This is a genomic window from Amycolatopsis sp. 2-15 (assembly GCF_030285625.1).
Taxonomy (GTDB): domain Bacteria; phylum Actinomycetota; class Actinomycetes; order Mycobacteriales; family Pseudonocardiaceae; genus Amycolatopsis; species Amycolatopsis carbonis.
In genome coordinates this window covers 7249554-7473972 of record NZ_CP127294.1, presented here as the reverse complement: position 1 = coordinate 7473972, position 224419 = coordinate 7249554, and the positions used below count along the sequence as shown (strand labels likewise).

General features: G+C 67.1%; 231 protein-coding genes, 1 tRNA gene and 14 pseudogenes (2 of these 246 only partly in view). 103 read left to right on the top strand and 143 right to left on the bottom strand.

The window, feature by feature from the left end; genetic code table 11:
* Both QRX50_RS37105 and QRX50_RS37100 read right to left on the bottom strand, forming a co-directional pair.
* Nucleotides 1-210 carry the 5' portion of a WhiB family transcriptional regulator gene (locus QRX50_RS37105; RefSeq protein ID WP_285967737.1) on the bottom strand. 117 nt of this gene lie to the left of the window's left edge, so the window shows 210 of its 327 coding nt (coding positions 1-210); it begins with the start codon at nucleotides 208-210; its stop codon lies beyond the left edge, outside the window.
* On the bottom strand, nucleotides 192-386 hold the full coding sequence (locus tag QRX50_RS37100) for a helix-turn-helix domain-containing protein (RefSeq protein WP_204089415.1): 195 nt from the start codon (nucleotides 384-386) through the stop codon (nucleotides 192-194). The genes QRX50_RS37105 and QRX50_RS37100 overlap by 19 nt, the downstream gene beginning before the upstream one ends.
* Before the next feature lie 155 nt (nucleotides 387-541).
* Between QRX50_RS37100 and QRX50_RS37095 the strand changes: the two genes are divergently transcribed.
* From QRX50_RS37095 to QRX50_RS37085, 3 genes are all read left to right on the top strand, one after another.
* Nucleotides 542-922 carry a helix-turn-helix domain-containing protein gene (locus QRX50_RS37095; RefSeq protein ID WP_184778382.1) on the top strand — a complete coding sequence of 127 codons (381 nt, stop codon included), beginning with the start codon at nucleotides 542-544 and terminating at the stop codon, nucleotides 920-922.
* 111 nt (nucleotides 923-1033) lie between these two features.
* Nucleotides 1034-2596: a helix-turn-helix domain-containing protein gene (locus tag QRX50_RS37090; RefSeq protein ID WP_285967736.1), complete on the top strand. Its 1563-nt coding sequence runs from the start codon at nucleotides 1034-1036 to the stop codon at nucleotides 2594-2596.
* Nucleotides 2593-2943, top strand: coding sequence for a cupin domain-containing protein (locus QRX50_RS37085; RefSeq protein ID WP_204089413.1), 351 nt, complete (start codon nucleotides 2593-2595; stop codon nucleotides 2941-2943). Before QRX50_RS37090 ends, QRX50_RS37085 begins: the two co-directional genes overlap by 4 nt.
* On the opposite strand, the gene QRX50_RS37080 is transcribed toward QRX50_RS37085, so the two are convergent.
* On the bottom strand, nucleotides 2932-4320 hold the full coding sequence (locus tag QRX50_RS37080; RefSeq protein WP_285974660.1) for a helix-turn-helix transcriptional regulator: 1389 nt from the start codon (nucleotides 4318-4320) through the stop codon (nucleotides 2932-2934). The genes QRX50_RS37085 and QRX50_RS37080 overlap by 12 nt on opposite strands.
* Nucleotides 4321-4457: 137 nt before the next feature.
* Here QRX50_RS37080 and QRX50_RS37075 point away from each other — a divergent pair, with 137 nt between their 5' ends.
* The 3 genes from QRX50_RS37075 to QRX50_RS37065 are packed head-to-tail and all read left to right on the top strand — an operon-like array spanning nucleotide 4458 to nucleotide 5640.
* A complete protein-coding gene (locus QRX50_RS37075) occupies nucleotides 4458-5009 on the top strand; it encodes a hypothetical protein (RefSeq protein ID WP_285967735.1) in 552 nt (183 codons plus the stop codon).
* Nucleotides 5006-5245, top strand: coding sequence for a hypothetical protein (locus tag QRX50_RS37070; RefSeq protein WP_285967734.1), 240 nt, complete (start codon nucleotides 5006-5008; stop codon nucleotides 5243-5245). Before QRX50_RS37075 ends, QRX50_RS37070 begins: the two co-directional genes overlap by 4 nt.
* A complete protein-coding gene (locus tag QRX50_RS37065) occupies nucleotides 5242-5640 on the top strand; it encodes a helix-turn-helix transcriptional regulator (protein ID WP_285967733.1) in 399 nt (132 codons plus the stop codon). Before QRX50_RS37070 ends, QRX50_RS37065 begins: the two co-directional genes overlap by 4 nt.
* Before the next feature lie 414 nt (nucleotides 5641-6054).
* On the opposite strand, the gene QRX50_RS37060 is transcribed toward QRX50_RS37065, so the two are convergent.
* The 19 genes and pseudogenes from QRX50_RS37060 to QRX50_RS36970 form a co-directional block, all read right to left on the bottom strand.
* Nucleotides 6055-7377 (bottom strand): DUF4147 domain-containing protein, encoded by a 1323-nt coding sequence (locus QRX50_RS37060; protein WP_285967732.1) that lies wholly within the window; start codon nucleotides 7375-7377, stop codon nucleotides 6055-6057.
* Between the two features lie 13 nt (nucleotides 7378-7390).
* Complete coding sequence (locus QRX50_RS37055) at nucleotides 7391-8596, bottom strand: MFS transporter (RefSeq protein ID WP_285967731.1); 1206 nt, start codon at nucleotides 8594-8596, stop codon at nucleotides 7391-7393.
* Entirely contained in the window at nucleotides 8593-9948 is a 1356-nt protein-coding gene (locus QRX50_RS37050; RefSeq protein WP_285967730.1) for an ATP-binding protein, read from the bottom strand. The genes QRX50_RS37055 and QRX50_RS37050 overlap by 4 nt, the downstream gene beginning before the upstream one ends.
* Before the next feature lie 135 nt (nucleotides 9949-10083).
* A complete protein-coding gene (locus QRX50_RS37045; protein WP_285967729.1) occupies nucleotides 10084-11328 on the bottom strand; it encodes a TfuA-like protein in 1245 nt (414 codons plus the stop codon).
* A gap of 52 nt (nucleotides 11329-11380) precedes the next feature.
* Complete coding sequence (locus QRX50_RS37040) at nucleotides 11381-12547, bottom strand: YcaO-like family protein (protein WP_285967728.1); 1167 nt, start codon at nucleotides 12545-12547, stop codon at nucleotides 11381-11383.
* A gap of 210 nt (nucleotides 12548-12757) precedes the next feature.
* On the bottom strand, nucleotides 12758-13465 hold the full coding sequence (locus QRX50_RS37035; RefSeq protein ID WP_285967727.1) for a hypothetical protein: 708 nt from the start codon (nucleotides 13463-13465) through the stop codon (nucleotides 12758-12760).
* Nucleotides 13462-14562 carry a Gfo/Idh/MocA family protein gene (locus QRX50_RS37030; RefSeq protein WP_285967726.1) on the bottom strand — a complete coding sequence of 367 codons (1101 nt, stop codon included), beginning with the start codon at nucleotides 14560-14562 and terminating at the stop codon, nucleotides 13462-13464. The genes QRX50_RS37035 and QRX50_RS37030 overlap by 4 nt, the downstream gene beginning before the upstream one ends.
* On the bottom strand, nucleotides 14555-15565 hold the full coding sequence (locus QRX50_RS37025) for an aldo/keto reductase (protein WP_285967725.1): 1011 nt from the start codon (nucleotides 15563-15565) through the stop codon (nucleotides 14555-14557). The genes QRX50_RS37030 and QRX50_RS37025 overlap by 8 nt, the downstream gene beginning before the upstream one ends.
* Nucleotides 15562-16332: an SDR family NAD(P)-dependent oxidoreductase gene (locus QRX50_RS37020; protein WP_285967724.1), complete on the bottom strand. Its 771-nt coding sequence runs from the start codon at nucleotides 16330-16332 to the stop codon at nucleotides 15562-15564. Before QRX50_RS37020 ends, QRX50_RS37025 begins: the two co-directional genes overlap by 4 nt.
* A gap of 49 nt (nucleotides 16333-16381) precedes the next feature.
* A complete protein-coding gene (locus QRX50_RS37015) occupies nucleotides 16382-17065 on the bottom strand; it encodes an RraA family protein (RefSeq protein WP_285967723.1) in 684 nt (227 codons plus the stop codon).
* A gap of 19 nt (nucleotides 17066-17084) precedes the next feature.
* On the bottom strand, nucleotides 17085-18533 hold the full coding sequence (locus tag QRX50_RS37010; protein WP_285967722.1) for an aldehyde dehydrogenase family protein: 1449 nt from the start codon (nucleotides 18531-18533) through the stop codon (nucleotides 17085-17087).
* Nucleotides 18534-18866: 333 nt separating this feature from the next.
* The gene (locus QRX50_RS37005; protein WP_285967721.1) at nucleotides 18867-20084 is read right to left on the bottom strand and encodes a citrate/2-methylcitrate synthase; all 1218 of its coding nucleotides are present in this window, start codon (nucleotides 20082-20084) and stop codon (nucleotides 18867-18869) included.
* A 77-nt stretch (nucleotides 20085-20161) separates the two neighbouring features.
* Nucleotides 20162-20350 (bottom strand): hypothetical protein, encoded by a 189-nt coding sequence (locus QRX50_RS37000; protein WP_285967720.1) that lies wholly within the window; start codon nucleotides 20348-20350, stop codon nucleotides 20162-20164.
* Between the two features lie 104 nt (nucleotides 20351-20454).
* Nucleotides 20455-21480, bottom strand: coding sequence for a ParB/RepB/Spo0J family partition protein (locus QRX50_RS36995; protein ID WP_285967719.1), 1026 nt, complete (start codon nucleotides 21478-21480; stop codon nucleotides 20455-20457).
* A 1167-nt stretch (nucleotides 21481-22647) separates the two neighbouring features.
* Nucleotides 22648-23202, bottom strand: coding sequence for a YceI family protein (locus QRX50_RS36990; protein WP_285967718.1), 555 nt, complete (start codon nucleotides 23200-23202; stop codon nucleotides 22648-22650).
* Between the two features lie 359 nt (nucleotides 23203-23561).
* Nucleotides 23562-23987: a recombinase zinc ribbon domain-containing protein gene (locus QRX50_RS36985; RefSeq protein WP_285974786.1), complete on the bottom strand. Its 426-nt coding sequence runs from the start codon at nucleotides 23985-23987 to the stop codon at nucleotides 23562-23564.
* Nucleotides 23988-23999: 12 nt separating this feature from the next.
* Nucleotides 24000-24254: pseudogene (locus QRX50_RS36980) on the bottom strand (recombinase family protein); the annotation flags it as partial.
* 139 nt (nucleotides 24255-24393) lie between these two features.
* On the bottom strand, nucleotides 24394-25599 hold the full coding sequence (locus tag QRX50_RS36975) for an IS110 family RNA-guided transposase (protein WP_285966890.1): 1206 nt from the start codon (nucleotides 25597-25599) through the stop codon (nucleotides 24394-24396).
* On the bottom strand, nucleotides 25596-26321 hold the full coding sequence (locus QRX50_RS36970; RefSeq protein WP_285967717.1) for a recombinase family protein: 726 nt from the start codon (nucleotides 26319-26321) through the stop codon (nucleotides 25596-25598). Before QRX50_RS36970 ends, QRX50_RS36975 begins: the two co-directional genes overlap by 4 nt.
* Nucleotides 26322-26745: 424 nt before the next feature.
* Here QRX50_RS36970 and QRX50_RS36965 point away from each other — a divergent pair, with 424 nt between their 5' ends.
* The 5 genes from QRX50_RS36965 to QRX50_RS50060 all read left to right on the top strand — a co-directional run bounded on the left by QRX50_RS36965 (nucleotide 26746) and on the right by QRX50_RS50060 (nucleotide 35373).
* A complete protein-coding gene (locus QRX50_RS36965) occupies nucleotides 26746-28272 on the top strand; it encodes a TIGR02677 family protein (RefSeq protein ID WP_285967716.1) in 1527 nt (508 codons plus the stop codon).
* 68 nt (nucleotides 28273-28340) lie between these two features.
* Nucleotides 28341-29534 (top strand): TIGR02678 family protein, encoded by a 1194-nt coding sequence (locus tag QRX50_RS36960; protein WP_285967715.1) that lies wholly within the window; start codon nucleotides 28341-28343, stop codon nucleotides 29532-29534.
* Nucleotides 29531-33724 (top strand): TIGR02680 family protein, encoded by a 4194-nt coding sequence (locus QRX50_RS36955; RefSeq protein ID WP_285967714.1) that lies wholly within the window; start codon nucleotides 29531-29533, stop codon nucleotides 33722-33724. The genes QRX50_RS36960 and QRX50_RS36955 overlap by 4 nt, the downstream gene beginning before the upstream one ends.
* Before the next feature lie 56 nt (nucleotides 33725-33780).
* On the top strand, nucleotides 33781-35037 hold the full coding sequence (locus QRX50_RS36950) for a TIGR02679 family protein (RefSeq protein ID WP_285967713.1): 1257 nt from the start codon (nucleotides 33781-33783) through the stop codon (nucleotides 35035-35037).
* Between the two features lie 192 nt (nucleotides 35038-35229).
* Nucleotides 35230-35373: an ankyrin repeat domain-containing protein gene (locus tag QRX50_RS50060; protein WP_353074038.1), complete on the top strand. Its 144-nt coding sequence runs from the start codon at nucleotides 35230-35232 to the stop codon at nucleotides 35371-35373.
* 164 nt (nucleotides 35374-35537) lie between these two features.
* Here the strand turns inward: QRX50_RS50060 and QRX50_RS36945 are convergent, their stop codons facing one another.
* The 11 genes and pseudogenes from QRX50_RS36945 to QRX50_RS36900 form a co-directional block, all read right to left on the bottom strand.
* A complete protein-coding gene (locus QRX50_RS36945; RefSeq protein WP_285967712.1) occupies nucleotides 35538-36437 on the bottom strand; it encodes an IS3 family transposase in 900 nt (299 codons plus the stop codon).
* On the bottom strand, nucleotides 36434-36724 hold the full coding sequence (locus tag QRX50_RS36940) for a transposase (RefSeq protein WP_285967711.1): 291 nt from the start codon (nucleotides 36722-36724) through the stop codon (nucleotides 36434-36436). The genes QRX50_RS36945 and QRX50_RS36940 overlap by 4 nt, the downstream gene beginning before the upstream one ends.
* A gap of 963 nt (nucleotides 36725-37687) precedes the next feature.
* Nucleotides 37688-38092: an RNA polymerase sigma factor gene (locus QRX50_RS50055; RefSeq protein WP_353074204.1), complete on the bottom strand. Its 405-nt coding sequence runs from the start codon at nucleotides 38090-38092 to the stop codon at nucleotides 37688-37690.
* A 55-nt stretch (nucleotides 38093-38147) separates the two neighbouring features.
* Nucleotides 38148-38702, bottom strand: a pseudogene (locus QRX50_RS50050) (RNA polymerase sigma factor); the annotation flags it as partial.
* A 103-nt stretch (nucleotides 38703-38805) separates the two neighbouring features.
* The gene (locus tag QRX50_RS36930; RefSeq protein WP_285974659.1) at nucleotides 38806-39120 is read right to left on the bottom strand and encodes a YciI family protein; all 315 of its coding nucleotides are present in this window, start codon (nucleotides 39118-39120) and stop codon (nucleotides 38806-38808) included.
* Between the two features lie 387 nt (nucleotides 39121-39507).
* Entirely contained in the window at nucleotides 39508-39744 is a 237-nt protein-coding gene (locus QRX50_RS36925; RefSeq protein WP_285967710.1) for a hypothetical protein, read from the bottom strand.
* A 321-nt stretch (nucleotides 39745-40065) separates the two neighbouring features.
* Nucleotides 40066-40704, bottom strand: a complete 639-nt coding sequence (locus QRX50_RS36920) for a DUF3558 domain-containing protein (protein ID WP_285967709.1) — start codon at nucleotides 40702-40704, stop codon at nucleotides 40066-40068.
* On the bottom strand, nucleotides 40671-41399 hold the full coding sequence (locus tag QRX50_RS36915; RefSeq protein ID WP_285967708.1) for a WXG100 family type VII secretion target: 729 nt from the start codon (nucleotides 41397-41399) through the stop codon (nucleotides 40671-40673). Before QRX50_RS36915 ends, QRX50_RS36920 begins: the two co-directional genes overlap by 34 nt.
* A 2-nt stretch (nucleotides 41400-41401) precedes the next feature.
* On the bottom strand, nucleotides 41402-41767 hold the full coding sequence (locus QRX50_RS36910; protein ID WP_285967707.1) for a hypothetical protein: 366 nt from the start codon (nucleotides 41765-41767) through the stop codon (nucleotides 41402-41404).
* Nucleotides 41764-42069, bottom strand: a complete 306-nt coding sequence (locus QRX50_RS36905) for a YbaB/EbfC family nucleoid-associated protein (protein WP_285967706.1) — start codon at nucleotides 42067-42069, stop codon at nucleotides 41764-41766. The genes QRX50_RS36910 and QRX50_RS36905 overlap by 4 nt, the downstream gene beginning before the upstream one ends.
* Nucleotides 42066-42500 carry a YbaB/EbfC family nucleoid-associated protein gene (locus QRX50_RS36900; RefSeq protein ID WP_285967705.1) on the bottom strand — a complete coding sequence of 145 codons (435 nt, stop codon included), beginning with the start codon at nucleotides 42498-42500 and terminating at the stop codon, nucleotides 42066-42068. Before QRX50_RS36900 ends, QRX50_RS36905 begins: the two co-directional genes overlap by 4 nt.
* A gap of 543 nt (nucleotides 42501-43043) precedes the next feature.
* Between QRX50_RS36900 and QRX50_RS36895 the strand changes: the two are divergent.
* A pseudogene (locus QRX50_RS36895) lies at nucleotides 43044-43558 on the top strand (IS256 family transposase); the annotation flags it as partial.
* A 66-nt stretch (nucleotides 43559-43624) separates the two neighbouring features.
* Here QRX50_RS36895 and QRX50_RS36890 read toward each other — a convergent pair.
* Together QRX50_RS36890 and QRX50_RS36885 are read right to left on the bottom strand one after the other, a co-directional pair.
* Nucleotides 43625-45085: a restriction endonuclease gene (locus QRX50_RS36890; protein ID WP_285967704.1), complete on the bottom strand. Its 1461-nt coding sequence runs from the start codon at nucleotides 45083-45085 to the stop codon at nucleotides 43625-43627.
* Between the two features lie 72 nt (nucleotides 45086-45157).
* The gene (locus tag QRX50_RS36885; protein WP_285967703.1) at nucleotides 45158-45307 is read right to left on the bottom strand and encodes a hypothetical protein; all 150 of its coding nucleotides are present in this window, start codon (nucleotides 45305-45307) and stop codon (nucleotides 45158-45160) included.
* A 456-nt stretch (nucleotides 45308-45763) separates the two neighbouring features.
* Here QRX50_RS36885 and QRX50_RS36880 point away from each other — a divergent pair, with 456 nt between their 5' ends.
* Both QRX50_RS36880 and QRX50_RS50525 read left to right on the top strand, forming a co-directional pair.
* Nucleotides 45764-46852 (top strand): IS630 family transposase, encoded by a 1089-nt coding sequence (locus QRX50_RS36880; RefSeq protein WP_285967702.1) that lies wholly within the window; start codon nucleotides 45764-45766, stop codon nucleotides 46850-46852.
* Between the two features lie 348 nt (nucleotides 46853-47200).
* Nucleotides 47201-47380: an Imm32 family immunity protein gene (locus QRX50_RS50525; RefSeq protein WP_434533377.1), complete on the top strand. Its 180-nt coding sequence runs from the start codon at nucleotides 47201-47203 to the stop codon at nucleotides 47378-47380.
* Between the two features lie 1140 nt (nucleotides 47381-48520).
* On the opposite strand, the gene QRX50_RS36875 is transcribed toward QRX50_RS50525, so the two are convergent.
* The 3 genes from QRX50_RS36875 to QRX50_RS36865 all read right to left on the bottom strand — a co-directional run bounded on the left by QRX50_RS36875 (nucleotide 48521) and on the right by QRX50_RS36865 (nucleotide 52572).
* Entirely contained in the window at nucleotides 48521-50623 is a 2103-nt protein-coding gene (locus QRX50_RS36875; protein ID WP_285967701.1) for a hypothetical protein, read from the bottom strand.
* Nucleotides 50624-50655: 32 nt separating this feature from the next.
* Nucleotides 50656-51432: a hypothetical protein gene (locus tag QRX50_RS36870; protein ID WP_285967700.1), complete on the bottom strand. Its 777-nt coding sequence runs from the start codon at nucleotides 51430-51432 to the stop codon at nucleotides 50656-50658.
* Between the two features lie 795 nt (nucleotides 51433-52227).
* Nucleotides 52228-52572: a hypothetical protein gene (locus QRX50_RS36865; RefSeq protein WP_285967699.1), complete on the bottom strand. Its 345-nt coding sequence runs from the start codon at nucleotides 52570-52572 to the stop codon at nucleotides 52228-52230.
* A 325-nt stretch (nucleotides 52573-52897) separates the two neighbouring features.
* On the opposite strand from QRX50_RS36865, the gene QRX50_RS36860 reads away from it, so the two are divergent.
* The 4 genes from QRX50_RS36860 to QRX50_RS36845 all read left to right on the top strand — a co-directional run bounded on the left by QRX50_RS36860 (nucleotide 52898) and on the right by QRX50_RS36845 (nucleotide 65905).
* Nucleotides 52898-59662, top strand: a complete 6765-nt coding sequence (locus QRX50_RS36860) for a LamG domain-containing protein (RefSeq protein ID WP_285967698.1) — start codon at nucleotides 52898-52900, stop codon at nucleotides 59660-59662.
* A 107-nt stretch (nucleotides 59663-59769) separates the two neighbouring features.
* Nucleotides 59770-65007, top strand: a complete 5238-nt coding sequence (locus QRX50_RS36855; protein ID WP_285967697.1) for an RHS repeat-associated core domain-containing protein — start codon at nucleotides 59770-59772, stop codon at nucleotides 65005-65007.
* Nucleotides 65008-65156: 149 nt separating this feature from the next.
* The gene (locus QRX50_RS36850; protein WP_285967696.1) at nucleotides 65157-65567 is read left to right on the top strand and encodes a deaminase domain-containing protein; all 411 of its coding nucleotides are present in this window, start codon (nucleotides 65157-65159) and stop codon (nucleotides 65565-65567) included.
* 8 nt (nucleotides 65568-65575) lie between these two features.
* A complete protein-coding gene (locus QRX50_RS36845) occupies nucleotides 65576-65905 on the top strand; it encodes an ankyrin repeat domain-containing protein (RefSeq protein ID WP_285967695.1) in 330 nt (109 codons plus the stop codon).
* 349 nt (nucleotides 65906-66254) lie between these two features.
* On the opposite strand, the pseudogene QRX50_RS36840 reads toward QRX50_RS36845, so the two are convergent.
* Nucleotides 66255-67036, bottom strand: a pseudogene (locus QRX50_RS36840) (transposase family protein).
* A gap of 739 nt (nucleotides 67037-67775) precedes the next feature.
* Between QRX50_RS36840 and QRX50_RS36835 the strand changes: the two are divergent.
* Nucleotides 67776-68069 carry a hypothetical protein gene (locus QRX50_RS36835; RefSeq protein WP_285967694.1) on the top strand — a complete coding sequence of 98 codons (294 nt, stop codon included), beginning with the start codon at nucleotides 67776-67778 and terminating at the stop codon, nucleotides 68067-68069.
* A 676-nt stretch (nucleotides 68070-68745) separates the two neighbouring features.
* On the opposite strand, the gene QRX50_RS36830 is transcribed toward QRX50_RS36835, so the two are convergent.
* From QRX50_RS36830 to QRX50_RS50045, 6 genes are all read right to left on the bottom strand, one after another.
* Nucleotides 68746-68967 (bottom strand): hypothetical protein, encoded by a 222-nt coding sequence (locus QRX50_RS36830; protein WP_285967693.1) that lies wholly within the window; start codon nucleotides 68965-68967, stop codon nucleotides 68746-68748.
* A 654-nt stretch (nucleotides 68968-69621) separates the two neighbouring features.
* The gene (locus QRX50_RS36825) at nucleotides 69622-70290 is read right to left on the bottom strand and encodes an amidase domain-containing protein (RefSeq protein ID WP_285967692.1); all 669 of its coding nucleotides are present in this window, start codon (nucleotides 70288-70290) and stop codon (nucleotides 69622-69624) included.
* A 153-nt stretch (nucleotides 70291-70443) separates the two neighbouring features.
* A complete protein-coding gene (locus tag QRX50_RS36820; protein ID WP_285967691.1) occupies nucleotides 70444-70830 on the bottom strand; it encodes a hypothetical protein in 387 nt (128 codons plus the stop codon).
* A 121-nt stretch (nucleotides 70831-70951) separates the two neighbouring features.
* Nucleotides 70952-71365 carry a hypothetical protein gene (locus tag QRX50_RS36815; RefSeq protein WP_285967690.1) on the bottom strand — a complete coding sequence of 138 codons (414 nt, stop codon included), beginning with the start codon at nucleotides 71363-71365 and terminating at the stop codon, nucleotides 70952-70954.
* A 1075-nt stretch (nucleotides 71366-72440) separates the two neighbouring features.
* The gene (locus QRX50_RS36810) at nucleotides 72441-73034 is read right to left on the bottom strand and encodes a hypothetical protein (protein WP_285967689.1); all 594 of its coding nucleotides are present in this window, start codon (nucleotides 73032-73034) and stop codon (nucleotides 72441-72443) included.
* Nucleotides 72994-73092: a hypothetical protein gene (locus tag QRX50_RS50045; protein WP_353074037.1), complete on the bottom strand. Its 99-nt coding sequence runs from the start codon at nucleotides 73090-73092 to the stop codon at nucleotides 72994-72996. Before QRX50_RS50045 ends, QRX50_RS36810 begins: the two co-directional genes overlap by 41 nt.
* A gap of 293 nt (nucleotides 73093-73385) precedes the next feature.
* Between QRX50_RS50045 and QRX50_RS36805 the strand changes: the two genes are divergently transcribed.
* The 4 genes from QRX50_RS36805 (at nucleotide 73386) to QRX50_RS36795 (ending at nucleotide 76634) form a co-directional block, all read left to right on the top strand.
* Nucleotides 73386-74555, top strand: coding sequence for an MFS transporter (locus tag QRX50_RS36805; protein ID WP_285967688.1), 1170 nt, complete (start codon nucleotides 73386-73388; stop codon nucleotides 74553-74555).
* A gap of 326 nt (nucleotides 74556-74881) precedes the next feature.
* Complete coding sequence (locus QRX50_RS50040; protein ID WP_353074036.1) at nucleotides 74882-75418, top strand: carboxyl transferase domain-containing protein; 537 nt, start codon at nucleotides 74882-74884, stop codon at nucleotides 75416-75418.
* Nucleotides 75361-75567 carry a carboxyl transferase domain-containing protein gene (locus tag QRX50_RS36800; RefSeq protein ID WP_285967687.1) on the top strand — a complete coding sequence of 69 codons (207 nt, stop codon included), beginning with the start codon at nucleotides 75361-75363 and terminating at the stop codon, nucleotides 75565-75567. Before QRX50_RS50040 ends, QRX50_RS36800 begins: the two co-directional genes overlap by 58 nt.
* A gap of 356 nt (nucleotides 75568-75923) precedes the next feature.
* Nucleotides 75924-76634 (top strand): response regulator transcription factor, encoded by a 711-nt coding sequence (locus tag QRX50_RS36795; protein WP_285967686.1) that lies wholly within the window; start codon nucleotides 75924-75926, stop codon nucleotides 76632-76634.
* 19 nt (nucleotides 76635-76653) lie between these two features.
* On the opposite strand, the gene QRX50_RS36790 is transcribed toward QRX50_RS36795, so the two are convergent.
* Nucleotides 76654-77565, bottom strand: a complete 912-nt coding sequence (locus tag QRX50_RS36790; protein ID WP_285967685.1) for a response regulator transcription factor — start codon at nucleotides 77563-77565, stop codon at nucleotides 76654-76656.
* 73 nt (nucleotides 77566-77638) lie between these two features.
* A complete protein-coding gene (locus QRX50_RS36785; RefSeq protein WP_285967684.1) occupies nucleotides 77639-78124 on the bottom strand; it encodes a MarR family winged helix-turn-helix transcriptional regulator in 486 nt (161 codons plus the stop codon).
* 90 nt (nucleotides 78125-78214) lie between these two features.
* Between QRX50_RS36785 and QRX50_RS36780 the strand changes: the two genes are divergently transcribed.
* Both QRX50_RS36780 and QRX50_RS36775 read left to right on the top strand, forming a co-directional pair.
* Entirely contained in the window at nucleotides 78215-79657 is a 1443-nt protein-coding gene (locus QRX50_RS36780) for a DHA2 family efflux MFS transporter permease subunit (RefSeq protein ID WP_285967683.1), read from the top strand.
* Between the two features lie 63 nt (nucleotides 79658-79720).
* Nucleotides 79721-80290 (top strand): NADPH-dependent FMN reductase, encoded by a 570-nt coding sequence (locus tag QRX50_RS36775; RefSeq protein WP_285967682.1) that lies wholly within the window; start codon nucleotides 79721-79723, stop codon nucleotides 80288-80290.
* Between the two features lie 394 nt (nucleotides 80291-80684).
* Here the strand turns inward: QRX50_RS36775 and QRX50_RS36770 are convergent, their stop codons facing one another.
* Nucleotides 80685-81725 carry an IS110 family RNA-guided transposase gene (locus QRX50_RS36770; protein ID WP_285967681.1) on the bottom strand — a complete coding sequence of 347 codons (1041 nt, stop codon included), beginning with the start codon at nucleotides 81723-81725 and terminating at the stop codon, nucleotides 80685-80687.
* A 221-nt stretch (nucleotides 81726-81946) separates the two neighbouring features.
* A pseudogene (locus QRX50_RS36765) lies at nucleotides 81947-82857 on the bottom strand (IS481 family transposase); the annotation flags it as partial.
* A 515-nt stretch (nucleotides 82858-83372) separates the two neighbouring features.
* Here QRX50_RS36765 and QRX50_RS36760 point away from each other — a divergent pair.
* A pseudogene (locus QRX50_RS36760) lies at nucleotides 83373-84367 on the top strand (acyl-CoA desaturase).
* 360 nt (nucleotides 84368-84727) lie between these two features.
* Here the strand turns inward: QRX50_RS36760 and QRX50_RS36755 are convergent.
* The 4 genes from QRX50_RS36755 to QRX50_RS36745 all read right to left on the bottom strand — a co-directional run bounded on the left by QRX50_RS36755 (nucleotide 84728) and on the right by QRX50_RS36745 (nucleotide 86571).
* Nucleotides 84728-84886 carry a DUF6307 family protein gene (locus QRX50_RS36755; RefSeq protein ID WP_204089352.1) on the bottom strand — a complete coding sequence of 53 codons (159 nt, stop codon included), beginning with the start codon at nucleotides 84884-84886 and terminating at the stop codon, nucleotides 84728-84730.
* Entirely contained in the window at nucleotides 84883-85089 is a 207-nt protein-coding gene (locus tag QRX50_RS50035) for an RGCVC family protein (protein ID WP_353074035.1), read from the bottom strand. The genes QRX50_RS36755 and QRX50_RS50035 overlap by 4 nt, the downstream gene beginning before the upstream one ends.
* 317 nt (nucleotides 85090-85406) lie before the next feature.
* Nucleotides 85407-85880, bottom strand: coding sequence for a DUF5994 family protein (locus QRX50_RS36750; protein WP_285967680.1), 474 nt, complete (start codon nucleotides 85878-85880; stop codon nucleotides 85407-85409).
* 319 nt (nucleotides 85881-86199) lie between these two features.
* Nucleotides 86200-86571, bottom strand: a complete 372-nt coding sequence (locus QRX50_RS36745; RefSeq protein WP_285967679.1) for a Rossmann-fold NAD(P)-binding domain-containing protein — start codon at nucleotides 86569-86571, stop codon at nucleotides 86200-86202.
* Between the two features lie 306 nt (nucleotides 86572-86877).
* On the opposite strand from QRX50_RS36745, the gene QRX50_RS36740 reads away from it, so the two are divergent.
* Nucleotides 86878-87144 (top strand): hypothetical protein, encoded by a 267-nt coding sequence (locus tag QRX50_RS36740; protein ID WP_285967678.1) that lies wholly within the window; start codon nucleotides 86878-86880, stop codon nucleotides 87142-87144.
* A 61-nt stretch (nucleotides 87145-87205) separates the two neighbouring features.
* Here the strand turns inward: QRX50_RS36740 and QRX50_RS36735 are convergent, their stop codons facing one another.
* Both QRX50_RS36735 and QRX50_RS36730 read right to left on the bottom strand, forming a co-directional pair.
* Nucleotides 87206-87646: an ATP-binding protein gene (locus QRX50_RS36735; RefSeq protein WP_285967677.1), complete on the bottom strand. Its 441-nt coding sequence runs from the start codon at nucleotides 87644-87646 to the stop codon at nucleotides 87206-87208.
* Nucleotides 87647-87744: 98 nt separating this feature from the next.
* Entirely contained in the window at nucleotides 87745-88101 is a 357-nt protein-coding gene (locus tag QRX50_RS36730; RefSeq protein ID WP_285967676.1) for an STAS domain-containing protein, read from the bottom strand.
* Nucleotides 88102-88337: 236 nt separating this feature from the next.
* On the opposite strand from QRX50_RS36730, the gene QRX50_RS36725 reads away from it, so the two are divergent.
* Entirely contained in the window at nucleotides 88338-88499 is a 162-nt protein-coding gene (locus QRX50_RS36725) for an ATP-binding protein (RefSeq protein WP_285967675.1), read from the top strand.
* On the opposite strand, the gene QRX50_RS36720 is transcribed toward QRX50_RS36725, so the two are convergent.
* Both QRX50_RS36720 and QRX50_RS36715 read right to left on the bottom strand, forming a co-directional pair.
* Nucleotides 88496-88669 carry a hemerythrin domain-containing protein gene (locus QRX50_RS36720; RefSeq protein ID WP_285967674.1) on the bottom strand — a complete coding sequence of 58 codons (174 nt, stop codon included), beginning with the start codon at nucleotides 88667-88669 and terminating at the stop codon, nucleotides 88496-88498. The genes QRX50_RS36725 and QRX50_RS36720 overlap by 4 nt on opposite strands.
* Before the next feature lie 160 nt (nucleotides 88670-88829).
* Nucleotides 88830-89300 carry a DUF4383 domain-containing protein gene (locus QRX50_RS36715; protein WP_285967673.1) on the bottom strand — a complete coding sequence of 157 codons (471 nt, stop codon included), beginning with the start codon at nucleotides 89298-89300 and terminating at the stop codon, nucleotides 88830-88832.
* Nucleotides 89301-90889: 1589 nt separating this feature from the next.
* Here QRX50_RS36715 and QRX50_RS36710 point away from each other — a divergent pair.
* The 4 genes from QRX50_RS36710 to QRX50_RS50030 all read left to right on the top strand — a co-directional run bounded on the left by QRX50_RS36710 (nucleotide 90890) and on the right by QRX50_RS50030 (nucleotide 92242).
* A complete protein-coding gene (locus QRX50_RS36710; RefSeq protein WP_285967672.1) occupies nucleotides 90890-91123 on the top strand; it encodes a hypothetical protein in 234 nt (77 codons plus the stop codon).
* Between the two features lie 63 nt (nucleotides 91124-91186).
* A complete protein-coding gene (locus QRX50_RS36705) occupies nucleotides 91187-91510 on the top strand; it encodes a transposase (protein ID WP_285967671.1) in 324 nt (107 codons plus the stop codon).
* A gap of 83 nt (nucleotides 91511-91593) precedes the next feature.
* Nucleotides 91594-92106 (top strand): IS3 family transposase, encoded by a 513-nt coding sequence (locus tag QRX50_RS36700; protein ID WP_285967670.1) that lies wholly within the window; start codon nucleotides 91594-91596, stop codon nucleotides 92104-92106.
* A complete protein-coding gene (locus QRX50_RS50030; RefSeq protein WP_353074187.1) occupies nucleotides 92000-92242 on the top strand; it encodes an integrase core domain-containing protein in 243 nt (80 codons plus the stop codon). The genes QRX50_RS36700 and QRX50_RS50030 overlap by 107 nt, the downstream gene beginning before the upstream one ends.
* Here the strand turns inward: QRX50_RS50030 and QRX50_RS36695 are convergent.
* Nucleotides 92140-92496, bottom strand: coding sequence for a hypothetical protein (locus QRX50_RS36695; RefSeq protein ID WP_285967669.1), 357 nt, complete (start codon nucleotides 92494-92496; stop codon nucleotides 92140-92142). The genes QRX50_RS50030 and QRX50_RS36695 overlap by 103 nt on opposite strands.
* Between QRX50_RS36695 and QRX50_RS36690 the strand changes: the two genes are divergently transcribed.
* Both QRX50_RS36690 and QRX50_RS36685 read left to right on the top strand, forming a co-directional pair.
* On the top strand, nucleotides 92480-92881 hold the full coding sequence (locus tag QRX50_RS36690; RefSeq protein ID WP_285967668.1) for a GNAT family N-acetyltransferase: 402 nt from the start codon (nucleotides 92480-92482) through the stop codon (nucleotides 92879-92881). The two genes, QRX50_RS36695 and QRX50_RS36690, sit on opposite strands and share 17 nt — an antisense overlap.
* Before the next feature lie 494 nt (nucleotides 92882-93375).
* Nucleotides 93376-93633, top strand: a complete 258-nt coding sequence (locus tag QRX50_RS36685) for a DUF732 domain-containing protein (RefSeq protein WP_285967667.1) — start codon at nucleotides 93376-93378, stop codon at nucleotides 93631-93633.
* A gap of 411 nt (nucleotides 93634-94044) precedes the next feature.
* Here the strand turns inward: QRX50_RS36685 and QRX50_RS36680 are convergent, their stop codons facing one another.
* Nucleotides 94045-94530 (bottom strand): hypothetical protein, encoded by a 486-nt coding sequence (locus QRX50_RS36680; RefSeq protein ID WP_285967666.1) that lies wholly within the window; start codon nucleotides 94528-94530, stop codon nucleotides 94045-94047.
* 26 nt (nucleotides 94531-94556) lie between these two features.
* Between QRX50_RS36680 and QRX50_RS36675 the strand changes: the two genes are divergently transcribed.
* Nucleotides 94557-94688: a hypothetical protein gene (locus QRX50_RS36675; RefSeq protein ID WP_285967665.1), complete on the top strand. Its 132-nt coding sequence runs from the start codon at nucleotides 94557-94559 to the stop codon at nucleotides 94686-94688.
* 580 nt (nucleotides 94689-95268) lie between these two features.
* On the opposite strand, the gene QRX50_RS36670 is transcribed toward QRX50_RS36675, so the two are convergent.
* A complete protein-coding gene (locus tag QRX50_RS36670; RefSeq protein WP_285967664.1) occupies nucleotides 95269-95979 on the bottom strand; it encodes a hypothetical protein in 711 nt (236 codons plus the stop codon).
* Nucleotides 95980-96044: 65 nt separating this feature from the next.
* On the opposite strand from QRX50_RS36670, the gene QRX50_RS36665 reads away from it, so the two are divergent.
* Nucleotides 96045-96206, top strand: coding sequence for a hypothetical protein (locus tag QRX50_RS36665; protein ID WP_285967663.1), 162 nt, complete (start codon nucleotides 96045-96047; stop codon nucleotides 96204-96206).
* A 107-nt stretch (nucleotides 96207-96313) separates the two neighbouring features.
* On the opposite strand, the gene QRX50_RS36660 is transcribed toward QRX50_RS36665, so the two are convergent.
* Nucleotides 96314-96592 (bottom strand): SDR family NAD(P)-dependent oxidoreductase, encoded by a 279-nt coding sequence (locus QRX50_RS36660; protein WP_285967662.1) that lies wholly within the window; start codon nucleotides 96590-96592, stop codon nucleotides 96314-96316.
* Between the two features lie 156 nt (nucleotides 96593-96748).
* Between QRX50_RS36660 and QRX50_RS36655 the strand changes: the two genes are divergently transcribed.
* The 3 genes from QRX50_RS36655 (at nucleotide 96749) to QRX50_RS36645 (ending at nucleotide 98788) form a co-directional block, all read left to right on the top strand.
* Complete coding sequence (locus tag QRX50_RS36655) at nucleotides 96749-97690, top strand: ABC transporter substrate-binding protein (protein ID WP_285967661.1); 942 nt, start codon at nucleotides 96749-96751, stop codon at nucleotides 97688-97690.
* 377 nt (nucleotides 97691-98067) lie between these two features.
* Entirely contained in the window at nucleotides 98068-98643 is a 576-nt protein-coding gene (locus tag QRX50_RS36650; protein WP_285967660.1) for a hypothetical protein, read from the top strand.
* Entirely contained in the window at nucleotides 98636-98788 is a 153-nt protein-coding gene (locus QRX50_RS36645; RefSeq protein ID WP_285967659.1) for a hypothetical protein, read from the top strand. Before QRX50_RS36650 ends, QRX50_RS36645 begins: the two co-directional genes overlap by 8 nt.
* Here QRX50_RS36645 and QRX50_RS36640 read toward each other — a convergent pair.
* From QRX50_RS36640 to QRX50_RS36630, 3 genes are all read right to left on the bottom strand, one after another.
* Complete coding sequence (locus QRX50_RS36640) at nucleotides 98769-98855, bottom strand: hypothetical protein (RefSeq protein WP_285974658.1); 87 nt, start codon at nucleotides 98853-98855, stop codon at nucleotides 98769-98771. The genes QRX50_RS36645 and QRX50_RS36640 overlap by 20 nt on opposite strands.
* An 824-nt stretch (nucleotides 98856-99679) precedes the next feature.
* Nucleotides 99680-99856, bottom strand: a complete 177-nt coding sequence (locus QRX50_RS36635) for a hypothetical protein (protein ID WP_285967658.1) — start codon at nucleotides 99854-99856, stop codon at nucleotides 99680-99682.
* Nucleotides 99853-100191, bottom strand: a complete 339-nt coding sequence (locus tag QRX50_RS36630; RefSeq protein ID WP_285974785.1) for a hypothetical protein — start codon at nucleotides 100189-100191, stop codon at nucleotides 99853-99855. Before QRX50_RS36630 ends, QRX50_RS36635 begins: the two co-directional genes overlap by 4 nt.
* Between QRX50_RS36630 and QRX50_RS36625 the strand changes: the two genes are divergently transcribed.
* From QRX50_RS36625 to QRX50_RS36610, 4 genes and pseudogenes are all read left to right on the top strand, one after another.
* Entirely contained in the window at nucleotides 100115-101020 is a 906-nt protein-coding gene (locus tag QRX50_RS36625) for an SGNH/GDSL hydrolase family protein (RefSeq protein ID WP_285967657.1), read from the top strand. The genes QRX50_RS36630 and QRX50_RS36625 overlap by 77 nt on opposite strands.
* Before the next feature lie 351 nt (nucleotides 101021-101371).
* A pseudogene (locus tag QRX50_RS36620) lies at nucleotides 101372-101833 on the top strand (AMP-binding enzyme); the annotation flags it as partial.
* A gap of 355 nt (nucleotides 101834-102188) precedes the next feature.
* The gene (locus tag QRX50_RS36615; protein ID WP_353074186.1) at nucleotides 102189-103004 is read left to right on the top strand and encodes an SDR family NAD(P)-dependent oxidoreductase; all 816 of its coding nucleotides are present in this window, start codon (nucleotides 102189-102191) and stop codon (nucleotides 103002-103004) included.
* Entirely contained in the window at nucleotides 102997-103608 is a 612-nt protein-coding gene (locus tag QRX50_RS36610; RefSeq protein ID WP_285967656.1) for a TetR/AcrR family transcriptional regulator, read from the top strand. Before QRX50_RS36615 ends, QRX50_RS36610 begins: the two co-directional genes overlap by 8 nt.
* A gap of 155 nt (nucleotides 103609-103763) precedes the next feature.
* On the opposite strand, the gene QRX50_RS36605 is transcribed toward QRX50_RS36610, so the two are convergent.
* From QRX50_RS36605 to QRX50_RS36580, 7 genes are all read right to left on the bottom strand, one after another.
* Nucleotides 103764-104504 carry a GAF and ANTAR domain-containing protein gene (locus tag QRX50_RS36605; protein ID WP_285967655.1) on the bottom strand — a complete coding sequence of 247 codons (741 nt, stop codon included), beginning with the start codon at nucleotides 104502-104504 and terminating at the stop codon, nucleotides 103764-103766.
* Between the two features lie 576 nt (nucleotides 104505-105080).
* Nucleotides 105081-105536 (bottom strand): alpha/beta fold hydrolase, encoded by a 456-nt coding sequence (locus QRX50_RS36600; protein ID WP_285967654.1) that lies wholly within the window; start codon nucleotides 105534-105536, stop codon nucleotides 105081-105083.
* A 210-nt stretch (nucleotides 105537-105746) separates the two neighbouring features.
* Nucleotides 105747-106061, bottom strand: a complete 315-nt coding sequence (locus tag QRX50_RS36595; RefSeq protein ID WP_285967653.1) for a hypothetical protein — start codon at nucleotides 106059-106061, stop codon at nucleotides 105747-105749.
* Nucleotides 106062-106394: 333 nt separating this feature from the next.
* Nucleotides 106395-106532, bottom strand: a complete 138-nt coding sequence (locus QRX50_RS36590) for a hypothetical protein (RefSeq protein ID WP_285967652.1) — start codon at nucleotides 106530-106532, stop codon at nucleotides 106395-106397.
* Nucleotides 106533-106800: 268 nt separating this feature from the next.
* Nucleotides 106801-107256, bottom strand: coding sequence for a DUF4240 domain-containing protein (locus QRX50_RS36585; RefSeq protein ID WP_285967651.1), 456 nt, complete (start codon nucleotides 107254-107256; stop codon nucleotides 106801-106803).
* Entirely contained in the window at nucleotides 107253-107540 is a 288-nt protein-coding gene (locus QRX50_RS50025) for a GIY-YIG nuclease family protein (protein ID WP_353074185.1), read from the bottom strand. The genes QRX50_RS36585 and QRX50_RS50025 overlap by 4 nt, the downstream gene beginning before the upstream one ends.
* The gene (locus QRX50_RS36580) at nucleotides 107537-107896 is read right to left on the bottom strand and encodes a polymorphic toxin-type HINT domain-containing protein (RefSeq protein ID WP_285967650.1); all 360 of its coding nucleotides are present in this window, start codon (nucleotides 107894-107896) and stop codon (nucleotides 107537-107539) included. The genes QRX50_RS50025 and QRX50_RS36580 overlap by 4 nt, the downstream gene beginning before the upstream one ends.
* Nucleotides 107897-108705: 809 nt before the next feature.
* Here QRX50_RS36580 and QRX50_RS36575 point away from each other — a divergent pair.
* On the top strand, nucleotides 108706-109221 hold the full coding sequence (locus QRX50_RS36575) for a hypothetical protein (protein WP_285967649.1): 516 nt from the start codon (nucleotides 108706-108708) through the stop codon (nucleotides 109219-109221).
* A gap of 13 nt (nucleotides 109222-109234) precedes the next feature.
* Here QRX50_RS36575 and QRX50_RS36570 read toward each other — a convergent pair whose 3' ends face one another.
* A complete protein-coding gene (locus QRX50_RS36570; protein WP_285967648.1) occupies nucleotides 109235-109789 on the bottom strand; it encodes a YceI family protein in 555 nt (184 codons plus the stop codon).
* Nucleotides 109790-110253: 464 nt separating this feature from the next.
* Here QRX50_RS36570 and QRX50_RS36565 point away from each other — a divergent pair, with 464 nt between their 5' ends.
* The 5 genes from QRX50_RS36565 (at nucleotide 110254) to QRX50_RS36545 (ending at nucleotide 112197) form a co-directional block, all read left to right on the top strand.
* Nucleotides 110254-110496, top strand: coding sequence for a hypothetical protein (locus QRX50_RS36565; protein ID WP_285967647.1), 243 nt, complete (start codon nucleotides 110254-110256; stop codon nucleotides 110494-110496).
* A 29-nt stretch (nucleotides 110497-110525) separates the two neighbouring features.
* Nucleotides 110526-110714: a hypothetical protein gene (locus QRX50_RS36560; RefSeq protein WP_285967646.1), complete on the top strand. Its 189-nt coding sequence runs from the start codon at nucleotides 110526-110528 to the stop codon at nucleotides 110712-110714.
* Nucleotides 110711-110992, top strand: a complete 282-nt coding sequence (locus QRX50_RS36555; protein WP_285967645.1) for a hypothetical protein — start codon at nucleotides 110711-110713, stop codon at nucleotides 110990-110992. The genes QRX50_RS36560 and QRX50_RS36555 overlap by 4 nt, the downstream gene beginning before the upstream one ends.
* On the top strand, nucleotides 110992-111597 hold the full coding sequence (locus QRX50_RS36550; protein WP_285967644.1) for a site-specific integrase: 606 nt from the start codon (nucleotides 110992-110994) through the stop codon (nucleotides 111595-111597). The genes QRX50_RS36555 and QRX50_RS36550 overlap by 1 nt, the downstream gene beginning before the upstream one ends.
* A 468-nt stretch (nucleotides 111598-112065) precedes the next feature.
* Nucleotides 112066-112197, top strand: coding sequence for a hypothetical protein (locus QRX50_RS36545; protein WP_285967643.1), 132 nt, complete (start codon nucleotides 112066-112068; stop codon nucleotides 112195-112197).
* A gap of 313 nt (nucleotides 112198-112510) precedes the next feature.
* On the opposite strand, the gene QRX50_RS36540 is transcribed toward QRX50_RS36545, so the two are convergent.
* The 3 genes and pseudogenes from QRX50_RS36540 to QRX50_RS50020 form a co-directional block, all read right to left on the bottom strand.
* On the bottom strand, nucleotides 112511-112954 hold the full coding sequence (locus QRX50_RS36540) for a cupin domain-containing protein (protein WP_285967642.1): 444 nt from the start codon (nucleotides 112952-112954) through the stop codon (nucleotides 112511-112513).
* Nucleotides 112955-113281: 327 nt separating this feature from the next.
* Complete coding sequence (locus QRX50_RS36535) at nucleotides 113282-113776, bottom strand: hypothetical protein (protein WP_285967641.1); 495 nt, start codon at nucleotides 113774-113776, stop codon at nucleotides 113282-113284.
* Nucleotides 113777-114261: 485 nt separating this feature from the next.
* Nucleotides 114262-114432 (bottom strand): annotated as a pseudogene (locus tag QRX50_RS50020) (zinc-ribbon domain-containing protein); the annotation flags it as partial.
* Between the two features lie 1187 nt (nucleotides 114433-115619).
* On the opposite strand from QRX50_RS50020, the gene QRX50_RS36525 reads away from it, so the two are divergent.
* Together QRX50_RS36525 and QRX50_RS36520 are read left to right on the top strand one after the other, a co-directional pair.
* Nucleotides 115620-116510 carry a hypothetical protein gene (locus QRX50_RS36525; protein ID WP_285967639.1) on the top strand — a complete coding sequence of 297 codons (891 nt, stop codon included), beginning with the start codon at nucleotides 115620-115622 and terminating at the stop codon, nucleotides 116508-116510.
* Nucleotides 116511-116572: 62 nt separating this feature from the next.
* A complete protein-coding gene (locus QRX50_RS36520) occupies nucleotides 116573-116938 on the top strand; it encodes a hypothetical protein (RefSeq protein ID WP_285967638.1) in 366 nt (121 codons plus the stop codon).
* A 190-nt stretch (nucleotides 116939-117128) separates the two neighbouring features.
* Here QRX50_RS36520 and QRX50_RS36515 read toward each other — a convergent pair whose 3' ends face one another.
* The gene (locus QRX50_RS36515; protein WP_285967637.1) at nucleotides 117129-117488 is read right to left on the bottom strand and encodes an HPF/RaiA family ribosome-associated protein; all 360 of its coding nucleotides are present in this window, start codon (nucleotides 117486-117488) and stop codon (nucleotides 117129-117131) included.
* A 536-nt stretch (nucleotides 117489-118024) separates the two neighbouring features.
* Complete coding sequence (locus QRX50_RS36510; protein ID WP_285967636.1) at nucleotides 118025-118390, bottom strand: hypothetical protein; 366 nt, start codon at nucleotides 118388-118390, stop codon at nucleotides 118025-118027.
* A gap of 594 nt (nucleotides 118391-118984) precedes the next feature.
* Here QRX50_RS36510 and QRX50_RS36505 point away from each other — a divergent pair.
* On the top strand, nucleotides 118985-119779 hold the full coding sequence (locus QRX50_RS36505) for an alpha/beta hydrolase family protein (RefSeq protein ID WP_285967635.1): 795 nt from the start codon (nucleotides 118985-118987) through the stop codon (nucleotides 119777-119779).
* A gap of 425 nt (nucleotides 119780-120204) precedes the next feature.
* Here the strand turns inward: QRX50_RS36505 and QRX50_RS36500 are convergent, their stop codons facing one another.
* A complete protein-coding gene (locus tag QRX50_RS36500; protein ID WP_285967634.1) occupies nucleotides 120205-120717 on the bottom strand; it encodes a P-loop nucleotide/nucleoside kinase family protein in 513 nt (170 codons plus the stop codon).
* A 323-nt stretch (nucleotides 120718-121040) separates the two neighbouring features.
* Here QRX50_RS36500 and QRX50_RS36495 point away from each other — a divergent pair, with 323 nt between their 5' ends.
* The gene (locus tag QRX50_RS36495; RefSeq protein ID WP_434533376.1) at nucleotides 121041-122165 is read left to right on the top strand and encodes an IS701 family transposase; all 1125 of its coding nucleotides are present in this window, start codon (nucleotides 121041-121043) and stop codon (nucleotides 122163-122165) included.
* A gap of 336 nt (nucleotides 122166-122501) precedes the next feature.
* Here the strand turns inward: QRX50_RS36495 and QRX50_RS36490 are convergent, their stop codons facing one another.
* The 8 genes and pseudogenes from QRX50_RS36490 to QRX50_RS36455 all read right to left on the bottom strand — a co-directional run bounded on the left by QRX50_RS36490 (nucleotide 122502) and on the right by QRX50_RS36455 (nucleotide 129575).
* Nucleotides 122502-122717, bottom strand: a complete 216-nt coding sequence (locus tag QRX50_RS36490; protein ID WP_285967632.1) for a hypothetical protein — start codon at nucleotides 122715-122717, stop codon at nucleotides 122502-122504.
* A 376-nt stretch (nucleotides 122718-123093) separates the two neighbouring features.
* Nucleotides 123094-124635, bottom strand: a complete 1542-nt coding sequence (locus QRX50_RS36485; protein ID WP_285967631.1) for an FAD-dependent oxidoreductase — start codon at nucleotides 124633-124635, stop codon at nucleotides 123094-123096.
* Complete coding sequence (locus QRX50_RS36480) at nucleotides 124632-125369, bottom strand: class I SAM-dependent methyltransferase (protein ID WP_285967630.1); 738 nt, start codon at nucleotides 125367-125369, stop codon at nucleotides 124632-124634. Before QRX50_RS36480 ends, QRX50_RS36485 begins: the two co-directional genes overlap by 4 nt.
* Nucleotides 125366-125686: a lycopene cyclase domain-containing protein gene (locus tag QRX50_RS36475; protein ID WP_285967629.1), complete on the bottom strand. Its 321-nt coding sequence runs from the start codon at nucleotides 125684-125686 to the stop codon at nucleotides 125366-125368. Before QRX50_RS36475 ends, QRX50_RS36480 begins: the two co-directional genes overlap by 4 nt.
* Nucleotides 125683-126024, bottom strand: a complete 342-nt coding sequence (locus QRX50_RS36470; RefSeq protein WP_285967628.1) for a lycopene cyclase domain-containing protein — start codon at nucleotides 126022-126024, stop codon at nucleotides 125683-125685. Before QRX50_RS36470 ends, QRX50_RS36475 begins: the two co-directional genes overlap by 4 nt.
* A 2-nt stretch (nucleotides 126025-126026) precedes the next feature.
* On the bottom strand, nucleotides 126027-126986 hold the full coding sequence (locus QRX50_RS36465; protein ID WP_285967627.1) for a phytoene/squalene synthase family protein: 960 nt from the start codon (nucleotides 126984-126986) through the stop codon (nucleotides 126027-126029).
* Nucleotides 126983-128481 (bottom strand): annotated as a pseudogene (gene crtI / locus QRX50_RS36460) (phytoene desaturase family protein). Before crtI ends, QRX50_RS36465 begins: the two are co-directional and overlap by 4 nt.
* A complete protein-coding gene (locus QRX50_RS36455; protein WP_285967626.1) occupies nucleotides 128478-129575 on the bottom strand; it encodes a polyprenyl synthetase family protein in 1098 nt (365 codons plus the stop codon). The pseudogene crtI and the gene QRX50_RS36455 overlap by 4 nt, the downstream one beginning before the upstream one ends.
* Nucleotides 129576-129732: 157 nt before the next feature.
* On the opposite strand from QRX50_RS36455, the gene QRX50_RS36450 reads away from it, so the two are divergent.
* The 5 genes from QRX50_RS36450 to QRX50_RS36430 all read left to right on the top strand — a co-directional run bounded on the left by QRX50_RS36450 (nucleotide 129733) and on the right by QRX50_RS36430 (nucleotide 135445).
* The gene (locus tag QRX50_RS36450) at nucleotides 129733-130782 is read left to right on the top strand and encodes a Rieske (2Fe-2S) protein (RefSeq protein ID WP_285967625.1); all 1050 of its coding nucleotides are present in this window, start codon (nucleotides 129733-129735) and stop codon (nucleotides 130780-130782) included.
* A gap of 599 nt (nucleotides 130783-131381) precedes the next feature.
* A complete protein-coding gene (locus QRX50_RS36445; RefSeq protein WP_285967624.1) occupies nucleotides 131382-131576 on the top strand; it encodes a TraR/DksA family transcriptional regulator in 195 nt (64 codons plus the stop codon).
* Nucleotides 131577-131708: 132 nt separating this feature from the next.
* Complete coding sequence (locus QRX50_RS36440) at nucleotides 131709-131876, top strand: hypothetical protein (protein ID WP_285967623.1); 168 nt, start codon at nucleotides 131709-131711, stop codon at nucleotides 131874-131876.
* 180 nt (nucleotides 131877-132056) lie between these two features.
* Complete coding sequence (locus QRX50_RS36435; protein WP_285967622.1) at nucleotides 132057-134558, top strand: alkaline phosphatase D family protein; 2502 nt, start codon at nucleotides 132057-132059, stop codon at nucleotides 134556-134558.
* Nucleotides 134559-134974: 416 nt separating this feature from the next.
* Nucleotides 134975-135445 carry a hypothetical protein gene (locus QRX50_RS36430; RefSeq protein ID WP_285967621.1) on the top strand — a complete coding sequence of 157 codons (471 nt, stop codon included), beginning with the start codon at nucleotides 134975-134977 and terminating at the stop codon, nucleotides 135443-135445.
* Between the two features lie 932 nt (nucleotides 135446-136377).
* Here QRX50_RS36430 and QRX50_RS36425 read toward each other — a convergent pair.
* Nucleotides 136378-136896, bottom strand: coding sequence for a hypothetical protein (locus QRX50_RS36425; protein ID WP_285967620.1), 519 nt, complete (start codon nucleotides 136894-136896; stop codon nucleotides 136378-136380).
* A 55-nt stretch (nucleotides 136897-136951) separates the two neighbouring features.
* On the opposite strand from QRX50_RS36425, the gene QRX50_RS36420 reads away from it, so the two are divergent.
* Nucleotides 136952-137149 (top strand): hypothetical protein, encoded by a 198-nt coding sequence (locus tag QRX50_RS36420; RefSeq protein WP_285967619.1) that lies wholly within the window; start codon nucleotides 136952-136954, stop codon nucleotides 137147-137149.
* On the opposite strand, the gene QRX50_RS36415 is transcribed toward QRX50_RS36420, so the two are convergent.
* Together QRX50_RS36415 and QRX50_RS36410 are read right to left on the bottom strand one after the other, a co-directional pair.
* Complete coding sequence (locus QRX50_RS36415; protein ID WP_285967618.1) at nucleotides 137128-137703, bottom strand: SDR family oxidoreductase; 576 nt, start codon at nucleotides 137701-137703, stop codon at nucleotides 137128-137130. The two genes, QRX50_RS36420 and QRX50_RS36415, sit on opposite strands and share 22 nt — an antisense overlap.
* A gap of 1 nt (nucleotide 137704) precedes the next feature.
* A complete protein-coding gene (locus tag QRX50_RS36410) occupies nucleotides 137705-137812 on the bottom strand; it encodes a hypothetical protein (protein ID WP_285974656.1) in 108 nt (35 codons plus the stop codon).
* Nucleotides 137813-137981: 169 nt separating this feature from the next.
* On the opposite strand from QRX50_RS36410, the gene QRX50_RS36405 reads away from it, so the two are divergent.
* A complete protein-coding gene (locus tag QRX50_RS36405; RefSeq protein WP_285967617.1) occupies nucleotides 137982-138455 on the top strand; it encodes an RrF2 family transcriptional regulator in 474 nt (157 codons plus the stop codon).
* Between the two features lie 133 nt (nucleotides 138456-138588).
* Nucleotides 138589-140139 carry an FAD-dependent oxidoreductase gene (locus QRX50_RS36400; protein ID WP_285967616.1) on the top strand — a complete coding sequence of 517 codons (1551 nt, stop codon included), beginning with the start codon at nucleotides 138589-138591 and terminating at the stop codon, nucleotides 140137-140139.
* Nucleotides 140140-140270: 131 nt separating this feature from the next.
* On the opposite strand, the gene QRX50_RS36395 is transcribed toward QRX50_RS36400, so the two are convergent.
* The 3 genes from QRX50_RS36395 to QRX50_RS36385 all read right to left on the bottom strand — a co-directional run bounded on the left by QRX50_RS36395 (nucleotide 140271) and on the right by QRX50_RS36385 (nucleotide 142744).
* Nucleotides 140271-140513 (bottom strand): hypothetical protein, encoded by a 243-nt coding sequence (locus tag QRX50_RS36395; RefSeq protein ID WP_285967615.1) that lies wholly within the window; start codon nucleotides 140511-140513, stop codon nucleotides 140271-140273.
* 179 nt (nucleotides 140514-140692) lie between these two features.
* Entirely contained in the window at nucleotides 140693-141403 is a 711-nt protein-coding gene (gene ligD, locus QRX50_RS50520) for a non-homologous end-joining DNA ligase LigD (RefSeq protein WP_434533179.1), read from the bottom strand.
* 612 nt (nucleotides 141404-142015) lie between these two features.
* Nucleotides 142016-142744 (bottom strand): hypothetical protein, encoded by a 729-nt coding sequence (locus QRX50_RS36385; protein WP_285967614.1) that lies wholly within the window; start codon nucleotides 142742-142744, stop codon nucleotides 142016-142018.
* Between the two features lie 840 nt (nucleotides 142745-143584).
* Between QRX50_RS36385 and QRX50_RS36380 the strand changes: the two are divergent.
* Nucleotides 143585-144103: pseudogene (locus tag QRX50_RS36380) on the top strand (transposase family protein); the annotation flags it as partial.
* Nucleotides 144104-144232: 129 nt separating this feature from the next.
* Here QRX50_RS36380 and QRX50_RS50015 read toward each other — a convergent pair.
* The 3 genes from QRX50_RS50015 to QRX50_RS36360 form a co-directional block, all read right to left on the bottom strand.
* Nucleotides 144233-144751: an FAD-binding oxidoreductase gene (locus tag QRX50_RS50015; RefSeq protein WP_353074184.1), complete on the bottom strand. Its 519-nt coding sequence runs from the start codon at nucleotides 144749-144751 to the stop codon at nucleotides 144233-144235.
* Nucleotides 144752-144962: 211 nt separating this feature from the next.
* On the bottom strand, nucleotides 144963-145274 hold the full coding sequence (locus QRX50_RS36365; RefSeq protein ID WP_285967612.1) for a hypothetical protein: 312 nt from the start codon (nucleotides 145272-145274) through the stop codon (nucleotides 144963-144965).
* A gap of 158 nt (nucleotides 145275-145432) precedes the next feature.
* A complete protein-coding gene (locus QRX50_RS36360; protein ID WP_285967611.1) occupies nucleotides 145433-145783 on the bottom strand; it encodes a M24 family metallopeptidase in 351 nt (116 codons plus the stop codon).
* 295 nt (nucleotides 145784-146078) lie between these two features.
* Between QRX50_RS36360 and QRX50_RS36355 the strand changes: the two genes are divergently transcribed.
* Entirely contained in the window at nucleotides 146079-146813 is a 735-nt protein-coding gene (locus tag QRX50_RS36355; protein ID WP_285967610.1) for an HD domain-containing protein, read from the top strand.
* 12 nt (nucleotides 146814-146825) lie between these two features.
* Here QRX50_RS36355 and QRX50_RS36350 read toward each other — a convergent pair whose 3' ends face one another.
* On the bottom strand, nucleotides 146826-147767 hold the full coding sequence (locus tag QRX50_RS36350; RefSeq protein ID WP_353074034.1) for a GlxA family transcriptional regulator: 942 nt from the start codon (nucleotides 147765-147767) through the stop codon (nucleotides 146826-146828).
* 435 nt (nucleotides 147768-148202) lie between these two features.
* Here QRX50_RS36350 and QRX50_RS36345 point away from each other — a divergent pair, with 435 nt between their 5' ends.
* The 3 genes from QRX50_RS36345 to QRX50_RS36335 all read left to right on the top strand — a co-directional run bounded on the left by QRX50_RS36345 (nucleotide 148203) and on the right by QRX50_RS36335 (nucleotide 150641).
* Nucleotides 148203-149399, top strand: a complete 1197-nt coding sequence (locus QRX50_RS36345) for a hypothetical protein (RefSeq protein WP_285967608.1) — start codon at nucleotides 148203-148205, stop codon at nucleotides 149397-149399.
* A gap of 388 nt (nucleotides 149400-149787) precedes the next feature.
* Entirely contained in the window at nucleotides 149788-150120 is a 333-nt protein-coding gene (locus QRX50_RS36340) for a hypothetical protein (RefSeq protein ID WP_285967607.1), read from the top strand.
* Between the two features lie 68 nt (nucleotides 150121-150188).
* Entirely contained in the window at nucleotides 150189-150641 is a 453-nt protein-coding gene (locus QRX50_RS36335; RefSeq protein ID WP_285967606.1) for a DUF488 domain-containing protein, read from the top strand.
* Here QRX50_RS36335 and QRX50_RS36330 read toward each other — a convergent pair.
* The 3 genes from QRX50_RS36330 to QRX50_RS36320 form a co-directional block, all read right to left on the bottom strand.
* The gene (locus QRX50_RS36330) at nucleotides 150627-151361 is read right to left on the bottom strand and encodes a DUF8757 domain-containing protein (RefSeq protein ID WP_285967605.1); all 735 of its coding nucleotides are present in this window, start codon (nucleotides 151359-151361) and stop codon (nucleotides 150627-150629) included. The two genes, QRX50_RS36335 and QRX50_RS36330, sit on opposite strands and share 15 nt — an antisense overlap.
* A 113-nt stretch (nucleotides 151362-151474) precedes the next feature.
* The gene (locus QRX50_RS36325) at nucleotides 151475-151597 is read right to left on the bottom strand and encodes a hypothetical protein (protein WP_285967604.1); all 123 of its coding nucleotides are present in this window, start codon (nucleotides 151595-151597) and stop codon (nucleotides 151475-151477) included.
* A 159-nt stretch (nucleotides 151598-151756) separates the two neighbouring features.
* Entirely contained in the window at nucleotides 151757-153094 is a 1338-nt protein-coding gene (locus QRX50_RS36320; RefSeq protein WP_285967603.1) for an acyl-CoA dehydrogenase family protein, read from the bottom strand.
* 138 nt (nucleotides 153095-153232) lie between these two features.
* Between QRX50_RS36320 and QRX50_RS36315 the strand changes: the two genes are divergently transcribed.
* On the top strand, nucleotides 153233-154438 hold the full coding sequence (locus QRX50_RS36315; RefSeq protein WP_285967602.1) for a DNA-binding protein: 1206 nt from the start codon (nucleotides 153233-153235) through the stop codon (nucleotides 154436-154438).
* An 869-nt stretch (nucleotides 154439-155307) separates the two neighbouring features.
* Here QRX50_RS36315 and QRX50_RS36310 read toward each other — a convergent pair.
* The 6 genes from QRX50_RS36310 to QRX50_RS36285 form a co-directional block, all read right to left on the bottom strand.
* Nucleotides 155308-155454: a hypothetical protein gene (locus QRX50_RS36310; RefSeq protein ID WP_285967601.1), complete on the bottom strand. Its 147-nt coding sequence runs from the start codon at nucleotides 155452-155454 to the stop codon at nucleotides 155308-155310.
* A gap of 252 nt (nucleotides 155455-155706) precedes the next feature.
* Entirely contained in the window at nucleotides 155707-156276 is a 570-nt protein-coding gene (locus QRX50_RS36305; protein ID WP_285967600.1) for a potassium channel family protein, read from the bottom strand.
* Nucleotides 156273-157019, bottom strand: a complete 747-nt coding sequence (locus QRX50_RS36300; protein ID WP_285967599.1) for a hypothetical protein — start codon at nucleotides 157017-157019, stop codon at nucleotides 156273-156275. The genes QRX50_RS36305 and QRX50_RS36300 overlap by 4 nt, the downstream gene beginning before the upstream one ends.
* Before the next feature lie 203 nt (nucleotides 157020-157222).
* Nucleotides 157223-158134: an SCO6745 family protein gene (locus QRX50_RS36295; RefSeq protein WP_285967598.1), complete on the bottom strand. Its 912-nt coding sequence runs from the start codon at nucleotides 158132-158134 to the stop codon at nucleotides 157223-157225.
* 318 nt (nucleotides 158135-158452) lie between these two features.
* Nucleotides 158453-159286 (bottom strand): DUF1214 domain-containing protein, encoded by an 834-nt coding sequence (locus tag QRX50_RS36290; RefSeq protein WP_285967597.1) that lies wholly within the window; start codon nucleotides 159284-159286, stop codon nucleotides 158453-158455.
* Nucleotides 159195-160025, bottom strand: coding sequence for a DUF1254 domain-containing protein (locus QRX50_RS36285; RefSeq protein WP_285967596.1), 831 nt, complete (start codon nucleotides 160023-160025; stop codon nucleotides 159195-159197). The genes QRX50_RS36290 and QRX50_RS36285 overlap by 92 nt, the downstream gene beginning before the upstream one ends.
* Nucleotides 160026-160300: 275 nt before the next feature.
* On the opposite strand from QRX50_RS36285, the gene QRX50_RS36280 reads away from it, so the two are divergent.
* From QRX50_RS36280 to QRX50_RS36265, 4 genes are all read left to right on the top strand, one after another.
* Nucleotides 160301-161866 (top strand): DUF1254 domain-containing protein, encoded by a 1566-nt coding sequence (locus tag QRX50_RS36280; protein ID WP_285967595.1) that lies wholly within the window; start codon nucleotides 160301-160303, stop codon nucleotides 161864-161866.
* Between the two features lie 38 nt (nucleotides 161867-161904).
* Nucleotides 161905-163287 carry a cation:proton antiporter gene (locus QRX50_RS36275; protein WP_285967594.1) on the top strand — a complete coding sequence of 461 codons (1383 nt, stop codon included), beginning with the start codon at nucleotides 161905-161907 and terminating at the stop codon, nucleotides 163285-163287.
* A 642-nt stretch (nucleotides 163288-163929) separates the two neighbouring features.
* Nucleotides 163930-164328: an SHOCT domain-containing protein gene (locus QRX50_RS36270; RefSeq protein WP_285967593.1), complete on the top strand. Its 399-nt coding sequence runs from the start codon at nucleotides 163930-163932 to the stop codon at nucleotides 164326-164328.
* Nucleotides 164329-164507: 179 nt separating this feature from the next.
* Nucleotides 164508-164633, top strand: a complete 126-nt coding sequence (locus tag QRX50_RS36265) for a hypothetical protein (protein ID WP_285967592.1) — start codon at nucleotides 164508-164510, stop codon at nucleotides 164631-164633.
* 196 nt (nucleotides 164634-164829) lie between these two features.
* Here QRX50_RS36265 and QRX50_RS36260 read toward each other — a convergent pair whose 3' ends face one another.
* The 3 genes from QRX50_RS36260 to QRX50_RS36250 all read right to left on the bottom strand — a co-directional run bounded on the left by QRX50_RS36260 (nucleotide 164830) and on the right by QRX50_RS36250 (nucleotide 167722).
* Nucleotides 164830-165078 carry a three-helix bundle dimerization domain-containing protein gene (locus tag QRX50_RS36260; RefSeq protein WP_285967591.1) on the bottom strand — a complete coding sequence of 83 codons (249 nt, stop codon included), beginning with the start codon at nucleotides 165076-165078 and terminating at the stop codon, nucleotides 164830-164832.
* 271 nt (nucleotides 165079-165349) lie between these two features.
* Nucleotides 165350-166198, bottom strand: coding sequence for a polyphosphate kinase 2 (gene ppk2, locus QRX50_RS36255; RefSeq protein ID WP_285967590.1), 849 nt, complete (start codon nucleotides 166196-166198; stop codon nucleotides 165350-165352).
* Nucleotides 166199-166417: 219 nt separating this feature from the next.
* Nucleotides 166418-167722, bottom strand: coding sequence for a diacylglycerol/lipid kinase family protein (locus tag QRX50_RS36250; RefSeq protein ID WP_285967589.1), 1305 nt, complete (start codon nucleotides 167720-167722; stop codon nucleotides 166418-166420).
* 154 nt (nucleotides 167723-167876) lie between these two features.
* Between QRX50_RS36250 and QRX50_RS36245 the strand changes: the two genes are divergently transcribed.
* Both QRX50_RS36245 and QRX50_RS36240 read left to right on the top strand, forming a co-directional pair.
* The gene (locus QRX50_RS36245) at nucleotides 167877-168389 is read left to right on the top strand and encodes a hypothetical protein (protein ID WP_285967588.1); all 513 of its coding nucleotides are present in this window, start codon (nucleotides 167877-167879) and stop codon (nucleotides 168387-168389) included.
* Between the two features lie 111 nt (nucleotides 168390-168500).
* Nucleotides 168501-169802: an AI-2E family transporter gene (locus tag QRX50_RS36240; protein ID WP_285967587.1), complete on the top strand. Its 1302-nt coding sequence runs from the start codon at nucleotides 168501-168503 to the stop codon at nucleotides 169800-169802.
* Between the two features lie 704 nt (nucleotides 169803-170506).
* Here the strand turns inward: QRX50_RS36240 and QRX50_RS36235 are convergent.
* Entirely contained in the window at nucleotides 170507-170818 is a 312-nt protein-coding gene (locus QRX50_RS36235; RefSeq protein ID WP_285967586.1) for a hypothetical protein, read from the bottom strand.
* Nucleotides 170819-171214: 396 nt separating this feature from the next.
* Between QRX50_RS36235 and QRX50_RS36230 the strand changes: the two genes are divergently transcribed.
* On the top strand, nucleotides 171215-171940 hold the full coding sequence (locus QRX50_RS36230; protein WP_285967585.1) for a hypothetical protein: 726 nt from the start codon (nucleotides 171215-171217) through the stop codon (nucleotides 171938-171940).
* Here the strand turns inward: QRX50_RS36230 and QRX50_RS36225 are convergent.
* On the bottom strand, nucleotides 171921-172922 hold the full coding sequence (locus QRX50_RS36225) for an IS481 family transposase (RefSeq protein ID WP_285967584.1): 1002 nt from the start codon (nucleotides 172920-172922) through the stop codon (nucleotides 171921-171923). The two genes, QRX50_RS36230 and QRX50_RS36225, sit on opposite strands and share 20 nt — an antisense overlap.
* A gap of 270 nt (nucleotides 172923-173192) precedes the next feature.
* Here QRX50_RS36225 and QRX50_RS36220 point away from each other — a divergent pair, with 270 nt between their 5' ends.
* Complete coding sequence (locus tag QRX50_RS36220; RefSeq protein ID WP_285967583.1) at nucleotides 173193-173741, top strand: cupin domain-containing protein; 549 nt, start codon at nucleotides 173193-173195, stop codon at nucleotides 173739-173741.
* A gap of 160 nt (nucleotides 173742-173901) precedes the next feature.
* Here the strand turns inward: QRX50_RS36220 and QRX50_RS36215 are convergent, their stop codons facing one another.
* The 4 genes from QRX50_RS36215 to QRX50_RS36200 all read right to left on the bottom strand — a co-directional run bounded on the left by QRX50_RS36215 (nucleotide 173902) and on the right by QRX50_RS36200 (nucleotide 176186).
* Nucleotides 173902-174087: a hypothetical protein gene (locus tag QRX50_RS36215; protein ID WP_285967582.1), complete on the bottom strand. Its 186-nt coding sequence runs from the start codon at nucleotides 174085-174087 to the stop codon at nucleotides 173902-173904.
* 575 nt (nucleotides 174088-174662) lie between these two features.
* The gene (locus QRX50_RS36210) at nucleotides 174663-175100 is read right to left on the bottom strand and encodes a nitroreductase family protein (protein ID WP_285967581.1); all 438 of its coding nucleotides are present in this window, start codon (nucleotides 175098-175100) and stop codon (nucleotides 174663-174665) included.
* Between the two features lie 166 nt (nucleotides 175101-175266).
* Nucleotides 175267-175833 carry a hypothetical protein gene (locus tag QRX50_RS36205; RefSeq protein ID WP_285967580.1) on the bottom strand — a complete coding sequence of 189 codons (567 nt, stop codon included), beginning with the start codon at nucleotides 175831-175833 and terminating at the stop codon, nucleotides 175267-175269.
* The gene (locus tag QRX50_RS36200; RefSeq protein ID WP_285967579.1) at nucleotides 175830-176186 is read right to left on the bottom strand and encodes a saccharopine dehydrogenase family protein; all 357 of its coding nucleotides are present in this window, start codon (nucleotides 176184-176186) and stop codon (nucleotides 175830-175832) included. The genes QRX50_RS36205 and QRX50_RS36200 overlap by 4 nt, the downstream gene beginning before the upstream one ends.
* A 392-nt stretch (nucleotides 176187-176578) precedes the next feature.
* On the opposite strand from QRX50_RS36200, the gene QRX50_RS36195 reads away from it, so the two are divergent.
* From QRX50_RS36195 to QRX50_RS36175, 5 genes and pseudogenes are all read left to right on the top strand, one after another.
* Nucleotides 176579-177067 carry a nitroreductase/quinone reductase family protein gene (locus tag QRX50_RS36195; protein ID WP_285967578.1) on the top strand — a complete coding sequence of 163 codons (489 nt, stop codon included), beginning with the start codon at nucleotides 176579-176581 and terminating at the stop codon, nucleotides 177065-177067.
* A 358-nt stretch (nucleotides 177068-177425) separates the two neighbouring features.
* The gene (locus QRX50_RS36190; RefSeq protein WP_285967577.1) at nucleotides 177426-177836 is read left to right on the top strand and encodes a cupin domain-containing protein; all 411 of its coding nucleotides are present in this window, start codon (nucleotides 177426-177428) and stop codon (nucleotides 177834-177836) included.
* Nucleotides 177837-178332: 496 nt separating this feature from the next.
* On the top strand, nucleotides 178333-179280 hold the full coding sequence (locus tag QRX50_RS36185) for an alpha/beta hydrolase (protein ID WP_285967576.1): 948 nt from the start codon (nucleotides 178333-178335) through the stop codon (nucleotides 179278-179280).
* Between the two features lie 47 nt (nucleotides 179281-179327).
* The gene (locus QRX50_RS36180; RefSeq protein ID WP_285967575.1) at nucleotides 179328-179762 is read left to right on the top strand and encodes a DsrE family protein; all 435 of its coding nucleotides are present in this window, start codon (nucleotides 179328-179330) and stop codon (nucleotides 179760-179762) included.
* A gap of 242 nt (nucleotides 179763-180004) precedes the next feature.
* A pseudogene (locus tag QRX50_RS36175) lies at nucleotides 180005-180199 on the top strand (MerR family transcriptional regulator); the annotation flags it as partial.
* Nucleotides 180200-180309: 110 nt separating this feature from the next.
* Here QRX50_RS36175 and QRX50_RS36170 read toward each other — a convergent pair.
* Nucleotides 180310-180618: a MerR family transcriptional regulator gene (locus QRX50_RS36170; protein WP_285967574.1), complete on the bottom strand. Its 309-nt coding sequence runs from the start codon at nucleotides 180616-180618 to the stop codon at nucleotides 180310-180312.
* 339 nt (nucleotides 180619-180957) lie between these two features.
* Here QRX50_RS36170 and QRX50_RS36165 point away from each other — a divergent pair.
* A protein-coding gene (locus tag QRX50_RS36165) for an IS5 family transposase (RefSeq protein ID WP_434533178.1) occupies nucleotides 180958-181799 on the top strand; the annotation gives its coding sequence in 2 pieces (ribosomal slippage) (nucleotides 180958-181294 and nucleotides 181294-181799; 843 coding nt in all).
* A gap of 230 nt (nucleotides 181800-182029) precedes the next feature.
* On the opposite strand, the gene QRX50_RS50010 is transcribed toward QRX50_RS36165, so the two are convergent.
* The 6 genes from QRX50_RS50010 to QRX50_RS36125 form a co-directional block, all read right to left on the bottom strand.
* Nucleotides 182030-182977: a cold-shock protein gene (locus tag QRX50_RS50010; protein ID WP_434533177.1), complete on the bottom strand. Its 948-nt coding sequence runs from the start codon at nucleotides 182975-182977 to the stop codon at nucleotides 182030-182032.
* 235 nt (nucleotides 182978-183212) lie between these two features.
* Nucleotides 183213-183668: a hypothetical protein gene (locus tag QRX50_RS36145; protein WP_285967572.1), complete on the bottom strand. Its 456-nt coding sequence runs from the start codon at nucleotides 183666-183668 to the stop codon at nucleotides 183213-183215.
* Nucleotides 183669-184001: 333 nt separating this feature from the next.
* A complete protein-coding gene (locus QRX50_RS36140) occupies nucleotides 184002-185513 on the bottom strand; it encodes a B12-binding domain-containing radical SAM protein (protein WP_285967571.1) in 1512 nt (503 codons plus the stop codon).
* A 290-nt stretch (nucleotides 185514-185803) separates the two neighbouring features.
* On the bottom strand, nucleotides 185804-186013 hold the full coding sequence (locus QRX50_RS36135) for a hypothetical protein (protein ID WP_285967570.1): 210 nt from the start codon (nucleotides 186011-186013) through the stop codon (nucleotides 185804-185806).
* A 228-nt stretch (nucleotides 186014-186241) separates the two neighbouring features.
* Nucleotides 186242-186724, bottom strand: a complete 483-nt coding sequence (locus QRX50_RS36130; protein WP_285967569.1) for a hypothetical protein — start codon at nucleotides 186722-186724, stop codon at nucleotides 186242-186244.
* Complete coding sequence (locus tag QRX50_RS36125; protein WP_285967568.1) at nucleotides 186717-187595, bottom strand: hypothetical protein; 879 nt, start codon at nucleotides 187593-187595, stop codon at nucleotides 186717-186719. The genes QRX50_RS36130 and QRX50_RS36125 overlap by 8 nt, the downstream gene beginning before the upstream one ends.
* 373 nt (nucleotides 187596-187968) lie before the next feature.
* Here QRX50_RS36125 and QRX50_RS36120 point away from each other — a divergent pair, with 373 nt between their 5' ends.
* The gene (locus QRX50_RS36120; RefSeq protein WP_285967567.1) at nucleotides 187969-188862 is read left to right on the top strand and encodes a class I SAM-dependent methyltransferase; all 894 of its coding nucleotides are present in this window, start codon (nucleotides 187969-187971) and stop codon (nucleotides 188860-188862) included.
* Nucleotides 188863-188905: 43 nt separating this feature from the next.
* Here the strand turns inward: QRX50_RS36120 and QRX50_RS36115 are convergent.
* A tRNA-Met gene (locus tag QRX50_RS36115) sits at nucleotides 188906-188979 on the bottom strand.
* 312 nt (nucleotides 188980-189291) lie between these two features.
* Here QRX50_RS36115 and QRX50_RS36110 point away from each other — a divergent pair.
* Nucleotides 189292-189837 (top strand): hypothetical protein, encoded by a 546-nt coding sequence (locus QRX50_RS36110; protein ID WP_285967566.1) that lies wholly within the window; start codon nucleotides 189292-189294, stop codon nucleotides 189835-189837.
* A 257-nt stretch (nucleotides 189838-190094) separates the two neighbouring features.
* On the opposite strand, the gene QRX50_RS36105 is transcribed toward QRX50_RS36110, so the two are convergent.
* The 3 genes from QRX50_RS36105 to QRX50_RS36095 all read right to left on the bottom strand — a co-directional run bounded on the left by QRX50_RS36105 (nucleotide 190095) and on the right by QRX50_RS36095 (nucleotide 192407).
* Nucleotides 190095-190589: a hypothetical protein gene (locus tag QRX50_RS36105; RefSeq protein WP_285967565.1), complete on the bottom strand. Its 495-nt coding sequence runs from the start codon at nucleotides 190587-190589 to the stop codon at nucleotides 190095-190097.
* The gene (locus QRX50_RS36100) at nucleotides 190586-191182 is read right to left on the bottom strand and encodes a DUF2231 domain-containing protein (RefSeq protein ID WP_285967564.1); all 597 of its coding nucleotides are present in this window, start codon (nucleotides 191180-191182) and stop codon (nucleotides 190586-190588) included. The genes QRX50_RS36105 and QRX50_RS36100 overlap by 4 nt, the downstream gene beginning before the upstream one ends.
* Nucleotides 191183-191921: 739 nt before the next feature.
* Nucleotides 191922-192407, bottom strand: a complete 486-nt coding sequence (locus tag QRX50_RS36095; RefSeq protein ID WP_285967563.1) for a DUF4383 domain-containing protein — start codon at nucleotides 192405-192407, stop codon at nucleotides 191922-191924.
* A gap of 808 nt (nucleotides 192408-193215) precedes the next feature.
* Between QRX50_RS36095 and QRX50_RS36090 the strand changes: the two genes are divergently transcribed.
* Nucleotides 193216-193674 carry an SRPBCC family protein gene (locus QRX50_RS36090; protein WP_285974654.1) on the top strand — a complete coding sequence of 153 codons (459 nt, stop codon included), beginning with the start codon at nucleotides 193216-193218 and terminating at the stop codon, nucleotides 193672-193674.
* A gap of 991 nt (nucleotides 193675-194665) precedes the next feature.
* Here QRX50_RS36090 and QRX50_RS36085 read toward each other — a convergent pair.
* Nucleotides 194666-194848: pseudogene (locus QRX50_RS36085) on the bottom strand (MerR family DNA-binding transcriptional regulator); the annotation flags it as partial.
* Between the two features lie 853 nt (nucleotides 194849-195701).
* On the opposite strand from QRX50_RS36085, the gene QRX50_RS36080 reads away from it, so the two are divergent.
* From QRX50_RS36080 to QRX50_RS36070, 3 genes are all read left to right on the top strand, one after another.
* A complete protein-coding gene (locus tag QRX50_RS36080) occupies nucleotides 195702-196133 on the top strand; it encodes an Hsp20/alpha crystallin family protein (protein WP_285967562.1) in 432 nt (143 codons plus the stop codon).
* Nucleotides 196134-196260: 127 nt separating this feature from the next.
* Nucleotides 196261-196653, top strand: a complete 393-nt coding sequence (locus tag QRX50_RS36075; RefSeq protein WP_285967561.1) for a hypothetical protein — start codon at nucleotides 196261-196263, stop codon at nucleotides 196651-196653.
* Nucleotides 196650-196982 (top strand): J domain-containing protein, encoded by a 333-nt coding sequence (locus tag QRX50_RS36070; RefSeq protein WP_285966309.1) that lies wholly within the window; start codon nucleotides 196650-196652, stop codon nucleotides 196980-196982. The genes QRX50_RS36075 and QRX50_RS36070 overlap by 4 nt, the downstream gene beginning before the upstream one ends.
* A 374-nt stretch (nucleotides 196983-197356) precedes the next feature.
* Here the strand turns inward: QRX50_RS36070 and QRX50_RS36065 are convergent, their stop codons facing one another.
* Together QRX50_RS36065 and QRX50_RS50515 are read right to left on the bottom strand one after the other, a co-directional pair.
* On the bottom strand, nucleotides 197357-197584 hold the full coding sequence (locus QRX50_RS36065; RefSeq protein WP_285967560.1) for an ANTAR domain-containing protein: 228 nt from the start codon (nucleotides 197582-197584) through the stop codon (nucleotides 197357-197359).
* A gap of 187 nt (nucleotides 197585-197771) precedes the next feature.
* Nucleotides 197772-198014 (bottom strand): response regulator, encoded by a 243-nt coding sequence (locus QRX50_RS50515; protein ID WP_434533375.1) that lies wholly within the window; start codon nucleotides 198012-198014, stop codon nucleotides 197772-197774.
* Nucleotides 198015-199006: 992 nt separating this feature from the next.
* Here QRX50_RS50515 and QRX50_RS36055 point away from each other — a divergent pair.
* The 6 genes from QRX50_RS36055 (at nucleotide 199007) to QRX50_RS36030 (ending at nucleotide 205795) form a co-directional block, all read left to right on the top strand.
* Nucleotides 199007-201832, top strand: coding sequence for a Pls/PosA family non-ribosomal peptide synthetase (locus QRX50_RS36055; protein ID WP_285967559.1), 2826 nt, complete (start codon nucleotides 199007-199009; stop codon nucleotides 201830-201832).
* Between the two features lie 23 nt (nucleotides 201833-201855).
* Nucleotides 201856-202095: a hypothetical protein gene (locus QRX50_RS36050; protein ID WP_285967558.1), complete on the top strand. Its 240-nt coding sequence runs from the start codon at nucleotides 201856-201858 to the stop codon at nucleotides 202093-202095.
* Between the two features lie 81 nt (nucleotides 202096-202176).
* Nucleotides 202177-203181 (top strand): TauD/TfdA family dioxygenase, encoded by a 1005-nt coding sequence (locus QRX50_RS36045; RefSeq protein WP_285967557.1) that lies wholly within the window; start codon nucleotides 202177-202179, stop codon nucleotides 203179-203181.
* A gap of 319 nt (nucleotides 203182-203500) precedes the next feature.
* The gene (locus QRX50_RS36040; protein WP_285967556.1) at nucleotides 203501-205096 is read left to right on the top strand and encodes an acyl-CoA ligase (AMP-forming), exosortase A system-associated; all 1596 of its coding nucleotides are present in this window, start codon (nucleotides 203501-203503) and stop codon (nucleotides 205094-205096) included.
* Entirely contained in the window at nucleotides 205093-205350 is a 258-nt protein-coding gene (locus QRX50_RS36035; protein WP_285967555.1) for a hypothetical protein, read from the top strand. The genes QRX50_RS36040 and QRX50_RS36035 overlap by 4 nt, the downstream gene beginning before the upstream one ends.
* 145 nt (nucleotides 205351-205495) lie before the next feature.
* The gene (locus QRX50_RS36030) at nucleotides 205496-205795 is read left to right on the top strand and encodes an acyl carrier protein (RefSeq protein WP_285967554.1); all 300 of its coding nucleotides are present in this window, start codon (nucleotides 205496-205498) and stop codon (nucleotides 205793-205795) included.
* Nucleotides 205796-205802: 7 nt separating this feature from the next.
* On the opposite strand, the gene QRX50_RS36025 is transcribed toward QRX50_RS36030, so the two are convergent.
* Both QRX50_RS36025 and QRX50_RS36020 read right to left on the bottom strand, forming a co-directional pair.
* A complete protein-coding gene (locus QRX50_RS36025; protein ID WP_285967553.1) occupies nucleotides 205803-206891 on the bottom strand; it encodes an IS630 family transposase in 1089 nt (362 codons plus the stop codon).
* A gap of 257 nt (nucleotides 206892-207148) precedes the next feature.
* The gene (locus QRX50_RS36020; protein ID WP_285967552.1) at nucleotides 207149-207490 is read right to left on the bottom strand and encodes a hypothetical protein; all 342 of its coding nucleotides are present in this window, start codon (nucleotides 207488-207490) and stop codon (nucleotides 207149-207151) included.
* On the opposite strand from QRX50_RS36020, the gene QRX50_RS50000 reads away from it, so the two are divergent.
* The 4 genes from QRX50_RS50000 to QRX50_RS36010 all read left to right on the top strand — a co-directional run bounded on the left by QRX50_RS50000 (nucleotide 207447) and on the right by QRX50_RS36010 (nucleotide 208644).
* Nucleotides 207447-207623 carry a Tn3 family transposase gene (locus tag QRX50_RS50000; protein WP_353074033.1) on the top strand — a complete coding sequence of 59 codons (177 nt, stop codon included), beginning with the start codon at nucleotides 207447-207449 and terminating at the stop codon, nucleotides 207621-207623. The two genes, QRX50_RS36020 and QRX50_RS50000, sit on opposite strands and share 44 nt — an antisense overlap.
* Nucleotides 207583-207840, top strand: coding sequence for a hypothetical protein (locus tag QRX50_RS36015; protein WP_285967551.1), 258 nt, complete (start codon nucleotides 207583-207585; stop codon nucleotides 207838-207840). Before QRX50_RS50000 ends, QRX50_RS36015 begins: the two co-directional genes overlap by 41 nt.
* Nucleotides 207803-207961, top strand: a complete 159-nt coding sequence (locus QRX50_RS49995) for a hypothetical protein (protein ID WP_353074032.1) — start codon at nucleotides 207803-207805, stop codon at nucleotides 207959-207961. Before QRX50_RS36015 ends, QRX50_RS49995 begins: the two co-directional genes overlap by 38 nt.
* Before the next feature lie 509 nt (nucleotides 207962-208470).
* Complete coding sequence (locus QRX50_RS36010; protein ID WP_285967550.1) at nucleotides 208471-208644, top strand: hypothetical protein; 174 nt, start codon at nucleotides 208471-208473, stop codon at nucleotides 208642-208644.
* Here QRX50_RS36010 and QRX50_RS36005 read toward each other — a convergent pair.
* From QRX50_RS36005 to QRX50_RS35995, 3 genes are all read right to left on the bottom strand, one after another.
* Nucleotides 208610-208978 (bottom strand): Imm32 family immunity protein, encoded by a 369-nt coding sequence (locus QRX50_RS36005; protein ID WP_285967549.1) that lies wholly within the window; start codon nucleotides 208976-208978, stop codon nucleotides 208610-208612. The genes QRX50_RS36010 and QRX50_RS36005 overlap by 35 nt on opposite strands.
* Nucleotides 208979-209125: 147 nt before the next feature.
* Entirely contained in the window at nucleotides 209126-209284 is a 159-nt protein-coding gene (locus QRX50_RS36000) for a hypothetical protein (RefSeq protein ID WP_285967548.1), read from the bottom strand.
* Between the two features lie 31 nt (nucleotides 209285-209315).
* The gene (locus tag QRX50_RS35995) at nucleotides 209316-210167 is read right to left on the bottom strand and encodes a class I SAM-dependent methyltransferase (protein WP_285967547.1); all 852 of its coding nucleotides are present in this window, start codon (nucleotides 210165-210167) and stop codon (nucleotides 209316-209318) included.
* 124 nt (nucleotides 210168-210291) lie between these two features.
* Here QRX50_RS35995 and QRX50_RS35990 point away from each other — a divergent pair, with 124 nt between their 5' ends.
* Both QRX50_RS35990 and QRX50_RS35985 read left to right on the top strand, forming a co-directional pair.
* A complete protein-coding gene (locus QRX50_RS35990) occupies nucleotides 210292-210870 on the top strand; it encodes a TetR/AcrR family transcriptional regulator (protein ID WP_285967546.1) in 579 nt (192 codons plus the stop codon).
* Between the two features lie 226 nt (nucleotides 210871-211096).
* A complete protein-coding gene (locus tag QRX50_RS35985) occupies nucleotides 211097-212359 on the top strand; it encodes a pentapeptide repeat-containing protein (protein WP_285967545.1) in 1263 nt (420 codons plus the stop codon).
* A 207-nt stretch (nucleotides 212360-212566) separates the two neighbouring features.
* Here the strand turns inward: QRX50_RS35985 and QRX50_RS35980 are convergent, their stop codons facing one another.
* Nucleotides 212567-212722 (bottom strand): hypothetical protein, encoded by a 156-nt coding sequence (locus QRX50_RS35980; protein WP_285967544.1) that lies wholly within the window; start codon nucleotides 212720-212722, stop codon nucleotides 212567-212569.
* Nucleotides 212723-212854: 132 nt separating this feature from the next.
* On the opposite strand from QRX50_RS35980, the gene QRX50_RS35975 reads away from it, so the two are divergent.
* Nucleotides 212855-213031, top strand: a complete 177-nt coding sequence (locus QRX50_RS35975) for a hypothetical protein (RefSeq protein WP_285967543.1) — start codon at nucleotides 212855-212857, stop codon at nucleotides 213029-213031.
* A gap of 111 nt (nucleotides 213032-213142) precedes the next feature.
* Nucleotides 213143-214060 (top strand): tyrosine-type recombinase/integrase, encoded by a 918-nt coding sequence (locus tag QRX50_RS35970; protein WP_285967542.1) that lies wholly within the window; start codon nucleotides 213143-213145, stop codon nucleotides 214058-214060.
* 672 nt (nucleotides 214061-214732) lie between these two features.
* On the opposite strand, the gene QRX50_RS35965 is transcribed toward QRX50_RS35970, so the two are convergent.
* Nucleotides 214733-215185 carry a hypothetical protein gene (locus tag QRX50_RS35965; protein WP_285967541.1) on the bottom strand — a complete coding sequence of 151 codons (453 nt, stop codon included), beginning with the start codon at nucleotides 215183-215185 and terminating at the stop codon, nucleotides 214733-214735.
* Nucleotides 215186-215360: 175 nt separating this feature from the next.
* Between QRX50_RS35965 and QRX50_RS35960 the strand changes: the two genes are divergently transcribed.
* Nucleotides 215361-215738: an MFS transporter gene (locus QRX50_RS35960; RefSeq protein ID WP_285967540.1), complete on the top strand. Its 378-nt coding sequence runs from the start codon at nucleotides 215361-215363 to the stop codon at nucleotides 215736-215738.
* Between the two features lie 72 nt (nucleotides 215739-215810).
* On the opposite strand, the pseudogene QRX50_RS35955 reads toward QRX50_RS35960, so the two are convergent.
* From QRX50_RS35955 to QRX50_RS35940, 4 genes and pseudogenes are all read right to left on the bottom strand, one after another.
* A pseudogene (locus QRX50_RS35955) lies at nucleotides 215811-217595 on the bottom strand (helix-hairpin-helix domain-containing protein); the annotation flags it as partial.
* Nucleotides 217596-217669: 74 nt separating this feature from the next.
* Complete coding sequence (ligD, locus tag QRX50_RS35950) at nucleotides 217670-218590, bottom strand: non-homologous end-joining DNA ligase (protein ID WP_285967539.1); 921 nt, start codon at nucleotides 218588-218590, stop codon at nucleotides 217670-217672.
* 5 nt (nucleotides 218591-218595) lie between these two features.
* A pseudogene (locus tag QRX50_RS35945) lies at nucleotides 218596-219484 on the bottom strand (ATP dependent DNA ligase).
* A gap of 461 nt (nucleotides 219485-219945) precedes the next feature.
* A complete protein-coding gene (locus QRX50_RS35940; protein ID WP_285967538.1) occupies nucleotides 219946-220197 on the bottom strand; it encodes a hypothetical protein in 252 nt (83 codons plus the stop codon).
* Between the two features lie 844 nt (nucleotides 220198-221041).
* On the opposite strand from QRX50_RS35940, the gene QRX50_RS35935 reads away from it, so the two are divergent.
* Nucleotides 221042-221380, top strand: coding sequence for a MerR family transcriptional regulator (locus QRX50_RS35935; RefSeq protein WP_285967537.1), 339 nt, complete (start codon nucleotides 221042-221044; stop codon nucleotides 221378-221380).
* A gap of 258 nt (nucleotides 221381-221638) precedes the next feature.
* Here QRX50_RS35935 and QRX50_RS35930 read toward each other — a convergent pair whose 3' ends face one another.
* The 4 genes from QRX50_RS35930 to QRX50_RS35915 form a co-directional block, all read right to left on the bottom strand.
* The gene (locus tag QRX50_RS35930) at nucleotides 221639-222073 is read right to left on the bottom strand and encodes an ATP-binding protein (RefSeq protein WP_285967536.1); all 435 of its coding nucleotides are present in this window, start codon (nucleotides 222071-222073) and stop codon (nucleotides 221639-221641) included.
* Nucleotides 222074-222575: 502 nt separating this feature from the next.
* Entirely contained in the window at nucleotides 222576-223034 is a 459-nt protein-coding gene (locus QRX50_RS35925; protein WP_285967535.1) for a DUF6292 family protein, read from the bottom strand.
* Nucleotides 223035-223263: 229 nt separating this feature from the next.
* Nucleotides 223264-223467, bottom strand: coding sequence for a cold-shock protein (locus tag QRX50_RS35920; protein ID WP_285967534.1), 204 nt, complete (start codon nucleotides 223465-223467; stop codon nucleotides 223264-223266).
* A 118-nt stretch (nucleotides 223468-223585) separates the two neighbouring features.
* On the bottom strand, nucleotides 223586-224419 hold the 3' portion of the coding sequence (locus tag QRX50_RS35915; protein ID WP_285967533.1) for an ATP-dependent DNA ligase. 15 nt of this gene lie beyond the right edge of the window; the window shows 834 of its 849 coding nt (coding positions 16-849); its start codon lies off the right edge, out of view — the gene reads right to left on this strand; its stop codon occupies nucleotides 223586-223588.

Sequence of the window (224419 nt, the reverse complement as noted above, 5' to 3'; positions counted from 1 at the left end):
AAGCTCCAGTTCAAGACACTCGTCCTGGACCGGGCAGCCACCGCACAAGCGCGTGGCGAACTCCCGATCGTCACGAGCGTCTGGCGGCCCGCCCGCCGCCGGGGTCATGCAGGCTCCATCGCTGGTCACGATGGTGGTCAGGACATCGGTGGGCACCCACCGCAAGCGATCCAGCCGCCACGCGATGCCGATCAGCTGGAGGTCGTCCATGCCGCACCTCCGTCCTGAAGCGCCTTGGCCAGCTCGGCGGAGGAGACCCGCAGGCCGGTCCGGCATCGGGTGGCGCGCAGGGCGCCGGTCCGGATCGCCCGGCTGACCGTGTTGCGGGAGACACCGAGAATCCACGCGGACTCGGGAATGGTGTGAAAGGTCGTTTTGGTGTTCATGAGAGAACCATTCTGTTGATTTCAAGACTATGTTGTTTATTTCAGCTGTTATGCGGACGTGTTTGTCCGCGCGCCGCGGCAACACGCACCCGCGGCGCTGATGAACGGTTGAAAAGCCGCTAATCTCGGCGCTGAGGCGGAGCGCGGAGGAATACGTGACGGAGGACTGGGCGGCGGTCGCGAAGGCGATCGACATGCGCGTGCGGGAACTGGGCTGGCGGCAACGCGAGCTGGCCGAGCGGTCGCACGTGTCGCAAGCGACCGTGCGCGAGCTTCAGCATCATGTCGTCGAGCGGCGCCGCAGTGCCCGGACGCTCGAAGCGCTGTCGACGACGCTGGGCTGGCACCCGCGGCATCTGCTGGCCGTGCTGCAGAACCGCACGCCGCCGCACCCGGACGAGCCGGCCGACGACGGCAACGAGCTCGCGTCCCGATTGGACGCGCTTGAACAGCGGCTGGCCGAGATCACAGACCGGCTCGAAGATGTTCAAACGAGCCTGGCAACCGTGGTCGAGCACATCCGGCCGAAGCGTTAGCGAGGTCTTTTCCATGCCTTCAATTCAAGGCTGGAACGGCCTCGCAACCCATGCACAAGCACCGCAGCATCACCGCACAACCACCGCAGATCACCGACATTCGGGAGCGCAATGAATCCGGCCGGGGGATGGACGGGACGCACGGCGACGGCATTGCAGTCGGCATTGCGGCTGAGTCAAGAGCGCTTCGCCGAACGCCTGGGAATCAGCGCGCGCACGGTGGGGTCGTGGCACAAGAAACCGGATCTTCGACCGCAGTCAGACATGCAACAGGTCTTGGACACGGCGTTGGCGCAGGCGTCGGACGCCGAGCGCGACCGGTTCGGCGCGTTGACCAGCGACGCACCAGCCAGCGCCTCGCCGGCCGGTGCGTCGAGCGAGGCTGATGAACGCCTGGACGCCGACCCTCACATCGGCGCCGCGTTGGAGTGGCTCGACCGTCACGCGCACTGGACGCCGGGCACCGCGCGGCGCGCCGTCGCCGATCGCCTCGCGCGCATCGACGTCCAGGAGCTACACGACCGCGGAACTCAGCGTGGTTGGGTCAGCCAACGTGACGTCGCCGCCGCGCTGACCACTTACTACGGCAGCCAGCTCGACGACCACGGCCTGTACACGGCGCAATGCGGTGATCTCACCATGAACACCAGCGTCCTGACCTGCGCAGACTGGCTCGACCTGAATTGCGAGCTGCGTCCGCCGTACGACCAGTTCCGGGTTCCGAGCGCGCAGCCGGAAGCCGACCTCGACCTGGCGGACCACGCCTTCGACCGCGCCGTTCAGCGACTCGCCGAGACCCTGTCCATGAACACCCGGCTCACGGACAGCCCGATCTACCGGCTCACGAGCACGGACATCCGTGAACACCAGCTTCGCGGCACGTTCGGAGTGTCCCAGTTCGTGCACTACGCGCTGACGGCCGACCTTCTCGAAGGTGAACTGGTCGACGCGGTGGCCGCGGGCTCGACGGCGATGCCGCTCAGGGACCGTTACCTGCCGGACCTCCGCTCGGTGCTCGACGTCGGCGAGCGGCTCTGCGCGGGCGGCGTCCTTGCGCTGACGGCGATCGCCCGGTCCGCCGACCCGTACCGCGGAGACGCCGACTACTTGCTACTGGTCCAAGAGCGGTCCGGCAACGTGCTGAACGCCGCGCGTCGGCTCGCGGTGATCCCGAAGGGCTTCCACCAGCCGCTGACCGACGTCCGCCGCGACGCGCAGGTGGGCATGACACTTCGCCGTGAGATGGAAGAAGAGCTGTTCGGCCGGCCCGACATCGACAACACCCTGGGCGAGATGCTCGCGGCCGACCCACTGCACCCAACCAAGCTCACCGAGCCGATGAGCTGGCTCATGGCGCAACCCGGCCGGCTGCGGATGGAGTGCACGGGGTTCGGCCTGAACCTCGTCAGCGGAAACTACGAGTTCGCCAGCCTGATCGTCATCGACGACGAAGAGTTTTGGGCACGCTACGGGGGAGTGGTCGAAGCAAACTGGGAATCCGCAACTCTTCGTCAGTATTCGACTACCGACGACGAGCTCGTCACCGAGTTGCTGGGTGATGTAGCGTGGAGCAACGAAGGATTGTTCGCGATGTCGCAAGGGCTCAGGCGCCTTGCGGAAATCGGCGGCGAGCGCGTGAAACTACCCGCGATCGAATGGGAGATCAGCCAGTGACTGACGGTTGGACCGCCGGCAACGCCAACGAAGATGCGGCGGACACACGCGGCTGGCTGGTCGGCCACTTCATCGATCCGTCGCAGGGTGTTCGAGCGTCGAAGGACGTGGAAGTCAAGTGGGCCAACCATCCTGCGGGCGATAAGCGTCCCGAGTGGACGTCCGATGACCAGCGAACCACGCTGGTGATGCTCGTCTCAGGTGAGTTTCGAGTGGAAGTCACCGGCGGTAGCAAAGTTATGAACCGTCCGGGCGATTACCTCATGTGGGGTCCTGGAATTGACCATTCCTGGGAAGCGTTGGCGGATTCGGTCGTCTTGACGGTCCGCTGGCCGTCAGCGACCTAATTCGGCTGCGGGAATCCTCACCCGCTCACCGCCGATCTCGGAGAGTCGACGCAGACCCTGGAGAAATGCGAACAATCCCTCATTACTCCAGGTTTCGTCACCGATCAGTTCGGTGATCAGGTCTCCGTCGAGCGTCGAGTACTGCCGCAGCCCGGCGGCCTCCCAGTTCGCTTCGACGTCACCGCCGAACCGCGGCCAGAACTCCTCATCTTCGATCACGACCAGGCTGGCGAACTCGTAGTTCCCGCTGACCAGGTTGAACCCGAACCCGGTGCACTCCATCCGCAACCGGCCGGGCTGGTCGGTCAACCACCGCATCGGCGCCGAGAGTCGGGCCGGGTGCATGGGATCGGCGGCCCGCTGGACGCCGGTTGTCCGGTCGACGTCGCCCCTGCCGAACAGCTCTTCTTCCAGCTCGCGACGTAGCGTGGCGCCGATCCGCGCGTCGGCGCGTTGATCGGCGAGCGGCCCGTGGAAGCTCTTCGGGATGACGGCCAGCCTGCGAGCCGCGTTCACCACGTGCCGCGAGCGCTCCTGCACCAGCAGGAGGTAGTCCGCTTCACCGCGGAACGGATCGGCGGGCCGTGCGATCGCCGTCAACGCGAGCACGCCACCAGCGCAAAGCCGTCCCGGAAGGTCGAGCACGGCCTGAAGATCCGGCAGGTACCGGTCCCGGAGCGGCGTCCGACCCGGTTGTACCGCGCGGCTATCGTGTAGCTCCCGTTCGAGAAGATCCATGCTCAGGGCGTACTCGACGAACGGCACCACCTGGACGTCGCCGCCGACCATTTCCGGTCGGATCTGCACGTCCGTGAGCCGATACAGCGGCACGTCCGCGATGCGCACGTCGTCGGCCGCGGCTTCGGCCAGCCGCCGAACCGCCCCGACTTCGTCGACCGGCTCACGTGCCGCATTCTCGTTGGCAGACAACACAATCCGGTCGTTCTCGGCCGTCAACGGGCAAGCAAGGTCCAGCCAGTCCGGCCGGGTCAGGACACTGGTCGCGACGTCAACCTGTCCGCAGCGCGCGGCATACAGCACATGCCCGGGAACCGAGTCGCGGTAATAGTTCGCCAAGGCGGCTGCAACGCGACTCCGACCGGCCGGCGCGTCGGAATGCGGCTTCACCGGCGCGGCGGTTGCCACGCGTCCGCGTGCAGTACCGGGAGACCACCCAGCGTGCCGATCCAGCCAGCCGAACGCAGGCTCAAGCGCCGAGCCAAGCTCCGCCGTCCCATCCAGCGTCCGCAGGCCGATCAGCTCGCGCAGCTCATCCGCGGTGCGGCCGAGAACCTTGGCCAGCTTCGGCCACTGGTACGGCAGGGGCGCGTAGTCGCCGGCTTCCCACCGGATGACTGTCGAGCGGTCGACGCCCATCACCTCGGCAAGGTTCTCCTGAGTCAGCCCGGCCACCTTACGCGCTGAAACAAGCTCCTCGCGTCGACGAATGCTGACCACTCGACCACCTCACCCCGGTTGACGTGATCACAGCGTAGCAGCCGTCATTGCAGGTAATGGCCCTGACTGCGACATCCCCGCCACGAAACATCAACGTTTCCGCTCTGGGCCATGCCCGCCTCTCCGGTTTGGATGATTTCAACAGATCCAAAGACCAGGGGGCGGATGTGACCAGCGGCGAACACGGCTCGCGCTTGTACGTGACCTGGCACCGCTGCGTGGCCGACAACCTGGACCACGCCGTCACTGACGACGCTGTGGCCGATGGCATCGCGCGCCACGAAGGCCGCTACCGCACGCTCTGCGGCCGCGATGTGCTGTTCCACTCCTGCCTGATGCCTCCCGGTCGGCCGTGCACTACCTGCAAGTCGCTGGTCTGGCTCCGCACGGCCACGCCGTCGCCGGAACCCGCGTCCCATCGCAAGCCGTCGTGCTGGCGTTGGGTCTTCGGCCGTCTCCAGACTCCGGCCGCCCTGCTGCCGCGCCCGCCTCAACGCGTGCGGTTCATTCCCGAGCAGGACAGCCGGACCACCACGTCGGCGGGAACGGGCAGTACCCCGAGCGCGCCCGCTCCCGCCGACCACCATCGCCGGCGGCCGACCCGATGACCGTCTACATCGCGCGTCCGCTGCCCGGCACGGTCGGCGAATCCCGCCGCGTCGTCCATGTCTTCCCGCTCTCAGCAGAGGGCCTGGCGCCTGAACGGCTGACTGCGTATTGCGGCGCGACGTTCGGCCGCGGCGAGCTTGAGTTGTTGGAACGCCCGGTCGGGATGCCGTGCGTGACCTGTCTCCGCCTCGCACCGACCCCGGGCGACGCCGATCGGCCGGCGATCGACCGATGACGCCGAGCCCGCCGATCGTGCCGGCGTTTCAACGCGAGCTGGATCCACTGCTGCTCCTGCCGGTCCGGCTGTTCGTACTGTGCCAGCTGGCGGACATGCGCTGGCGCAGGGCTGTAGTGGTCGGGACCGCTCTGGGTGTGGGCGGGCGGAGTCTCGCGCCGCACCTGGTGACCCTGCGCGCCGCCGGATACCTGGAGACCCGGTTCGAGAGAGATAGCCTGGTGCTCCGTTTGACACCGCTCGGACTCGATCGGCTGACCGAGCACGTGACGGCGCTCCGGTCTGTCGCGAGCACAGCCGCCGAACTCGTCACTGCGCGGCGCGCTCCGCCCGTCCGGTTTGCTGTGACGGGTCTGGCCCGATGCGCTAAACCGTCTGAAGGCGGCTGCTCGTGACGGTTGTGACGGGACTCCCGTCGAGCTGTCACAGCCGTCACGCAGGCGTTGTCGCAGGTCAACCCGCGTTTGTCGCTGTCACAGGCCGTGTGACGGCCGTGACGGCTGGCGGGAGGACCGCCGCCCGGTGACCGGGGAGGGAAGACCACAACTACGGCCCGGTGACGGGCGTTGAGTCTTGGCTGTTCCGGCGTCGCTCCCCTCGCGACCATCCGAGCGGAACGGCCGAGCCGGTCCGGCCGGCGCAGGTTGACTGCGCCGGCCGGATGCGTCGTCAACGCGACCACCGGGGCTACTGCGCCAGCCACACACAGGCACATAGGTTTAGTTCACCGCGCCGAATAAAAGAACTTGTGCCGCTGTTCGGCCAACACCAAGCACAGCACCCGACCCGCACAATCCGGTCCAGCAAAATCAGGGCAGGCCACTGATCCCCACATACACGTCACACGTGTTGCTGGCGCCAGAAGGACCCGTGAGCACCTGACCGAGCGCATCGTGCGCCCGGTATGAGTCGTTGGCACGAAGCAACGCCGGGATGTCGAGGCAGCGCGAAGCTGCTTTACTCGACGTTTCGTGACTCACCCAGGCCCCGGAGACACCGGGCAGGTAGTCGGCACCGTCCGTGGCGGCGGCGACGAACGTGAATGCATTCCCGCCCGAATACGCCTGCGCCAAGCGCAACGCCAGCTCCTGACAGCGGCCGCCACGTCCTGAACCACGCACAGTCACAGTCACCTCTCCGCATCCCAGCACCGCGACGGGTCGGCCAGGATTAGTTCCCGACGTGAGCAGCCGGTCCGCGAATGTCCGGGCGACCAGTTCGACATCTCCTTGCACAGCGGCACCGAGGCTCTCCACCGCGAGCCCATGAGCCCGGCCCTCCCCGATCATCGCCGACAACGCCAGCCCCGGTCCTCCCACTTCATGATTGCTGTGCTTCACGCCGAAGCCGCGTCGGCTCGATACCCTGTCAACCGCAGCGAGCACGCGGGCACGGACGCCGTCATCGCGCACTTCGTTAGCAACGACATACCTGACGAAGGGCAAGTCCAGTTCGGTCGCGAACGTCGGGCCTGACCCCACACCGGTGAGCCCGACCTGCACGTTGTCGGTAAGCACGAGGCCGACGCACTGCGCCGGAGCAAGAAGATCGAGCAAGCCTCCGGCAAGCAAAGGCGCGCAAGTCCGCCGGACGGCGTTGACGATGGTGACATCGAGTCCCGACCGGAGGAGCAGACGGCTCACCGCGGCCAGGTCGCCGGGCCACAGCGGGGCGATGGTCTCCGAGAGCATCGCGGTCGCACCGCCGGTCACCGCCACGGCTACGACGTCTCGGCTGGTCAAGGCCTGCGCTGAGACGAACTCCCGCAACGAGCGGGCAGCGCGCGTGCTGTTCTCCGCCGGCAAAGGATGGTCGCCCAGCGCGTAAGCATTGGCCTGCCCGGGGACGGGGTAACCGGTACCGCCAACGGCGAAGCTACTGTGGATTTTCCCTTTCAGGGCACGCTGCAGCCCGCTGAGCGCGCCTCTGGCGGCTTTGCCCAGCACGATGACGATGAGCCTTCCGCTCTCCGCATGATTCGCCAGCCCTATCTCGCGCGCTCCCCGTTCCATCACCTTGTCTGCCGCGACCGCACCGCAGCCCGCCTGGGCAATGCGCAACGCGACTGCGAGAGCCGGATCGGCGGCAGAATCGACGCGGGCCGGAATCAGTGTCGCTGCCAGGGATCCCAAAACCGATCTCCGATCACGCCGAAACAAATGCGTGTTCCCTTCGGGCTCGCAGAGAAACAGCGTACAGAACGCTGCTGGCGACAGCGACTGAGCCGCAGATGACGAACGTCGTCCGAGTACCCAAGCTCTCCGACAGCGAGGTCACGACCAACGCTCCGACCGGCGTCGTGCCGTTGAAGACGAAAGAGTAGAGACCGCTGACGAGACCCCGTCGTTCCTGGCCGACGCCAATCATGAGCACAGCAGTCGAGGAGGCGGTGAACATCAACCTCCCAACACCGCTGACGGCGATCAGCGCAACGACCGCCCACAATGGGTGGACCAGGCCGACGATCGCGAACGTCACCCCGAACACCAGCAACCCGACCAGCGCCGAGACGGTCGGCGCCGATTTCAGGAACGTCCGCATCAGGCCCCCCGCGAACGAACCAACGCCGAACGCCGCGTTGAACGCGGCCAGTGCCGCCGGGCTGTTGAGGTAATCCGAGCCGGCCAGGAGCGGTATCATCGTCGCGACGTTGAACGAGATCAGGCTGACCAGAGCGAAGATCAGCAGCAGGTCCCGAATTTCCGGCAAGCCCAGGACCAGACGCAGACCCTCGCGCAGCGAGCTCTTCTTCTTCGGCACCGGCAACTCGTGCAGGCCCCGGGGCAAAAGCACAACCGCAAGAACGAAGCTGATCGCGTCCAGTGCGAACGCGAGACCGGCGGTGCCCAGCGACAGGACGAGCCCGGCGATCGCAGGCCCGACGATCCTGCCGAGCGTCGATGCCGAATTGCTCGTTCCCGTGAACCGGGCACGGTGCTCGTCAGGCACGATCGCACCGAGAAATGCCTGTCTGCCGGAGAATTCCAGCAGCGAGAAGATCTGGCTGATCACGCCGGCGAGCAGAAACGGCACGAAAAGCAGTGAATTCGGCGAGAACGCCAGCGCAACGCAGAGCAAGGCCATGGCTGCCTGCACCAGGTTGCCCGCGACCACTACCGAACGCGCGTGCCGTCCGTCGACGAAGTTGCCGATCACTGGAGCCAGCACGGTCGACGGCAGGAAGCGGGCCGCGGTGAACAACCCGAGCTTGAGGGGATCGTGCGTGGCCGCCAGGATCACCCAGCTTTGCGCGGTCGCGGACACGAACGTTCCCGACTGCGACAGAAAGGTTCCCGCCAGGTAGGAGAAGGTAGCTTTGTTCCACAGACTACCCGGCTGCCCGCGAGTCATTCTCCGCCCTCCACACCCACGCCGAGGTCCCAATTTTTCGCTCGCCGCAGCGGCAAGGTCGCGTCCCCCCACGGAACGAATTGCGGTTGCGGAAATCGGAGGCGAATCAAGTGCTTCGCCGCCGCGGCGAAGAACAAGGGATCGCGCAGCAGCGATTTCGTGACCACGTCGACAACTGGGCGGCGCAGGTAGGTGGCCAGTGTCGCCAGGAGGAACCGCGGCAGGCCGGGCGGTTTGTTGTCAGGTCGTGACGAACCCCTGAGCCGACCCCTCAGTGCCACGACAAAGGCCGTCGGCTCTTCCAGCACCGACGCACCTACGAGTCCTGGCGGGGTGACGTGGCGTGGCAACGGCAGGCCATTCCATGCCGCGAGTGTCAGCTTGCCCACGTCGATGCCCAAGCTCCGCCAGATTTCCACCAGGATCTTGAAGTTGTTGCCGCTTCGGGGATTTCCCTCGATGAGCACGAGCTCACCACTCCGGGAGTCTGCTTTGAACTGGAACGCGCACCAGCCCATCATTCCCAGCTCCCGGGCCATTTCCCGGACAGCGGGCGCGATCGGAGGCGGTGACACCGAAATCACGCAGCAAGACCGCCCGCTGTCGGCGTACCGGACCTTGCGCAGCCACGTCTCGACGACCGGGACCCCCTTCTTGTCCAGCAGAAACGTGACCGACGGTTCGGTGGTTCCCGGGATGTACTCGTGGAGGGCCACCGCGGGCGAGTTCTTGCGGAGCTCCTGTACGGCTGAGCTCAATTGCCCAGCGTCCTCGGCGTAGCGCACCCCGCTCGATCCTGCCGAAGTCAGCCCCTTCACCACCACCGGGAAGCCCAGCTCTTCCCGAACCGCGACCAGCGCGGCGTCATCGTCTCCCACCGGGATCCTGCGCGGTACCGGCACGCCTCGCTGTTCCGCGAACTCGTTGAGCCGGACCTTGTCCTGCACAAGCGAGGTGGCAGCGAAATCCGGGCAGCAGAGGATGGCGCCGGCGTCGCCGAAGGCCGCCCGGTGCCCGGAGAGCCAGAAAATCATCTGGTCACTGGCGGGTATTATGTGCGTGATCCGCAGATCCGCGGTCAATTCCAGCACGTAACTCACGAATCCGGCCGTGGCACCGTCGGCGGGCACGCCCGAGGACACGTCCCATTCAGTGGGTTCCGGAACAGCGATCGGCCAGAACTCGTCGCACCACCGAGATTTCGCGCACGTCATCGGCACATTCCGCCAGTTCGTCGCCGCGATGAACTCAGCGTGCGGCCGCAGAATCGCAATGAAAGCGTACATGTTCGGCGTCGAGCCCACGATCAGAACCCTGGGCCGACCAGACGATCTGTTCTGATCCTTTTCCACCGGCAGCCTCCATTCCCGGGAATTCCACACGTTATTAGCCAGCCATGACGTGCGAGCTGTCAAGATTGATTGAATCAACATCGACCAGGATCGTGACTTACGTCACGACTGCTGCAGGCAGATGATTGGCCGAATTCAACCGTCTCCGAGGGCCAGACCGAACTCGAGATCGAACGGGATGAACCGGCGAGCGGCCTGGACCGCGTCCTCCTCGCCGAGAAACCCCCGTGCCAACGCCGCGCGCCGGACGGAGCCGGTCTGCCAGCGTTGCGCCAGCCAGCCGGCCGCCGTCGCGTGCGGAATTCGCACCGGCAAATACCCGGGATCGCGCTCCAGCAAGGTGCAGTTGAACTCGGAGACATCGTCGGAGAGCCCGCATGCCGCTTCCCAGACGTCGCGCACCGCGGAATGCCGGGCCAGCTGGTCCAGCACTGTGATCACACCGGGCCAGGATCGGTGAGTAGCCACCGCGAGCCGGCCGAGTTCGCACCCATCGGATAAACTGCCTGCGTTCTCCAGCCAGTATTCGGCCAATTCGGTGCTGACCGAATCAATACCGGTCCTTCGGCTGAACTCGGCGCCAAGTTCAGCAAGAACCGGGTCTACTTTCCACAGCCGGGCCAGCTCGTGCGAAACCAGCTCTTCGTAGCACTCAGGCATCCGCGGCCACACGAGCTGCAGCACAGTAGCGGCCTGGGCATCACGGGCAGCCGGGCCATAGGTGCGCAACCACCGGTGGAGGTGGGCGGTCCGAACGACCGAACCGTCTTGCCTCCGTCCGATTCCGGACACGACGCGCAAAGCATGTTCGGCGTCGGCGTACTTGACGTCCCCGTGGCTTCTGCCTAGATCGGAGACCAGTTCGCCCGCCTCGGCAGGCGGGAATCCGGCCTGCCGCAAGGCTGAGCGGACCGCGAACGGCGTCCGCTCGGTGAAATAGAGCTCTCGGACAGCCGCAACCGCGGCGTCGGCGACTTCCGGGGAGATCCGACGTTCGGACACGCGACGGCGGCAGGCCGCACGCAAACTGACGAGCGCGACCGTACGAGGCAGGTGGTCATCCTCAGCTCCGAGATGTGACACAGCGACCTCGTCGTCGCTGTCGAGCCGGCCCTCGGCGAACTGGTTGTAGACCTCGCCGATGCCGACCATCCCCGCATACCGCAACTCACAGGCACGAAGCGCCCCCATGCTGCTCGCGCCGACGACCGCGGTACCACGCTCGAGCGCATACAGGATCTCCTTGTGCCGGACAGCCGGTCGCTGGTAGTAGACACCATCGATGATCAGCACGGTCGTCTCCGGGCCCAACTCCAGCCGAAGCAGGTCGCCGTGCGCGATGGGGCCGTGAATGCGGGCGTGCGGCACGATGTTCCGCACTTGGTCCGCTGAGACGGTAGGTCCGATAAAGACGTGCACTGTGGACACCCGGTCACCCTCCGGCTGCTGTGTAGTTGCCGTGCCCGGCCAGTCTCAGTCCTGGTGCGACGACCTTGACCACGGAAACCGGAGCCCCGGATTCGGTCAGCCGAAGACACAACGGCTCATAGCCGGTGAACTTGTGAATCTTCTCCGCGACGCAGGTCATCGCTTGCCCGAGCCCGGCAACCGGCAGGTCCGCAGGAGGGCTCACGTATTCGATCTCGTCGCGCGCAGGCGTGGTCTCGCGCACGAAACCTAGGTGCAGCAGATCGTACACTTCGTCGGGAAGGTCGTCTCGAGTGCCTGCGATGACCGTCAGGCGTTGCTGCACCGCTTCGGTGATCGCCCGGCACGTCGCCACGGCGGTGGAAGGGTGACAGCCAAAGCCGCCGAACACCAGCGGCAGGCTGCCTCCGCCGACTGACGCGCCAACGCACGGCAGCCCCATCGGGCCGGTCAGGTCGAACACCCGCAGCCGTGCGCTCGCGGCGGCGATCCGCTCGCATAGTGCGTCGACGGCGGGATCCGCCACCTCCGCCGGGTCGAACAAGTGCCGGCCGAGCACGTCGCCCGCCGCCGCGATGCTGTCCCGCTCGGCCACCTCGCACAGCGCGTGCAGCATCGCCTCTTCGTCGGAGTTACCACTGGCCAAGCCGTTACTAGTGGACAAAAACAGCGGAGGGCACCAGCTGTCGCTGACCACCGTGCGGTCCAGATCCACCAGTTCTCGCGGCAGGGCCGCGGATCGTCCGGTGATCATTGAGCTGCAGACGAGCCAGTCGAGCGGGTATCGCCGATGCCACAGCCCACCTGGGTGCAGGTCGAGCGCTTCCACGGGATAGCTGAGCAAGCTGCCGAGCTCGGTGGCAGGCGTGCCGGCGATATCGGCGTCTGCCAGGTTTTCCGCGTAGTAAAGCTCGATCGCTTCCATCACGGCCGAGATCTTGGACAAAATGCCGGTCGTTCCTTTGCCTTGGGACACCGACAGGGCGCGGGCATGAGGCCGCACTGCCATGTGCACCGGCACGCCGATGTCGTCGAGCCCCGTGACATCCGCGACCCTGGTGACACCAGCGGCCTCGGCCACCGGCTCCAGCGCCGACCAGGTCTGTTCCGGATGTCTGCTCCGCCAGGTGCCGGACGTCCAGGCGATCCGGGGCGGGTCACTGGTATCCATTCCTCACTCCGTATCCACCGTCGGGAAGGTTCCGCGTACTGCTCAGTGGCGGGTGGGGCGTCGGCGCCCCACCCGCCTGGCCAGCGCTAACTCAGTTCTGCTGCTGCGCCACCACGATGATGGTCTCGTTGTCCTCGGTGAAGATGTGCTCCATTGTGCTCACCTCCTTCCAGCAGTAGTCGACCCCAGCGCAGGGGCTGTCAGTCCGGACTATGTCCAGACCTCCGCCATAGCGGCGAAGTCTTGTGCCACGGCCTCCGCTTCCGACTGCAAGCAGACGTAGGGAACCTCGGCGAACGCCTCTCGCGTTCTTGACAGGACGGCCCGATCGGCGCGTCCGAAGGGCCGATGCTCGGTCTTCAAGCTCCCCCGGCGAAGGGCGAAACCCTTGACGTGCACGGTGTGGGTGAACGAAGCCAGCCGCGCCCCGGCCTTTTCGATGCGGGGTTCCAGGAAGGCCAGCCCTTCGAGATCGACGACCGTTCTCACGCCGAATCGGTCGTGGAGTCGTTCAATCTCCCGCAACGATGCATATCCCTGGTGGGTGTCGACGAGAACATCGCCCGGTGGTCTGGTCCTGCCCGCCAGAGCTTCCAGCTGAGCCTTCATCAGCTGGTTGTCGGCCAGGCCGGGCTGCTCCGCGGCGAACACCCGGACGGGAACCGCACCATGACGGTCTGCCTGCTCCGCGATCTCCTCGGGCTCATGACCCGGATCCCCGAGCACCACGCTGAGTCCGACGTGCCCCACGTCGACCCCCCTGGCGTGGAAGTCGTCCAGCCCAGTCAACTCCCAGCGGTGGCTGCGGCCGGCCCGCAAGTCGACTGCTTGCCCCCCAAGGCCGATCACCAGCGACGCCAGGTCCGCGCTGCTGAGATTTTTCGCGCAGGCGGAGGACACTCCCAGCCGCGGGCTCATCCGCCCTGATCCTCGTCTGCGCCCCGCAGCGGATGCCGGCGCTCGGTCAGCGGCAGCCGCACAGTCCGCCCCTCCAAATGCGACCAATAGATCGCATGCAGCATCTGCGCCGCAGCCGCACCGTCTCGCCCGGAGCAAGCAGGATCTCGTCCCTGCAGGATGGCGTCCACGAAATCGGTCGCGGCGTAGGTGTGATAGCCCGCGTAGGCCCTTGGCGGCTCGGTGTCCAGCTGGTGCCAGTCATCGTGTCGCGCATAGATGACGGGCTTACGGGTGTACCAAACCGAACCGTCCGCATAGGGCGCTCGCCAGACTGCGATGCCTCTGGTGCAATGCACCTCCAGCCGGTATGGCTGCTCAGCACGGTCCTCGATGGCGCACGGCCACGATTCGACCGTGCCCACCAGACCGCGCTCGAAGGTGTAGGTGGCATGGATCCGGTCGCCGCCGACAGGGCCGACCTCTTCCGTTCCCTGACGCGCCTCCCGCAAAACGAACGGCTTCGTTCCGGTGCCGACGTAGCCGCTGCACGTCAGCGGCTCCCCGCCGATCCGCCTCATGGCGTCAGCGAGATGCCCGCCGAGTACGAAGAGATCCTGCCCGCCTGCCCGATGGTCCCACTTGCACAGACCGCGCAAATGCAAGGGCTCGCCGAGCTCTCCGCCCGCCAGCAAGTCCGTAAAACGCCGGAACCGTGGCTCGTGCACGGCGGGCAGCGCGGTAGCCAGCAGCCGTCCGGCTTTCTCGGCGGCCGCCAGCATCCGGTCGACCTGCATGAGGTCTTGCCCCAGCGGCTTTTCGCAATATACGTGCGCTCCGGCCTCCAACGCCGCGACGACCATCTCCTCGTGCCGGACGATCCACCTTGGACAGACAAGAACGATGTCTAGGTCTTCGCGATCCAGCATCTCCGAATATGACTTGTATTGCATCTGGGCCGCTGTGCGAGCGGCAGCGGCCGCCCGGGTGCGAGGGTCCGGATCGCTCACCGCGGCGACAAGAACCCGCGGCTCTGCGGCGAAACCCGCGTCGATCTGGTGCCCGTAGTCGCCGTGGCCGCCATGACCGATGATTCCGACGCGAAGGAAATCACTCACGTTCCCAGCTCCCCGGTTCGATGTCAGTCAGCGCCCTCAGCGCGGTTGTCACGTCGGGAGGCAACGGGCCCTGCGTGACCCACCCCACGTTCTCCTCGAGTTCCCGCACGGACCGCGGGCCTACGACGACGGTGTGCACCCGCGGATCGCCGAGCAGCCAGCGCAGGCCCATCTCCGGCATCGACAGCCCTGACTCCCGCGCGATCCGTTGTGCTTCCGCGATCCTGCGGACGAGCCCCGGTGGAACTGATCCGCGCCGTTCGGCACGCAAGCGCCGCGGCAAGTCCTCGTCGAGCGAGGTGAGCAGGCCTTGCCGGTACGGTGCGCCAACGGCTACGCCCATGCGCTGCTCGGTGAAAGCCTGGATCGCCGGTCCGCCGATGTCGCCCCAGACCATGTTGAAGTAATGGACGTACAACGCCAGATCGAACAGTCCCGTTCCAGCGAGGGCCACGGCCTCCCTTGCCTTCCGCACGGAAAGACCGACGTGGTCGACGAGACGCCGTTTCCTGGCTTCATCGAGAAAGCGCATGACCGGGGCCGTGTCCGACACCCCGTCTGGCCACCACTCGGTCCAGTCCGTTTCGTGCAGCAGCAGCGCCGGAAGCCGGTGCAGTCCGAGCACGCGCAGCGAATGCTCGAGCTGCGCGGTCATCAACGACGGTTCGGTGTAGCACCGATCGCCGGAGCGGGCGAGGATGCTCTTTTCGAACCGGCCGATCTTGTCGATAGTGACGACCCGTTCGAGCACCTCGCTGCTCAAGGCTTCGGCAAGAATGAATTCTGCTTCGCCCATCCCGTACATGGGCGCGGTGTCGAAGACGTTGACACCCGAGTCGTAGGCAGTCCGGACGACGTCAAGAGCCTCGCTGTGCGCTACACCGCGGTCGGAGGTGAGGTGGTAAGTACCCAATCCGATCGCGCTGACCATGCGTCCGGTCCGGCCGAACATTCGTGGGTCGAGCACGTCATCTTCCGCGCGTGCGGAACGCATCACGGTCATGCGGACGCCTCCTTGACGAGCGAGGTGGCCATGGGAGCAAGCGCGGAGCCGCCGTCGACCCGGATCACTTGCCCGGTGATGTAGGCGGCGGCCGGGCCGGCCAGGAAGCTCACGACACCGGCGATGTCGTCGGCGCTGCCCAGCCGGCCGAGCGGTATCTGTGCCGCGGCGCGGCGCATGCTGTCTTCGTCGCGTCGTCCGCCCCGGCGAACCCGGGGAGTGTCGATCTGGCTAGGCGCGACTACATTGCACGTAATACCCGCCGGTGCCAGCTCCATCGCGAGCTGAGCCGCCAGCCCGTGCAGTCCGGCCTTCGCCGCCGCGTAAGAGGCACTACGCCCTCGACCGCCGCGGAAAGCTGTGTTCGACGAGATGAAGATGAGCCGACCGTGTTCCCCCGCGGTCATGCCGGCAGCAGTCGCCCTGGCCAGATGGTAAGCGCCGTCGAGGATCACTGCGGTTTCGGCGCGCCAATGCGACGCTGACAGCTGCGTCACGTGTCTTGGCGGCAGCGACGGACCCGCATTGTGCACGACGATCGTCGGCGTTCCGAGCTGCTGCACGATTTCGCCGACCATCCGGTCCACCTGTTCGCCGTCCGCGACGTCCGCGATCGACGGGTACAGCGCGTCATCGAGCCGGGACCTGGCGAGTCGTTCCAACTGCGGCCGGTGATGCTCGAGGCCGTTCACTGCCACTCGCGCCCCCGCATCAGCCAGTGCGATCGCGATCGCAGTACCGCACCCGCCGCCACCGGCGCCAGTCACAAGTGCCACCTGACCGTTCAGCGGTGCCGCCGCCAGGTGCGGCGCAGCCTCACTGGAAGCTGTAGCCACGGCGCACCAGTTCTTCCTCCACCGCGAACGGCGGACAGCCGGTCCAGGAGGCCCGCAGTGCGCGTTCCGCGGTGATCCGCTCCACGACTTCGTCGGCCACCTCGGCGGCCAGAGCCCGCGGCACCACCACGGCTCCGTCATCGTCGCCGAACACGAGGTCGCCCGGCTCGACGTAGACACCCCCGCAGATGACCGGAACGTTGACAGCCCCGTGATCGCCGGAGGCCGGGTAGTGGTAGTTGCGGGGCGTCGTCCCCAGAGCGAAGGTCGGGAAGCCGAGCCGACGGATGCCCGCAGCGTCCCTGACGCATCCGTCGATGACTGCCGCGGCCATCGGTTTGTTCATCATGCGTTGTGCGGTGCCGTCGCCAAAACAAGCATAGTCACGGACTGCGCCGGCCGCGACGACCAGCACGTCTCCAGGCTCAGCGAGATCGATTGCCATTCGGCGCACAGTCAGGTCGGGGCCGAGCGAAGTGACCGCGGGACCGCAAAACCGCATACCTGGACTCAACGGCGCCAGGTCGACGTGCATCACTTGGTGTTTGCCGAGCACATCGGAGATCAGGGCGGAATAGAAGTCTTCATACCTCCGCACAGTGTCAACCGAGGGCCGGTCCACTTTTGAAACTATTTTACGCAGGGAACTACCGTATTCTTTCATCTTCGTCTCCCCGTGCCGTTCAGCGGTAGATATGCACACTCTTGCTGGCAAGAAACTCGCGAATTCCGGCAGCACCGTGTTCAGCGCCATGTCCGGACATCTTCCTGCCGCTTGCGGCCAGCGGCACGGAATCGATGCGGTGGTAGGAATTGACGTAGACGGTACCAACGTCCAGTTCGCGCCAGACCCGCTCCAAACGGGTTAGATCGCGAGCCCAGATTCCCGCGGCGAGGCCGAACCGCGAGTCGTTCGCAAGACTGATCGCATCCCGCTCGTCGCGGAACGGCGCACACACGGCAACCGGGCCGAACAGTTCGTCCTGCCATAGCGAGTCACGCTGATCGACTTCAGCGACCAGCGCGGGCCGGAAGTACGCACCCGACCGTCCCGGGACCGTCACCTGTCCACCGCCCGCACACACCTTCGCGCCGAACGCGACCGCCTTCTCAAGCGAGTCGCTGAGGGCATCGCAGTGCTCCTGGCTGCGAACCGCGCCCACGTCGACAGCCGTGAAAGGATCACCCACCCGGACGGCTTCGACTGCGAGAGCGAGCCGCTCCAGGAACTGCGGGTAGACCTCGTCTTGAATCAATATCCGGGAACCCGCCGTGCACACGGCTCCCTGATTCCGCACGAATCCAGTGACTACGCCCTGAAGCGCACGATCGAGATCCGCATCGGCGAACACGATGTTCGCGCTCTTCCCGCCGAGTTCGAGAACACAGCGTTTCGCCCCGGACGCTGCGCTGCGCATCAACTCTTGCCCGGCCAGTTCGCTCCCCGTGACGGACACTACGGCGATGCCGCTGTGCGACGCGAGCAGCTGCGCTGTTTCGGCACCACCGTGCAGAATCGCACAAGTGCCCACCGGAAGTCCAGCCCGTTCGAAAGCGTCGACCAGCATGCCTGCGGTCGCAGCAGCGAGCGGGGAAGGCTTGTAAATGACTGCGCACCCGGCGGCGAGAGCGGCAGAGATCTTCAGCGCAGCGACTTGAACCGGCATATTCCACGTGCCGATCACGGCCACGACACCTGCGGGCTCGGTGAGTTCCAAACCCCATACTTTGCGCGAATGGTCGGTTGTCACCGTTCCCGCAGTCGCTGGGACGAACCCCGCGGTGGTCTCGAGAATACGTGCCGCGGACCGTACTTCCGAATGGGCCTCGGCGAGCGTCTTGCCCGTCTCCAGGGTGACCTGGCCGGCGATCTCATCAGCCGCATCGGCGACAAATCGCGCCGCTCGACCGAGCATCCGCGATCGTTCGCTGCTCGTGCTCCACCGCCAGGCGGAGAACTGTTCGGCAGCGCAGCCGACCGCGAAGTCAACCTCGGATGCCGTCCCCATCGGACACTGATAGAGAGGGCATCCATCGGGCGCATCGGTCACCTCGACATGTCCCGTGCCCGGCATCCGGCTGTCGCCGATCACGTGCTCCAGACCAGGGGCGTCGAGCTTCGAAAAAGGCATGATTCATCCCAAATTTCCAAAAGATTCGCAGTAGAAATTCACTTTTATATCACGTTGCACTAACGAAGCAATAATTACTCAAGCATTCCCGGAAAGAAAGATCCGTCAGCAATATCGGTCGTATTGCCACATCAAACAAGCCCACGGTTGCCTATGGAAACAACCACAGAATGAAATCGACAACGCGGGTCATGCGCGCCATCCGATCGCCGACTCGCACAATATCCACTTTACCCTGAACCACAGGGTCTGCCGGGACTTCGATCAAAAGCTTGCCCAAATGGAGTAGTCCAAGACCACCAAGTGAAACAAAATGGGATCGAAAACTTCACATTATACTTCGTTCGCGTACCCGACCGCCGCAGGACCCGCGTAGATCCCCGCCGGGCGAAACCGCATGCGTGGCTCCTGATATTCCTCAATCGCGTGCGCGACGAAACCGACCATACGTGCGATCGCGAAAACGACCTCGCCCGCATCCTGCCTCATCGAATAGGTGTGCGAAATCGCCGCTAGCGCGAGGTCCACGTTCGGGAAAGTGTTCTGACGGCCGCCCAGCTTCGCGACGATCCGGTCGACAGTCTCAGTGACACGGCTGCCGGGAAGCATCCGCAGAAGAGCTTCTGCGCGGGGATCCCTTTTGCGGTAGACCCGGTGGCCGAACCCGGGGACCGGAAGCCGCCCAGCCCGGTATCGCTGTCGACCCGAGCGATTGCCCAACTCCTCGCCGAGGAATCGATATGCCGACGTGCTCGCACTACCGTGGTGAGGACCGTCCAACGCACTCAAGCCAGTCGAAACTGTCGCGTAGGGATGTGCCCCTGTGCTGGCGGCGATCCTCGCAGCCACGGTCGACGCGGCCAGGCCGTGGTCGGCTAGCAGCATCAGCGCGCTGCCGAGAACCGGGACCGCGCCCGGACGCCCGCACAATTTCAGGGCCAGCCGGTCCGCGATACCACCGCTGCCGGGCGGTCCAGGCAGCGCGTCGACCACCGCACCGATCATCTCGCGCGCCATCCGGATCACTGAAGCGGGCGTGAAGTCGTCACGCGCTGGATCAGCCGCGCCGAGCGCGATAACGCCAACTCGCAAACCGTCAGCGAGATGTGCTGACTCGGGTAGCCCAGCTGATGCGGTCCGCGCCCGTGCGATACCTCGCGAGGAGGCGACGAATCCTGGGTCCGCGACGCACTCACCGGTCCACAGAAGGGACGCGACAGACTCAGCGGACTCTGAGGCGATGAGATCGGTCGCCCGCCGACCCCGGAAGTAAAGTTCGTCGTCTTTGATGAGGGTGAGAGCGCTGGCGACCCGCTCGATCGAACCTGCTGGCCTGCTGCTCTCCCGCGACCGACGCGCCAGCCCGTCCACCTCCGCCCGGACGAACATGCTCGTGCGCTGTCCCGTCACCCGGACCCGGCGGAGCATACCCCGGCTGACATAGGCGTAAACCGTTTGCGTCTTGACTCCCAGCCTCTTCGCCGCCTCGGCCGTGGTCAAGTAGTCGCCGCCCGGTGCAGTCATCTCGAGCCGCGTCTTCCGGGACGGCATGTGCTGGGCGTCATCTTCGAAACTGTACCGTCAGCGAGCCGGCTCACGACAGTCGAAGCAGCCTGCCGAGTCGTGCGTCAGCGCAGGATGCGCCGACGCCTCGAACACAGCCCCGGCAGGCCCAGTCCGGACGAGGTTCCCATCCTTGCTGCGCAGCACTCGAGCTCGTGGCCCAGCACCAGCAACTCGACTTCCTTGGACGCTGGCGCGCGGCCGAGCAGCACCAGCAGGCGGATGGAAATCAGGCAAAGCAGACGCAACGCCATCGCCGGCGATCATGCCGCGTCCGTTGACGGTTCCTGTCATCGCAGGTCGGAGGCGTGGGCAGGCTTCCGGAACCCACACGGTGCGACATTGGCTCGAGAAGACCTCAAACCGCCAGAGTTTTCACCTGCTGCGCGATCTCCTCTGCCAATGCCTTCCACACGGTCGAGTAAGCCTGAGCGAGCCTCGCGATCACAATCGCACAATGCGGCGGCGCACCCGACACCAGGACAGACTTGTCCTCCCTTGTCAGCGCGTGCTGATCGAGCAGATGCAAAACACGTCGTCCGGAATCATTGAACCGTAGCGACGGATCCTTCCTCAAGTCCTGCAGTATAGCCAGCACTTGCTCCAGTCCCGCCAGCGAAGACTCCGGGCCCGACTTCGAAGAAATGCGTACCTGGTCCTTTTCCGAATCGACCGCCCGATGCCCCTCGGAGCCTCGAGTCGGTTCCAGTCCCTTCCGTATCCGTTCCCTGACATCCCTGGCCGTACCCGCGGCGATACCCGCCTCCCTCGCTACCTCGCGCAGCGATGCGTCCGGCTTGGCAGTGAACAACTCAGCCGCCCGCAGCCGCCCCACCGTCGGATCTACTGGCCGCGTCTTTCCGTCCCGGCCGACACGCTTGTTCAACTGCCCGGAACCATCAGTTGAGCACCGCCTGATCGCACCGACCGTATCGGCCGACAAACCGGACACCGCCGCGATCGCGCGATCCGACCACTCGGCATGAGCCTTGATTATTCGAGCCGCGGCAGCCCGCCGGTCAGCCAACGACAGAGGAAGGCCATGCATGACGTTCGCCCTGACGCCCATGATGAACGCCTGGTTCTCATCACCGTCAAAGAACGTGACGGCAATCTTTTCTTCCCCGCGCAGCATTGCCGCCCGCAATCGATGTCGTCCGTCCAAGACGCGCATAGTCTGTCGATGGATCAGGATCGGCGGAAGTTCTCCCTCGACATCTGCCAGCAACCGGACATGCACCGGATCTTCACCGTCTACGCGCAACGATCCAGAAAGTTGCAGCAACCCGATGTCCATCAGCGCGGAAGTTTTCACTGATCCGGTCAACTGCGACTCGTTGCCAATTGTCGACAGCTTGAAGTCTCGAACCGAAGCCGAATTCACACTAGCCCCTTTCCCGCCACGCACGACATTTATACTCGTTTGAATACAGCGACTCGCCACCAACCGACTTCAAGACCCGCACACCCCTAATCAGCGATTAACGCGAGGCTAAATCAACCCAGGAAACCCCCCGTCCTGCCACTCGGGAACCGCAACCGACCCCGAAAAACAGCTGGGATCACACCACTAACTAAAGAATGGCCGACTTCCCGCCAAACACCGCCGCTGCGTCCGCGACTGCGAAACACTACCTGAACACTACGAAACCATGATCATGACCATGTCCCGACGACTCCCGCAGCCCAGACCAGTGACATCAGTTCTCAGACGCCCTCTCCGAGCCCACCTCTTCGAGCGCGGAGTGCGCTGCGAGCGACGAATCCGGGGTCTTACCGTTGCGCGACCCCGGAACGGGGAAGCATCGGCAATCTCAGGTACCTCGTCGAGCACCTCCTCCCGCACCGCTCAACGGCTCTGCCGCGGTCAGCACCTTCGCTACCAGTCCGGCGGACCCGCATCATGTTCGCGGGCACCAGACCCCGCTGGGCCGCGATGTTGGCCGTCCCCTGCCCGCTCGGCACGACCCACGCCACCAGCCCGACAGCCCGGCCGTCGGGGTTCCGCATCGCGACGACGACCCCTTGGGCCACCGCCGGGCAGTCGCGCAGCATGGATTCGATCTCCCCGGCTCGATCCGGACCCCGTTCACCTTCCGCCGCGCAGCGGCAACCGTCTCACGAATTTACGTGATCTTCGACAGCGTCGGTACGGGCGTCACTCGGATAGCTCAACCGCAGGGAATTGCCCCTTTTGGGCCGCTTGATCGTGTTCATCCCGAAACTTGTCCTGAAATGTCACGACTCGCACTTCCGAGTGTTCGGTGCTTGCGCTATAATCTCCCAATAGTTGTTGTTTATCACGGTTTCGGAATACGGAGAAAATTCTTCCGTCAGCCTCAATAAAACTGCTACGGTCGCTCTCGTTTGCGTACTGGCGACGTGACAATGGCTTGCCCGCGCTGCCGCCGCACCCCCAAGGGCATCGCCACTCGCCAGATTGTGAGCGCCTGCCGGGCCAGCCTAACCATTGTCCACGACCACCGCGCTCAGCCGGCACCCAGTATGCTGCATTTCGGCGAGCGGCGGCCGGCCTGATGATTCTGCGTGGCTAGGGCGGGGTGAGTTTCGCGTCGAACTCGATTGCGACCTCGTTTGCCAGCTTCAGCGCCCCGAAAAACGCCGAATAGGGTTTGATGCCCCATTGTGTCTGGACTATGGTTGCGCCGCCTCGGATCCTGCGGTCGTCGCTGACCGTGGCCAGCACGGTGATCGGATGTGACTGGTCCATGATGGTCAGATTGCCGTCGACGGTGAGCGATTCGCCATCTTGGATGACTCGCGTCGAGTGGAACGTGATTGCGTGATATCGGTCGGTGTGCAGAATCTTCGTCTGAATGTTTTTCTCGATCTCGGCGCGGTCGGAGTCGGTGAGCGGTTTGATTCCGCCGCTTCCGGACCGCACCCGCAGCGAGCCGGCGACGACGTCGACCGAGACCGAGGACAACGCGGGGTCCGCCGTGTTCACCCACACGGCGGCAACCCACTCTGACGCCTCGATCGTGAGATCGTGCCCGACGCGCGAGCCGAGTCCAGTGCGCCGCGTCTTCACCAATAGCTCGGCCGACTGCGGACCGGACCGGTACTGGCCGTCCCGAAACAACATATACTCGACGTTACGCCGGGACGCTCAGCCGTCCATGTCGACGTCGCCGTCCGGGTCGCGGCGCGGGCGCTTCCTGGCCGGCGCTGGGTCCCTACGTCGTCCCGGACATGGTCGAGATCGACTGCGACAACGACACGATCGACCGGATCGCCACCCCGCCCTGCCGGGCGAGGTGGCGACTTGTCAGCGGGCGAACTTCTCGATAGCGGCCAGCGTTGTCGTCCCCATGGGGCGTGGGGTGGCTTCGGGGTCGACAAGAGGGAACCTGCAGGTCAGCCAGGGATCCGGAGCGTTGTGGTTAACGTGCAAGATCGTCTCGGACACTCAATTACCCCATAGAGCCGCGCGTCGAAGCCAGGTCAGAGTAACAGCAGCTGCCCTCCGGCGGTCTCGGCTATCGTGGCAAGCCCGCATTGTGGGCTGCATGCCTTGACTTCTCGAGTCGGGCCGCCACACATGATCGTTAGGTCGTTCGTTCTCAGGTAGTCGGCGATCGCGGCCGCATCGTCACCTGCAGTCTCGGCGAATCGCGCGCGAAGGTCGTTGAGTAGGTGGTCTTCGCGGACGTAAACGTTCTTGGCGAGCTCTGGTGGGCGGTTACGGGCGCTGGTGTGGCCGTGGCGGCAGCGGTAGCCGGGGCGGCCATTGACCCAGTGCGAGTCCAGCCGACGGCCGCACAGCTGACATTGCACGAGTCCGGCAAGCACGTACGTCCTGGTGCCGCCGTACTTCGTGGGTCGGCCTGCCCGCATGCCCTGGATCGCCAGGAACGTCGCCTCGTCCACGAGAGCCGGATGTGTGTTCTCCTCCGATTCTGCCCAGCCTCGCGCCGCCGCCGACCGGACTTGCGGACGGCGGCGGCGGACAGGAGACGTGGTGCTGGCGCCGTGCCGATTCCACACCTGGCGCCCGGTATATCGAGGGTTCCCGAGTATCCCCACAATGGTCCGGACGATCCACTCGTGCTTCGTCCGGTGTCGGTTCCGGTCCCGGTCGGCGCTCGACGGGCACGGGATGCTCCGGTCGTTCAACTCCCGGGCGATGCCGGCCACGCTGCGTCCGGTGGCTCGTTGCTGGAAGATCCACCGCACCCATGGTGCTGTGGCTGGATCGGGTTCCAGGCGGTGCAGGCGGCGGCCCCAGCTCGCGTGTGCCCGATTCGGGTGGGTGGGGGGGGTCCCTATGTGGTTGTCAAGCCGCGGTTGTGGTGGGAGCGGGTTCGGGGTGGCGGTAGTGGGTGCCGTTGCGCAGCATGGCGTAGAGGACGTCGCAGCGGCGGCGGGCCAGGCAGATGAGTGCTGCGTTGTGTTTCTTGCCCTCGGCGCGTTTGCGGTCGTAGTAGGTCCTGCTGGTCGGGTCTGCCAGGGCGGCGAACGCGGCGAGGAAAAAGGCGCGTTTGAGCTTGCGGTTGCCGGTTCGCGCGGGATGTTCGCCCTTGATCGAAGACCCAGAACTGCGGGTGACAGGGGCGATGCCCGCGTAGGCGGCCAAGTGCCCGGAGGACTTGAAGTTCGAGGCGTCACCGATCTCCAGCAGGATGCGGGCTGCGGTCCTGACCCCGATGCCGGGCATCGAGATCAGGACCCCGGCAAGAGGGTGCGCATCGAGTATCCCCTCGACCTGCTCGGCGACGGCTTTGCGTTGCTGAAGCACGGTTTTCAGGCTGTCCGCGAGCCGGGGCAGCACGGTGTCTGCGGCTGCGGTGCCTGGAACGGTGACGGTTTGCTCGTCGAGAGCGGTCATGATTGCGTCGACGAGTGCGTCGCCCATGCGGGGTGCGTGGACTTTGGCGATCGCGGCGAGTTTGCGGCGGCCCGCTTTGGCGATGCCGGCCGGTCCGCCGCAGCGGGAGAGGAGTTCCAGAACGGCCGGGTGGCTGATCCGTGGTCCGATGGCGCGTTCGAGGGCGGGGTGGATACCGGTGAGCAGACCACGGATCCGGTTGGCGATGCGGGTGGCCTCGCCGGCCAGGTCGTCATCGAACCCGACCAGCACATCCAGCTCGGCCAAGGCGTCGTCGCCGACGTCGACCGGCCGCAGCGTGTGCGGCAGCGAGCGGGCAGCATCGGCGATGACGAACGCGTCCCGGGCATCGGTCTTCGCCCGGCCCGGGTAGAGATCGGCAATGCGGCGCATCGCCAGTCCGGGCAGGTAGGCCACCTGATGCCCTGCCGCGCGTGCGACCGCGACCGGCAGCGCCCCGATCGTGGCCGGCTGGTCCACCACGACCAGCAGCGTTCCGTGCTGGGCGAGCTTGGCGAACAGCGCCCGCAGCTTCGGTTCGGTGTTGGGCAGCGGCCCGTCATGCAGCCGCTTCCCGTCCGGGTCCAGGCCGACCGCGTGGTGGCCACCTTTGCCGACATCCAGGCCGAGGAACACCCCGAAACTGCTGCTCATCCACCATGCCGTTCGTTCGCCGCGACGTGGTCACCGGTCTGGCATCGATGGCCGGCACCCACGTTACGACGAGACCTACCCTGCGGCGGCCGTGTCCCTATCAGCGGTCCCTCGATGCCACCAGGCCCGGTGACACCACCCCCCGGATCATGCCTACGACTGGGGGCGTCAGTCATGCCGAACCCGGCGACCACAACTCCCTGATCGAGAGCCACGAAAAAGGTAACGGGGGGGCCGGCGTCGGCCAGGCGGTATCCGTAGGGCGGGCGGCCGCCGAGGAACCTTCCCTGCACGCAGGTTTGGATGTGCATCGCAGTCAGCACCCGGTGCCGAGCCCGCAGCACTTCGCGACGCGACTGCGACCCGAGGAGCAGCAACAGCGCCCGGTGCACTGGGTCATCAAGGTGCACGGGGCCGTCCGCCTCGGGCAGCCACAGTTGCACGCCTCGCACCGTTAGCGCGGTCAGCACTGCGTCGAACTGATCTCCGTAGAACGCTCGCTCGTACTCCCCGATGACGACGGCATCGAACGGACGGTTCCGTTGCTCCGCCGCTGCCATCAGCTGGGCCGCGGCCGGCCGTTGACGCCATGGCAGCCGACGTGAACATCCTTCGTCGAAGTACTCCGCCACAATCACGCCGCGCCCTCGGATCGTCTCCTCGGCGGCCTCTCGCTGCCACCCCAACGACGTTTCCCGGTCCTGGAACTCGACCGTGGACATCCGTCCGTAGAACGCGAACCTCAGCCCGTGACCTTCGACGGCTCGCTGGCGACGTCGGGCGCCGGCCCGACGCGGCGACACCGCGTCTGTAGGAGTAGCTGGTCGGGCAGGGCTGATCATCGTGCACCTCGATGCTTGAGGTGGATTCGGGTCAAGGGCGGAACGCAGCTACCCGGTGCCGATGACGAATCGAGAGCAGGTCTGCACCCTAATGGCCGCATTTGCGACCCACCTGCACATGCAGTGGGGCAGCTCTCGTGACCAGGCGGGGAAACAAGCAGGGGGCCGAGTTCAACTGGGCGCCTTCCGCGCCAGGACGTGGCGCTTGCGCCGTTTCGGTGAATTTCGGCGATCGGCGGAGAAAGAGCGAGCCGTTTTGTTGCGTCGGTGATCTTCCGAGCGATCACCTCTGCAGGGAGGGGCCGTGCCGAACAGTGAGGACTTCGATGGCGGTGAGGCGACAGGGCGGGCAAACCTGTTCGTCTACCTGACGACCCGCCTGTCCGCCGAATACCGGGCGATCATGGACCTGTTCACCGGCCCGTTGCTGGCCGACCTTTCGGCAGCGGAGGTGGCTCAGCAGCTCGCAGATCGCGGTATCAACCTACCGGTCGACGAGGTCACTGAGCGCTGTGAACGGTTGCAGAGCTGGGGCAATCTGGTGCGCGGCGTCCGTGACGCCCGGGTGCCCACCGTTCGGGACTTCCTGCGTTCCCGGAGCCGCTACCAGGCCTCCAAACTGGGCGGCAGGGTCCACCGAGACGCCGAAGCGGTGCTGGCCGCTGGCGATGGGGCGCAGGAGGTCGCGCGGGAACTGCTCGGTGCCACCGTCCAGGTCCTGGACCGCATCATCGAACGCCTGCGCGATCCGCATCCGGACCCGGAGACCCTGGCCGGTGACGTGACGACTGTGTTCAATAACCAGCGGCTGTTCAACGAGAGCGTCCGGGACTTCTACGCCTACTTGAACGCAGTGCTGTCCCGGTACGACCTTGCCGGCGACGAGTACCGCCAGTTCAAGGAGCTCCTGCTCGAGTACATCGACCTCATCACAGCAGATGTCTCGCGGCACGCACCGGCGATCGCGATGCGGTGCGAGCGGATCTTGCCAAGACTCGATCGAACCCTGGCAGTCCTGGAGACGCTGCCTGTGCTGATCATGCCGGATGGGACACCCGCCGATCGCATGCCCGGTCGCACCCGCGTGGATTGGGAGCAACTCCATGCCTGGTACTGCGGGGGTGACGGGCGTTCCGGGCCGGAGACACTTCGGGCCGCAGCCGACCAGGCACTTCGTCAGCTGCTCACCAACGCCAAGCGCATGCTGGCCGCTGCGGGCATCGGCGTCAGCAGGCGTGCCGACTTGCTCAAGCTGGCCGCTTGGTTTGACCAGGCAGGCACCGAGGACGCACACCGGCTTTACGCCGCGTCCTTCGGCGTGTTCCCCGCCCGGCATCTGTTCGGCGGACCGGACGAGCCCAGCCCCAAGGACGGTGTGAACACGTCCTGGTGGGATGCGACACCGATCGAGGTACCGGTGAGCTTGCGCGACCGAGGTGACCGCCAGGCCCGCGGCGGGAGCGCGTCGGTGCCGGATCCGGGACTGGACGAGGAGCGGTTGCTCCGCCAGGCGGAGGCCGAGGCCCGTGCTCGTCGAATGGCCGCCGACGAGCTCGTCGCCACCGGAGCCCTGGACGGTGCGCGGGTGAGTCCGGCGGCGCGGGATCTGCTGCTCGCGATGGTGGGTTCGTTGCTGGCCAAGCACCAGGACCTGACCAGGCCGGTCGTTGAATCCGACACCGACCTCGACCTGGAGATCACCGCCGAGACCGAACCCGGTGCGGCCACCCGGGTGGAGGCCCCAGACGGCACCGTGGTCGTACACGAGCTGAAGCTGCACGCGGGCCGGCGCCTCGGTGCCTCGGCTGACGAGAGTGGGAGGACAGCGTGAGTGCGAGGCCGACGGGCACTCAGGAACACGAGGCGGACGACCGGCGGACCGCCGCCAGAGAGCTTCTGATGCACCCCGTACTCACCCTCGCGCGACAGCCGGACCAGCTCATCCAGGTTCGGCGACACGCTTCACAGCTGAAACGGATGTTCACGGCCACTCTCGGCTATCAGCTGGTCGTGGAACCGACATTCGCCCGTCTGCTCAAAACGCCGTTGAGCCCCGACACGGCTGTGCGGCCGGCTCGTACCCACACTGACAAGCCGTTCACGCCGCGGACCTACATGTACTTGGCCTTGGTCTGCGCGAGCCTTCTGGCATCGACCACGGCAGACCAAGTCCTGATGAACGCACTGGTGGAGCAAGTCCGGGCGGACGCGGTGACCGCCGGTGTCGCGGTGGCGGACTCGATGAGCGAGCGTCGTGACCTGGTCCGGGCCATCGGACTGCTCATCGAGTGGGGCGTGCTCAGCGAGACCGACGGGTCGGTCGCTGGCTGGGAGAACAGGCAGGACGAAGCGCTGCTGGACGTGCACCGGCCGCTCCTGCCGCACCTGCTCTCCCGATCTCTGAGCGGTGTGGAAGCACCCGAGGGCTTGCTCGACGGATCTTCGGGGGACGCGGCGGAGCCCGAGCAGCCACGCCGCAGTCTCCGGCGGAAGTTGGTCGAGAATCCGCTCGTGCGACGTGAAGACCTCACGGATTCCGAACGCGACGTACTGTCTCGCGAGCGACGGGACGTGACGCGGATGCTCGACGAGTCCTTCGGTCTCACAGTCGAGGCGCGGGCTGAAGGCGTGCTGGCTTACGATGCCGACGAGAAGCTCAGCGATGTGGCGTTCCCGGGCACCGGCACGGTCGCGCACGTGGCGCTGCTGTTGATCAACGCGTTGGCCGACGACCTGTCCGCCAACGCGGCCGACACCGTTGTAACCAAGGGGAGAACGGTGCCCGGCGCCCTCGCTCCCTGGGCAGCGGTCGACTCGAACATCGACTTGCTCATCGAGCAGTACGGCAAGGCGTTCGGTGACGGCTACCGTAGCGACCCCGCGTCGTTGAAAACAGCTGTGGTCGGTCTGCTCGAGTCCATGAGCCTGGCTGCCTCGTCGGACGGCGGCCTGGTTCTGCACCCCGCGACCGCACGGTACCGACCCGAGCCCCACCGCGCGCCCGTACGCACGCGAGCGATGCGCCGGCTCGAAGAGGAAGATCCGTACACCTTGTTTCCCGCTCAGCCGGACCATCGCGGAGAGAGCACATGACGGACGCGGTCGCGGAGACCTTAGAGCCGGCACCGCCAAAGCACCACCCCGACCGGTGGGGTTTGACCCGGGCGGGCATCGTCAACGTTTGGAACTACTACGACACCCTCTTCCGGTTCGCCGGCGGCCGCATGATCCTGCGTGGTACCAACGGTTCCGGCAAGAGCCGTGCCCTGGAAATGCTGCTGCCCTTCCTGCTCGACGCCGACCGCCGCAAAATGGACGCTACGGGCTCCGGAAAGGTCCGTCTCGAGGATCTGATGCGCCACGGTGCGCACGCTCAGGTGAATCGCCTGGGCTACCTCTGGCTCGAGCTGAGCCGAGAGGCCGAGGAACCGGCCGATCGGTACCTGACCATCGGGGCCTTGGTGCGGTTTTCGGCCAGCACCGGCGAAGCGAAGGCCTGGTACTTCACGACCCCGCTGCGAGTTGGGGGCGACCTGCGCCTGATGGACGACCGCCGTCAGCCGCTCTCACGGGAACACCTCGGGCAGCTGATCGGCGTGGACCGGATCACGGACCGGCCTGACGTCCATCGCGAGAAGATCGCCGCGCAGGTGTTCGGCTTGACCGGTAGCAGCGGCAAGGAGCGGTACGCCGGACTGCTCCAGTTGCTGCACACACTCCGCGCGCCGGACGTCGGCAACCGCATCGATGAGGGAAACCTGCCCAAGATCCTTTCCGACGCTTTGCCGCCTCTTTCGGAGGTGACCCTCCGGGAGGCGGGTGAACGGCTCGATTCGTTGTCCGATTCGCGTGAAGAACAACGACGGCTCCTCAAAGCGGTGGAGCAGCTCGACGACTTTCTCGACGTGTACCGCCGATACGTCGCGCGGGCGCTCTTCGATGCGGCAGAGCGCACCAAGACCGCCGCGGGCGAGGCTGCCGCGCTCGCGGCGCAGGAGCGCAAGGCGAACGCTGATCACACCGAACTGCGCTCGAAGCACGAGCGCGTCATCGGGGAACTCGAGGAGGCGAAGGAACGCGAGAACGAACTGGGCTCGATCATAGAAGGCCTCAAAGAGTTGCCGGCGTACCAAGCAGGGCTGGACATCGAAAATCTCAGGAAGCGTGTCGAAGCATTGGGACACGTCGCGACAGGCAATCTCGGGGCCGCCTCCGCCCGACGGGACGAAGAAGCACGTGCGGTAGGCCGTGCCGACGATCTCGCGGAAGAGATCCGCGTCATGGCGGAGCGAGCCGACGCGGGCCTGGCCTCAGTGCGACGCTACTTGACCGAGGCGAAAATGCCGGTCACTGCCCTGCCGGTGAAGGTAGTGGCGGACCTCGGTGCGGCCGAAGGCGAGTGGGAACATGTCCGGTGCTCACTGACCGACGCTGCCCAACCGGTCCGGAGACCTGTCCCACGGCCGATTGTGATGGATCCTTCCGCGCCCGACGTGGTCGCGAGCACCGTGCGTGATGTCGGCCAGGCCGCGGGAAGGCGTGCCGGGGAGGCCTTGAACCGGCGGGCCCAAGCTGCGGCGATCGAAGATCGCGCTCAGGAATTGCGGCAGACCGAGCAGCACGTGGAGGATCTCGGCCGTCGAGCCGAAGAGGACGCCGAACGGGCGGAAGCCCGGGCCGGCGAACGGGACGGCACCGCCCGGGACTTGGCCGCGGAGTGGCGCCGGTGGACTTCGGACGAGCGCACGCACGCCATCCTGGGCGACGTTGACTGGTCGCGGACCGCCGTCAGCGTGCTGCTCCTCGACGCCGACGCGCTGACCGGCACGGCGCCGGACGAAGAAGTCTCCGGTCTGGACCACCTGGCCACCGAAGCCGCCGCTCCGGCTCGCTCGATGATCGCAGACCGGCGTGCGGAGGTGCGGCAAGCCGGGCGGACGGATGCCGTGCTGCGGCGGCAACTGGAGGAGGAACAGCAGGACCTCCGCGCCGAGCGCGATCCCGAACCACCTGGGGTCCCGTGGACGCGAGACGCTCCGGCCGGCTCGCGACCGCTCTGGCGCCTGGTCGATTTCACGGGGGATGTAGGTGGAGCCGAACGCGCCGGCCTGGAAGCGGCTCTGCTGTCAGCCGGATTGCTGTCGGCTGCTGTTACCGAGGACGGCTCCCTGGTAGCCGGGGACGGACAGGTCCTGCTGACCGCGGATGCCCCAGTGGCCCGTCGTGCGCTGACCGAGGTGCTCAGCTGGGACTCGACGGGAAGCCTGCCGGAGGCGCCCGTCACCGCGGTGCTCGCCCGGATCGGATTCGGTCCCGGCCACGCCACATGGGTCGGTCCGGACGGCGGCTGGGGCAACGGGCCACTGCGGGGCAAGCACCACGTCGACACGGCTCGGTTCATCGGAGCGGCCGCCCGCTCGTCGGCGCGTTCCGAGCGACTCAACGCCATTGAAGGGGAACTGTCCAAGCTCGACGAACAGGACCTGGAACGCACCCGCGAGCTCGAGCGGTTGAAGAGCGCCGACGATGAATTGGACCAGTACGTCCGTTCCGCTCCCAAGTCCGTCGACCTCATCAAAGCCCGTGCTGAGGCGCGAGCTACGGCCGACGAGGCAACCAGGTCCGCGCGAGCGGCTGCCGAAATATCGGCGAAGGCAGAGCGCTTGCGTGAAGAATTGGCGTCTGCTCGCCGAGCGCACGGAGAACTGTGTGCTCGGCTGGGTCTTCCAGCGGACGTGGCGGGCCTGGTCACCGTCGTGGAGGCTGCGCACGAGGCTAAGCGGGCCGGGACCCTGCTGGCCGATCGCCTCGACGAGATGCACGGCCATCGCGAGAAGCACGAGAGGGCATCCGCTGAGATCACGACCGCTGCCGGCGGCCGACGGCTGGCCGAGTCGGCAGCTCGGAATTCGTGGAGCGAATGGCACGAAGAGAGCGGAAAGTTCACCACGTTGAGCGAAGCGCTCGGAGACGAGGCCGAGGAGGTGAGAGAACGGTTACGGGACGCCGAGCAGGAAAAAACCAGGGTTCATTCCTCGGTCACGAAGCTCGAAGCGTTGGAACGGAAGCTCTATGAGGCCGCCGCTGACGCGAAAGCAGATGTCGACGAGTCGCGCCGCAAGGCCAGGGAGGCCACGGGAGCGATGACGGCGGCCGTCGAGTCGCTGGGCCGGCAAGTCGCGCTACGGGGTGTGAGCGAAGCAGCCACAAGCGGAGCGGCCGGAAACCTGAGCGAACTGTGTCTCTTGGCCGCTACGACGACGACCACACAGGTCGAACGGGCCGCGGTGGCCGTTCAGCAGCACGTCGACACCTCGGGCCAGCACGTCGGTGAAGCCGGACTGGTGCGGGCGGTGCAGGTCACGGCAGGAGACCTGGCCAATACCTTCGACCTCAACTCGGACAACCAGGAGGGTCTCTGGCTGGTGGACCTGACTGATGCCACGGGGCGCCAGCCGGTCGCGCTCGCCGCAGCCCGGCTGCGTGAGCAAGCCGAACGTGCGGCTGGCGCGCTCACCGAACGGGAACACCGGGTCTTCACCGACTTCGTCATCGGTGGCGTCGGTGAAGAGCTGCGACGCCGCCTGACTCAGGCGGAGGGCCTGGTGAAGGCCATGGATGCCAGTCTACGAGACATCAGGACGAGTCACGGCATCGGCGTTCGGCTTCGGTGGGAACTGGTGGAACCGAGGGACAGCCCGATCGGGCGGATCCGCGAACTGGTCGCCGAAACAGCCGCGGTGCGGCGATCGGAAGACACCGAAGAACTCATCCGCTTGCTCAAGGAGCGGGTCGACGAGCGGTTCACAGAGGACGAGGCAACCGGCTACAGCGAGCATCTGCGCGCCGCCTTGGACTACCGGCAGTGGCACCGGGTTGAAGTGTCCATTCTCGGCCCGGCACCCGGGCAGGTGCGCAAGATCAGCCGACGCGCCAAGCTGTCCCAGGGCGAGACGCGGTTCGTCTCGTACCTCGCTCTCTTCGCGGCCGCTGATGCGTACTTGTCCGGGCTGCCCGACACTGCCCGAGCCCTGCGCCTCATTCTGCTGGACGACGCATTCGCCAAGGTGGACGACCGAACGATCGGGGAGCTGATGGGGCTGCTGGTCCGGATGGACGTGGACTTCTGCATGACCGGGCACGCCCTGTGGGGAGCCTATCCGCAAGTTCCCAGCGTTGATATCTACGAGATCCGTCGTGCCGAGGGGACTGCTGCCGCTGCCACCCACGTGCATTGGGACGGTCACACCCGTCACTACCTCCGCTCGGCGGGCGGCGCGTGACCGGCGGCATACCGTTGTCCTCGCGCGCTTACCTTGCTCGACCGAGCTTGGCTCCCTTGTGGCTGTCGCTGCGCAAGCGACTGGAGAACAACGAACTGACTGTGCGTGGCTCGGTGGTCATCGAGCTGGACTACGAGTCGGCCGAGGACCTGTCCGGACTGCTCGGGCGGGTGCTCGGGCCGGGACGCCGCAGTGTGTCACTGCCAGAGCTCGACGCGGCTTTGCGTTCGTCGGCGGTCGCCCAAGGCTTGGTGACCGTCGTAGCCGAACTGACGGGTGAACCGCTCCTCGACCGGAAGGCCACCAGCCGGGCCAGACGAGTGGAGAAGCTCGGCTTGTGGACCACCTGGGAGGCCGCGGTGGCCGAATCGGGACTGGGTGCTGCACCGTGGCTATCCCGATGGCAGGAAGGCGTCCGGCGCGCTGGTTTGCTCAGCCGTGCCGGCGATGGGGCCGGCGGTGTGATCCACCGGACTGTGGCGGTCTTGCAGATGCTTGCGACGACCATCCCGCTGGGCGACCGGAATGCGGACGCGGTGGCCGAAGCCTGGCCGGCAACGCCGTCGTTTGAATTGGCAGAGCTGGCGAGCCGGGCTTGCGCAGACGCACACGCCCTGGACGACGGGCAGTTGACCGCTGTCCTCGTACTCCGGGCGCTGGCGGCAGCGAGTGGCGAGGACATTCCCCGTACACCCGCAGCTCGGCGTGAACTGTGGGCAATGGCCGGCGTCACTCCCGACGCGGTCTCGGGCACGGTCCTGGCGTGGTCGGTACGCCCGCCGGGCGAACACCCGTGGGCGAACGCAATGCGAGCCCGCTCCGATCTTGGTGTCGTCACCCACGTGACGCTCCAGGAATGGCACGCTGCCGCAGACCGCATGTGGGCTGCGCCGGGAGCGCAGGTGTTCGTCTGTGAGAACCCGCAGGTGCTCCAGGCAGCTGCGCGCGCAGGCTCGACGAGTCCGCTGCTGTGCACTTCGGGGAATCCGGCGACTGTGGCCATCAAAGTGCTGGACCGGCTTGTCGCGGGAGGAGTCACCGTGCGCTATCACGGCGACTTCGACACCGCAGGCGTCCGTATCGCCGGGCGCCTGTTCGATCGTGGCGCTCTGCCGTGGCGTTACGCCGCCGAGGACTACCTGGCCGCAGTGGGAAACGCCCAGCTGCCGCTCATTGGCGCAGTGCCCGAAACCCCGTGGTGTCCAGACCTTGCGGAGGCGATGCAGCGCCACCAAGTGGCGGTGCACGAGGAAGCCCAGCTGGATACCTTGCTCGCTGACTTGGCTCACCGCAGTTCGCCACGCCAAGGATGAGTACGAGGAGTCAGCGGCCTACCGGCGGATTCACCGCAGCAGCTGTTGTACGACCCGATTTGGAAATCCCCAACGAGGATACAGGCTTCAAATGAATGGCGAAAAAGAGGTGTGCATCGCGTGTATATCTGCAATATCCCAATTTAAGAAACAGTTTCCTAATGTAAATGTTAATGCTTCGGAGGGCAATTAGTGTATGAAATAAGCCCGGCTCACATTGCGGTTGAAAATGGTGACATTGAGACTTTGAAGACTCTCTTGGATGAGGGTGTAGGCGTTCACGAGGAGCACTACGGGCTAACCTTGCTTCATCATGCCGTTGATGCTCGAGATTGACGGTCATGTGCAGGCTGGTGAGCCGCTTCGCGCCGACACCACCGCATACTTGCTGTCGCGAGGCGCGGATCCCCTGTGTCGCGCTGGCAATCAATCGGGTCTAACAGCAGATCAGATGGCCTACGAACGTGGGCTGAGCTTCCCCCGAACCGTGGAGGGCTCCTCTATGCGGCTCGGTTGGCCGCAGTGGTCTCGTAGTCGATTGGGGATTGCATGTCGCAGGAACTGTGGCGACGTCGTCGATTATAGAATTCGACGACCCATTCAACAATAGTCTGTTGTGCTTCTTTCCGGGTTGTGAAATGATGACGGGAGAGCACTTCGTGTTCCAAGGTTGAGAAGAACGACTCGGCCGCGGCGTTGTCGAAACATGACCCGGTCCTGCCCATCGACTGTCGAATACCGAGCTTGCTGCAGAGCACAGTGAAATCGTGCGCGGTGTAGGTCGAACCGCGGTCGGAGTGGAAGATCACACCGGCGACCCGTTCTCTTCCGCCGCGGGCGGCGACGGCCATTTTGATGGTCTCACCTGCGAGTTCAGCGTCCGGGTGGACGCTGGTGGCGTAGCCGAGCAGCCGGCGGGAGAACAGATCGATCGCCGTCGACAGGTAGAGCTTGCCCTCGTCGGTCGGGATTTCGGTCATATCGCCGACCCACTTCGTGTTCGGTGCCGGCGCGGTGAAGTCCCGTTTCACCAGATCCGGGAACGGCACCGCCCGCTTGTCCGGCCGAGTCAGATTCTTCCGCCGCTTCTTCGTTCGGGCGACCAAGCCTTGGCGGGCCATCGAGCTCGCCACCGTCTTCTCACTCACCACCCACCCCGCAGCGCGTACATCAGCGTGAATACGCGGTGAGCCATGCAAGCCATGGGCGGCCTCGAACGCCTCCGCGACGGCCGCGTCGACCTCCGTCCGCCGCCGTTCGGCCAGCGTCGGCGCCTGCTGGTGTCGACGAGAGTTCCATTTGTAGAACCACGATTCCGACACGGTCAGAGCCCGGCAAGCGACAGCGTGCGGCACGTCGTAGGTGGTCCTCTGGTCGGCGATGAACGCGGCCAGGCTCACCGCGTCGCCTCCTTCACCCACAGGACCACGGATCGCTTGAGGACATCACGCTCCATCCGCAGCTCAGCGTTCTCCGCCCGAAGCCGGGCCAGTTCAGCCCGCTCGTCCCCGCTCATGCCTTCACTCTCGCCACGGTTGACCTTGTCCTGCTTGACCCAGTTCGCCAGAGTTCCGGCATGAATCCCCAGGTCAGCAGCTACTTGGGCGATCGGTTTGTTCGTCTCGCGGACGATCCGGACAGCTCCTTCACGGAACTCCCGGTCGAACTTCCGCCTCTTCTCGGGCATGACACATGATCCTCATAGTCCATGCCTCCACGATCCTGGGGGAAGCTCAGGCACTGGTTGGCTGTCGAACTTTTCGACGCTTGGAAAGTCTCTCATCGCATTTGATGTGGTGGACGAGACGTTGCAGTCGGCACTTGAGATGAGGTGTTGTATTGAGCGTTTCGTCGGTCGGTTCGTTGATTGACTCAAGGTCCGGTCGAAGAGTCTGGGGCGGGTCGTGACTGCTGTGGTCACTGAATGCCGCCCCGATCGGCCGGCAGGGGCCAATTGAAGGGCCTGATCAGGCCAGCGCAAGCGTTGTGGTTAACGTGCAAGATCGTCCTCGGACACACAGCTTGGTCTCTGACCAGCGAATTCTCTTTCGGCTGCGAGTTCTTACGTGTGAACATGCTGGTCAGAGGCGTTGGGGGTACAAGTCCCTTAGGGATACGCTCGCTAGCCACACGCGCCTGGTGAGCGACCCGACAGAGTCGTTCGAGGCCACTGCAGCCAGTGGCGAATCCAGCTTCGGGCACGTGCATGTGAAACCTGGGCGTCGCAGGCATATCGACCGACGCCGCGGTCGACTCCGCGGAACTCATTGCAGTTGTCTTCAAGGACGTTACGGCGGGCCCTGGACCACGGGACCATCTCCGCTTGGGCGTGGAGCCCATCGATTCAGGAGTTCCGCGACCTGACGGCGGTGAGTGGCAGCCGCCTGAAAGCTCACCGACGACCCTCGCGAAAGGCTTGGGTCATGGAATACCCGGAAGGTGAGCAGGCCACGTTAGCAGATCGCAGCCGCCGCTCGGCCCGCGGTTTCACCGACTGGCGACCACGGGATTGATCAGGGCAAGCAGACCGGCGACGTGCATGGTCGGCCGGCTCCTCACAGTGGGAACGTGTCAACTCCCCAGTTCCCGAGGCTGGCACCACCACGTGTGTCCAGGTGTGCCGAACACTGAGCCCGCGCCGCTCACTGGATCAGTCGAGATGGAGCGCGACTTCTTCGCGCCGTCTGAGCAGGAAGGCGCGTTCCACCTCGTTGTCGGTCATCGTCAGGGCCTCCTCGTATGACAGGGCTGCTTCGGGCCACCGGCCGAGGCGGCGCAGGAAGTCGGCGCGGGCCGCGCTCAGGTAGGCGTGGGTGCCCAGCGCGGGTTCGTCCAGCAGGGGCGCGAGCGCGGCGAGGCCGGCCTCCGGACCGTCTCGGAATCCGATGGCGATGGCCCAGTTGAGGTCGACGACCGCGGACGGCCACAAGCGGCGCAGCACCTCGTACAACCCGACTATCTCCACCCAGTCGGTGGCCTCCCAGGTCGCCGCCTCCGCGTGCACCGCGGCGATCGCGGCCTGGACCGAGTACCTCGTCGGCCCCGCACACGACATCGGTGTTGCCGGGCAGCAGCTGGTGCAGGGTGCGGGCGAGGTGGAGGGCACCGTCGACGAGGTCCCTCCGCACGAGCTGGTTGCCGACCGGCGTGACGTGGCCGGTGGTGAAGACGAGGTGCACGACGTCGAGAACGGAGTCCACACATCGGGGAAGGTCACCGGGGTCGGGCATCCGATAGAGGATCCGAGCACCGCTGATCTTCCTCTTCGCCCGCGTGATCCGCGCCGCCATCGCTGCGTCCTGCACCAAGAAGGCCCGAGCCACTTCGGCCGTGGACAGCCCGCACACCAGTCGCAGGGTCAGTGCCACCTGGGCATCGCGAGACAGCGTCGGGTGACAACAGGTGAAAATGAGCCGCAACCGGTCGTCGCCGACGGCTTGCGGGTCCGCCCTGTCCTCCGGCCCGGTCACGATGTCGTCCGTGACAAGCAACGGCAACGCCGAGGGCAGGACCGGCTCCCGCCGCAGCAGGTCCTTCGCCCGGTTGCGCGCGACACTGGTCAACCACGCGCCCGGCCGGGCGGGCACTCCGCTCACCGTCCACTTCCGCAGAGCCTGGGTGTATGCGTCCTGGACGCACTCCTCGGCAAGGTCGAGATCGCGCACGACACGCACCGTCGCGGCGAGCACTCTGGCCCACTCGCGACCGTGCGCCTGCGCGACCGCCTCCGTGACGTCGACGTTCCCGGTCAAGGCGCGCCGATCCGGTCTAGCCCGGCTCGTTGATCGGCCGGATCTCGACCCCGCTGTGCGCGACCCTGAGGTCGGGCAGCCGCTCGGCGAGTTTGACCGCAGCGTCCAGGTCGGGTGCTTCCACCACGTAGTAGCCGCCGAGCGCTTCCTTGGACTCGCGGAACGGTCCGTCGGTCGGCGTCGGTCGGCCACTCACGCTGCCGCGCAGGCTCGTCGCGGTCGCCGTCGGCAGAAGCTCGTGGCCGGAGATGACCGCGGCACCGGCTGCGGCGTTGAACGCGGCATGCCCGGCTTCGACCTCCGCCCTCTCCTGCGCGGAGCCGCTTCCCAGATCTGCTCGTCCCCATAGATGAGGAGCAGGTACTTCGCCATCTCACGGATCCCATCGGTTCGGGGCCTCCGTTCGGCCCGTCTGTTTCTACGACGAACGAACCAGCCACGAATCGATGTTCCGCCGCTCTCCCGGTCGACTTTAACCGTGCGAGACCACGGCTCAGGTTCACGGCGCGCCCGGCGATCGCATCGCCAGTGTGCTCGTGTAACCGCACGCCCCTCGGCATCACCGCCGCGTCCCCCCACCCGAGGACCTTCCACACCGCGTACCCGCAACCCTCGTGCGACGTCAGGTGCGAGCACGCTGCGCACAGCAGCGCGCACATGGTGGTTGCGCCATCCAGGTCGGCGTTCCCGCTGTCGGGCCCAACGGACTGCCAAGTCCCTACCTGCGTGACCCACGCTCGCTCGACATCGTCAGTACAGCCGTGAACTGATCGCGGTAGAACACCCGCTCGTACTCACCGACGACAACCGCGTCGAACTTGCGATCTGGGCGTCGAGCTTCAGCCAGCAACCCCGCCGCACCGGGTCGCTCGCACCACGGCAGCCGACGTAAACAGCCCTCGTCGAAGCACTCCGTCACGATCACGCCATGCCCTCGGATCGTCTCCTCGGACACTTCACTCTGCCAGCGCGGCGACGTGTCGTGATCTTAGAGCGCGGTCGTCGACATCCGGCCATAGAAGGCGAAGCGCAGCCCGCGTGCGACGTCGCTTCGCGTTCGGCGTCTGGATTCCCACGGCGAGGAGCGGCCGCACCGATATTCGCAACCGAGTGGGCAACGGCAGTCATGCCGCTCCTCGCCGTCGATCGTCATCGGGAAAGGCTGAAACGCGACAGTCCGGCGTCTCGTGACGCAACAGGTCTGCACTCGAACGGCCGCGCCCATGGCGGAGAGCGCAATCTTCTCAACGAGGCCGATGTCTCGGTGCCGGGCGGCTCAGCTTTGCCGGAGATTGCCGATCACGAATTCGGCCATTTTCGCGAGTCCGCCGCAGCGGTCGTTGTCCCAGTAGCTGCCGGGCAGGTCTTTGCCTTGGATGTCGAAGGTGAGCATCTGGTCATGGGTGACTTGGACGGAGACGGAGCACTCGTAGGTGTGCCGGAAGACGTGGTAGACGACCGCGGGGAGGCCGGCGATCGACGTCTCGGTCCACGGGTCGAGTTCGCCGTCCTTCTTCAGGGGGGAGACTGACAGTTCGGCTAGGGTGCTCGGGTTCTGGACCGGCTTGAGGGCCTCGAAGAGTGCTCCGCCGTGGTTGGTCCACGAGCAGCCAAACGCGGGCAGCGTGGCTCGCCTGTTCGCGCGGATGTCGTTGGGTGGGTCAGCCACGACGGCTGCGGCTTGGTCTTTGGTGAGCAGGCTGCACGGATCCGAGTCGAACTTGGCCAGGTCGACGGGCCGGTCGACCTGGGTGAACGGCAGTGGCGCACCGGTCTGCGCCGGAGCCGGAGGCTGCGAGAGCAGGCGGTGCGGCTTGACCGGACCACACCCGCTGAGCAGGCCCGCGGCGAGGACCACGAGCCCGGCCAGTGCCCATGCCCTCATGCCGGTGCCGCCGACGGCTCGACGCGCCACTGCTTCTCGTCATCTATTCCGGAGCTGCCGGGCAGTTCGGGAATATCCGGGAAATCGGTGTTGCCTTGCACCAGCGCGATGGCTTTCTGCTTGAACCCGCCCAACGTGTCTCGGGCTTGTGCGAACAAGCCGACGATCGACTCGACGAGGGTTGCGAACGCGTCCACCACTGCGTCGATCAGGTCCTTCGACGTGAAGATGTCCGCGATGGGAATCACCGAGGTCACGGCTGCAATAATCGTCTTGTAACCAAGCTTCCCCAGCTCGACAGCGCATGCACCGATGAACTCGATGGCCTTGCTGTAGGTCTCGATCACACAGCCGGCGATGTCGGTGAGGACACCGGACATGCCGGCGACGACGTTCTGCTGACCTTCGAGAGCTTTTCCGACCCTGCTCGCGTAGGTGGCGAACTGGTCAGCGGCGCGCCCACTCCAGGTACCGCTCACCGACTGCACAGCTTCGTCGATGTTGTCGCCGGCATCAGCGAGGGTGTGGTTCTTCGCGAACTCCATGGCCAAGTTTTGGACTTGAACGGCGTTGCCCAGCAGGTTGTTGCGGACGTCTTCCAGCAGTTGCAGGATGTCGCCACGATCGAAGAGCTCGGCGATCTTGCGGATCTTCCCGTCAGCTTCTTCCGGATACGGTTTCGGTTGTGCTGGCGGGCCCGGAGGGACGGCTGCCGATGTAGCCATGATCAGTTCACCCCCTCTTCTTTCGCGCGCAGTTGCTTGAAGTCCTCTTCGTCCTGGGTTTCGTAGTAGTCAGCCGCTTTGTCCAGCGCTTGCGCGAACCGTTCCAGCTGCACGGCGCCCTTGCCGGTCTTGTCTCGGATCCCTGCGATGGCATCGTTGAAGGCTGTGACCACGTCCGACTGGACACCCAGCAGCCCGACATCGTCGTCGCGCAGAACCATCGGCGACAGGTCGTCGATGCCGAACTTCACGACCGTCTCCCGCGCGGCGTAGACGTCGTCTGTCGCTGCCCGCAAGGCCTCGGGATAGACCTCGAAACGCGAGCCTGCCGCCGCGTTGCCCAGCGGGTAGAAGTTACCGTTGCTCATCTGATCTCCCGTGCCGCGTGCTCGACCATGGTTTTGCGCCGCGTGGACGCCGCCGATTCGGCGTTGTTGATCGCACGCAGGACGTGCCTGGACAGGCTTGTTCCGGTGTGCCCGGCAATCGCGTCACGGTTGAGGTCCACCGAGACCAGTCCGCCCGAGCCGTCCACCGTCACGGTGCCGAGACCTGCGCCGATGTCGAGCACCAGCGGGAGACTCTCCCCGGCCTTCGCGGCCTGCTCGACCGCGGCCACGCGCGCGTCGATTTCCTTCGCGAGGTTGTAGAGCTGGTCTTCGCTGATCACCAGCGTCCACCTTCCGGCTCCGGCTTGTCGGTCAGGAAGTCGAGCTCCTCGAAGCTCTGGTCGTCGTCCGGTTCGGGCGGGTAGTGGGCAGGTTCCGGCGCGGTCGCGTGCCGCTGCGGTGCAGGGCCCGTGGCCGCCGGAGGCGGCGGTTGTTTGCCGAACAGCGCGTTCAGCTGCGGCAACGACGACGCCAGCGCATGGTTGCGCGCGTTCCGGATGGCGTCGACGATGCCGACCCCCAGCTTCTGCGCGTGCGCGCCACGGAGCGCCCGGTCATCGATCCGCAGGTCGACCAGCTTTCCCTGGCCCGTCACTATCGCGTTGACCAGCTGATCGGCCGACCTCGCGGCGTGCCTCGCGGCCGCGAGCTGAGCGTCCAGCTCGCCGGCCTGCTGCTGCATCAGCCGCAGATCTCGGCGGGGTGCAGTCATGACCGCATCATGGCGTCGAGCATCCAGCTCCTCCTACTCTGGGTTCCGCCATGTAACGGAACGTGCTCAGTGGATCTTACTGCGACTCACCGACTAAGCAGAACCGGACGAGGAAGAGCCGGAACTGGACGCTGGATCGTCGACCGGCCGCCACGGGCCGTACCTGGCGTTGAACGGCGGACGCGTCCGCCGTTCAACGCCTTTGGCTACTTCGGCCAACTATCGGTGGCCCGCGTGTCGACGTCGTGGAGCCACCGGCTTCGCCTCAGCAGCATGCCATCCGCGAACCGAGCGACAGGCGTGTGGATAGTGCGCCGGTCGCCCTCGGACACTCAATTACCCCATGGGTCGCGGGGTCACTTCGGGTCCAACCAGTGAGAACCTGCAGGGGACTGTCGCAGAATCGGTGTTTCCGGCCCGGCACGCCGAGCTGAGGTCCGGCGGGATGGGCACTGTGAGTGATGACATCGGAGCTTGTGAGTCCCACGCAAGCGTGACGAGAAGTCGGCGCAGCTGTCGCCGGAGCAGGCCGCTGCGGCGGCGATGGTGGCCGAGGCCAAGGCTCGCGGGCTGGCGTTGACCGGCCCGGACGGGTTGCTGAAGCTGTCACCAAGAACGTGCTGGAAACGGCACTGAACGAGGAAATGACCGAGCACCTCGGGCACGAGAAGAATCAAGCGGATCCGGACCGGGGCTCGAGCAACGTGCGGAACGGCGCGAGGCCGAAGACGGTGATCTCGGACGCCGCCGGCGAAGTACGGATCGAGGTGCCACGGGATCGGGAAGGCACGTTCGAACCCCAGACCGTGAAGAAGCGGCAGCGTCGCCTGACGGATGTGGATCAGATCGTGCTGTCGCTGTATGCGAGGGGAATGACAACCGGAGAAATCTCCGCGCACTTTAGCGAGATTTACGGGGCGTCGGTGAGCAAGGAGACGGTCTCCCGGATCACCGACGAAGTGATCGCCGAGATGGAGGAATGGGCGAACCGGCCACTCGACGCGATCTACGCCGCGGTGTTCATCGACGCGATCCATGTCAAGGTTCCGGACGGCCAGGCACCGAGCTCGAACGCGACGGCTGGACGAGTTCAGCCGCCGCGTTCGTCTGTGCAGGCAACCAGTTCACTGAGCGGACGTCCGTCGTGGCGGCCTGGCCTTATCGCGTGCTGCATCGTGCTTACGGCTCCAGTTCGCGATGGGGCGGCAAACTAGGGCTTCCGACGTCCGCGCGCTCTCGAAGCCTCGTAGGTCATAGGCGTAACGATCGAGGGCCTTGAGCATGTGGTGCTCGGCAAGGTCGCAGACTAGGTGCTCGCTGTCCTGGATCAGCTCGAGACCGACGGGTAGCTCGATGGCGGGCTTGTTGGCCGGCGTGGCGTAGAACGGGTTGGCGATGATAATGCCTGTGACCCATTCGGTTGCAACGTCGCCCAAGAGACGTTCAGGCTCGATCAGATACGCAAGCGGCTGCACGTCTGTGACGAGAGTGCGAGGTGCCCGGCTTCGTATAACAGATCGCTCCATACGTGGCCGGAAGTACAAGCCCTCGTGAGCGCCGATCGAGCGGCAGAGCTGCAGTAGCGGGGCAGTATCGAGCGGCACGCCTTCCAGCTGGAATGACAGCGTGACTGCTGTGGTCTGTCGGCTTCGGTGGGAAGCCAGGTTCGCTGTGAGCGTGTAGAAGCCGCCGTCACAGCGGTCGAGATAGCAGATCTCCTCGCTGTGGTGGGCATCGGGTGTGTCGGCCCGCTGTTGCCATCGGGGCAACTGGTCCGCGAACGCAGCACAGCCAAGGCCATGCCAGTTTCGGTTCGCTTGCTGCATGCTCCAGCGCGCATCTGGAGTTGCCCATCCCAAGGCTGCCAGCTTGTCGACGAGATCGACGAGATCACGTTGGTTCAGTATGGTTGGCGCCACATCAAGCGTGACACCGTTGCCGGAAGCCGGCGCCCAGTCGATGTCCGGGAGCTTGTGAGCGAATATAAACTGGCCAAACTGACCTCCGCATTCGATTATCCGGCTCCGCATGCCGTCAGGCCACATGAACTGGCCCTCGGCCTGCGGTAGGTCGAAGCGGCGCCGTGCAGTCGAGCGCTTCTTGACTGGCTCGTCGAGCAGGACTGTGCCATCTGTGAGTAGCGCATCCTTCTTACGCCATAGCAGCTCCGAGAGAGGTTCGAGACCGCTGGTGACGTGTTGAAGCTCACCGCCAGAGATCAGGAGTACGGGTTGCTGGCGGTGATGCTCGACGTCTGACAGCGCAGAGCCGGTAAATCCTACATAGCTGAGGAGTATGCCGACCACCCCGCTGTCGGTGCGCCTCAATCGAGAGCGAAGACTGTCGAGGTCGTCTATGTCTGCTCTGCTGTTACGCCACTTGCACTCGACCAAGAAGGTTTCGGTGGCCCTGGTCGCCAGAACGTCAGTTTGCCGCGGCCGTGCCACGCCTGAGTTCAGGGTGACCTTGAAGTGAGATTGGCGAAAGACTTCGGCGACCAAGTCCTCAAGCTCTCGACCTCGGGTAGCCGGGTTCTGCAGTTGGCTGATCGCGTCCAGCCGTGCGTCGAGATCGGTTCCTGTCACGCCAGCATCTTGCCCGCCGACGCCTTCAGGCTTGCGGAGGCGCCCCGGAGGGAGGATCGAGAGCTTTCGCTGCTAGTCCGCGACGCGCAGGGATCGGTTGGTCTCGTGGTAGCAGCGGCCGACGGTGCCGTTCGGATTGCGGTAACCGTAGGTCTCGAGGTACTGCTCGATCTCCGCATCGGAATGATGATGATGCAGCTGCCGGTACTCCGTGCGCGCCAACGCCTCGTCACGAAGCGGGCCGGCCCCAGTTGGAGAAGGAAGTCCATAGGATTCGTACCGTTGGCTGCCAATCCAGACATGTACTCCACGACGGCGTTCGTGAACAACTCGAACTCGTAGGCGACGGCGCTCGCGCCGGCTTCGCTGACCCAGGTGGCGACGTCCCCAGGACGAATCTGGCACCTGGGTTCGAGTCGATTCAGTCCAAAACCGACAGCTTCCGACGCGCGTGTACAACCTGACCATCGATGTCGACCACACGTACTACGTCGCCATCGACCGCCAACGCACCGTTCTCGCGCACAACTCCGCACCATGGAGCTCGTGTGGTCAGTACAACTCGGACGGGCATCCTGTCGATGGGACTAGTGCCTCATCAAGAAACGTTGACGTTGTCATCGTGTCGTGTGGACATCCGGGCCGGTGATCGCGAGGCTGGCTGTGGAGGTGAGGCTGGTGGCGCGTCAGCCGGAGGTGTTCGCGCGGTCGCTGGAGCCGGAGGAGGCCCAGCGGCTGGTCAAGATCACGAGGTCGGCCCGGGATCGGGTGCGGCTGCGACGATCCGGGATTGTGCTGGCCTCGTCGCAAGGCCGGTCCGCGAAGGAGATCGCGGCGATGTTCGCCGCGACCGAAGGCTATGTGCGGGAGGTGATCCACGCGTTCAACGAGTCCGGGTTCGCGGCGTTGTCCCCAAAATGGAGGGGCGGTCGACCGGCTAAGTTCGGGCCGGCCGCCCGTGATCAAATCAGCCGCATCGCCGCCTGCAAGCCCGCCGAGCTGGGATTGCCGTTCACGACCTGGAGCCTGACCAAGCTGGTCGCCTACCTCGCCGAACACGCATGGATCAGGGCGAGCACCGAGACCGTCCGGCAGATCCTGCGCAAGGCAGGCGTGTCATGGCAGGCGACGAAGACGTGGAAAGCCAGCAAGGATCCCGATTTCGTGGCCAAGAAGAACCGCATCCTCGACCTCTACGATCACCCACCCGCCGACGGGCGAGTGATCTGTGTCGATGAGTTCGGGCCGCTGAACCTGCAACCCCGCCCCGGCCGCGGCTGGTTTCCCCGCAGCCGCCCGGCCCGGCAGCGCGCGACCTACACCCGCACCAAGGGTGTCCGGCAGATGTTCGCTGCGCTCGATCTGGCCTCCGGGCAGATGTTCTACCGGTTCCGCGACCGCAAACGCTGGCCGCAGTTCCTCGACTTCTGCAAGCAACTGCGCCGCCGCTTCCCGACCGGGAAGCTCTACCTGGTCAGCGACAACTACGGACCACACGGCAAGGCCGAGGTCCGGGACTGGTGCGCGGCCAACGACATCGAACTGATCTACACACCCACCAGCGCGTCCTGGCTGAACTGGATCGAGTGCGAGTTCACCGCGGTCCGCTACTTCACCCTCGACGGCAGCGACTACCCCAGCCACGCCGCCCAGGAAGCCGCCATCACCGGCTACCTCCGCTGGCGCAACCGCCACAGCCACCCCAAACGCCACTTCGCCATCAACTCCAAAATCCGCCGCCCCGATTACCTACCCAACGTTGCTTGATACGGCACTAGGATCAGCACAGACGCGGCACTGGACGCTGCTGAGAAGTGGCTCGGTCCCGGGGGCTACAACGAGCCCGTTCCCGGCAGCGGCCGCTTCGTTTCAACGGACGGCACACGTGCAGTGCGCATGGGTGACTCGGATATCCTCGGCCGGCACGGAGGTGGCTCCCACATGAACTTCGAGAAGCTCGAACCGAGCCTCCGCAAGCCAGGAAAATCGATGATCACCGAAAACAACCACATCTACATCGACCAGAAGTGAAAATTGGAATCACGAATCGAATTCGATCAGTACGTTCCAGGTAAGGGCTTGAAGTTTCGCTGGGACGACGGTTTTGCCCTGGACGTGACCATCGATGGATCAGAGGTACTTGTCCGGGGCAATCCTGCGGGGCTGGCGTCGCTTGCGCGCCACCTACTCACACTCGCTCAAGAGTCAGTCCCCATCGGATCTCACTTACATCTCACGGGAGGTTCCGAACTCGACGGTGACGCTGACCTCGTCATCGAACGCGCTGATTATTGACGGTCACGCCTCGGCGGCTGCCACAGCAACGGTCGTCAACTCCCGGAGGACTCGCGGAAGACGAAGGTCCGACCATTTCGACTGGGCAGGATCCCAGCGGCTTTTGTTCCGCAATCGTGACTACACCGGTTGGATGACCGTGACACTTTCTCGGATCCCGGTAGTGCGTTGTCCGTCGTTGCCTACTCATTACTGGTAGCAGCGGCCAATGGGTCGGTCACGGGCGCCGGTATTGTCGAAGTGCAGTGGTTATCAGTAGTCTGACGACGATTGTTGTTCGATGGTGTGCTCGCGGACAGGTTCTCCCAGAGGTCGACTCTTATCATCGGCCCCGTGATTGAAACCGCCGCGGTGAGCACTGTCGTTCTTGGCGTGCTGGCTGACCACATCGCGGTGAGCGGCTTCAACACGGTCGGGTTCGTGTAGGCGCTCGCCAGCGGCCTGATGGCCATGCTCGCGATCGCCACGCGTTACTCCTGTGGCCGGTGAGTGCTCAGCAGGCCCGTTGCGGCGCGACACACTACCGTACCCGCGGCGACTTGGGCACGGCGGCTCGCTCGGCATCACTGACTCGGGGCGGGTGCCTCCCGCGCAATCGATGAGCACCTCCGCCCTACGACGCGTTGCCACGACACCGGCGCTGTCTCGTCAGTTGTGTGCCGATTCGGCCTATGAGGGCTGCACACTGGCCCACGTCGCGGCGACCAGCTTCAGGAAGGCGTCTCCTCGGGTCCGGGAGATGGCGGCGACCGCATGGGCGAGCTGGATGCCCGCGAACGCAGAGGCTGAACCAATGACGTCCAGCTCCCGCAAGACCTCCAGATGATCACACGGCAGACGCGGAGACCGCGCCATTAAACTGCGCTCCACTAGAGACTCTAGCTCCGAACGAGCAGTCCGCCCCTGTGGCACGCGGAATCCGCGCCAAAGGCCCTCGACCTGACGCTTGTGGTAATCGATCGTTCTCTCCGACACTTCTCGTGCCAGTGCATGTAGATCTGGGAAACGAGCGCCTTGAAGGTGGCGAGGCTATCGACGGTGTTTGGCAGTACCTCCCGGGGAAGGGGTTCCAACGGTTCGCCGGTGCACAGACGCTTGTGCTGCGACAGCCGCTCGTATTCGGCCTCGAACCGTGCGATCTCATCCCACATGGCGCTGGCCGCCGTCCGACCGGCGCAGTCCGCGAACCGGGTCCGCGAGGGCTCCCCGCATGTTAAAGGCAATATGGAAGTCTGGGAGCGTCTCCCCGCGCTGCGGCGGCTCGAAGACCGTGAACCTTCTGGGAATAAACGCTACCTCGATGGAGAGCTTATCCAGCCACACCTTGCCGCGGCGGCCGTCCGGCGAGGTCCACGTGACGCGCCCGCTGTGCGACTGCGGCTCACCGCTCTCCGTTGACGCAAGGTACGTCGCCACGACCCTCGACGAAAGCTCAACGGTGCGGCGGTCAAGATCTTGGAATAACGCCTCCGACTGGCGGTATTGGCCGAGATGGAACAGTGCGAGGCCGTGCAGGAACTCCAGGCGGTACTGGTCAAAGGACCTTGCTGAGGAGACGGACTGCACCACCCCGACGCAATCGCTCCAGTCCTGGGTGGAGAACGCCAGAGCTTCCCGTTCACCGCGAAGGAACTTCTTGCCGGTCTTCAGCTCCCAGAACAGGTCGAGCAGCAGGCGGGAACACCTCCAGTCCTCCCGGACCTCAGGCGGAGCGTTTAGGAGGTTACGCACGGCCGCCTGCTTGCCTTCTTGGCCCTTTCCCGCGTCGAGCCGAGCGAGGAAGTAAAAAGCGGCGGGGTCATTGCTTGACTTAAGCGACTCTAGGTGCCGCTGCTCGACGACTGAATTGTTCAGCAGCCGCGCCATGTCGCTCTGTCGGAGGTCGTAGAGGGCGCGTTGGGTCGGGCTCAGCCCTTCGGAATCCACCGAGTCGAGAGATGCTGCGGCGTTGGCCAGCATGTCCACCCTCAGCGAGTCCTCGAGCTCCGCGTTCTCCAATGCCCTCGACGTCGTCCACGCCACTACGTCCACCGGATAGTAGTTCTCCGGGTCGATCTGGCGCGCGGCCAATACTGATCGGGTGACGTCCTTCATGAGCGCGGACAGGTGCGCGCTGCCGGCCGTGGGTGCCTGCTCGTACACCTGCGTGCCGATCGTGCTCCCGAGTTCCACGAGGAGGTTGCGCTTCGCCATCTCCGACAGGTCAGCGTGCTCGATAGTCTCCTCGAGTAGGTGCTGGGTGTCGACCAGAAGCGCCAGCCGCGCAGCCTGGTCGTTCTGGCTGTCACCGTGCGCCCGCTTCGCGTACTCCCGGGTCAGGTTGGCCTCGGCGAGCACGAGTCGGTGGTGAGCGCTGCCAAGTTTCTCCCGGAGGATCTTGAAGGCTGCGGCCACGTCCAGCCAATAGCGGGAGTACTTGGGGACGTCGGACGACTTGTGGCCGATCTTGTCCACGAGAGCGACGATGAAGTCGACCTCAACCCCGCCCCATTTGGAGTGGTCCGGCCGCGAGCTCTCGATCATCTCGCAGATCACGCTGATCTCCGCCTTGGTGTTGAGGTCCTCGCGCGCGAGAAGCTCGGCCTCCAGCTGGGTGCGCACCCCCAGCACCTGCTCGCCGTTGGCGTCCTCCTCCCACCTGAAGAGATCGAAGCGCGAGACGATCTCTGCCAGATGGCTCCAGCCGTCCCGCCCGATCACCCGGAGGACTAGCTCGAGTGGGATGGTTAGGCCCCACTTACCCGCGATCAGGACGATAGCTGTCAGCTGTTCGGCCACGCTCCGTTCGGCAAAAGAGAGGTTGATCAGCTCCTCGTGGGGGCGTTCGGACGGCCGCAGCGAGTTGATGTCGTAGCCTGCGTCGGACAGGGCTTGGGCCAGGGCGGTCAGTCCGACTCGATCGGGCGCGTCCTCCTTGGCCAGCCGTTCGAATGCGGTCTCGTAGTGCCGGGCTTCTCTCGTGAGCCCCCGTTGGATGCTGAACTGCGAGTCAGGGATCAACCGGTACAGCATCGCCAGGAAGGACGAGTCGACCTCAACTCCGCCGCTGCCGGGGAGTTCCAGCCCGAACCGGCCGAGCCACTTCCTCGCTTTATTGATCTCTTCCTTGGAGAGATTGACGTCGACGACCAGCTTCCGAGTTGCCGTCCCCGGGACGCGGTAGCTGCTGCCCACGATCAGTACACGGCGTCCGCGTGCTCGCAGCTTCTTCTGCAGCGAGTAGTACTCGTCGTCGTCGGCCATGCCGTCCCAGATAAGCACCGTCGGCAGTCCTGCTACCTCTTCAGCCCATAGCGCGAACCGGTCGACTTCTGCTGCCGCAGGGCGGTCACCGCGCCTGGCCTGGTGCAACACCGCGGCCTGGCCGCTGCGCGCCACATCCAGCGCCAATCCGCACAGCGCGAGGGTCTTCCCAGTCGCCGTCTGCCCGCGACAATGATCGGATCGAGCGTCGAGAGGTCGCTGAGCCCGCGTGTCACGTGCTGCAGCAGGTCGTCCTCGAAGTCCCGGCGCAGCTTGTAGCCGCTGGCCACCGCCTTGAACGGCGGGGCTCCGTCGCTGTAGCCGATCAGGTTCCGGAACCGTTCGTACTCGATGGCAAGGGACGCCGAGGGGAACGGTTCGAGCAAGCTCGTGTCGATGGGCCGGGCGGCGCTGATGACCTGGTTCCACGTACCTATATCCAACTCCACGAAACCACGCCCTGCCGGGACCAGCCTGCCGCCGGCCCCACGCCCGGCCGCCGACATGTCCAACCTGCCCTCGACGTCGGCCTCTCGGAGGACCTCCGCAAGGGAGTCGACATGGGTACGTAGGTGGCCGCGTTCGATGGCCGCGCGGACGAACCTGTCCTCCAGCAGCTCCGGCGTCACGGAGAATAGGTGGGCCTGGTCGGCTCCGAGCTTCGCCAGGAAGACGAACAAGTCCCTGGTCGTCAACCAGTCGCTGACCTGGTAGCCGTCGATGATCACCACGCCGCGCGGAGTCACCAAACGCTCGGCTAGAACACCCAAGATCTCGCCCGCCCTGGCGGTCGCCTCCGCCTCGGCCACCAGATCGGACGGCGGGCGCTCGTCTTCAGGTAGGAAAATCCCCCCGAACAGGTGACGGATTCGCAGCTCGGTCGCGCTGCGCGGGCTCCTCCCTAGCTGCGGTACACCGATTGACCTGACGCGCCGCCAGCTCGCGGTGAACGCCCGCTCGAGCGCGGAGTCGATGCGTGAGGTGAAGACCCCGTTCCAAGAAAATTCGGCGACGTCGACGAGGAGTCGGGTGTCTCCGCACTGCTCAGAGCTTCCGCAGCCTGCTGGTACACGTCGAGGGCGCTGCCCAGCGAGGGTGTCGAGGGAGGCGCCTCGGCCCCGCGGTCAACCCAGCTTGCGGACGCCTGCCCGAGTAACAGGAACGCGGGTCCCACGACAAGGCGGGACAGGAGAGCTTGAAGGGAGTCGTCCATACCCATCCTCACAGCGTCACTCGTCGGACCGGCCAGCCTAGCGGTACCACCCAGCACACCTTCCTCCCGCGCGTACCGAAACCGAAGAGGACCGGGCTGACGCCGTGTGGTGTCCTGTCATGTTCATCGCGGCCGTCGTGGCCATCGGCAAACGCGGCATCATTCAAGTCCGCGAAGGCAAGTTCGTCCACCCAGTTTGACGCGCCGTTCTGACCCGTGCTGGCCACCAGGCGATGCGACTCGGTTCCCGGCGGACTCGGTCTGCCGGGAACCGTGCGCTGGTCCGGATCACCGCAGTTCTTTCTGAACACCGTGCGCCGCAGAAGTCTGCTGGTACGCGCCGGTTCCTCAGCTTCCAGTAGTCGTCAACATGGCAAACGCAGCCGTGTGGTTAACGTGCAAGATCGTCCTCGGACGCGGCCGAAACGCGGGTGGTGTTCTCGTGGTCGTTGGTGGCGTTGCGCTGGGCGAATTGACGGTGCGCGAAGTCGTCCTTCAGCTTCACAGGTTGCACGTCGGCCTTGTCCACGCCGCCGAGTGTGTCGGGTGCCGTGAGTGGCAGTCCTCTTGTGACTCCGGTGCCGTGTGTGGTCAGCAGCCACGGGACGCCGACGCCGGCCGCGCCGATAACGAGACCTACCGCGGCGGCGACCGCCACCAGAGAAACCGGGCGGGAAGGGCGCTCTGGTGTCACGACGATGGGTACTTCCGCGAGCACTGGCGCTTCCTCGGTCACGGGCGGTCCTTCGAGTTGATGTGTGGGCGACGTCGATCACTGGATCAACGCACTGCCGAGGTTCGTTACCGAGCCTTTGTAACGTCTTGTGGACGGCGTGGACCAAGCGGCGCAGCCGTTGGGCCGTTCGGCAGACTCAGGGTTGCTGCTGGTCAGCGGCCTATCGCCACAAAGCGGACATAGCGCCACGTTGTGTGTCTCTTGTGGACCGTGATCACCCGATCGGCGGCTTTGCGGTGTCTTGGTGATCGTGGATTGTTGTTTTTACTTTTGGGTCGCGCGGGTCGGGGGACGCGCGCTGGCCAGGCCGAGGAGGCCGTCTTTCGTGGAGTATCGAAGACTTTCGCGTGGCTTCAAGCTGCGCGTGTTCGGATTGGTTGTGCTCGTGGTCGCGAGCGTGCTCGTGGTGGTGACGGCAAGCTCGCCGTCAGTGCCGGAGGCGGCGCCCGTGGCGTCGGCGCCCGATGCCGGGGCCGCGTTCGCGGCGGCAATACGGCAGGGGACACCGGTGGAGGTAGCCGACCAGAGGACCGAGACCAAGCGGGTTTTCGCGCAGCCTGACGGGCAGTTGAACGCGGAGCTGGCGTCCATGCCGGTCCGGGTGCGCAGCGGAGCTGGCTGGGTGCCGGTGAACACGACGTTGACGAAGTCCGTAGATAGGTCTGTGCATCCCCAAGCCACTGTGGACGACCTGTCGTTCTCGGCGGGCGGGGACACGCCGTTGGTGACTTTCGGCAAGGGCGACAAGACGTTGTCGCTGTCGTGGCCGCAGAAACTGCCTGTCCCGACTCTCGACGGGCCGACTGCGACTTACCACGAAGTGTTTCCTGGCGTCGACCTGATGATGCAGGCTGCCGCCGACGGATACAACGAGCGGCTCGTCGTCAAGAACGCGACTGCAGCGAAGAACCCGGCGCTGAAGTCCATCGCATTCAAGCTCGCCGCGAAGGGCCTCACCGTTTCCAGTGACCAGTCGGGCCGGATCGAGGCGGTGGATGCAGCCGGCAACATCGTCTTCGCGGCGCCCACGTCAACGATGTGGGACGCGCGTGGCCCCGAAGTCGCGAGTGCGCCGGTCGAGGCGACGGTGAAGGAGTCGACGCTGCTGCTCCGCCCCGCGGTCGCGATGCTCGAGGATCCGGGGAGACACTTCCCTGTGGTGATCGACCCGGACATGCGCTCGTGGAATCAGTCGATGTGGGCGAAGGTTTTCTCGGGCTACCCCGATCAGTCCTACGTCAACGGCACGAACGACGGTGATGCGTGGGCCAAGGTCGGCTACTGCAACTTCAGCGATTGCAACGGTATCAAGATCGCAAGAACGTACTTCCAGTTCGACACGACCTTTCTTTCGGGCAAGATCATCAACGATGTCCACTTCGACACCAGCGTGGTATTCGGCCCCAGATGCAACATCACCAGCAACCACAAGCTGTTTCTAGCAGGCTGGGGTCTGTCATTCGACACCAACTGGAACAACATGCCAGCTGGTCACCAGGTCGGTGCTGACGTGCAAGTTCCTACCAACTACCCGGGCTGCGATGGTTTCAAGGGCGTCGGCTTCGACCTGACCCCTGCCGACGTCCGCGCGGGCACCACGACCAACTACTTCCTGCAAGCCGGCAACGAGACCAATTCGGATTGGTGGCGGAAGTACGACGTCCCCACAACTTTCCTCCGGGTCTGGTACAACACGCGCCCGAACCCCCCGTACGAGCTGAAGACCGACCCACCGCTGCCGACGCCGTGCAAATGGTGCGGCGGCACGCCATACGTCGGTGACAGCTCGATCCGGCTGATGGGCCGGCTCTCGGACCCCGACGGCAACGACCAGCTGAAAGCCATTTGGGACATCTACGGCGGCCCCGCGGTCGACCACCGCGAGCCGGACATCTACCAGGCGTCCGGAGCGTTCGCCAGCACGGCCGTCGACCTATCCGGCCGCAACGACCAGTCGGTCACGTGGTCGCTCACCCCTTTCGACCGCGCTGACCGGGGTAATTCCGTGTCCGGCCCGGCGTTCAAGGTCGATCAAGTGGGAGTCGACAAACCACCGGTCGTCACAGCGCCGGTGTACAGCGAGGACAACACCTGGCACGGCGGCGTCGGTGTCTCCGACACGTTCACGTTCACTGCAAACGGTGTTCCGGATATCGATCACTACCTCTACGGGTGGAACGAAGCCCCGTCGACCAGGGTCGATGCGGACGCGCTGGGAGGTAAAGCATCCGTCACGCTCACCCCTCCCGGCGACGGGCCCCGTGATCTGTTCGTGCAGAGCGTCGACCGCGCGGGCCACCGCAGTCCGATGAAGACCTACCACTTCTACGTCCGGGCCGGGAACGGACCGCTGGCACAGTGGTCGTTCGACGGTTCCACCAAGGACTCGGCCACGTTGGGCTTCCGCGACGCGACATTGCACGGCGCACCGAACTACGTGCAGGGCTCCATCGGGTCCGCGCTCAAGTTCGACGGCGTTGACGATTACGCGACGGCTCCGGTGTCCGCGAGCACGGCCGCCGGGTTCACCTTCGCCGGCTGGGTCAACCTCACGACGAAGACCCAGGGCTGGGCGACGATGCTCAGCCAGAACGGCGCGACGGCTACCGCGGTCCGGCTCGGCTACACCGGTACCGGAAGCGACAAGTGGGCGCTCGAGCTCAAGACTTCGGACTCGTCCGCGGCTGGTGTCACGACTGTTCTTTCATCTGAGAAGGCGCAGACGGGGGCGTGGACGCACCTGGCCGGGGTCTACGACTCCACCGCGAAGAAGGTTCGGCTCTACGTCAACGGTGACCTCGCAGGGACAGCCGACTGGACGTCACCGTGGCCGGCCAGCGGAGAGTTCGCCCTGGGCCGGAGCGCCTCTGCAGGTGTCGGAGCCGACTACCTCGGCGGCGCCGTCGATGAGGTCCGCACCTATGACCGCGTCCTGTCCGACTCTGAAGTGAAGTCCATCGTCACGCTCGACAACGTGGCCGCGGGTTACTGGAACCTCGACGAGGCCGATGGCACCACGGCGCGCAACAGCGCGGCCGGGGGAGAGATGGCCGCACTGCACACCGGTGCCGCGTTCACCCAGCAAGGTGCAGTAAACGGAGCGCTCATCCTGGACGGCACCCAAGGCTATGCCTCGACAGCCGGACCCGCGGTGCGCACGGATCAGAGCTTCACCGTCAACGCGTGGGTGAAGCCGAGCAAGCTCGGCGACATGGCCGCGGTGTCGCAAGACGGCGTCAACGCCAGCGGGTTGTACCTGAAGCAGATCGGCGGCAGCTGGGTCTTCGGGATGAACGGCTCCGACGCGGCCGGCGGTACGGCCGCTGAAGCGCGATCGGCTTCGAATACCGTCCAGCCCGGTGTCTGGACGCACCTGTCCGGTGTGTACAGCAGCACCGCGAAGACGCTCACCCTGTACGTCAACGGCGTCCAGGCGGGATCCGCGACGGCAGCGGCCGTCCCGTGGATGGCGAACGGTGCCTTCGTGATCGGGCGCGGCCAGTACGGCGCGCCCACCGGATTCTGGTCCGGAGCTGTTGACGAGGTGCGTGCGTACAGCCGTCCTCTCGGTGCTTCCGAAATCCAGGGCATCGTGGCTCAGAACAACGTCCCGGCGGCCGCGTGGGCACTCGACGGCGATGCGAAGGACGGCTCGAGCCGTGGTCTCAACGGCACGGTCAGCGGCAAGGTCGATTGGGCGCCGGGCCAGAACATCAACCCTGATCCCAAGGACCTGGCCGCGAACTTCACCGGCGCCGACGGTGCGGTGAGCGCACCGCCGGCGGTCGACACGACGAAGAGCTTCTCGGTCACCAGCTGGGTCAAGCTGGGTACCAAGACGGCGGGCACGGGCACTGTGGCGAGCCAGAGTGGCTCGAGGTCCTCGTCCTTCATCCTGGGCTACACGGGCAGCGCGATCGACCGCTGGTCCTTCGCCATCAGCTCCGCCGACGCCGACGGCCCGCCCGCGGTCACGGTGCAGTCCGACCAGCCCGTGCAGACGGGAGTGTGGACACACCTCGTGGCCAGCTACAACGCCGCCACGAAGGAAATGCAGCTCTACGTCAACGGGAGCCTCGCGGGTTCGACCACGACGAGTGCCGTGTGGAACGCCACCGGCGAGTTCGACATCGGGCGGGGCAAGGACCGGGGCGCGTGGACAAGCCAGCTCACGGGCGCGGTCGATGATGTGAAGGTCTACCCCCGGGCGTTGTTCAGCGACGAGATCCGCACGATGGCGGGACGCGAGCTGAACCTGGTCCACAACTGGCAGCTCGACGAGTCCAGCGGCACGAACGTCGCCGACTCGACCGGGGACCGGCCCGGCTCGCTCACCACCGGCGCACGCCTCGTACCGGGCCGGGTCGGGAACGCGGTTTCGCTCGACGGCAAGACCGGCGTGGTCTCGACCAGCGGCGTCGAGCTCAGGAGCGACGACAGCTTCACCGTGTCCGCCTGGGTGTACCTCGATCGCAAGAGCGACACCACGTCGAAGTTCACGGCGGTCAGCCTGGACGGCGTGCACACCAGCAAGTTCCGCCTCGGGCACGTCGCGGACGACATGTCGGCGTTCTGCTTCGACGGCATGTCCGACGACCCGAACGCCTGCGGCAAGTGGGTCTTCGAGATGGCGGGGTCCGACGTGGACAGCCCCGTGGTGGCGAAGGCCGCGGTGTCCACGCTGCCGGCCGAGATCAACACCTGGGCGTTCCTCACCGGCGTCTACGACAAGCAGACCGGAAAGACCTGGCTCTACGTGAACGGCAAACGCGTCGGTGACGGCACGCTCGACACCGCGTGGCAGGCGAGCGGCGGTGCCGAACTGGGCCGCGGCAAGGTGGCCGGTGCACCGGCGCAGTTCTGGCCAGGCCGCGTCGACGACGTGCGGCTGTACTCCGGCGTGCTGGACAAGGACAGGATCCTTTCCCTGTATGCCGCGTACCCGGCGCTCGACGAGACACCGCCGGACTTGCCGGTGGCCGACACGGCGTACTGGAAGTTCGACGAGAACACCGGAACCGCGGTGTCGGATTCGAGCGGTCGCGGCCACAACGCCACCATGAAAGGTGGGGCGTCGTGGTTCGGTGGACGGGCCGGAGCCGGTGCGTGGCTTGACGGCACCTCCGGGTACGCCGAGACCGCGGGAGCGGTGCTCGACACGACCAAGAGTTTCTCGGCTACGGCGTGGGTCGTCCTCACGAATACCGACACGGGCAACTACGTGGTCCTCGGCCAGGACGGCAATCGCACCAGCGTGTTCCAGCTGCGGTACAGCGGTGACAGTGGAAAGTGGAGTGTCGTCGTTCCGCAAGCGGATGAGGACAATCCTCCGGTCACCACGGTCGTGTCCAACGTGACGGTCACCCCGAGCGAGTGGACCCACCTCGGTGTCGTCTACGACGCCTCTGCACAGGAAATGAAGCTCTACGTCAACGGTGCGCTCACGACCGTCCAGGTCGGTGTCACCCTCGGAGCTTCCGCTGGGCCGTTCACGATCGGCCGGGGCAAGTGGAACGGCCAGAACAGCGGGTTCTTCCCCCAGGGCATCGACGATGTCCGCGTCTTCGGCAAGGCGCTCAGCGACGGTGAGATCCGCCGTGTCGTCGCGGACGTCTCGGAAGCAGACGCTGGGCAGTGGCACTTCGACAACGGGACCGCGCAGGACTACTCCTGGCGGCACAACGACGCCACGCTGTCCGGAGGCGCGTCGATCGTCGCAGGTGGTGTCATGGGCAACGCGCTGCAGCTCGACGGCACGACCGGAGTCGCGACCACCTCGGACGGAGGAGTGCCGATGGCGCGCAGCTTCACCGTCTCCGCGTGGGCGAAGCTGGCGCGGACCGACAAGGTCGCCACGGTCGTGAGCCAGGACGGTACGCGCATGAGCGGATTCGTCCTGCAGTACCGGCCGCAGCTCAACCGCTGGGTCTTCGGCGCTGCCACTCAGGACAAGGACGCAGCGCCGCTCAACTACACGGCGTCGTTCCAGGTGCCCGAGGTGAACCGCTGGACCGCGTTGACCGGCGTTTACGACGCCGGCGCGGCTCAGTTCCGGCTGTACGTGGACGGGCAGCTCGGCGGCGTGCAGAACAACGTCGCTCCCTGGCCGGCGACCCGCGGCCTGGCGATCGGACGCGACCTGGTCAGCGGCAGCCCGGCGGAGTTCTTCCCTGGCATGATCGACGAGGTCTCGACCCACTACGACGTGATGCCCGAGGACACCATCCAGCGCAGGGCCAGCTGGCCGGCTCCGACGACAGGGCAGCTCGGACGTTATGCCGATGGAGCGGGCCGACGGGGGGCCTACCCGACAACCGAGTCGGCTCCGGGCGGGTACCACTTCGATCAGAGCCTCGGCATGCTGGTCGACGACAGCCAGCCGAACACCCGCAGGTTGTACTCGTGCTACGCGGGGACCGATGCGTTCACCTCGCCTGACCCGGCATGCGAGGGCCAGACAGTGGGCGGGCCCATCGGATCGGTGTACACGGTTCAGCCGACGAACATCGAGACGGTCGCGGTTTACCGCTGCAACACGGGTCCGGATCACTTTGAGTCACTCGACGCCGCGTGCGAAGGTGCCACGGGCGAGGGGATCCTCGGCTACACGCTCGCCTACGCACCGCTGGTCCGTTACAACAGCAGCACGACGATCGACCACTTCACCACCGCGGAGGGCGTGCGGCCCGGGTACACCCTCGAAGGATCGCACGGATTCGTGGCGCTGAATTCCCCGTCCGGCACCCAGGCGATCACCAGCTGCGTGACGGACACGGACCAGTTCGTGTCGACCGATGCTCTCTGCGAGGGCAAGACGGTGATCGGCACGACGGGCCGATTGTGGACCGCCGCCCCGGCCGGCGTCGCGGCGAACCCGATCTACCGCTGCGTCAGCCCGGTGGGGGAGTCAATGATCAGCACGCTGGCCACCTGCGAGGGCTGGACCGTCGACAAGCTGCTCGGTTACGCGCTGGACCACGTGCCCGACGTCACGCCGTCGTTCCCGGCCGGTGCCCGCTCGGCCGCCGCGTTGATCCTTCCGGACAAGTCCACCTCGACTCCGGCGAGGACGGCCGCTTCACCTGGTTGATCCCAGCGAACCACCCGGCGATGGGTGGCGCCGAGCACCTGCCTCGCCACCGATCGCCCCCTCACCACGCGTTTCCAGGACCCCGTCCTGCCCAGCCTGGAGGAACCATGCGCACGTCGCCGACGCACCGCACCCGTCGCGGCATGATCGCGGCGCTCGTCTGTTCGCTTGTCCTGACCGCCGTCAGCACCAACAGCGTCGCCAGCGCGGCCGGCGGCCCGAGTGTGCAGCTGCCGGACTATCCGTCGACACCGGTGACCCAGCAGACCCTGACGCCACGTGCTCCCGATGAGGCCTCCACCAAGGCTCTCACCGGCAATCAGTCGGCCGGGTCGACGGCTCCAGACGGCGCGGGAGACACTCGGGCCACCTCGCTCAGCCCGTCGGCAACGTGGGACGTGAGCGAGCAGACTGGTGACTTCAGCTGGTCGTACCCGCTGGACGTGCCTCCGGTGCCTGGCGATCTGACGCCGAGTCTCGCGCTGTCCTACTCTTCGTCGTCCGTCGACGGGCACACCAGTGCCACGAACAACCAAGCCTCGTGGGTCGGTGACGGCTGGGACCTCGCACCCGGGTTCGTAGAACGTACTTATGGCTCGTGCCAGGACGACAAGGACGGTGGCACCACGCCGCCCAAGGTCGGTGACCTGTGCTGGAAGTCGGACAACGCGACGGCCGCGTACAACGGATCCGGCGGCATGCTGATCCACGACACCACGAAGAACGTCTGGCGGCAACGCAGTGACAGCGGGGCTCGCATTGAGCACGTGACCGGTTCGGGCAACGGCGCTCAGGACGGCGAGTCCTGGAAGATCACGACCGTCGACGGCACCCAGTACTTCTTTGGCTCGACCTCGTCGGCGAACTCGACGTGGACCGTTCCTGTGTACGGCGACGACGCGGGCGAACCGTGCCACGCGGCCAACAACGTGTTCGAGGACTCCTCGTGTGTCCAGGGCTACCGCTGGAACCTCGACAAGGTGATCGACCCGCACGGCAACGAGATCCTCTACACCTACGACGTCGAGACCAACAAGTACGGCCAGGACGGCAAGGACACCCCCGTGTCCTACGTCCGCGGCGGCACGCTGCGGGAGATCCAGTACGGGCTGAACACCCACGTCGCCGCCCCTGCCGTCGGCAGGGTGGAGTTCGCGACCGCCGACCGATGCGTGCCGGGCAGCCAGTGCACCTTCGACAAGCCCGAGAACTGGCCGGACGTGCCGCTGACGGATCGATGTGACGCTGCCAGCTGCAAGGACCACCCGAGTCCGACGTTCTGGTCCACGAAACGCCTCGCCAAGATCACCGCGCAGGTACGATCGGGCACCGGCTACGCCGACGTGACCAGCTGGTCGCTCGACCAGAGTTTCCCCGACCCGGGAGACGGTGAGAAGGCGGCGCTGTGGTTCAAGAACATCACCCGTACCGGCCTCGTCGGTACCCCTATCTCCCTGCCACCGGTCACCTTCGAAGGCAAGAAGCTCGCCAACCGCGTCGACAAGGCGGACGGCATCGGACCGCTCAACCGGTACCGGTTGTCGGCCATCGTCTCCGAATCCGGTGGTGTGACCACGGTCAACTACGCCGACCCGGACTGCACCGCGACTTCCCTGCCGGCGAACCCCGAGACAAACACGAAACGCTGCTTCCCCGTAACATGGGCACCCAAGAGCTTCGCCGAGCGCACCGACTACTTCCAGAAGTACGTCGTCTCCTCGATCGTGCAGTCCGACCGGATCAGCTCGAGCACCGAGCAACTCACCAGCTACGAGTACCCCGAGGGCGCGGCCTGGCACTACAGCACTTCGGAGTTCACCCCGAACGACAAGAAGTCGTGGGACGAGTTCCGCGGCTTCGGGAAGGTGATCGTCCGCACTGGACGACCCGACGACCCGGACGGTCCGCAGACCTACACCGAAACCCGCTACTTCCAGGGCATGAACGGGGACACTCTCCCCAACAACGGCAAGCGCTCGATCTCAGTGACCGACGACGAGAACGGCAACCACGTCGACGAAGACTGGCTGCAGGGCTTCACCCTCGAAAGCATCACGAAAAACGGTGCGAACGGCGCCGTCGTCGGCAAGTCCATCACCGAGCCCAGCTGGCAAGGCCCTACAGCGACACGGGCTGCCTACAACGCCTACATCGTTCACCCGGCGACTTCTCGATCGTTCACTGCTCTGGCCGCCGGCGGCTGGCGCACCACCAAGACGACCACGACGTACGACGCGAATGGTCTACCCACGCAGGTGAGCGATCTGGGTGATGTGAACGACGCCACCGACGACCGATGTACGACCACAACCTATGCGCAGAACACCTCGCTGTGGCTGCTGTCGTACCCGTCCCGCGTCGAAAACACCGCCGTCAGCTGCGGAACAACGCCGGTCTACCCGCGCGACGTCGTTTCCGACACTTTGTCGTTGTACGACAACCAGGCCAACGGCGTCGCGCCCACGACCGGTGATGTCACGACCGCCCAGGACCTCGACGCGTACAACGCTGGCAACCCAGTCTACCGGACAGCCGCGAAGACCGAGCGCGATGTCTACGGCCGCACCACAAAGGTGATCGACGCCGCGGGCCACCAGGCAACGAGCACCTACACGCCCGCCACCGGTGGCCCCGTGACCCAACTGGAGACCGCGAACACCCTCAAGCAGAAGACCACCACGGTCTTCGAACCCGCGTGGGGCGCCGCCAAGACCACCACGGACGCCAACGCGCGCGTCACAGAGATCACCTACGACGCGCTCGGCCGCAACACCGAGGTGTGGCAGCCGAATCGGCTCCGCTCGGACAACCCGCAGGGCAACCTCCGCTACGCCTACGACATCCGGAACGACGCACCGAGCTCCGTTTCCGCGACGCAGATCAACGCCAACGGCCGGTTCACCACCTCGACCACGATCTACGACAGCTTCTACCGTCCGCGCCAGGTGCAGACTCCGGCCCCCGGCGGCGGTCGCCTGCTGGTGGACACCCGCTACGACTCGCAGAACCGCGCGTACAAGACGACTCAGCCGTTCTTCAACGACCAGAACGTCGACACGAAGCTCTGGGTCGCCAGCGACACCGAGATCCCAGGTTTGACCCTCACCCAGTTCGACGGCGCGGGTCGTCCCACCGCCTCGATCTACGAGGCGGGCGGCGTGGAGAAGTGGCGCAGCACGACTACGTACGGCGGTGACCGGACCAACGTGACCCCGCCGGCCGGTGGGGTCGCCACGACCACCATCACCGACGCACGCGGCCACACCAGTGCGCTGCGGCAGTACCACGGCCCGCAGCCCACTGGGGACTACGACGAAACCACGTACACCTACACGCCCGGCGACCAGCTGGCTTCGGTCACGGACTCGAGCGGCAATCACTGGGCGTACACCTACGACATCCATGGCCAGCTCAAGCAGGCCGACGACCCCGACCGCGGCGCGACGACGTACACGTACAACCAGCTCGGTCAGCAGACGAGCACGACCGACGCCCGCAACGTCACGCTCGCCTACAGCTACGACGACTTGGGTCGGAAGACCGGCGAATACCAGGGCAGCACCGCGGGTACGAAGCTCGCCGAATGGGCCTACGACACCGCTTTCAAGGGCGTTGGCCAGGTAGCCAGCTCCACCCGCTGGATCAACGGCAACGCCTACACCGAGAAGGTTAACGCGTACTCGCCGCTGTACCAACCGGCAATCCAGACGGTGACGATTCCGGCCGTCGAGGGACCGAAGCTTGCTGGCTCTTACCAGACGTTTTTGTCCTACAACCCCGACGGCAGCCTCGGCGGATCAAGCTTCCCCGCCACCGCTGACGCGACCGCCGAGAGCATGCTCTACGTCTACGACGATCTCGGCGACCCGCTCACCACGACCGGCGACGATGACTACGTCACGTCGTCCGACTACAGCCCCTACGGTGAGATCCAGCGTCTGCAGCTCGGCGAAACCGATCACCGGGCCTGGCTGTCGTACTACTACGACGAGCACACCCGGCGTTTGGATCGCACCATCGTCGACGCCGAGGTTCCGCACCCGATGCAGGCGGACACCCACTACGTCTACAACCCCGCCGGCAACATCACGTCGATCTCCGACACGCCGCTGGACCAGCCCTCGGACAACCAGTGCTTCCGCTACGACTACCTCCAGCGGCTGACCGACGCGTGGACTCCGTCTGCCGGCGCTTGTGACAACGACCCCACGACGACTTCTCTGACGGGCCCGGCTCCGTACTGGCAGTCCTTCACCTACGACAAGTCCGGCAACCGGCTCACCGACACCCAGCACACCGGCACCGGCGACGTAACCCGCAACTACAACTACGCCGACCCTGGTGCTGCGAAGCCGCACCTGCTGAACTCGATCAGCACTCCCGGCAAGCCGGACGCTGCGTACACCTACGACCAGGTCGGCAACACCAAGACCCGCCCGGGCACGTCGGCAACACAGAACCTCGACTGGACGGTCGAGGGCCAGCTTGACTCCGTGACGGAGGGCACGACCAAGACCAGCTACACCTACGACGCCGACGACAGCCGCCTGCTCCGCCACGATCCCACCGGCACCACCCTTTACCTCGGTGGTCAAGAGGTCCACGTCGACAATGCCGGCCAGGCCGCTACGACTCGTTACTACAGCCATGGTGGTGCGACCGTCGGCGTCCGCACCGGGGGGACGTTGACCTGGTTGGCTGGTGACCACCAGGGCACCAGCCAGGTGGCCATCAACTCGACTGACCTGAGCGTCACCCAACGCCGCCAAACCCCGTTCGGCGCTCCGCGCGGCGCTGCCGCCGACCTCCCCGGCGACCGCGGCTTCGTCGGCGGCACTGAGGACGGTTCCACGAGCCTCACCCAGCTCGGCGCCCGTGCGTACGACTCTTCTACCGCGCGTTTCGCGTCGCTAGACCCGATTTTCGATGCAGCGAACCCACAACAGATAAACGGATACTCTTACGCGAATAACAGCCCTATCGCGCTCAGTGACCCGTCAGGCCTAGACCCGTCGTATGGTCCCGGTTGCGACACTAAGCAGTGTCGAGACAAGATGTACGGTACCTACGGTCCCATCGACTCGGGGGAGCCGATGCGCAAAATCGACGCGCCGATGAAAAAGCTTACCGTGAAGCACGAGCCGTATGGACTAAAGCTTACTCTCCGAAAACGTCCGACCCAGTCGACCTTGACGCATGGTTCACTTCCGTCCTTCATGATTCAGGAGATTGGTGGGGTAACCAGATATCTGATCATGAAAGCATTTGCTATGGCAGGACTGGCTGCGAAAAGGCGCATAGTTACCTCATTGCGCACCCAAACGATGCCGAGGGTGCCAAGGTAATTGCGGCAACATACTGCTTGGATCACGGCGGTGAATGTGATCGAAATGCGACTATTGCTGGAGCTGGCGACTTCGCACTCAGTCTTGCTGCGGCTTTCGCGGGTGGGCAACTGGGAGCGCTCGCTTCCGCCGCGAGTCAAGGCGGAAACGTGGCAAAGGAGGCTGCCGATGCTGTCCGGCTTTTCGGGTTGGCAAATGGATCCGTTCGAGCCTCGGCAAATGTTGCCGCCGCCGAGGTTTCAATTGAAGGAAAATCTACCGAGATCCTTCAGTCGGTGAGTGGGCAGGCTATCAGGAAGGGGGCAGTTCCCGAAATCGGAGCCGAGGGAAATCCGCAAAGGCTATTCGCGTTCAACACGGGGAATAATATCCGAGACTTTGATACGGAGATAAAAATCCTAAACTATGTAGCCAATGAGCTCGGTGAGGCATCTCCTGAAGTGCGTGGTACGATCAACCTGCATACAGAAAACCCTGTATGCATCTCGTGTCGGTCGGCAATATATCAGTTTAAGAAACAGTTTCCAAATGTAAATGTTAATGTCACGGAGGGAAAATAATGGATGATATGAGCCGAGCTCACATTGCAGTTGAGAATGGTGACATTGAAGCTTTGCGGATTCTCTTGGATGAGGGTGTGGATGTCCATGAGGAGCACTACGGTCTAACCTTACTGCATCATGCCGTTGATGCTGAGATCGACGGCCATGTGCAGACCGGTGAGCCGCTTCACGTCGACACCACCGCATATTTGCTGTCGCGAGGCGCGGATCCCCTGCGTCCTGCCAGTGGTCAATCGAGTATAACTGCGGATCAGATGGCGCACGAGCGTGGACATTGGTTGGCAGTCGAACTTTTTGACGCTTGGAAGGTCACCCATCGAATGCGACGTGGTTGACGGTACGTCACAGTGGAAGCTGAAGAGAGCGGAGTGTTGTATCGCACAGTTTTCACATGCCCGAAGCCCGAACCTTCTCGGAATGATCGGCACTCAGGATGACGTCGACACTCCGGCTTGCCAGACCGGACTCCCTATGGTCTCCGAGGAGATCATTGCTCTCGAGACTCGGCTCGCCCTGCGGATGGGCCTCGTTCATCCGTTGACAGCCAGCCGTATGGGCGACATTGTCGGCGATCGCAGGAATACGGTATGGATCGTGCTTGGCTTGGATAGCAACCGTTACCGATGTCGTCGCTGTAAGGGATGTCTCGTAACTGAGAGCGTGGTTGGTGGGGCTGGTGTTGCGTCAGGCTTCGAGGAGGACGTTGTGCAGGTGCGTGATTCCGGACACCGTGTCGGCGAGCGTGCTGGCGGCGCGGCGGTAGTCGCGGAGGATCTTGAAGTTCTTCATCCGGGCCAGGACGTGTTCGACGCGAGCGCGGACCTTGCGGTGGGTGGCGTTGAGATTCTCTTTCCAGTCCGGGAGTTCGCTGCCGTCGCGAGGTTTGCGGTAGGGCATGACGACCGCCGGGTTGCCTTGATAGCCGCCGTCGGCCATCACCGGCCGACCGGCGAGTTGCTCGGCCATGCCCGAGGCGCGGTAGACGGTGCAGTCGTTGCGGTTGCCCGGCTGCGGGTCACCGGTCGCGATGACCAGCCGGGTCTCGGCGTCGATCGCGACCTGCACGAACGCCTGAGTACCGGTAGTTCTTCGACGGTGTCGCCAGCCGGTGATCCCGGGTAGGCACCAGTGTGCCGTCCACGATCGCGACCGCATCCACCCGGCGTTTGCGGACCGGGGCCAGGGCCAGCAGCGGACCGATCGTGTCGCTTCCCCCGGTGCGCCGCCGAATGCGACACCCCGAACAACGGCCCGATCTGGCGCATCGTCAGGTTCGTCCGCCACTACGTTGCGACCAGCAACACGCGATCGGCCAGCGGCAATGCCCACTGCCGACCGGGCCGGCCGTCAGCGATCTCGTCCCCGCCTCGCTTCGCGACCAGCCGCACGAGCTTGCGGAACTGGCCCGGCTCCAGCCCGGTGAACGGGGCAATCCACTCCGGCCGCGACGCTGTGATCACCTGCACCACACCACCATGATCGACTACCGGCCCCGCCGGCCCAGCACCGGGTTACGAGACATCCCTTAAGGGCTGTCCAGATGGTGACCGGCACTACCAGCCAATTCACCATTCTCGTTCTCACGCGTCGCTCGCAGTTCCAGGACCAGCCCGTCGAGGGGTACCGGGAACCGGCGGGCGGTCATGACAGGCCCTCTCACGTGATCTGCGAGCAGGGGATCAACGGGGGGCGTTGATCGACGCGACGAACCGGTGGTCGGAGAGAGCGAGGTCACCCGCGCGGCGGTGATCGTCGCCGGACCGGCGTAGCTGCGCTTTGGCTGATCTCTGGTCCGAGCTCGAGGCCCCCTGACCTCGGCGCTGTTTGGGCTTCACCGTCCCCGCGAGGCGACCATGTCGCCGCCACGCCTGGTAAAGAGTCTGAGAGTGGCTCGTGGCTGCGGTGGCTACGGCAATGTCACCCCGATCGGCTGACAGCGGCCACCTGACGCGCCTGATCAGCTCAGCATAAGTGTTGTGGTTAGCGCGCAAGATCGTCTCGGACACTCAATTACCCCATGAGGCGCGGGGTGGCTTCAGGTCCAACTAGTGGGAACCTGCAGGTCAACCGGCGAGTTGCAGGCGTGTAGATAGTGTGCAAGATCGTCCAGGGTTACGACGTCAACCAGAAACTCGTCACCGTGCAGCACTCCGGCTCACCCGGATCTGGGCCGATGCCGCCGCCGCGAAGTTTTTCGGCGTCCCGGTGGACAACGGCCGCTACCCGGATGTCTTCGGCAAGGTCCAGGAAGGCGTCGTCTACTCGAAGCCGACCAAGCTCGCCGAGCACGGTGGCATGAACACCGAGGACAGCCACATCCTGATGGTCGTGAACGGCCCGGGCATCCCGGCGCAGGTCGAGTCCAGGTCGGTCGAGACCACCCAGGTCGCACCGACGATCATCTCGGTCCGGGGCCTCGACCCGGCCGCCCTGACGGCCGTCCCGACCGAAGGCACACAGATCCTTCCCGGCCTCCGTGGGTCGCGCGCAGGTCACTGACCCGCCGCCTGATCGGCACCACCGAACGGGAGGCCGTGGCGAATCGCCACGGCCTCCCGTTGACAGATCGCACCACCGCTTGTGCGGCCTCCATGCCGGAGCGGCACCCAGACCCAGCTCAGACAACCCGTCGGACCGCGTAACACCACGGGCCTCGGCAACGTTGCTAACTGCAACGGCACCAACCGCGGCCGTGCAACGGCCGCCGACGAGATGTCTCCCTCCACGTCTCGTCGGCCGCCCGCGCACCGGTCGGCACCCCGGACCCGGCGAGTTGTCCACAGTTCGCCGAACGGCCTGTCTCCGCACCGTCCGACGGGCAGCGTCGAGGATGTGGAGCCGACCTTCACCCCGCGCCCGCTGCTGGCCTGCGAGCCACCGGCGCGCCTGTATGTCGACCCTCGCGCACTGTTGCTCGACCTCGCACTCACCGAATACCCGGCCTCGCGCGGGCACAGGCGGTCGTCCGCAGAATGGCGCACCTGCCCGCCGACGATGCCTGACCTGCAACCGCCGAAGGACCCCGCTGCCGGTGGCGACTCGCTGGCCCGACCGCGGCACACGAGCACGCCGCGGATGCTGCTGGTGTACTGGGGATTGCCGGGCTGGCTTTGGTCGGCCGCGCGGTTACAGCTGCTGGTCCTCTCCTGCGGGGTCGCGGCGCGGGATGCTGTACCTAACTGACCTCGCGGCCGCTGACGAACACTACATGTTCGTACTCGCCGGACGAGCGTGGTCGGCTGGGTCGCCTTCGGGTTGGCACATGGCCTTGCATGGGCGAACCTTGGAAGGACGGCGTGTCGCCCAGCATATCCTGCACCGGCCAGTCGACCGACGTGTCGTCGCCGTCGAGATTGTGCTGCAGCAGCCCGGCCGCGTCGTCGTTGCCCTGCTTCACCAGACCCAGCGCGACGACGTTGTGCAGCGGTAAACGTCCACGTCACGGGCCACCGATCAGCTCGTAGGTCAGGTAGCAGCTCGGGCTGGCCTCGACCAGGATTGTCATGGCCGGTTGGCTCGCAGGGCGGTCTCTTGTTCTGAAAACTGCGTGAGCGGGTCCGAACAATGTGTCCACCTCGTCTACCTGGTCGAGCGGCGCGTTGGTGGTTCCGGTGCCGGCTGCGATGCAGTAGGGCTGCACCTGGCCCGCTGGGCCCGCGGGCGCCTCGCACCAGCCCGCGCCTGCACATGTGCTGTCGTTGCGGTAGTCCCGGCCGTCGTAGTGCACGCGAAACGGCAATCCGTGTTCGACTGGCAGGGCGTAGCCGAAGTGGTTGGCGGTCCGCGGTAGGAGCGCGAGTCCGACGATCCCACTCGGAATCACCAGAGCTATGAGGCAGGTCACAGTTGCACGTCTGCGAATTCGAGTCCGCCGCTGCGCTGGCTGGTCGCGTACGTCGTCATCTGTCACGATGTGAAGACGGCCTCCGGTGGGTTTCGGTTGCGTTGGCGTGTCGTCGTCAGTCCATCAGGCGACTCAGGTGAGCGACGAGACGTCCGGACGGGTGCGGTCCAGGGAAGTGCCCCGGACCGCACCCGACTCGGCGCTATGTCACCAACCAGTGCTGTCCGCGAAGAGCCAGCTGATCGGCTTGCCGTGAGACGAGTTCTCCATCGCCTTGGCGGCAACCACGCTCATGGGTGCGTCGAGTGTGTCGTTCGTGTGGTAGCTGACCTTGATCTCCGACCAGTCGTTGACGTTGCCGGGGACGTTGCTGGTGACGATCATGCTGTGGTCGAGGTGACCGTCGGCGCCATTCTCCCAGTCGGCGAAGATCACATCTGCCAGCCGTGTTGATTCGCCGGCGTAGAACCGAAACCGGTGAGAGTAGTTGTTCCCGAAGTTCGCGAGGTCTTGCGAAACACTCCAGGTCTTGCTGTGCGTGGGGAGAGTGTCGTTGATGAGGTACTGCCACCACTTGTCAGGATCGTCTTCGCCGTGGCCGACGTCGCCCCAGCCACCGGCGCGCATGGACTGGGATACGAAGTTGGCGCAGTCGTTGCCGAAGCGTTCGTACACGGGGTTGTAGTCAAAGACGTACTGACGGGCGTAGTCGACCGCGGCCTGCCTGTTGATCTGGACGGTTTTGGTGCTTCGGACATTGGCAGGTGCAGAACTGTATGCCTTGGCGCCGGGGTAGTTGGGTTTGATGTCTGCAGGGAGGCCAGGTTCTCGAGCGAGGTCGCGCGCAGCGGCCGGCCTCAGTTTGGTCGCGTGCACGTACGGGATGGGGTCGAGAGCATCAGCGGGAACATCCAATGCGTCGGACGAGAGGGTCCAACCGGTCCCGCTGCGCTGGAAGTCGAGAACGTGAGGGACTCGATAACTCGTTGCAGCGGGAGCCGTTGCCGAGTCGCGAACCGCGAAGTTCAGCTAGGTCCGCTCCTCGACCGTAACCCGAGCGGTGTTTCCCGCGACGGTCACAGCCGGATTGGCCAGGTTGACGACCGCGTTCCGGTAATCTGCGTGGGTGCCGGCAATTGTGGTCCGCAAGCGGTCCAGTGACGTAGTCTCGGCAGCCATTCGTGCCGAGAACTGGCTTGTCGAAGCCGCAGAGGTAAGGGCCGACGCGGCGAAACCGACTGGGTGCGAGTCAGTCACTCGGTCGGCGCGGTCCTGTAGGTACTGCTGAGTCATCGCCAGCACCTGCGTGGTGGCGTCGTTCGGTTCGGCCTCTGCGGCGGAAGTCAGGCACAGCGGAGCGACCACTGCGGCGGCCAGCGCTGCACCGCAGGTTCTTCCCATGGTGAAAAAGCGCACGAAACCCTCCCAATAAGTGCGTGCGTTATCAAATGGTTGAAATGAACATTTCAGTCCGTGCTATTACGTGCACGGCTGACAACCGTCGAACGGAACGTTCGACAGAAGTGCTATTTCCTTGTCAGGCGGGATGCGTGGCGAGTGAATCAGCGAGCGCGACGAGAGAGTCAACGCTCAGTGGAATTTGAGGTGCGGATGCTCCGCCTTGCCAGAACAACGACGTATCTGCTGTCACCTCGCAGGTAACCCGCAGGCGGAGGAAGACTCCCCGATCGGCGCCGTACACCTCCACCAGGACCGATGAAGATCCGTTGTCGCCGGTGATCACCGCGGTCGCATCGCCGATGTCGCGAGTGCTGCAGATGTGCTGCCAGGGTGCGCAGTCAGCCTCGCCGAAGGTGACCGGTGGGTCGCTGACCTCCGCTGACAGCCCTGCGTAAACGTGATCGCCGGGGCTGAGTAGGATGCCCGCTCGATACAGTGCAGATGTCCCGGAGCTTCCCTGATCGGTCGTGCGCACTTCGCCGGTATCCACTACTGGCACCGTCGCAGGAAGCACCTGTCGAAGCCGGTTCAGCAATCGCTTCGCCCTCTCATCCTCCTGTCCGCCTGCGGTGATTCGTCGTGGGGTAGGCGATGTCGAAGTCTCTGAACCCGTGGACTGCACGGTCGAGGGTGTCGCGTTGCTTTTCTGCGGCGCTCCGGTTCCCACTGTGCAGCTCGCCAGTACAGCGATTAGTAGCGTCGCCGCCATGCCAGCGGCGAAAAGCATGATTGTGCGCACGATCCCCCTCGTTTCCCTCTCCCGAACCGACACTATCGAGTGAAAATGGCCCACGTCAAGGAGATCAACTAGTTCTTGAAGTGCGTCGATCGAATGGCGTAGCGGATCGTGGATCTGGTTCGGTGAGAGAGATACTGCGAGTGTCGTCCTTCGTGAACGGTGGACCTGGCGGCGAATGCCCGACTTTCGTTGCTTGCGGGCCGGTCGAGAACGGTCTAAGGCATGTCTCGTAACTGGGAGTGTGGTTGGTGGGGCTGGTGTTGCGTCAGGATTCAAGGAGGACGTTGTGCAGGTGCGCGATTCCGGACACTATGTCGGCGAGCGTGCTGGCGCCGCGGCGACTTCGAGTTCCTCGGATGCGACAAGGGCGCCGTCGAAGTCGTCTCGTGGTTCGTGCCCGTCGGCGCCGCCGCCCACGGGCCCGAAATTGCTGGCGAGGCCGGTGTCCACCTGTTGAGGGTGCGGCGACCGCGGAAGGCCGAAACATCGTCGCCCAAGGCGCCGAAGGACCTGTCGAAGCCAGCAGCAGCGAGAGTGCGGGAAGTTCCATCGCAGACTCCTCCCCGCCAGCGGGGGCGCAGGACGGCTGGTCTTCACGCGCATCCAACAGCGGCAAGGGAACCGTGTGGCAGAAACCCGGCTCCTCCGGCGACGCGAATTCTGTCCGCGTCACGGAACCCGGAGCAGATCCGCGATACCCGAACGACTACGTCAAGTTCACCAACGAACACAATCAGCCTGTTATCCGCGACCTGAGCGACTCAGACACTCATTTACCCCATGGGGCGCGGCGTGGATTTGGGTCCAACTAGTGAGAACCTGCAGGTCAACGAGGGAGTTGCAGGCGTGTAGATAGTGAGCAAGATCGTCCTCGGACACACGTACTAACCCTACGGGGTGGGCGGATGGTCACATCGACCATCCGCTCTTTTGCGTTAAAGACCAGTTCCAGGCCAATCTCCTCGTACAGTTCCTGTAGCCGAGCCGGGCCGGCGTGCAGCACCTGCCGGCCCGCGTCGGCCAGCGAGTCCACCAGCGCCTCGACGTCGCCGCGAGTCAAGGACGCTCCCGCAGGGGTTCGCGCCAGCTCCTCCTCCGCGGCGTCGCGTTCTTCCTTCGCCCGGTTGAGTGGCTCGATCAGCGCCGTCGGATCCGCACCTGCCTCGATGGCTTGTGCCAGTCGCGTCAGCCGCGTCTTCGCCTGCGTGAGCCGCCTCTGGGCATCGGCCGAGCGCTCCGGGTTCACGTTGACGTCTCCAGCGACTTCCAGCATGGCCTCCACCGTTTGGTCACGCTGATCTTCTGAGAACGCGTGGTTGATGTAGGCGTTCAACGGTTCCAAGAGCGCCGCTTCGGGCAAGTAGATGTTCTTCGGGTGCTCAGCGTACCGGCGACCCAGGCACCAGCGTTCGCGCAGCACAGCGGTAGTAGATCCGACTGCCTCGCGGTGTTCCTTCCATCTTGCGCTGGCAGTGCATGCACCGGACGCGGCCGCGAAATGCGTACGTCCACTTCGTGGCCTTCGGTCCCCGTTCGAGTTTGCGGCGCGCTTCGAGTCCTCCGGCGGCACGAGAGCGACGGGAAAGCTGAACCGCTGTGAAGTCCTCAACGGAGATGATTGCGGGGTGTGCCGGCTTTCGGGACCGCACGACCCGGTCAGGTGCCGCCCGGCGGAATCGGGTCACGTGCCCAGCGGCGACGTCGTCAGGATCCAGAAGCATCTCCTGCCGGGCCCACCGTCCGAAGAACTTCCTCGTCTACCCGCCCAGGCGTGAGCCAACGCGCCTTGATGGGCGTGCTCGCCGGCAACATGCTGCTCGATGCGCTTGAGGTTTCGGTGCTGTTGCCGGCGTTGCCACCCGCGGCCACCGATTTAGGGCTGGGCATCAGCGGGGCACAGTGGCTGATGGGAGGATTCGCGGCCGGTTTCGCGGTCTTTCTGCTCGCCGGCCCGGTGCTCGCCCGGCGTTGGGGCCGGCGCCGCCTCTACCTCGTGGCCTTGGTAGTGTTCGCGGCCGCATCGGTGGTCGGCGGGCTGATCGACGTGCCAGCGGCGATCGTCGCGACCCGCGTTGTCAAGGGCTCATGCGCGGCCTTCACGGCCCCGGCAGGGCTGGCGATCATCGGGGACGTCTTCCCGGGCCAGTACGATCGTGCCCGCGCTGTCGGGGTGTACTCGTTGTTCGGGGCGTCGGGGTTCACCGCGGGCTTGGTGTTCTCCGGATTCGTCACGCTGGCGTCCTGGCGCTGGGTTCTGGTGTTCACCGCCCCGGTCGCGCTGGCGCTGGCGGTGGTGGCCGCGCGCGTGGTGCCTCGAGACCGGGCCGTTGCCGACCCACGCTGGTTCCCGCAGCGCGTGTCACCGCGGCTCGTGCGCGCGGCAGTGGGCGCCGCACTGCTGAACGGAGCGTACCTCGGGTACCTGCTGCTGACCACGTTCACCCTTCAGCAGGGGCTTGGCTGGCGTCCGTGGCAGGTCGCAGCCGGGCTGCTGCCGGTGTGTGCCCCGCTCGTCGCTGCGACGCGCGGCTCGCGGCGCCTCATCGCGAGATGCGGTACAGGGCCGCTCGTCGCAGCGGGCGCGTTTGCTGCGGCCGCTGCATGCGGCGTCAGCTGTATCAAACCTGAGCGCACTTCCTACGTGACCGATGTGCTTCCGGCGCTGATCCTGTTCGCCGTCGCGTTCGTGCTTTCGTTCGCTGCGCTCAACGCCCGGGCGCTCGAGGGAATCCCCCCGGAGGAGCGGGCGGCGTCAGTCGCTCTGTATCAATGTGTGGTGCAATGCGGCGCGGTCGTTGCGCTGTTTGCCAGCGCCATGATCAGGCAACAGGCTTGGTCGGACCGGCCGGCTCTGCTCATACTCACCTCTCTCGGCGTCTTCGCGTTCGCTATCGCGATCGTTGGGAGGCTCCCTGTCAGATCGGAGGGAGTCCGGTCATGATCGAGGTTCTGTGCTGGACGATGGGTCTTCCAGGAGAAAGAGCAAGTTCGCCGGCGCCGTGCCTCCGGGTTCGGCCGACAGCAAGACGATCCGTTGGCGAGCCGTCAGCTTGCCCTTCACGTGCTGGCGGTGGGGCGCAGCGGGTCGGATCCTTCTCTCTCACACACACTCTCTCTCGTCGGCGCGCTTCTGCTGGAGCTGCTCGCCCAAGCCGAGAAGATCCACAAGCGTGATGGGTCGGGCGATTGCCGCAGGTCCGCCGCTCGTGTCAATTAACGATGGCGCGGGCGCACGCATCCAGGACGGCGTGACGGTGCTCGCCGGGTTTGGGGTTGCTCGCCGGCGCCGACCGACTTCGTCTACGACGACGTGCGGATCTGATTTCACAGCTACCGTCGCACAACCACGAACGCGCCGTTGCCGAAATCGGAGCCGCTCCGGTCGACCGTCTCACCGGTGCGCTGCGGGAGCTCGTGTCGCTCGACGGCCAGCGGCCTTACGACGTGCGCGAGGTCTTCGTCGATACCGTCGATGACGGCGACGTGTTCGAGGTCAGCGCCGATCGGGCGGAGAACATCGTCTGCGACTTCGCCCGTCTGGCGTACAGGGTCAAGTTCTCTCGACGCCTCTGCGGCGCGACCATACCCGGGGAGTCCTTGGCCGTGCGGAAGGCGTACGGCGGCGCCTACACCGTGATGGATTCCTCATCGATCGGGTGCCGATGTAGCGCTTGCTTGGCCTATGAACGAAGTGGTGGTCATGGTCGCGGGGCAACCAACATCATCTTCCGGCGTGACGCTGCTTCGTGGGCGACCCGCACATGGTCCGTGAGCGGAGGATCAAGAAGTACTGCGCAGAGCTGATGCACCCGTATTACGCCGCCGAAAGCGGCTTCGTCGACGAGGTGATCGATTCGGGTGAGATCCCGGAGATGGTCGTCCGCTGCGTTGACGTGCTGCGAGCGAAGGACGCCTCGCTGCCGCAAGGCAAACACGCTAACTCGCCGCAGTGAAAGGTGTCCGCTATGGATGAGAATGTTACTGAGCCGCTGTCTCGCGTCGTCGCCGGGAAGCCGAACCCGGCCAAGCTCGCCGCCCTGAACTGGTGCTGGCCCGCCGTACCTCGAGCCGGGGGAGAGCCGACTGTGCGGGGCCCTGCCCCGAGCCGGCGGCGCCGAGAACTTCGGAACGGCTCCGCTGACCACCCCGGCTGGAAGGCGCGGTGACGCCCGCAGTCAACCCCGATTCCCCCTCAAGGCCCTGTGACTCTCCGGAACGACCCGATACGCTGGCGGTGATCTCGTTGTGGGGGAGTCGGCGCACTCAAGACTCGAAAGGCCGTCCCCGAAGACGTAGGGGAGGGGACTCGATGGCGCAGGGCGGGGACAAACCCGGCGCACGCGCACCGTTCGTGCGCACCATGATCGTGCGGTTTGACCCCGTTCGCGCGACTTGGCTCGAACGATTGCTGCGAAGACACGGTCACGACGTCCAGGTGGTGTCCGCCGCCGCCGCTCGTCGCTTGGCGCCGGGTCGGGACCTGGTGCTCGTTGAAATCGACCGTGGCCAGGAGTCACTTGAACTCTGCCGGGAGTTGCGGGCCGAGGGCAATGCAGCGTTGATCGCAGTTTCTGGCTTTGACACCGAGGAGGAAAGGCTCCGGGTGCTCGGAGCGGGTTGCGACGACCACGTCTTTTGGGACTGCGGCGCGGCCGAGGTCATGGCCCGGATCGACGCTGTGCTTCGCTGGACGAAGCCTTCCGGTGGGTCCCCGGCGATCGTGCACGGCCCGCTGCGGATCGACCCTGAGGCGCGCGAGGTGTGGCTTGCGGGTGAGCCGGTCCACCTCACCCGCAAGGAGTACGACCTCCTCCACCTTCTCGCGACTTGTGCGGGCGCGGTCACCGAGCGGGCCGAGGTGCTGCGCGCGGTCTGGGGCGGTGACCCACATGCCGCCGGCCGAACCCTCGACACCCACGTCAGCAGTCTGCGCCGCAAGCTGGGGCGTTGGATCTGCGTCACGGTCAAGGGGTACGGCTTGCGGATCGGCAGTCCGGAAGAACTGGTCACCGCCGACTAACCGCCCGTTTGGGCCCGCCTCACCCGTGTGCGTGGGTCAGGCCGGACTCGGCCACCTGGTCCTGCGCGAATCGAAACCCGACCCCGCGCTGGGTGTGGATGACCTCACCGCACCCGAGCTTCCGGCGAATGCTGTTGACGTGGGTGTCGATCGTGCGACTGCGTTGCATCCACGCGTTTTCGTCCTGCCACACCGCGGAGAGGATCTGCTTACGGTCGAACGTGACACCGGGGTGAGATGCCAGAAGGTGGAGCAGGTCGAACTCCTTCCGGGTCAGACCGACCGCCTTGCCGCCGATGCGGACCTGGCGGGTCTGTGCGTCGATCAACAGATCGCCATAGGAGAGCTTGCTGCGACGGTCCGCGTTCGGCTGGCTGCGAGCCAGCAGTGCGTTGATCCGGGCGACGAGTTCGGTCACGCCTAGCTTCGAGGTCAGGCACATGTCGAGCCCGGCGCGCAGCGCCAGCACGCGTTCGAGCTCGGCGCCACCGGTGAGGACACCGATCAAGGGCCCGTCGCTAATCTCCCGGATCCGCCGGCAGACCTCTACCCCGTCGAGGTCGGGCAACTCGAGATTGAGAACGATCACGTCGGCATCGCCGGCGAGGGCGATCGCGTCCATACCGTTGTCCACCACGTGAACCACATGTCCGCGGCGCGACAGATCGTCGCGGACGAGCTCGGTTAGCGCGGTGTCGATACCGACCAGAAAGACGCGGATCACAGTTCTCCCCCAAGAAAGGTTCGTCTTCGCCAAGTCCCGTACCGGATGAGTGGTCAGGCTCGGCTTGATTCCTCCCGACGGCGCTGTCGGAGCGCGCCCGGACAGCGCCGGGCATCGCGAATACGTAACCAGTGCGTGTGGCTTCGCCGCAATGAAATAGCTCACCGTGCGGTTGGCCTCGTGCTGCACGATCACCCCGGGCCGCACGCGGTCCCACCAGTGGGGTGATGCGTCCCGGAGAACGGGATCACGTCACCCCTTTGCGAGGTCTCGCTTTTCACTATTCAGCGGCGGGCTCTCGCCCCGAGGTGTTGCCAGGACGTTCGATCAGCTTGCGCAACAAGGCATTGAGCTGAGTGCGTTCGTCACGGGTCAGTTCGCCGAGAAGTTCGTCCTGGGCGGCATCGACCACGGCGTCAAGCTTGAACAGTAGTTCCTTGCCCGCGGGTGTGATGTCGACCGCGTTGCGGCGACGGTCGGTGGGATCGGGCAGTCGGCGGGCCAGGCCTTCGTCTTCGAGGTCGTTCAGCACCGATACGGCGTCTCCGCGATCGATGCCGAGTCGGCGGCACAGTTCGGCCTGGCTCAGCGTTCCGTATTGGTCCATCCCCGCGAGCATGGCGTACCACATCCGCCAGCTTGGCCGGCCGAAGTGCTGGGTGACGATGCGGTTGGCTCGAGCGTTGACGTGGTGCAGCAGCCACGACGTCAGCCGCCACACCCGTACCGGGGGGTCGACCTCGGGTTTCAGCAGCGGTTCGTCCACGGGTCCGACTGTACCGCGAACTCGTTGGACATTCCAACGAGTCTTTGCCTATCATTGGTACCTCCAACGAATAGGATCCCGGGGGGAACCATGCAGACAGTGGTCGAAGGTCGTGACACGGGTCGGATCCCGGTCGCGGTCTGGCGGACTGCGATCGTGCTCGCTGCCGGGTCGGTGATGGCTGGGCTCGATACGTCGCTGGTCAACGTCGGGCTGGATGCCATCGGCGGGAAGCTTGGTGCGTCGTTGGCGGCAACGCAGTGGATCAGCAGCGGCTACCTTCTCGCTCTCGCCGCGGCACTGCCGGCCTGCGGCTGGCTCGGCCGGCGGTTCGGTTCGGGACGGCTTTGGCTCTGGGCGCTGGTCGGCTTCACTGTCACGTCGGCGCTGTGCGCGGCCGCGCCCGGCATCGGCCTGCTCATCGCTGCTCGAGTGCTTCAAGGCGTCACGGGTGGTCTGCTGATCCCCTCGGGGATGGCGATCCTGGGCGAGGTCGCCGGTCGAGCCGGAATGGGTCGGGTGATCGCGACTTCGAGCGTGCCGGCGATCCTCGCCCCGGCGGTGGGCCCGGTGGTCGGTGCGCTGGTCATCGCCAACCTCTCCTGGCATTGGCTGTTCCTGATCAACGTGCCGGTCGGTGCGCTCGGTTTCTTCGCAGGCCTGCGTTGGGTGCCGCGGGGTGAGCCTGGCGTGGCGGGTCGCCTGGACGTGGTGTCACTGGTTCTGGTGGTCGTCGGCTTGCCGCTGACGGTGTACGCCATTACCGGTGCCACGGACCACCGATCGCTTGCGGTTCCTGAGGTGTGGATTCCCCTGCTTGGCGGCCTGGTCGCGCTGGGTGCGTTTGCGTGGCGTTCGTTACGGACGACGGCTCCTCTCATGGACCTGCGACTGGCGCGCGACCGGGTGTTCGGCTCGGCCGCGGTCTCGGTGTTCTTCACGGCGACCGCGTTGTTCGGTGGGCTGATTGTGATGCCGCTGTACTTCCAGTTGCTGCGCGGTGACGACATCGTGCGTTCGGGCCTGTTGCTGATGGCGTTCAGCCTCGGTGCCGCGGCGATGTTCCCGGTGGCTGGGTCATTGACCGACCGGTACGGCGGCGGCATCGTCACAGCCGCCGGTCTGGTCGTGAGTATCGCGACCACGGTCCCGATGGCCGTGTTGCCGGCGGACGCCAACCTGCCCCTGGTCGAGGTACTCCAGGTGGCGCGCGGGATCGGGATGGCCTTGGCCGGCTCGCCTACGGTGTCCGCCGCCTTGTCCGCGGTCGACAAGTCGCAGATGTCGGACGCGAGCGCGCAAGTGAACATTCTGTCGCGACTCGGTGGTGCGCTTGGCAGCGCGATCTTCGTCGTCCTGCTGTCGTCAGGCACGGCCGTGGGCGGCGAACAGGCGCTCGAAGTGTTTCATCGGACGTTCTGGCTGATGGTCATCGCGTGCGCGATCGCGCTGGTGGCCGCTGTGTGGCTCACGTGGGAGCAGCGGGCCGTGGCCGCACAGGCGAGGTCATTGGACACTCCAACGATCAACTAGATATCGTTGGGTTGCCAACGATGCACGTCAGTGTCATTTATCCCTGTTTGGAAGGAACTCGTCATGACTCGCGTTGCCATCATCATCGGAAGCACCCGCCCCGGCCGGAAGGGTGAGGCTGTCGCCCGCTGGGTGCACAAAGTTGCGTCGCAGCGCGACGATGCCACGTATGAGGTCGTCGACCTGGCCGAATTCGACCTGCCGCACCTCGACGAGCCGGTTCCAGCCGCGATGAGCAACGACTACGCGCGTGAGCACACCCGACGTTGGGCGGAGACCGTCGCCTCCTACGACGGCTTCGTCTTCGTGACGCCGGAGTACAACCACGCGCCGACCGGAGCGCTGAAGAACGCGCTGGACTTCCTGTACCACGAGTGGCACAACAAGGCCGCCGGTTTCGTAGGCTACGGCCTGCTGGGAGCGACGCGCGCCGTCGAACAGCTCCGCCTGGTGATGGCCGAGCTGCAAATCGCCGACGTCCGTGATCAGATCGCGCTGTCGCTGTTCACGGACTTCGCCGACGCCGAACCCGCGCCGGCCGACCATCACGAACCGGTGCTGCACCGCATGCTCGACCAGGTCGTCGCATGGTCGAACGCATTCGCACCGCTGCGGAGCCCTGGGTCACGGTGACAAGCCCTGGTCGGGCTGCCACCGTCGTCCGAGGAACGGCTGAGCGGCCCGATCCCCGCACGCGGGGCTATGCGACCGCCGCTGCTGCGCCGAGGAACTCCGCGATGATCTCACCGACGGACACCGCCTCCGGCGCGTCGACGTTGCGGACTACCTGGTGATGCTCACGCGCAGTGAGTCCGAAGGTGGCCGCGCGTTCTCGGAGCGCACGCCGGCGTTCGATGGGGGATGTGGCTACCGCGACCCGGTCGTTTCGCAGCCGACAGCACCCAGCCACGCGCAGCGGCGCCGGTCTAGCTGTATGAGGCTTTGACGTTGGTGACGCCGGTGTGGAGCCGGGTGGCCGGGGGCCGGTTTCCGGCGGCGGTGTGGGGTCGGTGGTAGCTCCTCTCTGTCAAGCCGGCGCGGGTGTTGCGGCCCGTTGGTCGGCTGTGAGGTGGCGAAAGATGACAGTGGCAAGTCGTCGTTTGAGGCAGCGCATGGCTTCGCGGTGTACTTTGCCTGCTGCGCGTTTGCGCTGATAGTACTGCCTTGCTGGGGCATGGCGGCGGACCTGGCTGAGCGCGATGAGGTGCAGTGCGTGGTTGAGCTGCCGGTCGCCGGCGCGGGAGAGTCGGTGGCGTGTGACGTCGCCGGAGGACACCTCGATGGGCGCGGTGCCGCAGTAGGAGGTGAAGTGGTTGGCGCTGGGGAACCGGTCGAGTGATCCGACACGGCCGATGATGCGCGCGGCCAGGACGGGACCGACTCCGGGAAGCTGCAGCAACGTCGGTTCGGTCTCGGATACTGCGTCCGATACTCGTTGTTCCGCGGTGGCGATCTTCTTGTCGAGATGGCGGACTTCGGCGACCAGGTCGACTGCGAGTGTCCGTCGGGTCGCTCGTGCCCCGCGGGCGCGGCGGATCCGGCCGAGCAGCGCAGCGGCGCGGTCTGCCGTCAACGATGCAGGTGCTCCGCCGTCAAACAAGTGCGACAGGAGCACGTGCAGCCGGTTGATGACCTGGGTGCGGCGTCGGACGAGCTCGTCCCGGTGTTCGCTGAGCAGCCGCAGGGTTTCGGCGTGGTCGTCCTGACGATGCTGCCGGTCGGCGCCGGTGAGCGCGGCGACCGCGACCGAGCGGGCGTCGACCTGGTCAGTCTTGCGGCCGTGCCCGGTGGCCAGTTGACGCACCCGGCTGGTGAGTTTGGACGGCACGTCCAAGACGGTGATGTCGTCGTCGATCAATCGCTGGGTCAATGGCCGGCCCAGGCCGCTGCTGCCCTCGATCGCCCAGCGGATGCCCGGCCAGCGCCGGGCCAGACGATGCAGCTCACGGTAGTCGGCGCGGCTTGCCGGCACCCTGAGTTCTTCGAGCAGTTGGTGTCGGCTGTCGACCACTGCTGCATACCAGCTGGTCTTGTGTGGATCGATACCAATGACGACGTGACGGTCCATGCCGGCCAGATTTCCCTTCGCTGAAGCGGAAAGAAGCGAGGAGGGCAGACTGACGTCCGGCGTCGCAGACCTCTCTTGAGCCACTCCGCGGAGCGGGATCGCGGCGGGCGCAAGCTACCAAGGAGCCAGCCTTCTGCGGCAGGTTGTAGTCGAGCAAACCCAGCCACGATCCCTTGACCCCAGACTGCAGCACCGGGGCCCGGGCCCATGCCACCACGTCAGTTGTAGTGGATGTTCCATACCGTCAAGGCTGCGGTGCGTTGCCCTTCGCTGGTCCAGATGTGGCGTAGAGGAATTCTTCGGCCAGGATGCGGTTGTAGCGCTCGACTTTTCCGTTGTGGCATGGGGTGTAGGGCGTGATTCGCTGGTAGCGGGCTCCATGTAGGACGGTGGCGAAGTCGTTGGCGCGGTAGCAGGAGCCGTTGTCGGTGACGAGGCGGTGGATGTGGGTGATGCCGTGGGCGGCGAAGAACGCGCGGGCGCGGTGGACGAACCTGATCGCGGTCCGGGCTTTCTCATCGGGCAGGGCTTCGGTGTAGGCCAGGCGGGAGTAGCCGTCGATCGCGGAGTGCAGGTAGGTGTAGCGGGCCCGCTCGCCGCGGGTCTTGCCGCGGGCCACCCGTTTGTCCTGGTCGCTGCCTTTGCCATGGACGCGCCAGCCACCACCGTCGGGGATCTCGCCGGTCTTCTTCACGTCCAGGTGGACCATGTGCCCGGGCCAGCGGGCGAGGATCCGGCGTGGTTCCCGGTTGGTGGCTCCGGTGGGGTCGAGGAACCGGCGCCGGTTCAGCCCGAGCTGCAGCAGATACCGGCCGACGGTCCGCACCGAGATCGTCACACCCTCGGCGGCCAGTTCGGTGGCGATGCGGCGGGCTGAGTACTTCCGCTGACTGCGCAGCTGCTCGATCCGGGTGATGACCTCGGCGGGTGTCGCAGTGGGCTGATGGTGCGGGGCGCTCGGGCGGTCGAGCAAACCGGTCTCGCCGTGGCGGCGCCAGCGGTTGACCCACTTGCTCGCGCACTGGCGGGAGATGCCCATCTCGGCGGCAACATGGGCGATCGGGCGGGTCTGGCAGCGCGCGACGAGCCGGCGGCGGCCCTCAACGGACAGCGGGGCATTACGGTGATGCATGGACGGGTCTTTCTGATCGGCGGACGAGTGGGTCGCACTTCTCATCCTGCCGCCGAAAGACCCGTCCCCATCCTCAGGCCCCGTCAGCCGACACCAACGTCACGACCCGCAACAGCTAGCTCGAAGCCAAGAGCACCGTGGACATGGCCGTGCCGCATCCTTGGGCCGTCGGTCTAGCAGGAACTTGGCGACCTTCACCAGCTCCGGCTTCGATGTGAGACGACTCCGACCACGACAAACAGGTCGACTGCCCCGCCTGCGAGGGCAAGGGCTGGCTGCACGGGAAGACCAGCGTCGACTGGCACCACTACGCCGAAGAGGGCGACCCCGAGACCGCCGTGGTGATCTTCTACATGTTTGGCGGGCCATCGGCGGGCTACTCCGAACTTGATCGCCCGGACCTGGGCGAACAGGTACGGCAGTAGCGAACAGGTACGTCAGTAGTATAAAGAGCGATGGAGATGACGAATACCATCGGACGTCGGTCAGCGCCCCAGGCCAGGGCTGCGGAGCCGATGGTGGTGGGTGAAAAGACCCGGACCGAAGTTTTCCTGGTGAAACTGTTCGCGGTGGTGCCGCTGCTCGCCCTGGCCGCGGCGGTGCCGTTCGTGTGGGGATGGGGCCTGGGCTGGACCGACGTCGCCCTGGCGATCGGGTTCTACTTCCTGACCGGGCTCGGGGTGACGATAGGGTTCCACCGGTACTTCACCCACGGTGCGTTCAAGGCGAGCCGCGGGCTGCGGATCGTGCTCGCGGTTGCAGGCAGCATGGCTATACAGGGCCCGGTGATCGGCTGGGTCGCCGATCATCGCCGGCACCACGCCTACGCCGACCGCGACGGCGACCCGCATTCCCCGTGGCGCTACGGCACTTCCGCCGCCGCGCTCGTCAAGGGCTTCTGGCTTGCCCACATGAGCTGGTTGTCGACCGGGAGAAGACCAACGCGCGGCGCTTCGCGCCCGACCTGCTCGCCGACCGCGACATCGTCCGGATCGACCGCTCGTTCCCCGCGCTCAGCGTGGTCACCCTGCTTGCCCCGGCGCTGATCGGCGGGCTGGTGACGATGTCCTGGTGGGGCGCGCTGACGGCGTTCTTCTGGGCGAGCCTGGTGCGGGTGGCGGTCCTGCACCACGTGACCTGGTAGGTGAACTCGCTGTGCCACCTGATCGGGGACCGGCCCTACGCCGCGCGTGACAAGTCGGCGAACTTCTGGCCGTTGGCCATCGCGTCCATGGGCGAGTCGTGGCACAACTCCCACCACGCCGATCCGACCGGCGCCCGTCACGGGGTTCGCCGCGGCCAGCTGGACATCTCCGCCCGGATCATCTGGCTGATCGAGAAGGCCGGGTGGGTCACCGACGTCCGCTGGCCCAAACCCGAACGCCTGGCCCGCAAGCTCAACCCCGGCTACACCCCCGCGCCTCGCGGGTTCGGCAAACTCGAGCGCGGCCTGCTCGCTGAAACACCCGCCCGCAAACACCGCAGCCTTACCCGGTCGAACGGCCGTTAACAAGCACGACCGGCGGCGGTAGCATGGCGGCCGCGCTCCCGCGACGCAGACACCGGATCGCTCGCCGTCATCGCCGCTTTGTCTACCGCGTGGACGAGGTCGAGCGGATCAGCTACCCCCTCGGCGGCGGCTGGGCGATCACCCACCGCAACCTCGTGCTGAGACGCCACCTCGTGCGGCTGAAATGATTCGACGCCATCCCGGCGCACACACACCAACGGTGTCGAGGAGGCGAGTTGCCCAGCGCCGGCATGGCAGCCGCGAATGACGGCGCTGGTTGCCGGGTAGGGCAGCACGATCGCTGTGTGTGCGACCGATGGGAGCGCCCGGCACCAACAGGACCGAGCGCACATCGGTTGTTTACCGCATCTGTTCGGGAATCGTGTCCATGGTGTGCAGTAGTTGCACAGCGAGGGCCTGACAGGCGGTGTCTGACAATTTCGTGTTCTCTTTCAGAACATCTCGCACCAGTTTGACGCGCAGGTCGTACCGGGACGCAAAGGCGACTTCCGTGGTCATGATGTTTCCTTCTCAGGTTCGTCGCGCCCGCCGACGCAGACGCATCGGCGGTTGAACCCACCCGCCACGGTGGCCGTGCAGTAACGGCGTGCGATCGAATCGTGCGTGTGTTGGGCATGCTGGCAGGCCGCGCACGCAACTGAGGCCGTGCCGCCGGTCTCTGTGACGGCACCAGCCGGTTTCGCGTTCGCCCCGGCTGTCATGACGGTGGAAACCCACGCCCGGCCTGTTGCCACTGGGCCCGGTGTCATCGGCGGGCGCGGCGTCCGGACGGGTCGCGTGCCCACGTGCTCGCCGTGCCGGGGCGCCGTTGCGGGCCGCGTGCTGTCCCGCCGTCGGTTGGCGGTGTCGGGGTGTAGACGGGCTGGCGGAACAGGCTCCCGTACCGGTCGTCCGGGGAGGTGGTAAGCGCTCCGGGCCGGGGTTGCTCGGCGATGGGGTGGCTGAACATCGAATTGTCCAGTGTGGACGTACTGATCAGAGGATCCTTTCGTGGGTGCTGCCCGGTGGGCGGGGTGGTTCAGGAGTGCAGTGGCGCGCCGCTGTTGGTGTGCTGGTGCCCGGCGGCGGCCAGCAGATGTGTGCTGTCGCTGGTGTTGTCCGGGTCCGCGGCGGTCGTGAGGGCGTCCTGTGCGGCGTCAGGGTCGGTTTCCGCGGCAATGACCAGCAGGGTCGTTCGGTGCTGGTCCCAGCCGATCACCGTCAAGGTGGCGGATGGCTGCGACCGGAATCCCTCGAGCCGGATGCCGCTCTCACCGAAGGTGACGCCGCGGGGTGGATCCGGCCAGTCGCCGAGGTGGTAGCTGACCCGGTCGATGCGTCCCAGCCGAGCGGCCAGCGCCGCGAGCAGCACGGGCAGTTCGGCGGCCAGATCGCGGGACCGAGGCCACCACGCACCGTCGACGTGTCCGGTGGCGGGTGCCGCCGGTTTGAGCCGTAGTCGGGGCTCGGTGACCGGTTGGGTGGAGAGTGTGGTGTTCGGGCCCGACAGCATGTCGGTGCTCCCGTCTCCGACCGCTGATTGCCGGCCGGACTGGCGCCGAGGACGGCGCAGGCTTAATCACTCGCGCACGAAATGCTCTCGGTCAACACCGAGCGTACACGACGACTGCGCTGAGTGTGTGAAGAGTGTGACGCATTCCGGGGTACTGGGCGTTGGCGCCGACGTGTTCGCCGTTGAGGACGAGGTCGGCCAGGGCGAGTTCCCAGCCTGCGGTAGCTGCGGCATGTCGGAAGCACCAGCCGGGCGGTTGGGTTTGCCACAACGGGTGCTGCTGCGGTCCACCTCCCGCGGAGGGGCCGACCGCAGTCCTCTACTCCACGAGGTGCGGGTACTCCGCCGCGCGGTCCTGGAAGGCCAGGACGGCGGGATTCCGGACGACACCGTCGCGGATCTCGATGGCGCGGCGGACAGTTTCGTCACCGTCCCATGCGGACGGTCCGCCGAGCACCGTCCCCAGGAACGGGAGCAGGGCCTCGCTGATCTCCCACGTGGCCGAGTTCCACAGGTAGGGCGGGCTGTGATCGACGGCGTAGTACGTGATGCCGTCGCCGACCACGAACGACGGGTGGGCGAACGTGGTGGTCCGCGCCCAGCTGAAGCCCATGCCTTCGTCGCAGGAGACGTCGACGATGGGGCTGCCGGGCGCGAACGCGGCGAGGTCGCCTTCGTGGAGGAAGGTCAACGGCGCGGCGGTGTCCTGCAGGCTCCTGACCTCACCTGCCCGGGCGACGTGGAAAGTGAAAACGAGAACGCGACGTGATCACGGGCTTACGGTCGGCGCGCTGGCACGTTGTCCTCACGCGAAGGACTAACAGGGGGTTGGTCGTGCGGATCCGAAACGCACACCGCGGCACGGAGGTGCGCAGTGGCCGCTTCCGACCGCGCGGGGGTGACTTCGTCGTGCGCCGTGGCGTCGGCGGTGGTGGCGATCGCTGGCACAGCTCTGAGCGCGGAGCCCGCGCGGGCACAGCCGCCAGACGGTGGCGCGGTGATCGAAGTGCACACAGGAGGATCGCGGACCGAGGCCGGCAGCGTGGGCGGCCTCGACGGGGTCGTCCTCGGCATCGTGCCCGACGATGGGGACAGCACGCTCAGCGACGCCGAGTTCGCGGCGACCCCTGCCGCGACGTGTACGTCGGTGGGTGGCCTGGGGACGGTCACCGTCAGTGGTGCAGACCTCGACCGGCGCTACTGGGTCACGCAGGTCAGCGCACCGAGCGGCTGGATCGTGAACCGCCGGTTCGCACGGGCCTGACGCAGCGCCCGGTGCCGGCATCTCGGCCGTCGGGTCGGTGTGTAAGCACGGCCGTCTGTGCTCAGGTCGTGCCGGAGCTGTGGTGCTGGTCGAGATGCCAGGTCATGGTCACGATGGTGCCGAGTTCGGTGAGGTCGACGGTTGCGTGGTCGGGCAGGGCGTGGATGAGTGGGAGGCCGCGTCCGTGCTGCTCGTCGGGGTCTGAGGCGGGTGGCTGCCAGTGGCCGTGGTCGGTGACAGTGATGCGGACCAGGCCGGGCTGGTGGCGGCCGTGCAGCTCCACGGTGCCGTCGACGCGGTGGGGATAGGCGTGGTTGGCGGCGTTGCTCAGTGCCTCGTAGGTGGCCAGCTCGACGTCGCCGGCGAGATCGCCGGTGAGGTGGTGGGCGCTGATCCAGCCGGCCAGGTCGTGGCGCAGGGCGGTGACGTCGTCGACGCGGGCGGGGCGGCGGGACCGCAGCTCGGGATTCGCGGCCGCGTCGGGTTCACCGACCGGGGACATGGGCACTTCCTCGTGCAGTCGTGGTCTTCCTGTCTTGTGCCTCGTCGATCGTGGTACCCCCGCACGGCTAGGTTACGCATCAGGCGAATCGGTACCGGTCAAGTGCTGTCGGCGGCCAGTGCGGCAGTCGCCGACGGGTACAGCGCGAACACCGTGTCGAGGCCCACGAGGTTGAGGGTGCGGTCGAGGTAGGGCCCGACCGCCAGCCGCAGTGCGGTGTCCTCATCGTCGGCGGCCCTGCGGGCCTCGACGAGCGCCGAGATCGCGGCCGAGGCGAAGAACGCCACGTGAGTCAGGTCGATGACCAGCACCGGCGGGGCCTCGAGGAGGGCCTCGCGGATCGTGGCCCGCAGCTCGGGTGTGGTGAGCGCGTCGAACTCGCCGTGCGCGGTCAGCACCACTGCGGCGCCGTCGCGGCGCAGGCTGATGCCTGTGGGCTCTCCGAGGGCGGCCACGTCCCCTCCTGAGTTGGGTTCGAAGGACTGCGTGCTCCCGATCCTGACGCAGCGGTCACCGTGCTGCACAGCAGCGGGCCGCCGAGGGCTGGCCGAGGACAGCCGCAGGTCTCATAGCGCCTGCCGCGGGCGACCGACGGGAGGTGAAGATATCGGCACTGCGCGTGGCGGCGGTGGCGAGAAGGATGGCGTGGATGCAGCCTACCGAGCACACAGAGCCCGTCAGAGCGACGCCAGTGGCTGACGTCGCCCTTCGACATACCGGCGACGATCCCCGCCGCGGCCGCGGACTGCCCCTGATCCACCTGCTGTCCCACCACGCCGAGATCACCCCCACCGAGCAGGGCACCGTGATCACCATGGCCTGGCAGCTCACCCGTGACCACTCCAGCAGCTAAGCGTCCACCCGCTCTTCACCCAGCCGTGCCTCGACCACGGGCCTGGCCGCTGGTTCGAGGTCGCGGATCTCCGGGTGCACCACTTCTTCCTCCGCTGTCTCGTGCACCGCCAGGAGCCGTACGAGACTGCGGAACGCCTTCCGCCGCTGGTCGTCTTCCGCCGTTTCCAACTGGGTGAACAGCTCGCGGATCTCCCGGTGCTGCCGCTACAGCAACTCGATGACGTCCTCGTTTGTTCTCCACCATGAATCTCCTCCTTGCCGCCTGAAGGCTTCCCCTGCGCGCCGGTCGCTGCCGCCGACACCCTGGGAACCACGCGTTGCGTGGTTTCTATTGGGTGCCGGTCGGCGTGGGGGCTGTGCGTCCTTCGCGACCGGTGAGCAGGCCGAGGGCGATCATGCCGATGCCGAGGCCGAGGTGGAGCCAGTTGTCCGCGTTGTTGAACGGGACGAAGTTGGCGTCGCTGCCGTGGTCGATGAGCAGACCGTAGAGCCACAGCACGAGGTACACGACTCCTCCGACGAGCAGGTACAGCCGGGCCGCGCGTGAGGTGCGGGCGCAGGCCAGGCCGACGACACCGAAGAGCAGGTGCACGATGTTGTGCAGGGTGGAGACCATGAACACGCCGAAAAGCATGGCCATCGATCCGTGGCCGGCGAAGCCCATCTGGCTGTAGTCGGTGGTGACGCCGGGGATGAATCCGAGGATGCCGACCAGCAGGAAAACGCCGGCGACGATAATCGAGGCGAGCTGGGCGGACGAGCGTCCGGTGGAAGTGGGTGAAGGTGTGCGTGTCGACATGATTTTCTCCTCCGTGTGAGGAATTTGCTCTGAATGGGGCCGGCGGCCACCACGCTGAACGGGCGGAGTACCCAGCGGCACGGCGTCGTCGATGGTGTGCTCCCTTGCCCGGGGTGGTCGCCCTTCGGTTGTGGGTGATTCGGTCGATCTTGCGGTGGTAGCGCATCCCGGCCAGTCCGCCGAGGATGGCCCCGATGAGTGCGGCGGCCAGGGCGACGAGCGCGGTGATGATGCCGACGACGGTCAGGGTGCATTCGTTGATCGGGAGCCGGCGCGCCCGCGCCGTCCGGGGCTGGTCAGGGAGGTACTCCGTCGTTTGTTGTCTGCATTTCCGAGAATCTTGGTGAGATGTCACAGGCTGGATGGCTTGTGCTGCGCGCTGCGTACGACGAAACCGGCCGAACCCACGTCACGCCGTACGAACTGCGCATACCCGGATTATTCGGCACCAAACTCACGGGATCACCACGAGCAGAAGACTGCGATTGACTGGATACCAGCGTCATCGGCGAACTTATTTCGTGAACCGGTTCCAATGGAAAGATGGGCAAGATCAAATAAGGAAGTATGTACCGTTCAGCGCGCGCAGCACGCCGCAGGCATCAACCAGTGACAACGGTGGCGGAAGAAGAATTGCGGCGAAGATGTGTCTCGTCTCCGCCGTCGGGTAATCGGCAGCAAAGTCAGGCCCGTCACTACGAGCAAGTAGACGATTGAGATATTCTCCGGTTTTCGCTTCCTGGGCCGGAAAACTACGATACGGCCGATCAGAAGATCGACAAGGTCGGTCAGCGGGTCGCCGTCAACACCGGCCTTTTCGGCACGGGCGAGACGTTCTGTCTATCTAGGGTCTGCGATCCCCGGCGACGACGACCTCCAGAGGTCGTATGACAGGGACCTCGCCGAGGGCGCGCCTCAGGTCGACCCGGCGGCAACCACCCCGACCCGGGTGAGGAAAGTCGTCTCGGTCAACACTGCCGTCTGAGCGCTGACGTGGTGTGCCTGCGGAGGCGAAGTTCGATCGGGGGCGCGGTGTTAGGGGTGGACGTGGCCCTTGCCCTTGTCCTTGGGATTCCCCTTGGCTTTATCGGGTGGATTGGCAGCCTTGTCACTGCGGTTGGCTGCGAGGGCGCCAGGGCCGGGCAGTGAGGCTGGGCCTGGCGGGGCTGGTGGCGGTCCGGCGAGCGCCGTTGCAGGTGGCTTGCGGGCGTTGCCGGTGAAGGGGTGGGGATGATCTGCACAGGCGTCGCCGAGGGGGTCGGGACGGTCATCGTGGGTTCTTCGGCGGCGGGAGTTGAAGCAGGGCGGGGCGCGTCGGGACTCGTGATCGCTACGGCAACCATGGCCGCGGTGGCCGCGGCTGCGAGGCCGCTCAAGGCGATCAGGGTTCGTCGGCGCCGCGCGGAACCCGGCACCCGGGCCTGGCCAGTGACCGAGTGCTGGTGTGCGTGGTCGTGGGCTGGCGCAGCATCTGCAATGCTGATCGAATACGCGACTCTGCCAGTATCGCCGGTTCTGCATGAGGCGTTCACACCACTCGGGGTCATGCCGGAAGGATGTCTCAGTCACAGGCGAACGGAGTGTGGGGCATGGACGAAGAGATCTGGGGCGAAGCAAGCATCCCTTTCCCCGATTGGAAGGGCACAGCGCAGCTTGACGAGCGCATGACGGTGCCGTGGGAAGGGCTTGCGCGGACGGTCGGTCTCGACCACGAGCAGTGGCAGGTGGTCGGGTTCAGCATCGGCGGGGGCGAGCATGGGTACGACTTGCGGGTCTATGCCACGCCCCATGAGGTGTGGGAGAAAGTCGCGCCCGACGACTGAGGTTCCCCCCGGGGAGTGGACACCGAGTTAGCAGGACCGTGGTCCTGCTGGAAGGATGTCCATATGCCTCCACGCAAGCGTCGGTCGTATGCGGCCGAGTACAAGGTCGAGGCTGCGCATCGTGTGATCGATTCTGACCGCACGATCGCTGAGGTTGCCCGCGAGCTGGGGATCGACGCGGGGATGTTGAGTGTCTGGGTCAAAGACGAGCGGCGCAGGATCGTCGCCGCCGAGGTCCACGGGGAGAAACCCCTGGAGACGGCCGAGCGGGCCGAGTTGCTGCGATTGCGCACGCAGGTGGCCGAGTTGGAGAAGGACAACGCGTTCCTGGTAAAAGCTTCGGCGTACTTTGCCGCGATGCAGAAGAATCCGCACGGTTCGCTCTGATGGCCAAGTACGCCGGCCCCGACGAGCCCGCCGAGATCGCCGGGACCACTACACCCGAGGGTGCGCGGTTCTCTGTCCTGCGCATGGCGCGGCTGCTGGGCGTCTCGACATCCGGCTACTACGCGTACGGGAAACGCGCCGCGGCAACGGTGTTGACGCCACGGCAGCAGCGCCGCGCTGATCTGGCGGTGAAGATCCTGGACGTGCACGCCGAGTCCGACGGCACGTATGGGTCCCCGAGGATCACCACCGAGTTGCGGGAACGCGGCGAGGTGGTGAACGAGAAAACCGTCGCGGCGATCATGGCCGAGATCGGGATCGAGGGCATCAGCCCACGCACCTTCAAGGTCCGCACCACGGTGGCCGACCCGGCGGCGTCGTTCCCGTCGGACCTGGTGCGGCGGTGTTTCGACCAGGGCCGGCTCGATGCGGTCTGGTTGACCGACATGCGCCGGCCACGACCTGAAACGGTCGATGGGCGATACCGGGATCTGCTGGGACAACAGCCCCGCGGAATCGTTCTGGTCGACGTTCAAACACGAGTACTACTACCGCCACACCTTCGCCACCAAGGCAGAACTCGTTGCTGCAGTTGACATGTGGATCGGCCGATACAACAATAAGCGGCGTCACTCCGCTATCCACCTACTGAGGTTCCCCCCGAACAGTGGACAGGTCTTCAAGCAGCTTTCGCTGGGCCTGTCAGGGATTGCTCGTAGCGTGCAGGGCTGAGCATCCCGGTTGCGGCGCAACGCCTCCAGCGCACGCTGGAACTCCGCGACCGTCAGCGTCGCACGTTCCGTGGTGAAGCGCAGGGTGTCCGGGTCCCGCACCTGCGCGACGTACCACGCCGCGTCGTCGGGCAGCCAGTAGGCCGCGACGGTCAACGACGCGGTGAACTCGCCGCCACGATCGGAATGCAACACGGTGCCGGCGACGCTGCCGCCGCGGCAGGCGACTGCGGCGTCGATGGTCTGGCAGACCATGTCGGCGCCGATGTGGTCGGCGACGACGTGCCCGAGCACGCGGCGCGAGAACGCCCTCGGCTTCGTCGCCGTCGCCGTCGCCGCGCGGTCCGGCGAGCGGCTGGCCAACCTCGCGGCGGAGCGCGAAGGCGGCATCGCCGAGGTCAGCTACTGGGTGGCGGCCTCCGCGCGCGGCCGCGGAGTCGCACGGCGCGCACTCGCCGAGCTCTGTCTACGGGTGAGCGCCGCCTGGCCCGGCACCGAGATCCGCCTCTGGACGCACACCGACAACGTCGCTTCGCAGCGAGCGGCCGAGCACGCCGGCTTCGGCCGCGTCGAAGGCCCGCCCACGAGGGAGATCCGCGGGCAGGTATGGCCGGTGGCGCACTACGTCAGAAAAAGCTAGGACTTCCGGGCCACGCCACCTCGTCAAGCAGGCTTGACGCATGGTTGAGTACGCGAGGTTGACGGATGCGGGGCATCTGACCGCGGGACCGATGTTGAGCCGCGCGCCGCCGCCCTGCACCTCGGCGGGAGGTAGTGCCGCCTCATGATCTGGTGGTGAAGGGTTTCGCAGCTGGCGTAATGCACTTATTCGAACGGTGCGGTATTCGTCGGTTCGGCAGGTTGTCGAGCGTGCGTGCTCAGCAGCACGCGGCGGGCGCCCGCCGTGCCGTGCGTTCCACACAGGGGGCGAACGCCTCCTCCCGTAACGAAACGGCGCGGAATCACGCTGTAGCGACCGTGCGCAAACTGCTCGTGATCTTCGGTGCTCTCGTCCTTCTGGCCGGCTGCGGTAGCCGACAGCCTGCACCGGCGCCGGTGGCACCCGCTGCTCCGCCGCGGAACGTCCCGTCGTTGGTTCCGGTGGCGCCTGCAGCTCCGCCGCGGGACGGCTCGGTGGATCCGGTGGCGCCGGTGGAGCGGACCTACCTCGCGGCGCTGCTGCATCAGATCGACCCTGCGCTCGTCGTCGGGCACGCGAATCGCGCGATCGACAATGGGCGGAACGTGTGCGAGGACCTCGCGCAGGGCAAGGACCACGCGACCGTGGTCAAGAACGCGGCCTCGCGCTTCGGCGCCGACGCATCGGTCGACCAGGCGAAGGCCGAGAAGATCGTCGCGACGATCGAGGCGAGCGGGATCTGCAAGCCGTAGAACACGCGAGAGCGCCTGGCACGTTTACCCGCTCCTCGACGTTGCTTCCAACGCAACATCGATTCATCTGATTCGGGCAGGGGCGCTGATCAGCATTGCGAACCGGCTGCTCGACGACCACAACCCACTTCAACGAGCCGGTGGTGCCTTCCGTCGCCAGCCGCTGTGGCGCGACGAGCGCCGCGAAGGTCGTCTCGCGGGCGCCCCGCCGGACTACGCGACGTCCACAACTTCGCCCGCGCCGCTGCGCGTATCGCGGCTGGGGACTCCTCATCGGGTCGTTGCCGACGAGGGGCGTACCTATAGTCGATCACAGTGGTCGGCGCCGAGGAGGACCGTACGCCCGGTCGAACTCCCCGTCGCCCGACCACCGCAAGCGGATCCGGCTGGCGGTCCTGGTTTACAAGCCGATCAATGCCATCCCGTACAAGTGAACACCCCGGCAGTGTCGGTGCATGCGCGAACCTGGTAACCAGGGCCGTCGTATTGGTAGCCGGTGTAAACTTCGCCGCTGTACCACGCTGTTCCGGCTCCCTTCACCTGATTCACCCAGCCATGATAGGAGCCGTCGGGGTAAATCACGTCGAGGTACAGCCAGCGATTTTCCGGAATCTTCCCGTGGCCTCGAGCGTGCTCATGGTTGTCGGCGCCCCAATACGTCTGCAGGTCCAGCCATGCGGAAGGGTATTGGATGACTGTTTTCTGTCCGCTACACCAGTAATTGTCGTTCTCGCATGGTGCCGCGCTCGCTGGTGTTACGATTCCGAATGCTGAAACGCTCACGACAAATGCAGCAGTCAGCGCCGCCTGAACTATTCTTTTCAATTTTTCCCCAGTGTCGAAGTGTGACGTTCGCTGCAAGAGTGTCGCACTGAATGCTCGGCTTGCGGCGAACATTGTGCCGAAATGACCCGTTCGGCCGTATGTCACGATCAGTCCCGGCGACCGTGGTCAAGAACGCGGCCTCGCGCTTCGGCGCCGACGCATCGGTCGACCAGGCGAAGGCCGAGAAGATCGTCGCGACGATCGAGGCGAGCGGGATCTGCAAGCCGTAGAACACGCGAGAGCGCCTGGCACGTTTACCCGCTCCACGACGTTGCATCGAACACAACATCGATTCATCTGATTCGGGCATGGGTTCTGATCAGCATCGCGGCCCCGCTGACGCCAACCGACGGCACTGCCCGGCACCCACCCTGACCAGCGAAGACACGGTTGACCACCAAGTGCATCAATCTTGCATCTACTCGAATAAATCCCGAACCCTTACCACGGTGAGCCGATGTCGGTACCGGCCGAGTTCGTATGCCGAGTCCGCGCGTGCTTCGACCACGACGCCGGGTTCGACCGGCCAGTAGGTGAAGTCCTGGTTGCTGGGCAGGCCGGCCACGACCCCCGATGCCCGGACGGGGCCGCTGGGCGCGAGGCGGAGCCTGCCCGCGAGCGACACCAGCGCCGGCCGGGACAGCGTCGTGGAGAGCCCGACCGCCCGCCCGCGCCGTCGGTCGGGTCGGGGAGCCGGCGAGTGATCTGACCAGCCAGCACCCGGTCGGCGCGATGCAGTTGCCCGCCGCGGCGGCAGGCGAGCCGCCGACGAAGTAGCCTGTCACGTCGGCCGACATCTCGACCGCGCCGTCACCGTTGGCCGCCGTCAGCTTGCCGCTGCTGCCGAGCGGCACCAGTGCCGTGACCGGCGCCGTCTGCCCTTGGTCCGCGACCAGCGCCGGGGCATCCGCCCAGCCGGTTTCGGGAGCGTAGAACGAGACACCGCGTGACGGAAGCACCGCGCCCGACCGACGCACGCGGAACGCCGCTGCCGGCGCGCGTGTCGAGGACACGGGCCGCCCCGAGCGTCGGAACGTACTTCGCGCCATTGCCGGGCGCGAACCAGCCGAGCAGATCGACCGCGACGTGCGTGAGCCCGGCCGAGTTCCGCAGCCGGATCTTGCCGTCGTCGCCGATCCGGACGATGGCCACGTTCGAGCGTTTCTGCCCGACATTGAGGAACAGGCTGTTCTCGCTGGTCGGGTAGGTCTGCGGGTAGGCGGCGATCGTGGTCGGCACGGTCACCTCTTCCGCGGTGAGGTTGACGGCCACGGCAGTCGCGTTGTCCGGAACCCCAGAGTTGCCACGAACCTGCAGCGCGAACTCTTCACGAGCGCCCAGCGGGGTGTGCCGGGCGGAGGCTGAGTCGCGCGTGTCGAGCAGCCGCGTGCCACCCGCCACCGCGGTGTAGGTGCCGACGCCGTCCGGGCTGAAGTAGCCCGCGTAGTCGATGAGCACGCCCGGCGTCCCGGCCGTGTTGTGGATGCGCACCGCGTGATCCGCGCCGAGCGGGACGACCATCGTCAGCGCGCGGTCTGCCTGCTCGTCTGCACCGGGAACCGGATCATCGACGTGGTACCGGCGACATGACCACACACCACACCGCCCGCGACGCGACGACCCCGATCTTCGACACCGTGGTCGCCGACATCGGCCTTATCTGGTGGCCGCCCGCCGAAACCCACGACGGTGTGCGCGGCGTCGAGATCCACCAGCTCGCCGAAAAACGGACGGATATTCCTGAGTAGGCTCCCCGGCCTGCGATCTGACCCGGCGCGGTCTTAGCGGTGCTCCGAGACCTACTGATCAACAACGCCGGAAACACCGATCACCGGATAGACCCGGCGTCGAAAGGTCAGACACGGAGCAGGTCGGTCGAGACGGTCCAGAGGCGCTTGGCAGTGGCGGGGTCGAGTGCCCATTCCTTGACACCGTGCGGATGCTGCGCGAGGTCGGCGTCGTTCGGCACGGTGTAGGCCTCTTGTGCATCGTCGAGGTAATGGCCTCCGGAGTGAGCGAACTCGGGGGCGTCGGCCGCGACGATGCTGGTGGCGGTTCCCACCTGCTCGACCGTTTTGTACGTGAAGACTCTGGCGGCCTCGGCCGCGTCGAGCGACAGGCGCCGAACGGTCACGCGGCGTGTGTCGACGCTGGGGCAGCTGGTGTCTACGCCTCCCCCGTGTGGGGGAGGCGGTCCCTGGCGACGTCATGCGGGTACCGGCCTCGCGTTTCTCCACCGAGTTCACCTGCGTTTTCATGTTTTCCCGTTGAGGCTACGAGGAGTGTCGAAGTGGCCCGTGGACACCAGATGAAGGCGCTCGCCCTTCTCCCGGCTTTCGCGCTGGTCGGCCTGACCATGGCCTGCGGCGTGGGCGGCAGTGGCGCGGGCGATGCGGGGAGCGGCAGCTCATCGGCTGCGGCTCCTGGAGGCTCGTCGGACATCCCGGCCGTGACCAAGGACGACAAGCTCGCCGCGATGGTGCCGGCTTCGGTCACCAGCGACGGCAAGATCCTGGTCGGCCAGGACCAGAGCTACCCGCCCAACGAGTTCCAGGACGAGGGCGGCAAAGTCAGCGGCTTCGACGTCGACCTGGGCACCGCCATCGGCCAGAAGCTGGGGCTGAAGATGGAGTTCCAGAACTCCGCCTTCGACGGCATCATCCCCGGCATCCAGGCCGGCAAGTACGAGCTCGCGATGTCGTCGTTCAGCATCAACCCCGAGCGGCTGCAGACGGTCGACATGGTCAGCTACTACAAGGCAGGCACGTCGCTCGCCGTCCTGAAGGGCAACCCGGACGGCCTGAACCTCGACGACCTCTGCGGCAAGAAGATGGGCGTGCAGAAGGGCACCACGCAGGTCGACGACCTGCAGACGCGCTCGGACGCCTGCACCAAGGCGGGCAAGCCGGCCATCGAGGTCACGCAGCTGCAGGCCCAGACCGATGTGAACCTGGCACTCACCGCCAAGCGCGTGCAGGGCGAGCTGGCCGACTCCCCGGTGATCGACTACGCCGTGAAGCAGACCGGCGGGCGGCTCGAGGTCCTCGGCGCGCCGTACGACACGGCTCCCTACGGCATCGTGCTGAAGAAGGACAGCGGCGACTACACGAAGGCCGTTCAGCAGGCCGTGCAGGCGCTGATCGACGACGGCACGTACAAGAAGATCCTCGACAAGTGGGGTCTGTCCGGTACGGGCGCCGTGACCACGTCGGAGATCAACCCGGCTTCCTGAAGCCGTAGATAGGACGCAGTTCTCGTGCCCAGTAACTTCGACGCTCCTCCGACCGTGGAGGCGCCGGTCGACACGACACCCATCAAGGCCGTCCCAGTGCGCCACTACGGGCGCTGGGTGGCCGGGGTTCAGTGACGGGCGACGTGCGACGGCCAGATGTGGGTGTCGATCGGTTGCGACGACCGCGTCGATGCTCCTACCTGCTGCGCCGGGGCGTGCGGCGGCCCCGCCAGCCAGCGGCGGTGGATCTCTGTGACGCTGACAGGCGTGGCGCTCGCTGGAGGTGCGGCTCTGGGCCGCCTGCTAACGCTGTCCAGGACTGGTCACCGACCGGCCTGGCATGACGAGCACGCCGGGACCTTCGCTTAGGTGATCGGGTGCGTGCTGCGCGGCTGGCTGCGGGGATCCTGAGCGGGATCGGCGTGGTGACCTATTCCGCGTGGCTGCTGGAGTTCGTGCTGCCGACCGGGATCTCACCGCTGCAGCAGTCGGCCGAACAGCTGCTGTCCGCACAGCCGGTGTTCCGGGTCGCGCTCGGCGTCTCCGGGCTGGCCTTCGCACTCGCCGGGCCGCCGCTGCTGCGCCTCGCGCCCGTGCACTGGATGGCCCGGCTGACCGTGGGCTCGCTGGGCGTGTTCAGCATCGCCCTATTCGGCGACGCCGCCCGGCCCGGCACGACCGCCTTCCCGCTGCTGGCCAACCTGGCGGCCCTGGCCGGTGCGCTCAGCCTCGTGCTGTGGTGGCCGCCCGGCTGGCGCGCGTGGGCCGTGGTGTTCCTCGCGCTGGTGGTCCTGACCTGGCTCGCGGCGGTCACCGCCGCCCTGCTCGGACCAGACCACCTCGTCGGGTTGTTCACCCGGGCCCAGATGCTGGTGCGCGCCGCGCTCATCCTGGTCGGGGTGACCTACGTCGTGGTGACGCCTGATCCGCGGCGACTTTCCGCGCGTGCCTGAATCGCCGCACACCATCCGCGCCTACCGCGGCGACCTCACTCAGTTCGCCCGCGCCGGCTACACAGCCGGGCCGATGTTCCGCGCCAGCGACCTGGTCGGCGAGCAGGGTGCAGATCTGGGTGGCTTCAGCTGGCGTGCAGCTTGAAGTTGGGGTGCTGAGACTGCTCGGTCAGCCGCTCGAACGCGTCGGCGGTGATGCGGTGCAGTGCCATGGGGGTGCCTTTGGCCTGGTCAATGACCGGGCGGGAGGGCAGAGCCCGACAGTCGCTGATCGCGATGGTGCCAGCAGCACTCGGCGGTGGAGTTCGACGACGCCATCGCGGTGGTGTCGCTGGGCTGAACGGCCCGCCTCGTTGCGTACGTAGTTTCTCGGTAAGACTCCCGATGTGCGGACAGCCAGCAAGAAGCGACGCTTGAGGGGTACGAAGCGAAACCGACACGGAGGCCCCCATGGCGATCGACTGCCCCCGCCAGCCGTGCCCGGTCTGCTTCCGGTCCACCGTCCTCATCAGTCACTGGTGGGGCAGGCAGTGGACGCACGTGGGTACCTGGCGCCCTGGCTGCGAGCCGGCCGGACCCGACCGGGAAATACTGCGCTTCCCCGCGCCGGACACCAGACCACCAGCACGGGATCTGGCCGCCTGAAAGAAAGTCTCCGCCACCGCGGAAAAGAGACGCTCACTCTCCCGCCGACCGACCGAGTGAGCCGCTCCACCGAACCCCGTACCGCGCGCCTCCTCCACGGTACGGGGTTCGGTGCCACGCGAGGTCGCAGCGCGCGAGTCTCACGGCGGCCGGAGCCAGATCCGTTCAGCCCGGTTCCCAGCCCGCAAGTCACGCGGACCTGTTCTTCCAGCTCGTGTCATCCCGCTATGAGCGGGACGGCTGCGACACAGGTATTGCTGCGGCTTCGCAGCCGTCCCAACGGCTTTCGAGGCTCGGCCGGTTTTCCGGCCGGGCCTTCTTTGTTCCTGGGGAACTACTCGTCGTGGTCATCGGGGGCGCGTACGGAAGTGAATGTCCATCTGAGCGTTGGTCAGGTCGTGACGGGCGGCGGTGTTGCCGGCTGATCGGGACGGGCGGCGGCAACGAGGCCGCCGGCGCAGACCCAGCAAATCCAGACCGCGGCCAGCAGCCGCCACAACGGTTCCAGGCGGGTGAGCGGGACCAGGACGATCGACACCAGCGACACCGCCAGCAGCGGGGCGATCACCAGCCCCGCGAGCGGCGGGTGATCCTCAGGCGCCGCTGCTCATGATGGCACCGCGCGGTCACTGACACGGGCGACGGCGGCCGCAGCAGGCTGTCACGGTGCCGGTGGTGGTGCCGGCGCGGTGGAGCTGGGGTCCGCGGCGAGCACGTGCCCGCGGTGATGATCGTCTCGTCGGTCCCGGTGCCGACGAAGTCCGCGTGAACCACCCGGCGGTCGTGAACGTGCCCCCTGTTGAGGATCTTGTCCTTGGTTCGACCGATGAGGGGAAAAGTGAAACTGAAACGCACATGGCTTGCCCTGCCGGCCGTGGTCGTGGCCGCGGTGTTCTCGATCACCGGTGTCGCGACCGCATCGCCGGCGAGTCAGAGTCCAGGAAGCACGGACTACTACCTGTCTCTCGGGGACTCTCTGTCGGTCGGTTTCCAGCCTGACGCCCACGGCGTGGGCAGGCCGACCGATCACGGCTTCGATCACGATCTGCTCCCCGGTCTGCGACTTGTCAGCCTGCTGCACGGCCGGAACCTGAACCTGGCCGAACTCGGTTGTCCTAGCGAGACGACAACCACGATGATCAACGGTGGGATCTGCACCTACCCCCACGCCCGGTCGCAGCTGGATGCCGCGATCACGTTCCTGACCCAGCACCGCGGCCACGTTCCGCTGGTCACGATCAGCATCGGCGCGAGCGACGTGGAGGACTGCGGGTCGGCCACGGGCATCGACGCCGCCTGCTTGCAGCGAGGACTGGCGGACATCCAGACCAACCTGACCACGATCGTCACCGCGCTCAAAAAGGCCGACCCGGGTACGAACACCCGGTTCATCGGCCTGAACGAATACGACCCGTTTTTGGCGGCGTTCCTCCAGGGCGCCGCGGGACAACAGCTCGCGATGCAGTCGGTCACGGTGGTCGACCAGCTCAACAAACTACTCGCGGCCGCCTACGGCCAAGCCGGCTTCCGGGTCGCCGACGTGGCATCCGCCTACCGGATCGACGACTTCGCCGACCAGACAACGCTGCCCGGCCACGGCCAGGTTCCGGTGAATGTCGCCAACCTCTGCAAACTGACCTTCGAGTGTGATCCGGCTCCGGTCGGACCGAACATCCACCCTCGCGACTCCGGCTACCTGACGATGGCGGGCGCCGTAGCCGCGAAGCTCTGAGCGGGACGATGGAAACGAACGCGGCGGCGGCGTCGAGGGCGCCCTCGACCCCGCCGGTAGTTGTCCGACGCGGGTTACCGGTGCCGGCACGAAATGCCGTCCCAGAACGGGCCCAGGCCGCGCCGCGGCTGCCTCGGCGGAGGCGGGGGCATCCAGCCACCAACCCACCCTCCGGCGCGTGTTCTACCGTCTGATCGCCACAAACGGTGGGCCCAGCCCTTCCGCGTACGCCGCCCCACCGCCCGTGGAGGCGGTCCCGCCAGGCAATGCTTGCCCGGCAGGCCCCCCGCACGCCGGCGGGGCGGCGTACGCGTGTCGGACCGGGGCCCGTGTCGCTGCCAAGACGCGTCACGCGGGGAGCTCTGGGTGCGCGGCCCCAACGTGATGCGCGGTTATCTCAACAACGCCGCCGCCACGGCCGCGACCATCGACTCCGACGGCTACCTGCACACCGGCGACATCGTGACCGTCGACAGCGCCGGTGTGTTCCACGTGGTCGACCGGCTCAAGGAACTGATCAAGTACAAGGGTTTCCAGGTGCCGCCGGCCGAGCTGGAGGCGCTGCTGCTGACGCACCCGGGCATCGCCGACGCGGCCGTGATCGGCGTGCCCGACGACGAGGCGGGCGAGGTGCCCAAGGCGTTCGTCGTCCGGCGGTCACCGCAGCTGGACGAGGCCGCGGGGCAGGCGTTCGTGGCCGAGCGGGTGGCACCGTATAAGAAGGTGCGGCAGGTGGAGTTCATCGACGCCATCCCGAAGTCGGCCGCGGGCAAGATCCTGCGGAAGGTACTGCGGCAGGCCGTTCACAGCTGAGCGCGCCGGCGCTCACCGAACTCGACGATCTCGGCGGCGGTGGCGTGGCACTGCCGCGCCGAAGGCGCCGTTGTTCGTGTTTTCCCCTCGCGGGTCGGCGCGCTGTGGTGCGGGATGGTGCTGGTCCTCGCGGGACGGGACTGGGTGCAGGGCTTGCGGTGCGTTGAGCACACCCCGTGCCGCATCGGGGTGGTCGGGGCGGGCCGGAGGCGCGCAACCGGCGGCTTGACCAGGTCGGATGAGGCCGACCGACGGAGGACGAGAGTTAGCCCGTGGCAATTCGGAGGGTCTTCCGTTACCTTGATAAGTATCCAGTTACTTACTTCAGGACTTCCGAGGACGGCCATGTCGCACACTGCTCATCACCGGAACTTCCCGCGGCCTCGGCCGGGCGCTCGCGGTCACGGCGCTCGAGGCCGGCCACCGGGTCGTGGCCACGGCACGCCGCGCCGACGCGGTCGCGGATCTCGTCTCGGCGTATCCCGAGTCGGCCCGCGCGGTGGCCTTGGACGTGCGGGATCCCGAGGCCGCCACGGCCGCCGTGCAGGTCGCGGTGGACGAGTTCGGCCGGCTCGACGGCGTGATCAACAACGCCGGGTACGCCAACGTCTCCAGCCTCGAGGACACCCCGCTCGCCGACTTCCGCGACCAGGTCGAGACGAACCTCTGGGGCGCGGTCCACGTCAGCCGCGCGGCACTGCCGGTGTTCCGCGAGCAGGGCGCGGGGCACGTCGTGCAGATCTCGTCGGTGAGCGGGCGGCTGGCGCCGGCGGCGGGGCTCGGGCCGTACGTCACGGCGAAGTTCGCCTTGGAGGGGTTCTCCGAGGCGCTGGCCCAGGAGACGGCCGGGTTCGGCGTGCGCGTGACGGTGGTGGAAGCCGGGTCGATGGCGACGTCGCTGTACTCGTCGATGGACGCGCCCGAGCCGAGCCCCGCGTACGCGTCCGTGCTGGCGCCGATGCGCACAGCCCACGCCAACGGGCAGGCCCCGGGCGTCGACCCGGCGCGGGCGGCGGCGATCATCCTGAGCGTGTTCGAGCTGACCGACCCGCCGCTGTGGCTGCCGCTCTCAGGCGAGGCCGTGGACTTCATCCGGCCCGCGGAGCAGCGGAAACTCGCGGAGCTGGACCGGTGGGAGGAGCTGAGCCGCTCGGTGGAGGCCCATGACTGAGGTTCCGGCCCGCGACGCCGCCGCCACTCGCCGCCGGATCCTCGACGCGGCCGTCGAGGAGTTCTCCGACGCCGGGCTCGCCGGCGGGCGCGTCGGCCGCATCGCCGAGCGGGCACGCGCGAACCAGCGCATGATCTACGCGTATTTCGGCAGCAAGGACGGGCTGTTCGAGGCCGTGCTGACGGAAAAGGTGCTGCAGGCGCAGGCCGCGGTGATGTTCGACGCCGAGGACCTGCCGGGGTACGCGTGCCAGGTGTTCGACTTTTACCGCGCCAATCCGCGAATGGTGCGGCTCAACCTGTGGCAGGCGCTCGAACGGCCGGATCTGCTGCCGTCCCTGGCTCCGGTCGAGCGCGCGATGGCCGACAAGGTGGCGGGCATCGCGGCGGCGCAGGCCTCGGGGAAGGTGTCCGCCGCGCTGCCGGCCGAGGTGCTGCTCGACCTGACCCTCGCGTTGACGTACGGCAACATCGCGCAGGCCGGCAACGCCTCGTTGTGGCCGGATTCCCAGCGGACGGCGTTGGCGACGGCGGTTTCGCGGCTGGTGGGAAACGACTCACCCCGTTCAACGGTGCCCGGAGAACGTGGCAGGCGGGCCCGGTGACCCGGGGTCTGGGGAACCCCCGGGCCTGCAGCGCGCGACGCTACACGGGTGGGTGCTGTGGGATAGCACCCAAAGGTGCCCACCTCGGTGGGTCAGCGGCCGGGCAACGCCGCGCGGGTGCCGCCGGCCAGCGACGGCGGCGACTATGGGCTGTTTTACGTCGTGGGTGTCACGCCGGTGGCGTGGGCGACGAACCGAGCGGCGAGGTCGCGCAGTTTGACGTTTTCCCGCTGGGACTGTTCGACGAGCAGGGTGAACGCCTCGTCCGCGGGGATCCGGCGCAGGGGCATGAGGATGCCTTTGGCCTGGTCGATCACCGCACGGCTGGACAGGGCCGTCCGGAGGTGCTCGGCGGTCTCGTGCGCGTGCTGGTAGCGGTTGTAGGTGCGCAGCGCGGCGGTGGCGGCGGTGGTGTAGAGGTCGAGCAGTTTCTCGTCGAGTTCGGCGAAGCCGTGGTCGCGGGTGCTGTAGCAGTTGACCGCGCCGGCGTGTGTGTCGCTGACCACCAGGGGCGCGGACAGGAAACTGCCGAATCCGGCCTTGGCCGAGTCCTTCGCGAACACCGGCCAGCGCTCGGCGGCGTCGGCGATCGATACCCGCACCATGGCGCCGGTGCGCGCGGCCTGCAGGCAGGGTCCGTCACCGACGAGGTACTGGTCGCGGTCCAGCGCGGCCGCGGCCTCGCTGGTCGTCGCGGTGGTGGTGGGCACGCCGTCGGTGATCAGGGTGATGCTGGCCTCGTCAACGCCGGGCACGGCCCGGATCACCTGCTCACACACCTCGTGCAGCAGGACAGCGGAGTCGTCGATCTTGTCCAGCGCCGCGATCAACGTCTCCAGCGCCCCGGTGACCTCATCGAGCACCATCGGCCACGACTCGTCCCGCATGTTGTCCATGAGCAACTCTCCCGTCGGCTACGCGAAAGAACGAGGGCCGGGACACATGTGAGGAGCAGTGCGGCAGCGACCGGGCACCATCACGACCACCGGGGAATTACCGGTGCCGCCGTGGGATGTGTGCTTCCAGGCCCGCTGCTGGACGAGGAGGAAACGCGCCGCACCCTCCCCGCGCCGAGCCCTTCATCGTTCGCGCAAGGTCGGTATGCCACGAAGGCGGCGCCCCTCCGGACCGGAACGCGCGAGGTGCCTCCAGCTCTCGCACTCTAACGTTCGCGGCATTTGCACGCGGCCCGAACCTCACACAGGCGAGCGCTCCGAAAGGGCCTCAACAGTGGATCTACCACCGCATCATCCGCAACATGCGCCAGCAGATCGGCGTCCTTGACGACCACGGGTGGACCGCCGGCACCGGCCCCCTCGGCACGGTGGGCGCGGTCATGGCACTGCCCGGAGCATCCAGCCGCCGCTCGGCGAATCCAACGAGCTCGGCACGCATCGCGGGCCCCGCGGATGACCCGCGAATTCGTCGACTTTTAGCCGTACGAGCCCGCGGGCCTCCGCGTGCTCGCCCGATCAGGAGCGGATGAACTCGAGCAGGTCGGCGTTGATCGTCTCGGCCTGCGTCGTCGGCATGCCGTGCGGGAAGCCCGCGTAGGTCTTGAGCGTGCCGTTCTGCAGCAGCTTCGCCGACAGCGGCGCCGAGTCGGCGTAGGGAACGACCTGGTCGTCGTGCATGACCAGCACCGGCACGGTGATCTTCTTCAGGTCCTCGGTGAAGTCGGTCTGGGAGAACGCGACGATCCCGTCGTAGTGCGCTTTCGCGCCACCCATCATGCCCTGGCGCCACCAGTTCTCGATCATGGCTTCCGACGGCTCGACCCCGGGCCGGTTGAAGCCGTAGAACGGCCCCGAAGCGACGGCCCGGTAGAACTCCGAACGGTTCGCCAGCAGCTGCGCCTGCATGTCGTCGAACACGCTCTTGGGCAAGCCGTCGGGATTGGCGTCCGTCTGCACCATCAGCGGCGGCACGGCGCTGAGCAGCGCCGCCTTGGCGACCCGGGTGGGGGCCAGCGTCGGCCAGGCGGTAGCCGTAGGGTGGCCGGCCGCCGAGGAACCTGCCTTGAACGCGGGACTGGACGTGCATAGCTGTCAGAACCCGGTGCCGAGCCCGCAGCACTTCGCGACGCGACTGGAACCCGAGGAGCAGCATCAGCGCCTGGTGGACGGGGTCGTCGAGGTTCACCGGACCGCCCGCTTCCGGGAGCCACAGCTGGATTCCCCGCGCCGCAGTGCGGTCAGCACGGCGTTGAACTGATCTCCGTAGAACGCTCGCTCGTACTCTCCGATGACGACAGCGTCGAACGAACGGTTCGTTTGCTCCGTTGCTGCCATCAGCTGTGCCGCGGCCGGCCGTTGACGCCATGGCAGCCGACGTGAACATCCTTCGTCGAAGAACTCCGCCACGATCACGCCGTGCCCTCGGATCGTCTCCTCGGTGGCCTCTCGCTGCCACCCCAACGACGTTTCCCAGTCTTGGAACTCGACCGTGGACATCCTCCCGTAGAACGCGAACCTCAGCCCGTGACCTTCGACGGTTCGCTGGCGACGTCGGGCGCCGGCCCGACGCGGAGACACCGCGTCTGTAGGCGTCGCTGGTCGGGCAGGGCTGATCATCGTGCACCTCGATGCTTGAGGTGGATTCGGGTCAAGGGCGGAACGCAGCTACCCGGCGCCGATGACGAATCGCGAGCGGGTCTGCACCCGAATGGCCGCATTTGCGACCGACCTCCGCATGCAGTGGCAGCTCTCGTGATCAGGTGGTGGTGTAAGTCCTCGCGACGGCCAGCTCTCCCGGCGCTGCAGGAGGACGACGTGGAGCAAAGCGCACTATGGGAACATGGCGGCCGACGCTGCGGTGGCCACCGGGTTGGAGCGCTTGCGCGCTTCGCCTGTGGCCTGCTGGTTCGCCCAGAACGCCACCGGCAGCTGCAGCCGGTGCGCGAAGCCAGTGCGTGCGGTCTTCAAGCACTATCTCCGAGATGAGGACGATCAGGGGGCCGAGTTCAACCGGGCGCCTCCCGCGCGAGGACGTGCCGCCGGCGTCTACGCCCACGTACGACTCCGCCTCCAGCGCCACGCCATCGACACCCTCGGCCCGGGCAAGGATGGCCCCAACGACCCACCTACAGCAGTCGCAGTCCGCTGACGTTGCCGTCAAAGACCCTGCAGGCCCGCCGGAACAATTCCGGCGGGCCTGCAGTACGTCCTCAGGAAAATCAAATTCCAGCAGGGATCAGTCGACCCATCCCTGAATGTTCGACCTTGACTCAATCGAGAAAAAGCTCTCGACATTCATTCTGGACGCGGTCTTTCTTTCGTACTCCTCCGACGCCAGGTGGAGCAGCCCCTCAGCCTCCTGACCAAACGGCGCGCCGAAGCGTTCGAATCCGACGCCAGAACTCAGGACATCGCCGTACACTCTTTCGCCCGCCAAGATGCACGCGCATCGCGCATACAGGAAGTGGTCGCTCGTCTGCGGGAGTTTCAAACCATTGGCAAGCACCACCGGCACCTCTGCTAGATCCCTCCTGTCGATCCGATAAAGCGACTCCCGCAGTCGCTCAACAAAGTGAGTCAAGGCATCGGGTGCCAGCGCGCTGAGCTCCCCAGAGATCCGCTCCAGGGCAGAGTCGATCTCGCTCTCATCCTGGACGGAGCTTGAGCCGATGACCTTCCAGAAATCAGTCACTTCGAGCTGCTCCTACCGGAGCCTGAGTTGTTCGAATTTTTCGGCATCTTGCCTTGCTTCAAGATCTTCTTACCCGGCGACGCAATGTCATTCGAGAGATCGACTCCCTGATCACGCAGTTCTTCCATCCGAGGATGTTCGGCAACGAACAGGTCATCATTCGTTCCGCAAACATGCGTGCAGGTCGCATTTCCACGACTCTTGAGGCGCCCACTGTTGATATGATCCTGCAAGCGGTTATTGAAGTTCTTCGTCTTGCCAAGATACGTCTTTCCGGGGTTCAGCTGATCCTCGAACTCGTATCTCCCTTGATTTTGTTGCAGTTATGCACAAGAACCGGCGTGGTCCCCGCCAGCACATAGTACGTGTGGACGTCGTCGATGGTGAGGTTGTAGGTGATGATCGCGGCGGTGTAGAGGCGGGTGGCTACGACGGTGACGTGACCGTTGTCCGGGGTGTCGACTTCGTCGCCGACACGGAGGTTGTCGGCTTCGCGCCAGGTGTGGAGGGTGGCGTCCCAGAACAGGTGCTGGGCGGTGCTGGTGATGGTCGCCGGCCCGTCCGGCGTGCTGAAGGTGAGGTCGTCGAAAGACTTGTCGGTGGTGGTGACGTGCACCGCCGTGACCAACGTGCTGTTCATCGTTGTGGCCGTCTGGTTCGGCGTTGGTGATCGTGTCGCCGATGTGGACCTGGTCGATCGGCTTGGTCGAGCCATCGGCCATCAGGACGCTCGTCGCGCCGGCGAAGCTGTTACACCCAGCCGAAGCCTTGGCCGGGCTGGCAGCGGGGGCTTCCTCGGCCGGTGCGGTCGCCGCTGGTGCACTCTTCGCAGCAGCAGGAGGCGATGGCGGGTCTGCTGGTGTGGGCGCAGCGCCCGCCTCACCAGCCGACTCCCCGGCGGACGCTTCGGCCCCTGCTTCGCCGCCGGTTGCTTCACCGGCACCGTCGCCGAGCATCTCGCCGGCGATTCCGGCACCGGCCGTGGCACCACCGGCCGCAGCCAAGGCGCCGGCACCCTCGGAGACCGCTGCGGCCGCGGCGCCGGCCGCGGACAGCGATTTCTTCGGCCGTCATCGGGTCGCTCCTAGCCACGCTCACCGTCCAGGTGGGGCCAGTGTCCGTACCCACGGCCGACGGGTTCCGGGTGGCGTTCGCCGTCGCGGCTGCCGCTGGCGCGCTTTCCGCGCTGACCATCCCCCGGGGAATTCCGGACTACCACGATGCGCCGCTGCCAGGGGGAATGAGTCAGCGCGACGAAGTTTGAGCCAGCTGTGCCGCTTCCTGGTAGCTGGTATCGCGCAGCCCCGGCGAGCAGCTACGCCAGGATGGTTGCCTGCTGTGACGACATACCCGGGTTGGTGAGCGAAGCTTGACCTCAGACAGCGACCAATGGCGTGCCGTGGCTCAGGAGCGAGGTCCTGACCGGCCTTGTTCTCGCAGGAAAGGGCGATGATGTTCCAGCAGACCTTCGTTACGGCGACCACGCCGACCGGCGGCGAGACCCGGCCCTCTGTCCACCGGCGGGCCGACGCTGTCGTGTCCCTGATAGCCCAGCATCGCGCGGCCGCGTCCGCCAGCCGCCGCTTTGCGGACCTGGCCGACCGCAGCCTGGCCGCGAAGCTGGCCGCCGAAGACGCCGCCGTCGAGACCGGCCTGTCCCCGTTCGAGCGGCTGACCTGCACCGCCCACCGCCGGTGGATCCATCAGTGCATCGCCTCCCCCGAGCACGCCAGCCCAGTCACGGGTCATCGCTGGTGCCGTGACTGTCAGTGCGCAGTCACGGTGGCTATCGACGAGCTCACTGGCGACGTGACAATGGCTTGCCCGCGCTGCCGCCGCACCCCCAAGGGCATCGCCACTCGCCAGATTGTGAGCGCCTGCCGGGCCAGCCTCGCCACTGTTCACGACCACCGCGCTCAGCCGGCACCCAGTATGCTGCATTTCGGCGAGCGGCGGCCGGCCTGATGATTCTGCGTGGCTAGGGCGGGGTGAGTTTCGCGTCGAACTCGATTGCGACCTCGTTTGCCAGCTTCAGCGCCCCGAAAAACGCCGAATAGGGTTTGATGCCCCATTGTGTCTGGACTATGGTTGCGCCGCCTCGGATCCTGCGGTCGTCGCTGACCGTGGCCAGCACGGTGATCGGGTGTGACTGGTCCATGATGGTCAGATTGCCGTCGACGGTGAGTGATTCGCCATCTTGGATGACTCGCGTCGAGTGGAACGTGATTGCGTGATATCGGTCGGTGTGCAGAATCTTCGTCTGAATGTTTTTCTCGATCTCGGCGCGGTCGGAGTCGGTGAGCGGTTTGATTCCGCCGCTTCCGGACCGCACCCGCAGCGAGCCGGCGACGACGTCGACCGAGACCGAGGACAACGCGGGGTCCGCCGTGTTCACCGACACGGCGGCAACCCACTCTGACGCCTCGATCGTGAGATCGTGTCCGACGCGCGAGCCGAGTCCAGTGCGCCGCGTCTTCACCAATAGCTCGGCCGACTGCGGACCGGACCGGTACTGGCCGTCCCGAAACAACATAAACTCGACATTACGCCGGGACGCTCAGCCGTCCATGTCGACGTCGCCGTCCGGGTCGCGGCGCGGGCGCTTCCTGGCCGGCGCTGGGTCCCTACGTCGTCCCGGACATGGTCGAGATCGACTGCGACAACGTCACGATCGACCGGATCGCCACCCCGCCCTGCCGGGCGAGGTGGCGACTTGTCAGCGGGCGAACTTCTCGATAGCGGCCAGCGTTGTAGTCCCCATGGGGCGTGGGGTGGCTTCGGGGTCGACAAGTGAGAACCTGCAGGTCAGCCAGGGATGCGGAGCGTTGTGGTTAGCGAGCAAGATCGTCCTCGGACGCATATTCATGGGAGATCTCCCAAACCTCAGAGTAACAGGCCCGCTACGGCGGGTCTTTCTCACGTTCGGCAACAGCCGGTCTCGACTACGCTGATCGTGAACGCGCCCTCCCCTCGCGCAGCGTGCTGGGGAGGTGCCTCATGACCCGCCTCGTCTCACCGCTGGCGTTGCCCGGCAGGATCGTCGCGCCGACTTCAGTCGTGGCGTCCTCGCCGGTTCCGAAGGGTCTCCCGCTGTTACGAGACCTTGGCGCGGCGGGCGGCCCTCGACTGTCCATCGCGGTCATGTACGGCGGGGGACGACTGCAGGATCGCGGCGCAGTCGCCGCGCTCGGGTGGAGCCCCGGCGACCGTCCGCTGATCACTCTCGTCAAGACGTCGTGATCCGCCGACGCCCGGATGGCGTTTTCGTCATGCCCCGCAAGCCCTATGTTGCGCTCCCGGCTCCGGTCCGGCACGGCTGCGGAGCTCTGGCGGGCGGCCGTCTGCTGCTGGTCGCCGACCCTGTCCATGATGTTCTCGTCGTTCACCCGGAAGTCGCCGTGCAGGCGATGCTCCGCACCTTCCACACCTCACTGGCCGCTACCGGGGAGGCATCGTGAACGCACCTGTCACCCAGCAGGACCTGGAAGCGGCCCGGTTGCTGCTGTCCCGCCTCGGCGTCGATCCCGCTGATCTCGTCATCACTGCCCCGGCCGAGGCTGCGCCGGAGCAGTGGCCGATGCCCACGATCCGCGAGTGGATTCCGGTGGTGGCAGGCCTGGTCTCGCCGAGCACGGCCGCGTCGTACGGGTCGTACTGGAACAAGGCCGAAGCCGAGTGGGGTGATCGGCGCATGGCACGATCACGGCCAGCGAGATCAAGGGGTTGTCGGAGGTAGTGCGCACGACTGCTCTGGTTCGCCGCAACTCCCGTGGTGGCCGCAACGCTGCGGAGAACTTCGTCGCAGCTGTGCGCTGCCTGTACCGGCATCTGGAGAACGACGGACGCCTCGACCAGCACCGCAACCCGGCCCGGCGGGTCACCAAGCCGCGCCCCAACGCCTCCACGCGTCGTGCGCTGGCGAACACGCAGCCGGCCGAGCTCAACGACGTCGTCGCAAGCACGGGCGACGACCCGGAGCTGGACTCGCTGATCTGCCGATTGCACGAGGAGAGCGCCTGCCGCCGCGGCGGCGCACTCGCCCTGCGCCCGCGTGATCTCGATCGTGCGCAGTGCACGGTGCTGCTGCGGGAAAAAGGCGAAACCGAGCGCTGGCAGCCCGTGTCACCGACCTTGATGCGCCACCTGGTCGCGCACCACGAGGAGCGGGGGAGTGGTGACCCAAACGAGCGGCTGTTGCGCTACGCCAACGGCAACCCGATCACCTATCGCCGCTACGACTACATCTTCCGCCGTGTCCAGACGATCTCCCCGTCGAGCACCGCGCACCGCCCGCCCAGCGTCTCGGCCAGGGCTCCGGCGAGCTCGGGGAGCGGCCGGTGAAGTCGTTGTTGTTGCGGCTGGTCAGCACCGTCGTGCCATCGGCCGCCACGCGCATGATCGCCCGGCAGCCATCCCACTTGAACTCGTACGCATAGCCCGGGCCGTCGCGCAGCGTGCCGCCGTCAGGGGTGGCGAGCATCGGCTCGATCGCGCCCGGCACCCGGGACCGCTCGCCTGACGCGTTGCCTGCCATCGTGGCCTCCCGTGCTCCTCCGGGGGACCGTGCGCGCCAGGCGGCGCTGAAGCCGAGCGTAACCCGTATGGCGCAGCGGCGCCGGGAACAGCTCAGGTCACCGCCTCAACGATCTCGCCGCTCGCGGCGTCAGCCGGTTCAGGGCCGAGGTTGGGGGATACACCCCATCGGGTTGCCCTCGGGCTGCGGGAGGATCACGTGCCCGGAAAAATCCCGGGAGGGTGGGTGTCCTCGTCGCGGGCGTGCGCGTTCGCGACGAGGTCCAACCTCGGGCCGTGGGTCAGTCATTGTGCGGGCACCGGGCTGGTACGCGCCCGAAGCTGTCGTACTCGCCGGGGCAGGCGGCGCAGATGCGCGGCCAGAACTGGCGCGACGTCGGCTTCTCCGCCGTGATGAACCAGCGGTAGCCGGCCAGCTCAGCGCGCAGGTAGGCCAGTACGCGGGTGCCGATCCCGCGGCGCCGCTCAGCGTCGACGAGGCCGATTTCGCGGAGCAGGATCTGGCGGCAGGGCAGGCAGGTGTCGTAGTCGATGCCGCCGATGTCGGCCTGGTCGCGGTAGGGCTACGTTCCTGGACTACTGAGCCGATTTAGCCCGCATAACGGACAGGCGGTGTCGGGTAGAGTTTCAGGTCGAGTGCATCGACCGGATGGATGGATCTGAACGTGTTCGTCCCGGAGTTGCAGCGGACCGGGCAGGTGGCCGGCTACTTGATGCGGCATCACAGGTCAGCCTCCGGAGGACGTGGCGCTCGCAGGTGCGCCCGTTCCTTCAGCTCCTCCTCGTCGACCAATGTGAGCATCGGCTGGCCCGGCGCGCACACCATGGTCACCAGGAACTTGGTCGGTGCGTCCGGCAGGGCGTTGCCGTCCTGGTAGTGGATCACGTCACCGCCTGGCTCCCAGAACGTCCCACCGGCCTCGACCACATGCTCCGGATCACCCTCGAGCTCGAACCGAAGTGCGCCCTCCATCACGTAGCCGAACGCCGGGCCCGAGTGGCGATGCGGAGGGAGCCCGGGGTGACCGGGAGGCCAGTCGACGATGACGGTCATTCCCGAACCACCATCGGGAAAGAAGGGCGGAGTGACTTCCTGCAGCAACGTGACTTCGGGCGGCAGGGAGACCTCGTGGGCGCTCCCGTGCTCTGGGTTCTTCTCTGACATGTACCACACCTCCGCAAGGCCTGCGCGGAATGGACGATCTTGCGTCGGCCATCGCATTCAGGACCGGTGTACCGGCCCACTCGTTCGGCGGTGACCCAGGTCGGCGGTTCTCGGTTCACATAACGCGCTTCGTGATGAGGACAAGCCACGGCCCGCGTCCGTGACAGGCCGTGTGCCTTCTGCCTCGCCCAAACGGTCTCAACGCCACCATGCCTCCCGTCGTCACTAGGGACATGGTGCCGCAGAAAGCGCCCGGACGCATGGCGCGGCCTGCGGCCCTCGATGAGCTGCGCGACGATCACCGCGCGAGTGCCTACCAGCCCGATGTCACCGCGGGCCGACGCCGGACGGGCGCAGGTCGATTGTGGTGACGCCGGGCGGCTCGTGCCGGGCTCCGGAGCCCCAGCGGATCCAGACGGGTACCGCCCCCGCAGCATGGGCGAACTGCAGTTTCTCGACGCTGCGCGGGTTGTTTGTGGAGTCGATTTCGATGACCAGGTCGGGCGGGCCGGGCCGGGTGACGACGACGTCGAGCCGTCCGTAGCGGATGGCGCCCCCGGGGGTGATCGGGATGGTGAGCTCGCGGTAGCCGATCCACCGTTTGTGGCGGAACTTGCGGGGTTGCGCGTCGGCCCAGTCGAGAACGAGCCCGGTGAGGATCCGGGTGATGGTCTTGGTGTCGTAGCCGCTTCCTGCGTCGCCTCCCGGTTGATCTGGGCGAGCCGGGGGTGGAGCCAGGCGTGCAGGGCGTCGACGGTCGGGCGATCTTCGCTGGGTGGGGCGGTGTCGTGGCCGAGCAGGTGTAGCCAGCCCTGCGGCCACTGGGCTTTGCCCAGCAGCATGATCGGGCTGCGTGTGTCGAGTGCCGCGCGCAGCTGGCCTGGGGTGGGCGGCAGCGACTGCAGCGCCAAGGCTGCTTGGCGTTTCGCGGTGCCGACCGCGCCGGTTTTGCCGAACTCGCGCTCGGACACCAGCGCACTGCGAATCATGGTGAGTGTCCGGCTGCGCCAGTCCGCCACCAGCGGGGCGGGTACCAGCGACGGCACTTCAATGTCCTCGAGCAAAGTCTTGGCCTCGTCCCGGGTCGCCGCGTACGCCGCGCGAGCGGCCTCGCGCCGCGCGGGCAGCTGCTTCTCGACCTCGGCCCAGGCTGCCCGCCGGCAGGCCCGGCAGTTGCGGTCCGGGCGGGACAGCTTCGCCTCCACCAGCACGGTGTGGCCGCACGCGAACGTCGTCGCCACGACGTGGCCGACGCAGATCCGGCAGGCGGCGCCGTCTCCGCGCTTCCACGCCGGCATCCCGGTGCGTGCGGCGACCGTCTCGGACCACTCGTGCCCGGCCGGGCAGCTCCAGTGGGCGCGCAGCGAGTTCTTCGCGGAGGTGTTCTGCGGGGTATGGACACCGTTGCGATCTGGGTGCCAGGTGGCGGCGATCTCCGGGTAGACCGCGGCCAGTGCCTGTTCGGGTTTCAGCCGCATCTCCACGCATCCTGCCCGTCCCTGCGCGCATCGGTGTCGGCTGCGACGGTGAGTCGTGCCCGGGCTTCGCTCCCGCAGGCGTCACGGGCCTTCTCTCACTGCAAAACGGCCGTTTCCGGGATTTCGGCGGGATTTCCAGCTGCGTGAGGGGTGCGCCCGGCGTGCACGCTCACCCCGAGTTCGTCGGGGTTCAGGCCGCTGACGTGCGGCTTTGAGCGATCGGCTAACCCGCGAGGGTGAGCCGCCGACACGCCACTTGGCCGGAGCATCGGCGTCAAGGTGCTTGATCAGCCGCTCGATCGTGGCACGCGCCAGCGCAGCACCGGCACGGCGAGACACGACGGACACGGCCGCGGCCTCCTCATACAGCTCGCGCACGGCGCCCGGCATATCCTCGTGCGGCTGAGGCCCTACCCGCGATGCCGGGTAGATCATCTGTCTGACCCTCCACAGCGTCACCTTGCTGCGGCGGGAGCACTGCGCCCGGGACCACGGAGCGATAAAGCTGCCACCCGCCGCAGGTTCGTGAATGGGAAGGTCCTCCCAGTCTTGCGCGGAGAAGGCGCCGCAGTGTGGGCAATCGAACCCATCCAGGTTGACCGCTGGAGCGGTGCTTCTGGGGCGGGACGAGGCAGTGGGCTCAGCCACGAGGGCTCCTTCGCGGTGCGTGATCAAGGATCGATGCACCATGAATCGTTCAGCTCACGGCCAGTGCTACACGACGAGCTGCACGCCTAACGCGACGGTGGCGACTACGCACTTGTCGTCGACCGCTTGCTCGTCACTCCTCCTCTGCCGGTGTGTCGTGGCCGAGTTGGGGCGGCGAGCGAGTGCGGCTTCTCGAACTTGCCTCGCCACCACCGAGGCCTACCTCGTCAAGGCCGCCACCTCGCCGGCACCGCCGCCCCCACCCTCGCCGACCTCATCACCGCCGGCGAAGACTCCCTTGCGCGGCCGCAGCCTGAGGTAGTGCGGCCTTGATCTAGCGAGCTCATTAACTCACGGAAGTTGCTACAGAGCGAGCTGCCGTTCGCACCATTGCCGCAGGGAGTCGAGTGTCTAGCGAGGGTTTCGACGTAGCGATCCCGTAGGCGGCGCTGCTCGTCGTCGCGCTCGTCCTCTCGGTCAGTCGATCTCGGGGATCTTCCCGGATGTTCCCCGGCACCGGTGCGGCTAGCGTCGATCGAGTGTTCCGACGCGTGCTTCTCGCCATCCTTGCCGGTATCGCGGTGTTCCTCGTGCCGTGGACCGTCTACCTCGGCCTGACCCTGCCCGAGCGCTTCAACACGAGCCAGTGGCGGTTCGCGTGGGTCGGCTTCGACATCGTCCTGCTGCTGTGTTTCGCCTCGGCCGTCATGCTCGGGATGCGCCGCAGCCGAGCCTCCGTGCCGATGCTGGCCGCGACGGCCACGCTGCTGTTCTGCGACGCCTGGTTCGACGTCGTCCTCGACTGGGGCGGTCCCGACCAGTGGGCGAGCCTGGGCACGGCGCTGCTAGCCGAGGTGCCCATCGCCGTGTTCCTGCTGTTCCGGGCCCGTGCCCTGCTCGCTGGCAACGCGCGGCCGAGGCAGCTGACCATGCGCGACATCGCCGTGCACACGAACTCGAACTACCAGCACCTTCTCCGCCTCATGCCCGCCACTTCGGCCGAGCTGAGCGCACAGGTCCCGTCGATCGACGTCCCGGCCGCGCTGCTGACCCTCACCCATGCCGGCTACACCCGCCGCACTCGCGACGGCCGCTGGCACTCCGTCCCGCAGAGCATGAACGAAGCGAAGCCGGAAGACTTCCCCGAAGCCGACCGGGCCAAGCTGGCCGCCTACCTGGACGCGAAGTACGACCACGAGGTGCGGCTGCTGGCCTGGGCCGCCGAGCGCCGCGAGACGTTTGACGGCTGGACCGCCGGGAGCCGCGCCGGGATGCGGCTGACCTGCAAGGACTTGAAGGAGTTCGAGGCGGAGTACCTGGAGTTGGTGAACCGCTACGCGGCCCGCAGACCCGGAGCCGCCGAAGAGGCGCGCAACCTTTCGGTGCGGTTCTACGCGTTCCCGGAGCCGAAGCCCGCCGAGCTGGCGTAGGTACTACTACTGGAACGTGGACCTGGGGCGGGCAGCTGTCGGCGAAACCGGCCGACCGGCCGTTGCTGACCAGCCGGGTCGGGAAACGGCGCGAGCCCCAGCAGATCACCGACGCGCTGCAGTACCTGTGCCGCAGCCTGCTACGCCGCGGCGTGACCTCCAGCACGATCCGCGCGCACGCCGCCGCCGTGCGCGCGATCGCCGACCCTATCCACCCGCACTCGGCCCGGCACCTCTACGCCATCGCCGTCGAAGCCAACGGCATCCCGCTGCGCCAGATCTCGGCGTGTGCTCGCGTCACGCGCGAGCGGCTGCCGGCACTGCACACAGCACCGGCGCGCCGGTCTCGAAGCGGCGTGGCACACGTCCTGGCCGCGTGCCTCGCCCGGCGCAAACCACCCGAGCCTCCCGACGAAGTGTCCGGTTAGGAAGTCGCCGGAAGGGGCCGCGCGAGCAATCCGCAGGTCATGCACGCCGTGCAGCAGCCGCCGACGACGAGGTGAAGGGGATGACGTGGTGCGGGCTCATCGCGAGCGCGGCCGTGTTGTGAGCTCACGGTCCGCCGCCACGTCGTACTCGAGTGCCGTCGTTGACCGCGTGTCCGACCCCAGCCTGGTTTCAGCTCTCTTGGTCTTCCTTCATGTGCCGGATGGACTCGCCGCCCTTGTGGTGGGCCGCGCGGCCGAACAGCTTCTCGAGCCCCCGCTCGAGCTTCTGCACGGCGCCGTTGAACGCGTCGGGAACCGACCCCGCGTGCTGGGTGGCGATGACCGGCTGCCGCCCCGCGGGCCGGGCTTCGATCACGCACCGCCGGTCTTCGCCGTCACTGCTGCCGCCCATTTCGTCGCTCAGGTGGACGTCCAGCGTGGTGAGGTGCTCACTGAACCGCGCCAGCTTCGACTCGAGCTCGACCTCGAAGTACCGGATCAGGTCCTCGCCGCCGCTGAGGTTGCTGTCCGTACTGATCTGGATCTCCATACTGTGGTTCCCTTCTCCGGACGTGGCGCCGGCGTCGCTGGACGCTCGGCCACCAGCATCTCCCGGAGTATCCCTCGCCCACGCCCCGGCGGCGGCCGGATCCACCACCTATTCAGACATGCCGGCGTTACCTCGGAATTTTTGCGCTCGCTTTTAGTATAGTTTTGAGGTCGACTTCCCGGCATGAACGAGGTGCGTTGACCGACGCTGCTGCGGTGGCCCGCATGGTGCGCTTGGTCCGAGAGGTCAGAAGCTGGACTCAGCACGACCTGGCGAACGCTGCCGGGATCTCGCGGGGCTTATCACGGCCGACCGCACTCATGGCGCTCGCGGAGATCACACCGGGGCATGACGGTTCCCTGTTCCCCGGGGCCGCCCGGGTTGATCAGCAGGATGACTCGCCGATGCGCGGGGCCGGTGGCTTTGATCCGGGTGACCGCGATACCGATGGTGCGACCGTGGGGCTCGAGCGTAGTCCAGGGGAACCTGGACGGTCGTGCATTTGCTGGCTTGATCACCTTGTCAGTCGGCGGCGATCATCGCGCACGGTTGCCACGTGAGCCCAATGTGGCCATGCCTGCCTCCTCGGCCGGAGCGCTAGATGCTGCGGGTTCGCATTCCACCCTTGGCGTTCCAGCTCCTGATGATCTTGCTGAATTCTTCATCAGTAAGCGGCTTGAGCCGTGATCTGTCGAAAACGCGACTCCCTGCGTGGCTTGGCGGGCCGGCGGGCTCTGCTCGTCGGCGAGGGTGGGCAGCGCCAGCAGTGCGGGGCACTCGGACCAGCGGGCCTTCAGCCGCTCCAGCTGCAGGCCTTCGGCGTAGGGCTCGGCGTCGATCTCGCGGGACCACGCGCGCAGCAGCGCGAGCTCCGCACCGTGCCGACTCCCGGGGATCGCCATGACCACACCATCGCTGCAGGCAGGCGTGGTGCAACAGCCCTCGGGGACGCCGTAGTACTCCCGTGATCCAGTCCGGGCCGTCCGACTTGCCGGGTGTCTGTTTACCCGCCCGACTCGCCCCCTTTTGCCCGACCGCAGTAGCGGCGAGGTGTCCCTGGCTGAGGATCCGGTCCGATTCGACCCCCAGCGCTTGCAGTTGCTCGGTCTGCACGATCACGTCCTGCTCGTCGGTGGAGCAGCGGGCGAACAGAGCCTGGAACACTCTTACGGAACAGTCCGACCAGGACTCGGGGTCGCAAGATCAGGTGTTCGGTAGCCGATCAGCTAACGGAATACCTCGGCTCGTTCATATTGGTCTACTTAAGGACGGCGCCAGAGCGCTCATCCGGATGCGTGGGCTGGTCGGGGCCGCTTCTCCAGGTAGCGATAACCTCCCCGCGTCCAGCAGGCCTTTGAGCAGGACGAGCTGATCGAGTACTGGACCTTCGTTGGTGAGGTTGGTTGAGGGCAAGCGCAACGGGAATGCCCGCTGCGCTAATTCCGCTGGTGGCGTAACCGATTCGCAGCACGCTGACGCGGATCTACCGTGGCGACATGCACTCACCGATCACAGGCGCAGCCGCCGGCGTGCCGTTCACCGCCCTGCCGCCGGCCGGCAACGGCCCCGCGCCGCTGATCGTCACTTGGCACATGCTCGACGCGCCGAGGTCCGACGCCGCGTTCGCCGCCGCATTGCCGATGAACGACCTGCCCGCGTGGCGGGTGCACCTCGGCATGCCGATGTGCGGGTCGCGCATGGTCGACGGCAGCATGGACGCCGGTGTGGAGCTTCTCCGCAAGGACGTCTTGATGGCCGCTCTGTTCCCGTTCGTGCGGCAGGCGACCGAGGAATTCCCCGCCGCGTTGGCGTCGATCCGTGCGCAGTTGCCGGTCGATGATGGCCCGATCGGCGTGCTCGGCGGTTCGTTGGGCGGCGCCGTCGCGCTGCGGATCCTCGCCGACACCCAGGTTCCGGTCTTCGCTGGCGCCGTGGTGAACGCCGCCATCCGGGTCCGGTCCGTCGTGGATCTGTTCACCGGCGACTACCCGTATGATCCCGAGTCCCAGAAGGCCGCCGACAGCCTGGACTTCGTCGCCAAGGCGGGCGTCATTGGTCGCGCGCCGCTTCTGGTCGTCAGCGGCGAGCAGGATCACTCGGCGCTACGTGCGGACGCGTTGGATCTCGTCGACGCGTTGGGCGAACGGTCCGAACTGCTGTCGATCCCCGAGTTGGCCCACGCGCTCGCCGACGAGCCCGGCATCGAGCCCGCGCCACAGCTGCCGCTGGCTCGCGAGGTGGACGCTGGCCTGACCACGTGGTTCCAACGCCACCTCGCGGAGGCCGGCTAGGCGATGCTGGCGACGTGCCTGGTCGCGACGTTCAGTCTTGACAGGGACAACCCCGGCTCGGGATTTTCTGGAGGGCTCAACCCCAGGGAATCCGCGCCGGTTAGTCGTTGTCGTCCTCCAGGGTCGCAGGGTCGCGCAGCCCGCTGGCCGGTTCCCGCTACGCCTCGCCCGCGTCGGCGCCGCGCGCGACCTCGTGCTGGAGATCCCCGCGCCAGTCATGACGGCCGCTCTCGGCTTTCACCACACCACGACGAACCGTCAAGGCCGCAACGCCGGCGGCACCTGGAACCGATACATCGCACGCCGAAGCTGAATAACACCGCGACGGACACCACCGCGCGAATGCGACCGAGGTCAGCCCGGCCGAGATCGACACCGGCCTCCTGACCGGCTCCTGGCGGCGCCTGATTGGCGGGCCGGCCGGGTTAGCTGTCGATGCACGAGGGCCATGTGCCTACCGCCCACTCCAGCCAGCTCGGCCAGCCCGCCGGTGGGGCGGGAATCTCGCCGCCGTCGAGTTCGGCGGCGTCAGGCACCTGGAACTGCTCCCGCCACACATCCAGGTCGGCCTCGCGCATCGGGAACGTCTGATGCGGGGTTGTTTCCTGGCGGTGCGCGATGCGGGCGAGCTGGACGTCCTTGTCCACGGGCAGGTAGACCACCTGGCATGATGCCCCGATCGTCTGGGCCAGCCAGCGCAGTGCCGACCGTTCGTCGCGGCTCCAGAGCCCGAAGTCGAGCACGACGCTGGTGCCCAGCCGCAGCGCCTGTAGGGCGACCGAGATGAGCCGCCCTTCGAGCACCCAGCACTTTCCGTCGGCCATCGAATCGCCGAACAGCGGGATCATCCAGTGATCTGGGGTCAGCCGCAGTGCCTGGTGGGTTGCGACGAGCTCTTTGGCGCGGGTGGTTTTCCCAGCCCCGGGGAGCCCGACCATCAGGAGCAGGGTGGCGGCACGCGGGTGCTGCGTAGTGCTGGGGTCGGCTGCATGCGGGTGCTGTGAATCGAAACGCTGCGACTGAGACATGATTTCCCTGATCAGGCAGGATGACCCGGCGTCACAGGAATATGAGTGACTGCCGGCAGGACACTGATCCGGCGGTACGTCCTGGCACTGCCCCGCGTGGGGGCAGGCAATGGCCGCGGTTACAGGAACCGCGGTACCGCCGCTAGTACTGCAACGACACTTCGTTATGAAGCGACCGGCGTGTCGGTTAGGCTCTGGTTCGACGGTCGTGTAGTTGATCTTGTGTGCTGGAGATGGTGACGGACTGGTCGGCGCGTTTCGCTGCGTTCGCGGGGCGGTTCGCGGAGCGGTTTTCGCGGGTGGAGCCGCGGCGGCAAATGGTTTTCTACCTGCGGGGACTGCTGGCGGAAGCCGAGCGTAAGAACGGCTGGACCCTGGCAGAGATGGCGGGCGAGACGGGTCCGCAGGGCATGCAGCGGCTGCTGAACTTCTATGCCTGGGACGCCGAGGGCATGCGTGATGATGTGCGCACTGCGGTGGTCGACGTGCTCGGGGACGCGGAACGCGGCGTGTTGATCGCCGACGAGACCGGATTCGTGAAGAAGGGCACGAAATCCGCCGGCGTGGCGCGCCAGTATTCGGGCACGGCCGGGCGGATCGAGAATTCGCAGATCGGCGTGTTCTTGGCGTACGCCTCGGATCGGGGGCGGGCTTTGATCGATCGCGAGTTGTATCTGCCGAAAGAGTGGATCGCGGATCGGGGAAGGTGCGCTGCAGCCGGTATTCCGGACGACGTCGGATTCGCGACCAAGCCCGAACTGGCACAACTGATGGTGGAACGCGCGCTCGCCGCGAGAATCCCGTTTGCATGGTTCACCGCCGATGAAGCCTATGGGCAGGTCGGGCGGCTACGGCTCTGGCTGGAAGAGCACGACATCGCGCATGTGCTGGCAGTACCCAAGTCCCAAATGGTGATTTCCATGGATCTGCGGCAACGACGCGTCCACGCCGTCATCGCGGACGTCGACCCGGCCACCTGGCAGCGTCTGTCCTGCGGCGATGGCGCCCACGGGCAACGGATCTACGATTGGGCCGCCGTCGACATCCGCCCCCTGCGCCGACCAGGAGTCGACCACTGGCTGCTGGCCCGCCGCTCAGTCAGCGACCCCACCGAGACCGCCTACTACATTTGCTTCGGCCCCGCCGACACCGACATCCACGAACTGGTGCGCGTCGCCGGAAGCCGCTGGGCAATCGAAGAAAGTTTCCAAACCGCGAAGAACGAAACAGGGCTCGACCACTACCAGGTCCGCCGATACCAAGCATGGTATCGGCACATCACCCTCTCCATGGCGGCGGCGGCATTCCTCGTCATCACCCGAGACGCCGCGAAAAAAGGGGATCTGCACCCGGTCTGATACCGCTCACGTCCAACGAAATCCGCAAACTGCTCAACCGCGTCACCGCACCGATCCGCCACACAATCCAGCATGCGATGCACTGGTCACGATGGCGACGCACCAGCCAAGCCCGAGCACGTACCAGCCACTACCGACGACGCGGCCATCACGAAGTGTCGTTGCAGTACTAGCCCGCGCGCCGCTTGGTCGGCGCCGTTAACGAGGGGATGCGGCCGGCGGCGCCGGGCGGGGTCACGGGTTCGGCGTCGTCGAGGATGCGCCAGACTCGGTCGCGGACGCGCGCTTCTCCTCGTCGATCTGCACGTCTCAGTTGTACCGCGCGCGAGTCGGCGTCTACGCCCCAGACATCAGAGAGAAGAGTCGCTCGTCGGCAGTATCGACCGCGGCGTGGTCGCGCCATGGGCGGAGTTCCTGGCCAGCTGTGAACGCCACGTTGAGGCCACCACAGCCGCGGGTGACTTCGAGCTCGTCGATCGCGCGGTGCAGTGCGTCGACGGCACCATCGACTTCGCCTTGCCGCAGGCGGGCCAGCGACAGGTTGCCGAGCACGATCGCTTGCGAATGGCGTTGGCCTCGGCGACGTGCAGGAGCGCGAGTCCGCTCAGCGCGGGGCTGACGGGTTCGGCGAGAGAAGCTGCTGCCTGCGCGATGGCCAAGCCCGCGGCGGCGTCCTTGTTCTTGGCTGTGCACTGCGAAAGTCGCGCTGGGTGAACGCTGCACACCTTGGTGGGAACACGACTCTGCCGACCGGCGGCAACGCTGGCGCCACGGGCTCGACGAGCGCGAGCGCACGGCGACGGTGGCCTCGCCGTCCTCATGATCACCACTCGCGGTGCGCGGGGGTGCGAGGCCGCCGACCCGCGGAGCGGCCGGTGACCATCGTGCCCGCCGGACACGAGCCGGGACGGAGAACGAGACCGCGTCTTCATGGTCGGCCCTGTTCGAGCCAGGGGACGAGGTGGTTGAGCAGGGCGAGCCGCCCGCGGTTGGGGACGGAGTGGAGCGGGTGTCCCGCGATGCCCCAGCTCGTCAGCAGTGTGTTCGCGGCAGCCCAGCCGGTGGCCGCGGCCCGTTCCATCAACGCGACCGGCAGATCGATTCGGATGCCGTCGCCCGCCAGCACCAGTCCCGGGGTGGTCGTGGTGACGGTCGGACGGTTCACGAAGCTGCCGATCCCGAACAGCGGACAGTCCTCCCGCCAGAGCGTGATCTCGCCGACCGCACGGGAGGTGGCGATTTCCGGGTAGATCCCGCGGAGCTGTTCGTCCATCTGCTTCGACAGGGCGTCGACGTCGGTCGTGGTGGCGGCGTAGGCGTGCAGTTCCACGACGGAACCGCCGGTTTTCCGCGCCCAGGAGCGGGCTTCGCTCTCGTAGCGGTCGAGGACGCTGATGTTGTCCACCGGCGGAATGCCGCCCGTGCCCAGGAACGGTGGCCGTCCCGCAGCCACCGCGCGGTCGAGCCACAGCCGGCGGACGAGAAAACCAGGCGCGGCGCGGAGCCCGGTGATCTTCCTCCGCCAGGCGTCGGTGCCGAGGCGCGGCGACGCCTCGACCAGCGACTGCAGGCCGCCCACCTCGCACGCCAGCACGACGGCGTCGAATTCCTCTTCTGCCCCTGCGGTGACGCGGAAAAAGCCGCGGGACTTGTCGACGTTTTCGACGTTCGTTCGGAGATGGATCGCCACGTCTCGGGCGGTCAGGTATTCGGCCAAGGGCGTCCACAGCGACTGGGGAAACGGGTCGGCCGGCACGTCGAAGAGCAGGCCTTCGCTCGACCCCAGGAAGTACAGGTGGAACATCACGGCAAGTTCCGCCGCGGACAATTCGCGCGGATCGGCGAAGAAGCTTCGCGAGAACACTGCGAACGCCAGGTGCCGGGCCGCTTCGGGGAATTTGATGCGCTCGAGGAAGGCCGCGGCGCCGACGTGGTCGAGCCGCTGGTAAATGCCAGGCACGTCGACGGTCGCCAACGGCAACGCGGCGCGTCCGTCGAGGGCGAGCAGATCCCGGAGCCGGAAAGTGGGGCTGCGCAAGGCGAACGCGAGTGCGTTCAGCAGGGGGGTGGTGGGCAGACCGTGGAAGGTGTCGGTTCGTCCTCCGGCGTCGAGCAACGGGTAATCCTCGAGCGGGGTGAGCCGTTCGAACCCGGGGTCCGTGCGGCTGAGCAGCGCTCGCAGATTGTAGTACTGCCGGAAAAAGGCGTGAAAACCCCGGCTCATCGTGACGCCGGTGCCGTCGGGCAGCCAGGCCGGCCAGCCACCGACGCGGCCGCCGAGGTGCTCTTCGCGCTCATACATTGTCACCTCGGCCCCGCGTTCGGCCAGTCCGGTCGCCGCGGCGAGGCCCGCGATGCCGGCACCCACGATGGCGACGCGGGGCCGCCGGTCGAGCCGGCCGGCGGAGTCGAGCCCACCCGGGGCCGGGTAGACCGCAAGCCGGCAATCACGGCCGAGGGGTGCGCTCACGGGATCTCCCCGGGCCGGATGCCGACGACGGTGTGCACGATCCCGCGCTGCCAGCCCGGCACGGTCGCGCAGCGGAGCGCGGTGAAGCCGGCGGCGGCGACGCGGGCGGTCAGTGCGCTGATGCCCTCGAACCGGAGGACGCTCCGCCGGAGGTGCCGGTAGAGCGTCGCGTCGCCGGTGATGACCTTCCCCAGCGGAATGATGATCGTGGCGCACACGCAGTTCCAGACGATCCTGGCCCGTCGGGAGTCGGCGACGGAGTATTCGTGTACGGCGATCGGCGCGCCGGGACGCAGCAGCGCGCGCAAGGTGCCGAGCTGGATGTCCGGCTCGGCGAGATTGCGGATCAGGTAGGCCGCGAGGACCGCGTCGAACGGCCCGGTGATTCCCGAGCGTCCGAGGTTTTCAATCGTGCTGTGCACGAATCGCACGTTCGGCGGCCACTCTTTGCGCCGCGCCTGTGCCAGCATCGCCGCCGACCCGTCGAACGCAATGATCTCGGCTTCCGGCAGCACGTGGAGCAGGGCCGCGGTGGATGCGCCGGTGCCGCACCCGGCGTCGAGCACCCGCAAGCCCGCGCCGTCACCGGTCAGGCCGAGGCGCCGGGCGGATAGTCGGAGGTGGTCGTGGTAGCCGGGATTGGCGCCGACGAGCCGGTCGTAGAACGCGGCCTCGGTGTCGAACGCCCCCGGCACCCGCGCACGGGGCAGGCCGTCTTCGGCGAGCGGGTTCACTCGGGGTCCTCCTTCTGCGCCGCGCGCTCCCACAGGAGCAGGACGGCCATCACCAGTGCGTACCCGAAGAGGAAGTCCTCGATCGGGATGTCCCAGGGGAAGCGGAGCCCGGAGATGTGTTCGGGGGAGTACCGCACGATCGCGCGGGAGGTCTTGGTCAGCCACCCGTCCACCGGGATCTGGAAGCCGGTCACGACGGCGATGGTGATCCAGTAGCCGGGCTTGCGGAACAGGCCGGTCCGCAGGGCCAGCAGCTCCAGTGCGACGACCGCGAGCACCGCGGCGACCGCGGGCACGGTGTAGCCCCAGGGGATCATCGCCGCATCCGCCGCGCGGCGCGGTGCCGCAACGCTGTCAGCGTCAGGCCCACCGCCTCATAGGTCAGGACGCCGCAGATCGGGATGACGACGAAGAACAGGACCTCTTCGAGCGGGATGCCGAACGGTGCCCGGATCCCGGTGAGGCTCTCGGGCGCGTAGTCCCACACCCCGCCCGCGATGGCGAGGGCGTCCCACACCAGGAACACGAGTGCCACGGGCACCACTGCGCGGGCCAGCCGGCGCGGGCGGCGGTACACCCGGGCTCCCGCCAGTTCGAGCGGCAACGTGACCAGAACGCAGGCACCGAGCACGGCCAGGTATTCCAGCTTCCCCACGGTTACGCTCCCGCCGGCGGTAGCGGCGAAGGATTTCGCAGCTGCAGCCACTGGGCCCGGCCGAGCGCGCCGGCCGCGACCACCAGCCGACGCCGGCGCGGCACCACCGCCCGGTGGGCGAAGACGTTGTACCCCGCGCGCTCGATGCGGTCGAGGATCTCCGCGTAGAGCCGGAAAGCGGTGGCCACGCAGGCCCGGGACACCGGATGCAGCATGGCGATCCCCGGCCGCGCCCGGTCGTAGAGCGTCCGGGTGACGGCGATCTGGGCCGCGAGGGCCTCCCGCACCGGCCGGTCCACGAGGCCGCGGTCGGCGCACCAGCCCAGGCGGTCGCGGTCCACACCGAACGCGGCGAGCTCGTCGGCCGGGAGGTAGACGCGGTCGCGGGCGAGGTCCTCGCCGACGTCGCGCAGGAAATTGGTGAGCTGGAACGCTTTACCCAGCGCCGCGGCGTGTGGCGCCGCCTCGTCGCGGCCGGTGACGGTGCCGAGCACGGGCAGCACCTGCAGGCCGATGACCTCCGCCGAGCCGTGCACGTACTCGTCGAGCGCCGACCGCCGCGGGTAGTCGGTCACCGTGAGGTCCATCCGCATCGATCGGAAGAACGCGCGGAAATGCCGGTTCGCGATCTCGTAGCGAGCGGAGGTGTCGATGACGGAAGCGAACAGCGGATCGTCGCTGTGACCGGCGGCAAGTGCCGAGAAGAACCTTTGTTCGACCGTGTGGAGTTCCGCGGTGATGGTGGCGGGGGTGGCTCCCGCGGCCGGCTCGTCGACGATGTCGTCCAGCCACCGCGCGAACCCGTACAAGGCGTGGACGGGCGGGCGCTGGGGCGGGGACAGCAATCTGGTCGCGAGAAAGTAAGTGCGGCCGTGGCGCGCGTTGAGCGTCCGGCATCGCTGGTAGGCCGACCGCAGGGCCGGGTCGTGGATGCCGGCGGCGTCGAGTTCCTTGCGGGTCATCGCGGGTCCTCCGCTCCGTGGCGGGGTGCGGACCCGGTGATGCGGTCGGCGGCCAGTCGCCCGGACAGCAGCACGGTCGGAACACCGACGCCGGGTACCGTCCCGGCGCCGGCGAGCACGACATTCTCCGCGCCTCGCGGCAGGTTCCGCGGCCGGAAGGGTCCCGTTTGGCCGAACGAGTGCGCGTAGCTGAACGGCGTGCCCGCGACCATGCCCCGGGCGGCCCAGTCCGCCGGGCTGATCACGTGCGAGACGTCCGCTTCGAGTCCCGGCAGCAGGCGCTTGCGGACTTCGTCGAGCAGCGCCGCCGCGGCCGGGCCGGCTGCCCGGCTCCAGTCGATCGGCCCGCGTTCGAGGTTCGGCGCCGGTGCGAGGATCGAGAACAGGTGCCGGTGTGCCGGGGCCAGCGCCGGGTCGCTCGCGGTGGGCCGGGTGATGAGCAGCGACGGGCCGCTCATCTGCCGTCCCTCCGTGATCAGCTCCCGGAAAGTCGCGGCCCACGCGTCGCCGAAGGAGACGGTGTGGTGCCCGACGTCGGGCCAGTTCCCGGCCGCTCCCACGTGCACGACGAGCGCGGATGGCCCGGGGAGAGCCTGCTTGGACGCAGCGGGGCCCGGTCGAGCAACCGGTAGCTCTCGGGTAGTTCGCAGGTGAGGACGACGGCGTCGCACGGGATCCGGTCTCCCGAGCCGGTCAGCACCGCCGACACCCGCCCGCCGCACCGTTCGAGAGTGTCGGCCGCTTCGCCGTAGCGGAACCGCACGCCGGCGGACTCGGCGGCCGCGGCGAGCGCCCGGGGCAGGGCGCCGATGCCGCCTTCGGGAAAGTACACGCCGCCGACGGTGTCCATGTAGGCGATCACGGCGTAGAGAGCGAGCGCCCTCATCGGTGATTCACCCGCGTAGAGGGCTTGGAAGGTGAACACACGGCGCAGTCGCTCGTCGCCGAGGAAGCTGGAGACCTTCGGGTCGAGCCGGCGGAACCCGCCGAGCGCGACCACCCGGGCCAGGTCGCGGGAGACGAGGCCCAGCGGCGAATCGATGTTCGACGCGACGAACCGGTCGAACTCGGCCCGGTAGAGCCGCGTGAGCCACCTCTGCAACCGGCGGTACCCGGCGGCCTCGGCCGGCCCGGCGAAGTCGCGGACTGCTTCGGTCATCTCTTCGGCGTCGGAGTGGACCGGCAACCGGCTCCCGTCGGCAAAGCAGGCGGTGTAGGCGGGATCCAGCCGGCGCATCGGCAAGTACGTGGTCATCTCGGCGCCGCCGGCGGCGAAAGTGTCCCGCACGATTTCGGGCATGGTCAGCACGGTGGGCCCGGTGTCGAGGCGGTAGCCGCCCAGCTCCAGCCGGCCAACGCGGCCGCCCGGGCCGGGACCGCGTTCGACGACCGTGACGCGCCGGCCGCGCCCGGCCAGGTGCAAGGCCGCGGAAAGTGCCGAAAGGCCGGCGCCGACGACGACAATTCGATCGGTCCTGCCCGGTACTGTCCTCATCGGACACGCTCCGTGCAGCGTGCCGCGAGCACGGCGAGCGTTTCGGCCATCCGGGCCGGCACGTCCGCACTGTCGATCGCATCCAGGGCTCTCCGCACCTGCTTGTCGATCAGCTTCTCCAGCTGGTCCGGCGCACCGGACGCGGTGATGGCGTCGCGCATTGCGACCACGGTGGCGTCGTCGACGGCTTCGCGGCTCAGGAGGCGCTCGAGCTCTCGCCGCAGCGTGGTGTCGGCCATCGTGACCGCGAGCGCGACGACGCTGGAGGCCTTCCGGTCGCGCAGATCCTGTCCCACGGGCTTGCCGGTCACATCCGGGTCGCCGAAGACGCCCAGGACATCGTCGCGGAACTGGAAAGCCTCGCCGACCAGTCCGCCGTAAACACCGAGGGCACGGGAAACCCGGGCGTCGGAGCCGGCCAGCGCGGCGCCGAGCTCCAGAGGCCGCCGGACGGTGTAGTTGCCGGACTTGCGGCGGAGTACGTCCAGAACTGCCAACCAGCTCGGCACGGTTCGGGCGTCGTTGACCAAGTCGGCGAGCTGTCCGGTGGCCAGTTCCGAGCGCATGGCGTCGTAGAGCGGCCATCCGCGCGACAAAGTTGCGGCCGGTAGCCCGCTTTCGCGCAGCATCTGTTCGGACCAGACCAGGAACAAGTCGCCGGACAGGATCGCCGCGGACTCGCCGAAACGGGCCGGTGAACCACTCCAGCCTTGGTCCTGGTGCCAGCGGGCGAACTGCGTGTGCAGCGCCGGTCTGCCGCGGCGCAGGTCCGCAGCGTCCATGACGTCGTCCTGAGCAAGGGCGAAGCAGTGCAGTAGTTCGAGACTGGCGACCGCCCTCACGGCGGCGTCATCTTCCGGCGCGCCGCAACACCAGCCGACGTAGGCGAACATCGACCGGAGAAACTTGCCACCGCGCACGAATTCCGGCAGCGCTGTGACGGCGAGTGCGCCTTCACACCGGCCGGTGAACTGCTCGTCGCAGCGTCGGGCGACGAATTCACCTACGCGGGCGGAAAGTCCCTCACCGAGCGCGGTCAGCCAATCGCGGGGGCCGGCCGCTGCCGGGATGACGCTCTCCGGCGTGGTCGCCATCCAATTCCTCTCCCCGTGTCGGCCGGTCTGGTCACGCGGAAGTTCACCTGCTCCCGTCGGGACCGGTTACCCCGGGCGCGGCCGGGTATGCGTATCGGGGCGACCGACTTCGACGACGGCGCACAGCGAATGCGAGGCGCAGACAGGAGCGTGGTCCATGGGGTTCAGGCACCGGCTCGACCGGCGGTGGCCGGAGGGCTGGCCGATCCGGCCTTTCGGTGAGCCGCGGTGGGCCGCGCAGCGACCGACGTTCGCCGAATGCAACCCCGCTGTGATCGACGCCGCCGTGGAACGGGCCGAGGCCCGGCCGTCCGGGAACTGGTACATGCTGGCCGCGAGCCGTCAGGTCCGGCCGGACCGGCCGTTCGGCCGGAGCATCGGCGGCCGTGAACTGGTCGCCTGGCGTACGCGCTCCGGCGACGTACGGGCCGGGCCGGGTGTGTGCCCCCACCTGGGCGCGCCGCTGGCCGAGGCCCGGCTCGACTGTGACGAGCTGGTGTGCCGCTGGCACGGCCTGCGGGTCGGCGACCGGCGACGGGCGGGCTGGTCGCCGCTCCCGGTTTTCGACGACGGTGTGCTGGTCTGGGCACGGCTGGATCAGCTTGGCGGCGAACCGCCGACCGCGCAGCCCACCGTCCCGGCCCGGCCCCGGCAGAGCGGCAGCGTGGACGCGGTGGCGACCGTGATAGGCGTGTGCGAGCCGGCCGACGTCGTCGCGAACCGCCTTGATCCGTGGCACGGCGCCTGGTTCCACCCGTACTCGTTCGCTCGGCTCAAGGTGCTCGAAGCACCCCTCGGCACAGACGTCGACGACCGGTTCCTCGTCGAGGTGACCTTCCGGCTGGCGGGGCGATGGGGAGTACCGGTGGTCGCCGAATTCTTCTGCCCCGGCCCGCGCACCGTGGTGATGCGCATCGTCGAAGGCGAAGGAGTGGGGAGTGTGGTCGAGACCCACGCCACCCCGTTGGGCGTCGGCGTGGACGGGCGGCCGAGGACTGCGGTCATCGAAGCGGTTGTCGCGGCTTCCGAGCGGGCCGGGTTCGCGGTCGCGCGCAAGGCCGCCGGTGCGCTTCGCCCGCTGATCCGCCGCACCGCCGAGCGCCTCTGGCGTGACGACCTCGCCTACGCCGAGCGCCGCTACTTGCTGCGCACGACCGATCCTGTCCGGGGGACTCCTGCCCGATCCTCCGAAGCCGGGGATGACTGAGTCGAATACCACCAAGCCCGATGGTCGTTTCACGCCGCGTTCTTTCGCCCGATCGGCTCAGCAAAACCCGCTGGAGCCGCGCAGAGTCGGACTTGCGTGCCTTGGTTTCGAGCGACCGGACGTGCTGGCACGGCCGCCTTCGGTGGGCGCATCGGAGGCGCGGCCCCTTCACGTACCGGGGGAGGACGCACTCCGCAAAGCTGCGGACCCGTACAGTTCGATGATCTTGCTGCTCTGCAAGATGGAGACCAGGAATCCTTTGATCAGCACGGCACACAGCCGGTTCAAACCCTCGTCCAGCAGTTTCAGGCTCTCGCGTGGGAAAGCCGGAGGTGACCCTCGCCCGAGTGCCCGTACTCGGAGCCGGCACGGACGAGGACGCCGCCCACGGCGAGCCGGGACACCAGCTCCTGGGCAGATAGTCCACTTCGGACTCTCGGGAACGCGTAGAAGGCGCGACGTGGCACCTCGACCTCGGCCCCTTTGCAGTCCGGAAAGCCGTTGCACCACACGGTCGCGACGTTCGCGGTGAGCGATGACGAGGCCCGCGGCGAACGCGCGCCGCAACGGTAGCGCGGCGTCCTGCACTGCGGTGGGCTGTGCTGGTACGAGCGCAGGTCCAGGCACTGCTGAGGCAAGCCCAAGACGAACTCGTGGCACTCGGCCAAGCCGCCGAGCGGGTGCACGCGGGCGTCTACGAGACCTGCGAACGCTGCGGCGGCCCGATCTCCGAAGGCCGGCTCGCCGCCCTGCCGGCGAGGCGGACTTGCATCGCCTGCGCGAACCGAATGTGACGCACCCACTCCACGGCAACGCAACGCGTCAAGACCCGTTCCTTCGCGTTGAACCACCACCTCGCTCGGCGGTTCGAGGTCGGTCGGGTCGTCCTCGCGGGCGACACTCCTGTCCGCCGGTCGGACGCCTGGGTGGTCGAACGCCGGCCGATCGTCGACATCATCCTCGACATCGTGACCAGCCCCGGGCATCAAAGTGCCCTGTCGGCACGCGAGCGCTCCGGCGGCCATCAGTTCCTGCAGGCTGCGCACTTCGAGGGAGGTCAAAAAGAGCTCTGCGCCGCTGCCTTCGAATTCTGATGAAGCCGCGGTACCCAAGCTCTTCCGGGCGATCGCTGGGGGCGGACTGGGAAGTCTTCTGCCGACCACCGACACCGGACGTCCGGTGTACCGGAGCCGTTCACCTCGCCGCCACGAGGTCGGCACCTGGGTCCGGCACGCTCGCCGAGGTTTGAGCGACAGAACGGACGAGACGGACAGATGGCGACGTTTTCTCTGGATCGGCGGCGGTTCCTGACGCTGGCCGGTGGCACGGTCGGTGCGGTGGCGCTGGGGGCGGGGCAGCTCGCGGAAGCGGCGGAGCTGGACCCCGCGCCGTTCACCCTGGGGGTGGCTTCCGGCGAGCCCGACCACACGAGCGTGGTGCTGTGGACGCGGCTCGCGCCGGACCCCCTGGACGCGGCGACCGGCGGAATGCCGGCCGAGCCCGTGCAGGTGACGTGGGAGCTGGCGCGCGACGAAGGGTTCCGCCACGTGATCGCGCGCGGGGCGGTCACCGCGATGCCCGAGTCGGCGCACACCGTGCACGTGCTGGCGACAGACCTGGCGCCGGATCGGTGGTACTGGTACCGCTTCACGGCTGACGGCGTCCGCAGCCGTACCGGCCGCACGCGCACGCTGCCGGCGCCCGGGGCGAAGCCGGACGTGATGCGGTTCGCGTTCGTGTCGTGCCAGTCGTGGGCGGGCGGGCCGTACCCGGCCTACCGCGACCTGGCCGGGCAGGACCTCGACTTCGTCGTGCACCTCGGCGACTACATCTACGAGACCACAAAGGGCGGCCTCGACGAGTTCCGTCGGCTGCACGCGCTGTACAAGACCTCCCCGGACCTGCGCGCGGCACACGCGAGGTTCCCGTTCTTCCTCACCTGGGACGACCACGAGGTGCAGAACAACTACGCCGGCGACGTCGCGGGCGGCGCCGGGGACGGCCGGCCGTTCCTGGAGCGGCGCGCCAACGGTTACCAGGCGTACTACGAGCACCTGCCGATGCGCCCCGAGCAGCAGGCACACGGTCCGGACGCGCTGATGTACCGGCGGATGAGCTTCGGCCGGCTCGCGGAGTTCAGCATCCTCGACACGCGCCAGTATCGCTCCGACCAGGCGCTGGGCGACGGCCGCAAGGAACCGACCGGCGAGGTGTTCGACCCGGCGCGCACGCTCACCGGACCCGAGCAGGAGCGCTGGCTGCTCGACGGGCTCGCCGCGTCGAAGGCCACCTGGAACGTGATCGCGCAGCAGACCATCATGGCGCAGTTCGACTACGACCTCGGGCCGGGCAAGATCGTCAACCTGGACCAGTGGGACGGCTACCCGCCGGCCCGCGCGCGCATCCTCGACTTCATCGCCCGCGAGCGGCCCGCCAACCCGGTGGTGCTGAGCGGCGACTGGCATACGCACTGGGTCAACGATCTCAAGACCGACTTCGACGACCCGCACTCACGCACGATCGCCACCGAATTCGTGGGCACGTCGATCTCGTCGGGCGCCGGCTGGGACGCCGACGTCCGACTGGGCCTGCCGGCGAACCCGCACGTCAAGTTCTACAACGGCACCTACCGCGGCTACGTGAAGTGCGTGGTCACCCGCGAGAAGTGGCGCAGCGACCTGCGGATCGTGCTCAACGCGAGCGACGCGGCGTCGCCCGCCTACACGATCGCGGCCTACGAGGTGCGCGACGGCGTGCCGGGCGCGTACCGCGTCGACGACGGCGACGGCCTGGCCGGGGTGGTCACCGACCGCGCGAACGGCAAGCCGCTGGGCAATGTCGAGGTCGCCGTGCACCGGGAGGACGGGTCGCGCCTCGTCGCCGTCACGACCGACCCGGCCGGCGAGTACGTCGCCTTCGCCCCTGCCGGCGCCTACACCTTGCGCGTCAACGGGGTCGGCTACGACCTGGCGTCCGTGCCGGTGCAAATCGGCGCGACCGGCGGGTCCACAGTGGACTTTCGGCTGACGCGGTCGGTGGCCGGCGCGGCGACGGGCCGCACGGTGCCCGGCCCGCAGTCGCAGGCCACCGCGTCGGATTTCGTGCTGGCCAACGACCTGCTGGCGCTGGCGATTTCGGCCGGCACCACCGACCCGCAGCTGCCCGGTGTCACGCTGGGCAAGCCGCTCGACCTCGCCGCGCTCGGGCACCTCGACCAGCTCGACTGGATGAACCTGCCCTACGCCTCGGCGGCGCAGCCGCGGGGCGGCAACGCGTGGCAGCAGCTGACCGTGCGGGCCACCGCCGTCGAGCTCATCTCGCCGACCGAGGTCCGGGTGACCGGCGCGAGTACCGCGGTGGCGGGCATCGGCGTGGTGACCACGTTCGGCGTGCGCACGGGCGAGCCGTGGGTGCGCGCGGAGACCGTGTTCACCAACACCGCCGACGCGGCCCGCACGTTCTGGCTCGGCGACGTCCTCGACCACGACGGCACCGGCCAGCGCAGCGGCATCGCCGGCCACGGCACCATCACCGCCTCCGCGCCCGCCGACTTCACCCCCACCGCCCCGTGGCTGGGCATGACCGGCTCCGACCGCCAGACCTACGGCTTGCTCTACGACGAACCGGGCTTCACGGTGTACGCGTGCGGCATCTGGGCCATGACGCAGCGGCAGATCACGCTCGCCCCCGGCGCCGCCTTCACCCTGGGCCGCCGCATCGCCGCCCTCGACAACGGTGGCGGGGCCGATCCGTTCGCGGTGCTCGCCGGTCTCTGATCGCCGGCCAGGGTGGGGCGCCGCAAAATTCGGTGCTCCACCCTTCGGCCTCTTCGCCGGGCGTAACGGCGGCGTGTGGGCCCGGCGACCTCGTGCTCGCCGGGCCGTCGGCGCGGGTTCCGGCACGGTCATGCTCGCCCTCGCGGGGACGGCTGGCGCTGGGCGAGTCTGACTCGGTTCACCCGGCGTAACGCGTCGATCGTGGTTGCCGGTGAAGTGGTGAAGCAGAAGCGCCGCCCTGTTCCATACCGGCTGAGCGACCGCTATCCCTTGCTCGAGGCGGCACATCTGCCGCCGTTCGCGGGCTCCCGGGTCGACCTGCTCGGCCGCTCCTCGTTCCTGTCGACAACGACCCCCGTGCCATCGCCGCGCCGGGCGTTCGGGTTTCGCCGGTGTGAGTGCGGGCACCCGTCGGCATGATGAGATCGATTCTCCGTGGCCTCGCCGCTGGGGCGGCGGGTACGACGGCGTTGCACGCCGTCACCTACCTGGACATGGTGCTGCGCGGCAGGCCGGCCAGCCGGACCCCGGAGCAGAGTGTGACGCGGTTGGCCGACTTGGCCGGTATCACGATCCCCGCCGACGGGCGGGAAAGCCGGGTTTCGGGGGCGGGTGCGTTGCTCGGCATCGTGTCCGGTCTGGTGGTGGGGACGGGTTACGGCGCCATCCGGGCGGCGGGCTGGCGGCCCTCCGCGACGACGGCCGGAGCGGCCACCACCGCGGGCGCCATCGCCGTGTCGGCCGCGCCGATGGCGGCGATCGGGGTGTCGAACCCGCGCAACTGGTCGCTGTCGGACTGGGTGTCCGACGTGGTGCCACACATCGCATACGGCTGGGTCATGACGGCGGCTTACGCGGCGATGCTCGACCGCGACGAGTCCGGTTAGCCCGGGCGGACGGGTCTGACCTGGTTCTGTCATCGGCTGCGGAGGAGTTTCCTGACTCCCGCGACGACGAGGAGGCCACCGGCCAGCACCCAAGCTCCTGCCACGATGACCCGGTCCATCGCAACTGTGGCGCGAGCCTACCCGTGATCACCAGCAGACCACATCGCGAGCCTCGCACGCAGCAAGATAGATCTCACCTTGAGCTACACCGACGAGGATCCTCAACCCAGCCAGCTCGCCGGGTACGTCGCGAACGCCATGGCACGAGGCTTGGTCAGCTCGCGAACGAAGACCGTCGGGGTGGTCCTTCGCGATGTCACGCGGGCGTATTAGATACGCGATCTTGCGGGCGTACCACTGGCCCGGCCCTGACAAGAGTGCTATCTGATTTTCCGGGGATCCTGCGCAAAATGCCTGACAATTCCCCTAGATACACAGTTTTTACAGCAAATATATACATTCTAGAGAATTCGAACATTGCGACTTTTTTTGGGCCCAAGTCCACGTCGAAGCGCACATGCTCGGAACTGAGCGCACAGTCCAGCGGGCGATGGTTCAGGGCGAGTCGACCAGGGCGCGGTAGAGCGATGCCATGAACAGTGTAGGGCCAGCAAGCCGCCGCGGAAGGCAACCACAGCGCCGGCCCAGGGTCATCGACGAGGCAATGCTCGTCTTCGCCGGCGCCCTACAGGACAAGGGTGTCCCGATGCCCGAGATCGCGACGAAGCCGACGATCCGCACCGGCAAGAACGCCGGGAAGCAGAGGGGCTTCTCGCGGATGTAGTTTGCGGTCCAGCTGGGAGGCGACGGCGAGAACCCCCTGGCGGCCAACATCCCGCCCCCTCCGACCGTGCCCAAGCTGAGCCTGATCATCGGCGCCGGCTTCCCCGCCGGCGTGTCACCACTCAGTTCGGCTCGTGCCCAGACGATGCCTAAAACGATCCGTCGCGAGACACCCACTTCTGATCGCTGTTTCCGCAGGAGAGATCTGTAAAACTTGCCGTGTCCGCGCCACTGTCACGTTCTCGGGCGTTTGCGAAGTGGTCTGGATCATTCGACGGTCTGCCTGCTGCGTTCCACCAGGCATCAGGTCGCTCGCCGGGCTGCTCGACTGCCGCCCGGTCGGCCGCGCCCGCGGTGGCGGGGGCGGCCGGCGTGGTCGGGAGGTCGACCAGCTTCGGAAGTCGGGCGTTCATCAGCTCGTCGTCCGCCCGTTCGTGCTGTATCACGCGGACCGCGCGCGCTTGCTGCGCCGGGTCGTGCAGGTTCGCCCGCCGGCGGGCGCGGTGCACCTTGCGCGTCCACCGCGCCGCGGCCGACCACCGGCGCTTGCCATCGCCCTGGGGTTTGCCCTCGCTCAGCAGCCGGGTGTATCGGTCGGCGGCCCGCTCGCGGCGACGTTGCAGCGCGTCCCGCTCCGGCTCGCCCAGCCCGTCCAGGACAGCATGCATCGCGCAGCTTGCGCAGCGGGCGGCCAAGGTAGGACAGCTCGGTGGTCGTGCCGCTGTGGCGGCGGGCTTCGCGGACGTCGACACCGAGGGCCTGATGGATCGCCAGCAGGCCGAACACGGCGAAGACCAGACGCACGACCAGGTCCCGGGTGCGCAAGGCCCCTCGTCGCAGGTCGAGCCGCACCCGCTGACTCCGAGGTTCAGCCGCAGTGATCGAGGCTTCCCGCTGGACTACTTCAGCCAGTCCGCGTAGCGAGTGGGAGCGATGCGGGCCCCGTCCTTGGTGGTGAGGACGGCGTCGGTTACGGCGCCGAACACGCCTGCGTTGTTGTCGACCGTCACCGTGCGGCTGTCGCCCTTGGCGGCAAGGGTGATGCGACCCAACTCATCCAGCGGGTAGGTGTCCGGGCCACCCAGGTCGAGGGTTCCGTTCAGGGGCGCGCCGGCTGCAACCTCCGCGACGGTGGCGGCAACATCAGCCGCTGCGACGGGCTGCAGCAGCGTTTCGGGCAGGCGGACGGTGTCGTCGTCGGCGGTCCAGGACAGGACCGAGTCGATGAACTCCATGAACTGAGTAGCCCGGACGATGGAGTACGGAACCGGACCAGCCTTGAGGAGATCCTCCTGCAACGTCTTGGCGCGATAGTAGTCAAGCCCGGAAACCTGGTCGACGCCGACGATCGACAGGATGACGAAGTGCCCGATGCCCGCCTTCTCGGCCGCGGCCAAGAGATTGTCCATCGAGGCCTGGAAGAACGCGAGCGAGGCCTCGTCGAAGGTCGGGGAATTGGTCAGGTTGACGACCACATCAGCGCCGGCCAGCGACTCCTCCAGACCCTGTCCGGTGATGATGTCGACCCCCGGTGGACCTCGAGTGCGGCACGGCGTCGTGCCCTGCCGCCCTCAAGTCCTCCACGACGTGCGACCCAATTAGCCCGGTCCCGCCGATGACTGCGAACTTCACGACCTGTTCCTCCCCTTCTGGATACCTATGTCCACAATCTCGGACACGTTATATCCGAGAAAATACACGGACACTATGTATCCGAGTCAAGTCGGCAGTGTGATTGACTGACGGAGTGAAGATGTCGGGCGGAGTCGAGTGGGCACTGCACTGCTGTGTCGTGCTGACCTCGGTGGACGAACCAGCTCCCGCCGCGCGGCTCGCCCAGCTGCATGATGTCTCGCCCAGTTACCTCGCTAAACAGCTCCAGGCCCTCTCCGGCGCCGGGCTGATCCGCTCCGTCCAGGGAAAAGCGGGGGGTTACATCCTCGCTCGCTCCCCTGGGTCGATCACCGTGCTCGACGTCGTCGAGGCCGTCGACGGGCCGTCACCAGCCTTCGTCTGCACGGAGATCCGCCAGCGCGGCCCGCTGGCCACCCCGCCCGAGGCCTGCACAGCACCCTGCGCGATCGCCCGCACCATGGCCGGCGCCGAACAGGCGTGGCGCGAGGCGCTCCGCGCGGTGTCCATCGCTGACCTGGCCCGCGACGTCGGCTCCACCAACCCGGGCGCTCTGGCCGGCATCAGCACCTGGCTCCGTCAGGCACAGGCGTAAGACTGCCGGGCTCACCGGCTGCCCGCCTGCCGGTCCAGCCGGCCGGTGACCGACCCAGCCCACGCCGCACGCAGCAGAGCGGTTACACCATCAGGGCCACGGGAGCCGAGTTGACACAAGGGTTGGCGACGACATGTCCGACGACCGGTTCGATGCCGGACTCCCGCATGCCGGCTCCGCCGGCGACCGCGGCGTTCCCCACGGTCCGGGCTGTCACGCCCAACACACTCATCGCCAAACGCACAGACCTCGTCCTATATTAAATGTACGTACATTTTGTCGGTCCCTGACCTGGACCGCGACAGCCCGGAGGAGAGTCATGCCCAACGTGGACACCGCACACTTCGATCTTGTCGTGATCGGGTTCGGCAGAGGCGGGAAGACGCTGGCCGCCGCGATGGGGCGAAGTGGCAAGCGGGTGGCCGTGATCGAGCGGTCGGCGGAGATGTACGGGGGCACCTGCCCCAATGTCGGGTGCGTACCGACCAAGTCGCTGATCCACCAGGCCGAGACCGGCGCCGGTCACGGCGAAGCCGTCGAGAAGACCCGGAACCTGACGACGAAGCTGCGTGGCGTCAATTTCGTCACCCTCGACTCGATCGACTCGGTCAGCGTCCTCACGGGACAGGCCGCTTTCGTCGACCCCAAGACCGTGGAGGTCAGTGCCGGCGATGACCGGCTGACCGTGACCGGCGACACCATCGTCATCAACACCGGGGCCGAGCCCGTGGTGCCCGGCATCCCGGGGCTGGCCGGGAGTCCCCGGGTGCACACGAGCACCGGTCTCATCGGGCGCGAGAACCTCCCGCGGAGGCTGGCTGTGCTCGGCGGCGGCCATGTCGGCATCGAGTTCGCCTCGATGTTCGCGCAGTTCGGCAGCGAGGTGACGGTGCTCGACCAGACGCCACGCATCCTCGGCCGCGAGGACGACGATGTCGCGGCGGCCGCGGAACAGGTGCTCGTCGACGCCGGGGTCCAGTTCGTCCTCGATGCCCAGGTCATTCGGATGACCGAGACGGACGAGGGGGCCAAACTCGATTACCGGCGTGGCGACGGCGAGGACTCGATCGTCGTGGACGCGGTGCTGGTCGCGGCAGGCCGCAAGCCGGCCACGGAAGGCCTCCACCTGGATCGCGCGGGCGTGGCGACGACTGCCGGCGGTGCGGTCGAGGTGGACGATCGCCTGCGTACCAGCCAGCCGCACATCTTCGCGGTTGGCGACGTCAAGGGCGGGCCGCAGTTCACCTACGTCTCCCTCGACGACAGCAGGATCGTCGCCGATCAGCTCGCGGGTCGTAGAACTCGGTCGACGGCCGACCGGGCGCACATCCCGTACACGCTCTTCCTGACGCCACCGTTGGCCCGGGTGGGGCTCACCGAACGGGATGCACGCGAGCAGGGGTACGCGGTGAAGGTGTCGCAGAAGGCGGTCGCGGACATCGTTTCGATGCCCAAGGCGAAGATCCTCGGCGAGACCCGAGGGCTGATGAAGTTTGTGATCGACGCGGAGACGGACCAGATCCTCGGCGCCGCGCTGCTGAGCGTGGACGCGCAGGAGCTGATCAACACCGTCACGCTGGCCATGCGGCACGGCGTGACCGCGACGGATCTGCGTGACGCGATCTACACGCACCCGTCGTCGACCGAGGCCTTCAACGAAGTGCTGTCCGCTTCCCGAAGCTGACATGGCAGGAAGGCCTCCCAGTAGCGCGCGCCGAAAAACAACGCTTAAGCGGGAAGGTATGCGACACGTCTGACGTAGCAGGCATAACGGATAGTGGCCAGGCTTCCGCTGTTCGGGGATGAAAATGGGCCTCACATCGCCGCGGCGGCCGACGTCGCCACGCGCATGATCTGCGTGGTCGTGCTGGGCCCGATGAGCATGACGGCGGTGGACGCGTCGCTGCTACTGGCCCGGATGTTGGCGCCGGAGCCGATGCGCCCGGGCTGGGCCGAAGCGCTGCGGATGTCCGCGTCGATGCTGCCGCACCGGTCCCTTGTGGACATCGACGCGCGCCTGGAGCAGGCGGCGGCGAAGCCGGTGATCGTGCCGGACACGATCACCGTGGACCGCGGGACGATCTACGAGTCGGAGACGTTCCGGCGCGCGTGCGAGCGGCTCGAGTCTCGCTGCAGCCGGTGCGGCCGGGCACGCCGACGGACAAGGGGATCGTCGAGCGGACGCTGCAGTCGGTGAACACGCTGTTCTGCCAGCACGTTGCCGGCTACACCGGCCCCTATCGGCTGCTGAGCGCGGTCTGCTCGCAGCAGGTGCGCGACGACCACTCCGCCGTCCCGCTCGCCCAGGCCCGGAGGGCCACTACGGCGGCGGCACCGCCAGCTTCTGCTCGACCATCGGCCCTCACCCCCGACCGCGCCGTGGCGATGCTGGAGGGAATGCCGACCCTCGGCTTCACACCGCAGGACGTGCGGACCGCCCGAGAATCCTTCGTGCTGGCCAAAGCCCGCGACCCCCGCAACATCCCCGGCTGAACAGCCACTGCCGCCACGCGCGTGTCGTGCAGGCCGGCGAGCAGGTCACCGTCCTCGACGCGGTGCAGCACATCCTCGTCGGTGAACCTCAGCTCGGCCGCAGCACGGAAGGCGCGGACCTCGTCCCAGGTGACCGGGGTCGAGACGGCCGGGGTGTCGCGGCCGCGCAGCGACGGGGCGATCGTGGTCTTCGCAACGTGGTTCTGGGACCAGTCGATCAGCACGCGGCCCGCGCGCAAGTCCTTCGCCATCTTGGCGACCACGAGCTCGGGCAGCTCGGCGGCGAGCTGTTCGGCGACCGCCTTCGCGTAGGCCGAAGTGCGCTCGGGCTGGCGAGTGCGGACGCCGCAGTACACCTGCAGCCCCTTCGAGCCGCTGGTCTTCGGCAGCGGGGTCAGCCCGTCGCCGGTGAGGACCTCCAGCAGCCGCTCGGCCACCCGGGCGCATTCGACCACGCTGGCACCCTCGCCTGGGTCGAGATCGAACACGAGCCGGTCCGGGGACCGGCGCTTCGACTCGGGGCCGACCCGACCAGGAGAGGATGGCCGCTCGGGCCGACGTAGTGCTCCGGCTCGATGCCGCACACCTCGCACCGTTCTCAGTCCGAGGCGCTGACGAAGTTGTTGCTCAGCCGCGAATCTTGACCGCGCGGTCTTTGGGGTAAAGAGACACACACGGGGCCCTGACGCTGCTTTGCCGACTCGGGCAATAGTTGACGGATCCGTCTGGCGCCGTACCGCCAGGCCAGGTCAGAGGATAAGGCTGCACGGTTGGGAGCGCAGCCCAGCCAGACGGTTCCCCTGATCTCCCGCGTCCACTCCAGCAACCCGGTCCGCTCGGCGGTCAGCGGGCGAACCGAGGATCAAGCCGCCGTTGCGGCGCTCCTCATCGGTGTTTGAAAAGTCGAGACATGGGATGTCGCAGAAAAGATCATCGCTCACGAGTATCAGATCACCACGTAAGACACACTCTTACCCACCGCCTCACCATGAGAGCCGAAATACTCCAATATCGGTAACTCCCGGTCCGTCTATCGACCGACCGGGAGTTACCGAAGGGCTCGAAGTCTAGCTAGTGAACCTGTTCGGGAACTGTGTGACGATTCCCTTGCTGTACATGTCAGCCATGGACGCCATGTGCTCTTCAGCCTTGCCGTAGTCACGAATTGCGCCAGTGAAGTCGTTCTTCAGAAGATCCACGGCGTATGCGGCCGTTTGATCGATGTGCTGACGCCACATCGTCTCACTGTCTGCAAGGGGCCAACTTTTAGGGTTTAACGACGACGTATAGTCCGCGATTTGCTTCGCATTGTCGTACCAAGCTTTCATTGCCGACTGAAGTCCGGCGTTGTCGCCAGCCTGAGCTGCTTTCAGAACCGGGACCGCATCGTTAATATGAGTAGTCAGCAGGTCCGTCAGCTGTTTACCTTTGTCGGCACCGTAGTAGACCGCGAACGCCGCGCCAATGTCCGGCTGATTCTGCAGAAGCCGATTCACTGTAGGCTGCAATGCGTTTTGGTCATGAAAGAACGCATTGACAGTCGAGTAAGTCCACTCCATGTGTTGTGACCACAGGTTCCGCTGACCGGTGTACAACTTCACTTCGGCGTCCGTATTGGCATTATGTGCCATCGCATCCATCGACATGGTTGTCGACGCACTCGCTCCATTGGACGGACTCGACGAACTACATCCGCTGACGATGGTAGCGACAGCACTGAATCCGGCAACCACGGCCGCCAGTTTCAGGCGCACATCGTGCGATCGGTTCGCGGACATCCACTTCGAGGTGGTCATCTTTTTCCTCTCTAGCGTGTCGGTGACACGCAACCCCGCGCTGCCACGCTTGGCATCCCCGGGCTCTCACTACCAGAGTGACCTTCAATGCGGTCCGATGCCAGGCACTCCTGGCCGTCCTTCACACAACTTCGGACACGAATCACTCAATTCTTGGAGAGTTCCGGCGACGAGAGGCGCTTCGACGGCAACCGACTGACTGTGACTACTCAGGAAGCATCCTGAAAACGCCGTGGTCAGCCAATGTTCGCACAGGCCTGGATCACAAGGTCGGTCGGATCTTGGCTTCCAGAAGGGCGCGGAGCGAACATCTAGACGCGGGGGCCGACCCGACGACATCACCGGCCAGGTAACTGACAGTTTGCGGGATGAACCCCTTCACGTTGACCCGTCCGACTCGCGAGCGGCAGGAAGCCTTGTCTCGCTACGACTCCCGACGCTGACCAGTCGCGCGGCCGGGCACCCCCCACTTCCCGAACCAACGCCAGGAACACCCGTGTTTCAGCTTGCCGCAGCGGTGAACTGGGTTGCCGGGCGAAAACTGACCAAGTTCCCACAAATATGAACATTAGGTCGGCAGGGGAGCCAAGGCTGCGACGCTTCAGGACAACCCGACACTTCGGAACTGAGCGTCGGGTTCGACGGTTGCGAGGTCAGGACAGTGCCCAGCTCGAGGAGAGTGGTGTTCGTCGTCTTCGACGGGGTAAAAAGCCTGGACATGGCAGGTCAGGCCGGGGTCTTCGCGGAAGCGACCCTCTTCGGGTCGGACTACTCGTTGTGCTAAGGCATGTCTCGTAACCCGGTGTGGGCTTGGCCTGCCCGGTAGTTGATCATGGTGTTGTGCAGGTGATCTCGGCGTCGCGGTCGGAGTGGATTGCCCCGTTCACGGGGTTGGAACCGGGTCAGTTCCGCAAGCTGGTGCGGGCCGTGGCGAAGCGAGGTGGCGATGAGATCGCCGATGGTCGGCCTGGTCGTCAGTGGCGGCTTGACCTGGCCGATCGTGTGCTTTTGGTCGCGACGTACTGGCGGACGAACCTGACGATGCGCCAGATCGGACCGTTGTTCGGGGTGTCGCATTCCGCGCACCGGGTGATCGACGCCATCGGACCGCTGCTGGCGATGGCCCCGGTTCGCAAGCGGCGGATCGACTCGGTCGCGATCGTGGACGGCCCCCTGGTGCCCACGCGGGATCACCGGCTGGCGGCACCGTCGAAGAACTATCGGTACGCGGCGAACGTGCAGATCGCGATCCACGCCGACACCCGGCTGGTGATCGCCACCGGCGACGCGAATCCGGGCAACCGCAACGACTGCACCGCCTACCGCGACTCCGGAATCGAGAACCGCAAGGACACCGTGAACGCGCCGCGCAGCGGTTCGGGCAGTTCGGGCAGCGGTGGGAGCCGCAGCACGGCGAACGACGAAACCATGGTTTCCTGTGTGCCCGGGAGCCAGGCGGTCCAGGCGCGCAGCACATCGGCCGTCCGCTCACCGGGGAAATTGAGGCCGCCGCCGTAGAGGCGGGGCACCGGGAACAAGTCGAACTCCAGCGCGGTCACCACGGCGAAGTTGCCCTTTCCACCGCGCAGCGCCCAGAACAGTTCGGGTTCGGACTCGGCGTCGACCTGCCGCAGTTCGCCGTCCGCGGTCACCACCTCGAGCGAGAGCACGTGGTCGGCCGCGTAGCCGTGGGAGCGGCCGAGGGTCGAGCTGAGGCCGCCGCCCAGGGTAACCGGAGACTCCCACCGTGGGATTCGACCCGTTGAGCGGGGCCAGCCCGACCTTCGCCGCTTCCGCGACGACCTCGGCCCACAACGCCCCGGCGCCGACCCGGGCCGTGTGGCCGACGGTGTCGATCACCACGTCGTTCATCCGATGCGTCGCGATCACGACGGCGCCGCGTGCCGCGCCGACCATCTGGTGGCCGGTGGTCTTCACCAGGACCGGCCGGTGCCGGCCCGCCGCGAACGCGACCGCGGCCTGGACATCAGCCGCGCTCTGCGCCACCACCACGATCACCGCGGGCACCAGCTCGTGGTTCAGGTTGAAGACGGCGCGTTCTTCGTCGTATCCCGCGTCACCCGGCAGCAGAACCGGACCCGCCACCACAGCAGCCAGGGACGCGGCTTCATCAGCAGCACCGGCGGCAAAGGAGAATCGTCGAAAGTCTTGGTATTTCCCCTGGGAACATCGGGAAACTGGGCGGCGCTGTCACCACTCAGGAAGCGTCCTGGGTGACACCGTGGTCAGCCCAATAGCGAACGTGCGGCAGATCGTCGTCGAGCCAGTACGCGGTGTCCTCGGTCACCACGAGAACTTCACCCCATTTCGCGCCGACGTCGCCGCGGCCGATTTGCGGCTCGAACGCCCACAAACCCGGCTCACACGGCCGGTCGGACCTCGGCTTCCAGAAGGGCGCGGAGCGAACGTCCAGGCGCAGAGCCGATCCGACGACGTCGCCCACCAGATAGCTGACCGTCTGCGGGCTGAAACCCTTCACGTTGAACGTCGGCAACCGCAGGCCGGGCACTCGGCCGACGCGTTGTCGATCCTGGCCTGGGTATCGCCCTTGCGCACCATCTCCAGAATCATCGGACGAAAGGCGGCGAGCGCCATTCGGGTTTCGTGGAATTCTTCCGTCGGCCCGCCGAGTGTGCAAGAGTGCCCGATATCGGCGGCTCCACGCCGCTAGATGGGGCCGACATCGAGGATGATCGCATCGCCGTGGGCCAACCGACGACTGCTCGGCCGATAAGTTCCGCTGCCACGAGCCGTTTTGGGCTCGAAGAGGTCTCGGGCCCGACGCGGAAGCCGCGGAAAGCCCAGAAATCGAGTACGGTCGCCGAACCACACGAAGCCGTAGTGGAAGAAGCGGGAAACGCCACGCGCGCGAAGCCAGCGCTCGAGCATCCCGGCCGCCTGCTGCTCGGTGATCCCTTCGTGCAATTCGGCTTCGATCGCGACAACCGCGTCGAAGGCGAGACGTTGAGCCGCCTTGAACGTTACGAGTTCTTCGTCGGTGAACAATTCGCGGGTCAAGGTGGGGTGCCTCCGGTGGTGGCGTCGATGTTGATCAGCACCAGCGTCTGTGAGCCCGGTACGGCTCTGAAGAGCAGAACCCGACGAAAATCCCACAGATCCGGACAGTAGCGGACAACCTTGCCGACCCGGCGCAGTCGAGTCCGAATTTGTGGGCTGCCTGTCACTCACCGCCTGGTCGGGACTTCGCCGATCGCAAAACTGGACGCAGGAAACCCCCCGTCTTACAGGAGCCCTCGTGTGCGCAAGCGGCGACGCAGCAAGTGGATCGACCTCGGAACCCTCGTCGTCGACGATGGTCAGCTACGACTGGGTCTGCGAAACGAACGGCGTACTGACTCGCGCCGAGCGGTCAACCGTCCGCACCGGCATGCGAAAATTTCTCCTGGAGACGATCGGTGATTTCATCACGTGGCCGATGAACAGGCCACGTTCGACGGAAACCCTCGTTCCGGAATTTCCTGACGCCGAAGTTGCGAGCGCCGCCGTCGAGATGTCCAAGAAGCAAGGCACCACGCTTCTCTTCCACGGTTACCGAACCTGGCTGCTCGGAACAGCGTTGACCCAGGCGGACCACACCGAGGTTGATGCGGAACTTCTCTTCGTGACGGCACTGCTGCACGACTCGGGAATGCTCGTCAGCGTGCCCGGGGAGGATTTCACCCGGCGGTCGGCGGACACCGTTCTCGAGGTTTTCGACCGCGCCGGCGCGCCGCGGCGCAGAGCCCTCGAAGCCGCCGATGCCGTGGTCGCGCACGCGACACCAGGCCTCGACAGGTCCACGGACCCGATCGGCTACTACGTCCAGGGCGGTGCCATGGCCGATCTTGCCGGCATCCGCAGATGGGATCCGCCGTCCGGGGCCACAGGTCAAGGCTATGCCCTGTACCCGTCCCACGACATCCACCGCACTCTTTCGGCACTGGCTCGCCGAAACGCCGAAGAACTACCCGACGGTCGAATGGCGCTGCTCGCTCCGAAACCATTGGGCAAGGCACTTCGCTTGGCACTGAATTTCTCGACCGGGTGACTGGCACGAATTCTACGGCCTGCCCGTGGTCTTGAACCGGTCGCGGTACTGACTCGGCGAGAGCCCCAATCGGGCCACGAAGGTGCGGCGCATCGTCTCCGGGCTCCCGAATCCCGCGCCCTCCGCCGCCTCTTCGACGTTGTGTCCTGAATCCAGCAGCGACTTCGCGTGATCAAGCCTCACTTTCTCGACATACCTCGCCGGCGTCATGTCGAACTCCGCTTGGAAGAGCCGGATGAGGTGCCGAGCGCTCACCCCGACCCGGTCGGCGAGCCGGCCGGCGCTGTGATCCAGACCGGGGTCCGCGGAAATGAGATCGACAACGTCCCGCAGCGTCGGCGTCCGGGCGGGCTTTATCTCCAGAGGAGCGGAGAACTGCGACTGGCCACCGGGACGTTGCATGAAAACGACAAGGTTTCGAGCAACGGCACGCGCGAGGTCGGGGCCGTTGTCGGCCTCGACCAAGGCCAGGGCGAGGTCGATCCCGGCGGACACCCCCGCCGACGTGAACACCCCTCGGTCCTGTACGAAGAGAGCATCCGGGAGCACGTCGACGTCCGGGAACGCACGAGCGAAAAGCTGCGCGTAGCGCCAATGGGTGGTTGCCCGACGCCCGGACAACGCGCCCGCAGTGGCCAAGGCGAAGGAACCCGTGCAAATGGAGACGAGCCGGCGGGTCCGCTCGTGAAGCACCCGGATGGCAGCCACGAGCTCGGGATCGATGGGGGCGCTGACAAGGACATCGCCGCCGCAGACCACGATGGTGTCCGCGTGCGCCACGCTGTCGGCGGGACCGTCGACGGGCATGGTCGACCCGGTCGAGGTGGCCACGGCCTCACCCGAGGGAGACACATAGGACAGCGCGTAGTCCGCGCCGAAGAGGTTCGCTTCGGCGAAGACCTCGGCGGGCCCGGCCACGTCCAGGCTTTTCACCCCGTCGAAGATGACGAACACCACGTTCCTCGAGCTGGGCACTGTCCTGACCTCGCAATCGTCGAACCCGGCGCAGGTTGCCGAAGCGCCGGGTTGTCTGAAGCGTTGCATCCGTGGCTCCCCGTGCCGAACCGATGTCCGGATCTGTGGGAACCCGGTCGGTTTTCGCTCTTCAGCACAGTTCACCACTCCCGGCAGACTGACAGAGTCCACCTGGAAGTCGTGATAGGACAACGCTTCCCGCTCGGTCAGCCGACCTCATTGCCCCCTCGTCGCAACAGCAGGGAACTCGTCGACAACAACGCGAAGGACAGACACCGGAATCACGCGAAACCAAGTTGATCCGGTTTCATGCCGACTTCGGGTCGGGCAGATCAGTGCGGTGGAGGGAACCGGGTCGGTGACGAAAGCGGTGGCACGTTTCTCGGCCGTTCGCCGATCACCGGCGCCGACGACATGACCACGCGGCGCCCCGCGCCGCCCGTCGGGCGCGCTCCCGGCGCTCTGGGCCGCTGGCTCGCCGGCGGTGCGCTCGTGGCCGCGGCCGCCGGCCTCGCTTACCTGCTCTCGGCGGCCAGTGGCTCGCTGCCGCACATGCTTCCCGGCTACGACGTGTGGCAGGAGCAGGCGTACGCCCGGATTCCCGCATTCCTGCGCTGGTGCCTCGGCGACACGACCGAGGCGCAGTCGTTCAAGGCCGATCTCGGTGGGCTCGGCCTCCTCGCCGGCAGCTGGATCGCCCATGTTGCGGCGACCCGGCGGCGCCGCTGGGCCGGGTTCCCGATCGCTGTCGGCACCGGGTTGTGGCCGTGGCTCACCGGATCGGCGCTGCTCGGGCTGCTGCTGTCGAACCTCGCGTGGGGCTGGACGATCCCCGCCACGGGCGCGTGGCAGCCGACGTTCGTCGCGTTCGTGTCAATCCCGCCCGCGGTCGTGTTGACCTACGGGCCGGGCTGGCGGGTGGCTCTCACCGGCGCGGTCCTCGGCGCCGTGCTGACGACGCCGATCGCGATCGGACTGGTCCAGTTCGTGTGCTACCCACTGGGGCTGCCCACCTCGATCGGCAACGCCAGCGGCATGTGGCTCAGTGCGCTGCTCGCGTTCCCCCTGTGCCGGATACTGCCGTGGTTCCCCCGGCGGCCGACACCAGCACCCGACCCGGTCGATCCGCCACGCCAAGGACCTGCGTGGGTCATCCGCCGCGTACTGGCCGACTTCGCCGAAGCACCGTTCCACGGCAACGAAATCAGCTCGGCGGGTCTGCTCGTCGGCACGCTGCTCACGTACCTGCTCAACCCCCTGACCCCGGTGCACGGCACCGCGCTGCTCCCGGCACTGCTCACCACGCAGGTCCTGACCTCCACGCTCGGCGTCCTGCTCTACCGCCGCCAGTGGGCCCGACACGGCTGGTACCCGACTTTTGTCCCCCTGGTCTCCGTCGCACCCGCCGTAGTGCTCACCTACGGCCCCACTGTCCCGGCCATCGTGGGCGGCGCGGTCCTGGGCGCGATCCTCGCTCCGCCCCTCGCCGCGTACACCTCACGAAGGCTCCCGGACGCGGTCCACCCCTTCGTGGGCAACGTCGTGTCCATGACAGTGTGCACGGCAGCGGTGGTCCCTGCCCTCGGGTTGCTTCCCGGATTCGTCCACTGAGGGCAATCAAGAAGTTATTATCCGTCACAAGGCCGTAGCGCTGGTGTATGAGCTGGGTGCCCGGTTCGATAGCGGCCAGCGAGATCCTCCGTCGGGCCGGTGCTCCGTCCGAAGCTCACGCAGCTCGCACCGTGTCGGTCAGCGTGACAGACGCGACGTCACCTCACGACCACCTGTGATGAGGGGCGCGCACGTGCATTCGACTCGCCGCGCACCAAAGAGTTGCCCGGCACCCTAGGCCGAACTGGGCGTGTGAAGCGCTCCATGCGCGGCGCGACGTGCTCTGCATCGCCCGCGACATCGAGGCGATCAGCTTCCTGAACCGGCTCTAGTCGCCGCGCGTGGCGATCCCTGCGTAAGGCGGCTGCCCGCTGCTAACTTCCGCCGTATGACCGACCAGCGGACCGAGGCGGACGGGCAGCCCAGCAGTCCGGGGGAGACCTTCCGCTACGCCGACATGGTCGAAATCGGCACCTGGTTCGGTCACGACCATCGGGTCGTCTCGACCTGGCGGAAGCGCTACGCCGACGACCACCCGTTCCCGGAGCCCGACGTCATGGTCGGACGCACCCCCGGCTGGGCCCGCGGTCGGCACCCGGAGATCGAAGCCTGGGAACGCGCGCGGCCCGGGCGTGGTGCCGGCGGGGCCGGCCCCGAAAACGCGACGTGCGCTGAACCTCAACGTCCAGCGAGCTGCCCTTTGCGCTGTTCCTTGCGATGAAAAGTCTCTGACCAGAACTGCGGGGGGGACGTGACACTGGTGGGGAGGGACGTGACATTGTGGTGGTCATGACTGCTGCCAAGACTCGTCCGCGCGCTGGTGCGCTCGGTGTGGGATACGAGGGTTGCGACCTGCAGCAGTTCGTCGAAGGTTTGGTGGCTGCTGGGGTGGAGACGCTGGTGGACGTGCGGCTTACCCCGATCTCGAGGAAGCGCGGCTTCAGCAAGAACGCCCTGCGCGAGGCCCTCGCGACCGCGGGGATCGCGTACGAGCACTACCGAGAGCTGGGGAACGCGAAGTCGAACCGTGCGGGATTCGGCGGCGACGCCGACGAGCTCGCTACGGCGCGCCGGTGCTACGCCGAGTCGATCAGCGGCCCAGATGCGGACAACGTACTGGCCGGCCTCGCTGGCCGGGCTTCGTCCGAGGTGCTCGCCGTGCTGTGCTTCGAGGCCGATCAGGCCAGGTGTCACCGCGACATCGTGCTGGACGAGATCGCTCGGAGATCAGCGTCGACGTGACGGCTTGCGCGGCGGGTAGTAGAGGCCGAGCACGCTGAACGTCCGTGGATGCGCGGCGACATTTCCCACGTAGAAGGCCACATCGTTCTCCGGTGTGCAGGGCTGGACAAAGAACTGCTTCTCAAGAAACGCCTGAGCCTCGCGGTCTCGCTTCGATCCCAACCTCAGCAGAGTGAACGCGACGAACTCCCAGTCGATAAAGCCCTGTCGGTGTCCTCGGCAGCCGGGTTCTTCGCACTCGTAATGGAAGGTGGCGGAGAACCGCGGAGCTTGCAGGGGAGTGCGGTCCTCGTTGCCGAAGAGAGTGCACTGTCTCACGTAGGCGTCGATCTTCCCCTGTTGTGCCGGTGACCAGCCGGGATGCGGCTTGACCTGGAGTGCTTTGATCCGACTCGGGCGGACCAGTGCGAGCGAGGGGGTGTCCATGCTGGCGCCGCGGTGCAGCCGGCACATGGTGATCCGTCCGACCATCGGGTCCAGCCAGGGGCGACGGCGCTCCCAACCAGCGAGGCTGCCCTCCTTCCGCATCGTCTGCATCCGGGGCCGCCAGCTCTCCCGCCTGCTGTCCTGGCGCGCCGGCGTCGCGTCCACGGTGATCACGTCATACTTCTTGAAGCTCGCATCCCCGCCGAGCTCGCGGAAGTTGATCGGGTACAGCCGTACCCAGCCTTCGTGACCGGGCTCCAAGCGGAGGCTCCCCTCGTATATGAGAATCGTCATGCATCAACGGTTTCCCGCCGGTTCGTATCGGTGGGAGTGTCGTGCGGCCACCGGATCGTCGAGCACCCCGCCACCGCTCGGGTCGAAGCCCACCCGACCGGATTGCCGCAAGATCAGTGCGTTGACGGCTGTAGGCTGAGGAATTCGGAATAGCCGAGATGCACCAGCGCGGCGTAGGCGTGCTGATGAAATGCACTAGCCTGTTCCTCGGCAGTCACCGCCTCGATGCGGCCCATGATCTCTTCCGCCGGGTCAGAAGAGGATGTCGCGACGGGCGCCGCCGCTTCTGCTCGACGCGCTGTGGCACGCGGTCGACGTCGCTGAGTACCGGTTCCGCCAGGCAGCGCCCAGCGCCCGGGTGCGTCCGGTGAGGGGCGCACCCGAGCGCTCGCCCGTCACACGGGAAGCGGGGTCTCCTGGTAGGTGGGGACCGTGTCGATGGTCTCCATGAACTTCGTGAACGGCACGAACTCGTCGTCCATCAGAGCACGCGGGTTGTAGTCCGGGCTGGCGAGCACGCCGTGGACGCGACGGCGCTGCATGCCGAAGTTGCCGGCGTCGTAGAGCGGCAGCACTGCGGCCTCGCGCAGCAGCTTCTCGAACTCGTGCTGCTTGTCCAGACTGTTCACGCCCACGACCTGCATGCACTTGTAGACCGCGTCGAACATCAGCTCCGTGCATTGGATCTTGCACATCGCGCCGATCAGCTCGCCGTGGTAGTCGTGCTGGTCCAGGAAGTGCGCGGTCTTCCAGCAGAAGCAGCGGCACATCTCGATCCGCGCCGCGACGTCCCCGAGCACATAACCGACGTTCTGGTGGTTGATGATCGGGCTCGGGCCACCGGCGGTGTAGGTCCGCGCCCACTCGAGGGCGGATTCGTAGGCGGTCCGGGCCACACCGACCGCCGCGATCCCGGCCACCGGCCCCGACCAGGCGAAGTTGCGGTTGATCAGCAGGTCGCCGTTGCCGCGGGTGCCCTCGACGAGGTTGTTCGCGGGAACCCGGGCGTCGGTGAAGACGATCTCGGCGTTGGGGGTGAGCCGATGCCCCATCTTGCTGATGAGGTTGAAGCTGACACCGGGGGTGCCGCGCTCGATCATGATCGCCGAAAGCCCCTCGGTGCCGCCCTTCGACGGGTCGGTGCGCACCACGACGATGCTCGCGTTGGCACCCTGCCCGTCCCAGCCCGCGACGTTGCACGGCCAGTACTTGCGGCCGTTGAGCACGTAGTGGTCGCCATCGAGCGTGGCCGTGACACCGATTCCGACGGGTGAAGCATCGGGTGCGTCGAAGTTCGCCGTGCCGCCAGGGCTGCCGGCCGGCTCGCTCACCGCGTAGCCGACGATGTACTCGCCGGTCGGGTCCGAGGTGGCCGCGCGCAGGAAGCGGTCCTTCTGCTCGTCACTGCCCCAGTACCAGACGGGCATCAGGCCCAGCCCGTTGACCAGGATGGTGCAGGCGAAACCCGGGTCGACGGCGCACACCTCCTCGGCGGCCAGGATGAGGTCCACATTGGACACCCCGCCGCCGCCGTACTGCGTGGGTAACATGCAGAACGCGATGCCGGCGCGGTAGGCCTGCACATAGGCCTCCTTGGTCATCTGGAAGGCGCGCAACGGGTCCGCCTCGGCGTCGGCCGCACGGACCACCGGCGCGAGTATGTCGCGGGCGAAGGCACGGGTGCTCGCCTGGAGTTCCCGTTGTTCCGGGGTGAGGGTGAAGTCGATGGCCATGACGAAACCTCCTGCATCGGGTCGTCGGATCGGCCGGAATCGTCGATCTGCCCGGGCGAGGAGCACGCGGACGCTATCCCGGCCGGCCACGTCCGTCCTAGTCTGTTCAGGGGGCCGCCCGAACGCGAGGAGGTCGGCATGGACGGTCAGTCGGCCGGCGCCGGCGGCCACGAACCCGGAACGAACGGCACCGCCGCGATTCGGCCTGCGATCCAGGCGTCCTGGCAGCGCTGCCGCGAGGTCTACGGCATTGCCCCCGACACGCCGCCGCCCGACCCATCTCCCGACTCGGTTGCCGCGGCGCCGCGCACCGTTGTGTCGGCCGCCCGCTCGCTGGCGGCCGACATCACCCGAACCGAGGGGGTGGTGGCGGTCGCGGCCGGCGACGGGCGGATCGTCGCGGTGTTCGGGAGCCGTTCCGCCGTCGCGCTCGCCGGTGCACACCAGCTCGCCCCCGGGCACGACTGGTCGGAGAACAGCCGCGGTACCAATGCCCTCGGCACTGCGCTACTCGACGGACACGCCCAGGTGACCGGCCCGGAGCACTGGCGCGGTGACCTGGCCGACTGGTGCGGGGCGGGCGTCGCTGTGGCCGACCCCGACCGGCCCCGACCGTGCGCGGTGCTCGCCTTCCTGGTGCATCGCCGTCCGCTGACGGCGCTCGCGATCGCGCGCCTGGCCTGTTGCGCCCAGGAACTGAGCCATGGCCTGCGTCGCCGGCGCGACGACGTACTCACCGAGCTGGCCGGGTCGCTGCGACCGCAGGCCGCCGACGACGCCGGACCGCTGGCGGTCATCGACCGGCGCGGGCGGCTTGTGGCGGCGAACGAGGTCGGGCACGCCGTGCTCGGCTCCCGCGCGCGTGCCGGCGCGCTGCGGCTGGCCGCGTGCGCGGAGGACGGGTGCCCGATCACCGTCCAGCCCATCCAGCACGACGGCCAGCTCATCGGCACGCTCCTCACCACCAGAACAGACTCACCGCCGGCGACCGAGGCTGCCCACGCGCCGGTGTTGCGGCTCGCCGGCATCCACGGTGGGCACATCCTGCTCATGGCCCCGGCTGAGATCCGGGTCGCGCAGGCCGAGGGCAAAACCGTATGGCTGCTGACCGACCGGGGCCGGTTGCGGGCACTGAACCACACCCTGAACCGGCTGGAGACGCGGCTGGCACCACACGGATTCCTGCGGGTGCACCGGCACTGCGTGGTGAACCTGCACCGGGTGCGCGAAATCGCCCCGACCTTCCACGGCGGATTCGCGCTCGTCCTGGACGGGCCCGATCGCGAGACCGTCGCGGTGTCGCGACGGCATCTGGCCGAGGTCCGGCGCGCACTCGGCCTTTGAGCCTGGTGAGGTCGCCTGTCAACTGTCGCCAGTTCTCGGGATTTGTAGCTGCCCCAACTCGAACCGGATTCGGTGGCGATCATCGGGCAAGGCAGCGACTCCCGAGCAGCCGGCTCCACCGCGACCTACGGCCGGCTCGTCCAGGCGAACTCGAAGCCTTGGACCCGACCGACCCGCGCGCTATTCGACGACGCCAATGGTGGGACCCGCAGGTGCACACGGAAGTCCTGGCAGCCGAGCGACGGGACCGAGACCGGTTCAACGGATACGGACGCGCAGCTCAGGCCAAATCCATCCCCGGGGGACACGTCCCGGACGAAATCGGCTGGATAGGCGCCGCTCGGCCCGTCGGCTCGTGAAGACCGTGCAGTCCGAGCTCGGGGAGCAGGTGGTCGCGCAAGTTCCCTGAAATGCGGGAACTCGAACCCCTGACCCCCTCACTGCCAGTGAGGTCCGCTCAAGTCGCTGACCTGCGGGTATAGAGAACTCCCTAATCGGCGCACGCGGTTGGTAGCGGTTGGACGCAGTTCGATGGTGTTGAGGGCTGTTGATCACGTGCCGCTGCTCCAGATTTGCTCCAGGGCTGTCAGCCATCGCCGCGGCGGTTGGTGCCCGGTTCGATTACTGTCTGTACAGCGACAGAGCGAGGTCGGTCCGCCGTTCGATCAGTAGTATCTACGGAGTCTGCGCGAGAATCCCGGCGACGAGGCTCTGTGCTTCGCTGGATTCCCGCGGCGGTTTCTCGGGACACGAGCTGAACGAGGGTCCGGTCGGCGGCACGAAGTTGTAGCTGGCGAAAGCGCCGTGGTCCCGTCCGGTGCGATGCGCAGGCAGTAGCGCCATGTTGACTGAATCAGCCCAGGTCTTGGTCAGTTGTTCTGCGCCGGGCGGAGGATTGGGTTGATCGCGGCGAGCATGGCGGTCAGTTGGCCCGCGCCGTGCCGTGCACGCTCATCAGCGTCCCGTCCCAGCGCCTCGCACTCCCGGACGGCGGCGTCCCGTTCGCTGGCGATCACCCCGAACAGTCGAGCACAGCAGTATGGATCCAATGCTGCTCACAGCGTGACCTGATATCGCGTGCGGTCAAACGTGTCGCTCTCGAGAGACGCGCTGCATACGAAGCAGCGGCAGCTGGCGTTGCTGGTAGTGCGCAGGCAAGGCGAAGAGGTGAGGCGAGCAGCGCGCCTCATGGCGGTGCTCTCGGAGATGGCAACGTAGGTCTCAGACTCGGGATCGCACCGAGCCCATGTGTGTCCTGCGGGGAAGGCTCAAGCGCGGTCGGTCGTGGGGGTGTCCGGGCCAGGTGTCTGGTTTCGGTGGGCGAGCTGGATGGCACCGAGGAACACTCGGATACCGAGGCCGAGGACGAGTAGATCCAAGATCATCTGGGTTGTGGCGAGTAGTCGCGCGCTTTGGCTGGTGGCGCTGATGTCCCCGAAGCCGACTGTGGTGAAGACCGTGACGGTGTAGTAGAGGGCGTCGGTACGAGTCAACAGGCGGGTGCTGAAGCTGGCAGGGTCGGCCTGCGCCATCAGGAAGTAGGTGGCCGCGTACAGGAGCAGGAACAGCGGCGCGGTGGTGGCGAGCGCTTCGATCGCGCGAATCTCCGGGAAGGCGGCCTGCGTGATGGCGCGAATTTGCCAGATAGTGACGGCGAGCAACACCAGTAGCGCGACGGCCAGGGGGATCCCGAGCGGGAGGCCGGTGAGGTGATTGAGCGGTGCAAGGTAGTACAGGGCGACCAGCACGGTGGCTGCGGTCAGGGCGCGCAGCAATGCGACGGCGATGCGTCGGCGTCGTTCGGCCGACGGTGAGGCTTGGCCGGGTGTGGTGGTCATGTCGTGGCCGGTCGCTGGCTCAGGAGCGCTGTGGGTGCCAGTACCCAGAGGAGCATTCGTCCGGTCAGTGGTGTGGAGGCGATGAGCATCAGGTACACCTGTGCGATGGAGCCGTCGTGGCGGGTGAAGTCGAGTGCGTCGAACCATCCTGACAGGATGTAGAACACGGCGTCGATGATCAGCCAGGAGACGATGTTGGCGGCGATCCACCAGGCCCAGCGGCGGGTGTAGCCGCGTAGGACGATTGCCTGTGACAGGCCCAGTAGCGGTCCGAGCGCCAGGGTCTGGCTGGCGGCGAGCAGGAAGGCGCCGCTGACGTTGGCGTCGGTGTTCTCGGCGTTGATCACGGCGGGAATGATGACCAGCAGCCAGCCCAGCAGCGCGGGTCCGATGTTGGCCGTGATCCATCGCTTTCGGGGGACGGGCGCACGCTCGCGGATGACGAGCCACTGCAGGGCTCCGAGCACGCCACCGAACAGCACAGCCCCGGCCGTCGCGACCACCAACGCGGACACCTTGCGCCCGTTGGCCAGGTCCAGGTGCAGCACGTTCCCGCCGATCCAAGCCAGCACGGCTGCCGTGGTCAGCACGACGACGAAAGCGACCGCGTTGTAGAGGATCCACAGCCAGTACAGGCGCTTGTCCCAACCGCGGGTCGACACGGCCCGGTTTTCCTCGCCGCTGGCAGCCATCGCCGCTCCTGGTTCGCCTCCAACGTCGGCAGAGGCCTCGTCGAAGCACATGATTCGGGAAACTCATCGTTGGGCCAACCACACATAGCGCAGTCCGGTTGGTCCTTTGTCGGCACCGTTCTGGGTTCTTGACGGTGCTCGTCGCCGTGAACTCGACAGGTTGCAGCCGAGGAGAGGGATCTCCAGCTTGCGCTACTGGTCCTTCGCCGATCGGTGAGTCTGCTACTGGTGGGATCCCGTCGACACAGTCGCGGTCATGCCTTTGCTTCGTTCAGCTCGGCTGCGGTGTCGATGGTCAAGCCGGAGCCGAAATGTGGTCCACCACCGATGTTGTAAATCCCGGCGATGCGTTGGGGGTACGAGCCGCCCTCGATGATTGCCTCTGACCAGACATCGAGGTGGGTGAGGAGCTCGTCCAGGTCGTCACCGAGCGCGTCGACCACAGGCCGTTCGAGTTCGTCGGTGCGGACTTCAACCTCCTCCCGAAACGCCCGGCCGGCGTCGGTGAGCTGCTCGTCGTCGGTCATCAGCTCGCGATTTTTGAGCCGGTCGAAGCCGGCGTCCATGTCGGCTCGGGTCCAGCCCCGGGTCGGGGTGTACGCGCGGGCCGGCAGGCCCCACCACTGTTCGGTCAGCAGGAGGATCTCGACCGCGTCGGCGCCGCCGACCGCCCAGGAGATCACGTGGCTGTCACCGCGGTGCTCACGCAGCAGGTCGGCGGCTCGCCACATCGCACCTACCGGAGTGGTCGGGAAGCCGAGCGAGCGCAGCCCGCCGAAGATCGGGCGGCCTTCCCAGCGGGCCGCGTCGGCGGCGCGGCGGAGCAGGTCGGTGACCCGAGCGAGCCCCTCGGGCTGATTGCCGAGGATCCGCTGCAGCATCCCGGTCGCCGCGCGCTCGCGTGCCTCGAGGATGGCGTCGCGGCCGGTGATCTTCCAGCCAGCCTCGACAGCCGGCGCGGCGACTTTCGGATTGAAGCAGCCGAAAGCGGCAGCGACCACCTCACCGGCTACCTGGCCCATGCACGCTCCGCGGCTGGTGAAGTAGGCCTTCATGTTGGGACGGGCCACGCCGTCCTGGGAGGTGGGACTGCCGTCGAACCCGAGTGCGGCGTAGGCCGAATGCGCCTCCGGAGCGAAATACACGCCGGCCGCGACCGGCTCCACCGCGTTGCGCAGCCGACGGGCCCTGTCCCGGAAATGAGTGGTCATCAGATATCCCTGCTTGATCGAAGACTGGCCGATCGTGCGTGTCGGTCGGGCATCTCATGGGAGTTCCGGTGCACCTGTCCCGGTCCGGTTCGTCAAGCGGATCGCCTGCGCGGCCGGTGCAGACCACGAGTTCTCGCTACCCGGGGTAGCCGACCACGGCAGCCGGGGTCGCACGTCACCTACGGAGGATGAGGTGCCCGGCTCGGGGCTGGCCGGGTGGTCGCTGCGTCGGGCAGCGGGGTCAAGGCAGTCCACAGAACCGCCGAGCGCCTGTCACTGCACAGGTTCGATTTCGCCGGCTCGCCAGGTTTTGTCGAAGAAGGACTGGAGCGGGCTGTAGAGCCGCAGGAGGGTGAACCAGCCCCGTGCGGGGTCGGTTTGGATCCAGTTGCCGGGTGCGACGTGATCGGGCTGGGTGGGTGAGAAGTAGACGATGGTGGAGCCGTCCGGTTCGGTGCCGGCGGCAGGCGAGGGGTGCATCTGGCTGCCGGCCCGTGGGTAGCGCTGCGGGGTCCGCAGCATCGACCGAGTCTGGTTGTCGTAGGCGGTGAGTGACCAGAAGCGTGCGGCGGGTATGTCCTTGGGCAGCCGCACCCGGTAGGTCCTTGCACCGTCGAATGGTTCGCCGCCGGGGTCGACGTTGGCGACGAGGTACTGCGACCCGACGTTGGTCAACCGCATGCACATCGCAGGGGTGATGCCGGTCGCGGTGTAGAAGAAGGAGGTGCGGCCGTGCAGCTGGCGGGCGCCCGTGTCCGGGAATGGCCGGACGCCGTCTGCGGTGATCAGTGGCGGTGGGTTGGTGAACTCGAACCCGCCGACGAAGAGCATGTTCCACCACGCGGTTTCACCCTCGTAGTAGCGGTAGTCCTCGGTCGGGTGCGCACCCATGCCGAAGGTCCGTGAGGCCGCGTTGCCGACGGCGGCAGCCTCGTCGAGGATCCCACGTCTTCGTGGATCTGGCGCGAACGTCGTGCCCTTGACGATCCCGATGGCGGCGAACTGCCCCGCGAGCTCAGGATCGAGTGCCGTGGCGGGCTCCATCTGCACCAAGCGATCGAGGAGCCGGTAGTGGCCGAAGTCGTTCGGCGGGATGGTGTTCATCATCAGTCCGGTCCCCTCCACGAAACGTGGCCTCTGTGGATTGGCCGGCTGGTCCAGCAAACCGCGCCCGGTAAGGAAGTTGCCCAATGCTGCTGCCGACCCCTCCGGCGTGATAGCGGTAGATCTTCAGCTGCTCCTTGATCCGGTCGGCGGACGGAGTGGGGTCGTTGCCTGCGTTGTGGTCGATGAACGCGCGCCCGAGCACGACGACGTGGTTGGTGCGGGAGTGGCGAACGATGAAGCCGCCCTCAGGCAGCGGCCCGTCGTAGCAGGGAGGAACGAGCAGATAGGCGCCTCCCTGGCCGCGGTCGGCGCCCGGGAGGCCGAAGTCGCTGATCCAGCGGAACCACATGTCGTCGATGACACCCAAGGTGTCGGCCGGGGTCTCCACGACCAGCGGGCCCGGCGAGAGGTCGAGAAACGCCCAGAAGTAGACCGTGTCGGCGTTCCCGGTCAAGAAGAGCGACGAGGAATCCATCAGGTCGGAGAAGATCAGCACATCGCCGTCGGCGATCCCCGCGTTCAGGAACCCCTCCCGAAGGGCGCAGGTCGACACACCCTGGATCGAGTTCATGAACGCCTCGACGCCGTGCAGATAGTCGAGGTGGTCACGCAGCTTCGCTGCTGTCTCACGCGTCGGGTAGCCGTCGGTGAACTCCAACGTCCCGATCCCGACCTTCTGCGTCCCCGGTGTAATGATCGCCGACGGCGTCGCCGGCCTGGTCGCCTCGTCCACTGCCATCGCGGCCACCTCTTCAGTTCGGGCGTGAAGTTCCTCAGGGAGTGGTCTCAACGTGCCCGGCCCAGGCAGGCCGGGCCTCACCCGTGCCGGATGAGGTGCCCGCCGGCTCACGGGCAGAGCAGCCGCAGTCGCTGGCGTCAGGCGACCGTGCCCGCTGCCGCTGGTTTGGGCCTTTCACCCGCGCCGGATGAGGGCGCACCGTCGATTCCGGTGCGAGCATCACCGCGATAGCTCGGATGCCTGTTCCAGGTGGTCGCATTTGGAGGGTGAAGGCCGTGAGTGGTGCTGTGAAGCGCGAGGTTTCGGCGGTGAGGTTCAGCGGGATCTCCACGCCTGACCGGGTCGAGAGTCGTCTCGGGACGCTGGAGTTCACCGATGGCGCGCCGTCGGAATCGACAGCGCAGTTGCTGTACGACAACCTCGATTTCGTGCACGGGGTGGAGGCGTTCATCAATGCCTTTCCCGGCGCGTCGCTGGAGGCCATGCGCCAGGGGTTCCTGTCCATCGGAGTCGAGGACAACTCGGTCCTGCTGTTCTCGGAGTTGATGGACTCGGCATCGCTGTTCCTGACCGCGAACTGCGACACGGTGTACTTCCTCAGCTTCGTTGATCTGACCGACGGGCCGATGGTGCTTGATGTGCCCCCGCTCGGTCCGCCGTCCGGGATTCTCGGCACCATCGATGACACGTGGTTTCGGTGGGTCACCGACTTCGGTCTTCCCGGGCCTGATCGCGCGCAAGGTGGCCGATACCTGATCGTCGGGCCGGGATACGACGGGAAATTGCCGGACAGCGGCTACCACGTTTCCCGAGCACGGACGACGCGCGTCATCGTCTTGGGCCGGGCGTTTATGGTCGACAACGATCCTGCTCCGACCGTGGCGGCGATCCGAGACGGGCTCCGCATCTCCAAGTATGTCCCGGGTGGTCAGGGCACGGCGGTGGCGACGTTCCTCGCGGGTGAAGCGCCGTTGGCGGTTGTGCCGCCGGTGCCCGTGACCCAGTTCGTCGAAGGTTCGGGAGTTTCGTTCAACACCATCCCGCCGAACGACTTCACCTACTGGGACATGATCAACAATCTCGTCCAGCAGGAGCCAGCCGGGGCCGGCGAGCCTGAAACGCTGGGTCTGCTCGCGGCCGTCGGGATCGTCAAGGATCAGCCGTTCAATCCGGACGCGCGCATGCGCAAGATCCTCGAGGAGGCCGTGGTCGTCGGCAACGCGACGGCTCGCACTGTCTCCATCTCGCCGCGACCGGAGGAAGGCTTCGCCTACTACCCCGACTCGCAATGGTTCAACATGCTCTTCATCGGCGGGTACCGGTTCCTCGACCCACCGCCGGAGGTCACAGCTGACGGCGTCGTGCCCGGCCCGACTGACGGGGCGCGCAAACTCAACGCTCGCACCGCGTTCTTCTACCCCTACACCGGCATCACTCCGGCGATGTGCATGCGCCTCACCGGCATCGGCTCGCAATACATCATGACCATGCGCGACGGTGCCGGGGAGTACTTTGACGGCGGCCGCAGCTATCGTCTCACCCTCCCGCCCGACATCCCCGAGAACCGCTTTTGGTCGGTGATGGTCTACGACCGCCAGACCCGTTCCATGCTCCAGACCGACCAGGCCAAACCGGCTGTCGGGAGCCAGTCCGGCACCGTCGAGACCAACCCGGATGGCTCGACAGATGTCTACATCGGACCAACTCCTCCCGACGGCAAGACCGGCAACTGGCTCCAAACCGTCCCCGGCAAAGGATTTTTCGCCATTCTTCGGCTCTACAGCCCACTACAGCCGTTCTTCGACAAGACCTGGCGCCCCAGCGAGATCGAACCGATGTAGCACCATGCGCCGAAGGGCATGGACCGCGCCATGTCAGGGTGGACCCGGCCGTCGAATCGAAGGATTCAGACGGTGACGCCGCCCGGAGCCGGCCGTTTGATCATCATGGCAAGGGGGATCCGATGGGTGGCCTGACCGCTCTCGCCATCGTCGTCGTTGCGTACACGCTGGTGGCGTCGAAGCTCGACCGCTGGTGGATCTCCGGGCCCATGGTGTTCGTTGCCGCCGGTACGATCCTCGGTCCCGCTGTGCTGAATGTTCTTCCGTTGTCGCTGACCACCGAGGCGGTCCTGACCGTCACTGAGGTGACGCTGGCCCTGCTCCTGTTTTCCGATGCCTCGACCGTTCGCCTGCGCGAGGTGGAGGGCGATGCGGGTCTGCCCTCACGGTTGCTGTTCCTCGGGCTACCGCTGACGATCCTCGCCGGCGCGCTGGTCGCCCACCTCGTGTTTCCCGGCATCCCGTGGGCAGCAGCAGCACTGATCGCGACAATTCTGGCGCCGACCGACACGGCGCTCGGATTGGCGGTTGTCACCAACAAGCTGGTTCCGATGCGGATTCGGCGGGCGCTCAACGTCGAAAGCGGCCTCAACGACGGAATCGCGACGCCGTTCGTCACCCTGTTCATCGCGATCCTGGCCGCCGATGAAGGTCTCGGCGACCGCGCATGGGGACTCGAAGCGTTGGAGCAGATCGGGCTGGCCATCATCGCCGCCGTCGTCGTCGGATATCTCGGCGGAATGCTGATGGCGTTGGCCAAGGAACACGGTTGGACCAACAACGTGTCCGAGCAGATCGCCATCCTTGCCCTCGCGCTGCTCGCCTACGAGGGGTCAGTCGCGATCGGCGGGAACGGATTCGTCGCGGCGTTCGCGGGGGGCATCTTGTTCGGCGCCGCGACGAGACGCCGCCTGGACGAACCAGTCCAGTTCACTGAGACGCTCGGTTTGTCGGCCACATTCCTGGTGTGGTCGGCCTTCGGCGCGCTATTCCTCGGCGAACTGTTCACCCATAGGCTCTCCGCTCAACCCATCATCTACGCAATCCTGAGCCTCACCGTGATCAGGATGGTGCCCGTAGCGCTCGCGTTGCTCGCAACTCGGCTGCGACTGGCCACCTTGGCGTTCATGGGCTGGTTCGGCCCGCGCGGCCTCGCGTCTGTCGTCTTCACTCTCATCGCCTTGGAGGAGATCGAGCGTGCCGACGACGGCGGGATGCTCCTGCAGACCGCCACGTGGACCATCCTGCTCTCCGTCGTGCTTCACGGCGTTACAGCGTCACCGCTGGCCGCCCGGTACGGAGCCCATATCGCGAAACGGGGAGATGTTCCGGAACAGGCGCCGGCAAGCGAGCCGCGGATCCGGCTTCGCGACCTGGCAGGACGCCATGCGCCAGAAGCAGAGCCGCAAAAACCCGCCTGAACAGCCCAAGATGCGGTCGGCAGCACGATATGGACCGACTGTCACAGAAGGTGAACGACATGCGCCGCCGCCGACAACTGGCGCTTGCAGCGCAGATCTGGCTCGACGGGAAACCACGGGAGTAGAGCTGCACGCGCCGCCGGTCCCGCGTCATAAGTGTCGCCCGGGTGCCGAGCGTGCCATGACGTGCGGTCCCGCACCATTGACCAGCAGTTCGCGGACGCGCATCTCGGTGTCCTACGGGCGATCTACTACGAGATTCGCCACGGGAACGATGTGGCTAACGAGCGGATCAGGGCGTTGGCGGCGCAGGCACTCGGCGATCACACACGCAGAATGGCTGGGCACGCTGACGCGCTCAAACGCAGCCTCTGACTCCCATGGAAGATCCGCAGCTGCTGCGGCCGGGTAACCGCATGGGTAAAGGCGGGTGACGATCACGCTCGCGTTCACTCGCATGCCCGGTACTCCCCGGTGACTCCGCCCGCGGGACGGGCTCGATCCCCCGAGCGGATCCAGCCATCACCCATTTCAGATGGCGCGGCGGACGCGACGTGGTCCCAGGGTTGATGCATCAGGACTCTTCTGCTGCCTCCACCGCGGCAGACTCGCGATCGGAGGCCGACGGTGTCCAGTTACCCCTTGCTCAACCTGTTCCTGACCATGCTGTGGTTCTTCCTCTGGATCATGTGGTTGATGCTCCTGTTCAGGGTCGTCGCCGACATCTTCCGCGACGACGGCCTCGGCGGCTGGGGCAAAGCAGGCTGGGTGATCGTTGTGTGTGTACTGCCGTTCCTCGGTGTCTTCGTGTACCTCATCGCACGCGGGAAAGACATGGGCGAACGCGAATTCCGGCACGCGCAACGCAAGGAGCAGGAAATGCGCTCCTACATCCAGGATGTGGCCGCCGATGCACCCGCGCCCGCCAACGGCAACCACCACGGAGTCGACGAGCTGGAGAGGTTGGTCGGGATGCGCAAGCGCGGTGACATCACCGAGGATGACTACCAGCGCGCCAAGGAGAAGCTGCTCACGGTCTAGCTTCGCGACAGTGACGCCGTCGGCGCGGCCGATGGCAGAACTTTGCGGCATCTCGCAGAGACGCGGAACGCTCATTGAGGACAACCACCAGGTGGCACCTTCACGCGGCCCGGAGGGGGCTACACCTCACCGCCGAACTGACCGACCACGCAATCGCCTACATTGCCGACGCCAACCAGGTGGCTCCCGACAAGCGGTTCCACGCGATCTTCTACGGCGGCGCCACGAACGCGCCCCATCACCTCGCGAAGGAGCGGGCCGACCGATATGTCGGACAGCTCGACGGGGCTGGGATCCGGCCGTGAGCAGGTGTTCGCCGACGATCGGTGGGCCTTCCCGGTGACACGGCGACAGCGGCAGGCGATGTGGCCACTGCAACCGAACGACGGCCAGGCCGCCGGTCGGCTCGGGCGACGTGAGCAACGCGGTCGGGCCGGTGGCGCGTTCGGAGAGGGTCGAGCCCACCCTTCCGAGTCCGAGAGCCCAACGTCGTGACGGCCCTCAGCGCGCGGTGAGCTGGCTGCGGACGGCTCGCTCCACGAGGATCGGCAGGTAACGCCGGATCGGCGCCGCGGCGAAGTATTCCTGGACCGCCACGACCTGCGCCCGCACCATCGCATCCGCGGCCGGATTCCCGCCGAATTCGGCGATCAGCCTCGCCTCCACGCGCGCGAACTCGGCGCAGATTCGGACGTCTTCGCGTTGACCTGCTTCATCGTGCCCGACGGCCCGGTCGGCCAGCTCCGTCATGACGGTGACACTAAGTCCCGAAACGGTGCCGGAACCTCCCCCGAAATGGGCGATTGGTGGCACCGGTTCGGACCGACAACCCCACCTTCGGCGCGATCGACGGTGACCGCCTGGCTTCACGCAGTCGGATGCATGGTCGTGAGCCGTGCTGCGAACAGGTCGATCATGACTGGGTTAGCTTCGTCCCATGCCGGGCGTTGCCAGACAACGACGAGAAACTTGTCCACGTCGCCGGCGCGACGAGACCGGCTGCTCAGTCATGATTTCGGGATCAGAATCTCTCCGGTACGTAGTGCAGCGCAAGATGCGGCTCTACGTAGCTGCCGGCCGGCTGCCGTTTGGGTAGCTTCACGTCTTGGTGCGCGAGCGGCTCGTAGGGGATCTGGCTGAGGATGTGGGAGATGATGTTGAGCCGGCCGCGCTTCTTGTCGTCGGTGTAGGCGACGTACCACGGCGCCCAGGATGTGTCCGTGGCGCGGAACATGTCGTCGCGAGCCTTTGAGTAGTCGAACCACCGACCGTAGGACTTCAGGTCCATGCTCGAGAGCTTCCAGACCTTGCGCGGATCGTTGATACGACTCTCGAGCCGGCGGGTCTGCTCGTCGGCGCTGATCTCCAGCCAGTACTTGAGCAGAATGATGCCGGAATCGACCATCGCCTTCTCGACCGCAGGCACGAGGTCGAGGAACCTCTCGTTCTGCTCCTTCGTGCAGAACCCCATGACTGGTTCGACCCCGGCTCGGTTGTACCAGCTACGGTCGAAGATCACGACCTCGCCGGCGGCAGGGAAATGCGAGATGTAGCGCTGGATGTACATCTGCGACTTGACGCGCTCGGTCGGTGTCGGCAGGGCCACATGCCGGAACACCCGCGGGCTCACCCGCTCGGTGATTCGCTTGATGGTGCCACCCTTGCCGGCCGTGTCCCGCCCCTCGAAGACGATGCAGATCTTGGCTCCCGAAGTCTTGACCCACTCCTGCATCGCCACCAGCTCGCCGTGCAGGAGGCGCATCTGCTTCTCGTACGCCTTGGTCTTCAGCTTGGGTTTCCTGGCTTTGGCCGTGTGTTCCTCCGGAACCGGCGAGGGCACGTTCCTGGCCCGTTCGGACTTCTTACCCATTGGTCCCCTCCTCACCGAAGGTTGCTGCAGAAGCTGCCTTCCGATCCGGTCCGGGAGGCGGTTGCCCGCACAAGGCACCCACCACCGGGCCGGATCCGGGTGCCGACCTGTGCCGTCTTTCGACGGTGCCGGTGCTGCCGGAGGCTCGGTGGTGGCGGAGTCCGAACAGCTTCCGCGACGAGCGGGACCCGGGGCCGGTCATCCGGCCGTTGGCCGCGGCTAGCCACGGCCGACTGCCAGCCGGCGCAGCCGCACCCAGTCGATCGCCGGTGTCGGCGGAGGTACCCCGGGACGGTTCCGCGGCACGCGTACTCGTAGTGCCTTCGGCCGCGTGGTGCAGCGCACCGGCGTGGGTAGCATGAGCGCCTCGCCGTCGACTCCGACCGCGATCTCGGCCTCGTCCGCTTCGACGACCACTTCGTCGGCGGTGAGGAGGGCCAGGCCGCGCCGGTGGTTGCGACGCAGCAGACCGACCGCCTGCCCGGCTGTGGCGACCGAGACCACGATGATGCCGAGTACGCCGTAGTCGAGCCGGGCCCGGCGCCCGAGACCGGCGACATCACCGGTCTCGTAGGGTCCGCTGCTCACCAGCATCGCCTGCGGCCCGTCGACCGTGTCGCCGGCCGCGTGGACCACCAGCCGCGGGCCGCGGTGCCCGGCGATCAGATCGGGAAGCATCTTCAGCGTCGTGCCGGCCTTGTCGTTCCGGTACGCCGGGCTCTGCACGATCTCCGCGTACGCCCCGAACGAGGCGTTGTTCACGAAGGTGCGACCGCTGATCACTCCCAGGTCAACTCGCAGCTCTAGCCCGTCGGTCAGGCCGGCCAAGCATTTGGCCGGGTCGTCTCGATCGAGCCCGAGGTCCAGCGCGAAGTGGTTGCGGGTGCCCGCGCTGATGACCAGAAACGGGAGGTCGTGCTCGGCCGCGATACCAGCGACGAGCGCCTGGGTGCCGTCCCCTCCGGCGACGCCGAGCAGGTCCGCGCCGCGGGCCACTGCGTCCCGGGCGAGGGCGGCGACGTCGACGATGTCCGGCCCGTCCAGGAGCGCGACCTCGGCACCCATGGCCGTGGCCTTTTCCTTGAGCCCGAACTTTGTCACCTTGCCTCCGCCTGACCTCGGGTTCATCAGGAGGAACGGATGCTTCACCGGGAGGGCTGGATAGGTGGGCATACCGTGGCCCCCGGCGTTGACGCTCAGCGCCGCTCGGCCGGCGATGGCCGCGAGCGCGGCAAGAGCGAGCGACAACAGGGCGACCCACAGCAGCTGCGCCCCGATGTAGAGCACCAGCACGGCGATCGGCGCGGCGACGGCCACCACCGCAGCGGCCCACCTGACCACCCCCCGCTTCGCCAGGAACCAGTACACCGCCGCCACGAAGACACAGACGCCGACGACGCCGACGATCAACATCGACAGGCTCCGCAGCCCGGCGAATCCCACCAGCACGGCCACCGCGGCGAAGGCGGCGCCGAACGCGGACCGGGCCAGCCACACCTGCGCCCAGGTGGGGCGCACATCCATCCCCGTTTGCACCCCGGCGTTGCTCGACGGCGCCTGCGGCATCCCTCCCGCCGCAACCGTCGGATCGTTTGAGTCCTCCCCGAGGGCGCCGCTCATGCGCCAATCCTGAGCGGCGTCGCATGGGGCGACATCACCCGCTGCAGATGGTCCCGGCGTGCCCGGAAAACTCAGTGACGATCAAATCGAAGAGCTGGTCGCCGGCTATCGGTCCGGCTCGACATTGTTCGGCATGGATCGGCGAACAGTCAGCAACGTTCGTTGTCGGCATCACGTGCCGACGCGCCGCCGCGGCCTCTCGCCAGAGCAGGCCGATGACGCCATCGACTCCTACAACCTCGGCTGGTCGCTAGCGCGTGTCGGCGAACGCGTTGCGTCGACCACGTCACCGTTGGCGATCACGGTCTGCGGACTGAAGCTCCTGGTAATCCGCCTCCGGGGAGCCGCCCTCAGCGCGTATGCACGGCTCGCGCATCTCTACGCGTCGCCGGGCGACGACCAGGACGAGGAGGGCACACATCGGAGTCTGCTGCTCGTCGTCATCGGGTACGTGATCGCGATCCTGATCGGCCTCTTCGTGCCGATCGCCGCGGTGGCGTTGTACTTCGGCATCGTGGTGTACCTGATCGTGTCCCTCCACCAGATCGCACGAGCAGTGTTCCGGCGCTGATGGCTGCGCCCGCCACATGTCGGCTGCGTCAAGCCAGCACATCGCGCCGACTGCGTCGGCTCATCAGTTGCGGACGAGGCTGGTGGGGATCTGGACGGCCAGGCTGACGACATGTCTGATCCGGGCACTGCTGCTGCACCGCGCTCGCAAATGCCGCGTGGCCTGATCGTGTTGCTCGCCGCGACCGGGCTTCTGGTCACTTCTCTGGCGTTTCGGCAGTTCACCGCCATCATCGGACCCATCCTGCTCGCGCTGATCCTCGTCATCGGTGTGCATCCGTTGACCGGTTTCCTGCGCCGGCGAGGTTGGCCGACATGGCTGGCGGTGACCGGCACGCTGATCACGCTGATCGTGGTGATTCTGGGTCTCGCGGCGTCGATGGCGTTGGCGGTCGGCCAGCTGGCTACCCTTCTTCCGACCTATGCGGACAGTTTCACCGCACTCGTCAACGATCTCCGCGCCTGGCTCGGCACGCTCGGGGTGGGTCAGGACCAGATCCAGAACGCGCTCGGGAAGATCGACTTCGCGAACGTGGTCGCGCTGACAGCCGACCTGCTGGTGGGCCTGGCCAGCACCTTCTCGAACCTCCTGTTCCTGATCTTCGTGGCGGCGTTCATGACCCTCGACGCGCTCGGGTTCGCGAGCCGCGTGAACCGGGTCCGGCGGCAGCAACCGGAGGTCATTGGCTCGCTGGACACGTTCGTCAGCGGCACCCGCAGCTACCTGCTCGTCTCGACGCTGTTCGGGCTGATAGTGGCGGCGGTCGACATCGGCTTCCTCTGGCTGGTCGGGGTGCCGCTGGCGCTGCTGTGGGGACTGCTCGCCTTCGTCACCAACTACATCCCCAACATCGGTTTCCTCATCGGACTGATACCGCCGGCGCTGCTGGCCCTGCTCGACAGCGGGCCGCAACTCATGATCATCGTGATCGTGGCGTACTCGGTGATCAACTTTGTCATCCAATCACTCATCCAGCCGAAGATCATGTCCGACACCGTCAATCTCTCACTGACGCTGACGCTCCTCTCCGTGGTCTTCTGGACCTTCGTGGTCGGCCCGATCGGGGCGATCCTGGCCATACCGTTGACGCTGCTGACCAAGGCGCTGCTGCTGGACATGGACCCGAAAACCAGATGGATATCCAGCTTGCTCGAAGGCGGGCCCGCGCCGCCTGAGGACGAGGACGCCGACGAAGCCGCAGAGGCGGCCGAGGGCGCCGATGAAACGTCCGAGTCGCCCTCGCGGCGCGTCGCATCGACAACGGAGAGGCAGGAATCCCATTCCGCCGACGGTGAAGCGAGACCCGACAAGCCTGCTTCGACGCGCGACCAATCGCGCGCGCCGTCGCCAGACAAAGGAGAAGCGCATCGCATCCGACAACAGCCGCTGCGACGGACGCGACCGGCGGACTAGCGGTCAGCCAAGTTGTTGTCCCGCCGCGACTGCACTCCTGGCTGACCGCTTTACTGAGATCGTGCTGGCCGGCGCGCAGCTAGGCGACGTCGTACTCGACGGCGAGATCGTCGCTCTGCGGGAGGGCCGGCTGGACTTCGGCTCGCTGGCCTCGCGCCCGGCACGCGGGAGAAGCTCGGGGTGAGCATCTACTTAACCGGAGAACGCACGGGTTCCTGAGCAGGCTCTGGACAGCCCATGGGTGCAAGTCGGCAGGTCGAGAGGCAGTCGTGTGGCGACGCTCGATCGAGTGGGATTCCTGTGATCGTTAGCAGATTCTGCGAGTGAGACCGGTAATTTGCGTGCCTGTGGCGGAATCCGATACTCGTCCTTCGTCGCTCGCTGCCGTGGATGTGCAGTCGGAGACGACACCGGACGTCCCCGGAGCGGGCCTGGCCGACGTGTTCACGCTGCATCGGCGCCGTTCCGCCGCGTCCGCTCCGGACGACGAGCACGCGTTCTACCTGGACACTTTGGCTGAGTACCAGTGGGCCTGTGATGCGGCTGGCCTGGTGGCTTCGACGATCGACCAGCTGGTGAAGCCCGTGCTCGAGTTGTGTGATCACTACGAGACGGTGCCGTGGCGGCTGCAGTCGCGGCGGGGCAACAACCTGGTCGTCTCTGGATGTCCGCACGACGATCGTCGTCGCTCAGGGGCGACCGTTCTACCGTTCATGCAGTCGCTGACGCCACCACGCAGCCGCATGCCAGGGGCTGATCGAACTCGCCTTCGGGTCGGGCAGGGTCCTTCGCCTGAACTCGTCATCGAGAGGAGCAAGGACCCGACGCAGGTCGGCGCGGGCGTCGTGCGGCAACGCCCGCACGGCGGCTTCCAGTTCGTCGCGGGCATCGACCGGATCACAGCACGGGCAGTCGGGCCAGGGAACATACGACCAGCGGCCAGGTTGACGCAGGAAGCGTCGATACCGGTCAAACGCTTTGACAAAGTACCCGGCCCACAGGTCGCGATTCTCCACGATCTCGACGGCGATCTGCGTTCTCCGGCTGACACCAGGAATCTGTGTCGCCGATCGGCGGTCGCGGGCCCCTGGTCCATCGGCGCGGACAGCGCCCGGCTTCCTACGAGGCATTGGCCCTTCGGGTGGACATCATGTCAACAGGGTGCCACACCTGTCCGCTGTTCACGACCGTGGCGCCGCCGAACCCCACCGCGGCCCTGGCTGTACAGCTCGACCCGGCGACGGGTTCCCGCGTGATCACGTCCCAGATTCCACGAACCCGTGCACTTTGGTGTTCGACGTCCTCGCCGTGGACTCGGAGGATGTGCGCTCGCGCCCGTACCGCGAGCGCCGTGCGCGGCTCGAGCGGTTGCTCGATGGCGTCGCGCCGCCGATGCAGGCGCGGCCGATGTCGTGCAAACGTCATCAACCAACACCCAGCTCAACACCTTCGTCACGTGGGTCAATGCCTACTGTGCCCGGCACCGGCCACAGCAACGTCATCGCGAACGCAGACGGCTACGCAGCGGCCAATTCCGACGCACCCTCGCCTGGTTCATCGCCCGCCGTCTGGGCGGGTCGATCGCCGGGGCCATCCAGTACAAACATCACGGCATCCAGATGGTCGAGGGCTACGCCGGCATCTCACGCGCCGGGTTCCGCGCCGAGGTCGAAAGCGAACAAGCCCTCCTGCGCGGAGAACAGCTGACCGACATCGCCACCACCTACCGCCACGACCTGGCCAGCCCCGCAGCCGACGAAGTCCGCCGGCGCCTCGACGTCCTCGCCACTGCCCCGGACTTTCCCGGGCTCGTGCCGGCCGATACCGCCCGAACTCGACGGTTCCTCATCCGCTACGAGCCCGACATCTACCCCGGGACGCACGCGACCTGCGTGTCCACCGCGGCAACCGCGCGCTGCCTCCCGCCGCCGGGAGCCGCCACCCCCACCGCGCCGGCTATCGAGCGCTGCCACCCGCTCGAATGCGGCAACGTCCCCGGACAACATCGCCGCGCTGCGCCACGAGCACCTTCGGCTCCGCGGCTCCTCACGCAAACGCCACCGGAGCCACGTGACCCGCCACGTCGAACTGCCCTCGCTCGACGACGTCCACGACGCGCTAGCTGTATGAGGCCATGACGTTGGTGACGCCGGTGTCGAGCCGGGTGGCTGGTGGCTGGTCTCCGGCGGCAGTGTGTGGTCGATGGTAGTTGTAGTGGATGTTCCAGACTGCCAGCGCTGTGGTGCGGTGGTGTTCGCTGGTCCAGGCGTGGGCGTAGAGGAATTCTTCGGCGAGGATGCGGTTGTAGCGTTCGATTTTGCCGTTGTGGCGTGGGGTGTAGGGCGTGATCCGTTGGTGGCGGGCGCCGCGTAGGACGGTGGCGAAGTCGTGGGCGCGGTAGCAGGCGCCGTTGTCGGTGACCAGGCGGTGGATGTGGTTAATGCCGTGGCGGGCGAAGAACGCGCGGGCGCGGTGGGTGAATCCGATCGCGGTGCGGGCTTTCTCGTTGGGGAGGGCTTCGGTGTAGGCCAGGTGGGAGTAGCCGTCGATCGCGGAGTGCAGGTAGGTGTAGCGGGCCCGGGTGCCGCGGGTCTTGCCGCGGGCGACCTGCCGGGCGTGTTCGCTGTTTTTGTCGTGGATGCGCCAGCCACCACCGTGGGGGATCTCGCCGGTTTTCTTCACGTCCAGGTGGACCATGTGCCCGGGCCAGCGGGCGAGGATCCGGCGTGGCTGGCGGTTGCTGGCGCCGGTGGGGTCGAGGGACCGGCGCCGGTTGAGGCCCAGCGCAAGCAGGTGCCGCCCGACGGTGCGGACCGAGATCGTGATGCCTTCGGCGGTCAGTTCGGTGGCGATCCGGCGGGCTGAATACTTCCGGTGCCGGCGCAGCTGCTCGATCCGGGCCACCACCTGCGCGGGGGTGGCGGTGGGCTGGTGGTGCGGGACGCTCGGGCGGTCGAGCAGCCCTGCCTCGCCGTGGCGGCGCCAGCGGTTGACCCACTTGCTGGCGCATTGCCGGGAGATGCCCATCTCGGCGGCGACGTGAGCGATCGGACGGGTCTGGCACCGCTGCACGAGCCGGCGACGGCCCTCGAGCGACAGCGGGGCATTACGGTGGTGCATGGACGGGTCTTTCTGCTCGACGGACGAGTGGGTCGCACTTCTCATCCTGCCGCCGAAAGACCCGTCCCCATCCTCAGGCCCCGTCAGCCGACACCAACGTCACGACCCCCAACACCTAGACGACCAGGTCCGCCTTGGTGGCCGCGCTGGGCGCGGTCTCCGTCGCGATGGTCGGCGCGGGCCGTGCCGGTTACCCTGGGGGAGGCTACCGCGCCTCGTCCGCAACGGAGCGGGGAGCGGAACACCTGACACACAACGGAGGAAGGCTCCGTGTCCGGAGAGAACCGCACGAAGGTCGTGGTGGTGCAGCCCGGTGATGAATCGGACACCGCGGTGCTGCCCGGCTTCGGTGCCGTGTTCAAACTGACGCACCAGAACAACGGGGGAGAGGTGTCGATCCTAGAGCACCCGTTCGCGGTCGGCGCCATCACCGCGCCCCACCGCCACACTCGCGAGGACGAGCACTCCCTCGTGCTGACCGGCGAGATCGGCTTCCGCTCCGACGACTCAGAAGTCGTGCTCGGCCCGGGCGGCTACATCACCAAACCGCGCGGAGAGATGCACGCCATGTGGAACGCCGGCCAGACGCCGGGCCGCATCGTCGAGGTCATCACCCCCGGCGGCTTCGAGAACTACTTCCGCGAACTCAGCGACCTCCTCACCGCCCACGCCGCCGGTGAACTCGTCGGCGACGTCGAGAACCTCCACGAAACCGACGAATTCGCCCGCCTCGCCGTGAAGTACGGCCTGACCTACAGCACCCCCGACTGGCTCGACGACGTGGTCCACCGCTACGGCCTCAACCACCCGACGCACTGAGCCGCCGCGCGGGAACTCGACCAGGGGAGTGCTCGCCGGACGGGCCACCGCGGTCCAGCCGCTGAAGGCCCCGCGGAAGCTGGGGGAAGCAAACGATGCCGGGCATGCTCTCCGACCGACCGCTGGCACAACACCCGGCCGATGACGTGCCGATACCCGGTCAGGTCGGGCGTTGCTGGGCCAGCCGCCACCCGCTGCCCGAGCACTCCTTCGGCAGCGGCGGCAGGACATGGCCCGCGACGTCGGTGCTGTAGCGGTGCCCGCAGCCGGTGTCACACTCGTAAAACCCGCTAACCGGGGCCTTCTGGCCCGGTGAGAAAGTGGCGTTGTCGCCAATCGTGCCCATGTGCCAGGCCTACCCCGCTCCCTCGCGACCCACACGCCCAGCCGGTCAGGCAATCGCAGGCGCCCAACTCGACGAGGGCCACACGCTCGCGCGACACCACGGGGTGGGTGGGGACAACATTCCCGTTCGACGAACCTGGTGCGAGGAGATTTGTCCGGCGAAGTCGGTCCGATCGGTGATCACGAGCAACGTCGAGCGCGGCATGCGACGTTGACATGTCTGGCGACCCGCAGCGACGGGGAGTGGCCTTGTCCGCTTCGGGTCGCTGACGGTTCAGAGGTGGAGTAGGCCGTCCTGGAGCGCGTGAGCAGCTCCAGGTCTTTCTCGGTCTTCGCCGGCTGGGCTTTCACCCCTTCGGCTTGCCGGGCCAAAGAGGTTCGGGAACGGACACCCCGAAGTCCCGTCCCCACCGGTTGCGGCTGCTCCCTCGTGCACCGGCCGACGGTTCGCGGCCACTCCCCATCTGCCGCGAGGGTAGCCGAGCGCGAGCATGGCCGTCATCTCCCAGCCTTCGCCTTCGGGCACACCGAGCAGCTTCATCACGGTGTCGGCCTCGTAACGCAGCATCGTGGTGATCACGCCGCCACGCCTTCGACGCGGGCGGCGAGCAGAGTGCTCCAGATGGCGGGGTAGATGTTCGCGCCGCCGTGGTCGTCGATGGCGAACACGAACAGCAGCAGCGGGATCTCGGTGAAGTGCTTGACCAGGAAGTCGGCAGACTTCGTGGTCTGCCGCATCGTCGCGGCGTGGCCTTCGGGATTCTCGAGCGGCACGGCGAACGTGCCGGCGGCCATGTCCTCGTACTCTTTCTGCCGACAGCGGCGGTAGATCGGGGCGAGTTCGGCGTTGGTGTCCGGATTGTCCACTGTCAGGAAGTGCCAGCGCTGGGTGTTGCCTCCGTTGGGCGCCCGGATCGCGGCGTCGAGGATGCGGGCCTGGACCTCCAGCGGGATTGCGTCCGGGTGCATGCGCCGCATCATCCGCGTGGTGTACAGGGCTTCGCGGACATCCATTGCCGACGCTCCTCGCGGCTCGCGGCCGACGTGAACGCCCTGCCGATGCGCAGGCGGGGTGACCCGCCGAAAACCGGCCCGTTCCGGTCCCGCGCCGATTATGCTCCGGTCCCCGCGGTGCGGCCTACGGTCGTTGAAGAAGCTACCCAGCCAGTACGGCTGAGGGCTACTGGCGCGCCAGCCCCGCCTCGGCGGCTCCGGTCGGGAGCGGGTCAAGGCCGAAGCCCTCGATCGGGCCGAGGGCGCCGGTGTCCTGCAGCGCGCCGGCGGCGGCCTGCTGGCCGCCCCAGGAGAGCATCCCGGCGGTGAAGTCGTAGACGTTGACACCGGCGAGGCGGGCTTGTAAGGGCTTGCTGCCGGTGCCGTCGTAGGCCGCGGCTACGACGAGGGAATCGGACTTGGCCCGAGTGTCCGCATCGGGAGCGCCGGGGGAGCCCTTGACGATGCGGGTCACCGCCGCTCTTGTCGCTGAGCGCGCTCCGGGGATCTGCATGAGCACGGATTTGAGCGCCGACAACACCTCAAGCGGACGGGACGCCGCGCCGAACGTGCCGAGGTAGACACCCACGTCGCGTAGGCCGGGGTGAATGCGGGGCAGAGCGAAGTGTTCCGAACTCGAGATCGACAGCGCGGGCTTGGCCGAACTGTGCACCCGGAAGCTGCGAACCCGGGCTCCCTGACGCTCGGCGACGATGCGCCCGCCGCGCCAGGCGAAGCCCGGGTCGAGGATCACGCCCGCGGCCGATGCCCGTGTTCCGCCGCTGACGGTGAACTTTCCGGGTGTGAAGTAGGCGATGTCCACGCGGTGGCGGCGTCGCGCAGCGCGAGTGCGCCGGCGAGGTTGCCCGGCACGTGGTCATAGCCGAAGGCGGTCAGCAGCGCGCAACCTGCAGCGCGCGCGCCTGGCCCGTAGTGCTCGAAGATCTGGCGGATGAACTGGCTCTCGCCGGTCGAGTCGAGGTAGTGCGCGCCCGCGGTGATCGCTGCTCGAACCGCTGGTTCGCCATACAGTGAAGGGCCCGACGGTGGAGACCAGCACGTCGCCGCGCTCCACGAGGGCACGGACAGTGTCGGACCGTCCGCCATCGGCGACCGCCGTGTCGAGGCCACCGAGCTGCGCCGCCAACGGCTCGAGGCGATGCGCATTGTGGGCCGCCAGCACTGGCCGTCCCCCGGCCCGTGAGGACGCGCGCCGTGAGTTCGCCCATGTAGCCGGTGGCACCGAAGAGCACGATGCGCCCTGGCATAGGCGTCACATTATCTGCGCGTCACCTCGGGCGCTACGGCTCATCCCGCTCCTGCGCAAGGGACGGTCGGCCGGGAGACAGACGGTGGGCAAGTGGCGCTACAGGCTCGAACTGCGACGGCGCACGTCCTGCCGCAGCGGCGTGTGTCGGAGCTGTCGCCTGGCGCCCAGTGGCGCCAACGCGGAGGATCCGACCACGACACATGAGCTGGATAACTGGAGAGGACCGAATATGAGGAGGGTCAAGACCGATCAGGCCTCTGGTCGCTGGGACGGTCCCGGGGCGGCCGCCAGGCGCCGGCGCTTTGATCGGCTTCAGCGGTCGGTAATCAACCCGCTCGACAAGCTTGCCTTCGCGCTGCGTATCCCGCCTCCGGGCGACGCCCTGCTGGAGACAATAGGGCGGCGCACTGCGCAACCGCGAATCACACCGGTGTGCGACGGTACCGACGGCGACACCTTCTGGATCATCGCCCAGCACGGACGCAGCGCTGACTACATTCGAAACATAGAGGCCAATCCCCGCGTCCGGGTCAAGGGCAGCTTGTCGCGCACCGGTTGGCGCAGCGGCACCGCGCACATCCTCGACGACGACGATCCTTCGGAGCGGATGCGGATCCTGAGCCGCGGCAACCGCTGGCGCCGCCTCTGCCTCCAGGCCTCGGGAGCGGCCGCGACCAGCCCGCTGAGCGTACGCATCGAACTCGATCCCCGACCTTGAGCCCGCGCCGTACACCAAGTACTTCGCCCACGTCCCACCTCCACCAAGCCGATCTGCGCCACGGCAGAGTCGAGCCCGAACGACGACAGCGTGCCACGCGTCGGCGGATATCGCGGTGTGCCTGCCGATCAAGTGACGATCGCGCACGTTGAAACACTCATCCGGGGCGTCGAGACGGACAAGCGAAACGGCAACCAGATGGTGGTCGACGCGACCGGCTGCACGCCGAGTGCCTGGTCACAGCGCTGGGTGGCATCGCCCCGGTCACCGGCGTGGTGGCTTTTCACTCATCCGGCGACCCGCCCCGTACGCGGGAGGAAATACCGTCCGCCGCGGTCGGCCCACGTAGCATCGGGCGATGTTGTCCACCGGAAACGTCCAAATCTCGGACCTGCTCAACGTCACGCCACCCTGGATCCCTGAAGGTGCGCACGTGATGACGCAGCTCATCGAACTTCCGCCCGCGGATGCGGGACTGCCGCCACACCGCCACTCCGGACCCGTGTTCGGGTACGTGCTGGAGGGCAAGATCCTCTTCGAAGTCGAGGGCGAGGAACCCCGCGAGATCGCCGCCGGCGAGCCGTTGTGGGAACCCGGCGGCGACGTCGTCCACTACCAGATGGCAAACTTGGAACCGGATTCCTGGAGCCGGTTCTTCGCGGTCTGCATCTGCGCCCCGGACGTCGAAATGATCACCCTGCTGGAGCCGGAAGAGATCAAGGCCCGCGATCATCTGCGTCACCCCAGTGCCAGGCAGCACGCGGAGTAACCCCCCTCGGCCCAGCCGGCAATCGCAGCGGCACGGGACGATGCCGTGCAGGTCTCGGAACCCTCGACCTGGACGGTCCACACTTACCCGTTGAACGAGCTGGGTCGCATCACCCTTGCCGCCAACGGTGACAGCCGCACGGTGACGGTCGACGACAACGCAGGCATCTTCGGCGCGGTAACTGACGCCGTCCTCACCACCAAGGACGGGGCCCGCATCGCTCTCAGGAGTTGCCTCGCTGCGGACGATCCAGGGAGGCAGCCGCCTGCAGGTGCGCCGGGATTAACCGGGCACCCGCGGGGGCCGTCCGGTTTCTCGCCGACCGTGACGCCGTCGTCGAGAAACCGGCAGGACCTGGCGAGACGACGTCGTCGCCCGTTGCTGGCGACGCATCATCGCGTTGCCCTTTTGGCGTGCGGGAGACGATTCGCCATGCGGCGCCTCCCAGGGGCCGGCCGGCATTGGCGCACCGAGATCTGATCAAACGAGGTGACTTGTGCTCAAGGAGAAGAACATCCCCGCCCCTGACCTCGAGGAGGCCAGGGCGATCAACAAACGGCTCCGCGCGGAAAAAGTTCCTGACGTGACTACGCCGGCGGGCCGGATCGAGATGCGGACCGATGCGATCGACGCCAGCAAGGCGCCGGAATCGCTCACCCCGCAAGACGTGATCATCCCCGGTCCCGGTCCCGGTGGCGACCTGCGTCTGCATGTCCTCCGCCCGCCGGGTGACGTGCGTGCGGTGATGGTCAATATCCACGGCGGCGGATGGGTCATCGGGCTGCCCGAACAGGACGACCGCATCAACGAATTGACGGTGAACATGTGTGGCGTCGCGACGGTCAGCGTCGACTACCGGCTTGCGCCGGAGAACGCCTATCCCGCACAGCTCGAGGACTGCCTCGCCGCTGTCGAGTGGCTGCTGGAGCACGCCGAGACCGAATTCGGCACCGACCGGCTGGTGATCGCCGGAAGTTCCGCCGGCGGGCACCTCGCCGCGATGACCTTGCTCCACCTGCGCGACGAACTGCGTGCGATCGACCGGGTCGTCGCTGCGAGCCTGGTGTTCGGCGTCTACGACGTGAGCCTGAGCATCGCCGCACGCCTGGCCACGCCGGACACTCCCGTGCTCACGGCACAGTACCTCCAGGGCACCGCCGAGACGGTGTTCCCGATCGGATTGAAATCGTGGCACAGTCCGCGTTTCTCACCCCTGTACGCCGATCTCGCGGGGTTGCCACCCGCCTTGTTCACGGTGGGCAGTCTCGACCCGCTGCTCGACGACTCGCTGTTCATGAGTGAGCGATGGAAGGCGGCCGGCAACGACGCCGAACTCGACATCTGGCCGGAGGCACCGCACAAGTTCTTCGGCAAGGTCCCGCCGGTGGGCAAGCACGCCCAGGCCCGGATCAACTCCTGGCTCAACGCGCGCCTCGACGCGTGACTGAGAGTCAATCCAGCGAACAAAACTGATCTTCTGAAGGAGTGACCGTGTCGGAAAACCCTCTGCACATCGACATCCCGGTGAAGCTGGCCGAGGTCAAGGCTGTGTTCAGTGTGGGATCGCTGGGTTTCGAAGGTGACCTCCCGGCGTCCTTGTTCCACTTGGGGCTCATCACGGGTGACGTGGCCGACTGGGGTGCGAGCTCGGATGTAGTGGTCGTGTTCCACACCAACGCCGGGCACGTCACATTGCACGACGCGGCCTACAACGCCGACCGGAACATCTCGACCGGCAACCCCTACCGGCAACTCGTCGCCGATCTTGTCGCCCGTGGCGTGCGTGTCGAGCTGTGCGGGGCCACCGCGAAGGCGCACCACTGGGGCAACGAGGACCTCCTGCCCGACATCCTGGTGAACACCGACGCCATGGCCAGGACGATCCAGCTCGTCCAAGAGGGATACATCAAGATCACCGAATCCTGAACGACACCCACCCGGCGAATTCGGACGGAAACCGGTCCGTTTTGCCTGCTTTTCTCCTGGAGACGGCAAACAGCCGTTTCCAGGAGTGGGCATGAAAAAGGCCGAGTCTCCCGTAAGGGAGCCCGGCCGCTGGTGGGTCCACTCGATATCATCGATGTGCTGCGGTGCCTCTACGGCCGGTGCGGCCGGTAGGCGTGGGCGCGTTGCTAGATAAGAGTTCGGCGAAGTCGATGAACGCGACGATCGAGGCCTCGAGGTCGCGATCCCGGCGGCTCGGTAGAGGGGCGCTTGTTCGCGCATGGCAGGCCGCGACGATGCTGGGTGTGCAGGAAGCGTTCCTGCGCAGCCTGGACACGGCAGCCCTGGTTCGCCCGCAACGCCCCGATGGCGGGCACCGCCGTTACTCACGCCGCCAGCTCACCCTCGTCGTGCGGCTGGGAACACAGCAGGTGGCGGCACCTGGCCGATAAGCACCAACGAGAATGGGGAGAAGCGACGTCCCGATGAGGGAGCGCTGGCCGAGCCTCTCTACGTGGAGCACGTCGCCTCACCCGCTTGATCTGCAACCCTCGCTGCCGCCACACCGCAGCACTCCACCCCCACCACCGTGCGTGACCGGGGCCGTAACGCAGAGCGTGATCACGACGACCTTGACCGTGTCGGTGCGGGAGTAGCGGCGGTGGCCGCCGGCGGAGCGTTGCGGGGTGATCAGGCCGGCCTCGTCGAGGCTGCGCAGGAAGCCTTGGGTGGTGCCGAGCATGTCGGCGGCCCGGCCCATGGTGTAGCCGGGGTAGTGCTCGTCGTCGAACTTGTCGGCCCCGCTGGGCGTGGCCGGTCCTTCTTGGTCAGGGATCATTCCACCTCCACATCACGAAGGACCCCGGGTGCCGCATGCGGCACCCGGGGTCCTCAAGGGTTTTAGGTTTTCATCATTGCCAACCGACGTGACCGCCGGCGTCCTGCACCCGCGTCCGGCGGAAAGCCGGATCCCGCGGGGATCGCTCATTCGTAACCGAGCACCACCTCCGAACTCGATGGGACTGCGGCACCCGCGCGGCGCTACCTGGCCGCTGCGGGCGATCCAATGATGTTCCCGTTCCCTTCTTTCCTGTGTTTTCCACTTAGACCTGGTCTCAAAACTTAAGGGTGTGTCACTGCGTAACCTGCCGGTCCTGGTCGTCGATCGTGAACAGTCGTGGCGAAGACGACGCAGCAGCGGCGGGTCGAAGACCGGCTCTGGGAGCTGATCGAACCCCTGATCCCGTCCCGACCAGCGCCGCGCGGTCCGGGTGGGCGGCCCCGGATCGATGACCGTGCCGCGCTAGAGGGGATCTTGTTCGTGCTCGACACCGGCTGCCGCTGGCGAGACCTACCCGAGCAGCTCGGATGCGGTTCCGGGCACACCGCGTGGCGGCGGTTACGTGAGTGGCAGGACGCCGGCGTGTGGGACCGGCTGCACCAGCTCGTGCTCAACGAGCTGTCCAACATCGACGAGCTCGACTGGACCAGAGGCTGCATCGACGCGGTGTCGGTGCGGTCGAAAAGGGGGGCGAGCTGACCGGCCGCAGCCCCACTGACCGGGGTAAAGCCGGCTCCAAGTACCACGTTCTGTGCGACGCGAACGGGCTACCGCTGCACATCATGTTGTCGGCGGCAAACACCCACGACAGCATGCTGTTCGAGCCGCTGCTGGACACGAACCCGACCGTGCGCGGCCACCACGGCCGGGCGGGCCGGCCACGATGCCGACCGGACAAGCTGCACGCCGACAAGGGCTACGACTACCGCCGCTGCCGCCGCTACCTGACCCGCCGCGGTATCAAGGTCCGTATCGCCCGGCGCGGGATTGAGGGCAAGTCCCGCCTCGGCCGGGTCCGCTGGGTCGTCGAACGCACCATCTCCTGGCTACTGCGGTTCAAACGCCTCGGGCTGCGCTACGACCGGACCGAACGCACCACGCTGGCGCTACTCACGCTGGCCTGCACCGTGATCAACGTCCGCCGGCTCATAAAGATCGAGCTCTGCGACCAGGTCTAACGCATCCATTCACTCGTTTGGGATACATCGGTAGCTCTGTGTCGTTGGGTGGAGGTGACTGGTGAGCTTCCGAGCGCGGAGCAGGTCCTCGGGTCGGCACGGGGCCCCCGTCACCACGAGGGAGATCGATCTCCTGAAGGGGGCTGCAGCCGCGTTGCTGACGGCACCATCGACGGGGATGAACGAGCACTCTCGTCGGGAAGTGATCAGCCATCGGTGGGGCCGCCTCGTCAGAGGCGTTCGATGCGGTCGGCCTGCGGGCCCCGGTCGCTCTGACGCACCGCGTACCGGACCCGGTCACCCTTCTGCAGCGACTCCGACCCCATGATCACGGACACGTGGGCGAAGAGATCGTCGCCGCCTGCGTCCGGGGTGATGAAGCCGAAGCCGCGGTCGCCGTCGTAGCGCGCGACGACGCCCTCGCCGCCTCGTACGGGCACGTCCCGCGCCGCCGGCCCTGCGGCCGCGGCAGGTGCCGACCGCTGCGGCGCCGTCTGGGGCTCGATGCCCCGGACCAGGTGCACGTCGCGGGCCTGCGGGCCCTTGTCTCCACTAGCCACCTCGTAGGCGACGCGGTCGCCCTCCGCGAGCCACGTCAGCCCCTCGGCCAGGGCCCGGGCGTGAACGAAGACGTCCCCGGCGCCGGAGTCGGGGTTGATGAAGCCGAAGCCCTTGTCCTCGTCGTACCAGGCCACCGTGCCGTCGGCACCGTCCGCGATACCAGCCGCAGCGGGTGAGCCGGCCCCTGCTCCCAGCGGGATCACGTGCCCGGCCTGCGGGCCGCGCTCGCCTTCGACGATCAGGAAGGCCACCCGCTGCCCCTCGGTGACCACGCCGCCGGTCACGATGGCGGAGCTGTGCACGAAGATGTCGGCGCCGCCGCCGTCCGGCGACGCGAAGCCGTACCCCTTGCCCGGCTCGTACCAGTTGACGGTGCCGAGCAGGCCCACGGCGCTGCCGGTGGCCGCATCGGCGGTGACGCGAACGCGCAGCGCCTGGGGCCCGCGGTCGTTCTCGCCGACCTCGAACACGACGGCCTGACCCTCGCGGAGCACTTTCGCGCCGCCGTCCCCGACGATCTCGGAGGCGTGCACGAACACGTCCGGCGAGCCGTCCTCGGGCGCGAGGAAGCCGAAACCCCGTTCGGCGTCGAACCAACGGACGGTCCCTTGCGGCATCAAAGGCTCCAGGTCGAGAGGGCGGGCAATGGCCCCCAGTCTCTCTGACAGACCTCCGGTCCGTCGGGCCGGGTCCACAGGCGGGCGGTGCGGAGCCAGGGGCGGGCCGTTGGTTCACCTAGCGACACGCCGAGTTTTGAGACCAGGTCTTACTCGGTACTGCTACTTCACCTGCTGCGAACGTCACCGCGGGGAACCCTTCCACTGATCGGTCCCAGCACACTGACGCCGCTGGTCACTGCCCGGAGCCCCGTTCACTGATCGGCTCCGGCCACCTGACCGGTCCTGCAACTGCACTAACACACAACAAAATTGCACTTACACACAACAACAACCACTGCATGTTCTCCACGTACGAGAGAGACAACGTCAGAGGCTGCTGCATCAGCAGCCACGCAGCCCGCAGCCTGGGAGCCAGGGCCCTCATGAACTGCGCTCCCGGCGCCGCACCCTCGTTGTCGCCGAACGCCCAGGTGAACTCACCGCCATGCCCGTACACCAGCCGCGGCTCCGTCTCGGCCACGCGCCGGTGCGGCGTGACCTTGTCGAAGACCGGAGAAGTCTCGTCCCGGTCGAAGTAGATCGACCCGAGCAGTGCCTCGCTTCTCCCGGGTATCCGAGCCCAACACACTGCGGTGATCCCGACCTCGGCATCACCCAGCTCGGTCGATGCGATGGGCCGCTCAAACACCTGAACCGGCCTCGGAGGGCAGATCCTCCGGCGCAAGCTGGAAATCCGGGATGGAGCGCGCCGCGACGGTGGTCAGCTCGACCATGTCGGCAGCCACGTAGAACAAGGTGGAGTTCTGCAGTCGCCGCCGCGCACCGCGCGCAACCTCATCGTCCCGACCTCTCGGAGTCCCGTCTCCTCGTCCGCCGCAGCTCTGCGCGAGGTCGAACTCGGCTACGACTCCTGCTCCACCGCCCGACGTACACCTCGTACGCCTCTCCGGCCGACCACGTGCCTCCAGCCATCACCGGACCCTACGCCGGGAGCCCCCGATCCGAGTCCACTGTGGATCGGCTACAGCCGGATGGACGACAGGTCGGGAGTCCGGTCCGCGGCCGAGAGCAGCTCGCTGTAGTCGCCGAGCATCCGGTCGCCGAGGTGGCGGTAGAACTCCGGCAGCGCGGTGGTCCGCCCCTCGTGGAACGCCAGGAAGCCGGGGTCGGACCGCAGCAGGGTGCGGATGCGCCGGAAGCTGCCGAGGTCGGCGCGGAAGCCGGCCGTGCGCGCACGGTGCACCCAGCGCACCACGCGGCTGGGCGCGGTCCGCAGCCGCCGGCGCAGCATCTCGGGTGACGCGGCGTGCCCGTAGAGCTCGATGAGCTTGTCGTAGTAGGTCACCGGGTCGTAGTTCTTGATTGTGGTGACCACGTAAGGCGCGTAGTAGAAGCTGAACGGCATAGTGGGGAGGATCCGCCCGTCGGCCGCGAGCTCGTCGTGCAGCGGCGTGCCGCCGAACGGGACCGGGATGTTGATCGTCGGGAAGGCGAACGGCGCCAGATCCATGAACCGTTTCGTCAGTTCGACCGGCGCGTCACCCTCGTCGGTGTCGAGGCCGAACATGAAGTTCGCCTGCAGGTACGGCACGTTGTCGGCCAGCTGCGCGAAGTGCGCGGCGACCCGCTCCACCTTCGCCATGCCGCCGGCGCGCCCGACCCCGGCCTTGTTCGAGTAGTCCGTCCAGGACTCCACGCCCGGCGCGACCATGGCACAGTTCGTGTCCTTGAGCCGCCGCGGCCGGTCGCCGCGCAGCACCGTGAGCGAGCTTTCGATGATGTACGGGGGCCGCTCACCCGGCGGCTGGGCCTCCAGCGCTTCGAAGACCTGGTCGAACTTCACCGCGAAGTTGGGATCGTGGAACACCACCAGCCGGCCCGGCAGGTGAGTGGCCAGATAACGCAGGTCGGCCTCGAGCCGCTCAATCGACAGCGGCCGGTAGGTGCTGCTCCAGTCGATGCAGAAGTCGCACCGGTACGGGCAGCCCATGCTCGCGAGCATGGGCACCGCCGTCAGCGGCGTGGGTGTCCGCCCCCGGAAGAAGGCCGAAGCACGGATCTCGGGCATCCGCTCCTCGACTGCCGGCACGTCGTCGAAGGGCTTCTCCGACGAGATCACCGCGCCCGGGTCGAACTGCCCGGCCAGGATGTCGGCGACCAGCGCCTCGTCGCACTCGCGGACGACCAGGTCGAAGAACCGCAGGCAGTCCGCGGGGAACGCCTTCGCGTGCGGGCCGCCGATCACGGTGCGCACGCCCGCCTTGCGGTACAGCTTGGCGAGCGCGTAGGCGAGGTGGCTGACCTGCGTGTAGCAGGAGATGAAGACGACGTCGAGGTCGGCGGGCACCAGGCGGTGCGGCCGGCCGAGGCCGTAGTAGGTGGCGTAGAAGGTCTCGTGCCCCATCCGCCGGCACCACACGGAGATGGCTTGCGGGGTGATGCTCGCGTACTGCTTGGTGATCAGCAGCTGGTAGCCCAGTTCCACCGGGCGCCGAGCCGGTGGACCGAGGAGATCGAGGATTCCCACTCGCACCGCGTGCCCCCTCGGTGGCCGGCCGGCTCGTCCTCACCGGCGGTGAGCAGTACGCACGATGCGTGCCTGCCGATCTGCCTTGCTAGCGGCGTCACCAGGGGCTGGAGTGAACGCGGCGAATCTGGCGACTCTACTCCGGCCGATCGCCAGCCGGAAGGGCCGCCACCTGCGAACAACCGGCGGCAGGTCCACTGTAGACGGACGACGCGCCGGGATTCCCCCGCGAGCCGTCCACGGTAGTCGGACCAGTGCACCGGTGTTGATCTTTACATCGAGCGGGTTGGAAACCATTACCCGAACGGTTTCCACTTGATGGTGGGTGTTGGGTTGTGGCTACGCTCAGCCTGGTGGGAAGTCCTGAAGCGGTGGCGGTGTTTGTACAGCTCGTGCACCATGTCTTCGAGCTCCGCAATGCCCTGGCGTAGGCGCTCGGTGGTGATCGGGAATTGCTCGCGGGGGTGCCACCGGAACATCTCCTGCTTGTTGTCGCCGGTCGTCATCGGCCGGGCGTGCAGCACCGGGTTGCGGATCTTCGCGGCCTTGCTCAGCAGCGGACCGGCTGCGTCGATTAGCTGAGACGCGGTGCCACCTACACGCGCCGGGTGCCAGCTTCAGCGAGACAGGACAGGGCTGTGCTGGGCAAAGCTGGTCTGTCCGGCTGGATTCGGGGCTGGTGCGGGATCAGCTGGCGCCGGTCTGTCCGGTGCCGGGGTTCAGGTATCGCACGGTCACACCGCGCACCGCGTGTTCGGCGTCGCGGCCGTGGCCGAGGCGCCACCTCCAGGTCTCCCCGCTGGCGTCGGTGATGTCGCGGCGACCGGTTCGCCGCAGGGCGCGCCGAGGCGGTCGTAGTTCCAGCCGCGGTCGCATCCGGTGGCGGTGCACCAGGTTCGGCCGGCGCTGGAGCGCAGCGTGTTGCCGTGCTCGGGGCACACCCCCCACGGCACCCCGCACAACCCGGGGCCGGTCGCGGTGCGGTGGCGGACGAGCGGTTCGATGGCGCGGTCGAGGTCGCCGAGGTAGCCCTCGAGCAGACCGTCGCCGTCGTCGTCGATGAGGTAGCCGATGCGGCGGATGCCCTCATCGGCCGAGGCGGTGAATGCGGCGCCGAGCGCGACCGCGCGCTTCCGCAGTGCGCGCACGTCGGCGGCCAGGTCCCGTGGCTGCGCGGGGGTCGGGAGCCCGGCGGTGAGGTCGGGGTGCTCAGTCACGGTGGTCTCCCTTGTTGATCGTGTCGTCGAGGTAGGCGTCGTCGGTGAGCACGGCCTCGAGTGCGCGGGCGATCACGTCGAACGCCGCGGTGAGGGCGACGTGGCCGCGGCGGTCGAGTTGGCCGGCGACGAGGGGGCTGTCGCTGGACACGGCCAGCAACCCGCCCGAGGGGCGGTACAGCGTCATCGTGACGGCGGGGGCTTCGTCGTTGGGCAGGGCCAGCTGCAGCTCGGCGCGTTCGACGACGGGGCGCTGCCCGCCATCGAGGGCGGCGATCTCGGCTTCCTCGGTGCGGGCCGCGAGCTGCGCGTCGGTGAACCCCGCGAACTCCTCCGTCAAGAGCCCCTGGGCTTCGTCGATGACGGTGGCGGCGCGGTCGACGATGTCCTGCAACACCTGCGCACGGGAACCGATCCCCGCTTCACCGGCGGTGTCGTCGGTGCCGTGCGGGTGTTCGAGCAGATGCTCGATGCGGTCGAGCGCGATGCCGAGGGCCCACACGGCCTCGGCCAGCGGCTGCCGGTCAGCGCCGATCAGCGAGGGCAGCGCCCGCGTCTGCACCAGCCGGCCCAGCCCGGCGATCGCGGCGGCGGTCAGCGGCTGGTACTTCGGGGTCGTGGCCGCCGCGGTGCGGTCGCCGGCGTCGATGCCGCGGGCGCGCAGGTCGGCGTAGATGGTGTCGCGGGAGACGTCGGCCAGGCGCGCGAGCTCGCGGATGTTGCGGGCGCCGGTGCGCCAGGCGAGCGCCACCAGTGTGGCCCGGTCGTCGGGCATGCGGTCGCGGTTGCGGGCCCAGGCCTGCAGCGCCTCCAGCGCCATCGCCTGGGCGGGCACGGCGGCAGCCGGCTCGGGGGGAGTGGTGTTCGGCATGCCACCACGATATGCCGAACCATTCGACATGTCGAGTCACTCGACAGTTTCATTCGTTCGGCGGCGCCGCGACCCATCTACTACCGATAACCTGTGATATCGGTAGCCAAGTCTTTTGTGCGGAAACTTGGCTACAAGGCCAATTTCGTAGACCAGATGTGATCATGCGACGGCGTCAGTCGCCGCGCCCGCCTCGCACACCATCAATCGCCGCAGCCGCGACCGAGCGGGCATGGACATCGAGGCCCACACTCGTACGCTCAGGCCGAGCCGTCAGCCCCTGCCCAGCAACCCGAATGTGCGTGAGCGAGGCCCGGCCCGCAACCGTCTCATCCGAGGCAGTCACGTCATACCGTCTAGTAAGGAGACCGGGGTGCCCCTCGACTCGACCGGCAAGATCTCCTTCGACCACATCTACGCCGAGCCCGATCCGCGTGCCTTCTTCGGCACGCTGGGCCGGGTCGGCTACCTCATTCCACAGCTGGCCAAGCCCTACTTCCGCAAGCTGATCGAGGAATACCGCGCCGAACGCGGCGTCGCGGCACCGACCGTGCTCGACGTCGGCTGCTCGTATGGCGTCAACGCGGTCCTGCAACGGTGCGACGTGACGATGGACCAGCTCTACGACTACTACACGGGCCCGGATGTGCTCGCCCTCGACCACGAAGCACTGCTCGCGGCCGACCGTGGGTGGGTCCGCTCGCACGCGGGTACCGAACACATCCGCTTCATCGGTCTCGACAGCTCGGGTCCGGCGCTGGCCTATGCGCAATCGGCCGGCTTCATCGACGCCGCGATCCACGCGGACCTTGAGCGGGACGATCCGACGCCGGAGCAACACGACCTGCTGGCCGGGGTCGACCTCGTCATCTCGACCGGCTGCGTCGGGTACGTCACGGACAAGACCATCTCCCGGATCGCGCACGGGTCGCGGCCGTGGATGGCGCATTTTGTGCTGCGGATGTTCTCCTACGACCCGATCGCGGCACGCCTGGCCGAGCTGGGCTACCACAGTGCCGGCGTCGACGGCGTGTTCCGGCAGCGGAGGTTCGCCTCGGCCGAGGAGCAGACCCAGATCCTGGACACGCTCTCGAGCGCGGGTATGGACCCGGAGGGCCTGGAGACCAACGGCTGGCTGTACGCCCAGCTGTACATCTCCCGGCCGGCCGGCGCGGCCACAGAGCTCGCCACCGTGATGAACGCCGTGTCGCCTGGTTCAGGCACCAGTCTCACAAAGTTGGCGGATCCGCCACAGATCCGCCAATGACCAAGGCCCGGCCTGCACCATGTGCAAACCGGGCTTTTCGCAGTAGCGGGGACAGGATTTGAACCTGCGACCTCTGGGTTATGAGCCCAGCGAGCTACCGAGCTGCTCCACCCCGCGTCGTGTGTTGAGAGGCTACACGGGGGGTGTGGTGGTGGCGGACCCAGTCGTCCAGGTCGGCCGCGGTCTCCTGATCCGGTTACCTCCGCCCGGAAGGTCCGGACCATGGCACGACAGAGCGCGGCGTGTCGTTGGGATCCGCCTCGCGCGACGCTGAGTGGTCGACGCAATCAAGCGGCAGCGCGCCAATTGCGATCATGATCCCACGGATTGTTAGTGGCCGTCGGTTGGCCGCAGCGGACCGCGATGCTGATCAGCACCCCTGCCCGTATCTTTGGGGGATCGGTCTCCGGCAGCGCGTAGTGTCCGGGCATGGATCCCGACAGCCAGTACGGCCTGCGCGGAGAGTCTGTTCCGGAATTGCTGGGACACTACGCGGCGATCCTGCAGGAGTTGCGCCGGCGGGGCGTGGTGAGGACTCGGAATGCGCCGCTGGGTGACTATGCCGAGTGCCTCGCCGCGCGGGTCTACGACGGGGAGCTGGCCCCGAACTCCGGTCTCCTACGACCTGCACCGTTTTCCGGATCGAGGTGGCGGCGATGGACTCAACGGTTCCGGGCGGGCGGAGGACCGTCTCAGCGCGGAACGCGGCTCGACGGCTCCGCGCGACCGAACGTCACCTCAAAAGCCACGGACGCGGTCTGGGTGCGGCGGACCTTCGGTGAGGTCGCGTGGCGCCTGGGTCGCGGCTGGTTGGCGGTGAACCTCGCCTTGGACGTCATCGCGCTGGCGCTGATCCTGTTCGGCGTGCTCGTGGTGTTACCGGTGGCCTTCGCGGGATTCGTCCTGGGCAACATCGCCGTCTGCATGCACCTCGAACGCCAGAGCCGGAGCGAGGGCAGTATGAGAAATCGGTGACCCGCCGCCTGGTTAACGAAACCCTCGCGCGCTCCCGCGGCGACGTGGTGGCGAACGGGTGGGCCGGTCTCTCTTGAGCGTGGCCAGTAGTCGGGCTCGAGCGGCCTGGCGGAAGCCGGTGCCGTTACCGCACTATCAGCTCGTGCCGCCAAGCCGACCAGCGCCGCCGCTCATGAGCACCGCAAGCTTCAGCGCGAGGATGCGCCGGCTCGCCGGCCGCGTCTTCGATGGCGCGGACGCCAACGGCGTCGCCGCGCTCAGTTCTCCTGGTGGGTGGGGGTCATGATCTCGATGCCGATCTGGCGGCGGAAGGGTTCGACTGTGTTTCGCTGGTGGTCGGCTCGAGCCAGGAGGTCGTCGAAGTCGACAGACGGCACGCGTGCGCGCAGGCCGGCCAGGTCACCGAGGGTGGTCCACAGGATCTTTTTGCCTTCGATGCCCATGGCCAGGGCCTCTAGTTCAAGAAAACGGCTCAGCGGGGAGTAGGACCGCAGGCGGCCGTTGTATTTGAGCCGTCCCAGCCGTTCCCCCGCGAAGGCGGCCGCGGCCTTGGCGCGGTTCGGGCGCACGTTGAGCGTGCGCATGATCAGTTCGAACGTCCGCACGTCTTCGGCGATGGCTTGGGCGACTTTGGCCAGCGCGTCTCCCAGTTCGGTCCCGCGGTTGTTGTCGCGGGCCCGGCGCGCCAGTTCGCGCCAGGTGATGCCCAGGGCGAACTGGTCGCGGAGGTAGATGCGCAGGAACTCGGTCACCGGTCGACCGCCTGTGGGCGCGGGGACTGCCACCGGAAGACCCCGGCGCCCTGCGCGTAGGCGAGGTGACCGCCGAGCGCGCCGCCCGCGCTGAGAACCACCAAGCCGACGACGCCGAGGATCTTGCCGCCGACCGGCTCGCGCCGGCGGCGCAGGTAGGAGCCGGTGAAAAACGCGGCCCCGAGGCTGTTGAGCACGAGATGACCGAACCCGACACGTCGCTGCCGCTCGTCCAGCTCGCTGTAGTCGGCCGCGCCGAGCACCGCAGCCGGTGCCACGGCGAGCAGGCCGATCCCAACCAACCGCCGGGCGGCTGCGTCGCTGCCTGGGACCAGGTCGAGCAGCGCCGAACACACCCAAGCCCCGATCGGGACGGTGACGGCAAGCGGGTGCAGCGGATGCCCGAGCCGACGCCCGCGCAGCTCACGGCCGACCCGACCGCCGAAGAGCCGGATCAACGGCTTCGCCACCGTCGCCGCGGGCGCATCAATCCCTCGTGCGGTTTCCATCGCGGACAACACACGATGAGGTGCCGCAGCCCGTCCCCCTTCGCTGCGGATCTTCGGAACAGCTTGTGCGGTCTCGTCGGTCATGCCGCGGGCTACCCCGTGGTTCCCGGCACCAATCTCGCGTTGGCCAAAACGTGGCCGGCCGTGGTGACCGTATGGCCGGATACCCGCCTGCGACGACGTTGCGCCGGCTGACCCAGGCGGAGTCCGCACCCGAGGACGGGCAGTTCAAGGACGACGCCACAGGCTCGCGCGGCGGACCGATCCGGACGGGAGTGACGCCTTGAGCGCGAGAGCGGGCAGGCGCGCGGGAAGCGGTCGAACGGGGGTGACAGGGGCGGCACCGGTCCGCCACCGGAAGGAAGCCCGCCGTGTCGTAACCCGCCCAGCAGCAGAGCCCGCCCGGAACGACGTCGGCGATGACGCCCCAGCCCGACCACGGCGAGCACACCTACCGCGGCCGCGCCGTGGCGATCGCGTACGCGCGCGGAGGCGCGGATGTGCTGATTTCCAACCTGGACGAGCACGAGGATGCCGAGGAGACGCGGCGCTGGGTCGACAAGGCCGGCCGTACACGGCGAGCGCAGGCATCCCGGGCGGCAGCGGAGCGGTCAGGCCCGCCACGTGGTCGTCGGCAGCAATGCCCGTCGAGGCAGTCGGTGGTGGACAAGCCGACTGCTGAGCACGCGCGCGGTGTCCGCGGCTACGGCGGCCATGGAGCCGGCGATAGCCGGCATGCGGTCCCTTCGATTGCTAACGGGGCGTCGGCGGGTAAGGAGCAGACCGCCGCCGACGCCCCTGGGCACCACGCGTTGCGTGGTTGCTAGCGGGCGCCGGGTCCCCTGGCGGTGGTCGGTGTGGAGACTGTGCGTCCTTCGCGGCCAGTGAGCAGGCCGAGAGCGATCATGCCGATGCCGAGGCCGAGGTGGAGCCAGTTGTCTGCGTTGTTGAGCGGGACGAAGTTGGCGTCACTGCCGTGGTCGATGAGCAGGCCGTAGAGCCACAGCACGAGGTAGACGACTCCTCCGACGAGGAGGAACAGCCGTGCTGCGCGCGCGGTGCGGGCGCACGCGAAGCCGACGACACCGAAGAGCAGGTGCACGATGTTGTGCGGGGTGGAGACCATGAACACGCCGAAGAGCATGGCCGTCGAGTCGTGCCCGGCGAAGCTCATCTGGTCGTAGTCGGTGGCGACGCCGGGGATGAACCCGAGGATGCCGACCAGCAGGAAAACGACGGCGACGATACTCGCGGCGAGCTGGGCTGACGACCGTCCGATTGCGGTGTGTGACGGCGAATGTGTGGACACGTCCTTCTCCTCCCGTGGAACGGCTCCGGTGGGGCCGGACGGCCACCACGCTGGGCGTACCCCGTGGATGCTTCGGTAACCCCGGTGGGCTCGACCAGCGTGCTTCGTCACGTCGAATCATCGATTGGTCGCGCGGGTGTTCGTCCTCGACATGCCGAATGCCGCGGTGAACCGGGTCCTGATGGTTATTTGCACGTGAGGTGGGCATTCCGATGGTTCTCCAGGACGTCACCGACGTACTCGAACGGAAAGGCGTGATCAAGTTCGTCGGCAGCTGGGACGAGCTGGGCCGGACCGTCTCCGACGAACTCCCGGCCGGTACCAGGTGACCGCGCGCCGTCCTCCACCCACAGTAGACACCCTCCATGACGAGGGAGAAAAGGAGACCGCGATGATCAGAATAAGCCGCATCCTCGGGATGCTGACCGCCGCCTACGGCGCCGCGGTGGTGGCCCGTCCCTCTGTGCTGACCGGACCGCTGCACCTGTCCGACGGCCCGGTGTCGCGTCCGGTGCGCCTGCTGGCGATGGCCATGGGTGCCCGTGACCTGGCGATCGGGACCGCGATGGCGGCCGCCCCGGCCGGGCGGCCGACGACGGTCGCCGTCGCCACCCGGGTCGCCGCCGACGTGTCGGACGCCGTCGTCTTCGGCACCGGCCTGCGCGAGCGCGACACGAAGCTCAAGGCCGTCGCGGCGGCCCTCGCTTGGGGTGCGTTGTGCGGCGCGTCGTTGCTCGGCAACCGCAATTCGCGGGAGGCCCGCCGGGTCACCCGCACCACCGAAGGGAAGCCCGTTTCGACCAGCACCATCACCGAATCTGTCGACGTGAAGGTCACCGTGCCCGCCGCTTACAACCAGTGGACGCAGTTCGAGTCGTTCCCGCGGTTCATGGACGGCGTGGAGGAGATCCGCCAGCTGGACGCGACCCACACCCACTGGAAGATCAGCGTCGCCGGGGTGACCAAGGAGTTCGACGCGACCATCACCGAGCAGAACCCTGACGAGCGGGTCGCCTGGACGTCGGACTCCGGCCCCACCCATGCCGGGGTGATCACCTTCCACCGGATCGACGACGAGACCACGCGGGTGACCGCGCAGATGGACATCGACCCGGACGGGTTCGTCGAGAATGTCGCGGACAAGCTCGGCATCCTCGACCGCAAGGTCAAGGGCGACATGGAGCGGTTCAAGACGTTCATCGAGAACCGCGACGGCCGCGAGACCGGAGCCTGGCGCGGTGACGTCGACCGTCCCGCACAGCACTGACCACCGGGTGCCGCGGGCTGCTCACCAGTCGCGTTCCAGCCAGGGGACAGGCGGTTGAGCGGGGTGAGCCGCCCGCGGTTGGGGGCCGAGCGGGTCGGGTGGCCCGCGACGCCCCAACTCGTCAGGAGCGCGTTCGCGGCGGCCGAGCCGGTGGCCGCGGCCGTTCCATCAGCGCGACCGGGAGATTGATCCGGATGCCGTCGCCGGCCAGCACCAGTCCCGGGGTGGTCGTGGTAACGGTGGGGCGGTCCGCGAAGGCGCCGATTCCGAACAGGGGACAGTCCTCCCGCCCCAGCGCGATCTCGCCGACCTCCCGGGCGGCGACGGTTTCTGGGTGTATCTCGCGGAGCCGTTCGTCCATCTGTTTCGACAGGGCCTCGACGTCGGTTGTGGTGGCGGCGGAGGCGTGCAGTGCCACGACGGAGCCGCCGGTTTTCCGTGCCCAGCCGCGGGCTTCGCCCTCGTAGCGGTCCAGGACGCTGATGTTGTCCAATGGAGGCACGTTGCCGGTGCCCATGAACGCCGGCCGCGATGCGTCCACCGCGCGATCGAGCCAGAGCCGGCGGACGAGGAAGCCCGGAGCGGAGCGGAGTCCGGCGATATTCGTGTGCCAAGCGTTGGCGCCGAACCCGGTGACGCCTCGATCAGCGATTGCAGGTCGCCGACCTCGCACGCCAGGCCGAGACGGCGCGGGCAGCTGCGCGGGGCCCACAGGCGGGGACCGCCGAAGGTGTGCGGCCAGGTGACAGGCCGCCAGGACGGGGTCGCGTCCGTGCTGATGATGTACGTCAGCCGCGGGATTCCCGTTGGGCGGCGGAGGATGCGTTCGACGTGGTGCATCGCTTCGCGTCCTTCGGGATTTTCTGCATGAGCCAGTTGTGGAACATACCGGGGAATTCGTGGTAGTCCACGTCGATTCCCGCATCTCGGGCCCGGGCGGTGAAACAGGACTCCTTTCGGGCCCGCGCGCCGTGGCGGCGCGCCACTTCACCAGGGTGAGCTGGCGGCGGGAGTAGCGGCGATGGCCGCCGTCCGAGCGCTGTGGGTGCACCAGGTCCGCGGCGTCGAGGCTACGCAGGAACGCTTCCTGCGCACCCAGCATCTTCGCGGCCTGCCCGGTGGTGAAGGCCGGGTAGTCGTGGTCGTCGAGGTTGCCCAGATCAGCCACGCACACCTCCTTGACGGGTCGTCACGCACGCCAGCCGCTCCAGATTATCTAGTGCGGACACTTGACACAATTTGCAGTTCGCGCTATAGAAATGGATGAGCGGTGCATGACCTGGTGTCGAACACGACGATGTTGCCGGGGAGTGATCGATGATGCCGGACACCACCCGCCGCGAGGCGGTGACCAGCGGGTTCGCCGAGCTGGTTTACGCCGATCCAGTGTGGCTGCGCGCAGAGTTCGACGCGATCATGACCGCCAATTTCGAAGGTTTCCCTCCGTCCCCAGCGAGGCCCCGGCCTGGATCCTCAGGTCCGCGGCGATCCGACCGCGCACCCCGCGCCCTCGCCAGTGGTGACCGGTCGGTCGGTGTGGTGCCGGCGATGCGAGGTCGGCATCGGCAGCGTTCCCCTCCGTGGCCCGGTGCGCTCCTGGGGTCAGCGTTACGACGGTGATTTCGAAAGGCAGGTGGTGCCTGCACACCTGGAGTCCGCCCGGCTGTTGTCCTTTCGCTCAGCGGGGATGCCTGCTTCGACAGACGGCCGAGGAGACCTGACTGTGGTCCCGGCCCGGCGTCTCGTGGCGCACACCTCGCGGCACCCCCGGCTCGGCGTACGGCAGCCGGGACAGGCCCCAGGTGATCGAAGGATCGATTGCACACACAGCATTCTCGAGAGGTGTTTCCCACCGAACTGGTTCCGGCCCCGCCGCCCGCGTTGCGGCGGGAGCCGGATCTCGACGACGACACGAAAACCAGCACTCATCTCCGCAAAAGCAGGGTGGCGTACAGGTTTGACCAGCCGCCTCCGGTTCCCAGCACGCCGGTGGCGGTGCACAGGGAAGGAGCAAAGGAGGGATGGTCATGTTGATGCGGACCGACCCGTTCCGGGAGCTGGACCGGCTGACCCAGCAGTTCTTCGGCGCCAACGGCACCACATCGCACCCGGCGGTGATGCCGATGGATGCCTACCGGTCCGGCAACGAGTACGTCGTGCAGTTCGACCTGCCCGGTGTCGCGCCGGACTCCATCGACTTGGGCGTGGAGCGCAACGTGCTCACCGTCAAAGCCGAACGCACGCCGGCCTACGACGAGGGCACCGAGGTCCAGGTGTCCGAGCGGCCACGCGGGGTGTTCTCCCGTCAGCTGTTCCTGGGTGACACCCTCGATGCGAACAACATCGCAGCGCACTACGAGGCGGGTGTGTTGACGCTGCGGATGCCGATCGCCGAACAGGCCAAGCCACGCAAGATCGCCATCAGCGGCGAGAGCGAGTCCAAGCAGATCAACGCCTGAGCGTCTCGGACCCCTGGCTCGGCGTTGTGGCCCCCGCCCGCGCAGCATCGAACGCTGCCGGGCGGGGCCAGCGTCTACCTCGCCCACCCCGTGCCAGGTCGAGCACAGCATGAGGAAAGCGGAACCGATGGGTAGCACCCGACGCCGACCGGTCACGATCGCCACCACGCCGGCCACCACGGCCCGTGACCTTCGGCGCGCAGTCCGCGCGGCCGACCCGGCCAAGACCCCTGGCGTGGCACAGCTGCGTGACGCCGGCTGGCAGCTGACCCAGCTCACCGGCGAGCTGACCGATCTGGTGACCCTCCTGGCCGAACACACCGGCCACCACACCCAACGTCCCGAGCAGGTTCGCCAGGCCGACAGCGCGCCGGACACCGCACACCTGGCCTCCGCATGCCGGGAACTGGCCACCCTGCGCCGCGCCCTCGACACCGCCCACAGCGCGGCGCACGATTACTACACCGAGATCAGCCAGCTCAACCCAGCTGTGCCCGGTTCGCTCCGGTCCTCGCCATGAACTCCTCTCACCCCACAGGCCTGCCCGACCCCTACGCGGTACTCGGCGTGGCTCCCGGCGCCAGCACCGCCGAGGTCACCGCCGCCTACCGGCACGCCGTGCGTGACTGCCACCCCGACGCACCACACCCGGACCGCGAACGACTCGCGGCCGTGATCACCGCCTACCGCCACCTCCGCGACCACCTCGCGCGGCAACCCACCGAACCGCACCGGCCCTCCACACCAGACCGCGACATCCACGTGCGCGTGCACCCCCGCACCACACCGCCACAACCAGACGTGCGCGCCGGCCCCGTCCACCGCCACCCTCACCGACAAAGCTGGTGACCGCGATCCTCGAGCGCGGACGGGAACGGCGGCGCCGACTACGTTGGCTGAGAACCGCCGTCACACGTTCAGGCGAGGCTCAAGGTCGAGGGTTTATCCGTTGCCGCGGGCCCTCCCGTCATCCCCGCGGATGTGGTCCAGGTCGACGCCGGTGAAGCGCTGCGGGCCGCCTCGCGGGATGGCCACTATCGCCGTGGCGACAGCGATCACCGTCGGACCGCACACTGACTCGGGAGAGGCTTCGCCTTCGCGATCACTCATCCCACTGCACCACGAAGCCGTTGATCTCGGCGAGGCATCCCGCGCACAGCACCATTGGACGGACTACGGCCGCCACAAGGCCGATCCGGCTATCCGGGGTCTAATCTCGCTCGTCACAGGTCGCGGCGGTGCTCAACGAGCCAGGCGGCGACCTCGTGCAACGTCATGTTGCCGTGCTGCGACGCGTCGACGAGCACGCGGAACGCGGGTGTGGCGTCCACATCGCGGCGTTGCATGAGGATGCCCTTGACCATGCCGATCACGCCCCGGCTTCCATGGCAGGGCAGGTGAGCTTCGGTTTGGGCACCGACGAGCGCGATCGCGGCGTGGATGACGAACATGCGGCCGTTCTGCTCGGTCTCGTCGCCGAAGGCGTCCGTCTCGGTGGAGACGAGTCCGCGGTGACCCGGCGAGCGGCCGGGTCGATCCTCAGCCGGCCGAGCGTGATCTCAACCGGGCTGCGATCGGACGAGTGGCGCCGCAGGTGCGCGCGCAAACGAGCATGCAATTCGCCCAGCGCCACCGGTTTCACGAGGTAGTCGTCCGCGCCCGCCCGAGGCCCACGACCACGTCCATCTCGTCGGCACGCGCAGTGAGCATCACGATCACGCACGCCGGCAGCGCACCACGCAGCTCGCTGCACACCTCCGTACCGTCCACGTCCGGCAGGTCCAGATCGAGCAGGACCAGGTCGCACGGCTGTTTCGCCGCGTCCTGCAGGGCCGTGCGGCCACAGGTGTGCCACGCGACCTCGTGCCCGTGCTGGGCCAGGCTCGTGTGCAGAACCTCACCGATAGTGGGGTCGTCTTCGACGACAAGGACCGGGCCATGCCCCGAGAATATCCGCGTTTCCCGATTCTAGGGCAGCGCGCGATCATTTTGCCTACCGCTAACCTGAGCGGACTGTTCGTTTGCCCGCGCGAACGGCGAAATCGGTTCGCATTCGCCCGTGAATGCGTTTTGATCGGCACGCGCCGACCGGATCACCGGGGCGGCGTCGCGACAGTCCGGTCACGTCGCGGGTGGCGTCGTTCCCAGGCGTAGGCGGAAAAAATCTAAGATCCAATTGGCGCGACTGGCGGCACAAAGGCTGCACCAATGCCGCGCCGCCTCCTGCGCGGCATTGGAAATTATCGCTCCAGAAAGGCTTGACAGCCGGGCGTCGTCCACCACTAGTCTGGATTGCGAGCACAAAAACAGATGTTCTTGTGGAGCTAGGTCCAACCATTCCGTATCGGGCTGGAGCGTGTCAAGAACGTCTTCGTTGAGGATTTCGGGTTGGCGGGAGTTCAGTCGGATGAGACACGGGTCGGCATCGCGAAGGCTCAGGCAACGCCAGCCCTGCCCGACGGCGCGCGGCACCTTTCGCGGTACGGCCCAGTGCATGGCGCCGGCCATCGAGGCCGAGCGCGCTGGCCGACACTCGTTGCCGCCCGCGTCTCGGCTTGCGGCCACTTCTCCGACGATCTCGGCGCTAACTCCCTGCCGCGGGCCCGGTTCCGCATCTTACGGGCGAAGACGGGCCTGCCGCCGGTGTTGGTCGATGCCTACCTGCATCCGGCGGTAACCCCGCTGTGCTTATGACGCGAGGTCCGCAGTCGGAGGCTGCACCCATCCTTCCTGCTGCGCACCGCGCCGGTTTACGGCTAGCCGTGTTCTGGCCCCAGCTCCGATAGCAGTCCAGGCAAGTGCGGATGTCGTTCATGAGTCAGGTCCGCTTGTCGCGCCGATCCCTCCAATGTCTGAATCAAGAGGTTCACCAAATGGGACACTCCCACGGCGTCCTGACCGCTGAGCCGGCTGACAATCTGACCACGCTCGCCGAATGCGAGCGGGTCTTTGCCGAGGTGCTCGCCGATATCGTGGGCGCCGACCACGTACCGGTCGACAGCCACTTTTTCGACGATCTCGGCGCGGACTCCATGGTGATGGCCCGCTTCTGCGCGCGGGTACGCAAGCGGCCCGACTTGCCGTCGGTGTCGATGCCGGACGTCTACCAGCACCCGACAATTCGGAATCTTGCCGCAGCCCTCACGAGCACCACAACCACGCCAAGCTCACAACCGGCAATCACGCTCGCCGAATGCGAGCAACTCTTCGCCGAGGTGCTCGCCGATATCGTGGGCGCCGACCACGTACCGGTCGACAGCCACTTTTTCGACGATCTCGGCGCCGACTCCATGGTCATGGCCCGCTTCTGCGCGCGGGTACGCAAGCGGCCCGACTTGCCGTCGGTATCCATGCCCGACACCTACAAGCACCCGACCATCCGAAGCCTCGCAGCGGCCCTCAACACCACAGCCGACACCGAAACCGCCGCGTCGCAGCCGGCAACTCCGGCGGCTCCCAATGAGCCGCCGAGGCACGCCCGCAATGGCAAGTACGTCCTCTGCGGGGCGTTGCAACTCCTGTTCCTCCTCGGCTACCCCGGCCTCACTGCGGCCGTCTGGGTGGCGGGTTTCAAGTGGGTCGCGGCCAGCCCGAACCTGGTCGACGTCTACCTTCGGTCGGTCGTGTTCGGCGCCGCGATGTTCCTCGGCCTGTGCAGCCTTCCGATCCTCGTCAAGTGGGTGCTCGTCGGCCGGTGGAAGCCACAGGAGATCCGTGTCTGGAGCATGGCGTACGTCCGCTTCTGGCTGGTCAAAACCCTGATCCAGCGGAACCCGATGGTGCTGTTCGTCGGTTCACCGCTCTACACCCTCTACCTGAGGGCACTCGGCGCGAAGATCGGGCGCGGCGCCGTCATCTTCTCCAGGAACCTGCCCGCGTGCACCGACCTGCTCAGCATCGGCGACGGTGCGGTGATCCGGAAGGACTCGTTCTTCAACGGCTACCGAGCCCACGATGGTGTCATCCAGACGGGTGCAGTGAGCATCGGCAAGGACGCGCTCGTCGGCGAGGCGACGGTGCTCGACATCCGAACCTCGCTGGGTGACGGGGCCCAACTCGGACACTCGTCGGCTCTGCACGCGGGTCAGGCAATACCTGCTGGGGAACGCTGGGTCGGCGCGCCTGCCCAGCGGGCCGAGAAGACGAACCAGATGGCGGTCTCAGCGCGCGACGTGGGCACAGGCCGACGGGTGGTCTTCTCGGCCGTGCAGCTGGGGAACCTGCTCCTGCTGGGTCTGCCGCTGACGTTCGGCATCGCGGACATCGCGATCCCTCAGCTCCCGGAGTTCGCCCCCCTGCTGGATTCGGCACCGGTGTCGCTCACGACCTGGGCGTTCTTTCGTGACGCACTGGTCGTCTCCGCCGTGGTCTTCTTCGGCGCTGTGCTCGTCGGCCTCGTGCTCGTGGGAACCGTTCCGCGCGTGCTGAACCTCTTCATCAAGCCGGACACGGTCTATCCGCTGTACGGATTCCATTACTGGCTCCAGCGCGCGATCGCCCGCACGACCAACATCAGGTTCTACACGACTCTCTTCGGCGGAACCTCCTACATCATCTACTATCTGCGTTGGTTGGGCTACAGCCTTCGCGGGGTGCGGCAGACCGGTTCGAACTTCGGCGAAATGGTCAAGCACGACACCCCCTTCCTGAGCGCGGCCGGCAGTGGAACGATGGTCGCGGACGGGCTGTCCATCATCAATGCCGATTTCTCGAGCACGTCCTTCCGCCTGTCCCAGGCGTCGATCGGTCCGGACAACTTCCTGGGGAACATGATCGCCTACCCCCCGCAGAGCAAGGCGGGCGACAACTGCCTCCTCGCGACGAAGGTCATGGTTCCTCTCGATGGACAGGTGCGGGAAGGCGTGGGCTTGCTCGGCGCGCCCAGCTTCGAGATCCCGCGATCGGTCAAGCGCGACAGGGAGCTCGACGTGAGCAGCGCAGACGAGCTGCGCCGTGGCCTAAGGGCCAAGACCGTCTACAACACCATCAGCATGGCGCTGTTCCTGCTGGTGCGCTGGACCTTCTTCTTGTCCGTCACCGTGGTCTACCTGGCTGCCATCAACCTCTTGCACTTCGTGGGCTCGCTCGCACTCGCGGTCGCACTGGCCACCGCAGTGGTCATCGTTTTCACGGTCGCCTACAACGTCGTGGTCGACCGGCTGTTCCGGCCGCTGCAGGCCTTGGTGCCGCAGGGGTGCTCGATCTATGACCGCGCCTTCTGGCGACACGAACGCTTCTGGAAAGTGAGTTCCCTGACCTATGTCCTCGCCTTCAACGGCACCCCGCTCAAGAACGTGATCTGGCGGCTGCTGGGTATGCGGGTCGGCCGCCGGGTCTTCGACGACGGCCTCCGCGTGCCCGAGCGGAGTTTCACCACGATCGGGGAGAACTGCACCCTCAACGCGGACACCATCGTCCAGTGCCACTCGCAGGAGGACGGCGGGTTCAAGTCGGACCGCATCGCGATCGGTGCCGGCTGCACCCTCGGTGTCGGCGCGTTCGTCCACTATGGCGTGACGACGGGCGACCGCGCGATGCTCGCCACCAGTTCTTTCCTCATGAAGGGCGAGGAAATGCCACCGAACGCACTGTGGGGCGGAAACCCCGCCACAGAGATGCGCGAGCACTCGGTCGATCTGCAGGTCCGAAAGATCAGCATCGATGACAACGGCGCCGCCGTGCTCGTCCGCGGCGGCTGACCCGGCAAACGTGGAATGTAGGGATGATTCGATGGACAAGCGGGGAGAAACCGGCCGGGAAGTTCTGGCGGGCTGTCCTGCTCGCGGGCGGCGCGACCGCGATCTCGCGGTGGACGCTCGACCCGGCACCGGGCGGCGCCAAGCACGCGGCGACCCTCGATGACGACCTCGCGGCAGCGCTGCGCCGGCCGGCCGATGGGATGGCGCTGCCGCTGCACCCGGTCTGGCGCGTACGCGAAGGTGCAGTCGCGCGGTGTCCTTAAAGGACATCGCCGAGCTACCGCACCGCGAGCACGCCCCGAACTGCTCACGTCTTTCTCTGGTCGGAATGAAGGGAGATCAAGATGTCGTCCTCATCATCATCGCTGGTGGACGTGGATCTGCAGCTCGGCCGGGTGCCGATGCTGCGAGCCGATGACATCGGCGACAGACCGGCCTGGGCGGCCGCGCACCGCGCGGCCTTGCGTGCCGTCGTTGCCGAGCACGGTGCGGTCCTGGTCCGCGGTCTCGGGCTGCGCGATGCGGCCGAGGCCATCGCGGTGTTCCGTGGGCTGAACACCGCAGGCCTGATGACCGAGAGGGAAGCGTTCGCGGAGCGGCAGACCTACGCCGAGGGCGTGTACTCCTCGTCGAAGTGGCCACCGAACCAGCCGATGTGCATGCACCACGAACAGAGCTACCGGCTCGAGTTTCCCGGCCTGATGCTGTTCGCGTGCCTGTCCGCGCCCACCAAGGGTGGGGCAACCGGTGTGGCCGACTCGACGGCCGTGCTCGACGCGCTGCCCGGTGACCTCGTCCAACGGCTCGAACGGGAGGGCTGGATGCTCGTCCGCAACTACAACGAGGAGATCGGCGCGTCGCTCGCCGAGGCGTTGGGCACCGATGACCGTGGCGCGGTCGAGAGCTACTGCCGCGCCAATGCCATCGAGTTCGAGTGGCAACCCGATGGAGGGCTGCGCTCCTGGCAGCGCCGCAGCGCCGTGGTGCGGCACCCGGTCACCGGTAGGCGCTGCTGGTTCAACCAGATCGCCTTCCTCAACGAGTGGACGCTCGACCCCGAGGTGCGCGAGTTCCTGGTCGACACCTACGGCGCCGAGGGGCTGCCGTTCACCACCCGCTTCGGCGGCGGCGACCCGATAGGCGAGGACGTTGTGCAGCTGCTCAACGAGGTGTACGAGGCCAAAACCGTGCGGGAGCCCTGGCAGGCGGGCGATCTGATGCTCGTCGACAACATCGGCAGCGCACACAGCAGGGAGCCCTTCACCGGGCCGCGCGAAGTCCTGGTCGGGATGGCTGACCCGGTTCGCCTGGCCGACTGCTCGCCGACCGTCGAGGTCAACGTCGGATGACCACGTCGCTCGTGCGACTGTTCGCGGTCATCGGACGGTGCCCAGGTGCAGCGCGCTGGAGGGGCGCGAGCAACGGCTTCCTCGGCACACGACTCGAGCACGTGCGGGAGGTGGGCGGCTCCAACGATCGATGCGTGGGCAGCGTCGGGCAGGCACGGTTCCTGTCCGGCGGATCCACCGGCACGGCGGCGCGACGAGCCGGCTCACCCGCAACGGCGCCTGGCGTCACTGCGACGGTCGCCCCGGACCTCGGCGAGCGCTACCTCGACATCGCCTACCGGTCCAGCTGTGTGGAGGACCCAGAAAGGAATCTTCCGAGATGATCATGCGGTTGCCGGACCTCGTTGCCAGGTCCGCCCAACGCGCCCCAGGCGCGCCCGCCCTGACCGCGCGAACGACCACGATCTCCTACGCGGACCTGCACGAGCGGACGGAGCGAGCAGCCGCCGGCCTGCGCGATCTCGGGCTCGATGGCGGTGAGCGCGTCGCGGTCTTCCTGGACAAGAGGATCGAGACCGTCGTGGCGCTGTTCGCCTGCTCGCGGGCCGGTGGCGTGTTCATTCCGGTGAATCCCGTGCTGCGGGCCAGGCAAGTGAGGCACATTCTCGATGACTGCGCCGCGCGGGTGGTGGTGACGTCCGCGGATCGGCTGCGGGCCCTGCGCGCCGAGCTCGCCGCCTGCAAGTCACTCTCCCACGTCCTCGTGCTGGGCGACTCGCCTGGTGAGGACAAGGAAGCCGCTTACCGCATGCATTCCTGGTCAGAGGTCGCCGAGCGCGCAACCCAGGCGGTGTGTCCTCCCGCGGGCGGCGTCGACACGGATATGGCCGCGATCCTCTACACGTCGGGGAGCACCGGGGCCCCGAAGGGCGTCGTGCTGTCGCACCGCAACCTGCTCGTCGGCGCGGAGAGTGTCAGCACTTACCTCAACAACACGGCAGACGACCGGATCCTGGCGGTGCTCCCGCTGAGCTTCGACGCCGGACTGAGCCAATTGACGACTGGCTTTTACGTGGGTGCCAACGTGGTGCTCGCCGACTACCTGCTGCCGGGAGATGTCGTCCGGCTGTGCGCTGAGCACCGCATCAGCGGGATGGTCGGCGTACCGCCGTTGTGGATCCAGCTCGCGGCCCAGATGTGGCCATCCGAGGCCGTAGCCGGGATGCGCTACTTCGCGAACACTGGAGGGCACCTCCCGCGCGTCACCCTGCAACGACTGCGAGCCATCTTCCCGACTGCCGCGCCGTACCTGATGTACGGCCTCACAGAGGCGTTCCGCTCCACTTACCTCGATCCGCGGGAGGTCGACCGGCGCCCGGATTCGATCGGCCAGGCCATCCCGAATGCCGAGATCCTCGTAGTCCGGGAGGACGGCGGCCTGTGTGGTCCGGGTGAGCCGGGTGAGCTGGTACATCGAGGTCCGCTCGTCACTTTGGGCTATTGGAATGACGCGCAGCGGACGGCCGAGCGGTTCCGGCCGCCGCCGAACCGTCCAGTCGAGCTGTGTACGCCTGAGCTGGCGGTCTGGTCCGGCGACGTCGTCGTCCGCGACGAGGAGGGCTTCCTGTACTTCGTCGGACGGCGTGACGACATGATCAAGACATCGGGGTATCGGGTCAGCCCGCAAGAGATCGAGGAAGTGGCCTACGAGACCGGACTGGTCCACGATGCCGTAGCGATCGGCCTCGAGGATGAGGCGCTCGGCCACCGGGTCGTTCTCGTCGTAACTCCCCGCGATCCCGTCGGCTTCGATCCGGCGGTGGTGACCGCGCGCTTGCGGCAGGAACTGCCCGGCTACATGGTGCCCGCCGAGGTCATGGTCCGCAGCGCCCTGCCCCAATCGCCTAACGGCAAGTTCGACCGCGCGGTACTTCGCCACCAGCTCGCCGCCGCCCGCCCTCAGGAGCCCGCATGACCGCAGTCGCCCACGCGCGCCCCACGATCAGCCCGTTCGCAATCGCCAACGGCATGCCCCACATCGGCGGCCACCCGGCCGGGTTGCTCGCTGACCGCACCGGCGCCACCCACGGCAAGACGTCGCGCCGCCACACCTTCCTCGTCGATGGCGGTCCACCACAAGTTCGCTGCCATGGGGAACTTCGGACAGGCCATCCGCAAGACAAACTACCCGGTCGCCATCGCGAACCGAATGGGCGTCCCGGGTGCTGAGACCGGCGACCTTGTGGCGGTCGTTCCGGCCGGCGCCTACCGGATGACGCCAGTCCTCCAGCGTTCCTCGGCCATCCGACACCAGGGGGAGCTGTTGATGTAGATCGCAGGCCGCAGGCCTGTACGACCGATGAGGAGAATCCACATGCCTCGCTCGCCAGAGATCTCGCAAGCCATTTTCGAGGACGTCAAGGCCGTCGTGGTGGCTACGCTGAACATCGAGGCCCTGGCCGATGATCTCGGGCCGGAGACGGGACTGTACGGCAATCTTCCTGAGCTCGATTCGCTCACCGTCGTCAAGCTCGTCGTCGCCTTGCAGAAACGGTTCGGGATCGGGATCGAGATCGACGAGATCGTCGGTGACATCTTCGACACACTGGGGCGGCTCGCGGCATTCGTGGAGTCCAAAGTGGACTGGGATCCGCTCGGTGGAGTCAAGTACTAGTGCCGTATCAAGCAACGTTGGGTAGGTAATCGGGGCGGCGGATTTTGGAGTTGATGGCGAAGTGGCGTTTGGGGTGGCTGTGGCGGTTGCGCCAGCGGAGGTAGCCGGTGATGGCGGCTTCCTGGGCGGCGTGGCTGGGGTAGTCGCTGCCGTCGAGGGTGAAGTAGCGGACCGCGGTGAACTCGCACTCGATCCAGTTCAGCCAGGACGCGTTGGTGGGTGTGTAGATCAGTTCGATGTCGTTGGCCGCGCACCAGTCCCGGACCTCGGCCTTGCCGTGTGGTCCGTAGTTGTCGCTGACCAGGTAGAGCTTCCCGGTCGGGAAGCGGCGGCGCAGTTGCTTGCAGAAGTCGAGGAACTGCGGCCAGCGTTTGCGGTCGCGGAACCGGTAGAACATCTGCCCGGAGGCCAGATCGAGCGCAGCGAACATCTGCCGGACACCCTTGGTGCGGGTGTAGGTCGCGCGCTGCCGGGCCGGGCGGCTGCGGGGAAACCAGCCGCGGCCGGGGCGGGGTTGCAGGTTCAGCGGCCCGAACTCATCGACACAGATCACTCGCCCGTCGGCGGGTGGGTGATCGTAGAGGTCGAGGATGCGGTTCTTCTTGGCCACGAAATCGGGATCCTTGCTGGCTTTCCACGTCTTCGTCGCCTGCCATGACACGCCTGCCTTGCGCAGGATCTGCCGGACGGTCTCGGTGCTCGCCCTGATCCATGCGTGTTCGGCGAGGTAGGCGACCAGCTTGGTCAGGCTCCAGGTCGTGAACGGCAATCCCAGCTCGGCGGGCTTGCAGGCGGCGATGCGGCTGATTTGATCACGGGCGGCCGGCCCGAACTTAGCCGGTCGACCGCCCCTCCATTTTGGGGACAACGCCGCGAACCCGGACTCGTTGAACGCGTGGATCACCTCCCGCACATAGCCTTCGGTCGCGGCGAACATCGCCGCGATCTCCTTCGCGGACCGGCCTTGCGACGAGGCCAGCACAATCCCGGATCGTCGCAGCCGCACCCGATCCCGGGCGGACCTCGTGATCTTGACCAGCCGCTGGGCCTCCTCCGGCTCCAGCGACCGCGCGAACACCTCCGGCTGACGCGCCACCAGCCTCACCTCCACAGCCAGCCTCGCGATCACCGGCCCGGATGTCCACACGACACGATGACAACGTCAACGTTTCTTGATGAGGCACTAGAAATGCGTCACGGCATGACGGGCGCGGGACCGCAGTGCTGCCTTGCATACCGCTCGCCGGTTATACCAGCGTGGTCAAAGGCGCGGCGCCTGCGACTGCCGGAGCTGTGCTGACGCCAATCGGCACGGTCCCAATGTCGCGTAAACGATGTTCTTTGGCGGGACGGTCAGTTTTCGAGCAGCTCGTCGGCGGTCTTGACCCAGACGAACGGGTGGCAGCGTTCCAGCCGTCGATAAACCGTCCGATCGCGGCGACCCGGGACGCCGTCGAGCAGCTGTGCTCGCAGCTGGTGGACCCGCTGTCGCGGCCGCAACTGACCGAGCTGCTCATCGCGGTCGACTGGTGGGCCTCGTGGTCGGATGCGCTGACTCACGCCGGAGGGAAGACGCACCGCGATCCTCAGCCGCGCCGCAACCTTTACGCCGCGATTCCTCGCCCAGGCCTGCAATTTCGGGCTGGCTGCGATGGCCGAGGCCTCGGGCATCTCCGACACGCTGGCCTGGGCCACCGAGTGGTACCTGCGGGAAGACACCCTGCGCGCGGCGAACGCCGCGGTGGTCAACCACCACCACACGCGGCCGCTGTCGAGTGTGTGGGGAGGTGGGACGATATCGTCACTTCGGCGACACCGGTGTCGGTGACACCACCGGGCAAGGAGTCGACGACGTCTGGTTCAGTCTGCATCCGGACGGCGGCAAGGCGGGTCCGAACGACAGCGTCACGACGAGTGATGGGAGCGAGAACACCGCCGAGCTGTTCGACGAGAAGGATTTCAGTGGCGACAGTGAGTCGCTGTCCGGATTGGACTGCCGGAAACGCCTTGACGCCGGGGCAGGCGTCGTCGATCCGGGTGCGTAGCGCCGTGGCCGTATGGACCGGTCCCGACTGCACCGGGCGATCACGGGCGGTGGACTCGGAAATCGAAGACCTCTTGGCGGTGGACGTCGACGACGCCATTGCGGCGGTGTCGCTGGGCTGAACGGCCCACCTCGTTGCGTACGTAGTTTCTCCGTAGGACTCCCGATGTGCGGACGGCCAGTAAGAAGCAACACTTCAGGGGTACGAAGCGAAACCGACACGGAGGTCCCTCCCGATGGCGATCGACTCTCTTCGCCAGCAGTGCCCGGTCTGCTTCCGGTCCACCGTCCTCATCAGTCACTGGTGGGGCCGGCAGTGGACGCACGTGGGTACCTGGCGCCCCGGCTGCGAGATGGCCGGACGCGACCGGGAAACACTGCGCTTCCCCGCACCGGACACCAGACCACCTGCACGGGATCTGGCCGCCTGAACGAAACTCTCCGCCACCGCGGAAAGGAGATGCTCACTCTCCCGCCGACCGACCGAGTGAGCGCCTCCGCCGAACCCCGTACGCGCGCCTCCGCCGCGGTACGGGGTTCGGTGCCGTCCGGATAAATACGACAACCGCTGGATCCGGCTCGGCCTGGCCCACGTCGAGTCCACGCCGGGGACCGGTTCGACCACCACGTCGTGCACCTGCCGCAGGTGGCGATTGCGATGCTCGTCAACGACCGCGACGAGGTGCTCTATCGGCCGATCATCGGGCTGCAGATCGGCATCAACCGCATCCTCGAGCATCTCGGCGCCGCCCCGGTGACCGATGCCGACATCAACGGGCCGGCATACCTCCGTGCGGGCTGTTGATCACCAAGGGCAGGGATCCCTCGACAAGGTAGGAGTGCCCGGGGAAGTAGTCGACGTGAAGGTGGCCGCCGTCCTCGGCGGTGGCCATGGCATGCGCGTTTTCGGCCAGGATGGCCCTGGAATCGACGTCGCCGCTGATCACAAGTATCTGCGTCTGGCCATCGAGGCGGATGTGGACGCCCGAGCCGGGTGCCTTCCTGACTTCGATTCCCGCCAGCGTGCCGCTCTGGGGCGACGTGGGCGCGGCGCTGATGAAGCCGGCCCCTTCGGCTATCAGACTTGCCAAGTGCGCCAGTTCTTTCGCGGTCGCGGTGATGTCCACTTCTTCATACACGGGGTCTGACGTGAGTCTCACGGTCGGCGATTCCTTCCCGGACAGGCCATTCCTCGGGGCAGGCACACTGGCCCCGCGGCGTCAGCATGTTCTTAGTGCTCAGCGGAACACCGAGCAGGTGCCGGACCGACGGCGACCGCAACTTGATCAGCGGAAGTCGCCGGACGCGGCCGCGAGACTCCTGAGGTCGAGCGGGGTGACTTGGTCGGCGACGAGGGACACGGTGCCCTGCCCGACCTGGGCGATGCCGCGCACGAGCAGCGCCGGGCTGGACAGCCACAGCTGCCGGTGCCGGCGCCACACCATTGACCGGGTTACGGGGTGGCCTCGGTGTGGATCAGCCGAGCTCGCCGTGCGGGCGGGCGGCGTCCACGAGCCAGACCGCGCCCGGGATGCGGACTCCGCTCGAGGTTTCGTAGGCGGCGAGCCCGGTCCGCAGTTCGTCGCGGATGCTGTCGACGGCGAGTTGGTCTTTTCCCTGGAGATTGAACCGCACGGGTCCCTGGCTGAGGATGAAGTCGGCCGCATCGCTGGCGTCGTGGCCGTAGTCCATGAGGGCCTCGACCGGTCTGATGTTCGCGTCAGTGAACCCTGCCTGGTCGAGTACCGCGCGAATGCGGGCTGGGTCGGCCAGGGAGCCCATCCCGCGTGCGGCTGGCGACGGGCTGTGCAGGTGCGGGTTCAACGCGGAGGTGGCGTTCGCGTAGGCGCTGTCGGGGCCACCTGCCTGCGGCCCCATGAAGACGAGTCGGCCGCGTGGCCGTAACGCGCGGCGGATGTTGGCGAAGGCGGCGACGGGGTCACTGAAGAACATCACTCCGCCGCGGCTGATCGCGAGGTCGAAGGCACGCTCGGGAAATTCCTGGACCTGGGCGTCGCCCTGCTCGAATTTGACGTTGGCAATTCCCTCTCGCGCGGCGTCGGCCTGAGCGCGGTCGAGCATCGGCGCCGAGAGGTCTACGCCGGTCACGTGTCCGTGGGACGCCCGGCGTGCTGCCTGCAGTGTCACCTGGCCAGTGCCGCAGCCGATGTCGAGGACGCGGTCGCTCTCTCCGATGGCGGCGGTTTGAAAGAACTCGTCGGTGAACGCGGCGACGATCGCGTTGTAGCGGGCTGGGTTCTGGGCCCAGTGGACGCCTTCCCAGCCATTCCACGCGTCGGCGTGCCGGGTGTTGGCGATGTTCTGCATGGAATCCTCCACCGCTAGACCTCTCACTAGAGTCTTACTCTAGTGATTTCTACTAGAGTTAAGCTCTAGCCATGAGCGAGGTCAAGGACGGGGGACGCGAGCCCGCAAGGCTCGGGAGACGCGCATGCGCATGCTGGACGCCGCACGGGAGCTGTTCCTCGAGCGCGGCTACGGCGCGACGGCGCTCCAGGAGGTCGCCGACCGGGCCGGGGTCGCGGTGCAGACGATCTACTTCACCTTCGGCACGAAGCGTGTATTGCTCAAGGAGCTGGCCGACGTGGCGATCGCGGGCGACCAGGAGCCTGTCTCGACGATGGACCGCCCGTGGTTCCGCGACGCCCTTGCGGCGGAGACCGCCGCCGATCAGCTGCGCCTGCATGTCCGGGGCACGCGCGGGATTCTGGACCGGGTGGCCCCGATCCTCGAGATGCTTCGCGCCGCCGCGCTCGCCGACCCCCAGATCGCCGCGCTGTGGGACGGCGAGGCCGACCCCAGATTCACCATCCACGCTGCCGCTGCCCGGTCGCTGGTGACCAAACCGGGGGTCCGCGCCGGTTCGGATGCGGGGTACGTGGCCGATGTTCTCTTCGGGCTGCTCAGCCCCGAGCTGTACTTGGTGTTGGTCCGCGATCGCGGCTGGTCACCAGAGAGCTGGGAGCGCTGGGCGCTCGACACTCTCAGCGGCCAGTTGTGCGCACCATGACGCAGCAGAGCGACTCGGGTGGAAACCTCCGCTGGAAGCGGTCGGCGTGAAGGCACGCCGTTGTAGGGTCTCACCGCCGACGACATGTTGATCTTCTCTGACCTGGGCGAGTCTGAGCTGTCTCACGGCGATGTCACCCTGATCAGTCTCAGTGCGCGTTCACTTCTGCAGACGCAGTCCCGCCGTCTGCTGTAGCGCGGCTCGGGTGCGTGGCGACGTAGGAAGCGTGATCGACGCCAAAAACACGACAACGCCGCTGCCTCGTCCGCTTACGGACGCAGAGTCGCAGGTGGAGCGGCGTCCTTTGTCTGGGCGTCGACTGGTTGCGGCCGCGCTGCTCGGTCTCGTTGTTCTGGGCACCGTTTCCACGGTGATGTGGCTGTGGATCAACACGACGCCGGCGACAAGTGAGCAGAAGACAACCGCGCACCTTGAGGTGTTCAAGACGACCGGGAGCGTGGCGGTCATGCTCGGCGGGCTGGGCGCGCTGTACCTCGCGGCGCGCCGTCAGCGCACACAGGAAGCCGAGCACAACCACGCCGTGCGAACGGCAGAGATCAACAGGAAGCACGCCGAACGTGTCGCCGCGGCCACCGAGGACGACGCAGCCCGTCGGCGGGTAACCGAACTCTATGCCAAGGCCGCTGATCAGTTGGGCTCGGACAAGGCGCCGGTGCGGTTGGCCGGCTTGTACGCGCTGGAACGCGTCGGGCAGGACAACCCCAACCAACGCCAGACCATCATCAACCTGCTGTGCGCGTACCCGCGAATGCCGTATGAGGAGCCCCTGCCGGTCGGGCGGATTCCGCGGGACCCGCACGACGATCTGGTTCGACAGAAAGTCGAGGCGCAGCGCCTGCGCTGGGAAGAACGCGAGGTCCGGCTCACCGCGCAACGCATCGTCTTCGACCACCTGGAACTCGTCGCACCGGATGGGGACAACTCGATGTCGTGGGGGGTCTACCCTCTCGATCTGCGCGGTGCCGTGCTCCTCGACTTGGACTTGCGCGGACGCCGGGTCGGTGCCGCTCAGTTCGGCGACGCACACTTCATCGGGCCCACTCTCTTCTCCAAGGCGTGCTTCACAGAAAGGGCCGTGTTCGCGCATGCGGGGTTTGGCGGTACCGCCCGGTTCACGGACACACGCTTCGTCGGCGACGCGAGGTTTCCTTCGACGCACTTCGCGAAGACGAGTTCGTTCGCCCGAACCCGGTTCGAGGGTGTGGCGGAGTTCCGCGGGGCGGTGTTCTGCGGTGACCCCGCTCTCGGGCAGGCGGACTTCGCGCGGTCGCATAGGCTCAACCTCACGAACGCCAAGATCGAGTTCGATCTCCAAGGTGCCGGCGCACAGTGGGTTCCCGTCGATTCGCCATACCCTTCGGGATGGACTGAAGTGGCAGAGGAGCTGGTCAAGAAGGATCGGTGGCGTGTCGTCACTCTGGGGCGGGCTCACACCAGTATTGAGTCGGTCGATGACACCACGGCATGACCGCCGCGGCGTGGTGGTGACCGCGGTGAGGACTGCATGCGCGGGTGCCGTGGCGCGCGCGTCGGCGCCCCCACGTGAACGCCCCAACATCACCTTGCGCCGCACGGAATCTCACGAGAATGTCGTTGGCGACATTCGCATGACACGAGCCGTGAGATTACGAAACAATCATGAGACCCTACAGCCGTGCCGCCATCGCGCAGCCGTCTACCGGAAGTCGCGTGACGCTGCGGCGAGACTCTTCAGGTCGAGCGGGGTGACTTGGTCGGCGACGAGGGACACGGTGTCCTGCCCGACTTGGGCGATGCCGCGCACGAGCAGCGCCGGGCTGTTCAGCCACAGCTGCCGGTGTTGGCGCCACACCGTTGACCGGACTACGGGGCGGCGCGCCGGTGCGTCGTCAGCTGACTCCGGACACAGGGTTCGAGACTTCGGTCGTCATGATCGCCGGAGCCGTCGGAGTGCGTTGTGCCTGATGAATCACCGTTGGATCTTGTGCGCCTGCCCCGTTGGGGGCGGGTTCTCGCGTGGTCGAGTGGCCCGGCGTGGATGGTGGTCGACCCGGACTTCGCGGTCGTGCCGCCGATCACGGAGTTCCTGGCAGATCTCGCGGCCCGGCCTACCAGTGCGGCGAGTGTGCGGAGCTACGCCTACGACCTGTTGCGCTGGTAGCGGTGGTTGCGGGTCTGCAGTGTTGAGTGGAATCGGGCGACCACGACGGAGGCTCGTGGGCTCGTGCTGTGGTTGTCGCGCGCCGTCAAACCGCGGAAGTATCCACGGACGGTGTCGGCATCGACGGCGGGCACGATCAACCCGATCACGCGTAAGCCACACCTCGGGAATGGGTACCAGCCGCGGACGATCCGGCACAGCAACGCGGTGATCCGCAGCTTCTACGAATTCCACCGCGAGGATGGGCGGCGCGGGCCGCTGCTGAACCCGATGCCGTTGGACGCGCACGCCTGGCGCGGCTACGACGGCGCCTTCGAGGGCCGGCCCCGGACCGAGGGCCGGATCCGCTTCAACCCGCAGATCCCGCAGCGACTGCCGCGCGCCATGCCGGACGAGCAGTGGAACACGGTGTTCGGCATGCTGCGCTCGCACCGCGACCGCGCCATCGTCGCCATGGGCGTGAGCTCGGCGGCCCGTCCGGCTGAGTTGTTGGGCATGACGGGCCCGGACGTCGACTGGGGCGAGCAGCAGATCCGCGTGGTGCGCAAGGGCACGCGTGCCGAGCAGTGGCTGCCCGTCAGCGCCGAGGCTCTGGTGTGGCTGCGGCTCTACCTGGCCGAGTTGGATGAGCTCGCGCCGACGGTTCCGTTGTGGCAGACACTGCGACGGCGCGACCGAGGGTGCGGGCTGACGCGCCAGCCGCTGAGCTACGACTCGCTGCGTGCCGTGTTCCGACGGCTCAACGCGGCCCTGGGCACGAACTGGACGCTGCACGACCTGCGCCACACGGCCGCGATCCGGATGTCGCGTGACCCGCGTCTGTCGATGCGCGACGTGCAGGTGATCCTCGGACACGCGCACCTGAGCACAACCGCCGAGGTGTACCTGGTGGAGGACCAGGCCGAGGTCCTCTTGCGAGCTGCGGAACACCTGGCCGCTCTGGCCGCCGCGCCTGCCCCGCAGCCGCGGCCGACCGCTCCGTACGCGGCCGCGGATCTGCAGGTGCTATTCGGGGGCGAGCTCCGGTGACGTCGACCGAGACGAAGCGCACGAAGGACTGGATGATCGACCTCGCGCACCTGCTGGATCGTCCCCGCGTCGGCCGTGGTGACCAGCTGACGATCGACGAAGTGCTCGAGCTGCCGACGCGCTCGCCGCTATGGGTGGCGGTCGACCTCAAGGCGAACAACGCGACGACGGTGGAGTTGCGGCGCCTGCTGAGCTGGCTCACGGGCTTCCCTGGCGCTGGTTGGCAGCAGCGGTGGCAGGCCTCGGGTGCCGATACCGGTCTGGACTGGATCGATACCCTGCCCGACCACCGTCCCTTCACCAGGGCCGTCCGCGAGGCGCGGATGCGGGCCTTGTCGTGGCTGCTGCTGGAGCAGGTGGTGCTGCCCAGCTACGACGCTCTGCTGGCCTACCGCCCGCATGACCTGCTGGTCCGCTACCGCTTCCTGCACGAACCCGAGTGGTACGAAGCTCTTGCGGCCGGCACCGACAAGCTCAAGCTGCAGCAGAAGTACCGCCTGCCCGCGCTGGTGGTGATCACGAAGATCGCCATCCACACGGGACGCCCGCCGAGCCGGATGACACCGGCCGACGTCCTCGAGATGTACGCCTGGGCGATGCAGTACTCCGGCCGTTCGGGCAAACCGACTCAGGGCATGCATGCCCCGTGGCAGATGCTCACCACCATCGGTGTCACGCCGGAAGGCAGTACGTTGCGGTACGGCTACGCGCGAACCCTCGGCAGTCGCTCGCGCGCACCGGGCTGGGCACCGCCCAGCGCACCCACGATGGGTCTTCCACCGCCCGACGCTGCAGGTCCAGGTAGAAGCTGCGGACGCGCGAGAGGAGGCCCAGCCGTTCCTCACGCGGGCGGGTGGTGCCGTCGGGCAGCGTCACGACGCGCGCCCGATCGCGCCACGCCGCAGCCACGTCGTCGGGCAGGTGCAGCGTGTCGATGCCCGGGTGGTGACGTTCGATGTCGGCCCAGAACTGCCCGACCAGCAGGCTCACGTCTCCGCGGAACGAGGTGTAGTCCAGAGCCGGGCGCCGCTCGTCGAGGTAGCGGATGAACAGGTCGCGGATCTCGGGCGACTGCACGCGATAGGCGTCGACCAGGTCGGCGGTCGGGCGTTGGCCGTGCAGCACGGTCGAGGAGCTCGTCGCGCAGGCGCCGGATGCGCTGTGCGATCTTGGGCAAGATGCGCCTGTATCGCCGGTCGCCGACGGTGAACTCGTCGCCGGGCGCGCAGTCCAATGTGGCTCGCAGCAGGGTCGCGGACTCGGCGCGTAGCCGGTCTGCGACGTCGGCGACCTGGGACAAGTGCGGCAGCCGTTCGCGGATGCGCTGGTGCATCCGGGACCGTGCAGCGCGCTCACGCTGGCACCGGTGCTCGTCATCACCGGCCTTGCCGGCCTGGCCGGAGGAGTGAACAACCCGATCATCGGCGCCGTCTCCTACGAACGGATCCCCGAACACCTGCACGCCCGCGTACTCGGCGCGATCAAGGCCAGCGCCTGGATCGGCATCCCCTTCGGATCCCTGCTCGGCGGTGCTCTCACCGCGGGAACCGGCCTCACCACAGCCCTACTTGCCAGCGGCACCGCCATGCTCATCGCGACACTCACCCCACTCGTCTTCCCCGCCTGGCGCCAACTGGACACCCGGCATGACAACCCGCACGGCCAGACCGTCCAGTAGCCCTATCCACAAAGCTGCCGTGACCCACTGACCGGCCGCCGGTTCTACAGCGCTGTCCCCAGACGGTGAGCGCTACCTGAAGTCCCTGGACTTCAGGGACAGGGCCTTCAGGTCTAGCGGCGCGATCTGGTCGGCGACCAGTGAGGCGGTTCCCTGGCCGACTTGGGCGACGCCGCGAACCACGACGGCGCTGTGATTCTGCAAGACCTTCCTACTCCGGGGAAACATCCCGATCGACACGATCACGTTGCACATGCCGGTCTCATCCTCGAGGTTGAGGAAGGTGATCCCGCCCGCGGTGGCGGGGCGCTGTTTGTGGGTGACCGCGCCGCCGACCTCGATCCGGGTGCCGTCGGGGACGTTGAGGAGCTGGCCGGCGGGGATTGCGCCGAGCTGGTCGAGGTGGGTGCGGAGGAATTCGATGGGGTGGCGGTCGGCGGTGATGCCGGTGGCCCACAGGTTCGCCGACGCGAGCTCGAAGGTCGTCATGCCGGGCAGGGCGGGGGCGTCGTGGCCGATGGCCAGGCCCGGGAGGTGCTCGGCGCGGGTGGTGGAGGCGGCGCCGGCGGCCCACAGGGCGGCGCGGCGGTCGGGCCCGAGGTGGGTGAACACACCTGCGGTGGCCAGGGCTTCGACGACGGGCCGGTCGAGCTGGATCCGCTGGGTCAGGTGCCCGATCGAGGTGAACGGGCCGCCGGCGTCGCGTTCGGCGACGATCTGCTCGGCGAGGTCCTGGCCGACTTTGCGGATCCCGGCCAGGCCGAGCCGGATCGCGACACCGCCTTCGGAGGCGGGGTCGGGTTCGAGGGTGGCGTGCGGCAGCGACCGGTTGAGGTCGGGTTCGCGGGTGGTGACGCCGTGCCGGCGCGCGTCGGCGACCAGCGACTGGGGTGAGTAGAAGCCCATCGGCTGCGCGCGCAGCAGGCCGGCGCAGAACGCCGCGGGGTAGTAGCGCTTGAACCACGCGCTCGCGTAGACCAGCAGGGCGAAGCTCATGGAGTGGGCTTCGGGGATCCCGTAGCCGGAGAAGGCGTGGATCTGCTCGAAGACCCGTTTCGCGAGGTCGTCGGACAGCCCGTTCGTTTTGGCGCCTTCGAAGAACCGGCCGGCCAGGCGCCGCATCTTCGTGCTGGAGCGTTTCGAGCCCATGGCGCGGCGCAGCTGATCAGCTTCGGTGGGGGTGAAGGAGGCGACGTCGCGGGCCATCTGCATCACCTGCTCTTGGAACAACGGCACTCCCAACGTCCGATCCAAGGCGGGCGCGAGGAGCCGGTGTTCGTGCTGCCAGGTTTCTTCGCCGCGGCGGCGGATGTAGGGGTGCACGGAGCCGCCCTGGATTGGGCCGGGCCGGATCAGGGCGACCTCGACGACCAGGTCGTAGAACTTCCGCGGCCGCAGACGCGGGAGGGTGCCGAGCTGGGCGCGGGATTCGACCTGGAACACGCCGATCGCGTCGGCCTCGCACAACATGTCGTAGACCTTGGGGTCGGCCAGGTCGAGGTCGTGCAGTCCGATGTGGACGTCGTGGTGCTCGGCGAGCAGGTCGATCGTGTAGTGCAGCGCGGAGAGCATGCCGAGGCCGAGCAGGTCGAACTTCGTGAGCCCGATCGCGGCGCAGTCGTCCTTGTCCCACTGCAGCACCGACCGGCCGGGGGCGGTGGCCCACTCGACCGGCACGATCTCCGACACCGGCGTGTGGGCGATGACCATGCCGCCGGAGTGCACACCCAGGTGTCGCGGCGAGTCTTCGAGCCAGCCGGCGAACTCGATGAGGTCGGCGGGCAGACCGGCGTCGGCGGCCGCGGGGTCGCAGACGCTGGCTCAGCGGTCGACCTTTTTGCCGAAGGCGTCCTGCTGCTCCGCGCAGCCGCGACCCCCGCAACATCCCCGGCTGAACCGCCGCGCTGCCGGCGTTGCCTGGTCGACGCGGGTCAGCGGCCGGGCAACGCCACCCGGGTGTCGTCCAGGTCGGCGAGCAGGTCGCCGTGCTCGTCGATGCGGTGCAACACGTCGTCGGCGGTGAAGGTCAGCTCGGCCGTGGTGCGGCAGGCGCGGACTTCGTCCCAGGTGATCGGGGTCGAGGCGGTCGGGGTGTCGCGGCCGCGCAGCGAGTAAGGGGCGATCGTGGTCTTGGCGACGTGGTTCTGGGACCAGTCGATGAACACCTTGTTCACGCGTAGGTTCTTCGCCATCTTCGCCACCACGAGCTCGGGCATCTCGCCGGCGAGCTGCTCGGCGATCGCCTTGGCGTAGACGGAGGTGCGCTCGGGGCGCCTCGTGCGGACGCCGCAGCAGACCTGCAGGCCCTTCGAGCCGCTCGTCTTGGGCAGCGGGGTGAGCCTGTCGGCGGTGAGGACCTCCAGCAGCCGTTCGGCCACGCGGGCGCACTCCACGACGCTGGCGCCCTCGCCCGGGTCGAGGTCAAACACCAGCCTGTCCGGGGACTGGCGTTTCGGGCCGGGGCCGACGGTCCACTGGTGCACATGCAGCTCGAGCGCCGCGAGTTTGGCCGCCCACACCAGACTCGGCAACTCCTCGATCAGCGCATAGGTGATCGTGCCGGGACCGCGGCCGCTGCGCGATCCGGAGCTCGGCAGCGTCACGGTCTGGACCCACTCGGGGGCACCGCGCGGGAGGTTCTTCTCGAAGAACGCTTCCCCATCGGTGCCGTCGGGGAAGCGCACAAACGTGACTGGCCGGCCGCGCAGGTGCGGGAGCAGGACCGGAGCAATGCGGGTATAGAAGTGCACGACCTCGCCTTTGGTGTACCCACTCGGGTACAACGGCTTGTCCAGGTTGGACAGCGTCAGCCGGCGTTCCCCGACCTGCACGGTCAGCTTCTTCTCGGGCATCGGGCTCACCCGCCGGCGCCGCGGCCGGTGTCGGGGACGAGCACGTCGTCAGCTGGTGTCTTGTCCGGGCGCCAGCCGCGCCAGGAAGTGTGGCGCAGCCGGTGTTCGCGCGGAGTGAACTGCCGGTAGACGACCTCGCCGACCAGGGTCGGGTCGACCCAGCGGGCGCCGCGGGCGCGATCGCGCGGCACCTCGTTGGCGAACGGGCTCCGCGCGCTCCAGCGGCGCGAGCTTCTCCTGGGCGTCGAGCAGGGCCTGGTGGCTGAAGCCGGTGCCGACATCGCCGATGTAGAGCAGGTCGCCGGTGTCGCGGTCGTGCGCGCCGAGCAGCAGTCCGCCGATGAGGCCTCCGCGGCTGCCCTGGCCCGGGCGCCAGCCGCCGATCACGACCTCGAGCGTCTGGATCAGTGGGTGCTTCAACCACTCGGGGCTGCGCCGGCCCGGCCGGTACTTGGAGGTCCGGACCTTCGCGACCAAGCCCTCGAGGCCGCTGTTCGCCGCGGCGTCGAGCAGGTCCTGCGGGCTCATCCCGGTGGCGGAGAGGTCGGCGTGGCTGTAGGCGGGGGTGATCGCGACGAGGTTCTTGTCGGTCGGCTCGATCCCCTCGAGGACGACGCGGCGCTCGTCGTAGGAGCGGTCGAGCAGGACCTCGTCGCCCAGCTGCAGGACGTCGAACACGAAGTACACGACCGGGCGGCCGCTGGTGTCGTGGTTCTGCAGGAGCCCGAAGTCCGGCCGGCCCGCGTCGTCCAAGGCGACGATCTCCCCGTCCAGCACCGCGCGCCGGCCACCCAGCGCGTCGGTGAGCGCGCCGGCGAGCTCGGGGAAGCGGCCCGTGAAGTCGTTGTTGTTGCGGCTGGTCAGCACCGTCGTGCCGTCCGCGGTGAGCCGCATGATCGACCGGTAGCCATCCCATTTGTACTCGTACGCGTACTTCGGGTCGTCGCGCAGCCGGCCCCCGTCTGCGGTGGCCAGCATCGGCTCCACATAGCCGGGCACCAGGGACTGGGCACTCGACGCACGCTTGGCCATCGTGGACCTCCCCGCCTCCGCCTGCGACCGGGGCTGCCTGCGCCCCAGCGACACCTGGCGCGAGCGTAACCCCGCCCTCCCTTTCGGCGCCGGGAGAAAAAGCGCAGGTCACCAGCCCGGAGGGGTGATTTCGCCGGTGCCTTGTACGGTACCGCGGCGGCATGAACAACGGGGACCTTGAGCCGCTTTGCACGACCGGAGCGCGCTGCCCCGACCCGGCGCGGCCTCCTGCGCCTCCGCTGCGTGCGCCGCTCACCTTGCGCCTTCCGGGCTGTTGCGTGATTGATGACCCGCGAGGGCCGTGAGGTGGCTGGCGCGGTGGGTCACACGCCGAGTCGGCTGTAGAGGCGGCTGGCGAGGGTGGCGGCCAGCTGGTTCAGCTCGGCGGTGGGGTCGAGTTGGGCGTATTGGCCGAGCAGTTCGGCCACGGCGTAGGCCTCGGTGCCGGACAGGAGCGCTGTCCACGGCTCCCGGCGGCCGCGTTCGATCAGCTCGGTGAGCTCGCGGGCGTACTCCCGGCGGTCGCGCACCTTGTTCAGGCCAAATGGATCCTGCCGCGCGGTGGAGTCGGTCATGCCTCGTCACCCTTCTGTGTGGCCTGGGTCCATCGGGTTCCGGCGCTGACCTGCGACGTCGCGCCGACGGAGCCTCATGCCAACGCACGTCAGCAAATCTATGGTGGTTGGGGTAGACATTCAACCAAGGCCGTGTGTAGTGTTCTCCATGTACCGAGAGAGACAACGTCAAGCAGGCGCGGGAGATGACGGAACTACCCGCGAAGTGAGACAAGACGGTCAGGCAGGGCGGGGCCAATCAACGGACAGGTCTCGGCTGGTGACCGGTGAACGATCCGGGATCGGGCACGGAAGACGGAATAGGCCAGACGGTCCCGGTGTAGCAGTGCAGGACGCAAGCGGTGCAGGTGCGCTTTGTGAGTTGTTTTACTGCAGCACCAAGTCAGTAACGCGGTATCGAATCAGGTAGTGGTAAGGCAAGTCAGTTTGTGCAGGACGGTCAGGTGGCCGGAGCCGATCACGGACGGGGTTCCGGGCAGTGACCAGCGGCGTTACGCATGCTGGGGCCGATCAGGGAAAGGGTTCCAGCCCGGTGACGACCGCAGCAGTCGCAGTACACGAAGTGGTGCACAGCAAGAGGAAAACACAGGAGAGAAGGGAAAGGGCACATCATTGGATCGCCCGCGGCGGCTGTGCAGTAATGCCGCGCGGGTACCGCAGTCCCATCGGATTGGAAGGTGGTTCTCGGTTACGAATAAGCGATCTCCGCACCGTCCGGCTCTCGGACGGACACCGCGGATACAGGAAGCCGGCCTCACAGTCGGTTGACAATGATGGAACCCAAACCCCTGGGACCCCGGATGCCGTGCACGGCATCCGGGGTCCCTTGTGATGTGGAGGTGGCATGATTCCTGACCAACGCGAGACCCCCGCCCCCGGTTCGGGCGGGGCTGACAAGTTCGACGACGACCAGTACCCCGCCTACACCATGGGCCGGGCCGCGGACATGCTCGGCACCACCCAGAACTTCCTGCGCAGCCTGGATGAAGCCGGCCTGATCGAGCCGCAGCGCTCCGCCGGCGGGCACCGCCGCTACTCCCGCCACCAGCTGCGCATCGCCGCACGCGTACGGGAACTGGTCGACGAGGGCACCGCCGTGGACGCCGCCTGCCGCATCATCTCCCTCGAGGACCAGCTGCACGAATCACGGCGCCAGAACACCGAACTCCGTTCGCACGAGTAACCCCGGCCAGAGTGTGCCGCTCAAACCCCGCGGCACACCTCCCACCGCACCGATCAGGCCAGGCCAGGTCAGCACCACCGGTCACCCCAATGCCGTGCACCGTGGTGCTGACCCGCGTGGCTCTCGCGTCCGCGATGCCGACCTCCCGATCAGGCTGCGCCGGCGGCAACCGGACCGGCGGTCGCACGACGACACGGCAATCCGGGCCCCGCGCCGGAGCTGGCGGGCGGCTGCAACGGATGAGAAGAAGGTGGACACCTAGCTGCTGGGGCGGTCACGTCGGGTCAGCTGCCAGGCCATGGTGATCACGGTGCCCTGCTCGGTGGGGGTGATCTCGGCGTGGTCGGACAGCAGGTCCATCAGCGCCAGCCCGCGGCCGCGGCGCGGGTCGGGAGCGGGCTGGGGGCTCCACTCGCCGTGGTCGGTGACGGTGACGCGCACGATCTGATTGTCGTGGTGGGCGTGCAGGTCGAGCATGCCGGTGGTGCCATCGGGGTAGGCGTGTTCGGCGGCGTTGACCAGGGCTTCGTATACCGCGAGCGCGAGGTCGGCGATCAGCTCGTCCGGTAGGCCGCGGGCGCGGGCCCAGTCGATGAGGGCGTAGCGGAGCGTGGAGGCCTCATCCAGGCGGGCCGGCTGGCGCAGGTGCAGCGTAGGCGGAGGGTCGTCGTCGGGGGTGTTCGCTGAGCACATGGTGCAGGGTGCTCCTGGTTCTCCGCTGCTCAGCGGTCACGGGCGGTGGGCTGGGGCATGCGGAGATTACCCATTTGTCGTGTGGGTATGCGCGCCGCGCGCTCGGCCCGGCGGGCTCAGTGCGGGCGGCTGGCCAGGGCGTCCTGGGTGGTGTCGTGATAGTCGAAGTAGTGGTCCATGCCCAAACATGTGCAGGGTGCGCCGGATCGGGCGGGGCACGACCACTCGGACGGCGGTGCGCTCGCTGGCAGTGAGGACGGCGTCGGCCAGGACGGCGATGGCGATGGCGACCGAGGAGAAGAACACGGCCCCGGTCAGGTCCAGCACGAGCACGGTGGGCCTCTCGGCGAGGGCGTGATGCAACCAACGGGGCCCGTCGGCGGCCGACCGGCGCACCTCGGCTACGAAAATGAGCTTTGTTGCCGAGGTCGCGCACGAAGGCACACGGCACACAGGGTGGCGGTATCGTCGCGGCGATCGGGCAATTCAGAGGTTCGGCTAGCTATGCCGGGATTCCGCTCATGTGTGCTGCCAGCGTTGCTCGGTCGAGCTGGGGAGGTATCGGGCTGAGTTGTCCGCTGCGGCGTCCGTCGAGGACGTCGGTGACGAACTGCGCGACGGTGGTAGGCGGTGGTGCGATCCGGCCGCGGAGGTGACAGATCACGGGCGGTTGGTCGTTCCCGCGTGGTTCGATCGCGACGTACCAGCCGATTCGTTCGTCCCAGATGAGCATCAGGTCGCGCTGCGGGCGGTCGGCGGTGCGGGAGGCGAGCCCGAGGTAGGCCGTGGCGGTGTCGGTCACTTCGTGCGTCACCGCGTCGAGGGGAACGCCGATCTGCTCGGCCACAGCGCGGGTGTAGGCCGCGAGCGCGCTCTCCAGGCTCGGCGTTGCGGCGCCGGCCGTGGGCTTGAGGTCCAAAATGGACAGCAGGAGTCCCTCGTCCTTCGCGTCGCGGGCCATGCGTGCGACGGTGCGAGCTGCGCGGGCACGGTGTCGCTGGTGCTCGCGCAGGTGACGGGTACGGCAGGACGTGAGTCGGGCTGCCGGTCCTACGCCTGGCAGGCCGGATGTTGACGTCATGGTCTGCACCTCGAAGCCCGAAGGGGCGGATGTGACGGGGATGTGGGCGGGCGAGCGGGTGCCGCCGGGCGTCCACGGCGACGTGGAGACCCGGCCGGCGTGGTGGTGGTCAGAGGGCCGACACCGCCGTGGCCTGCGGGCCGCGGTTGCCCTGGCCGACGTCGAACTGCACTCGGGCGTTCTCGTCCAGGCTGCGGAAACCGCCACCGGTGATCTCCGAGTAGTGGACGAACACGTCGCCGCCGCCGTCGTCGGGGGAGATGAAACCGAATCCCTTTTCGGAATTGAACCACTTCACAGTGCCCTGGGACATATAAGTACTCCTTGTCACGTCGAACATGCGGCGCTTGCGAGGCGGCCGGGCTGCGAGCGTGAAACCAAGGAAGCCCGAGAGGCACCGAGACGACGCTCGCCAAAAACCTCTGCGGGCGTCAGGAAACAACGAGCACAAAAATCTTCAACCGCAAGCAGTGGAGCACACCCGCAGGCGTGCCGTCAAAGCTGGGGTCGGGTCTCGACCCCCGTGCTGGTAGTTGCCGGCTGAAGCGCGCACACCCGTACGTTCCCGCTTGGCTGTTCTGCAGCCGGTGCTCGACGATCAAGTACCGGTAGAGCAGGTACTCCCCTGCGGCGAGCACTGCGTGCATCACGGCCGAGGCGGCCAGGAACCGCACGAGCCGGTCGGAGAAGCTGATCCCGTAGCTGCCGGCGACTCGTTCCAGGGCGAAGGTGTAGGCGGCTCCAGGCAGCAACGCCCGCACCCGGCCGCGCGGGTCCGCCTGGCCGAGCACCAGTGCCGTCGGGCGATCGGGGGAGCCGGTCACGCCGAGCACCAGCACGTCGACGTCCTCGTGGAACCGGACTTTGACCCAGCCGACGCGGCCGCCGCGGATCGGGTACCGACTGGCCAAGGGCTTCGCGACGGCCCCCTCGATACCGACGGCCGCCTGCTCCCCGCTGATCCACGTCCGACCCTGGGTGACGTCGAGCGTCGAGATCATCAGCTGCACACCGACGTTCCCCGCGCCGATCACCGCGGCCAGCCGCTCACGCCGGCGCGACAGCGGCCACAGCCGCAGGTCACGGCCGCGGGCCCCGAGCAGGTCGAACGCCACGAACACGACGGCGATGCCCTCGGCGCGTCGCCGCGCGGGGCCGTAGCCCAGCGCCGCGAAGTCCAGCCGCCCCTCGGACCGGTAGGCGCACAGCTCACCGTCGAGCACCACCCGGCCCAGAGCGGCCGCCCACGCGAGAATCCCGAGCTG

Coding starts and splice junctions, on each gene's coding strand:
- QRX50_RS35990 (WP_285967546.1), top strand. CDS start 210,292: ATGCGCATGCTGGACGCCGCACGGGAGCTGTTCCTCGAGCGCGGCTAC.
- QRX50_RS36775 (WP_285967682.1), top strand. CDS start 79,721: ATGACTCGCGTTGCCATCATCATCGGAAGCACCCGCCCCGGCCGGAAG.
- QRX50_RS37025 (WP_285967725.1), bottom strand. CDS start 15,565: ATGACCGTGATGCGTTCCGCACGCGCGGAAGATGACGTGCTCGACCCA.
- QRX50_RS36575 (WP_285967649.1), top strand. CDS start 108,706: ATGATGTTCCAGCAGACCTTCGTTACGGCGACCACGCCGACCGGCGGC.
- QRX50_RS36385 (WP_285967614.1), bottom strand. CDS start 142,744: ATGACCACCTCGAAGTGGATGTCCGCGAACCGATCGCACGATGTGCGC.
- QRX50_RS36910 (WP_285967707.1), bottom strand. CDS start 41,767: ATGAGCAACGGTAACTTCTACCCGCTGGGCAACGCGGCGGCAGGCTCG.
- QRX50_RS37080 (WP_285974660.1), bottom strand. CDS start 4,320: ATGGGCGTCGACCGCTCGACAGTCATCCGGTGGGAAGCCGGCGACTAC.
- QRX50_RS36240 (WP_285967587.1), top strand. CDS start 168,501: ATGTCTGATCCGGGCACTGCTGCTGCACCGCGCTCGCAAATGCCGCGT.
- QRX50_RS36735 (WP_285967677.1), bottom strand. CDS start 87,646: ATGTCCCCGGTCGGTGAACCCGACGCGGCCGCGAATCCCGAGCTGCGG.
- QRX50_RS35925 (WP_285967535.1), bottom strand. CDS start 223,034: ATGGCCCGCGACGCGAAGGACGAGGGACTCCTGCTGTCCATTTTGGAC.
- QRX50_RS36780 (WP_285967683.1), top strand. CDS start 78,215: ATGCAGACAGTGGTCGAAGGTCGTGACACGGGTCGGATCCCGGTCGCG.
- QRX50_RS36610 (WP_285967656.1), top strand. CDS start 102,997: ATGACTGAGGTTCCGGCCCGCGACGCCGCCGCCACTCGCCGCCGGATC.
- QRX50_RS36900 (WP_285967705.1), bottom strand. CDS start 42,500: ATGACTGCACCCCGCCGAGATCTGCGGCTGATGCAGCAGCAGGCCGGC.
- QRX50_RS36670 (WP_285967664.1), bottom strand. CDS start 95,979: ATGGTCGTCCCGCTCGGCGCGGATCACGCGGTGCGCATCCACAACACG.
- QRX50_RS36215 (WP_285967582.1), bottom strand. CDS start 174,087: ATGGGCACGATTGGCGACAACGCCACTTTCTCACCGGGCCAGAAGGCC.
- QRX50_RS36465 (WP_285967627.1), bottom strand. CDS start 126,986: ATGACCCGCAAGGAACTCGACGCCGCCGGCATCCACGACCCGGCCCTG.
- QRX50_RS36450 (WP_285967625.1), top strand. CDS start 129,733: ATGGGGTTCAGGCACCGGCTCGACCGGCGGTGGCCGGAGGGCTGGCCG.
- QRX50_RS36170 (WP_285967574.1), bottom strand. CDS start 180,618: ATGATCCCTGACCAAGAAGGACCGGCCACGCCCAGCGGGGCCGACAAG.
- QRX50_RS36560 (WP_285967646.1), top strand. CDS start 110,526: ATGCCCCGCAAGCCCTATGTTGCGCTCCCGGCTCCGGTCCGGCACGGC.
- QRX50_RS36315 (WP_285967602.1), top strand. CDS start 153,233: ATGGACGGTCAGTCGGCCGGCGCCGGCGGCCACGAACCCGGAACGAAC.
- QRX50_RS36070 (WP_285966309.1), top strand. CDS start 196,650: ATGAACTCCTCTCACCCCACAGGCCTGCCCGACCCCTACGCGGTACTC.
- QRX50_RS35920 (WP_285967534.1), bottom strand. CDS start 223,467: ATGTCCCAGGGCACTGTGAAGTGGTTCAATTCCGAAAAGGGATTCGGT.
- QRX50_RS37015 (WP_285967723.1), bottom strand. CDS start 17,065: ATGAAAGAATACGGTAGTTCCCTGCGTAAAATAGTTTCAAAAGTGGAC.
- QRX50_RS37035 (WP_285967727.1), bottom strand. CDS start 13,465: ATGAGCCCGCGGCTGGGAGTGTCCTCCGCCTGCGCGAAAAATCTCAGC.
- QRX50_RS36595 (WP_285967653.1), bottom strand. CDS start 106,061: ATGTCCACGGTCGAGTTCCAAGACTGGGAAACGTCGTTGGGGTGGCAG.
- QRX50_RS36495 (WP_434533376.1), top strand. CDS start 121,041: ATGGTGACGGACTGGTCGGCGCGTTTCGCTGCGTTCGCGGGGCGGTTC.
- QRX50_RS36340 (WP_285967607.1), top strand. CDS start 149,788: ATGACCGACCAGCGGACCGAGGCGGACGGGCAGCCCAGCAGTCCGGGG.
- QRX50_RS36705 (WP_285967671.1), top strand. CDS start 91,187: ATGCCTCCACGCAAGCGTCGGTCGTATGCGGCCGAGTACAAGGTCGAG.
- QRX50_RS36050 (WP_285967558.1), top strand. CDS start 201,856: ATGATTCGATGGACAAGCGGGGAGAAACCGGCCGGGAAGTTCTGGCGG.
- QRX50_RS36875 (WP_285967701.1), bottom strand. CDS start 50,623: ATGGCCGACGACGACGAGTACTACTCGCTGCAGAAGAAGCTGCGAGCA.
- QRX50_RS36425 (WP_285967620.1), bottom strand. CDS start 136,896: ATGCATGCTGTCCTGGACGGGCTGGGCGAGCCGGAGCGGGACGCGCTG.
- QRX50_RS36500 (WP_285967634.1), bottom strand. CDS start 120,717: ATGGTCGGGCTCCCCGGGGCTGGGAAAACCACCCGCGCCAAAGAGCTC.
- QRX50_RS36200 (WP_285967579.1), bottom strand. CDS start 176,186: ATGGCGGACGGTCCGACACTGTCCGTGCCCTCGTGGAGCGCGGCGACG.
- QRX50_RS36510 (WP_285967636.1), bottom strand. CDS start 118,390: ATGGCGATCCCCGGGAGTCGGCACGGTGCGGAGCTCGCGCTGCTGCGC.
- QRX50_RS36855 (WP_285967697.1), top strand. CDS start 59,770: ATGCGCACGTCGCCGACGCACCGCACCCGTCGCGGCATGATCGCGGCG.
- QRX50_RS36435 (WP_285967622.1), top strand. CDS start 132,057: ATGGCGACGTTTTCTCTGGATCGGCGGCGGTTCCTGACGCTGGCCGGT.
- QRX50_RS36300 (WP_285967599.1), bottom strand. CDS start 157,019: ATGTGCTTCGACGAGGCCTCTGCCGACGTTGGAGGCGAACCAGGAGCG.
- QRX50_RS36795 (WP_285967686.1), top strand. CDS start 75,924: ATGGCGCAGGGCGGGGACAAACCCGGCGCACGCGCACCGTTCGTGCGC.
- QRX50_RS36210 (WP_285967581.1), bottom strand. CDS start 175,100: ATGGATGTCCGCGAAGCCCTGTACACCACGCGGATGATGCGGCGCATG.
- QRX50_RS36690 (WP_285967668.1), top strand. CDS start 92,480: ATGGTCTGGCAGACCATGTCGGCGCCGATGTGGTCGGCGACGACGTGC.
- QRX50_RS35940 (WP_285967538.1), bottom strand. CDS start 220,197: ATGACCGACTCCACCGCGCGGCAGGATCCATTTGGCCTGAACAAGGTG.
- QRX50_RS36700 (WP_285967670.1), top strand. CDS start 91,594: ATGGCGCGGCTGCTGGGCGTCTCGACATCCGGCTACTACGCGTACGGG.
- QRX50_RS36080 (WP_285967562.1), top strand. CDS start 195,702: ATGTTGATGCGGACCGACCCGTTCCGGGAGCTGGACCGGCTGACCCAG.
- QRX50_RS37055 (WP_285967731.1), bottom strand. CDS start 8,596: ATGACTCGCGGGCAGCCGGGTAGTCTGTGGAACAAAGCTACCTTCTCC.
- QRX50_RS36845 (WP_285967695.1), top strand. CDS start 65,576: ATGAGCCGAGCTCACATTGCAGTTGAGAATGGTGACATTGAAGCTTTG.
- QRX50_RS50045 (WP_353074037.1), bottom strand. CDS start 73,092: ATGCACTGCCAGCGCAAGATGGAAGGAACACCGCGAGGCAGTCGGATC.
- QRX50_RS36325 (WP_285967604.1), bottom strand. CDS start 151,597: ATGGGCCGCATCGAGGCGGTGACTGCCGAGGAACAGGCTAGTGCATTT.
- QRX50_RS36570 (WP_285967648.1), bottom strand. CDS start 109,789: ATGTTGTTTCGGGACGGCCAGTACCGGTCCGGTCCGCAGTCGGCCGAG.
- QRX50_RS36940 (WP_285967711.1), bottom strand. CDS start 36,724: ATGCCCGAGAAGAGGCGGAAGTTCGACCGGGAGTTCCGTGAAGGAGCT.
- QRX50_RS50035 (WP_353074035.1), bottom strand. CDS start 85,089: ATGACAGCCGGGGCGAACGCGAAACCGGCTGGTGCCGTCACAGAGACC.
- QRX50_RS36665 (WP_285967663.1), top strand. CDS start 96,045: ATGACCACACACCACACCGCCCGCGACGCGACGACCCCGATCTTCGAC.
- QRX50_RS36680 (WP_285967666.1), bottom strand. CDS start 94,530: ATGTTCGCCGCAAGCCGAGCATTCAGTGCGACACTCTTGCAGCGAACG.
- QRX50_RS36065 (WP_285967560.1), bottom strand. CDS start 197,584: ATGTTCGTCATCCACGCCGCGATCGCGCTCGTCGGTGCCCAAACCGAA.
- QRX50_RS36000 (WP_285967548.1), bottom strand. CDS start 209,284: ATGGTGTGGCGCCGGCACCGGCAGCTGTGGCTGTCCAGCCCGGCGCTG.
- QRX50_RS50000 (WP_353074033.1), top strand. CDS start 207,447: ATGGCCGAGGCCTCGGGCATCTCCGACACGCTGGCCTGGGCCACCGAG.
- QRX50_RS36260 (WP_285967591.1), bottom strand. CDS start 165,078: ATGACGGAGCTGGCCGACCGGGCCGTCGGGCACGATGAAGCAGGTCAA.
- QRX50_RS36110 (WP_285967566.1), top strand. CDS start 189,292: ATGGATCCCGACAGCCAGTACGGCCTGCGCGGAGAGTCTGTTCCGGAA.
- QRX50_RS36355 (WP_285967610.1), top strand. CDS start 146,079: ATGGTCAGCTACGACTGGGTCTGCGAAACGAACGGCGTACTGACTCGC.
- QRX50_RS36565 (WP_285967647.1), top strand. CDS start 110,254: ATGACCCGCCTCGTCTCACCGCTGGCGTTGCCCGGCAGGATCGTCGCG.
- QRX50_RS37065 (WP_285967733.1), top strand. CDS start 5,242: ATGACGCCGAGCCCGCCGATCGTGCCGGCGTTTCAACGCGAGCTGGAT.
- ppk2 (WP_285967590.1), bottom strand. CDS start 166,198: ATGGGTAAGAAGTCCGAACGGGCCAGGAACGTGCCCTCGCCGGTTCCG.
- QRX50_RS36955 (WP_285967714.1), top strand. CDS start 29,531: ATGACGGACGCGGTCGCGGAGACCTTAGAGCCGGCACCGCCAAAGCAC.
- QRX50_RS36540 (WP_285967642.1), bottom strand. CDS start 112,954: ATGTCAGAGAAGAACCCAGAGCACGGGAGCGCCCACGAGGTCTCCCTG.
- QRX50_RS36045 (WP_285967557.1), top strand. CDS start 202,177: ATGTCGTCCTCATCATCATCGCTGGTGGACGTGGATCTGCAGCTCGGC.
- QRX50_RS36580 (WP_285967650.1), bottom strand. CDS start 107,896: ATGAACAGCACGTTGGTCACGGCGGTGCACGTCACCACCACCGACAAG.
- QRX50_RS36640 (WP_285974658.1), bottom strand. CDS start 98,855: ATGGCACTGCACCGCATCACCGCCGACGCGTTCGAGCGGCTGACCGAG.
- QRX50_RS36135 (WP_285967570.1), bottom strand. CDS start 186,013: ATGACGACCGGCGACAACAAGCAGGAGATGTTCCGGTGGCACCCCCGC.
- QRX50_RS36405 (WP_285967617.1), top strand. CDS start 137,982: ATGTCGGGCGGAGTCGAGTGGGCACTGCACTGCTGTGTCGTGCTGACC.
- QRX50_RS36305 (WP_285967600.1), bottom strand. CDS start 156,276: ATGACCACCACACCCGGCCAAGCCTCACCGTCGGCCGAACGACGCCGA.
- QRX50_RS36430 (WP_285967621.1), top strand. CDS start 134,975: ATGATGAGATCGATTCTCCGTGGCCTCGCCGCTGGGGCGGCGGGTACG.
- QRX50_RS37075 (WP_285967735.1), top strand. CDS start 4,458: ATGGCCCTGACTGCGACATCCCCGCCACGAAACATCAACGTTTCCGCT.
- QRX50_RS36750 (WP_285967680.1), bottom strand. CDS start 85,880: ATGCTGTCGGGCCCGAACACCACACTCTCCACCCAACCGGTCACCGAG.
- QRX50_RS36710 (WP_285967672.1), top strand. CDS start 90,890: ATGGACGAAGAGATCTGGGGCGAAGCAAGCATCCCTTTCCCCGATTGG.
- QRX50_RS36715 (WP_285967673.1), bottom strand. CDS start 89,300: ATGTCGACACGCACACCTTCACCCACTTCCACCGGACGCTCGTCCGCC.
- QRX50_RS36990 (WP_285967718.1), bottom strand. CDS start 23,202: ATGTTGTTTCGGGACGGCCAGTACCGGTCCGGTCCGCAGTCGGCCGAG.
- QRX50_RS36400 (WP_285967616.1), top strand. CDS start 138,589: ATGTCCGACGACCGGTTCGATGCCGGACTCCCGCATGCCGGCTCCGCC.
- QRX50_RS36455 (WP_285967626.1), bottom strand. CDS start 129,575: ATGGCGACCACGCCGGAGAGCGTCATCCCGGCAGCGGCCGGCCCCCGC.
- QRX50_RS37005 (WP_285967721.1), bottom strand. CDS start 20,084: ATGCCGTCCCGGAAGACGCGGCTCGAGATGACTGCACCGGGCGGCGAC.
- QRX50_RS36335 (WP_285967606.1), top strand. CDS start 150,189: ATGACTGCTGCCAAGACTCGTCCGCGCGCTGGTGCGCTCGGTGTGGGA.
- ligD (WP_285967539.1), bottom strand. CDS start 218,590: ATGCCCGAGAAGAAGCTGACCGTGCAGGTCGGGGAACGCCGGCTGACG.
- QRX50_RS36755 (WP_204089352.1), bottom strand. CDS start 84,886: ATGACCACGGAAGTCGCCTTTGCGTCCCGGTACGACCTGCGCGTCAAA.
- QRX50_RS36030 (WP_285967554.1), top strand. CDS start 205,496: ATGCCTCGCTCGCCAGAGATCTCGCAAGCCATTTTCGAGGACGTCAAG.
- QRX50_RS36475 (WP_285967629.1), bottom strand. CDS start 125,686: ATGATCCCCTGGGGCTACACCGTGCCCGCGGTCGCCGCGGTGCTCGCG.
- QRX50_RS36960 (WP_285967715.1), top strand. CDS start 28,341: ATGCACCCCGTACTCACCCTCGCGCGACAGCCGGACCAGCTCATCCAG.
- QRX50_RS36345 (WP_285967608.1), top strand. CDS start 148,203: ATGACCACGCGGCGCCCCGCGCCGCCCGTCGGGCGCGCTCCCGGCGCT.
- QRX50_RS35935 (WP_285967537.1), top strand. CDS start 221,042: ATGATTCCTGACCAACGCGAGACCCCCGCCCCCGGTTCGGGCGGGGCT.
- QRX50_RS37100 (WP_204089415.1), bottom strand. CDS start 386: ATGAACACCAAAACGACCTTTCACACCATTCCCGAGTCCGCGTGGATT.
- QRX50_RS37090 (WP_285967736.1), top strand. CDS start 1,034: ATGAATCCGGCCGGGGGATGGACGGGACGCACGGCGACGGCATTGCAG.
- QRX50_RS36675 (WP_285967665.1), top strand. CDS start 94,557: ATGTCACGATCAGTCCCGGCGACCGTGGTCAAGAACGCGGCCTCGCGC.
- QRX50_RS36075 (WP_285967561.1), top strand. CDS start 196,261: ATGGGTAGCACCCGACGCCGACCGGTCACGATCGCCACCACGCCGGCC.
- QRX50_RS35995 (WP_285967547.1), bottom strand. CDS start 210,167: ATGCAGAACATCGCCAACACCCGGCACGCCGACGCGTGGAATGGCTGG.
- QRX50_RS36770 (WP_285967681.1), bottom strand. CDS start 81,725: ATGGACCGTCACGTCGTCATTGGTATCGATCCACACAAGACCAGCTGG.
- QRX50_RS50010 (WP_434533177.1), bottom strand. CDS start 182,977: ATGCCGCAAGGGACCGTCCGTTGGTTCGACGCCGAACGGGGTTTCGGC.
- QRX50_RS36100 (WP_285967564.1), bottom strand. CDS start 191,182: ATGACCGACGAGACCGCACAAGCTGTTCCGAAGATCCGCAGCGAAGGG.
- QRX50_RS36320 (WP_285967603.1), bottom strand. CDS start 153,094: ATGGCCATCGACTTCACCCTCACCCCGGAACAACGGGAACTCCAGGCG.
- QRX50_RS37070 (WP_285967734.1), top strand. CDS start 5,006: ATGACCGTCTACATCGCGCGTCCGCTGCCCGGCACGGTCGGCGAATCC.
- QRX50_RS36225 (WP_285967584.1), bottom strand. CDS start 172,922: ATGCACCACCGTAATGCCCCGCTGTCGCTCGAGGGCCGTCGCCGGCTC.
- QRX50_RS36695 (WP_285967669.1), bottom strand. CDS start 92,496: ATGGTCTGCCAGACCATCGACGCCGCAGTCGCCTGCCGCGGCGGCAGC.
- QRX50_RS35930 (WP_285967536.1), bottom strand. CDS start 222,073: ATGTGCTCAGCGAACACCCCCGACGACGACCCTCCGCCTACGCTGCAC.
- QRX50_RS36625 (WP_285967657.1), top strand. CDS start 100,115: ATGAGGGGAAAAGTGAAACTGAAACGCACATGGCTTGCCCTGCCGGCC.
- QRX50_RS50055 (WP_353074204.1), bottom strand. CDS start 38,092: ATGTCGTGTGCGGGGCCGACGAGGTACTCGGTCCAGGCCGCGATCGCC.
- QRX50_RS36290 (WP_285967597.1), bottom strand. CDS start 159,286: ATGATGAACACCATCCCGCCGAACGACTTCGGCCACTACCGGCTCCTC.
- QRX50_RS36055 (WP_285967559.1), top strand. CDS start 199,007: ATGGGACACTCCCACGGCGTCCTGACCGCTGAGCCGGCTGACAATCTG.
- QRX50_RS37010 (WP_285967722.1), bottom strand. CDS start 18,533: ATGCCTTTTTCGAAGCTCGACGCCCCTGGTCTGGAGCACGTGATCGGC.
- QRX50_RS36605 (WP_285967655.1), bottom strand. CDS start 104,504: ATGGACAACATGCGGGACGAGTCGTGGCCGATGGTGCTCGATGAGGTC.
- QRX50_RS37040 (WP_285967728.1), bottom strand. CDS start 12,547: ATGGATACCAGTGACCCGCCCCGGATCGCCTGGACGTCCGGCACCTGG.
- QRX50_RS36505 (WP_285967635.1), top strand. CDS start 118,985: ATGCACTCACCGATCACAGGCGCAGCCGCCGGCGTGCCGTTCACCGCC.
- QRX50_RS36035 (WP_285967555.1), top strand. CDS start 205,093: ATGACCGCAGTCGCCCACGCGCGCCCCACGATCAGCCCGTTCGCAATC.
- QRX50_RS36515 (WP_285967637.1), bottom strand. CDS start 117,488: ATGGAGATCCAGATCAGTACGGACAGCAACCTCAGCGGCGGCGAGGAC.
- QRX50_RS36915 (WP_285967708.1), bottom strand. CDS start 41,399: ATGGCTACATCGGCAGCCGTCCCTCCGGGCCCGCCAGCACAACCGAAA.
- QRX50_RS36975 (WP_285966890.1), bottom strand. CDS start 25,599: ATGAGCAGCAGTTTCGGGGTGTTCCTCGGCCTGGATGTCGGCAAAGGT.
- QRX50_RS36250 (WP_285967589.1), bottom strand. CDS start 167,722: ATGGATGTGCGCCCCACCTGGGCGCAGGTGTGGCTGGCCCGGTCCGCG.
- QRX50_RS36125 (WP_285967568.1), bottom strand. CDS start 187,595: ATGCCGAACACCACTCCCCCCGAGCCGGCTGCCGCCGTGCCCGCCCAG.
- QRX50_RS36330 (WP_285967605.1), bottom strand. CDS start 151,361: ATGACGATTCTCATATACGAGGGGAGCCTCCGCTTGGAGCCCGGTCAC.
- QRX50_RS37000 (WP_285967720.1), bottom strand. CDS start 20,350: ATGGCGTTGCGTCTGCTTTGCCTGATTTCCATCCGCCTGCTGGTGCTG.
- QRX50_RS36970 (WP_285967717.1), bottom strand. CDS start 26,321: ATGTCCACGGTCGAGTTCCAGGACCGGGAAACGTCGTTGGGGTGGCAG.
- QRX50_RS36195 (WP_285967578.1), top strand. CDS start 176,579: ATGAGGAGGGTCAAGACCGATCAGGCCTCTGGTCGCTGGGACGGTCCC.
- QRX50_RS36285 (WP_285967596.1), bottom strand. CDS start 160,025: ATGGCAGTGGACGAGGCGACCAGGCCGGCGACGCCGTCGGCGATCATT.
- QRX50_RS36040 (WP_285967556.1), top strand. CDS start 203,501: ATGATCATGCGGTTGCCGGACCTCGTTGCCAGGTCCGCCCAACGCGCC.
- QRX50_RS36190 (WP_285967577.1), top strand. CDS start 177,426: ATGTTGTCCACCGGAAACGTCCAAATCTCGGACCTGCTCAACGTCACG.